Source organism: Ensifer sp. GW101-20A05 (genome assembly GCF_059424735.1).
This window is the reverse complement of the sequence record NZ_JBWKZT010000002.1, coordinates 399560-627345: the sequence shown is the minus strand read 5'-3', so window position 1 is coordinate 627345 and position 227786 is coordinate 399560. Positions and strand designations below refer to the sequence as shown.

The 227786-nt window shown below is 62.8% G+C and carries 211 protein-coding genes and 3 pseudogenes (2 of these 214 running past the window's edge); 98 read left to right on the top strand and 116 right to left on the bottom strand.

The features are described 5' to 3' along the window. Positions 1-385: the start of a four-carbon acid sugar kinase family protein gene (locus AC070A_RS08015; RefSeq protein ID WP_057255324.1), read on the bottom strand. The gene continues 644 nt to the left of window position 1, outside the view; 385 of the gene's 1029 nt are visible here — the first part of the coding sequence; it begins with the start codon at positions 383-385; the stop codon falls past the left edge of the window. Between the two features lie 407 nt (positions 386-792). Between AC070A_RS08015 and AC070A_RS08010 the strand changes: the two genes are divergently transcribed. From AC070A_RS08010 to AC070A_RS07985, 6 genes are all read left to right on the top strand, one after another. Beyond that, entirely contained in the window at positions 793-1782 is a 990-nt protein-coding gene (locus tag AC070A_RS08010) for a GlxA family transcriptional regulator (protein ID WP_057255546.1), read from the top strand. Between the two features lie 184 nt (positions 1783-1966). Next, a complete protein-coding gene (locus AC070A_RS08005) occupies positions 1967-3031 on the top strand; it encodes a hypothetical protein (RefSeq protein WP_057255545.1) in 1065 nt (354 codons plus the stop codon). Between the two features lie 292 nt (positions 3032-3323). Next, the gene (locus AC070A_RS08000) at positions 3324-3920 is read left to right on the top strand and encodes a hypothetical protein (protein WP_057255323.1); all 597 of its coding nucleotides are present in this window, start codon (positions 3324-3326) and stop codon (positions 3918-3920) included. Between the two features lie 184 nt (positions 3921-4104). Beyond that, entirely contained in the window at positions 4105-5820 is a 1716-nt protein-coding gene (locus AC070A_RS07995; RefSeq protein WP_113132575.1) for a type I secretion system permease/ATPase, read from the top strand. Between the two features lie 19 nt (positions 5821-5839). Beyond that, positions 5840-7267, top strand: coding sequence for an HlyD family type I secretion periplasmic adaptor subunit (locus AC070A_RS07990; RefSeq protein WP_112996464.1), 1428 nt, complete (start codon positions 5840-5842; stop codon positions 7265-7267). A 96-nt stretch (positions 7268-7363) separates the two neighbouring features. Next, the gene (locus AC070A_RS07985) at positions 7364-7633 is read left to right on the top strand and encodes a transposase (protein ID WP_057255320.1); all 270 of its coding nucleotides are present in this window, start codon (positions 7364-7366) and stop codon (positions 7631-7633) included. Here AC070A_RS07985 and AC070A_RS07980 read toward each other — a convergent pair. Continuing rightward, the gene (locus AC070A_RS07980) at positions 7602-8375 is read right to left on the bottom strand and encodes a LuxR C-terminal-related transcriptional regulator (protein WP_057255319.1); all 774 of its coding nucleotides are present in this window, start codon (positions 8373-8375) and stop codon (positions 7602-7604) included. The two genes, AC070A_RS07985 and AC070A_RS07980, sit on opposite strands and share 32 nt — an antisense overlap. 312 nt (positions 8376-8687) lie before the next feature. Continuing rightward, the gene (locus AC070A_RS07975; RefSeq protein ID WP_057255318.1) at positions 8688-9254 is read right to left on the bottom strand and encodes a methylated-DNA--[protein]-cysteine S-methyltransferase; all 567 of its coding nucleotides are present in this window, start codon (positions 9252-9254) and stop codon (positions 8688-8690) included. Positions 9255-9289: 35 nt separating this feature from the next. Between AC070A_RS07975 and AC070A_RS07970 the strand changes: the two genes are divergently transcribed. Together AC070A_RS07970 and AC070A_RS07965 are read left to right on the top strand one after the other, a co-directional pair. Further along, positions 9290-9829, top strand: a complete 540-nt coding sequence (locus AC070A_RS07970) for a hypothetical protein (RefSeq protein ID WP_113132574.1) — start codon at positions 9290-9292, stop codon at positions 9827-9829. Between the two features lie 100 nt (positions 9830-9929). Further along, positions 9930-10418, top strand: coding sequence for an RrF2 family transcriptional regulator (locus AC070A_RS07965; protein ID WP_057255316.1), 489 nt, complete (start codon positions 9930-9932; stop codon positions 10416-10418). Here the strand turns inward: AC070A_RS07965 and AC070A_RS07960 are convergent. The 4 genes from AC070A_RS07960 to AC070A_RS07945 all read right to left on the bottom strand — a co-directional run bounded on the left by AC070A_RS07960 (position 10401) and on the right by AC070A_RS07945 (position 13226). After that, positions 10401-11411 carry a mechanosensitive ion channel family protein gene (locus AC070A_RS07960; protein ID WP_057255315.1) on the bottom strand — a complete coding sequence of 337 codons (1011 nt, stop codon included), beginning with the start codon at positions 11409-11411 and terminating at the stop codon, positions 10401-10403. The genes AC070A_RS07965 and AC070A_RS07960 overlap by 18 nt on opposite strands. 65 nt (positions 11412-11476) lie before the next feature. Further along, positions 11477-11881, bottom strand: coding sequence for a cupin domain-containing protein (locus AC070A_RS07955; RefSeq protein WP_057255314.1), 405 nt, complete (start codon positions 11879-11881; stop codon positions 11477-11479). Between the two features lie 54 nt (positions 11882-11935). Further along, a complete protein-coding gene (locus AC070A_RS07950; protein ID WP_057255313.1) occupies positions 11936-12688 on the bottom strand; it encodes an SDR family oxidoreductase in 753 nt (250 codons plus the stop codon). A 58-nt stretch (positions 12689-12746) separates the two neighbouring features. Next, positions 12747-13226, bottom strand: a complete 480-nt coding sequence (locus AC070A_RS07945; protein ID WP_113132572.1) for a carboxymuconolactone decarboxylase family protein — start codon at positions 13224-13226, stop codon at positions 12747-12749. A 129-nt stretch (positions 13227-13355) separates the two neighbouring features. Between AC070A_RS07945 and AC070A_RS07940 the strand changes: the two genes are divergently transcribed. After that, positions 13356-14261 carry a LysR family transcriptional regulator gene (locus tag AC070A_RS07940; protein WP_113132571.1) on the top strand — a complete coding sequence of 302 codons (906 nt, stop codon included), beginning with the start codon at positions 13356-13358 and terminating at the stop codon, positions 14259-14261. A gap of 14 nt (positions 14262-14275) precedes the next feature. On the opposite strand, the gene AC070A_RS07935 is transcribed toward AC070A_RS07940, so the two are convergent. Next, complete coding sequence (locus AC070A_RS07935) at positions 14276-14761, bottom strand: Lrp/AsnC family transcriptional regulator (RefSeq protein WP_057255310.1); 486 nt, start codon at positions 14759-14761, stop codon at positions 14276-14278. Between the two features lie 131 nt (positions 14762-14892). On the opposite strand from AC070A_RS07935, the gene AC070A_RS07930 reads away from it, so the two are divergent. The 3 genes from AC070A_RS07930 (at position 14893) to AC070A_RS07920 (ending at position 17442) form a co-directional block, all read left to right on the top strand. Next, positions 14893-15309 (top strand): DUF2000 domain-containing protein, encoded by a 417-nt coding sequence (locus tag AC070A_RS07930; protein ID WP_113132570.1) that lies wholly within the window; start codon positions 14893-14895, stop codon positions 15307-15309. Between the two features lie 310 nt (positions 15310-15619). Beyond that, entirely contained in the window at positions 15620-16798 is a 1179-nt protein-coding gene (locus tag AC070A_RS07925) for an MFS transporter (RefSeq protein WP_113132569.1), read from the top strand. A gap of 350 nt (positions 16799-17148) precedes the next feature. Beyond that, positions 17149-17442: a hypothetical protein gene (locus tag AC070A_RS07920; protein ID WP_057255307.1), complete on the top strand. Its 294-nt coding sequence runs from the start codon at positions 17149-17151 to the stop codon at positions 17440-17442. Between the two features lie 107 nt (positions 17443-17549). Here AC070A_RS07920 and AC070A_RS07915 read toward each other — a convergent pair whose 3' ends face one another. Beyond that, positions 17550-18248, bottom strand: a complete 699-nt coding sequence (locus tag AC070A_RS07915; protein WP_057255306.1) for an aspartate/glutamate racemase family protein — start codon at positions 18246-18248, stop codon at positions 17550-17552. Positions 18249-18510: 262 nt separating this feature from the next. Between AC070A_RS07915 and AC070A_RS07910 the strand changes: the two genes are divergently transcribed. The 5 genes from AC070A_RS07910 to AC070A_RS07890 all read left to right on the top strand — a co-directional run bounded on the left by AC070A_RS07910 (position 18511) and on the right by AC070A_RS07890 (position 23721). Further along, positions 18511-20040 carry an ABC transporter substrate-binding protein gene (locus AC070A_RS07910; RefSeq protein WP_057255305.1) on the top strand — a complete coding sequence of 510 codons (1530 nt, stop codon included), beginning with the start codon at positions 18511-18513 and terminating at the stop codon, positions 20038-20040. Between the two features lie 117 nt (positions 20041-20157). Further along, positions 20158-21099: an ABC transporter permease gene (locus AC070A_RS07905; protein WP_057255304.1), complete on the top strand. Its 942-nt coding sequence runs from the start codon at positions 20158-20160 to the stop codon at positions 21097-21099. After that, positions 21099-21968 (top strand): ABC transporter permease, encoded by an 870-nt coding sequence (locus AC070A_RS07900; RefSeq protein WP_057255303.1) that lies wholly within the window; start codon positions 21099-21101, stop codon positions 21966-21968. Before AC070A_RS07905 ends, AC070A_RS07900 begins: the two co-directional genes overlap by 1 nt. 3 nt (positions 21969-21971) lie before the next feature. Beyond that, complete coding sequence (locus AC070A_RS07895; RefSeq protein ID WP_057255302.1) at positions 21972-23183, top strand: amidohydrolase/deacetylase family metallohydrolase; 1212 nt, start codon at positions 21972-21974, stop codon at positions 23181-23183. Positions 23184-23229: 46 nt separating this feature from the next. After that, positions 23230-23721: a RidA family protein gene (locus AC070A_RS07890; RefSeq protein WP_244495747.1), complete on the top strand. Its 492-nt coding sequence runs from the start codon at positions 23230-23232 to the stop codon at positions 23719-23721. A gap of 15 nt (positions 23722-23736) precedes the next feature. On the opposite strand, the gene AC070A_RS07885 is transcribed toward AC070A_RS07890, so the two are convergent. Beyond that, complete coding sequence (locus tag AC070A_RS07885) at positions 23737-24543, bottom strand: IclR family transcriptional regulator (protein ID WP_057255544.1); 807 nt, start codon at positions 24541-24543, stop codon at positions 23737-23739. A 217-nt stretch (positions 24544-24760) separates the two neighbouring features. Between AC070A_RS07885 and AC070A_RS07880 the strand changes: the two genes are divergently transcribed. Then, positions 24761-25960, top strand: coding sequence for an aminotransferase class V-fold PLP-dependent enzyme (locus tag AC070A_RS07880; RefSeq protein WP_057255300.1), 1200 nt, complete (start codon positions 24761-24763; stop codon positions 25958-25960). A 49-nt stretch (positions 25961-26009) separates the two neighbouring features. Beyond that, positions 26010-27845, top strand: coding sequence for an ABC transporter ATP-binding protein (locus AC070A_RS07875; RefSeq protein ID WP_057255299.1), 1836 nt, complete (start codon positions 26010-26012; stop codon positions 27843-27845). A 92-nt stretch (positions 27846-27937) separates the two neighbouring features. Here the strand turns inward: AC070A_RS07875 and AC070A_RS07870 are convergent, their stop codons facing one another. Further along, complete coding sequence (locus AC070A_RS07870; RefSeq protein ID WP_057255298.1) at positions 27938-28414, bottom strand: Lrp/AsnC family transcriptional regulator; 477 nt, start codon at positions 28412-28414, stop codon at positions 27938-27940. Between the two features lie 144 nt (positions 28415-28558). Here AC070A_RS07870 and AC070A_RS07865 point away from each other — a divergent pair, with 144 nt between their 5' ends. Beyond that, the gene (locus tag AC070A_RS07865) at positions 28559-29578 is read left to right on the top strand and encodes a 1-aminocyclopropane-1-carboxylate deaminase (RefSeq protein ID WP_112996467.1); all 1020 of its coding nucleotides are present in this window, start codon (positions 28559-28561) and stop codon (positions 29576-29578) included. Between the two features lie 118 nt (positions 29579-29696). On the opposite strand, the gene AC070A_RS07860 is transcribed toward AC070A_RS07865, so the two are convergent. The 10 genes from AC070A_RS07860 to AC070A_RS07815 form a co-directional block, all read right to left on the bottom strand. Beyond that, positions 29697-30542 (bottom strand): sugar phosphate isomerase/epimerase family protein, encoded by an 846-nt coding sequence (locus tag AC070A_RS07860; protein ID WP_112996468.1) that lies wholly within the window; start codon positions 30540-30542, stop codon positions 29697-29699. Then, positions 30539-31849 carry a DUF6005 family protein gene (locus tag AC070A_RS07855; RefSeq protein ID WP_112996469.1) on the bottom strand — a complete coding sequence of 437 codons (1311 nt, stop codon included), beginning with the start codon at positions 31847-31849 and terminating at the stop codon, positions 30539-30541. Before AC070A_RS07855 ends, AC070A_RS07860 begins: the two co-directional genes overlap by 4 nt. Further along, positions 31846-33126 (bottom strand): AMP-binding protein, encoded by a 1281-nt coding sequence (locus AC070A_RS07850; protein WP_112996470.1) that lies wholly within the window; start codon positions 33124-33126, stop codon positions 31846-31848. The genes AC070A_RS07855 and AC070A_RS07850 overlap by 4 nt, the downstream gene beginning before the upstream one ends. Next, positions 33123-34859, bottom strand: coding sequence for an IucA/IucC family protein (locus AC070A_RS07845; RefSeq protein ID WP_112996471.1), 1737 nt, complete (start codon positions 34857-34859; stop codon positions 33123-33125). Before AC070A_RS07845 ends, AC070A_RS07850 begins: the two co-directional genes overlap by 4 nt. Continuing rightward, a complete protein-coding gene (locus tag AC070A_RS07840; RefSeq protein ID WP_494773561.1) occupies positions 34843-36627 on the bottom strand; it encodes an IucA/IucC family protein in 1785 nt (594 codons plus the stop codon). The genes AC070A_RS07845 and AC070A_RS07840 overlap by 17 nt, the downstream gene beginning before the upstream one ends. Positions 36628-36730: 103 nt before the next feature. Further along, positions 36731-37021: a DUF2218 domain-containing protein gene (locus tag AC070A_RS07835; RefSeq protein WP_113132565.1), complete on the bottom strand. Its 291-nt coding sequence runs from the start codon at positions 37019-37021 to the stop codon at positions 36731-36733. Between the two features lie 114 nt (positions 37022-37135). Continuing rightward, positions 37136-39445, bottom strand: coding sequence for a TonB-dependent receptor (locus AC070A_RS07830; protein WP_112996472.1), 2310 nt, complete (start codon positions 39443-39445; stop codon positions 37136-37138). Between the two features lie 119 nt (positions 39446-39564). Further along, entirely contained in the window at positions 39565-40566 is a 1002-nt protein-coding gene (locus tag AC070A_RS07825) for a FecR family protein (RefSeq protein ID WP_112996473.1), read from the bottom strand. 206 nt (positions 40567-40772) lie between these two features. Next, a complete protein-coding gene (locus tag AC070A_RS07820) occupies positions 40773-41276 on the bottom strand; it encodes an RNA polymerase sigma factor (protein WP_112996531.1) in 504 nt (167 codons plus the stop codon). Positions 41277-41656: 380 nt separating this feature from the next. Then, on the bottom strand, positions 41657-42592 hold the full coding sequence (locus AC070A_RS07815) for a LysR family transcriptional regulator (protein WP_112996474.1): 936 nt from the start codon (positions 42590-42592) through the stop codon (positions 41657-41659). 96 nt (positions 42593-42688) lie between these two features. On the opposite strand from AC070A_RS07815, the gene AC070A_RS07810 reads away from it, so the two are divergent. Next, positions 42689-44104, top strand: a complete 1416-nt coding sequence (locus AC070A_RS07810; protein WP_492383800.1) for an aldehyde dehydrogenase family protein — start codon at positions 42689-42691, stop codon at positions 44102-44104. 17 nt (positions 44105-44121) lie between these two features. On the opposite strand, the gene AC070A_RS07805 is transcribed toward AC070A_RS07810, so the two are convergent. Both AC070A_RS07805 and AC070A_RS07800 read right to left on the bottom strand, forming a co-directional pair. After that, the gene (locus AC070A_RS07805; RefSeq protein WP_112996476.1) at positions 44122-45306 is read right to left on the bottom strand and encodes a GGDEF domain-containing protein; all 1185 of its coding nucleotides are present in this window, start codon (positions 45304-45306) and stop codon (positions 44122-44124) included. A 66-nt stretch (positions 45307-45372) separates the two neighbouring features. Then, positions 45373-45837: a winged helix-turn-helix transcriptional regulator gene (locus AC070A_RS07800; RefSeq protein ID WP_112996477.1), complete on the bottom strand. Its 465-nt coding sequence runs from the start codon at positions 45835-45837 to the stop codon at positions 45373-45375. 106 nt (positions 45838-45943) lie between these two features. Between AC070A_RS07800 and AC070A_RS07795 the strand changes: the two genes are divergently transcribed. Further along, positions 45944-47209 carry an MFS transporter gene (locus AC070A_RS07795; RefSeq protein ID WP_492383799.1) on the top strand — a complete coding sequence of 422 codons (1266 nt, stop codon included), beginning with the start codon at positions 45944-45946 and terminating at the stop codon, positions 47207-47209. A 109-nt stretch (positions 47210-47318) separates the two neighbouring features. On the opposite strand, the gene AC070A_RS07790 is transcribed toward AC070A_RS07795, so the two are convergent. Beyond that, positions 47319-48155: an oxidoreductase gene (locus AC070A_RS07790; protein WP_112996479.1), complete on the bottom strand. Its 837-nt coding sequence runs from the start codon at positions 48153-48155 to the stop codon at positions 47319-47321. A gap of 116 nt (positions 48156-48271) precedes the next feature. On the opposite strand from AC070A_RS07790, the gene AC070A_RS07785 reads away from it, so the two are divergent. Next, positions 48272-49180, top strand: coding sequence for a LysR family transcriptional regulator (locus AC070A_RS07785; protein WP_112996480.1), 909 nt, complete (start codon positions 48272-48274; stop codon positions 49178-49180). A gap of 93 nt (positions 49181-49273) precedes the next feature. Here AC070A_RS07785 and AC070A_RS07780 read toward each other — a convergent pair whose 3' ends face one another. The 3 genes from AC070A_RS07780 to AC070A_RS07770 form a co-directional block, all read right to left on the bottom strand. Continuing rightward, the gene (locus AC070A_RS07780; protein WP_112996481.1) at positions 49274-50215 is read right to left on the bottom strand and encodes an MYG1 family protein; all 942 of its coding nucleotides are present in this window, start codon (positions 50213-50215) and stop codon (positions 49274-49276) included. Positions 50216-50387: 172 nt separating this feature from the next. Continuing rightward, complete coding sequence (locus AC070A_RS07775) at positions 50388-51083, bottom strand: hypothetical protein (RefSeq protein WP_492383798.1); 696 nt, start codon at positions 51081-51083, stop codon at positions 50388-50390. Between the two features lie 114 nt (positions 51084-51197). Then, on the bottom strand, positions 51198-51992 hold the full coding sequence (locus AC070A_RS07770; RefSeq protein WP_492383797.1) for a COG3904 family protein: 795 nt from the start codon (positions 51990-51992) through the stop codon (positions 51198-51200). Between the two features lie 519 nt (positions 51993-52511). Here AC070A_RS07770 and AC070A_RS07765 point away from each other — a divergent pair. Further along, positions 52512-52955, top strand: coding sequence for a hypothetical protein (locus AC070A_RS07765; protein ID WP_057255277.1), 444 nt, complete (start codon positions 52512-52514; stop codon positions 52953-52955). Between the two features lie 92 nt (positions 52956-53047). Here the strand turns inward: AC070A_RS07765 and AC070A_RS07760 are convergent, their stop codons facing one another. The 8 genes and pseudogenes from AC070A_RS07760 to AC070A_RS07725 all read right to left on the bottom strand — a co-directional run bounded on the left by AC070A_RS07760 (position 53048) and on the right by AC070A_RS07725 (position 64846). Further along, positions 53048-54160, bottom strand: coding sequence for an ABC transporter permease (locus AC070A_RS07760; RefSeq protein ID WP_057255276.1), 1113 nt, complete (start codon positions 54158-54160; stop codon positions 53048-53050). Between the two features lie 2 nt (positions 54161-54162). Beyond that, a pseudogene (gene rbbA, locus AC070A_RS07755) lies at positions 54163-56948 on the bottom strand (ribosome-associated ATPase/putative transporter RbbA). Beyond that, positions 56948-58018 (bottom strand): HlyD family secretion protein, encoded by a 1071-nt coding sequence (locus AC070A_RS07750; RefSeq protein WP_057255274.1) that lies wholly within the window; start codon positions 58016-58018, stop codon positions 56948-56950. Before AC070A_RS07750 ends, rbbA begins: the two are co-directional and overlap by 1 nt. A gap of 266 nt (positions 58019-58284) precedes the next feature. Continuing rightward, entirely contained in the window at positions 58285-59100 is an 816-nt protein-coding gene (locus AC070A_RS07745) for an ATP-binding cassette domain-containing protein (protein WP_057255273.1), read from the bottom strand. A gap of 53 nt (positions 59101-59153) precedes the next feature. Continuing rightward, the gene (gene fhuF / locus AC070A_RS07740; RefSeq protein ID WP_082616238.1) at positions 59154-59873 is read right to left on the bottom strand and encodes a siderophore-iron reductase FhuF; all 720 of its coding nucleotides are present in this window, start codon (positions 59871-59873) and stop codon (positions 59154-59156) included. Continuing rightward, positions 59870-61834, bottom strand: a complete 1965-nt coding sequence (fhuB, locus tag AC070A_RS07735) for a Fe(3+)-hydroxamate ABC transporter permease FhuB (RefSeq protein ID WP_057255271.1) — start codon at positions 61832-61834, stop codon at positions 59870-59872. Before fhuB ends, fhuF begins: the two co-directional genes overlap by 4 nt. Further along, positions 61831-62712, bottom strand: coding sequence for an iron-siderophore ABC transporter substrate-binding protein (locus tag AC070A_RS07730; protein WP_375293089.1), 882 nt, complete (start codon positions 62710-62712; stop codon positions 61831-61833). The genes fhuB and AC070A_RS07730 overlap by 4 nt, the downstream gene beginning before the upstream one ends. A gap of 19 nt (positions 62713-62731) precedes the next feature. Then, a complete protein-coding gene (locus AC070A_RS07725; protein WP_057255269.1) occupies positions 62732-64846 on the bottom strand; it encodes a TonB-dependent siderophore receptor in 2115 nt (704 codons plus the stop codon). Between the two features lie 176 nt (positions 64847-65022). Between AC070A_RS07725 and AC070A_RS07720 the strand changes: the two genes are divergently transcribed. Beyond that, positions 65023-65952 (top strand): LysR family transcriptional regulator, encoded by a 930-nt coding sequence (locus AC070A_RS07720; RefSeq protein WP_057255268.1) that lies wholly within the window; start codon positions 65023-65025, stop codon positions 65950-65952. A 44-nt stretch (positions 65953-65996) separates the two neighbouring features. Here the strand turns inward: AC070A_RS07720 and AC070A_RS07715 are convergent, their stop codons facing one another. The 4 genes from AC070A_RS07715 to AC070A_RS07700 form a co-directional block, all read right to left on the bottom strand. Next, complete coding sequence (locus AC070A_RS07715) at positions 65997-66923, bottom strand: fatty acid desaturase (RefSeq protein ID WP_112996485.1); 927 nt, start codon at positions 66921-66923, stop codon at positions 65997-65999. A 209-nt stretch (positions 66924-67132) separates the two neighbouring features. Beyond that, on the bottom strand, positions 67133-67939 hold the full coding sequence (locus tag AC070A_RS07710; RefSeq protein WP_112996486.1) for a phosphate/phosphite/phosphonate ABC transporter substrate-binding protein: 807 nt from the start codon (positions 67937-67939) through the stop codon (positions 67133-67135). A gap of 111 nt (positions 67940-68050) precedes the next feature. Next, on the bottom strand, positions 68051-68893 hold the full coding sequence (locus AC070A_RS07705) for a type 1 glutamine amidotransferase domain-containing protein (RefSeq protein WP_058330057.1): 843 nt from the start codon (positions 68891-68893) through the stop codon (positions 68051-68053). A gap of 47 nt (positions 68894-68940) precedes the next feature. Further along, a complete protein-coding gene (locus AC070A_RS07700; protein ID WP_375293088.1) occupies positions 68941-69636 on the bottom strand; it encodes a type 1 glutamine amidotransferase domain-containing protein in 696 nt (231 codons plus the stop codon). A gap of 122 nt (positions 69637-69758) precedes the next feature. On the opposite strand from AC070A_RS07700, the gene AC070A_RS07695 reads away from it, so the two are divergent. Together AC070A_RS07695 and AC070A_RS07690 are read left to right on the top strand one after the other, a co-directional pair. Next, the gene (locus AC070A_RS07695) at positions 69759-70646 is read left to right on the top strand and encodes a LysR family transcriptional regulator (RefSeq protein WP_112996487.1); all 888 of its coding nucleotides are present in this window, start codon (positions 69759-69761) and stop codon (positions 70644-70646) included. Positions 70647-70747: 101 nt separating this feature from the next. After that, positions 70748-71355, top strand: a pseudogene (locus AC070A_RS07690) (GlxA family transcriptional regulator); the annotation flags it as partial. Between the two features lie 18 nt (positions 71356-71373). Here AC070A_RS07690 and AC070A_RS07685 read toward each other — a convergent pair. The 7 genes from AC070A_RS07685 to AC070A_RS07655 all read right to left on the bottom strand — a co-directional run bounded on the left by AC070A_RS07685 (position 71374) and on the right by AC070A_RS07655 (position 76913). After that, entirely contained in the window at positions 71374-71589 is a 216-nt protein-coding gene (locus tag AC070A_RS07685) for a hypothetical protein (RefSeq protein ID WP_057255262.1), read from the bottom strand. Positions 71590-71636: 47 nt separating this feature from the next. After that, positions 71637-72047, bottom strand: coding sequence for an SRPBCC family protein (locus AC070A_RS07680; RefSeq protein WP_058330062.1), 411 nt, complete (start codon positions 72045-72047; stop codon positions 71637-71639). Further along, entirely contained in the window at positions 72044-72367 is a 324-nt protein-coding gene (locus tag AC070A_RS07675) for an ArsR/SmtB family transcription factor (protein ID WP_057255261.1), read from the bottom strand. Before AC070A_RS07675 ends, AC070A_RS07680 begins: the two co-directional genes overlap by 4 nt. A gap of 294 nt (positions 72368-72661) precedes the next feature. Further along, a complete protein-coding gene (locus AC070A_RS07670) occupies positions 72662-74866 on the bottom strand; it encodes a TonB-dependent siderophore receptor (RefSeq protein WP_112996488.1) in 2205 nt (734 codons plus the stop codon). A gap of 182 nt (positions 74867-75048) precedes the next feature. Then, positions 75049-75933, bottom strand: coding sequence for a helix-turn-helix domain-containing protein (locus AC070A_RS07665; RefSeq protein WP_112996489.1), 885 nt, complete (start codon positions 75931-75933; stop codon positions 75049-75051). Positions 75934-76039: 106 nt separating this feature from the next. After that, on the bottom strand, positions 76040-76462 hold the full coding sequence (locus tag AC070A_RS07660) for a GNAT family N-acetyltransferase (RefSeq protein ID WP_057255258.1): 423 nt from the start codon (positions 76460-76462) through the stop codon (positions 76040-76042). Further along, on the bottom strand, positions 76455-76913 hold the full coding sequence (locus AC070A_RS07655; protein ID WP_057255257.1) for an Rrf2 family transcriptional regulator: 459 nt from the start codon (positions 76911-76913) through the stop codon (positions 76455-76457). The genes AC070A_RS07660 and AC070A_RS07655 overlap by 8 nt, the downstream gene beginning before the upstream one ends. A gap of 197 nt (positions 76914-77110) precedes the next feature. Between AC070A_RS07655 and AC070A_RS07650 the strand changes: the two genes are divergently transcribed. After that, complete coding sequence (locus tag AC070A_RS07650; protein WP_112996490.1) at positions 77111-78082, top strand: alpha/beta fold hydrolase; 972 nt, start codon at positions 77111-77113, stop codon at positions 78080-78082. Positions 78083-78133: 51 nt separating this feature from the next. Here the strand turns inward: AC070A_RS07650 and AC070A_RS07645 are convergent, their stop codons facing one another. Continuing rightward, positions 78134-78871: a glutathione S-transferase family protein gene (locus AC070A_RS07645; RefSeq protein WP_112996491.1), complete on the bottom strand. Its 738-nt coding sequence runs from the start codon at positions 78869-78871 to the stop codon at positions 78134-78136. 293 nt (positions 78872-79164) lie between these two features. Between AC070A_RS07645 and AC070A_RS07640 the strand changes: the two genes are divergently transcribed. The 7 genes from AC070A_RS07640 (at position 79165) to AC070A_RS07610 (ending at position 85823) form a co-directional block, all read left to right on the top strand. Beyond that, positions 79165-79638 (top strand): VOC family protein, encoded by a 474-nt coding sequence (locus tag AC070A_RS07640; protein WP_057255254.1) that lies wholly within the window; start codon positions 79165-79167, stop codon positions 79636-79638. 242 nt (positions 79639-79880) lie between these two features. Continuing rightward, positions 79881-80795 carry a glutathione-dependent disulfide-bond oxidoreductase gene (gene yghU, locus AC070A_RS07635; RefSeq protein ID WP_112996492.1) on the top strand — a complete coding sequence of 305 codons (915 nt, stop codon included), beginning with the start codon at positions 79881-79883 and terminating at the stop codon, positions 80793-80795. A 10-nt stretch (positions 80796-80805) separates the two neighbouring features. Continuing rightward, positions 80806-81183, top strand: a complete 378-nt coding sequence (locus AC070A_RS07630) for a hypothetical protein (protein ID WP_057255252.1) — start codon at positions 80806-80808, stop codon at positions 81181-81183. Positions 81184-81635: 452 nt separating this feature from the next. Next, entirely contained in the window at positions 81636-82976 is a 1341-nt protein-coding gene (locus tag AC070A_RS07625; protein WP_112996493.1) for an ABC transporter substrate-binding protein, read from the top strand. A 65-nt stretch (positions 82977-83041) separates the two neighbouring features. Next, positions 83042-84073, top strand: coding sequence for an aldo/keto reductase (locus tag AC070A_RS07620; RefSeq protein ID WP_492383795.1), 1032 nt, complete (start codon positions 83042-83044; stop codon positions 84071-84073). Further along, entirely contained in the window at positions 84070-85011 is a 942-nt protein-coding gene (locus tag AC070A_RS07615) for a carbohydrate ABC transporter permease (RefSeq protein ID WP_112996495.1), read from the top strand. Before AC070A_RS07620 ends, AC070A_RS07615 begins: the two co-directional genes overlap by 4 nt. Continuing rightward, complete coding sequence (locus AC070A_RS07610; protein ID WP_112996496.1) at positions 85008-85823, top strand: carbohydrate ABC transporter permease; 816 nt, start codon at positions 85008-85010, stop codon at positions 85821-85823. Before AC070A_RS07615 ends, AC070A_RS07610 begins: the two co-directional genes overlap by 4 nt. A gap of 14 nt (positions 85824-85837) precedes the next feature. Here the strand turns inward: AC070A_RS07610 and AC070A_RS07605 are convergent, their stop codons facing one another. Together AC070A_RS07605 and AC070A_RS07600 are read right to left on the bottom strand one after the other, a co-directional pair. Continuing rightward, entirely contained in the window at positions 85838-86269 is a 432-nt protein-coding gene (locus AC070A_RS07605) for a CHRD domain-containing protein (protein WP_058330074.1), read from the bottom strand. A 126-nt stretch (positions 86270-86395) separates the two neighbouring features. Continuing rightward, positions 86396-86959 (bottom strand): TetR/AcrR family transcriptional regulator, encoded by a 564-nt coding sequence (locus tag AC070A_RS07600; RefSeq protein ID WP_112996497.1) that lies wholly within the window; start codon positions 86957-86959, stop codon positions 86396-86398. Positions 86960-87101: 142 nt separating this feature from the next. On the opposite strand from AC070A_RS07600, the gene AC070A_RS07595 reads away from it, so the two are divergent. Then, positions 87102-88304, top strand: coding sequence for an MFS transporter (locus AC070A_RS07595; RefSeq protein WP_057255245.1), 1203 nt, complete (start codon positions 87102-87104; stop codon positions 88302-88304). Positions 88305-88351: 47 nt separating this feature from the next. Here AC070A_RS07595 and AC070A_RS07590 read toward each other — a convergent pair whose 3' ends face one another. From AC070A_RS07590 to AC070A_RS07560, 7 genes are all read right to left on the bottom strand, one after another. Continuing rightward, entirely contained in the window at positions 88352-88936 is a 585-nt protein-coding gene (locus AC070A_RS07590) for a cysteine hydrolase family protein (protein ID WP_057255244.1), read from the bottom strand. A gap of 138 nt (positions 88937-89074) precedes the next feature. Beyond that, entirely contained in the window at positions 89075-89452 is a 378-nt protein-coding gene (locus tag AC070A_RS07585) for a response regulator (protein ID WP_093232700.1), read from the bottom strand. A gap of 2 nt (positions 89453-89454) precedes the next feature. After that, the gene (locus tag AC070A_RS07580; protein WP_057255242.1) at positions 89455-90981 is read right to left on the bottom strand and encodes a sensor histidine kinase; all 1527 of its coding nucleotides are present in this window, start codon (positions 90979-90981) and stop codon (positions 89455-89457) included. Between the two features lie 161 nt (positions 90982-91142). Next, positions 91143-91379 (bottom strand): hypothetical protein, encoded by a 237-nt coding sequence (locus AC070A_RS07575; RefSeq protein ID WP_218373021.1) that lies wholly within the window; start codon positions 91377-91379, stop codon positions 91143-91145. A 42-nt stretch (positions 91380-91421) separates the two neighbouring features. Further along, entirely contained in the window at positions 91422-91769 is a 348-nt protein-coding gene (locus AC070A_RS07570) for an ArsR/SmtB family transcription factor (RefSeq protein WP_244495734.1), read from the bottom strand. Next, positions 91735-92253, bottom strand: a complete 519-nt coding sequence (locus AC070A_RS07565; RefSeq protein WP_057255240.1) for an SRPBCC family protein — start codon at positions 92251-92253, stop codon at positions 91735-91737. Before AC070A_RS07565 ends, AC070A_RS07570 begins: the two co-directional genes overlap by 35 nt. Positions 92254-92362: 109 nt before the next feature. Further along, positions 92363-93694 carry a PQQ-dependent sugar dehydrogenase gene (locus tag AC070A_RS07560; protein ID WP_057255239.1) on the bottom strand — a complete coding sequence of 444 codons (1332 nt, stop codon included), beginning with the start codon at positions 93692-93694 and terminating at the stop codon, positions 92363-92365. 289 nt (positions 93695-93983) lie between these two features. Between AC070A_RS07560 and AC070A_RS07555 the strand changes: the two genes are divergently transcribed. Beyond that, positions 93984-94877, top strand: coding sequence for a DMT family transporter (locus tag AC070A_RS07555; RefSeq protein ID WP_057255238.1), 894 nt, complete (start codon positions 93984-93986; stop codon positions 94875-94877). A 258-nt stretch (positions 94878-95135) separates the two neighbouring features. On the opposite strand, the gene AC070A_RS07550 is transcribed toward AC070A_RS07555, so the two are convergent. Then, the gene (locus AC070A_RS07550; RefSeq protein WP_112996499.1) at positions 95136-96587 is read right to left on the bottom strand and encodes an amidase; all 1452 of its coding nucleotides are present in this window, start codon (positions 96585-96587) and stop codon (positions 95136-95138) included. Between the two features lie 49 nt (positions 96588-96636). Between AC070A_RS07550 and AC070A_RS07545 the strand changes: the two genes are divergently transcribed. Next, positions 96637-97413: a helix-turn-helix transcriptional regulator gene (locus tag AC070A_RS07545; protein WP_244495733.1), complete on the top strand. Its 777-nt coding sequence runs from the start codon at positions 96637-96639 to the stop codon at positions 97411-97413. Here AC070A_RS07545 and AC070A_RS07540 read toward each other — a convergent pair whose 3' ends face one another. Together AC070A_RS07540 and AC070A_RS07535 are read right to left on the bottom strand one after the other, a co-directional pair. Further along, positions 97414-98745 (bottom strand): APC family permease, encoded by a 1332-nt coding sequence (locus AC070A_RS07540; RefSeq protein ID WP_057255235.1) that lies wholly within the window; start codon positions 98743-98745, stop codon positions 97414-97416. 158 nt (positions 98746-98903) lie between these two features. Further along, the gene (locus tag AC070A_RS07535) at positions 98904-99734 is read right to left on the bottom strand and encodes a hormone-sensitive lipase (RefSeq protein ID WP_057255234.1); all 831 of its coding nucleotides are present in this window, start codon (positions 99732-99734) and stop codon (positions 98904-98906) included. A 327-nt stretch (positions 99735-100061) separates the two neighbouring features. Between AC070A_RS07535 and AC070A_RS07530 the strand changes: the two genes are divergently transcribed. The 7 genes from AC070A_RS07530 to AC070A_RS07500 all read left to right on the top strand — a co-directional run bounded on the left by AC070A_RS07530 (position 100062) and on the right by AC070A_RS07500 (position 107122). Continuing rightward, positions 100062-101681, top strand: a complete 1620-nt coding sequence (locus tag AC070A_RS07530) for a benzoate-CoA ligase family protein (protein ID WP_057255233.1) — start codon at positions 100062-100064, stop codon at positions 101679-101681. A 4-nt stretch (positions 101682-101685) separates the two neighbouring features. Beyond that, the gene (gene kynA / locus AC070A_RS07525; protein WP_110879734.1) at positions 101686-102522 is read left to right on the top strand and encodes a tryptophan 2,3-dioxygenase; all 837 of its coding nucleotides are present in this window, start codon (positions 101686-101688) and stop codon (positions 102520-102522) included. A gap of 42 nt (positions 102523-102564) precedes the next feature. Next, a complete protein-coding gene (locus AC070A_RS07520; protein ID WP_057255231.1) occupies positions 102565-103704 on the top strand; it encodes an ABC transporter substrate-binding protein in 1140 nt (379 codons plus the stop codon). Between the two features lie 93 nt (positions 103705-103797). Further along, a complete protein-coding gene (locus tag AC070A_RS07515; protein ID WP_057255230.1) occupies positions 103798-104718 on the top strand; it encodes a branched-chain amino acid ABC transporter permease in 921 nt (306 codons plus the stop codon). A gap of 7 nt (positions 104719-104725) precedes the next feature. Next, positions 104726-105697: a branched-chain amino acid ABC transporter permease gene (locus tag AC070A_RS07510; RefSeq protein ID WP_057255229.1), complete on the top strand. Its 972-nt coding sequence runs from the start codon at positions 104726-104728 to the stop codon at positions 105695-105697. Further along, on the top strand, positions 105690-106439 hold the full coding sequence (locus AC070A_RS07505; protein ID WP_057255228.1) for an ABC transporter ATP-binding protein: 750 nt from the start codon (positions 105690-105692) through the stop codon (positions 106437-106439). Before AC070A_RS07510 ends, AC070A_RS07505 begins: the two co-directional genes overlap by 8 nt. Beyond that, positions 106436-107122 (top strand): ABC transporter ATP-binding protein, encoded by a 687-nt coding sequence (locus AC070A_RS07500; protein WP_057255227.1) that lies wholly within the window; start codon positions 106436-106438, stop codon positions 107120-107122. The genes AC070A_RS07505 and AC070A_RS07500 overlap by 4 nt, the downstream gene beginning before the upstream one ends. A gap of 9 nt (positions 107123-107131) precedes the next feature. Here AC070A_RS07500 and AC070A_RS07495 read toward each other — a convergent pair whose 3' ends face one another. The 5 genes from AC070A_RS07495 to AC070A_RS07475 form a co-directional block, all read right to left on the bottom strand. Next, entirely contained in the window at positions 107132-108100 is a 969-nt protein-coding gene (locus AC070A_RS07495) for a threonine ammonia-lyase (protein WP_057255226.1), read from the bottom strand. Between the two features lie 103 nt (positions 108101-108203). Beyond that, the gene (gene kynU / locus AC070A_RS07490) at positions 108204-109451 is read right to left on the bottom strand and encodes a kynureninase (protein WP_112996501.1); all 1248 of its coding nucleotides are present in this window, start codon (positions 109449-109451) and stop codon (positions 108204-108206) included. 15 nt (positions 109452-109466) lie between these two features. Beyond that, positions 109467-110390, bottom strand: coding sequence for an ABC transporter permease (locus AC070A_RS07485; protein ID WP_057255225.1), 924 nt, complete (start codon positions 110388-110390; stop codon positions 109467-109469). 5 nt (positions 110391-110395) lie between these two features. Continuing rightward, positions 110396-111175, bottom strand: coding sequence for an ABC transporter ATP-binding protein (locus AC070A_RS07480; RefSeq protein ID WP_057255224.1), 780 nt, complete (start codon positions 111173-111175; stop codon positions 110396-110398). 64 nt (positions 111176-111239) lie between these two features. Further along, positions 111240-112229, bottom strand: coding sequence for an ABC transporter substrate-binding protein (locus tag AC070A_RS07475; RefSeq protein ID WP_057255223.1), 990 nt, complete (start codon positions 112227-112229; stop codon positions 111240-111242). Positions 112230-112390: 161 nt separating this feature from the next. Here AC070A_RS07475 and AC070A_RS07470 point away from each other — a divergent pair, with 161 nt between their 5' ends. The 14 genes from AC070A_RS07470 (at position 112391) to AC070A_RS07405 (ending at position 128707) form a co-directional block, all read left to right on the top strand. Beyond that, complete coding sequence (locus AC070A_RS07470) at positions 112391-113152, top strand: GntR family transcriptional regulator (protein ID WP_057255222.1); 762 nt, start codon at positions 112391-112393, stop codon at positions 113150-113152. Between the two features lie 101 nt (positions 113153-113253). Then, complete coding sequence (locus AC070A_RS07465) at positions 113254-113775, top strand: MarR family winged helix-turn-helix transcriptional regulator (protein ID WP_057255541.1); 522 nt, start codon at positions 113254-113256, stop codon at positions 113773-113775. Positions 113776-113987: 212 nt separating this feature from the next. Further along, a complete protein-coding gene (locus AC070A_RS07460) occupies positions 113988-116309 on the top strand; it encodes a bifunctional salicylyl-CoA 5-hydroxylase/oxidoreductase (protein ID WP_057255221.1) in 2322 nt (773 codons plus the stop codon). After that, complete coding sequence (locus AC070A_RS07455; protein ID WP_057255220.1) at positions 116306-117082, top strand: SDR family NAD(P)-dependent oxidoreductase; 777 nt, start codon at positions 116306-116308, stop codon at positions 117080-117082. Before AC070A_RS07460 ends, AC070A_RS07455 begins: the two co-directional genes overlap by 4 nt. Positions 117083-117084: 2 nt before the next feature. After that, on the top strand, positions 117085-117927 hold the full coding sequence (locus AC070A_RS07450) for an enoyl-CoA hydratase family protein (RefSeq protein ID WP_057255219.1): 843 nt from the start codon (positions 117085-117087) through the stop codon (positions 117925-117927). Positions 117928-117929: 2 nt separating this feature from the next. Next, a complete protein-coding gene (locus AC070A_RS07445) occupies positions 117930-119126 on the top strand; it encodes an acyl-CoA dehydrogenase family protein (RefSeq protein ID WP_057255218.1) in 1197 nt (398 codons plus the stop codon). Positions 119127-119143: 17 nt separating this feature from the next. Then, positions 119144-120331: an acyl-CoA dehydrogenase gene (locus tag AC070A_RS07440; protein WP_057255540.1), complete on the top strand. Its 1188-nt coding sequence runs from the start codon at positions 119144-119146 to the stop codon at positions 120329-120331. A gap of 7 nt (positions 120332-120338) precedes the next feature. Further along, complete coding sequence (locus AC070A_RS07435) at positions 120339-120770, top strand: acyl-CoA thioesterase (protein WP_057255539.1); 432 nt, start codon at positions 120339-120341, stop codon at positions 120768-120770. Then, on the top strand, positions 120748-121143 hold the full coding sequence (locus tag AC070A_RS07430) for a RidA family protein (RefSeq protein WP_057255217.1): 396 nt from the start codon (positions 120748-120750) through the stop codon (positions 121141-121143). The genes AC070A_RS07435 and AC070A_RS07430 overlap by 23 nt, the downstream gene beginning before the upstream one ends. A 10-nt stretch (positions 121144-121153) precedes the next feature. Beyond that, positions 121154-123136, top strand: coding sequence for a 3-hydroxyacyl-CoA dehydrogenase NAD-binding domain-containing protein (locus tag AC070A_RS07425; RefSeq protein WP_057255216.1), 1983 nt, complete (start codon positions 121154-121156; stop codon positions 123134-123136). Next, positions 123129-124331: a 3-oxoadipyl-CoA thiolase gene (gene pcaF, locus AC070A_RS07420; RefSeq protein ID WP_057255215.1), complete on the top strand. Its 1203-nt coding sequence runs from the start codon at positions 123129-123131 to the stop codon at positions 124329-124331. Before AC070A_RS07425 ends, pcaF begins: the two co-directional genes overlap by 8 nt. Before the next feature lie 242 nt (positions 124332-124573). Further along, positions 124574-126013, top strand: a complete 1440-nt coding sequence (locus AC070A_RS07415; protein WP_112996502.1) for an NAD-dependent succinate-semialdehyde dehydrogenase — start codon at positions 124574-124576, stop codon at positions 126011-126013. 165 nt (positions 126014-126178) lie between these two features. Next, complete coding sequence (locus AC070A_RS07410; protein ID WP_255571072.1) at positions 126179-126301, top strand: hypothetical protein; 123 nt, start codon at positions 126179-126181, stop codon at positions 126299-126301. 336 nt (positions 126302-126637) lie between these two features. Beyond that, the gene (locus tag AC070A_RS07405) at positions 126638-128707 is read left to right on the top strand and encodes an ATP-dependent helicase (protein ID WP_057255213.1); all 2070 of its coding nucleotides are present in this window, start codon (positions 126638-126640) and stop codon (positions 128705-128707) included. A gap of 130 nt (positions 128708-128837) precedes the next feature. Here AC070A_RS07405 and AC070A_RS07400 read toward each other — a convergent pair whose 3' ends face one another. Genes AC070A_RS07400 through AC070A_RS07390 form a run of 3 tightly spaced genes read right to left on the bottom strand, consistent with a single transcriptional unit; the run spans position 128838 to position 131590 of the window. Next, the gene (locus AC070A_RS07400; RefSeq protein WP_112996503.1) at positions 128838-129614 is read right to left on the bottom strand and encodes an SDR family oxidoreductase; all 777 of its coding nucleotides are present in this window, start codon (positions 129612-129614) and stop codon (positions 128838-128840) included. An 11-nt stretch (positions 129615-129625) separates the two neighbouring features. Beyond that, positions 129626-130774 (bottom strand): galactonate dehydratase, encoded by a 1149-nt coding sequence (gene dgoD, locus AC070A_RS07395; RefSeq protein ID WP_057255211.1) that lies wholly within the window; start codon positions 130772-130774, stop codon positions 129626-129628. A 54-nt stretch (positions 130775-130828) separates the two neighbouring features. Then, positions 130829-131590, bottom strand: coding sequence for a FadR/GntR family transcriptional regulator (locus AC070A_RS07390; RefSeq protein WP_057255538.1), 762 nt, complete (start codon positions 131588-131590; stop codon positions 130829-130831). A gap of 190 nt (positions 131591-131780) precedes the next feature. On the opposite strand from AC070A_RS07390, the gene AC070A_RS07385 reads away from it, so the two are divergent. From AC070A_RS07385 to AC070A_RS07370, 4 genes are all read left to right on the top strand, one after another. After that, positions 131781-132764 carry an arabinose ABC transporter substrate-binding protein gene (locus AC070A_RS07385; protein WP_112996505.1) on the top strand — a complete coding sequence of 328 codons (984 nt, stop codon included), beginning with the start codon at positions 131781-131783 and terminating at the stop codon, positions 132762-132764. Positions 132765-132828: 64 nt separating this feature from the next. Beyond that, positions 132829-134343, top strand: a complete 1515-nt coding sequence (gene araG, locus AC070A_RS07380; RefSeq protein ID WP_112996506.1) for an L-arabinose ABC transporter ATP-binding protein AraG — start codon at positions 132829-132831, stop codon at positions 134341-134343. Continuing rightward, positions 134340-135290 (top strand): L-arabinose ABC transporter permease AraH, encoded by a 951-nt coding sequence (gene araH, locus AC070A_RS07375; RefSeq protein ID WP_057255208.1) that lies wholly within the window; start codon positions 134340-134342, stop codon positions 135288-135290. The genes araG and araH overlap by 4 nt, the downstream gene beginning before the upstream one ends. A gap of 3 nt (positions 135291-135293) precedes the next feature. Further along, positions 135294-136178: an aldose 1-epimerase gene (locus AC070A_RS07370; protein ID WP_112996507.1), complete on the top strand. Its 885-nt coding sequence runs from the start codon at positions 135294-135296 to the stop codon at positions 136176-136178. Between the two features lie 94 nt (positions 136179-136272). Here the strand turns inward: AC070A_RS07370 and AC070A_RS07365 are convergent, their stop codons facing one another. After that, on the bottom strand, positions 136273-137241 hold the full coding sequence (locus AC070A_RS07365) for a TerC family protein (protein WP_255571071.1): 969 nt from the start codon (positions 137239-137241) through the stop codon (positions 136273-136275). 271 nt (positions 137242-137512) lie between these two features. On the opposite strand from AC070A_RS07365, the gene AC070A_RS07360 reads away from it, so the two are divergent. The 4 genes from AC070A_RS07360 to AC070A_RS07345 all read left to right on the top strand — a co-directional run bounded on the left by AC070A_RS07360 (position 137513) and on the right by AC070A_RS07345 (position 141296). Beyond that, a complete protein-coding gene (locus AC070A_RS07360) occupies positions 137513-137842 on the top strand; it encodes a hypothetical protein (protein ID WP_082616232.1) in 330 nt (109 codons plus the stop codon). Between the two features lie 377 nt (positions 137843-138219). Next, a complete protein-coding gene (locus tag AC070A_RS07355; protein ID WP_058322285.1) occupies positions 138220-139275 on the top strand; it encodes a TRAP transporter substrate-binding protein in 1056 nt (351 codons plus the stop codon). A gap of 66 nt (positions 139276-139341) precedes the next feature. Then, positions 139342-139857 carry a TRAP transporter small permease gene (locus AC070A_RS07350; RefSeq protein WP_058322284.1) on the top strand — a complete coding sequence of 172 codons (516 nt, stop codon included), beginning with the start codon at positions 139342-139344 and terminating at the stop codon, positions 139855-139857. Next, complete coding sequence (locus AC070A_RS07345) at positions 139854-141296, top strand: TRAP transporter large permease (RefSeq protein WP_058322283.1); 1443 nt, start codon at positions 139854-139856, stop codon at positions 141294-141296. The genes AC070A_RS07350 and AC070A_RS07345 overlap by 4 nt, the downstream gene beginning before the upstream one ends. Before the next feature lie 97 nt (positions 141297-141393). Here the strand turns inward: AC070A_RS07345 and AC070A_RS07340 are convergent, their stop codons facing one another. The 3 genes from AC070A_RS07340 to AC070A_RS07330 form a co-directional block, all read right to left on the bottom strand. After that, the gene (locus tag AC070A_RS07340) at positions 141394-142413 is read right to left on the bottom strand and encodes a 2-dehydropantoate 2-reductase (RefSeq protein ID WP_218373018.1); all 1020 of its coding nucleotides are present in this window, start codon (positions 142411-142413) and stop codon (positions 141394-141396) included. A gap of 63 nt (positions 142414-142476) precedes the next feature. Continuing rightward, complete coding sequence (locus AC070A_RS07335; RefSeq protein WP_112996510.1) at positions 142477-143331, bottom strand: EamA family transporter; 855 nt, start codon at positions 143329-143331, stop codon at positions 142477-142479. Next, positions 143328-143930, bottom strand: a complete 603-nt coding sequence (locus tag AC070A_RS07330) for a nitroreductase family protein (protein ID WP_192495488.1) — start codon at positions 143928-143930, stop codon at positions 143328-143330. Before AC070A_RS07330 ends, AC070A_RS07335 begins: the two co-directional genes overlap by 4 nt. A 116-nt stretch (positions 143931-144046) precedes the next feature. On the opposite strand from AC070A_RS07330, the gene AC070A_RS07325 reads away from it, so the two are divergent. The 3 genes from AC070A_RS07325 to AC070A_RS07315 all read left to right on the top strand — a co-directional run bounded on the left by AC070A_RS07325 (position 144047) and on the right by AC070A_RS07315 (position 148330). Then, on the top strand, positions 144047-144937 hold the full coding sequence (locus AC070A_RS07325) for a LysR family transcriptional regulator (RefSeq protein ID WP_492383793.1): 891 nt from the start codon (positions 144047-144049) through the stop codon (positions 144935-144937). A gap of 151 nt (positions 144938-145088) precedes the next feature. Next, positions 145089-146273, top strand: coding sequence for a glycoside hydrolase family 5 protein (locus AC070A_RS07320; RefSeq protein WP_112996512.1), 1185 nt, complete (start codon positions 145089-145091; stop codon positions 146271-146273). A 224-nt stretch (positions 146274-146497) separates the two neighbouring features. Next, positions 146498-148330 (top strand): adenylate/guanylate cyclase domain-containing protein, encoded by a 1833-nt coding sequence (locus tag AC070A_RS07315; RefSeq protein WP_156414749.1) that lies wholly within the window; start codon positions 146498-146500, stop codon positions 148328-148330. A 30-nt stretch (positions 148331-148360) separates the two neighbouring features. Here the strand turns inward: AC070A_RS07315 and AC070A_RS07310 are convergent, their stop codons facing one another. After that, a complete protein-coding gene (locus tag AC070A_RS07310; RefSeq protein WP_112996513.1) occupies positions 148361-149110 on the bottom strand; it encodes a sulfite exporter TauE/SafE family protein in 750 nt (249 codons plus the stop codon). Positions 149111-149207: 97 nt separating this feature from the next. On the opposite strand from AC070A_RS07310, the gene AC070A_RS07305 reads away from it, so the two are divergent. The 3 genes from AC070A_RS07305 (at position 149208) to AC070A_RS07295 (ending at position 152061) form a co-directional block, all read left to right on the top strand. Continuing rightward, a complete protein-coding gene (locus AC070A_RS07305) occupies positions 149208-150098 on the top strand; it encodes a LysR family transcriptional regulator (RefSeq protein ID WP_057255196.1) in 891 nt (296 codons plus the stop codon). A 333-nt stretch (positions 150099-150431) separates the two neighbouring features. Beyond that, positions 150432-151673 carry a tlde1 domain-containing protein gene (locus AC070A_RS07300; protein WP_494773560.1) on the top strand — a complete coding sequence of 414 codons (1242 nt, stop codon included), beginning with the start codon at positions 150432-150434 and terminating at the stop codon, positions 151671-151673. Between the two features lie 121 nt (positions 151674-151794). Then, the gene (locus AC070A_RS07295) at positions 151795-152061 is read left to right on the top strand and encodes a DUF2277 domain-containing protein (RefSeq protein ID WP_057255194.1); all 267 of its coding nucleotides are present in this window, start codon (positions 151795-151797) and stop codon (positions 152059-152061) included. Between the two features lie 59 nt (positions 152062-152120). On the opposite strand, the pseudogene AC070A_RS07290 reads toward AC070A_RS07295, so the two are convergent. The 5 genes and pseudogenes from AC070A_RS07290 to AC070A_RS07270 form a co-directional block, all read right to left on the bottom strand. After that, a pseudogene (locus AC070A_RS07290) lies at positions 152121-153611 on the bottom strand (cation:proton antiporter). A 652-nt stretch (positions 153612-154263) separates the two neighbouring features. Further along, positions 154264-155577, bottom strand: a complete 1314-nt coding sequence (locus AC070A_RS07285; RefSeq protein ID WP_112996514.1) for an MFS transporter — start codon at positions 155575-155577, stop codon at positions 154264-154266. Between the two features lie 288 nt (positions 155578-155865). Further along, positions 155866-156558, bottom strand: coding sequence for a hypothetical protein (locus AC070A_RS07280; RefSeq protein WP_200964215.1), 693 nt, complete (start codon positions 156556-156558; stop codon positions 155866-155868). Positions 156559-156656: 98 nt separating this feature from the next. After that, on the bottom strand, positions 156657-157046 hold the full coding sequence (locus AC070A_RS07275; protein WP_200964214.1) for a MerR family transcriptional regulator: 390 nt from the start codon (positions 157044-157046) through the stop codon (positions 156657-156659). A gap of 93 nt (positions 157047-157139) precedes the next feature. Next, on the bottom strand, positions 157140-157661 hold the full coding sequence (locus AC070A_RS07270; RefSeq protein ID WP_112996515.1) for a BA14K family protein: 522 nt from the start codon (positions 157659-157661) through the stop codon (positions 157140-157142). Positions 157662-158055: 394 nt separating this feature from the next. Between AC070A_RS07270 and AC070A_RS07265 the strand changes: the two genes are divergently transcribed. From AC070A_RS07265 to AC070A_RS07250, 4 genes are all read left to right on the top strand, one after another. Further along, positions 158056-158745 (top strand): hydrolase, encoded by a 690-nt coding sequence (locus AC070A_RS07265; protein WP_218373016.1) that lies wholly within the window; start codon positions 158056-158058, stop codon positions 158743-158745. Positions 158746-159149: 404 nt separating this feature from the next. Next, positions 159150-160352 carry an HlyD family secretion protein gene (locus AC070A_RS07260; RefSeq protein WP_057251277.1) on the top strand — a complete coding sequence of 401 codons (1203 nt, stop codon included), beginning with the start codon at positions 159150-159152 and terminating at the stop codon, positions 160350-160352. 46 nt (positions 160353-160398) lie between these two features. Next, positions 160399-162009, top strand: a complete 1611-nt coding sequence (locus AC070A_RS07255; protein ID WP_112994022.1) for a DHA2 family efflux MFS transporter permease subunit — start codon at positions 160399-160401, stop codon at positions 162007-162009. 42 nt (positions 162010-162051) lie between these two features. After that, the gene (locus tag AC070A_RS07250; protein ID WP_057251275.1) at positions 162052-162516 is read left to right on the top strand and encodes a MaoC family dehydratase; all 465 of its coding nucleotides are present in this window, start codon (positions 162052-162054) and stop codon (positions 162514-162516) included. Between the two features lie 37 nt (positions 162517-162553). On the opposite strand, the gene AC070A_RS07245 is transcribed toward AC070A_RS07250, so the two are convergent. Then, complete coding sequence (locus AC070A_RS07245; RefSeq protein ID WP_112994023.1) at positions 162554-163897, bottom strand: aminotransferase-like domain-containing protein; 1344 nt, start codon at positions 163895-163897, stop codon at positions 162554-162556. A 239-nt stretch (positions 163898-164136) separates the two neighbouring features. Between AC070A_RS07245 and AC070A_RS07240 the strand changes: the two genes are divergently transcribed. Together AC070A_RS07240 and AC070A_RS07235 are read left to right on the top strand one after the other, a co-directional pair. Then, positions 164137-164895, top strand: coding sequence for a sulfite exporter TauE/SafE family protein (locus AC070A_RS07240; RefSeq protein WP_057251285.1), 759 nt, complete (start codon positions 164137-164139; stop codon positions 164893-164895). A 203-nt stretch (positions 164896-165098) separates the two neighbouring features. Next, positions 165099-166892, top strand: a complete 1794-nt coding sequence (locus AC070A_RS07235) for a PAS domain-containing HWE histidine kinase family protein (RefSeq protein WP_057251273.1) — start codon at positions 165099-165101, stop codon at positions 166890-166892. Between the two features lie 41 nt (positions 166893-166933). Here AC070A_RS07235 and AC070A_RS07230 read toward each other — a convergent pair whose 3' ends face one another. From AC070A_RS07230 to AC070A_RS07220, 3 genes are all read right to left on the bottom strand, one after another. Next, positions 166934-167473 (bottom strand): invasion associated locus B family protein, encoded by a 540-nt coding sequence (locus AC070A_RS07230; RefSeq protein ID WP_112994024.1) that lies wholly within the window; start codon positions 167471-167473, stop codon positions 166934-166936. Further along, positions 167473-170550: an autotransporter family protein gene (locus AC070A_RS07225; RefSeq protein WP_162727943.1), complete on the bottom strand. Its 3078-nt coding sequence runs from the start codon at positions 170548-170550 to the stop codon at positions 167473-167475. Before AC070A_RS07225 ends, AC070A_RS07230 begins: the two co-directional genes overlap by 1 nt. Before the next feature lie 188 nt (positions 170551-170738). Then, on the bottom strand, positions 170739-171068 hold the full coding sequence (locus AC070A_RS07220) for a hypothetical protein (protein ID WP_162727944.1): 330 nt from the start codon (positions 171066-171068) through the stop codon (positions 170739-170741). Positions 171069-171096: 28 nt separating this feature from the next. Here AC070A_RS07220 and AC070A_RS07215 point away from each other — a divergent pair, with 28 nt between their 5' ends. Continuing rightward, positions 171097-172191 (top strand): sensor histidine kinase, encoded by a 1095-nt coding sequence (locus AC070A_RS07215; RefSeq protein WP_057251269.1) that lies wholly within the window; start codon positions 171097-171099, stop codon positions 172189-172191. Further along, positions 172188-172991 carry a LytR/AlgR family response regulator transcription factor gene (locus AC070A_RS07210; RefSeq protein WP_057251268.1) on the top strand — a complete coding sequence of 268 codons (804 nt, stop codon included), beginning with the start codon at positions 172188-172190 and terminating at the stop codon, positions 172989-172991. Before AC070A_RS07215 ends, AC070A_RS07210 begins: the two co-directional genes overlap by 4 nt. Positions 172992-173019: 28 nt before the next feature. Here the strand turns inward: AC070A_RS07210 and AC070A_RS07205 are convergent, their stop codons facing one another. Continuing rightward, positions 173020-173913 (bottom strand): LysR family transcriptional regulator, encoded by an 894-nt coding sequence (locus AC070A_RS07205; RefSeq protein WP_057251267.1) that lies wholly within the window; start codon positions 173911-173913, stop codon positions 173020-173022. A 146-nt stretch (positions 173914-174059) separates the two neighbouring features. Between AC070A_RS07205 and AC070A_RS07200 the strand changes: the two genes are divergently transcribed. From AC070A_RS07200 to AC070A_RS07190, 3 genes are all read left to right on the top strand, one after another. After that, a complete protein-coding gene (locus AC070A_RS07200; protein ID WP_057251266.1) occupies positions 174060-174671 on the top strand; it encodes a glutathione S-transferase family protein in 612 nt (203 codons plus the stop codon). A 58-nt stretch (positions 174672-174729) separates the two neighbouring features. Further along, entirely contained in the window at positions 174730-176796 is a 2067-nt protein-coding gene (locus AC070A_RS07195; RefSeq protein ID WP_112994026.1) for an FAD-binding oxidoreductase, read from the top strand. A gap of 68 nt (positions 176797-176864) precedes the next feature. Further along, positions 176865-178085 (top strand): adenylate/guanylate cyclase domain-containing protein, encoded by a 1221-nt coding sequence (locus AC070A_RS07190; protein WP_112994027.1) that lies wholly within the window; start codon positions 176865-176867, stop codon positions 178083-178085. A gap of 12 nt (positions 178086-178097) precedes the next feature. Here AC070A_RS07190 and AC070A_RS07185 read toward each other — a convergent pair whose 3' ends face one another. Further along, positions 178098-178358 carry a DUF6074 family protein gene (locus AC070A_RS07185; RefSeq protein ID WP_244495613.1) on the bottom strand — a complete coding sequence of 87 codons (261 nt, stop codon included), beginning with the start codon at positions 178356-178358 and terminating at the stop codon, positions 178098-178100. 372 nt (positions 178359-178730) lie between these two features. On the opposite strand from AC070A_RS07185, the gene AC070A_RS07180 reads away from it, so the two are divergent. From AC070A_RS07180 to AC070A_RS07170, 3 genes are all read left to right on the top strand, one after another. Further along, positions 178731-180449 (top strand): ABC transporter ATP-binding protein, encoded by a 1719-nt coding sequence (locus AC070A_RS07180; protein ID WP_057251262.1) that lies wholly within the window; start codon positions 178731-178733, stop codon positions 180447-180449. 97 nt (positions 180450-180546) lie between these two features. Next, positions 180547-182109 carry a D-aminopeptidase gene (locus AC070A_RS07175; RefSeq protein WP_492383792.1) on the top strand — a complete coding sequence of 521 codons (1563 nt, stop codon included), beginning with the start codon at positions 180547-180549 and terminating at the stop codon, positions 182107-182109. A gap of 81 nt (positions 182110-182190) precedes the next feature. Next, positions 182191-182976 (top strand): pseudouridine synthase, encoded by a 786-nt coding sequence (locus tag AC070A_RS07170; protein WP_057251260.1) that lies wholly within the window; start codon positions 182191-182193, stop codon positions 182974-182976. A 16-nt stretch (positions 182977-182992) separates the two neighbouring features. On the opposite strand, the gene AC070A_RS07165 is transcribed toward AC070A_RS07170, so the two are convergent. After that, on the bottom strand, positions 182993-184795 hold the full coding sequence (locus AC070A_RS07165) for a TPR end-of-group domain-containing protein (RefSeq protein WP_112994028.1): 1803 nt from the start codon (positions 184793-184795) through the stop codon (positions 182993-182995). Between the two features lie 333 nt (positions 184796-185128). Between AC070A_RS07165 and AC070A_RS07160 the strand changes: the two genes are divergently transcribed. From AC070A_RS07160 to AC070A_RS07135, 6 genes are all read left to right on the top strand, one after another. Next, entirely contained in the window at positions 185129-186106 is a 978-nt protein-coding gene (locus AC070A_RS07160; RefSeq protein ID WP_057251284.1) for a tripartite tricarboxylate transporter substrate-binding protein, read from the top strand. Positions 186107-186334: 228 nt separating this feature from the next. Continuing rightward, positions 186335-186796, top strand: a complete 462-nt coding sequence (locus tag AC070A_RS07155) for a tripartite tricarboxylate transporter TctB family protein (RefSeq protein WP_058322686.1) — start codon at positions 186335-186337, stop codon at positions 186794-186796. Positions 186797-186806: 10 nt separating this feature from the next. Beyond that, on the top strand, positions 186807-188312 hold the full coding sequence (locus tag AC070A_RS07150; RefSeq protein WP_112994029.1) for a tripartite tricarboxylate transporter permease: 1506 nt from the start codon (positions 186807-186809) through the stop codon (positions 188310-188312). Between the two features lie 187 nt (positions 188313-188499). Beyond that, a complete protein-coding gene (locus tag AC070A_RS07145) occupies positions 188500-188895 on the top strand; it encodes a hypothetical protein (protein WP_112994030.1) in 396 nt (131 codons plus the stop codon). Positions 188896-188985: 90 nt separating this feature from the next. Next, positions 188986-189681 (top strand): Crp/Fnr family transcriptional regulator, encoded by a 696-nt coding sequence (locus tag AC070A_RS07140; RefSeq protein WP_162727945.1) that lies wholly within the window; start codon positions 188986-188988, stop codon positions 189679-189681. A 52-nt stretch (positions 189682-189733) separates the two neighbouring features. Then, positions 189734-189949, top strand: a complete 216-nt coding sequence (locus AC070A_RS07135) for a hypothetical protein (protein WP_057251254.1) — start codon at positions 189734-189736, stop codon at positions 189947-189949. Positions 189950-190070: 121 nt separating this feature from the next. Here AC070A_RS07135 and AC070A_RS07130 read toward each other — a convergent pair whose 3' ends face one another. The 5 genes from AC070A_RS07130 to repA form a co-directional block, all read right to left on the bottom strand. After that, positions 190071-191234, bottom strand: coding sequence for an RHE_PE00001 family protein (locus tag AC070A_RS07130; RefSeq protein ID WP_057251253.1), 1164 nt, complete (start codon positions 191232-191234; stop codon positions 190071-190073). A gap of 329 nt (positions 191235-191563) precedes the next feature. Beyond that, positions 191564-192106, bottom strand: a complete 543-nt coding sequence (locus AC070A_RS07125) for an AAA family ATPase (RefSeq protein ID WP_112994032.1) — start codon at positions 192104-192106, stop codon at positions 191564-191566. A 625-nt stretch (positions 192107-192731) separates the two neighbouring features. Beyond that, on the bottom strand, positions 192732-194021 hold the full coding sequence (repC, locus tag AC070A_RS07120) for a plasmid replication protein RepC (RefSeq protein ID WP_112994033.1): 1290 nt from the start codon (positions 194019-194021) through the stop codon (positions 192732-192734). Between the two features lie 155 nt (positions 194022-194176). Then, a complete protein-coding gene (repB, locus tag AC070A_RS07115) occupies positions 194177-195190 on the bottom strand; it encodes a plasmid partitioning protein RepB (protein WP_112994034.1) in 1014 nt (337 codons plus the stop codon). 3 nt (positions 195191-195193) lie between these two features. Beyond that, positions 195194-196390: a plasmid partitioning protein RepA gene (repA, locus tag AC070A_RS07110; protein ID WP_373419892.1), complete on the bottom strand. Its 1197-nt coding sequence runs from the start codon at positions 196388-196390 to the stop codon at positions 195194-195196. Between the two features lie 320 nt (positions 196391-196710). Here repA and AC070A_RS07105 point away from each other — a divergent pair, with 320 nt between their 5' ends. Continuing rightward, positions 196711-196887: a hypothetical protein gene (locus tag AC070A_RS07105; protein ID WP_197417354.1), complete on the top strand. Its 177-nt coding sequence runs from the start codon at positions 196711-196713 to the stop codon at positions 196885-196887. A 147-nt stretch (positions 196888-197034) separates the two neighbouring features. Further along, the gene (gene hutC, locus AC070A_RS07100; protein ID WP_162727948.1) at positions 197035-197808 is read left to right on the top strand and encodes a histidine utilization transcriptional repressor HutC; all 774 of its coding nucleotides are present in this window, start codon (positions 197035-197037) and stop codon (positions 197806-197808) included. 55 nt (positions 197809-197863) lie between these two features. On the opposite strand, the gene AC070A_RS07095 is transcribed toward hutC, so the two are convergent. From AC070A_RS07095 to AC070A_RS07075, 5 genes are all read right to left on the bottom strand, one after another. Continuing rightward, a complete protein-coding gene (locus AC070A_RS07095; protein ID WP_112994035.1) occupies positions 197864-199117 on the bottom strand; it encodes an adenylate/guanylate cyclase domain-containing protein in 1254 nt (417 codons plus the stop codon). Between the two features lie 137 nt (positions 199118-199254). Then, positions 199255-200712, bottom strand: coding sequence for a sensor histidine kinase (locus tag AC070A_RS07090; RefSeq protein WP_112994036.1), 1458 nt, complete (start codon positions 200710-200712; stop codon positions 199255-199257). Next, a complete protein-coding gene (locus AC070A_RS07085; RefSeq protein ID WP_057251246.1) occupies positions 200709-201383 on the bottom strand; it encodes a response regulator transcription factor in 675 nt (224 codons plus the stop codon). The genes AC070A_RS07090 and AC070A_RS07085 overlap by 4 nt, the downstream gene beginning before the upstream one ends. A 110-nt stretch (positions 201384-201493) precedes the next feature. Further along, positions 201494-201874 carry a hypothetical protein gene (locus tag AC070A_RS07080; protein ID WP_057251245.1) on the bottom strand — a complete coding sequence of 127 codons (381 nt, stop codon included), beginning with the start codon at positions 201872-201874 and terminating at the stop codon, positions 201494-201496. Positions 201875-202137: 263 nt separating this feature from the next. Beyond that, positions 202138-202443, bottom strand: coding sequence for a hypothetical protein (locus AC070A_RS07075; protein ID WP_057251244.1), 306 nt, complete (start codon positions 202441-202443; stop codon positions 202138-202140). 554 nt (positions 202444-202997) lie between these two features. Here AC070A_RS07075 and AC070A_RS07070 point away from each other — a divergent pair. Next, positions 202998-204146, top strand: coding sequence for a hypothetical protein (locus tag AC070A_RS07070; RefSeq protein ID WP_112994037.1), 1149 nt, complete (start codon positions 202998-203000; stop codon positions 204144-204146). 10 nt (positions 204147-204156) lie between these two features. Here the strand turns inward: AC070A_RS07070 and AC070A_RS07065 are convergent, their stop codons facing one another. From AC070A_RS07065 to AC070A_RS06990, 16 genes are all read right to left on the bottom strand, one after another. Beyond that, positions 204157-205239 (bottom strand): ABC transporter ATP-binding protein, encoded by a 1083-nt coding sequence (locus tag AC070A_RS07065; RefSeq protein ID WP_112994038.1) that lies wholly within the window; start codon positions 205237-205239, stop codon positions 204157-204159. A 3-nt stretch (positions 205240-205242) separates the two neighbouring features. Further along, positions 205243-206289 carry an NAD(P)-dependent alcohol dehydrogenase gene (locus tag AC070A_RS07060; RefSeq protein ID WP_112994039.1) on the bottom strand — a complete coding sequence of 349 codons (1047 nt, stop codon included), beginning with the start codon at positions 206287-206289 and terminating at the stop codon, positions 205243-205245. 32 nt (positions 206290-206321) lie between these two features. Then, a complete protein-coding gene (locus AC070A_RS07055; RefSeq protein WP_058322702.1) occupies positions 206322-207143 on the bottom strand; it encodes a carbohydrate ABC transporter permease in 822 nt (273 codons plus the stop codon). Further along, positions 207143-208003, bottom strand: coding sequence for a carbohydrate ABC transporter permease (locus AC070A_RS07050; protein WP_112994040.1), 861 nt, complete (start codon positions 208001-208003; stop codon positions 207143-207145). Before AC070A_RS07050 ends, AC070A_RS07055 begins: the two co-directional genes overlap by 1 nt. Before the next feature lie 89 nt (positions 208004-208092). Further along, complete coding sequence (locus tag AC070A_RS07045; RefSeq protein ID WP_112994041.1) at positions 208093-209370, bottom strand: ABC transporter substrate-binding protein; 1278 nt, start codon at positions 209368-209370, stop codon at positions 208093-208095. Between the two features lie 229 nt (positions 209371-209599). Further along, complete coding sequence (locus tag AC070A_RS07040; protein WP_112994042.1) at positions 209600-210532, bottom strand: helix-turn-helix domain-containing protein; 933 nt, start codon at positions 210530-210532, stop codon at positions 209600-209602. A gap of 58 nt (positions 210533-210590) precedes the next feature. Further along, entirely contained in the window at positions 210591-211823 is a 1233-nt protein-coding gene (pepT, locus tag AC070A_RS07035; protein ID WP_057251238.1) for a peptidase T, read from the bottom strand. Between the two features lie 120 nt (positions 211824-211943). After that, the gene (locus tag AC070A_RS07030; RefSeq protein ID WP_057251237.1) at positions 211944-212219 is read right to left on the bottom strand and encodes a type II toxin-antitoxin system RelE/ParE family toxin; all 276 of its coding nucleotides are present in this window, start codon (positions 212217-212219) and stop codon (positions 211944-211946) included. After that, positions 212219-212479, bottom strand: a complete 261-nt coding sequence (locus AC070A_RS07025; RefSeq protein WP_057251236.1) for a CopG family ribbon-helix-helix protein — start codon at positions 212477-212479, stop codon at positions 212219-212221. Before AC070A_RS07025 ends, AC070A_RS07030 begins: the two co-directional genes overlap by 1 nt. Before the next feature lie 123 nt (positions 212480-212602). Continuing rightward, a complete protein-coding gene (gene hpaI / locus AC070A_RS07020; protein ID WP_057251235.1) occupies positions 212603-213415 on the bottom strand; it encodes a 4-hydroxy-2-oxoheptanedioate aldolase in 813 nt (270 codons plus the stop codon). 8 nt (positions 213416-213423) lie between these two features. Continuing rightward, a complete protein-coding gene (gene hpaH / locus AC070A_RS07015; protein WP_057251234.1) occupies positions 213424-214227 on the bottom strand; it encodes a 2-oxo-hept-4-ene-1,7-dioate hydratase in 804 nt (267 codons plus the stop codon). A gap of 3 nt (positions 214228-214230) precedes the next feature. Then, a complete protein-coding gene (locus AC070A_RS07010) occupies positions 214231-215100 on the bottom strand; it encodes a fumarylacetoacetate hydrolase family protein (protein ID WP_057251233.1) in 870 nt (289 codons plus the stop codon). After that, complete coding sequence (locus AC070A_RS07005) at positions 215097-216533, bottom strand: pyridoxal phosphate-dependent decarboxylase family protein (protein WP_113736576.1); 1437 nt, start codon at positions 216531-216533, stop codon at positions 215097-215099. Before AC070A_RS07005 ends, AC070A_RS07010 begins: the two co-directional genes overlap by 4 nt. A gap of 53 nt (positions 216534-216586) precedes the next feature. Continuing rightward, complete coding sequence (gene hpaD, locus AC070A_RS07000) at positions 216587-217567, bottom strand: 3,4-dihydroxyphenylacetate 2,3-dioxygenase (RefSeq protein ID WP_113133299.1); 981 nt, start codon at positions 217565-217567, stop codon at positions 216587-216589. A 33-nt stretch (positions 217568-217600) separates the two neighbouring features. Next, complete coding sequence (hpaE, locus tag AC070A_RS06995) at positions 217601-219118, bottom strand: 5-carboxymethyl-2-hydroxymuconate semialdehyde dehydrogenase (RefSeq protein WP_113736575.1); 1518 nt, start codon at positions 219116-219118, stop codon at positions 217601-217603. Between the two features lie 63 nt (positions 219119-219181). Next, a complete protein-coding gene (locus AC070A_RS06990) occupies positions 219182-219574 on the bottom strand; it encodes a 5-carboxymethyl-2-hydroxymuconate Delta-isomerase (protein ID WP_113133297.1) in 393 nt (130 codons plus the stop codon). A gap of 109 nt (positions 219575-219683) precedes the next feature. On the opposite strand from AC070A_RS06990, the gene hpaR reads away from it, so the two are divergent. Continuing rightward, positions 219684-220172: a homoprotocatechuate degradation operon regulator HpaR gene (gene hpaR, locus AC070A_RS06985; protein WP_375374108.1), complete on the top strand. Its 489-nt coding sequence runs from the start codon at positions 219684-219686 to the stop codon at positions 220170-220172. Positions 220173-220192: 20 nt separating this feature from the next. Here the strand turns inward: hpaR and AC070A_RS06980 are convergent, their stop codons facing one another. From AC070A_RS06980 to AC070A_RS06955, 6 genes are read right to left on the bottom strand one after another with little or no spacing between them, the layout of a single operon-like run. After that, positions 220193-221203 carry a phosphotransferase gene (locus AC070A_RS06980; protein WP_113133296.1) on the bottom strand — a complete coding sequence of 337 codons (1011 nt, stop codon included), beginning with the start codon at positions 221201-221203 and terminating at the stop codon, positions 220193-220195. 7 nt (positions 221204-221210) lie between these two features. Then, positions 221211-222494 (bottom strand): aspartate aminotransferase family protein, encoded by a 1284-nt coding sequence (locus tag AC070A_RS06975; protein ID WP_112994050.1) that lies wholly within the window; start codon positions 222492-222494, stop codon positions 221211-221213. A 4-nt stretch (positions 222495-222498) separates the two neighbouring features. Next, a complete protein-coding gene (locus AC070A_RS06970) occupies positions 222499-223854 on the bottom strand; it encodes an aspartate aminotransferase family protein (RefSeq protein WP_113736574.1) in 1356 nt (451 codons plus the stop codon). Positions 223855-223856: 2 nt separating this feature from the next. Then, entirely contained in the window at positions 223857-224519 is a 663-nt protein-coding gene (locus AC070A_RS06965; protein ID WP_057251280.1) for an HAD family hydrolase, read from the bottom strand. 20 nt (positions 224520-224539) lie between these two features. Then, on the bottom strand, positions 224540-225793 hold the full coding sequence (locus AC070A_RS06960) for a Tm-1-like ATP-binding domain-containing protein (protein ID WP_057251224.1): 1254 nt from the start codon (positions 225791-225793) through the stop codon (positions 224540-224542). Further along, on the bottom strand, positions 225793-226575 hold the full coding sequence (locus tag AC070A_RS06955) for an IclR family transcriptional regulator (RefSeq protein WP_057251223.1): 783 nt from the start codon (positions 226573-226575) through the stop codon (positions 225793-225795). The genes AC070A_RS06960 and AC070A_RS06955 overlap by 1 nt, the downstream gene beginning before the upstream one ends. A gap of 296 nt (positions 226576-226871) precedes the next feature. Between AC070A_RS06955 and AC070A_RS06950 the strand changes: the two genes are divergently transcribed. Beyond that, positions 226872-227786, top strand: partial view of an APC family permease gene (locus AC070A_RS06950; protein WP_113736573.1) — the 5' portion only. The gene runs 537 nt beyond the window's last position; the window shows 915 of its 1452 coding nt (coding positions 1-915); its start codon is at positions 226872-226874; the stop codon falls past the right edge of the window.

Sequence of the window (227786 nt, the reverse complement as noted above, 5' to 3'; positions counted from 1 at the left end):
AAATGGGCGCATCCACCCCAAAGCCTTGAACGCGGCCGGATGTCACCACCCGGCCAAAGGCAGGAATGGCCGGCGCCACTAAGGCAGAATGGAAGAACATCGCATCGAGTTCGGCGGCAATGTTGCCTTTCAGACGAGAGTCGATCTTCTTGAAGATCCGCCAACTGGAAGGGAGCGCGCCGAGAGCGGCTGCGGCACGTTGCCTGGCACTTTCGGCGCTCAGTTCGCGCGAGCCGAGATTGATCGAGAGCACGTCCGGACCTGCCCCCAGAGCATCGCCGATCGCTTCGATCGCCAATGCGACTTCGACATGGAAGCCCCTCGCAGCAAACGGCGCCGCGGCATCCAGTGCGCCGGTCAGGTCATCAGCGACAATGGCGAGCATCTGATAGATCCAAACGATTTGTTGTTATCTTTATAACTATTCTTTCGATTGAAATGTCAAACTTTTTTTGTTCTAATATTACAACTCTAGACCATTCTGATCGCAGGCTGTCGTCATGCGACATGGTGCCCGTTGCAGGTCTGCTTCATCCCGCGATGAGCAACGGCCAGCAGGGAACTGAAAGAGTAGAGCGCATCGGGCGCCGGCTGATCTTCGTGGATGATTGTGATCCCCTAGCACGCAGATTTCAGATAGGATAACGGATCGGGACCAGGGTCGGCGGAACCGGAAGCTTGCGGTTCCTGTTATCGGCGCTTGCAAAGTCGCGCGACGACCGTCGGGCCGCGACAAGTGACCTGCGCGCCAACCAATGGGCATGACGAGTTTAAAGTGGGTTCGCAATGACGATGAACACGAAATCCAACGATGCTGCAGCCAATCGCCTCAAGATAGGTTTCGTGCTCGCCCGGTCGTTCACACTCTCGGCCTTCGCTCTCTTCATCGACACGCTTCGGCTGGCGAGCGACGAGCTCGATAAATCGGGCCGCGTGCGTGCCGATTGGCAGGTGCTTGGCAACACCCGCCATCTGATCGCATCCAGTTGCGGGGTACAGGTGGCGCCCACGTCTGACCTCGTCGATCCCGGCCAGTTCGACTACATCGTGATGGTCGGCGGCCTGCTCAAGAACGAGCACCCGATCGACAACGAGACGATCGCTTTCCTGAAGAAGGCAGCCGCGAAGAAAGTGCCGTTGATCGGCCTGTGCACCGGCACCTTCATCCTGGCGGAAGCCGGGCTCATGGCGGGGCACGTCGTTTGCGTCAGCTGGCTCCACTATCAGGCGTTCCGCGAACGCTTCCCGGACTTGAAGGTGCGCTCGGACCGCCTCTTCAATCTCGACCGCACCCGCGGCTCTTGCGCCGGCGGCAGCAGCGCGGCCGACATGGCCGCCCACATCGTGCGCCTCCACATCAGCAGGGAGGCGGAGCGCAATGCGCTGGAAGTCCTGCAGATCGACAAGGCCCGCTCGCATCTTCATGTCCAGCCGAGGAAGCCGCTCGCGATCGAGAGCAACGACCCCCGCCTCAACGCTGCGCTTATCATCATGGAGCAGAATACCGAGAACACGCTCTCGATCCCTGAGCTGGCGGCCTCCGTCGGTCTGTCACGCAGGCAACTCGAGCGCCTGTTCATGGAAAAAGCCAAGATGTCGCCCGCGCACGTCTACAGGAAATTCCGGCTGGAACGCGCCAAGCACCTTCTCGCCCAGACCGATGCCTCGCTCATCGAGATCGCCCTCGAAGTCGGCTTCGAAAGCGCGGGGCATTTCTCCAGGACATTTGCCAAGACCTTCGGCCAGTCGCCGCGCCAAATGCGCGCGACACTGCCGAAGTGAGCCTTGCATTACCACTCGGGGTGCCTGGCCACGATAGCCGATTGGCTAATGACCTCCCCGAACGGACGTAGCCGAATTGCAGGCTCACCTTTTGCCGCAACCGCCTTCAAAATAGCTCGCGATGCGCGCTCGTACACGTCGCATGATCGTGCTGCGAGGGATGAAGTCTATGGGAGTGATGGCGATGGCGGAAACTCGTCTTTTGTCGGAAGAGGCACCGAACGCGAACTCCAATCAGAGCACAGTTGCCGGCGGACATCTCGCACTGGTCCCGACGTGGCTTCCACTCGACATAGCGCCGGCGCAGAACTCCGCCGGAAGCGGCGGCGACGGCACAAGCCTGGGTACGATCGGCAGCAACACGCTGGCAATGTTCACACCGTCGAACGCGGCAATCGCCGGCTCGCACACGGACGCCGATGCGCACCAAGGCAATACCGCACTGATGAATCAGCACGTCACCGAGATGGCGGGCATCGGCGGTGAAGGCGGGAATGGTAATGTTGCCGGCGGCCACGGCGGCGGCAGCGTGGCCGGCGGTGGCGGCGACGGCAGCTTTTTTGGCGGCCTCGTCAGCACCGACACCGCGGTGTTTGCGCCTTTGAACCTGGCTGTCGCGGCCGGTCAGGGTTCGACCTCCACGGCCGGACAAACAAACAATGCCGCCTTCCTTCAAGGCGCCACCCAGATCGGCGGTGTTGGCGGCTCCGGCGGGGATCATAACGTTGCCGGCAATACCGCGCCGGCCCAGCCGCAGGGCGCGACGTTCATTTTCAATGGCGACGCCTACGCGGGCCATGGTGGTGACGGCACTTTCATCGGCAGCATGGTCGACGTGAACGTCGCTGTGTTCTCGCCCATCAACATTGCTGTCGGCGCGGCCGGCGGCGATGCCCACGCCACGCAGTCGAACAACGTGATCTTCGACCAGGGCGGCGTGCAGATCGCCGGCATCGGCGGCAAGGGCGGTGGTTTTAACCTCTCATCGGACACGATCTTCACCGGAAGCGGGGTCGCCGGCGGCGGCGGTGACGGCTATTCGAACGGCAGCGCAGTCGACGTCAACATCGGCTACTTCCACCCGCTCAACATCGCCGTGCCCGCCGGCGGCACCGCCGAGGCGGACCAGCTCAACCACCTGCTCGTCGACCAGCATACACTGCAGATCGGCGGCATCGGGGGAGCGGGCGGCGAAGGCAACATCGCCGAGACCAATGCCGCGCTGATCGACGACGTCCTGCACGGCTGACCCGCCGCATTCCAGATCAAGCCCAACAAGCGGCTCTGGCGCCACGGAGACATGGCGTTCTGCCACCATCACCCACGGCCAATATACTTGAAACCGCGCGCCGCCGGAGCGCTTGACGCCGGCCGAAGCCGGAAGCGCGGGCGGACCCTACCCAAAGGAACGTCCCCGAATGTCCGGCTGGTTCCCCCCGATGATCACGCGCACCATATCTTCGCGCTGTCCCCCGCTGCGGCGGTGTGCTGTGGCATCGAACCGTCCAAGACTACGGGGCAACAAGTAGAGGAGCGACGCTATGCCTATCTCGCAACTAACCACCGACACGATCAACTTCACCAATCCCGTCGCGGGCGACGCGAGCGCCGGCAACGGCGGCGACGGCACCAACAACGGCGATATCAACTACACCCCAGTTGTCACGGTTGCCCCGACGCAGACCGTCGTCGGCTCAGTCCCCACCGTCGACAACGGCGATGACGTCGGCCAGGCTGCGGCCTGGGGCACCGGCAGCGCTGATGGCGGTGGCTTCATCCAGGTACCGATCGCCGTCCTTGCTTCGCTTACCAACAGCGGTGCAGGCGGCGCAGGCGGCAATCCGACCTCGAGTGGCGACCAGAGCAACACCAGCGGCGGCAACACGGCAACGGTAGGTGCTAACACCACCGCTACGCAAACCACGACCCTGCTCGCCGACCAAGGTGCGACGATCATCTCGGGCATGGGCGGGGCTGGCGGCAGCGGCGCAACGGCGCTCGGTGGCGATATTTCCGCCGCTCTGGTTCATTCGAACCCGATCTCGGAAACCACCACGACGACTACCACCACGGCGGTCTCGAACGTTCTCGACAATTTCGACAACACATTAGGCAACATCAGCGACATCGGTATCTGAGTCGCTCGACAAGGATCGCCGGCCATGGCCGGCGATCCTCCTTTCACCTGTGTCGCGGCGTGCAAGAACGCTACGGGACCTTTGAGTTGCATTTGGCCACGGATCGAGCCCGAGCAAAAGAAGCCTGAAGCAGCCAAGCCGACCGCATCAGCATCGATCATGCCGATCCGATCGAGATCCGATAATGACGACGAATCCGACAGGGGCGCAGCACTCTCCAACCCATCTGGTCCTGGCTCTCAAGGCCTGCACGGGAGCGTTCCTGCTGGTCTTCCTCTATAGCTGCGCCTACAACCTGTTCCTGCTGGCGCCTTCCATCTACCTGTTGCAGATCTACGATCGCGTCCTGTCGAGCCGCAGCGCCGACACGCTGTTGATGCTGACGCTCATCATCGCGGCAGCGGTGTTGGTCGGCTCGATCCTGGATATCGTTCGCCGCGCCGCGCTGTCGCGGATCGGCAGCTGGCTCGATCACCGCTTGCGGCCCGTCGTGCTGACGGCCTGCTTCGAATATGGCGCCCGCACCGAAACGAACCTCGCCAACGATTGCTACCGCGACCTATCGATCCTGCGCCAGTTCCTCGACGCCCCGGCCAGCTCGCTGCTTTTCGACGTTCCCTGGGCGCCGATCTTCCTGCTGCTTCTGTTCCTAGTCCATCCGTTGCTCGGAACCATCGGGCTATTCACCGCGCTCACCTTGCTGCTGCTCGCCATCGCGACGGAATTCGCGACCCGGCAGCCGTTAATGAAAGCGAACCTGGCGCTCTCCCGCAGCCACATGCGTTTCGCGACGGCGTTGCGGTATATCCAGGTCATCCGCGCGATGAACATGCAGAATGGCGCCGCCCAACTCGTCTATCGCGACGCCGAGACCGCACGACAGGCGCAAGACGATGCGATGAAGCGCACCGAAACCATTCTCGGGCTCTCGAAATCGGTGCGCATGCTGGCGCAGATCCTGATGATGGGATCCGCAGCCTGGCTCGTCCTGGAGGAAAGCGGAAACCCCGGCATCATCTTCGTCTCCAGCCTGCTTCTCGGTCGCGGGCTTGCCCCGATCGAGGGCGCGATCGGCGGGTGGCGCGCCGTGGCCTTCGCCCATGCCGCATTCAATCGCATCAACGCGATGTTGATATCGATCGCGTCGCAGGAGAGCGCACGCACGATACCGATGCCCGAAGCGGGCGGGCTCGTGCTCGACCGCGTCGGTTACATGCTTCCTTCGGGCAACCGTCAGATACTGAATGCCGTTACTTTGCGGCTGGCGCCGGGCGATTGTCTTGCGCTGATCGGTCCATCCGGTTCCGGAAAGTCGACGCTTGGCCGCATCATAGCGGGCGTTCAGCCGACGACCTGCGGCAGCGCCCTGCTCGGCGGCGTCGATATTGCCACCCTCCGGCTCGGCGGCGGCATGCGTCATGTCGGCTACCTGCCGCAGGACATCGAACTCTTCGGCGGCGCGGTGAAGGACGTCGTCGGCCGGCTCGACGGAACCGACGTCGGCAAGGTCATCGAAGCGGCAAAGCTTGTCGGGCTGCACGATGCGATCATGCAACTGCCTCAGGGCTACGAGACGGATGTCGGCGATGGCGGCGCGACCCTGCTTCGGGCCCAACGCCAGCAGCTGGGACTGGCGCGCGCGGTTTACGGCAATCCCGCCCTCGTCGTCCTCGACGATCCCAATTCCAGTCTGGATTACGACGGCGAACGCCGATTGTTTGCAGCAATCGCCCGCATGCGCGCCATGGGGATGATGATCATCATCATCACGCACCGCATGGGCATTCTCCCGGTGACCAACAAGATCGCGATCATGCGCAATGGCACGATCGAAGCCTTCGGCGACAGCGACTGGGTCTTCGATACCTATCTGCAGCCACCGGCCCGAGCGGGCACGTGAGAAGGGAGGCGCGAGAACGATGGAGCTCATCAAATCCGACCTGACCCGACGCGGCCCTGAAATTGTAGGCTATGCCTGCGACGCCAATGGGATAGCCGGGCCCCAGCCCTCCACAGCGGTCTCCACCCGCCTTCCGGTGACGCTTGCCGAAGCCTCACCGATGTCGCGGCTGCGGCATGTCGCCTGGACGGGAAACCTGCTGATCGGCGTCTTTGTTTTCGGCCTGGGCATCTGGTCGGTTCTCGCACCGCTCAGCAGCGCCGCGATCGCGTCCGGCGTCGTTGAAACCGAGGCGAACCGCAAGACCATCCAGCATCTCGAAGGCGGAATCGTCAGGCGGATCCTTGTGCGCAACGGCGATGCCGTGTCCGCCGGCCAGGTGCTGATCAAGCTCGACGATACGAAGCCGCGTTCGGAACGGGACAGCCTTCGCGGCCAACTTTGGGATGCGGAGGCGCGACAGGCGCGGCTCACCGCTGAGCAGAACGGCTGGGATCAGGTCGCCTTTCCCCCCGATCTCGTGGAGCAAGCCGGCAACTACCGGGTGATCCACGACATTCTCGACGGTCAGCAGAATATATTCGATGCCCGTCGCCAGGTGATGCAGTCCGACATCGTGATCACGCAGCAGAAGATCAAGGAAGTGCTGGAGGAAGTCGCCGGACTGAGCGCCCAGAAGGCGTCCCTGATGGAGAGGAGTGCCATTTCGCGCCAGGAGCTTGAGACGGTTTCGGCGCTCACCGCGAAGGGTCTCGAACGAAAGAGCCGGGTTCTCATCCTGGCGCGGGAAAGGGCCGACATCGGCGGTCAGATCGGCGAAGTCTCCGCGCGCATATCCCGCGCCCACCAGGTTATCAGCGAGTCACAGTCCTATATCGTCAAGCTGCGCAGCGACCGGCTGAATGAAGTCGCGCTCACACTGCGCGATACGGAAAACCAGCTGGCGCAGCTGCGTGAGCGTTTGAACGCCATCGATGATCAATTGGCGAGAACCGAGATCAGAGCGCCCGACGACGGAGTGATCATGGATCTACGTGTCCACACGACAGGCGGCGTCATCGGCGCTGGAGAGCCGTTGGCCGACCTCGTGCCGGACGCCGGCGCACTGGTCGTCGCGGCGCGGGTGAAGCCGGAAGATATCGCCCAGGTCCATGCCGGGCTCGAGGCACAGGTTCATCTCATTCCTTACAACCAGCGGCGGGTACCGCTGCTGAAGGGCACGGTCGCCTATGTGTCCGCCGACCATCTGGTCGACCGGCAAACCGGCCACACCTACTACGCGGCAACAATCCGCGTTACCGATGAGCGGCTAGGCCATATGCCGGGCGTGGAGATGGTACCGGGCATGCCGGTGCGGGCCATGATAGAGACCGGTACGAGCAGCGTGGCGCTTTACGCGCTGCGTCCGTTGCTTGACAGTTTCAACACCGCATTTCGCGAGAACTGAGGCGTGCCGCGCGGAACGCCGTGGGCGTACCACATGGGCTCTGTTATCCGGCCCCGCGATCATATGTGCCAGTCGGTTCCCGGAAGGACAGCTGCGATGGGCAAACGTAAGTTCAATGACGACGAAGTCCTGGAGATCCTCAAGGAGCATCAGTACGGTGCGACCGTAGCCGATGTCTGCCACCGGCATGGCATCAGCCAGCCGACTTTCTATCGCTGGCAATCGCTGCAAAGCAGGGGCCCCAATTTCGATGCGGAGCGCGTAAAGGCGCTCGAACTGGAAAATCAGAAGCTCAAGAGGCTATTGGCCGAAGCCATGCTGACGGCCGCAACGCTCAGCGAGATGCTCGAAAAGACATCACGTTGACGATGCTGCTGCCGTTGGTGGCGACGCCATGACCGTTGCCGGCGGTTCCCCGGTCTGCAAGCAAGGCGACGACCTCGGTGCGGTTCTGCACCTGCAATTTGCGCATGATGTGCTGCAGATGCATTTTCACCGTATGGTCGGAAAGATTGAGCTTTCCAGCGATCACTTTGTTCGAAGAGCCGCATCGCAATTCCGCGAGCACGTCCGCCTCGCGCGGCGTGAAGTCGGCGAGCGCAAACTCGCTTCGATAAGCGCTGATCGGCACCCTTTCGATATGACGAGCGGCAGCCGCGCATTCGGTGAGCGCGGCAAGCGGGTCTGGACAGAAGATGCCGCCGGCAAGGACCAGCCGCAAGCCGGCAAGCGCAAGCTCGATCCGCAAGGACGTCGTGAAGAAGCCGCGAACTCCAAGCTTGAGGACATCGGCAGCGGTCGTCCTGTCGTCCGTGTCCGAGAGCACCGCAACCGGCACGTCCGGAAAGCGCTTGCGGATTTCCGCAAGCTCATCATGCAAGTTGCACCCGCCGTCGTTTCGAGCGCTCAGGTCCAGCACGATTAAACGCACATCGTACCCGAGCGCCTGGTCCAGGCTGTCGGTCGAGACCATATCGATAAAATTCCAACCGGAGAGTTCGTATTCGAGAACGGCAACGATGACGCTGCGCACGAGCGTCTGGTGTTCTATCACAATCCCGGTCGGCGTACGGTCCTTGCGGCACGGCGTTCCTGAACTGATGGACATGCGTCACCCCCAGGATTCGTTCGCGACAAGTTGCGGTGCCTAAAATATTTCCGTTCTGATAGTCTGTCATGAGAAAATCAGAATTAATCCGATCGGGCTGCATCAGCAACAGATTGAAAATACTATATATTTCTCGAAGCGCCGATAAAGCTTGTAACATATATTGAGCAGCGAGCCTGAGAACCTCTCGGAAAGAAGGTAGCAACGCGCAACCCTCAGTCAATATTCACGCGCTTGCGCACGCGGGCCGCGCACAATTGTTTGAGCAAAAGCGCTTTGAGTGTCCGGTCGGCCTGACGATTGTCGATATCTTTAAAAACCGAAGGACTGTTGCGTCGGTTCGGGCGCTTGCCCCAGATGTATGCCTTCCAGCTCCAGCATGCGGGTCTTGGTGGTGGAACCGCCAGGCGCCGAGAACCCACCGATCTTGCCGCCGGCGGCAAGTACCCGGTGACAGGGGATGATCAGGGACACCGGGTTCTTGGCCATCGCCTGACCAACGTCGCGCGCGGCTTCCGGGCCTGCGCCCAGTTCCTTTGCCAGCGCGCCATACGTGGTCGTCTGCCCCCAGCGCAGCTGGCGGGTCGCAGCATAGATGCGCTGGAAAAGCTCATCCTGCCCTTCCAGATCGACCGCAAAGCCGGAGAAATCGACCTCCTTGCCATCAAAGTAGCGTTGGACGGCCTCCACTGCCTCCCGGATTTCGGGTGTCGGCTGGGAAGCCTCGGCGGCCGACAGACGCCGCAACAGCAGCCGCTGGGTTGCCTCTGCCGCCCGGGTCGGCAGTTGGAATCGCGTGATGCCCACATCGTTCCAGGCGATGCCGCAGAAGCCGGCCGCAGTCTCGAAGATGAAATAGCGATGTCCTGCCTGCCCCATCCGTATAGCCTCCCTGTGTCTCTACTATCAAAATCGTGCCGGAGGGCGACGAATTCAACCCGTTTCCTGCCTCGGTGGCCGCCGCTTACGGGCTGCTCGACATCAAGCGCAGGTCGAAAGCGCAGCCATTTGCGAAAGCTTTACGGTTGTCGGGCAAGGTTCCGCACCAACATCAGGAGACGACGGTGGACATCCTGCATACCCCGACGATCATGCTCAGTTCGTTCGCGACGCTGGTGGTCTTCGCCGTTTTCTTCGGCCTTGCCTGGCGACAGGAGCGCAAGAGCCTCGAACTGCTTCTGTGGTCCTCGGCCTTCTCCATCGGCGCGGTCGGCTTCGTCCTGCTGACGCTGCGCGGTGATGGCTACAACTTTGTCACCATTTCGCTCGGTAATGCGCTTGCGGTACTGGCGCTCGCGATGATCTGGCTCGGCCTGCGCGCTTTCGTCCGCCGGGCCTGCCACCGGCGGCACTCCAGCGGCGGCGCTGTTTTCGCTGAAATCCTCAAGGGGCGGCTCAGCGCCGAGATCGCCGAACCTCTCCTGATTTTCCGCGTCGTGCGTGCCGCACCATGAAGACGGGACCGGCCGCATCGGTTTGACACTGTTTACACAGCAGAAAAATAGGGATATTTGTTATCCTTAATATGCACCTTGGCATCCGCCGGACGAAGACATGATCCTCAAAAGCCAAGTCGAATGGGCGTTGCACTGTTGTGCCATTCTCGCCGGCCTGCCTGAAGGCCGCTACCTCTCAACCAAGGCGCTGGCGGAATTTCACGGGCTGCCCAAGGAGTATCTGTCGAAGGCGCTGCAGAGCCTTTCGCAGGCCGGTCTCGTCCACACGACCCTCGGTCCATCGGGCGGATACCGGCTGGCAAAAGCGCCGGCCGAGCTGACCTTTCTCGAAATCGTCGAGGCGGTCGAAGGCAGATCGAGAACCTTCGTCTGCACCAATATCAGGGCCAACAATCCCTGTCGCGCACCCGGCTACTGCGAAGAGACGCCGTGCGCGGTGGCGCGCATCATGTGGGAGGCCGACGAAGCCTGGCGCGACAAGCTGCGCAGCGTGCGCCTATCCGACCTGATCGAGATCCTCTCGCAGGAAATTCCCTCGGATCTCTTGAAACGGAGTTTCGCGTGGGTTCTAGAGCGCGCCGGCTGAGCGAAAACCGGCGTCTGTGCCGGCAGGCGGCACGTAGAAATAGGCCTGAGGCGGCGGCGCAAGCGAGAGACCCTCTAGACGGCATTGTTCATGAACGCGGTCGATCACCTCGTTGCGTGCCGGCGTCCGCTCAGCCGGGTTCTTGACGCGAAACTGCAGTTCGACCTCGACGGCCACGGCGTCGATCGCCTTGAGGGCGACGACCGGCGGCGGCTCGCGCACGATCAGGCCGCACCCTTGCAGAGCTCTCTGCATCGTTTCTTCGATCCGGCGTGGCGGATGATCCGCGGCAAGACGGATCGACAAAGCGATCTGATGGGTCTCGTCCGGACGGCTGAGATTGGTGAGCCCGACCTTGGCGAGCGCGCTGTTCGGCAGCACGACGACATTGTGCGCTCCGGTGAGCAGAAACGTGGAACGCCAGTTGTTCTCGATGACACGGCCTTCGGTGCCGTCGCCAAGCACTATCCAGTCGCCGATGGCAAAGGGCCGCCCCAGCGTCAGCGCGATACCCGAGAACACGTCGCCGAGCGTATTTTGAAGCGCGAGACCGAAGATGATGGCAACCACCCCGGAGGTCGCAACCAGCGTGCCGATCGGCGCCCGGAAGACGAAGCCCAGTATCGACAGTGCCACGCCGAGATAGACAATGGCGACGATGAGGTCCTGCAGCAGGCGGGCCTCCTGCGGCCGCCTTTCAAGGACGATGTAGAGACGCACGAAGCCGATAAGCGACCAGGCGAGGTGCGTCCACCACAGCACCCGTGCCGACGTCGCCAGAAAGGCGAGCGCTCCCTGAAGATGCTGATCGTCGCTCCGATGCGGCATGATGCCGGAAAGGAGGAGAACCGCCGTCATCACGCAGAAGAAGAGGATCTGGACAATCAGCCTGGCGAGCGGGCGACGGCGCCCCTGCACATGCCAGACAACGATGCCGGTGATGCCAAGAAGATTGATCAGCACGAGCGGCAACGGTAATTGGTCGGCGAACATCTTGGGCTCCAACGATTGCAGACAAATTGCAGGACCGGGCGCTTGTGCGGCCGGTCCTGCAGGGATCACTTCATCGGATAGGTCAGTTCCTTTTCGGCGGTATCGACGACGAAGACCGCGAGCAGCTTGGCGGGCTCTGTCTCGCTGCCGTTGGCGCTGACGCCGTGACGGTCGCCGGGCATTTCCGAAAAGTTCTCGCCGGCCTTGTAGACCTTGACCGGTCCATCGTTGACCTGGCTTCGGATCGAGCCTTCCAGCACCGTCGCATAGATGAAGGCGGTGCTCGGATGGGTGTGCGCCTCCGAAGAGCCGCCGGGCCCATATTCCACCAGAACGCCCTTGATGCTCTTGCCCGGCGCGTTCGGCAACTCGTGCTCATAGACCAGGGTGACTTTGGCAGCATCGCCCGCAGCGGCCGTGCCGAACAATGCGGTGGCGACCGCAGTGGCGGCGATGAGAGACTTGATCATGTCGGAAGTCCTTTCAGGGGGCTGGAGGTGCGCCGCCGGCGCACCCGTATGTGGTCACTTGCGAGGAGCCGTGGCGAACCATTCTTCGAAGGTGATCCGGCCGAGGCGGGGATTGTTGTCGGAGACCAGCGAGCCGTCTTGCAGCAGCGCGCCGAAGTAGCGAGCCTCCCGATCGGCCTCGACCTTGCGGTTGTCGCCGCTTGCCTTGAGGTAGCGGGCGACGAGATCGCTGAGGCGTGAGCGCTCCGGTCCGGCAATCTCGATCGTGCCGTTGACCGGGGCGGCAAGCGCGACCGCGGCCATGGCATCGGCGACGTCATCGGACGCGATCGGCTGCACATAGGCCGGCGAGAGGTGCACGGTGTCGCCGACAGTCCCGGATTGGGCGATGCCGCCCAAAAACTCCATGAACTGGGTCGAATGCACGATCGTATAGGGGATACCGCCGGCCTTGATCAGTTTTTCCTGGGCGAGCTTGCCGCGGAAATAGCCGCTTTCCTGCAGACGCTCGGTCCCGACGACCGAAAGCGCGATATGGTGTTTGACGCCGGCAGCCTTTTCCGCCGCAAGCAGGTTGCGGCCGGAGGTCTCGAAGAACTCGAGCACCGCCTTGTCCTCGAAGGAGGGCGAGTTGGCGAGGTCGATGACCACCTCGCAACCGGAAAGCGCCTCGGCGAGACCTTCGCCGGTGATGGTGTTGACGCCCGTATTCGGAGAGGCGGCAACCACCTCATGGCCTTGCTTGCGCAGGCGTTCGACCGTCTTGGAGCCGATCAGGCCCGTTCCGCCGATAATGACGATTTTCATGGGATCCTCCAATCGTTGCGGCGGCTGGCCGCGTTGTTCGATCACTCAGGAACAGGGTTTAGTTCAGTCCGGCCTTGTCGAGGCCATAGAGCTTGTCGGCCGAACCGGGCACGGCCTTGAAGGCGACACTGACGCGGTTCCAGGCATTGATGACCATGATGGAGAAGGTGAGATCGGAGATCTCCTTCTCCGAAAGCTGGCCGCGTACACGCTCGTAAAGTTCGTCCGGAATGCCGCCTTCGGGCAGTTTCGTAACCGCCTCGGCCCAGGCAAGCGCTGCGCGTTCGCGCGGGATGAAGAGGTTCGATTCACGCCAGATCGCGACGTGGTAGAGACGCAGTTCGCTCTCGCCGTGAATCTTTGCCTCCTTCACATGCATGTCAACGCAGAAGGCGCAGCCATTGATCTGCGAGGCCCTTATGTTCACGAGGTCGTGGATCTTCTGTTCGATGACGCTGTCCCTCAGGCTGAGGCTGAGGTCGGAGATCTTCTTGAAGAACTCGGGGGAATGCTGTGCGTAGTTCAGGCGCTGTGTCATGGGTTCGCTCCGTAATTAAGGATATTATCTATCCTTATGGATACAAGATATCCGTAATTACTGGACAGTAAAGCGCGATGGTCATACACTCGGCGCATAAGGCTTATGCCGAAACGTTTGAGGGACCGGATGGATATTGTCTCAGCGCTGAGAGCCTTCCTGCGCGTGGCGGAGACGGGCTCGTTTTCCGCCGCCGCACTCGATCTCAACCTGACGCAGCCGGCGGTCTCGCGGCAGGTATCGGCTCTCGAGGAGCACCTGAACACGCGCCTTCTTCACCGGACGACGAGCGCATTGGCGCTTACCGCCGAGGGCGAGCACATGATCCCGATGGCGCTCCGGGTGGTGGAAGCGGTCGACGCCCTGAACGAAGCCTCGTGTGCCGAGACTGCCTCGGTCTCCGGTCGAGTCCGGCTCACCCTGCCCGCACCCCTCGGCCTTTATGTCAGCGATCGGCTCGCCGGCTTTCTCGAGCGGCATCCCGGCCTGTCGGTCGAGTTGATCTTCCGTGAAGAGTCGTCGGATCTGGTCGGCGAAGGCATTGATCTCGAAGTGCGCCTCGGGCCTGTGACGGACAATAGCCTGATGTGCCGGCGCATCGGCTGGACGACCGCCTTCCTCGTTGCAGCACCCGGCTATTTGGACGGAAGGAGCACACCGAAAACGCCTGACGAGATCGGGGGCCACGAGTGCATCTGCTACAGTCGTGCCGGTGACGGACGCTCCTGGACCTTTTCCGATGGTTCCGACGACATCTTCGTGCGCATTGCACCGCGTCTCGTCGCCAACAATGCGGTGGCCGTGCACCGTGCGGTGCTTGCGGGAAGCGGCCTGGCGATCCTGTCGCACATCCTCGCCTGCCCCGACATCGAAGCTGGCAGGCTGGTGAACCTGATGCCGGACTTTCCGCCAGCGCGTCTGCCGATCAGCGTCGTCTATCCGTCGCGCCGGAACATGCCGCTGCGTGTGCGAACCGTTCTCGATTTTCTTGTCGAGGCAGTGAAGGAAGATCCGTTGATGGCGTCCGCCTCCTGACAGCGGAACGCCGCTCAGCGTTGACCGATCGTTGCGCGCAGCGGGAGTCCGTTGAACGCCTTGATCTCCTTCAGCACGAAGGTCGTCTGCATTTCCTTGATGCAGGGCAGCCGTCGCACCACTTTCATGGCGAAATCCGAATAGGAATCGAGGTCGGATGAAACGACCTGCAGAAGGAAGTCCGCATCACCGGCTATGCTGTAGCAGGCGACAACGCTGTCGAGCTTCATCACTTCATCGGCGAAAGCATCGGCTTCCGCCTCGGTATGGCTGTCGATCTTCACCCGGATGAAGGCGAGCACTCCCAAGCCGATTTCCTTCCGGTTCAGGACAGCCATATAGCCCTGAATGACGCCATCATCCTCAAGCTGGCGCACGCGCCGCCAGCAGGGCGATGTCGACATGCCCACTTCCTCCGAAAGCGCCTGGTTGCTCAGGCGCCCGTCATTCTGCAGCGCGGTCAAAATCTTCACATCGGCGGGCGTCAAGATTGTAGGCACATCCTACCTCATGCTTTGTCAATGCAGGTAGAAACTACCCCATATTCGTAAATCTCCGCAACATCCGAAAGAACTTACCTCAAGGCCCGGTCTATTCTCCCCGTCGAGAAACAGAGAAGGAATAAACCACCGTGCTTCAGGACATCCGCCTCGCCATTATCGTCAATCCGGAGCTGCCGCCGGGTCATCTCGCCAACACCATCGCGGCGATTTCCATCGGCATCGGCGCGGCCATGCCCGTTCTCGGCAATCAGCACCTTACCGACAGCAATCAAAATACGATCGACATCAGTTCCAACCGACCCATCCCGATCCTGCAGGCCGACAGCAGGACGATCGGCGCGTTGCTCCTGAAGGCGCTGCCGAAAGAGGAAGACCGCATCATCGTGCCGTTTCCGGCTTTTGCGCGCTCTCTGCACAGCTATGCGGACTATGAAACGCAATTCCCCGAGCGTGATCTCTCGGAGGAAACGATCGACGGCATTGGACTGGCCAGTGCCACCAAGTGGGTCAAATCGCTGACGGGATCCCTGAAATTGCTGCGATGAAGCGAAAGTCCCGCAACGGCGCGGGAGGCGTTAGACCCCGCCTCCTTGCCCGGCGTGTACATTTTTTTCATCGCGACCAGACCAATGGCGGAATTGGTGGCGACACATCCGCAACACTTCCCGCCCATTCGACCGAAAAGACATAGCTTTCCGGCTTGGCAACTTTTTCTAGCCTTGACGGCCCCTGTCGTGCGCGACAAGCTCTGAAAACGATTTTCAGAATATCAGAATTGCTTCATAGACCACATCACCCCGGCCGCCGCTGCCGTGGTTGATCGTGCGATGCGATACCTGTTGGGGACCAATGCGCATGACCAATCAACGGCTCATCATGCCGATCTTCTTCCTTCAGCCGATCGCCTTCGGCGCTTGGCTGCCGCGCATCCCCGATGTGCAGCAGAAGCTCGGCCTTGGACCGGCCGAACTGGCGATCGCGCTTCTCGGCATGCCCGTCGGCATTTTGCTGACGCTGCCTTTCGCCGGACGTTTCGTCGCCTGGATCGGCGGCCGCGCCACGATCCTCTATGGCTTCGTCGTTTTCCTGGCGCTGGTCTGGCTGCCGACATGGGCCTCGAGCATCGAAGTGCTCTTCGTCGCTCTTGCCATCGTCGGTGTGGCGCTGGCAACCCTCGAGCTCGGCCTCAACGTCGAGGCAGATGCGATCGAGAAGCACTCCGGACAGTTGATCATGAGCACCTGTCACGGCTTCTGGAGTCTCGGCATCATGACCGGCAGCCTGATCGGCGTCGGCTTCGCCGCGCTCCACGTCGCGCCGGAATGGGCAGTGCCGCTGGCGGCCGCGGTCATGCTGCCGATCAGCGTCTTTTTCGCCAGAAAGCTGCCGCTCCTCCAAACCGGCGAGGCCGCGGCTGCAGAGGCGGCGCCGTCCAGGGGGCGGCTACCGAGCTTTGCGCTTCTCGGCGTCTGCTTCTTCGTCTTCGGCATCACCATGACCGAGGGCGCTGTGGCAGACTGGTCGGCCGTTTTCCTGCGCGATGTCTTCGGGCTCTCCAGCGCCAGCGCCGGCTTCGGCTATTCGATCTTCGCCTTCATGGTGGCAGCCGGCCGTTTTGCCGGTGACCGGCTGAAGGCGAGTTACGGTCCGGTGGCGGTTGCGCGCGCCTGTGGCATCGCCAGCATTGCCGGGTTGTTTCTGGTCGTTGCAAGCCCCGCCGCCTGGGCAGCGCTGTTCGGCTTTGCCGCCATGGGCTTCGGGGTCTCCGTCGGCTTCCCGCTCGCCGTCACGGCGGCCGCCGACCAGAAGGACCGACCGGCCGCAGCCAGCGTCGCCATCCTGTCCTTCATCGCTCTGCTCGGCTTCCTGCTCGGACCACCACTTATCGGCCTGATCGCCGAGCACAGCGACATGCGCTTCGGTCTCGGCGTGCTCGTACCCTTCCTCGCCGTCAGCCTGCTTTTGACCGGCCGTTTGAAGCCGGCCGCTCGCGTGAGCGCGCAGGACGCCCAGCAAGCCGTGGGCCGCGCGTAACAGCCAAGGCAATCCCTCAAGGCGCGGGCTTCTGCCGTCGGTTCGCACCTTGATCGACTTTCTCGCCCGGGAATGCGCTGCCGATCGCCTGACGGTCGACGAGAGTCTGGCATAACCGACGAACACCACCCATATGAGCGTCTCGAAGGCACCTCTTCACTTTCGATCCGCCGACCCATGCGCAGGGCGCATAGTAGCCATTCCTTGCATCCCGCGCCGCTATTCACGATCTTAATGATGAAGCCGCGTTCGACGCCGGCTCCCTTCAGCACTCCATCCCAGTCGTAGACTTTTCCCCCGGCCCCCGGCCGGCGCGGCCAATTCCGGCTTGAACAATAGGGAAGGTAATCATGCAGACTTCTGCCAAGACGCTTGACGCCAAGACACTGGACAAGATGACGCTCCACGAGCGCTCGGACATGATGGCGCTCGTCGCAGACGCACTCGAAGCAACGGCCGAGAAGGCCTACGAGATCGGCGATGACCGGTTTGCAGAGAATTCGATCAGCCTCGCCAACATCATCATCAGCTGTGCTGACGACCTGGTCGTTGGCGATCTGCCGGCGGCCGAACTTCTGTTGCAGCAAGGTATCGCGTTGATCAGCCTGTTTCAGGGCGAGCCCCGAGAGTTCACCTTGCACTAAAGCTCACGACCACGGCCGGCGACCAGCCGGCCGTTGCCACTTTGCACCGGTCGATGATGACTATCCTCGACCGGCCGCGGCGGCTGCTCAGCGGGCCATTAGGCGTCTCACGCGCCTTCGAGCGCGAGGTCGACCGCAGCCAGCGCATGAATTTCAGTCGTATCGAACACCGGAACCGGGCTGTCGGCCTGCGAAATCAACAGCATGATCTCGGTGCAGCCCATGATGATCGCCTCGGCCCCCGCATCGACCAGGCGCGCGATGACGGCGCGATAGGCGTCGCGCGAGCTGTCCTTGACGATGCCGGCGACGAGTTCTCGATAGATGATCTCGTGCACCTTGGCGCGGTCGTCCGCCTCCGGCACCAGAACATCGAGACCGAAGGTGTCCTTCAGCCTGCCCTTGTAGAAATCCTGCTCCATCGTGAAGGCGGTTCCAAGCAGACCGACCTTGCTCAGGCCCGCGGCCTTGATCTTCTGCGCCGTCGGGTCAGCGATATGGAGCAGCGGAATGGAAACGGCCGCCGAAACGTCGGCTGCCATCTTGTGCATCGTGTTGGTGCAGATCATCAGGAAATCGGCGCCGCCAGCTTCCAGGCGCCGCGCCGCCGCAATCATCTCCTCCGTCAGCGCCGGCCAGTCGCCATGATGCTGAAGCCGTTCGATTTCGCCGAAATCCATCGACCACATCAGCGATTTTGCCGAATGCACGCCACCCAGGCGGCCGCGAACCGTCTCGTTGATGATGCGGTAGTACTCGGCCGAGCTCTCCCAGCTCATGCCGCCAATCAGGCCGATGACCTTCACTTTGCGCGCTCCATTTTCGAACCGGACTCTGAGCTAACAAATCGCGAGCCATCGCGATAGCTCCAGCGACCGGCGCAGAACGCAATTGCGGGGCTCAACGCCGGTCTCCGCCGAGCGCCTTTCCCGCCCCCATCAACGGACTTTTCCGCAAAGCTGCGTGACGTGACGACGACGATCGGTTGACATTTCCGGTTTCGTGGATTTTTATATTCCAAAATAAAGAACGACATAGCATAACTATGGAATATGAGGAGGAACGAATATGAAATCGACCAAACTTGCATTGCTTATCGGAACCGCGCTCGTGGCATCGGCAACCCTTGCCTTTGCACAGGAAAAGGGCGGCGTCATCAACGTCGCGACGGTCGGGGAGCCCCCGACGCTCGACCCGATGGCATCGACCGCCGACCTCGTCGGCATCATCTCGCAGCACATCTTCGAGACGCTCTACACCTTCGACAAGGACTGGAAGCCAACGCCGTTGCTTGCTGCCAGCCTGCCCGAGATCAGCGCCGACGGCAAAACCTACACGATCAAGCTGCGCGCGAACGTCAAGTTCCATGATGGCAGCGATCTCGACAGCAAGGACGTCGTCGCCTCGCTCGAGCGCTGGACGAAGGTCGCCTCGCGCGGCAAGCAGACGGCAACCACGATTGCCGGCATCGAGGCGGTCGACCCGCTGACGGTCAAGATCTCGCTCAACACCCCTTACGCACCGCTCGTCTCGCTGCTCGCCTTCAACAACTCCGCGGCGATCGTGCTTCCCTCGGAAAAGCAGGCCGAGCCGATGACCGATTTCGTCGGCACCGGCCCCTACCAGTTGAAGGAGCGCAAGGCGGACCAGTATATCCAGCTGACCCGCTACGATGCCTACACGTCGCCGGAAGGCGAGGCCAATGGCTATGGCGGCGCCCGCCACCAGTATGCCGACGAAATCCGTTTCGTGCCGGTTCCGGACCCGAACACCCGCGTCGAGGCGGCCGTCTCCGGCCAGTATGATTATGTCGACTCCCTGCCGGTCGAATCCTTCGATCGCGTGAAGGGTTCGAGCGCCTCCGATCCCGTCATGCTCCAGCCGTTCGGCTGGCCGGTCTTCGTCTTGAACTCCGGCAACGGCATGACCAAGAACCTCGATCTGCGCAAGGCGATCCGCGCCTCGCTCAGCATGGAAGATATGATGGCCGCCGCCTTCGGCAGCACCGACTTCTATGCGCTCCATGCAGCACTTTATCCGTCGCAATTCACCTGGCGGACGGATGCCGGCACCGAAGGCGCCTACAACATCGCCGACCCGGAAAAGGCTGGCGAACTCTTGAAGGCCGCCGGCTACAAGGGTGAACCGCTGCGCATCCTGACGAGCCGCCAGTACGAGTTCCACTACAAGATGGCGCAGGTCGCCGCCGAGTATCTGAAGCTCGCCGGCTTCACGGTCGATCTGCAGGTGGTCGATTGGGCGACACTGACGCAGCGCCGCGCCGACCCAACGCTCTGGGACATCTACATCACCCACAGCCCCTTCCTGCCGGAACCGGCGCTGATCGGCATGATGTCAACCAAGGCGCCCGGCAACTGGGATACCCCGGCGCGCGCCAAGGCGGTCGATGCCTTCAACGCCGAATCCGATCCGGCCAAGCGCGTAGCACTCTGGGCCGACGTGCAGAAGGTGATCTTCGAAGAAGTGCCTTTCATCAAGATCGGCGACTTCAACGCGCTCTCGGCAAAGTCGAAGACGCTTGAAGGCGTGTCCCCGGCGCCATGGCCGTATTTCTGGAACGCTTCGATCAAGAAGTAAGCTCCCACCCTCCCAGGGACTTCGGCGGGCGCCCGGCTACAAGCCTGGCGCCCGCCGGAAGGGCGCGCCGTTGCCCGCTCCGGCGGTTGCGGCGCACAGGAAAGGTTCGAGGCCACCATGTTACGCTACATCTTCCAGCGGCTGATGGGCATGATCGTCGTCATGGCGATCGTCGTCACAATCGTTTTCGTCATCGTCCGCGTGACACCGGGCGATCCGGCCGCCGTGATGCTCGGTCCGGAAGCGACCCAGGAGGACATTGCGGCGCTGCGCACCCGGCTCGGCCTCGACCAGTCGCTCGGCCTGCAATATGTCTATTATATCGGCCAGTTGCTGCGGGGCGACCTCGGGCAGTCGATCTTCCTCAATCAGCCGGTGACCTCAGCGCTGGCCGAACGCGCCGAGCCGACCTTCTTCCTGACGCTGTTCTCGATCGTGATCGCCTGCGCCATCGCGCTGCCGATCGGCATCTACGCCGCCTATAAGCGCGGCTCCTTCGTCGACCAGGCGGCAACCACGCTTGCGATGCTCGCCGCCAGCATACCGAGCTTCTGGCTCGGCCTGATTCTCATCCAGGTGTTTGCGGTGCGCTTTGGCTGGTTCCCGGTTTCCGGCTATGGCGGGCCTGGCTCCTCCTTTACCGAGCGCATGTATCACCTGACCTTGCCGGCGATCGCGCTCGGCGTCGTTTCCTCCGCGCTGATCCTGCGCTTCACCCGCGCTTCGATGCTCGATGTGCTCGGCGACGATTTCATCCGCACCGCCCGAGCCAAAGGGCTTGGCGAGCGCAAGGTGGTGATGAAACATGCTCTCAAGAACGCGTTGATCCCGATCCTCACCATTATCGGCCTGACCGCCGCCGTGCTGATTTCCGGCGCCGTCGTCACCGAGACGGTCTTCGGCCTGCCGGGTGTCGGCAACCTCGTCGTCTCCGCCGTGCTTCGCCGCGACTATCCGGTGATCCAGGGGGCCTTGCTGGTGATCGCCGCCCTCTACGTGCTGATCAATTTCGCGATCGACATGCTCTATCTCCTCGTTGATCCAAGGGTACGCTACTGATGACCGTCACCGTATCAGTCCCCGCCGAGAGCGAGGGCCGCAAGTTCGTCCGCCGCCTGCTGAAGCGCAAGACGGTGGCCTTCGGCCTGATCGTGCTGACCGTCTTCGTGCTGCTCGCCGTCTTCGCGCCGCTCATCGCGCCCTATGCGCCCGGCAAGCTGTCGATCGTCAACCGGCTGCAGCCGCCGAGCCTGCAATGGTTCTTCGGCACCGACGAATTCGGCCGCGACGTCTTCTCCCGCACTATCTATGCCGGCCGGCTGTCGCTCCTCGTCGGTGCTGCCGTCGTCACGCTCGCGACCGTGATCGGCGTCGTGCTCGGGTTGCTCGCCGGTTTCTTCCCGAAGCTCGACACGCCGATCGCCCGCGTCATCGACGCGATGATGGCCTTCCCGGACATCCTCCTTGCGATTGCGCTTGTCGCCGCGCTTGGGCCATCGCTGACCACCGTCATCATTGCGCTCAGCATCGTCTATGCACCGAGGCTCGCCCGCGTGGTGCGCGCCTCGACGCTGGTGATCCGCGAGCTTCCTTACGTCGAGGCGGCGCGCGCGCTCGGCATCTCGACGCCGCACATCATGACGCGGCATGTGCTGCGCAATCTTCTGTCTCCGGTGCTGGTGCAGGGCACCTTCCTCTTTGCCCATGCCATGCTGGCCGAGGCCGGCCTCTCCTTCCTCGGCGTCGGCGTCAGCCCGGAAATTCCCACCTGGGGCACGATGATCGCCTCGGGTCGCCAATATATCGGTCAGGCCGACTGGGTGACGCTCTTCCCCGGCATCGCCATCGTGCTTTCGGTGCTGTCGCTGCAGATGGTCGGAGACGGCCTGCGCGACATGCTTGACCCCCGCCTCAGAAAGGATCTGTAAGTCATGACGAACGCAACCAAGGACGCCGGTCCGGTCCTGATCCGGCAGGTGAAACCCGTCGCCTTCGGCGTGGACGCGCCGGCCGAAACGATCGATATACTCGTCGATGGCAGAGGCCGCATCTCGGCCCTCGGCCCGAACCTGGACGCATCCGGCAGCGTGCGTCGCGTCGAGGGTCACGGCGCCTGGATCTCGCCCGGCTGGATCGACCTGCACGCCCATGTCTGGCATGGCGGCACCGACATCTCCGTGCGCCCGCAGCTTTGCGGCATGGAGCGCGGCGTCACCACCATCGTCGATGCGGGTTCCGCCGGCGAAGCCAATTTCCACGGCTTTCGCGAATACATCATCGAGCCGTCGCGCGAGCGCATCAAGGCGTTTCTCAATCTCGGCTCGATCGGCCTTGTCGCCTGCAACCGCGTCAGTGAACTCTCCGACATCCGCTCGATCGACATCGACCGCATCATCGCCTGCTACCAGGAAAACCGCGAGCACATCGTCGGGCTGAAGGTTCGTGCCAGCCATATGATCACCGGGTCCTGGGGCGTGACGCCGGTCAAGCTCGGTAAGAAGATCGCCAAGATCCTGAAGGTCCCCATGATGGTGCATGTCGGCGAACCCCCGGCGCTCTATGACGAGGTGCTGGAGATCCTCGGCCCCGGCGACATCGTCACCCACTGCTTCAACGGCAAGGCCGGCTCCAGCATCATCGAGGACGAGGACCTGTTCGAGCTTGCAGAACGTTGCGCCGGCGAAGGCATCCGCCTCGACATCGGCCATGGCGGCGCCTCCTTCTCCTTCCGCGTCGCGGAAGTCGCGATCGCCCGCGGACTGCTGCCCTTCTCAATCTCCACCGACGTACATCTGCGCAGCATGAACCAGTCCGTCTGGGATCTCGGCACCACCATGTCGAAGCTGCTCAGCGTCGGCATGCCCTTTGAAAAGGTGGTCGAGGCCGTGACCCAGGCGCCGGCCTCGGTGATCCGCCTGCCGATGGACAATCTCCTGAGCGTCGGCGCCCGCGCCGAGTTCACCCTCTTCGACCTCGTCGACTCGGAACTGCGGGTCTTCGATTCCCTTGGGGCGGAGGCGCACCTCAACCGCCTCTTCGAGCCACGCTACGCGGTCATGGGCGCTGAGGTGGTCGCGGCCAACCGCTACCAGCCGCCGCATATCGAGTGCCCCGATCACAGCCATGGCTTCGGCTACCGCTGACTCGAGACGACAGAATACAGAAATGACAGGACATCGCGTGAACAGTCTGGATCAGAAAAAAGACAGCCCTGCCGCCGTCTCGCCCTATCAACGGCTTCAGGCCCTCGGCATCAACCTGCCGCCGGCGCCGCCGCCGATCGCCAATTTCGTGACGCATGTGCGCGAAGGCAATATCCTCTACCTCTCAGGCCAGGGCCCGCGTGAAGTCGATGGCCATCTGCACGCCGGCAAGGTGGGCGCCGATGTCGATATCGACAGCGCCTATGATCACGCCCGGCTGACCGGCATCAACCTGCTTGCCGTCATGCACGATGCACTGGGCGACCTCGGGCGGGTCAAGCGCATCGTCAAGATCCTCGGCATGGTCAATGCCGTTCCGGATTTCGCCGAGCACCCGCGCGTCATCAACGGCTGCTCGGACCTGATGATGGATGTCTTCGGCGAGGCCGGCAGCCATGCGCGCTCGGCGGTGGGTTTCGGGTCGCTACCCGGCAACATCACCGTCGAGATCGAAGCGATCGTCGCTCTGCACGATTAACGACGGGAGGTTGGATCAATGGCTGCGCCAGCCCATCATCTTCTCGATCCGCTCGGCGGATACCCTGACGTGATCGGCGTAGAACGCCCGGTCGTCGACGATCTTCTGCTCGGGCAGAACGATGGAGATCGTCGCGGCGCAATTGCCCTTGTCGTCGAGAATGGGAGCGGCGACGCAGGCGACCGCGTAATCGGATTCGCCGGCCTGGATAGACAGCCTTGCTGCAAGCGCGCTGCCGGCCTGATCGGAAAGTGCCGCCGGATCGATGTCGGCGCGGCCGGTCGGCGAGGTGCGGGCGCAGCGGCGGAAGAGCTCGAGCCTTTCGTCGGCCGGCAGATGGCCGACGAGCAGGCGACCGGATGCCGTCCAGTTGAGCGGCACACGGGTACCGACGCGCGAGGTCACCTGGAAATGGCCGGGACCGTCGGCCATGGCGAGCACCTGCATGTAGTCGCCGTCGCGACCGCAAAGCTGGATCGTTTCGGACACTTCCCGACCAAGGTCATGCATCTCGCGGGTGGCAACGCCGAGGAAATCGAGCGAACGGGCATAGGCGAGGCCATAATGATAGAGCCGGTCGCCAAGCCAGACGAGCCCATCGGCATCGCGGCTGAGCAGGTTCTTCTCGACCATGTCGTCGACAATCACATAGGCCGTCGACAGCGGCGCGCCGACTGCCTTGGCAATCGCGTAGACGCCGCTCGGGGAACCCGTCTCGTAAAGGAAATCGAGCACCTGCAAGGCGCGGTCCATACCGCTCACGCGCGAACGGCGCGGCTTGCCGGTCGTTTCTATGTCCTCGTTCGGCTCGACGCCGGTCATCGTCTTGTCCACTGCTCAACTCCTGCGCGGCTCGAATTGCGCACTGCCGGGAAAGTGTCGGGTCCCGCTGCTGCCGCGCCCTCGATGGCGGCCGCGACAGATGGCGGAAGGCCTCACCCATACTTCATTACTATGGTAGATATTCCGCGAAAACGGAATAGTCTATCCGTTTCGCCTGCCAGAAAATCGCCTGCCAAAAAATCACATGGAGCCCACTATGCCTGACCGTGACATTCGCGAAGCTCTCGGACTTCGTCCCGTTATCAACGTCTCCGGCACGATGACCGGGCTCGGCGCATCGATCGTGGTCCCGGAAGCGATCGCCGCGATGACAGGCATACTGCCGCAATTCGTCGAGATCAACGACCTGCAGCGCAAGGTGAGCCCCGTGATCGCGCGGCTGACGGGTGCCGAAGCCGGCTTCGTCACGGCGTCCTGCTCCGCCGGCATCAGCCTTGCCGTCTCGGGAACCATGACCGGCAGCGACCTTGCCGCGATCGAGCGCCTGCCCGACACCAGCGGCCTCAAGAACGAGGTCGTCATCCAAATGGGCCATGTGGTGAGCTACGGCGCGCCCGTCGACCAGGCAATCCGCATCGCCGGCGCCAAGCCGGTGCTGGTCGGCCAGGCGACATCGGCCTATCGCTACCATCTGGAGGGCGCGATCAACGAGCGTACGGCCTGCGCCGTCTACGTCGTCTCGCACCATGTGGTGCAATACGGCCTCCTGGGGCTCAAGGAATTTGCCGAGGTCTGCCATTCGAAGGGGGTGCCGGTCATCGTCGACGCGGCCTCGGAATATGATCTGCGCATCTTCCTCGATGAGGGCGCCGACATCGTGCTCTATTCCGGCCACAAGTTCCTGGGTGGCCCGACTTCGGGCATCGTCGCCGGAAAAAAGGACCTGGTGCGCAACACCTTCCTGCAGAACCTCGGCATCGGCCGCGGCATGAAGGTCGGCAAGGAAAGCATGCTGGGCGTGATGGCGGCACTCGAAGCCTGGGAAAAGCGCGACCACGCCGGCATCCGTGAGCGTGAAACCGGTTACCTGAACCTCTGGCACGAGACGCTGAGCGGCCGCCCCGGCATCAAGCCGGTGGTCGAGGCCGATCCGACCAACAACCCGCTCGACCGCCTGCGCGTCAACATCGACCCGCAGGAAGCCCACATCACCGCCTGGGATCTCGCCGACGCGCTCGCCCGCGGCACACCGCCGATCATCGTGCGGGACCACGAGGCCGAGCACAATTACTTCTATCTCGACCCGTGCAACCTGCACCCCGGCCAGGAGAAGGTGGTCGCAAGCCGCCTTGCCGAGGAACTCGACAAGGCGCGCGCCTCGAACGAGATCATCGCCACCTCGCTCAGCGAGCGCAACGCCCGGCGCTTCGCCGGCCTGCTGCGCTGGCCCGACTGACCGGACACCGAAAACGACAAGACGCATAGCAACAGGCGGAGGAGCCGACATGACCGACACCGCAATCGCAGAGGCCCGCTCGACGACGCCTGTTCTTTCCGTCGAGAACCTGACGACTTCGTTCCTGGTCGATGGCGCATGGAAGCCCGTCGTGCGCGACATCTCCTTCCAGGTGGCGCCGGGAGAGACCGTCGCGATTGTCGGCGAATCCGGTTCGGGCAAGAGCGTCACCTCGCTCTCGATCATGCGGCTCTTGCAGAAGGAAACGAGCCGCGTCGAGGGCCGGGTGATGATGGGCGGCCGCAACATCCTCGACCTGCCCGAATCCGAGATGCGTCATGTGCGCGGGAACGACGTCGCGATGATCTTCCAAGAGCCGATGACCAGCCTCAATCCGCTGTTCACCATCGGCGACCAGATCTCCGAAGCCCTGCTTTGCCACAGCCCGATGTCGAAGGCGGAGGCGAGAGCAGAAACCATTCGCCTTCTGGAAAAGGTCCGTATCCCTTCGGCCGCCTCGCGCTTCGACGAGTATCCGCATCGCTTCTCCGGCGGCATGCGCCAGCGCGTGATGATCGCCATGGCGCTTGCAAGCCGTCCGAAGCTCCTGATCGCCGACGAGCCGACGACGGCGCTCGACGTCACCATCCAGGGCCAGATCCTCGACCTGATCAAAGTGCTGCAGGAGGAGGAAGGCACCTCGGTGCTGTTCATCACCCACGACATGGGCGTCGTCGCCGAGATCGCCGATCGCACCGTGGTGATGTTCCGCGGTGACGCGGTCGAGACCGGCAAGACGGAAGACATCTTCCTCAGGGCGAAACATCCCTATACCCGCGCGCTTCTTTCGGCAGTGCCGATGCTCGGGGCGATGAAGGGCGAGCCCCAGCCTATGCGCTTTCCGGTCATCGATGCGGCAACCGGTCTTCCGGGTACCGTGGCTGAAGCGACCGACACGGTTCAATCCGACCGCAAGCCGATCCTTGAGGTGAAGAACCTCGTCAAGCGCTTCGACATCCATGCGGGCCTGCTCGGCAAGCTCAAGGGCCGCGTGCACGCGATCGAAGACGTCTCGTTCAGCCTGCAGCCGGGCGAGACGCTGTCGCTCGTCGGCGAATCCGGCTGCGGCAAATCGACGACCGGCCGCGCGATCATGCGGCTGATCGAACCGGAAAGCGGCTCGGTGATGCTTGACGGAAAGGACGTGCTGGCGATGGACCGCAAGAGCTTGCGCGAAATGCGCCGCACCATGCAGATGATCTTCCAGGATCCCTTCGCGAGCCTCAATCCGCGCATGACGGTGGGGGCGGCCATTGCCGAGCCCTATCTCGAACACAAGCTCGGCACGCCACGCCAGGCCCGCGAGAGGATTGCCGACCTGCTCGAACGCGTCGGCCTGCAACCCGACATGGCGGCGCGCTACCCGCATGAATTCTCCGGCGGCCAGCGCCAGCGCGTCTGCATCGCGCGCGCCTTGGCGCTCGACCCGAAGGTGATCGTCGCCGACGAATCCGTTTCCGCACTCGACGTCTCGATCAAGGCGCAGGTCATCAACCTGCTGCTCGACCTGCAGGCGAGCCTCGGCCTCGCCTACCTGTTCATCTCGCACGACATGGCGGTCGTCGAGCGCGTCAGCCACCGTGTGGCGGTCATGCATCTCGGCGAAATCGTCGAGATCGGTTCACGCGCACAGGTGTTCGAAAACCCGCAGCACCCCTATACCGGGAAGCTGATCGCCGCCGTCCCGATCGCCGACCCGACCCGCCGCCACACGCGCCGTGGCGTTGCGAGCGACGAGCTCAAAAGCCCCTTGCGCGCGCCCGACTACGTTCCGGTCGAGCGGCGCTATCAACAGGTCGCCGAGGACCATTTCGTCCAGGTCTAGGCGGACTGCGTCAAGCCGGCCGCATCCTTCTCGATCGAGACAGGTGAGCCGCGCGCACCTTCCTGCGCGGGCGGCCAACCGTATGACGGCCGTCAGAACGGCAGCCGCGCGTTCTCCTTGACTTCCTTCATCACGAAGAACGTCCGGGTCTGGCGCACTCCGGGCAAGGCGATCAGCTTCAGGCCGTGCAGTTTGTTGAAATCGGCCATGTCGCGGACGCGGATCTTCAGGAGATAGTCGAAATCGCCGGCGACCAGGTTGCAGTCGAGCACTTCCTTCATCTCCATCACCGCGCCTTCGAAGGCCGCAAAACTTTCGGGCGTCGAACGGTCGAGCACCACGCCGACCATCACCAAAGCGCCGAGACCGACGGCAGCGGGTGCGATTTCCGCCCGAACGCCGGTAATGTAACCCTCGTCGAACAGCCTTTGCGTCCGCCGGTGGCAGGTGGCCGGACTGACATTCACCCGCTCGGCCAGGTCAGCATTTGTCAGCCGGCCCTCTGATTGCAGGGCGCGCAGGATCTTGATGTCGATCCTGTCGAAATCTTCGTTGGAAGAATCTTTCATTTCTGAGCCACAATCTTGAAGAACAACGAAATCGTTTGAGAACTCTATCTCATCTGCAAAAAACCAGAACAGGAAATTAGAGAGCACCTTTCACGCATCTTCCCCTATCCTTTGCCTACAATTTCCACACGGAGGCCTGGATCAATGTCACTGCTCGAAAAGTTCGAACGCTACCCGCTCACCTTCGGCCCGACGCCGATCGAGCATCTGCCGCGGCTGACGGCAGCACTTGGCGGAAAAGTCGAGATCTATGCCAAGCGCGAAGACTGCAATTCCGGTCTTGCCATGGGCGGCAACAAACTCCGGAAACTCGAATACATCGTTCCGGATGCGATCGCCTCCGGCGCTGACACCCTGGTCTCGATCGGCGGCGTGCAGTCGAACCACACCCGCATGGTCGCTGCGACCGCAGCGAAGATCGGCATGAAATGCGTGGTGATCCAGGAAAAATGGGTGCCGCACTATGATGCTGTTTATGATCGTGTCGGCAACATCCTGATGACGCGGCTGATGGGGGCGGACAGCCGGCTGGTCGATGACGGCTTCGACATCGGCATCCGCAAGAGCTGGGAGGACGCGATCCAGTCGGTGAAGGATGCGGGCGGCAAACCCTATCCGATTCCGGCCGGCGCCTCGGTGCACAAATATGGCGCGCTCGGCTATGTCGGTTTTGCCGAAGAGGTCGCGGAACAGGAGAAGGAACTCGGCTTCACCTTCGATTACATCGTCGTCTGCGTGGTCACCGGTTCGACCCAGGGCGGCATGATCGTCGGTTTTGCGGCGCAGGACCGGGCCGAGCGGGTGATCGGCATCGACGCATCGGGCACGCTCGAGCAAACCCGCGCCCAGGTCCGCAACATCGTCGATTCCACAGCCGAATTGGTCGGGCTCAACCGGGCGATCCGCGAAAACGAGATCGTCATCAATCCCGATTACGCCTACCCCGCCTATGGCGTACCATCCGAGGAAACGAACGCGGCGATCCGGCTTGCGGCCCGCACCGAAGCGATGATCACCGATCCGGTCTATGAGGGTAAATCCATGCAGGGGCTGATCGATCTCACCCGCAAGGGCTTCTTCCCCGAAGGATCCCGCGTCCTCTACGCTCATCTTGGCGGCGCGCCGGCGCTCAACGGCTACAGCTACTACTACAAGGACGGCTGACACAGCCGACTTTCGCCCTTCTCCATCGAACACCGCGCTGTTCGATTAAAGCGCGGTGTTCTACTCACTTTCGTGCCGGACTGCCGAGTCCGCCGCGAAGGCTTTTCTGCACACGTTCCTAGACGTTTGCCGTCAGCAACGGGCGCTCGCCGCCTTCGATCGCCTGGCGCACCTGCCTGCGGTCGCGCCTTAGGGTGTCCAGGCAATCATTGCCGAACCACTCTAGCGACGCATCGGCCAGCGGATCGCCGGAAATCTCCCGGAGGAATCGATCGTAGTCGACGGTTCCCTCGAACAAGGGTGTCATGCCGCGCCTGTTGCCGGCGGCGGCATAGACATTGGCCGGTTCGAAGACGGTGAGATCCGCCCGGCTAACGATGTTCTTCAGGTGGTAGTGGCGGATGTGCGGCTTCATGGCCCGATGGACCGCAACCGGATCGTCACCGCCCTCCCAGACATGCAGCGTGTCGAAATTAACTGCGAAATGGGAATGGTCGACCTCTTCGATCAGTTGCATGGTCGAGGCCGCCGTGTCGGCCAGTGTCTTCGGGTGCGTCTCGACAAGCAGCTGAATGCCGTAGCTGGCGGTGATCTCGCAGATCTCCTTCAGCCGAGCGACGATCCGTTGCCGCTCGTCCGCCCCGACGGCCAGACTGCCGCGGCTTCCGGCGAAGGTGCGGATCTTGCGGGTGCGCCAACGGCGGGCAAGCCTGCAAAGCTCCACCGTCTTGTGCCGCAACGCTTCGGTATCGCCATCAAGCGGCAAGTAGTCGCTGATCATCGGCACGGACAGGCCGTAGCCGTCGAGCCACTCGGCGTTGCGGTCCACCCGTGGCGCCAGGTTGCGTGCATGCGCGCCCCAGAGTTCGATGCCCTGGAAATCGTTCGCCTCGGCCCAGGTGGCGATCTCGTCGAGCGAGATGAGGTGATGCCGGAAGGTGATGGTGCAGAGCGAAACTCTCATCGCGCGACCCTCTTCAATGGGGGAACTTCTGCGGGTAGGACGAGGGCGGACCAGAGATCGAAGACCTCGGCGAGCTTTGCCTTAAGCTTCGTCTCCAACCGGTCCGCTTCGTCGAGGCGCTCGAAGACTGCTCCGGCCAGGGCGCGATTTCCCGTCTGGGCCAGCTTCATGCAGGCGTAGTGCAGGGTCTTCAGCGCCTGAACCAGCGCCTCGATTTCCTCGCACCATTTCTCGAATTCCGCCGCCGGTAGCTTCAGTGCCCGCCAGTAGAAGGCAAAGCCGTGCTCATAGGCATATTTGCGGATAGTGATGACGGGCAGTTCGCGCACCGCGGCACCAAGATTCGAGAGCGTGAGCCCGTCTCGTTCGTCGAGGTGCGCGGTGACGATTTCGCGGACGGCATCGACAAGCGGGTTCCGGTCACGAATGAAGCACGCTTCGAAATAGGCTTTCAGGTCTTCCGCGTGTGGCGCGCGCGCTTCGGCATTATCGAAGACATAGCCGCCGCCGACTGTCGGCTGCATGATCGCGTGAATGACCTTTTCCTTGGCGATCTCGCCTTCCCAGCGATAGTCGGGGTCGTGCACGAACCAGGTCTCGGGATCGGCGGTCTCCTGCAGCATGAGATAGTGCGGAAACGGGTTCTGATTAAACTTGTTCTCGCGCTCCGGCAGATGGAACATGTCGAGCATGACCATGACCGAGCCGGTTTCGCTGCGCTGTTTGAGAAGACCGAGGAGCACTGCAAGGTTGTCGAGCTTGGTGCGCGCCGGATCGTACCATTCGACGACGGAGACACCGTAGAGCCGCTCGAACCAGCCGCGGAAGAACTCCTGGGTAATGTCGGGTGCGTGATAGAGAAGCTCGAAGCGTTCGCTGACAGCAAACTTCGCGTCCCAGACGCCGAAATAGAACGGCCGCTGGTCCAGCCCGTTTCGCTTCAATCCATCGGAAACGCAGCTGACGAAGCAATGAACCTTGATGTCGTAGTAGGCCTCGCCATGAACGCCCTCGTCGGTCGTCCCGCCCGTGAGCGGAAAGGCCGGTACGACGGTAGCCGTCGTTTTCAGCAGATAGAGCAAGACGAGATCGCCGACCGTCTCGATCTCCTGTTTCGCGATCGCCTCCTCTGGCACCGATAGCCCGTATTCAAGTTCGAGATTGAGGAAGATCTCCAGGATCAGGACGGAATCGAGATAGAGGTCTTCGTTGAGGCGGGCATCCGGGCCGAACCCCTCCATGTGCCCATGTGCCATTTTTTCGGTGAGGACAGTCTCGATTGCCGCCAGGATTTCGTTCTCGCTCATGATGCAGCTCCCGCCATTGGCCTGTTGAACTCCCCTGCCAGATGGCGCGCCGCCACGTCCCGCCGGCTGATCTTGCCGTTCGCCTGACGCGGAACCGCATCGACCTGCAGGATCTCCATCGGCAACTGGTGGCCGGCGAGCTGGCGGCTGCACCATTCGCGCACGGCCTGCGGCGCCACCGGTACATCGGCGCTGAAGAGCAGCGCCACGCGCTCCCCGGCAAAACGGTCGTTCTTGCGGAAGGCGACCGCATCGGTGATCGCGGGCATGGCCATGACCGCATCCTCCACGTCCTTCGGGTAGACGTTGAGGCCGGAAACATTGATCATGTCGTCCAGACGGGAGACGAAGACCAGCATGCCGTTGGCGCGGCGGTAGCCGAGATCACGCGTGTGGATCGGCGCGCCATCGCCATTCCTGACGACAATCTCTCCGGCGTCTTCGAAACTGCTGCCCGTTTCCGGGGAAAGATGCGGCAGCACGAAGCCCATGTCGCCAGCGGCGGCGACATCCGGATTGATGGCGATGCAGCCGGATTCGGAGCAGCCATATTGCTGGAACATGAACCGGCTTTTGGCGCGGATATCGGCAAACCACGGATCGGGGAGCAGGGTGCCGGACGTCATCGTCGCGTGGATCTGTTCGCCCTGGGGCAGAAGCCGCGCAAGCGTGTGCAGGATCGCCGGCGACGAATAGAGCAACGGCCGCTCCGTTTCGCGCAGCACCTTCAGCAGATATTTCGGGTTCCCGGTGTTGACGATCACGGGCGTCTGGCCGCGCTTCAACGCCACCAGAATGCCGCAGATCAGCCCGTAGGAATGGGTGGTCGGGCAGGCGATGACCGGCGTCATGCCCTCCGGCTGGCGGAACGTGCGAACATAGCTTTCGATTTCGGCGTCGACTTCCGCCCAGCTTCGCGCCACGCATTTCGGCGCGCCTGTCGTCCCGGAACTCATCTGCAACAGCGTGCCCTGCGGCGACCCCAGCTCGGGCTTCTGGAGAACTTCGGCTGTCAGGCTGTTATAGAGCAGCCGGTCGCAACCGGCGCCGATCGCGAGCTTGCGTGCGCCCGGATAGGGCGTTCCGGGATGGATCGGCAGCACGCTTGCACCCGCCTTGCGGATGGCGAAAAACAGCGCCAGCCAGTCGACGGTTTCCGGAAAGCAGACGGCGTAGCGGCCGGTGTCACGGTCGGAGAGGCCGATCTCGGCGGCCAATCGTGCCGATGTTTCGCTGAAATAGGACTCGTCGTAGAGCCTGTCATCGATGCGGATCATGACTTTCTCCTTCGTTGAAGCGCTTTCGCGGCCAAGCTGTTCGGCACCGTGTGGTGGTATTCGGGCTTGAGCGCGAGGAGCTTCCTCGTCATCAGGGATTCGGTGAGAATGCGGGGTTGGCCACAGCCGAGCTGGCTCAGCCGCTCGGTCGCCCCATGCTCGCTCTCATAGGACGCAAGCACGGTTTGGACCCGCTGCCAGAAAAGCGTTTCCGGCAGATCGTAGCAGTGGTCGAGAAGATGGGAGATCTCGCTGAGATTGTAGACGAACAGCGTGTCCATCACCAATTCGCGCAGCGAATCCAGATTGTCCGTCCAGTAGAACTGGTCCGGCTCGGCATCACGGTAGACTGGGTTCAGTGCCAGGAAGTCCGGCGCCTTTTCCGGCTCGCGCAAAAAGCCCGGCGAGAACTCGATGCTCTCGTGGAAATCGCGCAGGATGAGCCTGACCGGCCAGCCGTCGCGATGAACGAGCAGCATATTCTGCCCGTGCGCCTCGACCGCCAGGCCATGATGGACGAGCAGATGCCAGACCGGAAGGATGGCGATCTCGGTCAACCGGTTGATCCACGGCATGAGGCCGAAACGGCGGATCCAGCCGTCGGCGAACGGGCGTCCGTCCGCCTCGATCATCATCAGGGCATTGAAGGGAATGGCAGCCTCGCCCGTTGCAAGGGTGGCTTCAGCGCTCTCGCGCCAGATCGCCGCCACTTGGCCCGCCAAAGGTCCGTCGCGACCGGCGATAATCCCGGCATATTCCTGCAGGATCGTGAGCGGATAGCATTCGCCAAAGGCCGGATCGCTCTCGACGATCCCGGCAATCCAGCGCGAGATCACCGGCGCCGTGCAGACCGAATGCGGCTCAAGCGTCCGCCGCGACGAGGTGTTGACGATGTTGAGCGGCAGCTTGATGCTTGCCGCAAGAGGCCTGTCCTGGTTCAGCAGCGAGCGCACCGACTGTGTTGCCGTGTAGCGGTCGCCGGCCGGCCCCAGATAATGGATGTCCCCCGATGCGATCCAACCGGCAAGCTCAGTTTCGCGCAGTTCGCGCCACTGCCAGGGGTGCAGCGGGACAAGCCCGAAATCTTCCGGCGAGACGCCGCGTTGCTGCTGCTTCGCGAGCAGCTCGGCCCACACCTCATGTCCGAGTTCCACGCGCCAGAAGGCACCCTCGCCGCCGGGCATTGCCTGGTGAAGATGTTTGCGTGCCACCAGCAGCCAGACGAGCTGGAATGCCCGGCCCGTTTCCGGTCCGTAGGCCGCATGGTCTGCGAAGGAAAAGCCCGTGCGCGCCTTGAAGCAGGGATGGTACGGATGCCCTTCATCAAGTGCGCCTTCCAGTTCGGCTAAGGACATCGTGCGCCGCGACCGCGCAGGGAGGTGACGTTCGTTCCACTGGCAGAAGGCGATCGTCTGCGTGAGCTCGTCGAGCAGCTTTCCGCGCGTCGGGCCGCTGCCCGGCAAGGCGGCAACCAGTTGCGCCAGCGGCGGCGCGACCCAGCTGTCCGCGCCTTCGCGCATCTCCACCGAACCCGGCATCAAGCGAAGCCGTCCAAAGGGGCCAATGGCGCCGCGGCACCGGAAATCCCGGCCGCCGAGCGACCAAGAAAAATCGACCGCATCCCCGTGGGCGTGCTCACTGGCATCGACGATGTCTTCGTATAGGAGGGCGGCGGCGAGCTGGCGAAGCACGCGTTCGTCCGGCCGTCCCTTGAGATCAAGAGGCAATGGCATGATCGGTCCTCGGCGCTGTCAGGACTGCCGGCGCCCGCAACGGGTTTGGCACGGGGCGATACAGCGTCGGCGCGTGATTGGATTGCAGCTCGTCTACGTCATAGAGGCGCGTCGTCAGATTGGCCTTGGAGGCGATCGTCGGCAGGTCGAGGACATGACGCGCGAATTCGCGTCCGGCTCCGGTCATGCGGGCGGCATAACCTTCGAGATGCAGGCGCAGTTCGCGCAAGAGCAGGCTCTCGTCACAGACGCCGTCATGGCCCATGCGACTGACGACCGAGAAGACCTGATTGACGATCAGGTAGTAGGCGAAGCGGTCGCGGATTTCGCTGTCGGCATAATAGAGTGAGGCGATCGTTTGCGTCTCGGGAACATGGCTGACGATCAGGCTGCGATAGCGTTCGGAGAGATAGAAGCCCTGATTGTCGCGATAATAGCTGGCAGAGGGATAACCGTTGGCGATGTCCAGCAGACTGTTCTGCTGGTGCGCCTCGAGCGCGATGCCATAGTCGTCATAAAGGCGGATCAAAGGCTCGACCGCGCAGTCGAGATAGTGGCGGAACCACAGCAGGGCCGCATCCGGCAGGCTTTCGCCCGTGCGCGCGGCGAGGGCTCGGACAAGGCGTTCCAGGCGCGAACCCTCGCCCGGGAGCGGATCGGCCGTCAGGGCGGCAACCGTCACGACGCCCCTGCCCTTTGCGCCCGAAAACGGGTTCTCCCGCAGGATGACTTCGAAGCCGCTTTCGCTCCGGCCGGGCAGGTCGAGCGTTATATAGGCGGGGTCCTGGATGATCCGGAAGTTGCGGGACCGCGCGGCAAACCCGATGCGATCGAGGAGCTTCGCCATGGCGACGCCCGCCTCGAGTTCCTGGCGCCGGTTCAGACGCACGGAATTGGTGATGCGGACGGGCAGGGAAAACTTGAGCATCCAGTCGGCATCGGCGTCATAGACTGTGCGTACCGATGAGGTCGCCGTAAAGGCAGGGCCGGCGGGGCCCAGGTGGCGCAACTGCCCCTTCTCGAGCATTGACCGGATGTCGGGATCAAGCAGCAGCGCTTCCGCCTGGAGCGGATGCATCGGCAGCAGGCATTCATCGTTACCGAGCGTGACGCCATCCGCATCCGGCCCCAACAGCGAACGGACAATTTCGTGGGCCGCCGTCGAACGGGCGGACGCCTGCCGCACACACTCAGCCTTGGCGGCAAAATAGTGCAGCTTGAACGTACCGCGCAGTTCCGGCGCGTAAGATTCCTGCTGCCAGTAGGTCATGCCCTGCCGGCTCTTCGGCGTCGGATGCTGCCAGTGATCAAAGACGAGCGACTGCTCCGCCTCGATGAAATGGCCGCCCTCTGCCGGCTCGGGCTCCGCCTTATCGATGTAGAGTGCAGTCTGCTGATAGCTTTCGAGCACCCGCATCAGCAGTTCGAGTTCAAAGCCGCGCAAGGTATCCGCCTGGTTTTCATCGCCCTGGCGGTAGCACTCGTGGATGAGGATATGCAGCGCCGAGATCAGTTCGATCTGGCGCCATGTCCCGTCGGAAACGCCCCTGCCCCAGACCCGGCCGAAGTGATGCGGGCCGCAAAGGGACGGCGACGTCACCTCGACGCGCAGGATCATGTGCTGCCTCGGGAGCGACCATTCCACACAGTCGAAAGCGCCGCCGACGGTTCGATGCATGACCCGGATACCCGGGTTCACTTCGCGTAGATAGCAGTTGGCGAAGCTTTGAAAGGTGGCGATTTCTGCGATTTGCCTAGACGATTGCATCCTGTCGATCCTCGGCACGCGACGCATAGCCGCGCAATGGCGTTGGACGTTTTCGACCAACACATTGAATTTTCTTATTGAGAGCGTTGTCAGCCCGTGGCGCTCAGCCGGCGGCCTGCCAGTGGAGCGATCCCGGCTGCTCGCGGAACGCGAAGCGCAGAAGATGGCTTTCGATGACCGATTTCGTATCGTCGAGATCGGCCTCGCCGGGCGAGCGGGCGCGGATGCTCAGGCCATCCGGTGTCGCCTGGAGATAACCGGTCCCGCAGGAGAACCGGAGCTCGGCGCGATCGCCAGCCTGTTCGACGTCGATCTTGTGGGCGAAGTGCTTGCAGAGTTGCGTCAGGTATTTCTGGCCGTCGTCCGTTGCAAAATGGGTGGTCGCTTCTTGCATCTGGAACTCCTGTTTCGGCTTTCACTGGCTCGGGCGGCCCTTGGGTGGCCGCCGTCGCGTCTTGAGGCGACTGCCGCGGGGAGGACGCGGCAGCCACGATTGCGGACCGTCGGCCTAGAAGGTCGCTCGGGCGGTCAGGATGAAGGAACGGCCGGGTTCGTAGAGCGGCGTCACGTTCCCGAACTCCTGGCCGTAGGTCGCCCGGTCCGAATAGGTTTCGTCGAAGATGTTCTTGAGTTCGGCGCGCAGCGTCAGGTTCGGCCGTTGCGGCGGTACATATTCGACAAAGGCGTTGAAGACCTCGTAGCCCTCGAAAGGCTTGCTGCCGGCGGCGACGTCGTCGTAGTCGAGCGCAATCTCGGCGTCGGCGCCGAAGGTGACGCCCCAGTCGGCCAGCGTGTGGATCGCCTGCAGCGTGATGATCTGGCCTGCGGGTGCTGCGAGATAGGTGCCGAGGTCGGAATCGGCAGGCTTGCCGTCGATCTCGACGTCGATATTGGCGTATTTCACCTTGAAATAGCCATCGCCCCAATTGTAGCCGCCACCGATCTCGAAGCCGCGCGAGCGAACATCATGGGCGGCGATGCCGAGGTCTGCCCGGAAGCGCGGTGCGCGCGCATCATCGAGATCGGTCTGGAAGACACTGCCCTCGACTATGAAGCCGTTGTAGTTGGCCTCCAATCCCAAGACGTAATTGTCTGCCGTTACCGGCTTCGGACCGTTGCCATAGTCCCAGTTGGGATTGATGATGAAGTTCTCGGCAAGCGGAATGCCCGCCCAGACATGCGAATACCCGGCCTTGGCCGTCAGAAGATCCTCGATGAGATCATATTCGCCCGAGACGTTGCCGCTGAAGCCCGAGTTGGTCCATTTCTCGCCCGTTGTTCCGGTAAAGTGCTGGTTGTCCCCTCTTGCGCCAAAGGAAAGGCGCGTCCTCTCCCAAGGCTCAAGCCTCGCCTGCGCGTAAATGCCGACATTGCGCGCCTTCTCGGTACCGGGATCGTAGAGATCCTCAAGCTCCGCCTTGTCGCTGTAGAAGTCGATGCCCGCGATCACATTGCCGATATCGAAAGAGAACTTGTTCTCGAACTTGCCATTGAAACTATCCGACGTGCCGATGGCGTCATAGGTCTTCGGAACGCCCGGTCCCGGCTTCGGGAAGATCGGCAGATCGACCTCTGTCTTGCTGTAGGCAAGCAGGAGCTTCGGGTCCCACCACCCCTCCGGCGTGCTGTCGGTATAGGTAAAGACGGTGTTCTGCCGGTCGAGCGTATAGTCGCGGATGCGCGGCTCCCACGGCTTGGGGTTCGAAATCGAACCCACATTGGCGCGGAACGGCCGTGGCGCATCGTCGTTGATACGGTCGTGGCTGATCTCGAAACGGTCGCCACTCTCGAACTCGTAGGCGAGCTTGCCGAGGCCGCTCAGCAGATTGGTGCTGGTGCCTTCAACCTCCTTACCGTTACCCGCGGTGAAATCGTTGCCATTGCCGAAGTTGAAGTAGCCGAGGAACTCAAGCCCTTCATGCATGCCATAGGCGGAGAGCCCCGTGGTCACCGTGTCGCTGTTGAAATTATAGCTGGATGTAACGAAGCCACCGAAAGCGTCGGCATCCAACAGATCGCGCGGATCAATCGTCTCATAGGCGATCGCACCGGCGAGCGCCCCCGGGCCGGCATCGGCCGGGGCAACGCCGGCATCGACGCTGACGGCCTTCAGGAGGCCCGGATCGATGAGGTTCGTGCCATTGTGGTGGAAGACCTTGTTGTTCTGGCGGCCGCCGTCCATGGTCACGGCAAGGCTCGTTTCCTCGATGCCATGAACGTAGACCTTCTGCGACATCGGCAAGGAGCTGCCGACGGCGATGCCCGGCTCCCCTGAAAAGACGTCGGCAATGTTGGCGGGGTTCTTCAGCTTCAGGTCCTCCGACGAGATGACGATCTCGCCGGCGCCGAGCGGTCCGCTGCCAAAGGCGGAAATCGGGTTGAGAACCGTGGCGCCGGATGCATCCACGCCCTCGCTGCTGCCGGCCGCCGTGGCCGAGCCGATCAGCGCCGTTCCGCCCGATACCCGGTAGGAGATGCCGGTGCCCGACAGCAGCTGTGCCAGGGCCTGCTGCGGCTCCAGCGTGCCGCTGACAGCGGTCGAACGAATGCCCTTCGACGTCGCTGCAGCCAGGGTCACCTGCAGGCCGGATTGCCGGCCAAAAGCATTCAATGCGCCCGCCAGCGGTTGCGACGGAATGTCGAACGTGCGGGCCGTGCTGACACGCGATGTCGTCTCTTGGGCGGAGGCGACGGAAAGGGGCATGAAGGCAAGGGAGGAAAGCCCGACGATCGCCGTCGTTGTCAGCAGGCGCAGTCCTGCATGGCTATATCCTGCGCTGAAAGAAAGATGTCCCTTGCGGCATTTCGTCGAACTCATTTTACCCCCGTCTCGATGATCCGCGCGCTGCCTCTCGGCAGGCGCTTCGGACCAAAGACGACGGGCTCCGGATTTTTTTTCACCGGTCCGCGATTTTTTCTTGAATTTTTGAGTCCAAATTAAAATTGCGTCAGAACGCGGCCATAGGATGTCACCTCGCGCACCTTGCCACCAAACGGCTGAACCAATGCCTGAAGAGCGTGATCGGGATCCGTGAGATCATAGACGCCCGTCACCCGTCGCGCCGCGAGTTCGGATTGCGGGATGGAGATCCAGGCGGAATGGTAACGTTGCAGCCGCTCGGCGGCAGCCGCAACGGTGACGTTGTTGACGAACATCTTGCCACTGCGCCAGGCGCCGATCTCTTCGGTCGCGATCGCGCTTCGGGTGACAGCACCCGTCGCATGCGCCACCGTCGCCATTTCTCCCGGCGCGAGTTCGAAATTCTGCTTATGATTTTCCCCACTGTACGAAACGGCCACCGTGCCGTGGGCGAGCTCGACCGTCGTCTCCGTACTCGCAAGCTGCACGTCAAAAGAGGTGCCGAGAACCGAAACCTCCACGCCGCCGGCATCGACGACGAAGGGACGCGACGGGTCGCGCGCAACATCGAAATAGGCCTCGCCCTTGAGAAGCCGGACGTGCCGGGCCGCGGTGTTGATCGCGGTGGCGATGGCGCTGCCGCCGCCCATCTGAATAGTTGTGCCGTCCTCCAGCGTGATCGTCCTGCTCTGTGCGGTCTCGGTCACATGATCGGCCTGCCACCACACCAGCAGCGACGGGAGCGCGACGAACAGCACCAGGCAGGCGGCAAGCGCCATCACTGCGGTGCCGGCAGCTAAGGTTCTGGCCGCCCAACGCTTCGGCTGGCGGGTGGTTGCCGCCGATAAAACCAACGGTGTCGCCCCGCGCCAAAGATGCTCATGAACCGGCGGCACTTCTCCCAGCAGCTGCCAGGTCTTCAATGCCGTCTCCCAGGATCGGACATGCAGTTCCGACCTGCCCAACCAAGTGCGGAACGCGGCTTCCGTCTCCCGACAGTTCGGACGCGCCTTCAGTTCGAGGAACCAGTCCATGGCCTCTTCGAGCAACACCTCCGGTATGTGGTTGTCCTTGGTCAAAGCTCTGCCTGCTGGTTACGTGTTCGACGAGACACTACAGCGCCGCGCGTCTTATCAGACGCGCAAAGGTCGCTGTAGCACTTTGAATTGCTGCATGTTTTCATCCTTTAATCGGGTACGATTCAAGGAAACATGCACAAGCGGAATCATTCGGTCTGTCACAAAGACGAATTACTGCGGATTTTTTTTCACGCCGGCTCAAAATTCTAGGAGGCATCGCCCGCCAGAATTGTCGCCACCCGCATCATGGCGGTGCGAACATGGCGATGTACGGTTGCGACCGAGATGTTCAGGTGGGCGGCGATTTCTTCCAGGGTGTATCCACCGAAGCGGTGCATCTCAAGGGCAACACGAACGTCCGTGGGAAGATCGTCGAGGACGCCTGAAATGCGCCGGATCTCGTCGGTCACCACAGCGATGTCTTCGGGCGTCGGCATCTCGATCGGCATCGACCAGAACTGGGGCTCGTCCTGTTCCTCCCGCGCCTCTATCTTCCGACGCTTGAGAAGATCGAGGCACAGATTGCGGACGATTCTGTAGAGATAGGCAGGCGAGAGGCCCTGGGAACCATTGTCGGTATTGGCCGGCGCGAAGCGGATGAACGCCTCCTGCACGATGTCTTCGGCCGTCTCACGCGACCCGACGATGCGCGTCGCATAGGCGACCAAAGCGGTACGATTGGCGAAATAGACCTGATGGCGCGTTTCCATGTCGACCAAGGCGTCTGATCCGAACAAAACAACTTTGATGTGGCGTCCAGCGTCGTTCGCACTGCCTGCCGCGACGCGATCGGTGGACCGGATGGCCAAACGAACGCGACGTCTCTTAGCACGCGTAAATAAACTTGTCTGTAATAGTCATGTTATTTTTCCAGCCAATTGCCTCGACGCCTCGCCGCCGAGCCTGAGCGTCCTTGGCCGGAGACCGTATCCCGTTGCAGAAGCGGAACTTTTCGCTCCGAGGACGATTACCCATCTGAGCGCGAACCGTGTCAACCGGACGCGGCAGGGATGGCGAACATGGCGGTTTTTCCGGTTTCTCGCCATGGCCAACGAAACGGCAGTCGAGCGCCCAACCTGTCCGGTTCGTCTCACTTTCGGTGTCGAGACTCAAGGGCGCCACCAATCTCCCCGCCCTCGACACGCAACTCTCTGACGAGTTCGATCAACGCCCGGAGTTTTGCCGGCACGTGTCGCCGGCCGGAGAAATAGAGGCACAGGCCGTCATAGGGTGGCGTCCACTCATCGAGAACCCGCACCAGCCGTCCGGCAGCGACGTGCTCCTGGACCGCATAGTCGGAGAGATAGGCCAGCCCTGCGCCACACAGTACCGCCTCGAGCATCAACCCGCTCTCGTCCAGAATGACCCGTCCGGGCACATCGATCTCCACGCTTTCGCCATGACGCGAGAACTCCCAGTGATAGATCCGGCCGCTCGCCATGCGCGCCCGAATGCAAGTGTGGTTCATGAGATCGGCTGGTCGCAGCGGCGCCGCCCTCTCACGGAAATAATCCGGCGACCCGACGACGATCATGCGCGACTGGCGCGTGACTGGCACTGCGATCATGTCCGGCGGCACTGCGTCTGTCAGCCGGAAGCCGGCATCGAAGCCTAGGGCGACGATGTCCACCAGCGCGTTGTCGGTCGCTACCTCCACCGCCATGTCCGGAAAACGCCGGAGATATTCCATCAGCAGCGGCTGCAGTACCATGCGTGCCGCCCCGGGCGAGGTGTTCAGCCGAAGCGTCCCGGTCGGCCGCGCCCGGGATTCCGTCACCCTCTCGACGGCACCGTCGATCGCGGCGAGAGCCGGCAGAACCTCGGCCACGAAGGCCTCGCCCGCCGCAGTGAGTGCCACCGACCGGGTTGTCCGGTTGAACAGACGGACATCCAGCCGCTCCTCCAGCGCCGACACGGCATGGCTGAGCGCAGAGGACGACACGCCGAGTTCGCGGGCAGCGGCGCGGAAACCGCCGAGCCGCGCGATCGTCGTCACCGCCTCGAGTTCGGACAGACTGGGTCTCATTGCGCTATTTTCCTCATCAACCTGTCTATGATTGATGATCTTATCCTGGCGACCCTTCCGGCGCATATCCCCTTCATCACAACAGGAAACCGAACGATGAAGATAATCGAGCAGATCTATGTCGACGGCGCTTTCGTGACCCCTGAGGGCAGCGAGCGCTTCGAGCTTTTCAATCCCGCCACCGAAGAGAAGATCGGCGAGGTCCGCCTCGGTGACGCGGAAGACGCCCGCTCGGCGATCGCAGCCGCCAAGCGCGCCTTCCCGGCCATGCGGCACACGACACCAGCCGAGCGCATCGCCATGCTGCAAGCGCTGCGCGACGCGGTCGCAGCGCACGCCGATGCCTTGCATGAGGCCATGGCGACCGAGTACGGCGCACCGCAGTCCTTCCTCGCTTTCTCGGTGCCGCATGCTTCTCACGTTTTCGAGGTCGCCGCGAAGACCGTTGCTGGCTATGCCTTTACCCGGCAGATCGGCAGCGCCGCGGTCGTCATGGAACCGGTTGGGGTTGCCGCCGCCATCACCCCCTGGAACAGCAACATCGGCTTCATCTGCACCAAGCTCGCCACCGCAATTGCGGCCGGCACGACGATCGTGATCAAGCCGTCGGAAATGAGCGCCATCCAGACCCAGACTCTGCTGGAAGCGCTGCACGAAGCCGGTCTGCCGCGCGGCGTACTCAACGTCGTCAATGGCTATGGGCATGTCGTCGGTGCGGAGCTCAGCCAGAACCCTGGTATCGCCAAGATCACCTTCACCGGCTCGACCACGACCGGAAAGACGATCCTTCGAACTGCTGCGGAAAGCTTCAAGCGCGTGACCTTGGAGCTCGGCGGCAAGGGGCCGCAGATCCTGCTCGACGATGCCGATCTCGATCACGCCATTCCGCACGTGCTTGCTTCCGCCTTCCGCAACAGCGGCCAGGCCTGCATTGCCGGCACCCGGCTTCTGGTGTCGGAGCGGAGGCTAGCGGAAGTGACCTCGCGTCTCGCCACCGCCGTCTCGGCATTGAAGGTCGGCCCTTCGAGCGACCCGGCCTCGGATATCGGCCCGATGGTCAGCGCCAGACAATGGCAGCGCGTCCAGTCCTATATTCGTCTCGGTCAGGAGGAAGGAGCAAAGCTGCTGGCAGGCGGCGAAGGTCGCCCGGAAGGGCTCGATCGTGGCTGGTTCGTCCGCCCCACCGTTTTCACCGATGTCACCAACGACATGCGGATCGCGCGGGAAGAAATCTTCGGCCCCGTCCTCAGCGTTCTTTCCTATCGCAACGAAGACGAGGCTGTCGCCATCGCCAACGACACGGACTATGGCCTGCAATCCTACGTTCTCGGCACCGATGTGGAACGCATGCGCCGCGTGGCCGGCCAACTCGAGGCCGGTCGCGTGGTCCTCAACGAGGCGCCGGCAGATGCCCAGGCTCCCTTCGGTGGCTTCAAGCATTCCGGCATCGGTCGCGAATTCGGACCCTTCGGCCTCGAAGCCTTTCTCGAGCCGAAGGCGATCATTGGCTGAGCGGTAATCCCCGTGTCTCAGGCGACCTGCGCGCCGGCCTTCGGCGCGCCAGCCAACGCGACGGTATTGCGACCCATGTGCTTCGCCTCGTAGAGGGCGCCGTCCGCCTTTTGCAGCAGCTTTTCAAGCGTCGTCTCAGTCGCAAGCGCCGCAGCGACGCCCAGGCTTGCCGTCACGCACCCATTGCCAAGTCCGCGATGTGCAATGTCGAGCCGTTCGATCGCCGAGCGGATACGCTCGGCCATCGCCAGCGCCTGCAGCGGCTCCCGATCCGCCACGAGCACCAGCATCTCCTCACCGCCGAAGCGGAAGACGAAGGAGGCCTCATCCACGGTGTCGCGCATGCATTGCGAGACGGCGCGGATGCAGGCGTCGCCCTCGATATGGCCGTGAACGTCGTTGAACCGCTTGAAGTGGTCGATATCCAGCAGGATCGCCGAAACCGGCGCCAGGCGAGGCGCGTCGTTCCACAGCATCTCGCCAACCCGCGCCAGCGAGCGGCGGTTCAACAGTCCCGTCAGTTCATCCCGTTCGGCATTGCGCTCAAGCTGGCGGTAGAGAAGGCTGCCCCTCAACTGGTTGAGGAAATTCTGCCTGTCCTTCTGCTCCAAAAAATAGGCGCTGACCGCCAGGAAGATCGACAGCGTCAAATAGAAGGTGATGATACCGGAATAGGTGACATCGTCGAAGGCGCCGGTCAGGCGCGTGGTGGTGAAATGGGAAGCGCACATCAGCGCGAGCCCGATCACGACGGAAAAGAAGCGCGGCCGCAGCGCGATGACGAAGAACAGGAAGGCGGCGGAATTGCCGTTCTGATAGACGAAGAGGTAGGAGCTGGCGCTCTGCGTGGCCGCCGCCATCGGCAGGGTGACGCCCAGCACCGCGATCGCCACCGCCAGAACGTCGTAGAGAAGCGCATTCGGCCAACGGCGCACGGCCAGGATACAGCCGATGACGAAAGGCGTGAACACCAGGAAGCGGGCGACGAGCAGCTCGCTGAACACATCGGGCAGCATCGTGCGATCGCCGAAGTAGACCAGATCGTAAATGAAGACACCGATCACGCCCCAGATCACCGCGAGCCGCACACGTTCGGCCGCATATTCCTTGCGGAACAGCGCCTCGATCTCCGGCGAGAATTGCAGATAACGAAAGCCGCGCGCGATCTGGTTCTCTACCTGGTCTAGCGTGACAACGCTCATTACCAATTTCCCCGGCTGCGGAAGGACTCCAGCAAGTAGCAGAGAAAACTGAATATTCGTCTAAAGTTAGATCGGTTCGCCGCTGTCTTCGGGCACCTTGATCAGGACCGTCTCGGCGGCCTCGATCGGCCTGCCGTCCTGTGTGCGGATGTCGAGTTTCACCGGTAGTCCGGTTTCCTTTTCGACCAGCAGGGAATGCTCTTCGCCGGGCTGAAAGAGGTGCCTTTCGCCGAACTGGCGCAAGGCGACCATCACAGGAAAGAGGTCCCGGCCCATCGCCGTCAATTGATACTCGACCCGCGCTTTCGCCTCGCCGACGGGAACCGTCTCCAGAATGCCGCGATCGACGAGCGTGCGCAGGCGCTCCGTCAGGATGTTCTTGGCAATGCCGAGGCTTTTCTGAAAGTCGCTGAAGCGTCTCAATCCGTCGAACGCATCGCGCACGATCAGCAGCGACCACCAGTCGCCGATCGCGTCCAGAGATCGCGCACTGGGGCAGTAGTCTCCCTTGAGGCTTCTGCGCGCCACCATACGAACTCTCCTCTCTCGCGGCCACGAGATTTTGGTTGCATTATGAAACCAAATCGGTATCCATAAATTTGGTTTCATTATTAAACCGAAATAAGGAAGAAGTCCAATGGATGGTAGAGCTGCTGCGGCGTCGATCGACGCCGCAAACGACGCTGCGCGCCCAAACGCCAGCAAGACGACAATGTCGCCGTTGACGCGCCCGATGATGACACTCTTTGCCCTCGCCTCTGGCCTTGCGGTCGCCAACGCCTATTTTGCCCACCCCCTGCTGGATGTGATGGCGGCCGATCTCGACCTTTCGCAGACCAGCGCCGGCTTGATCGTCGGCGCGACGCAGATCGGCTACGCGCTCGGCCTGGTCCTGCTTGTTCCTCTTGGCGACCTTTTCGATCGCCGCAAGGTCATCATCATTCAATCCCGGCTTTCAGTGGTCGCGCTCGGCTTCGTCGCCCTTTCGGCCAACGCCGAAATGCTGATGGCCGCGATCGCGGCGGTCGGCATGCTGGCCGTCCTGACACAGGCGCTGGTCGCCTATGCGGCCAGCCTGGCCCAACCGTCAGAACGCGGCCGGGTGGTGGGGTTTGTCACCAGCGGCATCGTGATCGGCATCCTCTCCGCACGCACCGTCGCGGGCCTTCTGACGGATCTCTCCGGCTGGCGATCGGTCTATCTTGCATCATGTGTCGCAACGCTCTTGATCGCCGGCCTGCTGTACAGGTTGTTGCCGCACCAGAGACGGGAAACGAGCAAGCTCAGCTACCCCCGCCTTGTCGGCTCCACCTTCAAGCTGATCTGGGAAGAGCCGGTGCTGCGCACCCGCGGCGTGATCGCCATGCTGATCTTCGCGAACGTGACGACCCTGCTCACCCCGCTTGTCCTGCCGCTGAGCGCACCGCCCTTCTCCATGTCGCATACCGAGGTCGGCCTCTTCGGTCTGGCAGGGATCGCCGGGGCTTTGGCCGCTTCTCGTGCGGGCCATTGGGCCGATCGCGGATTTGGCCAGGCGACGACGGGGATTGCACTCGCGCTTATGCTCATCGCATGGCTGCCGATCTCATTGCTGCATCACTCGATCCTGTGGCTGATCGCCGGTGTGCTCGTCCTCGACTTCGGGCTCCAGGCGGTCCACGTGACCAACCAGGCCCTGATCTATCGCGTCCGTCCGGAAGCGCAGAACCGACTGACGGCAGCCTACATGCTCTTCTATTCGCTCGGCAGCGCGATCGGATCCTCTCTCTCCACGGTCGCCTATACGCATGCGGGATGGAACGGCGTCTGCCTGATGGGCGCGGCGATCAGCCTTACCTCGCTGCTCTTCTGGCTGGCGACAAGACCTACGGGATCCAAGCATGCGGAAGACGCGCAGCGTTGAACGGTTGAGTGAGCTGCGACAGCGCGGACCGAGGTTGGCTCAGCCAACGAGAAGGCCCCGCACGATGGCGGGGCCTCTGAGGGAACGGTCGACCGCCGCTCCTCGACGCTTATGCGGCCGGTTCAAAGTCGGTCGAGAGGGACACGGCACGCCATTGGGCAAGGATTTCTGCGTCCGATGCGTGCTTGGCTTCGATCGCGGCCACCGTGTCGCTGCCAAGCGGCAACCGCACCGGCGGATTTTCGGCATCAGCGAACGAGATCAAGACCTCTGCCAGCCTGTCGGGATTGCCCGGCTGGTTATGGCTGATCTCCTTCGCCTTGCTGCGAACGAAGCCGGCCGTCTCGGCATAGTCCTCGATCTCGATCGGGCTGATGCCGAGTGAGGTCGAGTCGAGAAAGTCGGTGCGGAAGTAACCGGGTTCGATCGCCGTCGCATGGATACCGAGCGGGGCAAGCTCTGCTGCGAGCGCTTCGGTCAGGCCTTCAACGGCAAACTTCGTCGAGCAATAGACCCCGAAGCCAGGGCCGCTGCGATAGCCGCCGATCGACGAGAAGTTCAGGATGCGTCCCGAACGCTGGCGGCGCATGTGCGGCAGCACGGCACGGGTGACGGCCAGCAGGCCGAAGACGTTGGTGCGATACAGGGCCTCGATCTCGGCACCGCTTGCCTCTTCGACCGCACCGAGCAGTCCGTAGCCGGCATTGTTGACCAGAACATCGATCCGGCCAAAGCGGGCGATCGCCTGCCCGACGGCCTGATGCGCCTGGGACTCGTCGGTAACATCGAGCGCTACGGCCAGAAGGTTGGGCTGTTTGCCGAAACGCTCGGCGATCGCCTTCGGATTGCGCGCCGTCGCGACGACCTGATCGCCCTTGGCGAGTGCCTTCTCAACGATGAGAGCACCAAATCCACGGGATGCTCCGGTAACGAACCATGTATGCATGTGAACCTCCTGTTTGTTTCGCCGCTCCATCGTCGGCGGCTGAGAAGGTTTTACCGCGCTCCATCTGCTGAGAAAATCGACTGGATTTTCCTTGAGCTAATGAGTAAAATTCATCAATGAGAACCGTATCGCCTTCCGACCTGTCCTCCTTCCTGGCTTTGGCCCGGCACCGAAGCTTCCGCCGCGCCGCTGACGAGGTCGGCTGCACGCCATCGGCACTCAGCCATGCCCTGAAGGCACTTGAGGAGCGGCTCGATCTCCGCCTCTTCAACCGAACGACCCGCAGCGTCGCGTTGACGGAAGCGGGCGAACTTCTGCTCGCGCGCGTCGCCCCCGCCTTCCGCGACATCGAGGATGCGCTTGACGACCTCAACAACTTCCGGGGCACACCTGTCGGGCGCTTGAAACTCAATGCGGCGCGCGCCTCCGCGAAGATGGTGCTTCTGCCTTTGGTCGCACGCTTTCTCGAAGCCTACCCGAAAATCAGCATCGAGATCGTCACCGACAACGACCTCGTCGACATGGTGTCGGAGGGTTTCGACGCCGGCGTTCGTTTCGGCGAGGTCATCGCGCAGGACATGATTGCCGTACCGATCGGGCCGCGCCAGCGCACGGCGATTGTGGCAACGCGTTCCTTCTTCGAGCGCTTTCCAAAACCGACCGCTCCCGATCACCTGAGGGAACTCCCCTGTGTCGGACTGCGCTTCGGCAGCGGCCGGCTTTACACATGGGAATTCGAGCGCGGCGGCGTGGAACTTCAGGTCGAAGTGAGCGGCCCCCTGATCGTCGACGACCAGGACATGATGGTGGACGCTGCCCTTGCCGGAGCCGGCGTGACCTTCACCTTCGAGGATCAGGTGCTGTCGCTGATAGACGAAGGAAAACTTGTTCGGGTGCTCGAGGACTGGTGCCCCTACTACGGCGGCCTCTATCTATACTATCCGAGCCGACGGCAAATGCCGGCGGCGCTACGCGCCTTCGTCGATTTCATCAGGACTGCGGGTAGCGGGCTCGCCAAAAGCTAGCGCGAAGCTGCGTCTTGTGGCCGACCGCGCCGCGGTCGGACCATGTGCAGCCGATTCCGGGCAGCGCCGGCCCGAAGCAGGGCATGTCCTGGCTTACGCCTTGGTTTCACTTGCAAGCGACGTGGCCTCTGCGACGGCCAACGCGGCCATGGCAAGGGCAGCTTCGCGCGTTGCGGCAGCCGCGATGAAGCGGCCATTGTGGCAGAAGCTTGCGCCCGCGACCCCGCAGGCCGCTTCCAGTTCTCCGTTGGTCAGGCCGGCCCAGGCTGCGGGCAGGTCTGCGCGAAGCTCAAAGCCCTCATCGGCCTTGCGGATGCCCGTCAGGCACCAGTCTTTGTCACGCGGGTGAACGACGAACAACAGGTGATCGGCACCGGACTTCACGACGGCCGGACGGAAGGGCATGCCCATCGGCAGCTCGAGAACGCGACCATCCCCGGCACGGGCGATTTGCTGAAGAACGAGTGCCTCGGCTCTGAGCTTGGCGGCGCGCTGGGCGACGCTGGCCTCGACGAGCGCACAGGCAACCGCCAGGGCCGCCTGAAAGCCGCGATCGTCAGCCTCCTGGCCGGCCTCGTCGAAAACCGGCTTCAAGGTTTCCAAAAGCGCCGGCAGGGTGAGCCCTGCGAGCGGCCCGGCAACGGAAGGGTCGAGCGCACCATTATCCACCAGGTCGACCGGAAGCACGAAGCGTGCATCAAAGGCCGCATGGACCGCCTCGATATGGTCTTCAGGAACGCCTGAAGCGGCGAGATAGTCGCGGCCGTAGTGCTTCCAGATCAGCCCGAACGAACTGTAGGGCTGGCCGTCCTCTCTCAGCGGCGCGCCGCGCTGGTGATGATCGAAGATACCGGCCGCGGCGTCATACTGGCCACCCACATCGTAGACGATACGGTCTGCACCGGGCCTGATCCATTCCGGAGCCCGACTGCGGATCAGGCGAGCCTGCGGGAAAAGCCGCGTGAGAATGACGGTGGACAACAGCTCGTCGGCATGGAAGCCACCGGAATGGGTAACGAGAAACGCTGGGATCATCCCGATTGGCCTTATGGTTCGTTGAGTACGGAACGCACCACATAGCCATTGCTTGCTGCCACCTCAACCCACCATCGCTCCTTGCCCGCCTGGAGACCCGCGTGCGTCGCCGGGAGATCTTGGCGGGAGACGGATCGACGGCCGAGACTGGCCGACAATTATTTGGGCGCAGCTACTCCAGATCCATCGTGGTGAAGACGCGGCAATTGTCGGGCGCAGGCGTGCTTTTGCAAATCTGCGCATCGACCAGTTGGTCCACTGCCAGCGTGTTCGTCAGCAGAAGGGCCTTGAACAATTGCCAGAGACCGGGATTGCCAGCCGCATCGCGCGGGCCCTCGGCCAGCATCTGGTAGCGCACGCCCATTTCATCATAGTAGGCCGCCAGCTTTTTGCTGCTGGCCTCGTTTCCAGTCACCATCGGAATCTCTTCGACGATCGTCCCTTCTCCCGCGAGCCGTCGACTGCCTGACGCAAGGACGAGCGTACATGCCTGTGAGCAGGCTCCGAGCGAAACGGCCTTGCCGATATAGGCGGCTCCCTTTTGGTCGTTTGCGGTACAGTTCTTCTGATCGCGCTGACACCCGAAGAAAACGGTCGTGCCCACCGCCACGCTCAGTTTGCTTTTGCGGATGAGGCGGCCGAGTGCCATCGCAGCCGCCATGTCGCCACCGGGCGATCGCAGGACCAATGGCAGCTTGCGGCCTGCGAGCGTCTTCAAGGTTGCCTTCAGCAGGGCCGGTGTCTTCGGCCCGATGGTGCCCGCGGCGGAAATCCACTCCGGACATGTCGGCTCGCACCCGGCCTGGTTGGAGCGCACGACGACAAACCGCATCTCCTGCTCAGCCGCCATTGCCGGCCGCTCCATCAACAGGCTTGCGGCCAGCAGACAGATTACCAGCGCAACCCGTAGCAGGCGGGGCGTGGCTGCGCCGACGGGAGAACTCCATATTCGCATTCCGGTCTCCAACCCAAATCCCCTGGTCTAACGCTTCAGGTCCGACATGACGAAAACCCGACAATTGGCGGACGCCGGTACCGTTCTGCAGGTCTCGACCGAGGTCAGCAATTCGACCCCGCCCAGCTGCGTGATCAATTTCATCTCGGTCATCGCGACGGGTTCGATCTTGCGCATATCGGAGGCGGGCGTGATCTTCATCAGATCGATAACCGTGCGGCCGATGCCCATTTCCGCGAGGTAGGCGGTCAACTCGCGCTCCTGCGCCTTGGTCATCTCGTAGATCTTGCGGCTGCCGACATTCTTGCGGCTGACGACCTTCTTGCTGGTCACCTTCTTCTTGCCGTTGACGATACGGTACTCCTCCCGATACCGCGTCTTGGTCTGAACGAAGACAGTGGTGATCTGGTGAACGCCGAGATAGGCCCATTGCCCGGCCACTCGGCGGGTTCCGCCGGCGAACATCAGCGGACAGGCCGAATTGCAGTAGGCTCCGCCCGAATAGGCGGTACCGATATAGCGGGCGCCCTTGCCGTCGTTGTCGCGGCAGTCCTTCTGCTGCGGCTGACAACCGATGAAGCGCGTTTTGCCGACCGCCACTTCAAGCCTTCGCGCTCTGATGAGCCGCCCTAGCGCCAGCGCAGCGTCGACGTCTCCCCCAGGTGACGTCACCACGACCGGCAGGCGGCGCTTGCCGATGGTTTTGAGCAGCTTCTTGAACTGCGCCGGGCTTCCGCGAACGATCGTCCCCTCCGCCGATATCCACTCCGGACAGGTTGGCTCGCACCCTGGCTGACCGCTGCGAACCACGAAGAACTGCATGTCAGCGCCGCCGGCCGGCGCCGCTCGAACCGTCGCGGCCGAGGCCAGGAGCCCAACCAACAGACAGACAATGACCACTGAACGCGAGAAAACTTCTCGTGGAAATGCCATGCCGATCAAAAACTGTCCCTCTCCCGACTGTCCCTGCGCCGGCGGTCCAGGGATCTCGCCCGATCCCTTTTCGCATCAGCGTGGTGCGCGGCCCCCCGCAAATTTCATTCTGCAAACATGACTATCAAAACAAACAGTTCTTTCGCATCCATTGCTGCGAACGTGCGCGGGATGGCGAAAGAGAAATGAAAGTTGCGTCAGTCAATAATGAAACCAAAGATAGCATGGAGCCCGAACATAAGGCAACGATCATGGACGCGGAATCGGCCGCCGGCGCGATGCGATCGACCCACCTAAGCCATTGCAGCGAGACGATAGTTGTTCGCGCGGCGGCGATCAGACGCCGAGGGGCTGGATACACCGTCGACGCTTTGACAACATAGGCGCTCAAGGCAGGATTGCGATTCGATGACGATTTTCTTTAAGGCAGCAATTTCCGACGACGTAGCATTCGGAATGATCGAGCGGTGTTTTTCCGATCCGGACGACTATGACGGCTATCTCGATATCTTTGGCGATCACACCGAGCGGACCGTTTCATGGAGCAAGGGCAGGTCGGTGGACGAGTTCAAGGCCGAGATAACCGAAGCCCTGCGGTCCGCCTGGGAGAGCGCGCGTTTCTGGCAGGTATACGAGCGGCGCGAAGACCGGGACGATGCCGGAACCAATGAAATCCGGCGCGCCGCCATCAATCTGACGCGCACCTATGGCGGCGTCATCGTGATCACGTTGAGCCTGCTTGGCAGACGCAGCAGCACGCACGATCTCGAACTGGTGTTTGTCTGCTTCCAGGAAGACGCCCAACGCCGGAATTTTCGCGTGCGCTACGACGGAAAGTTCATTCCCGCCTGACGCCTCGCGCACGGTGCCGACAATAGCGTTTTTCCGACAAAGCGCTGGTCGGTCGGCACGTCACGTCAACCGATCAGCCATGTATGGGATGCCTACTTCAGGAACACCCGGAAGCGCCGCATGGCAAAGGCGAAGAGGATGGCGCCGATCAGCAGCAAGGCAAGAAGCTGAGGCCAGACCACGTCCAGACCGGCATCGCGAAAGAGAACCGCCTGCGCCAGAATGACGAAGTGTGTGTTCGGCGCCGCCAGCATGATGTTCTGGATGATCTCGGGCATGCTTTCGCGCGGCGTCATGCCCCCGGACAGGGCCTGTAGCGGCAAGAGTACGAGCATCAGCAGCAGACCGAACTGTGGCATGGAGCCGGCAATCGTGGCAAGCAGGATGCCCATCGAGGTGGTCGCAAAGAGTTGCAGGGCCGTTGCCAGCAGGAACAGCGCGAACGAGCCCTGCACCGGAACCGCAAGCGCGCCCTTGACGACGACGATCAGCGAGACCGCCGAGGCGAGCAGCACCACCAGCCCCATCGACCAGACCTTGCTGACCATGATTTCGAACGGGGTCACGGGCATGACCAGGAGGTGCTCCACCGTCCCGTGTTCGCGCTCGCGGATGAGGGCGGCACCCGTGAGCACGATTGACAGGATGGTGATGTTGGTGATGACGTTCATCACCGCGCCGAACCAGCCCTTGTTGAGCTCGGCATTGAACCGCGCCCGCAGAACCAGATCGACCGGCAGTTTCTGCTCGCTGCGGTGACGATCGAGGAAGCCCGAGACCTCGCCGGTGACGATCTGCTGGATGTAGCCATTGCCGGAAAAGGCCTGGCTCATGCGCGTTGCGTCGACATTGAGCTGGATCGTCGGGGAGCGGCCGGCCAATAGATCCGTCTGGAAATTCGGCGGAATGTCGAGCGCGAAGGTATCGAGCCCCTGGTCCATGCGGCGGTCCATTTCCGCCGGCGTGATCATCTGCGGCGGCACGAAATAGGGCGGATAGAAAGCCGTCGAGATCCGCGTCGAAACCGGCGAGCGGTCCTCGTCGACGATGGCGATTGCCGCACGGTTCAGCGTTTCCGGCATCGCGGTCGAGCCGGTATAGACCGACAGCGTGAAGGAATAGACGATCAGGATCAGCAGGATCGGATCGCGCCAGAGCCCCCAGAGTTCCTTGATGCCGAGATGGTAGATATGGGACAGGCGCATCGTCACCTCGCCTGTTTCTTGAGGGATAGCGTGCCCACCGCGAGCAGCACCGGCACCGCGATCAGCATCGGCACGAAGGCGCCGCCGAGGTCACCGAAGCCCAGAGCCTTGGAAAAGGTACCGCGGGCGATCGTCATGAAATGTGTGGTCGGGTAGATCTGGCCGATGAAGGCGCCCGCCCCTTCGAGCGAGGAGACCGGATCGATCATCCCGGAATACTGGATTGCCGGAATGAGCGTCAGGATCGCCGTGCCGAAGATCGCGGCGATCTGGCTCGACATGAAGGTCGAGATGACGAGCCCCATGGCCGTTGCCGCCGAGACGTAGATCAGCCCCGCGGCCGTCCAGGCGAGCAGACTGCCGGTAAAAGGTACCCGGAAGACGAAGATCGCGAACGCCGTCAGCAGCACGAAATTGAGCATTGCCAGAGCGATGTAGGGAATCTGTTTGCCGATCAAGAATTCGAGCCGCGTCACCGGCGAGACATAGAGATTGACGATCGACCCCAGCTCCTTCTCGCGCACGACGCTGAGCGCCGAGAGCATGGCTGGGATCAGCATCAGCAGGAGCGGGATGACCGCCGGCACCATGGCAACGATGCTCTTGACATCAGGGTTGTAGCGGAAACGCGTCTCGATCTTGAAGCTGCCGGTGGTTGCGGCGGCCCCATAGCGTTCGCGGATCTTGCCGGTCAGCCAATGGGCGTGCAGCCCCTGCACATAGCCCTTGACCGTTTCGGCACGGCTCGCCATCGCGCCATCGATCCAGGCGGCGATCTCCACCGTGTCGCCGCGCGCCGCATCGCGGGCAAAACCCGGCGGGATCTCGATTGCGAGGCTCAGTTCGCCGTTGCGCATGCGCCGGTCGAGATCGGCATAGTCGGTGATCGGATCCTTCTCGATGAAGTAGCGCGAACCGGCGATCTCGAGAATGTAGTCGCGGCTGGTCGTCGTCTGGTCGCGGTCGAGCACCGCGAAGGTCAAATCCTCGACGTCCATGTTGATGCCGTAGCCGATGACGAACATCAGGATGACCGTGCCGATCGTGGCAAGCGTCGCGCGAATGGGATCGCGCACCAGCTCCAGCGCTTCGCGGCGGGTATAGCTGAACATCCGCCCGACGTCGAAAAATCCTGATTTCGGGGGCCGCGCGGTCTCGGCCGATCGTGCGGCGATCGGCTCCAGCGGCGCCTTAGCCCTGACCACGGCGGGCGCCGGCTGCTTTGCCCCGGCGATCGCCTCTTCCAAATAGGCGATGAAGGCTTCCTCCAGCGTCGAGGCGGAACGACTTTTCATGATGCCGGCCGGCGTATCGCTGACGAGCACCTTGCCCGCATGCATCAGCGACATGCGATCGCAGCGCATCGCCTCGTTCATGAAGTGGGTGGAGATGAAGATCGTCACCTGATCGTTGCGGGAGAGATCGACGAGGATCTGCCAGAAACTGTCGCGCGCCACGGGATCGACGCCGGACGTCGGTTCATCGAGGATGAGGATATCGGGTGAGTGGATCAGCGCGACCGCAAGCGAGAGCCGTTGGCGCACGCCGAGCGGCAAGGCGTCCGGCAAGGCCTCCATCACATCCGAGAGATCGAAGCGCTTCGCCAGTTCCTCGATCCGCTTGGGAATGCTGTCCGCCGCCATGCCGAACAGCTTGGCATGCAGTTCCAGGTTCTGCAGGACCGTGAGCTCGGTATAGAGCGAGAAGGCCTGCGACATGTAACCGACACGATGACGCACGTCCATGTCGCGCGGGTCGACCTCACGCCCGAAGAGCTTTGCCTTCCCTTCGCTGGCGGCAAGCAGGCCCGTCAGCATCTTCATCGTCGTCGTCTTGCCGCAGCCGTTGGAGCCGAGGAAGCCGAAGATCTCGCCGCGGCCGATGCGGAAGCTCACATTGTCGACGGCAACGAAATCGCCAAAACGCATGGTGAGGTTGTTCGCCTCGATGGCGATGTCGTCGCTCGCGCCTTCGGGGCGCGGCGGAATGACGACGTCGTGATGTTCGCCCCTGATCTCCTCGGGAAGCAGCGCGATGAAGGCGGCGTCAAGCGTGTCGACGCCGGTCTTTTCAAGCAGTTGATCGGGCGTGCCCGTTGCCAGCACCCGGCCCGCATCCATTGCCACCAGCCAATCGAAGCGCGCCGCTTCTTCCATATAGGCGGTCGCGACGATGACACTCATGCCCGGCCGCTCAGAGCGGATGTCGTCGATCAGCTCCCAGAACTGCCGTCGCGACAGGGGGTCCACGCCGGTCGTCGGCTCGTCGAGGATCAGGAGATCGGGATCGTGGATCAACGCGCAGCAAAGCCCGAGCTTCTGTTTCATGCCGCCGGAGAGCTTGCCGGCAGGGCGCTCCGCAAAGGGGGCAAGCCCGGTGCTTTCGAGCAGGCTGGCAATCCGCCTCTCGCGTTCCTCGCGATCGTGGCCGAAGAGCCGGCCAAAAAAGTCGACATTCTCGAAGACGGAAAGCGTTGGATAGAGGTTCTTCCCAAGACCCTGCGGCATGTAGGCAACACGCGGGCAGGTCCGGCGCCGATGGCCGGCATCGGCAATGTCGCCGCCAAGCACCTCGACGCGCCCGCCTGTACGGCGCGTGCGCCGGCGACGAGTGACAGCAGGCTCGATTTCCCAACGCCGTCGGGCCCGATCAGCCCGGCCATGCAGCCCGAGGGTATGTCGAGCGTCACGTCATCCAGCGCCTTGGTCTTGCCATAGGAAAGCGTGACGGCGCTCAGACGAACCACGGGCTCTGCCGGCGGCAGGCCGGCCCGATCAGGGGCTGCCATCACTGCACCAGCGTGCCGGTCTGGCTCGCCGGCCACTCTGCATTCGGATCGACTTTCACATAGGCGACGCCCGGAAGACCGGTTTTCACCATGCGGATGTACTTCTTCAGCAGTTCCTTCGGAATTTGCGCCTTGATGCGGAAGGTCAGCTTCTGCCGCTCCTCTGCCGTCTCGACCGTCTTCGGCGTGAACTGCGCGACGTCGGCGACATAGGAAACCTTGGCGGGAATGATGTATTGCGGTGCGGCGTCCAGCACGAGCCGGACTTCGCTGCCGATCGACAGGCGTCCGGCCTGATCCGTCGGCAGGAAGAACGTCATGTAGACATCGCCGAGATCGACGAGATTAAGCACGCGGCCGCCGGCCGCCAGCACTTCGCCCGGCTGGACCACACGATACTGAATACGGCCGTCGCGCGGCGAGACCAGGGTACTGTCGTTGATGTCGGCGATGATGCTTTCGACCGACGCCTTGGCCGCCTCGACCGAGGCTTCGGCATCGACGACCTGGGACTTCGCCGAATTGATCGCCGCATTTGACGCGGCGAGCGATGCTTCCGCGGCGCTGGCGGCAGCGCGCGCGCCCTCGGCGGTGGCCCTGTCGTCGTCGAGCACCTGTTGCGAAACGGTGCTCGTCTTCACGAGTTGTTCGGACCGGGCGAGCCGCCGTTCGGCAGCGTCCAGTTGTGCGCGCCGCTGCGCGAGGACAGCCTCGGCCGCCGCCTTTTCCGCTTCGCGCTGCGTGACCAGGTTCTTCGCCGCTTCGACGCTGATGATCGCACGCTGCTGCTGCGCTTCGGCCTGCCGCTTGTGCGCTTCCAATTGCACGGTATCCATCTGGGCGAGCACCTGGCCGGCAGTGACGAAATCGCCCTCATCCACCAGGATTTCCTTTATCCGGCCTGCCGTCTTGGTCGAGATGTCGATCTCAACTGCTTCGATGCGTCCGTTGCCGCTCGCGATCCCGGCGGGTAGCGCATTGCGATCCATGTTCTGCCAGGCATAGTAGCCGCCCGCGAGCGCCAGAATGACCAGACCAACCAGGAGCCAATTCTTCCGGGCTTTTTCCATTTCAGCGTCCCACCATCAAAACGGACCACGAGAATAGCCCGCGACCACTCAAACACAACCGGGAATAGGCCCGAAGGACGAGGCTGCCGCATTGACTCATGTCAATTGCGGGTCACGCGCCTTGGTGCCAAATGCCGGGTTGTTATTGGGATCTGTGGCTCTTGATCGCTTGGGACGGCGAAGCCCGTCCTCGCCGTTCGAGCAAACGGGACCTCTGTTCAGTACGCGCTCGGTCGGACTATCGGCCAGATCCGTGGCCGTGTGGCCTACCGCGCCAGCGCGACGCGGCGTCCGCTGACGGGCTGTTCCAGAACATCCATCTGCACGTCGTAAATCCGCGCCAGTTCTTCCGGCGTCATGATGTCGGAAGGCGTGCCCTCCGCGATAAGGCGGCCGGAATGGAGCGCCACGATGCGGTCGCAGAAACGCGCGGCCATATTGATCTCGTGCAGTACCGAGATGATGGTGATGCCCTTGTCCCGGCAGAGGTCGCGGGTCAGTGCCAGCACCTCGAGCTGGTGGCCGATGTCGAGGGCGGAGATCGGCTCGTCGAGCAGCAGGCAGGTGGCATCCTGGGCGACGAGCATGGCAAGCCAAACGCGCTGGCGTTCCCCGCCCGACAGACTGTCGACCTCCCGGTTGACAAACGGCTCGATGCCGGTGACCTCGATCGCCTCTTCGACCTTCGCCTTGTCGGCCGCCCCGAAGCGGCCGAGCGCGCCGTGCCAGGGATAGCGGCCAAGTGCGATCAGTTCCCGTGCCAGCATGCCGGGTGCTGGCGGCGTATTCTGCGGCAGATAGCCGAGCCGCCGGGCGAAGGCCCGCGTTCCCCAGCCAGCAAGCGGCTTTCCCTCGAAATCGATACGCCCAGTGGTCGGCGCGAGCTGTCGCCCGATCAGCTTGAGCAGCGTCGATTTGCCGGAACCATTATGGCCGATCAGCGCGATGGAATGCCCGGCCGGGATCTCCAACGTCAGAGGGTGCAGCAGGTTGCGCCCATCGATCGCAAAGCTCACATCATGGAGCGACAGAACGGCCTGGTCGCGGGCGATGGGTGGAGTTTCAGTCGCGTGGTTCTGCATCTTTTCGTTCCGGACAGGATTGCTGGACCTGCTGTTGGTCTCATCGATAGATATCATTGACTGCAAAAGGTCGAGGCATTGATCGGGCAGGCTGTGCCGCATTTCTTCAGGCCGTCGAGCTTGTAGCGGATGCAGCAGACCTTGCGCTGGAGACAGGCACCGCCCGCGACACCCGGGATCGTCTGCGTCAGCCGAAAAAGGGGATGGTCCGCAGCGATCAGCGTCTCCATCTCGCGCAAGCGCGCCGCGACATCTACCGGCATGGCCTCCTGTGACCAAAGATCATCAACATGACGGCAGGCGCGGCAAAACGCGAAGGACGCATTGCTCCAGTGCACCCGTTCGGACGTGGCCGTCACGTTCGCCATCCGGACGATCAAAGGTCGCACATTGTCTTCGACAATCCCCCGCAGGCGCGCGCTCAACGGAGCGGGAGCCGCGCGTTTCAGCACGAACCGGACGGGCGTCGCCATATCGGATAGGCCGACCTGAACGTCCGGTAACGTCATCGAAAACCAGATGTCGTGAACGAGGCCATAGGCGATAACGGGTCTGAGCAGCCGGCCGAAGTAACCCTGCGTCCATAGCGACGCCGCGGCCCGGCGATCGCCCGGCCCCCACCGCCGCAACAGTCCATCCAGTGCGTTCGCAACCGGCCCTGGCTCGAGAATGCTGTCCAGGCTGACGAGATCATCGTCTTCAGCCGGCACTGCGTGGCTCAGGGCTGCATCCGCGAACGGAATCGGAAGCACCGGAAGCTGGTTCACCATCATCTGTGCCGTCCCAGAAGCCAGATGAGGTAGGGCGCGCCGACGAGTGCCGCGAAGAGGCCGAGCGGCAGCTCGTAGGGGAAGGTCGCCGTGCGGGCGCCGAAATCGGCAAGGGCCATCAGGATCGAGCCGAGCAGGAACGAGCCTGCCAGGTGCTGCGGCGCCGTGACGAGACCGGCGCGCAGGACGATATGCGGCGCGACGAGCCCGACAAAGCTCAAGGGCCCGACAAGCAGGGACGCCGCACCGGTCGCAGCACCCGAAAGAAGCAGAAGAAGCACGCGGCTCAACCGCACCGACAGGCCAAGCGACAGGGCGATCGACGGTCCGAAGGGCAGGATCGTCAACCAGCGGCTCAACAGCAGTGCCGCGGCAACGACGAGCAGAGAAAGAATGCCGAGGAAAATCGCAGTCGCCGGCGTTGCCGTGGATGCCGAACCACCGAGCCAGGAGAGAATTTGCCACGACCGCTGATCACCGATCGCCAGCAGCGCCGACAGGACGGCCGAACTGAAGGAACCGACCGCCACGCCCGCAAGCAACAGCTTTTCCGGCGGCAGATGCCGGCGGCTGGCAAAGACCAGCACCGCCAGCATGGCAATGAGCGCGCCGAGCCCTGCGCCAGTGAAGACCACGACTGTGCCGCCATCCGGCGCGAATGTGAGCGCTGCGGCAAAGCCAAGGCCGGCACCGCCGCTGACGCCGACGACCTCGGGGCTGGCCATTGCATTGCCGGTCATGCGCTGCAGGATCGCGCCGGTCACGGCCAGCAGGCCGCCGGCCGCGGCAGACGCCAGGAGCCGAGGCCATCTGAGCGGTGCCAAGTCGAGCGTCTCCGCCCAACTCAGGATCTTCCAGCCATGTCCGGACGGCCCGACGACGAATGCGATCGCGACAAGGACCGGCACGAGAACCAGAAAGGCGGCAAATGCTATTTTCAGATTGCCGCGGTGGACGCTTTCCCGCGCCTCGTGCGGCACTTCCATGCTTCGCACCTTGGGCAGAAGCCAGAGCAGCAAAGGACCGCCAACAAGTGCGGTGACCGCGCCCGTCGGAAAATTCTCGCTGGAGGCACGCGCGACGGTTTGCACGATGCTGTCGCAGAGCCAGAGGAAAAGCGCCCCCGCAAGTGGCGACAGCGCGACGATCGCCGCTGGGCGGCGGGCACCGCAGGCGCGCACGAAGGCTGGGGCGGCAAGGCCGACGAAGCTCACCAGGCCAACCGCTGAGGCGACGAAGCCGGCAAGTGCCGTGGCGATCGCGGCGATTGCGAAGCGAATGCCACCGAGATTGACACCCAGGCTGCGCGCGCTCGTGTCGCCAAGCCCCAACACCAACATCGGGCGGATCAACAGGCCGGCAAACAGGCCGAGGAGCACCAACTCCAGGCCAAGGCTTTGGAACACTGACCAGTCCTGCTGACTGAGGGATCCGCCGTTCCAGGTCACAAGCGACATGAGGTACTCACCCCGCGCGAGCGTCATCGCTGCGGACAGGGCTGCGGCTGTCACCCCCACAAGCAGGCCGCAGACCACCATCGTCACCGGCTCGAAAGCCCGACGCCAACCGAGCGCGAAGACGATCGCCGCTGCCCCGGCGGCGCCGGCGAGCGCGACCAAAGTTCGGTGGCCGTCGACGATCTCAGGCACATAGAGCGTCGCCGCTACGATCGCGAGCTGAGCGCCGGCCGAGATGCCGAGGGTCGAGGGATCGGCAAGCGGATTGCGCAGAAATTGCTGGAGAAGCGCCCCGGATAGTCCGAGTGCGGCGCCCGCGACCAGAGCGACCGCTGCCCTCGGGAACAGGCTATAGGCCAGGATGATCTTGTCGAGCGTGAGCTCGGCGGGAGGGGCCAACAGGTCTCCCCATTGCGAAAACGGGACCTGGCTCGATGCGGCCAGCGCGAAGAGCATGAGGCTGGCGAGCAGGCTGGCCGACAGGAAGGACCATGCCCGCATCGTCATCCGCGCCGGTCTCCTGCAAGCATCGCCTCGGCAAAGAGGCGCGCAAACCGCAGGCCCGCAGTAACACCGCCGTAGGGATTGACGTTGGCGAGCTGGATGACCCGCCCCTTGCGGACCGGCTCCAACGAATTCCAGATGATGCTGTTTCGAAGGCCACTGCGCGCCTCGACCGGCACCTCGGAAACGATGACGATGCGTGCGTCGGGATCTGCCGCCAGGTTTTCGATCGAGACGGGTGCCGCAAAGGTGAAGCGCGAACGATCCGTCCAGGCATTCGGCAGGCCGAGCCGGGCGAGCATGTCGCCGAACATGCTGTCGAAACCAAAGACGCGGACATGCCGCGCGTCGCCGATATTGACGATATAGGTGGACCTGTTCGCGAAGGGAGCGAGCGTCTGCCTAAAGCCTTCGATTTCGCCGACTATCTCCTTCAGCAGCGCCTCCGCCCTGTCGGAGCGTCCGAGACGCTCGCCGAGCGCCTTCACCGCTGCGAGCGCCTTTTCGAAAGGCGGCTCGCCCCGCACGTAGAATGGCAGGGAGAAAAGCGGCGCGATCCGGCCGAGCGCCGCCTCGTGGCGTACATAGAACGGCGAGATCAGGATCAGGTCCGGCCTGAGCAGGTGAAGCAGTTCGAAATTGGGCGAGCCGCGCAGACCGAGATCGACGACATCTGCAGGTAAGTCGGGCTCGACGGCATCGCTTCGAAACTGAATGAGCTCCGTCGCGGCGACCGGGGTAAGGCCGAGCGCGCACAGCGTCTCCAGCATCGCCCAGTCGATCGCGGCTATGCGCAAGGGCGCGCCGGCCCTGGCCATCGGCGCGGCGAGCAAAAGCGCCGCGCCGAGAAGCAGCTCCCGGCGACTGACAAAAGGACCCAATGCCCGCTCTCTCAATTCGCTACCAGCTATAGGTCAGCTTCCCCATAAACGTGCGGCCGTCGCCGTAGTAGCAGCCGAACGAGCTGCAGCTTGCGACATAGTCCTTGTCGAAGAGATTTTGAACGTTGAGCGACGCCTTGTAACCATTCTTCTTATAGGAGAGCGCGAAATCGGCGAGCACGACCGAATCTAGTTCGAAGGTGTTGGCGCTGTTGCCGTAGCGCTGGCCGACATAACGCACGCCCGCCCCAATGCCGAGACCTTCGAGTGCCGTGTCTTCCTGGAAGGTGTAGTTCGCCCAGAGGCTCGCCATATGCTCCGGCACGTTTTCGACGCGATTGCCGTCGTCGGCGCCCGCTGCGATCCGGGCATCCGTGTAGGTGTAGGCCGCCCGCAAATCGAGCCCTTGTGTTATGCTCGCGACACCTTCGAGTTCCAGGCCGCGGACATTGACCTCGCCGATCTGCGACGAAATGCCGGCGATGGTGCGCAGCACATTCTTCTGCTTGAGGTCGTAGACGGCCGCCGTGAAGAAGCCGTTCCAATCCGTGGGTTCGTATTTCACGCCGAGCTCGACCTGCTCGCCCGAAGTCGGCTCGAAAGGCCTGCCGTCCGGAGCAGCGCCGATCACCGGCTCGAAGGACGTCGAGTAGCTGACATAGGGCGCAATGCCATTGTCGAAGATATAGCTGAGGCCGGCCCTGCCGGTCAGCTCATGATCGTCCTGGTCGAGCGGACGGGAAACGCGCGAGAGCCCATTGAGCGACGTTCCCGAGCTGCTGGTCCAATCCTGCCTGAGGCCCAACGTTGCGCGCCAGCCTCCGAGCGCCAGTTCGTCCTGCACGTAGACGCCAAGCTGCAAAAGCTCGCTATCGACGGTCGTATCGAGCGTCGGCGCGATCAGCCGGATCGGTCCGCCATAGCTTGGCGAGCGCACGTCGAGCGGCGTTGCCTGGAAGAAGCGGGTGCGCACATTGTTGTCGAAGTAGCGATAGTCGAGGCCCACAAGCAGCGTATGGTCGACCTCGCCGGTCGAGAATTCGCCCTGCAGATTGTTGTCGATATTGACGGTGTTGAGCGCCTCGTCCTGGAAGGTCGCGTTTCGGCGGAGTGTCCGGCCGTCAGCGGCAAGACCAAGCGTCGACATGCCAAGCGACTGGTAGTCCCAGTCGAAGTCGGTGTAGCGGAAGTTCTGCCGGAAGATCCAGTTCTCGCTCAGGCGATGCTCGAGTTCGTATCCGAGGTTTGTCAGCGTGCGGCTGGAGCGGTCGAAGGATTCGTCGCCGACATAAAAGTCGCGCGGCAGGCGAAAGTCGGTGGCGTTCAGCGTATATTGCGGCGGCAGGCCCGAGGGCGTGCCGGGATTGTCGTGCTGGACGCTCGCAAGGATCGTCAGCTTGGTGTCCTCGTCCGGCTGCCAGGTCAGCGCCGGCGCAATGAAGTAGCGATCGTTGTCCAGTTCGTCGACCTGGGCAGCGGCGTTCTTGCCAAGACCGGTCAGCCGGTATGCAAAATCCGACTCCTCGCGAAGCGTACCGCCGAAATCGAAGAAGCCACCAAAGGTCTCGTAGCTTCCGCCCTGCACGCCGACTTCGCCGAAATTCTCGAAGACCGGCCGTTTGCTGATCATGTTGATGATGCCGCCCGGATTGCCCTGGCCATACATGACCGAAGCGGGTCCGCGAAGGACGTCGATGTTTTCAAGCCCGTAGATTTCAACGGCCGGTGCGCCGGCGGTGCGCATCATCCTGAGCCCGTTCAGGAACTGGACCTGGCGACCGTCGAAGCCGCGGATGATCGGCGCGTCGAAGCGGGGGTCGGCGCCGAAGGGCTGTCCGAAAACGCCGGGCGTGTAATTCAGCGCCTGCCCCACGGTCTGGGCACCCTGCGCCTCGATCTGGTCATGGGTGATGACGGACACCGACTGCTGCGTCTCGAGCAGGGGCGCGCCGGACTTCGAAGCGGTGCGGCTCGACTTCGCCACATAGCCCTCAACCGGGCCGCCGGCCTCCCTGTCGCCTTTCGCGACGATCGCCTCAAGCTTGGTCTCGGCTTGCTGCTGCGCCAGTGCGCTCTGTCCGGCGGACCCCACGAAGGCGACGGACGTTAACAGCAGCCAATGAATGCGGGACATGGGATGACGAAAGCCTCTGCGCGCGCGGCATCTGCGCGCTCAATCTGGAGTAATTTTGTCATCTTTCTATAGTCAAATTTTCCGGCTTTCCAATAACTCGGCACAGGATTTTTCAGAACTATCGATTATGATATGCGCGCACAGCATCGTTTTCAGTTATTGCATTGCGAGGCCCCATGTCGGCTCCAAAATCGCCACGCGCCGCGACCTTCGAACTTCGCCATCTGCGCTATTTCATCGCTCTCGTGGAGGAAAAGAATTTCGAGCGCGCCGCCGCCCGGCTCGGCATTGCCCAGCCCGGCCTCAGCCAGCAGATCCTCAATCTGGAAAGCCTGGTCGGCATCCCGCTGCTGAACCGCGCGAAACGTTCCGTGCAGCTGACACTGTCGGGGCAATTGCTGTTTGATGAGGCCCGAAAGATCGTCGCCCAGGCCGACCTCGCGCTGTCCGAACTGCAGCGGGTCGGCCGCGGCCAGACGGGCAGAATATCGATCGGCTATGTCGCCTCGGCCGCCTATTCGGGCGTGCTGACGGAATCGCTGACTACCTTCCGACAAGAATTTCCCGACATCGAGCTTCAGCTTGTCGAGATCGAAATGCGCCAGCAACTCACGATGATCTCGGAAGGCGAACTCGACTTCGGCTACATCCGCCCGCCAGCGCCGATCCCGGCCGGCCTGACGACGACCACCGTGTTGCGCGAGCCGCTGGTGGTGGCGCTGCCGGAGGCGCATCCGCTCGCCGCCCAGCATGCGATCGATCTCGCAGCGCTCTCGGACCAGACCTTCATAACGCCGCGCCAACCCGCCGATGTCGGCTTCCACTCCAATACGCTCGACGCCTGCAAGGACGCCGGGCTGGCGCCAAAGGTCAGTGCAACAGGCCGAGATTTTACCACCATCATGAGCATGGTCGCGGTGGGGCTCGGCATCGCGCTCGTGCCGCAGTCGCTGCAATGCCTGCAGCTGCCCGGCGTGCGCTATGTTTCACTGGCGCGAAACCGCGTCACGTCGGACCTCGCGGTCGCCTCTCGCAAGGTCGAAGGCTCGGCGGCCGTGCGCGCCTTCGTCGCCCACCACCGGGCGCGCCACACGCGAGGCGCCTAGGGCTTCGCGCAGGCCTTCGCGGATGGCGGCGCGCGTCCGTAACATCAGAGATGCTGCGGATGGCGCGGATCATCATGCGGCTTCAGAAGGAAGCGACGGGCCACATCGCGATAACCGCGATAGACGAGGCCGCCGTTGATCGCCAGCAGCGCACGTCTGTGCCGGCGATAAAGTGCCGGGATCTGGTACCAGGGAATACCCGGCCGCTGGTGATGCAGCACATGCAGGTTGTTGTAGAGAAACAAGAGACCGAAAAGCGGCGTGTCTTCGACGATCGCCGTCCGTTCCTCGTGATGGCCGGCATAACGATGTTCCGCATAGGAGCGAAGCCGCGTCAGTGCGGCACCGACATAGACGAAGCCGAAAAGGTAGAGCCAGAGCGGCATGCCGCAGACCGCGACGACCCAGGCGAGCACGATGGCGACGCCTGCCCCGTGCGAGAGCCAGGTCCTTGCCCGCTCCCTGTCACCCCGCACGATCAGCACCAGTTCCTGTGCGAGGAAGCTCAGGATCATGACCAGCGGCCCGAGCGTCAGCCGACCGAGCAAAGTCGTGTTCCACTCTGCAAGCTTCCGCCCCACCTTGCCCATGCCTTCCCAGGCGGCCCGGGTGAAATAGGAGGACTCCGGATCCTCGATCGGATCCGTCAGGTGTTCGTCGCGATGGTGGACGAGGTGGCCTTCCAGATAGATCGCATAGGGTAACCAGAGGGAGAGCGGCGGCCACCCGATCGCGTCGTTGATGCGCTGATTGCGCGTCGGGTGCCCGTGGATGACCTCATGCTGCAGCGACCCGTGCCAGGCAATGAGCCAGCCGCCAAGACCGATCACGAGGACAATCGGAAGCGACTGCCAGAGCCAGGTCAGAGCGAGAAAGCCACCATAGATGACCACGGCCAGAGCAACGGTCTGCCATTCGACGCGGGCGATGGCAGTTAGGTTCGATTGTGGGGGCAGCGTATCAGTCGACATGCGGTCTCCGGCCGGAAAAGGCGATAGATTTCAATCGCCAATATAAAAAGCCGGCCAATGGGAACGCGCCGCATGGCTTTGCGGCGAAGCGGCGCAAACGGGAATACTGCTTGCGCCAAACGCCGCAGCGGTAAAATATTTATTCTATGTAATTTATATTCTATTTCGGTCGTTGTGTTCGCGACAGGTCGCCATGTGCCGATGAACCGTCAGGCGATCGTCGGGTATCCTTGACCGGCAGCATCGCGATCAAGCGCCGCCAGGGCCTCGTAATCACTGTCTCCGAGCAGGCTGATACCGCGCAGCGATAGCGTATCGCAGATCGCAGCAAGCGCCGGATCTGCGATGGTTTCCGCAAGCACGCGGCGCAGCAGCACGAGATCCTTTGCCGGCGTCGATGCCGCGGTGATGAAAGGCAGACCCGGACCCTTTTTTGTCTCCGCCAGAATGCGCACGCCTGCGACGCGATCGGGGTCGAAGCGCAAGGTGTTGCCGAAGGTCACGCAGTCGATCGCCGCGATGTCGGCGACCCCGCTCGAAACCGCGTCGATGCTCGCCACATGGCCGCCGGTCTGAAGCACCGACGAGAAGAACCGTCCGTCGATCGCATGGGGCGCCACAGAGGCGCGGAACAGGTTGTAGCCGGAATTGCTGCCGGGATCGTTGATCGCCGCGCGTGCCCCCCGCAGATCTTCAATCGAGCGCGCGGCGGACTTGGCGCTGACGATGATGAAGCTGCATTTGAGCGGACCGTCGCAGCCCGGCAGTCCGTAGACCGGCGTCGCCACCAGTTGCACCTGACCGCGCAGGCGCTGGACATAGGGATAGCCGCAGGTCTGGCCGAACAGGAGGTCTGGACGAAGCCACGCCTCGTCATAACGCGTATCCTCTTGTAGAGCCGCAGGCGCATCGACCCCGACGGCGCGAAGGCGGTCCGCCAGCGCCTCCCAGAACTGCCGCGTCGCATCCTTCAGCGGCGCCGGACTGACATACATGGCAAGACTTGCGATGGGCATGAGCGACCTTGGAGCAACCTCGTGAAGGCGATCGAAAACCTATGCATTGCATAGACTTAATTCGCAAACGAAATCTAAGCGAGCCCCGATGGCCGCCCTGAAGACAGGAGTCTATTGGACGCGCTTCAGGATCTCTGCCGCGACCTCCGTGGCGCTCGCCGGGTTCTGGCCGGTGATCAGTTCGCGGTCGACGATCATGTTCGGCTGGAAGGGCGTATCACCGTTGGCGATTGCGCCGCCAGCCAAGGTTAGCGCATCCTGCGGATAGAACTTCATCTCGCCGCCCTTCAGCAGCGGCTTGGCCATTTCTTCCTCGCCATTGCTGAAGACCGTCATCCGATAGCCGGCATAGATCCAGCCGGCATCGGCGGCAGCCTGACGGCCCGCTGCCAGTTCGCCGGTAAACGCAACCGACTCGGACAGTGTCGACAGAAGCGCGATCGGCCCGTGGCACATCAGGGCGGTCGTCTTGCCGCTCGCGTGAAAATGCCGAAGCAACTCGCCGAGGTCCGCGTCGACAAGCAAATCCTGCATCGGCGCATGCCCGCCCGGAACATAGACGGCATCGAAATGGTCGTAGCCGATCTGTTCCACCCGCGACAGACTGACAACCGGTGTCTCCGCCGGCGAGGTGATCTTGAGCTTGCCGAGCAGCGCTTCGCTTTCCCGCATCGCCGTTTCATCGCCGCCGAAATACATCCTGTCGATAGACGTGCGGTCGACGCTGGGGGCCATGCCCTTCGGCGTCGCAAAGGTCACCTCATGACCGGCGTCCATGAACGCCTTTACCGGCTGCATCAATTCGTTGAGGTAGAAGCCGGTCTCGAAAACCTTGCCATCCTTGAGGTCCAGGCTGTTTTCATCCGAAAGCACGACCAGGATATTGCCGGCATGCGCGTGCGTGGCGCCGAGGACGATTGCCATCGTCGCCGTCAGGGTCATCAGCATTTTCATTTTTATATCTCCAAATGGAAGTCTCACGACCTCCTGCAACTGGGTTTTCAGGCGACAAGAACGTCACGAAGGGCCTCGCCGACGCCTGTGGCGGACTGCGGATTCTGGCCGGTGATCAATCGGCCATCGACGACCACCTTCGACGTCCAGTCCGGCGCCGGGTGATGCCGCGCGCCGCGCTCTACGAGCGTGCTGGCGAGCAGGAAGGGCACGGTCTTGTCGAGACCGACGGCGCGTTCTTCTGAATCGGTGAAGGCGCTGACATTACGACCGGACACCAGGTAGCTGCCGCCGGAAAGCTTGACGTTTACGAGCGCCGCCGGGCCATGGCACACCGCCGCGACAGCACCGCCGGCCTCGAAGATCGAACGGGTCACCCGGTCGACCGCGCCGCTTTGCGGCAGGTCCCACATGGCGCCGTGGCCGCCGGCGAAAAAGATCGCAGCGTAGCGCGAGGGGTCGACCTCATCGAGCTTGGCGGTCGTGCGGATCGCGGCGCGAAACGCCTCGTCGTTCCAATAGCGCTGGTTGATCGTGTCTTCGAGATCGAGACCGTCGATCGGCGGTTCACCCCCTTTGATCGACGCGAATTCGACGGAGATCCCAGCCGCTTCGAGCACGGCCAGCGGGTGCGTGACCTCACCGAGATAGAAGCCGGTCGGCTGGCCGCCGTCGCCCTTGGTGCCGTGGCTGGTGAGAACGAAAAGCACGGGTTTTCCGGCTAACGGGGCTGTCTCCGTCATCATCACTTCCCTTTTTGGAATGGGCCCGACGTCGCGGGCGTTGCTGATGGCGTCTATTTATTATCTCCGATTTCGGCGATAAATTCGCTTAGAAGGAAATGATTTGGTCTTGAAAGGCAAAGATGCGCCGCTTCGATCACCTCGCCGACGTCGAGGCTTTCATCACGGTCATGGACAGGGGTTCGATGACGGCCGGCGCCGTGGCGCTCGGTACGACGCCTTCGGTGCTGAGCCGGGCAATTACCCGGCTCGAAACGAAACTCGGAACGCAGTTGCTGCGGAGAACGACGCGGCGCATCAGCCTTACGGAAGCGGGACGCACGTATCTGGAACAGGTCCGCGCAGCCTTCGAGACGATCGATCAGGCGGAGCGGGCCGTTCAAGGCACAGGCATTCTGGCCGGTCGGGTCCGCCTCAGCGTTTCCACCACCTACGGTCATTTCCGCCTGCCGGAAAAGCTGACACGCTTCGCGCTGAAGCACCCGTCGGTCATCGTCGAACTGTCAGTGGCCAACCGCAACGTCGATCTGGTCGCGGAAGGCTACGACCTGGTCATACGACTCGGCCAACTTCCCGATAGCGGCATGATCGGGCGAAAACTCGAGGACGCACCGCTAAGGTTGGTGGCATCTCCCGCCTATGTGGCGCGGCACGGGCTGCCACGCTCGATCGACGATCTTACGGCACATACGTGCCTGCTGTTCATCATGCCGAGAACCGGCCGTCCCGGTCCGTGGTTGTTCCGGGTCGATGGGCATGACATCGACTGGGTGCCGCAGGGTCCTGTCCATGTCGAGGATGATGTGCTCGGCACCGTATCCCTGGCAGAGGCGGGCCTTGGCATATGTCAGACCTATGACTTCGTCGTGCGCGATCGCCTGGCGCAGGGAAGCCTGGTCGAACTCCTGCCGGATTTTGGCGGCCGATCGCGGCCCTTCTCCCTCATCTACCCGCCGCATCGTCATCTCTCTTCCGCAACACGAGCGTTGATTGACTGTCTTTTGGAATAGGCTGACAGGCGCGGGGCTGCCTCAGGACATGTGGCATCCCCGCGCACAGGACGCCTCAGCCGTGCCAGTGCGAGCAGCGGATCACGCAGCAGAAATTGCCGCGGCGCGAGACTACGCACTGGGCCGTCGCCGAAGATCTCGCGCGGCGCTTTCCTGAGGTCACCGTCGACGAGGACGCGATCCATGTCAGCGACGGGCCGGCGCGCACGGCGGCCGGCGTGACGGCGGGGCTCGACCTGGCGCTGGCACTGGTCGAGGAGGACCTCGGGCATGAGATCGCCAAACGCGTGGCGAGCCAGCTGGTGATGTTCTTCAAAAGGCCCGGCGGGCAGATGCAGTTCAGCCGCAAGGGCGAGGCCATGCCAGCGGGCCGGTCCGCGCTTCAGGAATTGCAGCGCTGGATCGCGGCCAATCCGCGCACGATCACAGCGTTGCAAGCCTCGCCAGCCGGATGGATCTCAGCCCGCGCCATTTCTCCCGGCTCTTCCGCAGCGAGGTCGGCATCACGCCGGCAACCTGGGTCGAGGAGGCGCGGGTCAACGCTGCCCGCCGCCTTCTCGAGCAGGGACACGAAGCCCCCAAGCAGGTCGCGGCTCAATGCGGCTTTTCCGATGCCGATACGCTGCGCCGTGCCTTCATGCGCCATGTCGGCGTGACGCCGGCAGAGTACCGAAAGCGCTTCGCCAGCCCGGCTCTTCCGGCCGGATAAACTGGCAGGCTGCCGCCCCTACTCGGCCGCCTGAATCCTCTCTCGCGGCTTGCTCAGATAGGGCAGCGCGAAGAGATAGAGGCCGGTCGGCACAAGCACGGCAAGCGGCGGCAGTGGCATGAGATAGACCCATTCGGGAAGCGTCGTCAGAGCCATGCCGGCAAAGATCGCCGCAACGGCCAGCGAGAAAAGCACCGACGTCCAGCGATGGATTGTTCGGATGAGAGCGGTCATTTCTGGCACCTCGTTGTTTGAGAAAGGGTCCTGAAGCCGGGAGATGGTCAGTCGAGCTTTGCGACAACTTCGGCCAGCTGGTCGATGAAGCGTCGCCACCCGACGGTTGCGCCCTGGTAGTAAGACTTCTGATCCGCCTTGAAGCCGCGCTGTTCCATACGCAAGTTGGTGCCGCCGTTGGTGGGAACGAGTGTCCAGGTGACGACGCTGGTGAGATCTTTTGTGTCCCAGCGATAGGCGAGCGAGCGGTCCTTCTCAATCGTTTCGACTTCGCAATCGACCTGTCCCCAGTCGGCCGAAAGCGTGAAGCGACGGCCCACTTCGGGCACGAAATCGTTCCGCATCAGCCATTCGGCAATCAGATGGGGCTGGGTCAGCGCGCGCCAGATCTTTTCCGGCGCATGAGAAAATTCGCGTTCGACCACGACAGAGCGTGTTGTTTCGGTTGTTTCGTTCATTGGTCCATTCTCTTTAGTAAATCATCGAGATCATCGAAGCGCTCCTGCCAGAAGCCGGCCATCTCGGTCGTCCAATCGACCAGGGTGGCAAGAGCTTCGCGCTTGGCGCTGTAATAGGTGTAACGGCCTTCATGCCGATCGTGCACGAGCCCTGCCGCCTTCAGGATCTTCAGATGCTTGGACACGACCGGCTGCGAAACCCCGGCATCGGCCAGCAATCCGACGACCGTCGTATCTCCTTGGCGGCAGAGGTGTTCGAAGAGCCCGCGACGTGTGGGATCTGCAAGTGCCCGAAATACCGCATCTTGTAACTGCGACATGTCTCATACCCGATTGGCTATGGGATGACATATAGCCAATTGGCTATGTGTTTGTCAAACGCTCTGCGGAAACCCGTTTGCCAGGTCGGTTCGTCCGCGGAATTGGAACAGGTAGGCGAGAGACCAGCGACTTCGAGGAGACGTCGATCGCCTCACCGATCGCGCGGAAATGCCCGCCCGCGACATAGCAGCCGGGCGGCTCGCCAGACAGTGGTTGTGGCGCAGAAACGACGCTCAACCTGTACGCGAAGTGGCGCAGGGCCGGTACACTCCGGCCCCGCCCATGGGCTCAGTCTACCATGTCTTGCTGAGCTTGAGCGTGACGGTTCGGGCGTCGCCGTAACCGCAGACGAGCACGCCGCTGCAACCGCTCACATATTCCTTGTCGAAAAGGTTGGTGACGTTGAGAGCGGCACCCCATCCGTCCTTTTCATAGCGCAGCCCGGCATCGAACACCGTCGAGGAAGGCACCTTCGCCGTGTTCTCCTTGTCCGCCCAGCTTTCGCCGCGGTAGCGAACACCGGCACCGAGGCTGACGCCCTCGAGCGCGCCCTGCTGCACGGTGTAATCGACCCACAACGAGGCCTGCGCATCGGGAGCGAGATAGGGCGACTTGCCGACCAGCGCGCGGTTCGCGTCCTCGGTCACCTCGATATCCATGAAGTCGAGGCCGGCGATCACCTTCCAGCTTTCGTTGAGATTGACCTTGCCTTCGAGCTCGATGCCGCGGGAACGCACCTCGCCCGTCTGGGTGGAAATGCTCGTCAACGGGTCGGTGACGAGAGCATTGCGTTTGGTCAGCTGGTAGATGGACGCCGTCAACACGCCATCAAAGAAGTATGGCTCGTACTTGACGCCGGCCTCGAACTGCTCGCCCTCCTCGGGTTTGGTGTTGCCGGTTGCCGTTACCGCCACGATCGGATTGAAGAAGGTGGCAACGCTGACATAGGGGGTCAGCCCATTGTCGAATTCATAGGCAAGTCCGGCGCGGCCGCTGACGGCGCCCTCGCTGTAATCAAAGCTCGAGTTCTGCGTCGGAGCCCAGAAGGTGGGGCCATTGTCAGTTTTGGTGTCGACATAGTCGTAACGGCCATTGAGCGTGACGAGCCAACCGTCGCCGAATCGAATCTGGTCCTGCGCGTAGACGCCGAGCTGCTGCTGGATGATCACCTGGTTGATATAGATGGCGTTGGCCGGCTGCGGTGCGCCGTAGACCGGATCCGTGGCGCTGATCGGCGTTGCCGCCGACGATGCCTGGACGTGATCCAGGCGGAAGAGCTTGTAGTCGAGTCCGACCAGCAGCGTATGATCGAGCGCGCCGGTCTCGAATTCGCCCTCAAGACGATTGTCGACGCCGAACGTATCGACCTTGGAGGTCGCCTCAAAGCCCAGGCGATAGAGCAGATTGTCAGGTGTGGCCGGCGTCGGCGAAACCGGGAACGGCAGGCTCGGATCGTAATAGCCGTAGGTATACGGGCCGTTCTCATGCTTGTAGAGGTGACCGTAGCGCAGGTTCTGGCTGAACTGCCAACCGCTATCGAACTCGTGCTTGATCTCGTAGCCGAGCATCTGCTGCACATAGGTGCCGGTATCGATAGCCGGTTCGCCGAAGAAGGCCTTGCGATCGATCTTGCCGAACGGCGCATCGACGACCGTCCCGACATAGGGCAGGAAGCCGCCACCGGTATGGACCTGATCAAGGCCCTGCAGCAGGCCGTAGACCGTCAGGCTGGTCGCATCGTCGGGCTGATAGGTGATCTGCGGCAGGATGAACCCGCGCATGTCTTCCGAGTGGTCGGTGTAGTTGTTGCCGCCGGAGACCTTGCCGGTGACGCGGTAGTTGATCGCATCGTCCAACGGGCGGTTCACGTCGATGCCAAGGAAGGCATTGCCATTGTTGTTGATGCCGGTCTCCACATAGGTGGAGCTCCCATCACTTGGCCGCTTGCTGATGAGGCTGACTATGCCGCCCGGATTGGCGCCGCCATAGAGCACCGACGCCGGCCCTTTCAGCACCTCGACGCGCTCCAGCATGAACGGATCGATCTGAAAACCCCCGAAACCGTAGGAGAAAAGATTGAGGCCATCGAGGAAGACGCCGGTCTGCGTGGCATCGAAGCCGCGGACGTAGAACCAGTCGGTATCCGGATCGACGCCGAAGGGCTCGGCCATCACGCCGGGCGTATAGCGAAGCGCCTCGTCGATCTTGTTGACGACGCCGCGATCGTCCAGCTCGTCGCGGCCGATGACCGATACGGATTGGGGAATTTCGTTGATCGGGGTGGCAGACTTCGAGCCGGTGGTCGTCGCTTTGGCGACATAGCCCTCGACCGGACCGGTTGCGTCGTCTGCGGTCGCTCCAGCCTGGACCTCGATCTTTTCCAGCCGAGTCGCCGGCGCGTCCTGCGCGATCGCGGCACCCGCTGCCAGAATTGCAATGCCGGCTACCCCATCTGCCAGCCATTCGGCGAAACCTGCCGCCCTGCCACTCACCATCATCTCTTCATCGCCCCGAGCCGCCCATCGCGCCAATCCCCGGAGCGATATGCGGCGTTAGAAAGTGATCCCTATAAGATGAGTGTTTATATCAACTATTATGCCGACGCTTGGAGCGATCCGCGACAATTGAACGATCCTGGGCAATTTGCGGCGAACAATCGCCCGTGCGCGCGGCGATTTGCTCAGGCCAATCGGCTCCGCTTCCATTGCGCCGGCGTTGTGCCGACAACCTTGCGGAAGACCCGGGTGAAATGCGCCTGGTCCGAAAACCCGGTCTCGACGGCAATCGCCGTCAGCGACGCGTCATTCTTGAGCAGGAGTTGCTTGGCCCGTTCGACGCGCGTTTTCGTCTGCCACTGATGCGGCGGCATGCCGGTCGAGGCCTTGAAGGCATGGCTGAAATGCGATTGCGACAACCCGGCAAGCGTTGCCAATTCCTCAAGCCGGATGTTGCGGCCGAAGTTCTCCTCGATGTAATCGGCCACGCGGCGCATCTGCCAGGCAGCAAGCGGACTGCGCTTGCGCGGATCGGCACGGTTGAGCCTCATCAGGTCGATGAACAGCGCGACCGTGAGGCCGTCCCCGTAGAGATCATGCAATGGCTGCGGATTGAGGCACTCCGCAGCGATGAGCCGTGCGAGTTGCAGGAAACGCTCATCATGAAACATCAGCCGGGGCGCGTTGCAACGGCTGGCGTCGAGGTCTTCCATCAGCCGTCGGCTGAGGACATCGAGATTGAAGTGCAGATCGAGATGGCGGATGTATTGCACATCGACGACATCGGCCCAGATTTCCATGCCCGCCGGGATGTAGGAAAGACCTTGTTCGCGATAGTTCTGCACCGTCCCGGGGCCGCCGGGCGAAAGCTTGACGTTGCAGCGGCTCCCGCCTTGGGCATCGAGCACGATGAACATGCGCGGATCATCCGACACATAGTGACCGCCCGCCCGCGCCTCGCATTCGACATCCCAGACGTCGGCGATGATCCCGTTCCAATCCCGGCGGCGCAAACCGCCGAGGACCTTGAAGCCGGAGATCTTGTTCTGCATCCGTGGCTGGAACGTCATCAATTGCCCAATGCTCGGGGAATCAGAGGCCGCGCCTCGATCTAATTCCTTCCTTCTTTACTCATCTTTAATTCGCAACGGAAGCCCCGATCGGGGCTCGCATTCGCTAGTCCTGGCGAAGGCGGATCAGGCCGGCATCCGTGGGAACGAACCCGCAGACTTCAAGGTAAAAGTCGCGAAGATGCGCATCAAAGTCGACATGCAGCCACTCGCAACCCGACAGCCTTGCATTTGCCACCGCCTCTTCGACGAGCCGGCGCGCGTAACCCTTTCGCCGCCAGGGCGCTGAGACCATGGTGTCGAGCAGAAAAGCGTGCACACCGCCATCCCAGGCGACATTGACGAAACCGGCAAGCTTGCCCGAGAGACGCAAGCAAACCCAGCCGAGGCTGAAGGTGTTCACCTGTTTCCACCAATCGTCACCGGCAAGCGCGTGTTCGAAACACTCGGCATGCAGCGCATTCAACTCGGCATTCGCGAAGTCGCCGCGCCATACGAAACGCGGATGGTCAGCGCTGTTGTCAGCCATCATTTCTTCCGTCTTGGTGCCGTGTCAGCTGCCTGTCCGCCGACAGGGCATGCTCCGCGATGATCGATAGCCTGAGCTTTGCGAACTCGTCCAGCAGAGTGCTCTCCGCCTTGTCGAAGGCCTGCACCAGGGCGGCGTTCGCCGCCCGCTCCACCGGACAGGTTGGATGATCTTCCGAAACGCCGGCGGACAAAACCTCGCCTTCGTCGAGCGCTTTCTGGATGTCCAGGACCGTCAAGTCGTCCAGAGACCGCAGCAGCACCCATCCGCCACCGCGCCCTCCCTCTGAACCCACCACGCCCTTGCGCTTCAACGCCGCCATCGTGCGGCGCACGACCACGGGATTGGTGTTCAGCATCTTTGAGATGGTTTCCGAGGTCTCGCGCCCGCCCAAAAGCCCCATATGGATGAGCACGTGGATCATGCGCGCCAGCCGGCTGTCTCGTTTCATATGCCACCCCTAAAGCGTAACTTTTATTGTTACGCATACTTGACCTCACCCAATTCTGTAACTTAGATAATTACGGAATCAAGGGCCCAGGGATGCGAAGACGAACGATGTTGGCCGGTCTGTTGGCGGCCGCATGGCCGTGTAGCGCCGCGCCGAGCGCCATCTGCGGTACGACATCAAGAGCGGAAGGACCGAAAATGCCTGCTCGCACCATCGAGACGAGAACGATCCGGATGAATGTCGTCGAACAGGGAGAAGGGCCACTTGTCCTCTTCTGCCACGGCTTTCCGGAAACGGCCCACGCCTGGCGTCATCAAATCGCGGCGCTGGCCAAGGCCGGATTTCGTGCGGTGGCGCCGGACATGCGCGGATATGGGCATACGGAATGCCCCTCGGCGATCGACGAATACACCCTGTTTCACCTTGTCGGGGATATGGTCGCGCTCTTGGACGCCCTTGGCGCAGAGACCGCCCTCATCGTCGGCAACGACTGGGGCGCGACGGTCGCGTGGCAGGCGGCGCAGATGCGCCCCGACCACTTCCGCGGCGTGGTCGCGATCAGCGTTCCGATGATGGCCCAGCCACCCGTGCCGCCAACCCGCATCTTCCCGCAGACCGATGAGGCACAACTCTACACACTCTACTTCCAGGAACCCGGCATCGCCGAGGAAAAACTGGAGCGGGACATTCGACAGGCGCTGCGGAAAATCCTCTTCGCGGCTTCGGGAGAGGCCGGCCCGCGGCAAGCCGGAGACCAGACGCCAAATCCGTTCGGAATGGTCTCGCGGCGCGACGGGCTGCTCGCAGCCCTTCCCGATCCGCAGCAAATGCCGGACTGGCTGACCGCTGCCGACCTCGACGCCTATGCGGCGGCTTTCGCTCGCTCCGGTTTTCGCGGTGGCCTGAACTACTACCGCAACCTGGATCGCAACTGGCAACTGCAAGCGGCGCTCGCCGGCGTCATGGTCGATGTACCGGCCCTGTTCATGATCGGCGAGCGGGACACCGGGCTCAGCATACCGGGGATGCTCGATATCATCGATGCAATGCCCGGCCTCGTCCCCCAACTCAAGGGCAAGATCGTCGTGCCCGGCAGCGGACATTGGCTCCCGCAGGAGCGTCCGGACCTCGTGAGCGACGCGATCATCGATTTCGCGCGGCGCCTCTGACAGCGTGGCAGGTCGCGCGCCGCGACCATCGGCGCGCAACACTCCGGCGGCTCAGACCGCAATCGCGCCCGTCAAACGCAATACGTCCTCAAGCGGAACGAGACCTTTCATCGAACCGTTGCCGGCGGCAGGTTCGCCGTCTTCGATCGCCAATGCGAAGCGGAATGCGGGATCAGCCTCGATGCGTTTGCGCAGCGCATGGATGCGCGGGTAGTTCCGTTCATAGTCCTCGGGCTCGATCGCCTCGTGAAAATCCACCCAGCGGGCGACGCCGACGAAAACCGCATCGGCCAGTGTCGGCCGGCCGCCCAGCAGGTAATCGCTGTCCCCCATCATCGCCTCGAGCTGCGCATGGCGCTTAGCGACAAACTCACGGCCGAAGACGCGGAGCGTTTGGCGATATTCTTCCGTAGCCTCTTCCGCCTCCAGCGCCACCCACATCGGGAAGAAGGCACCGGTGAAGCCGGTGTTGAGGAAAGCGATGAACTGATGCATCCGGTCGGCTTCGTAGGTTCCGGGCGCGAAGCTGATGCGGCGCTCATGGTCCCGCCCCTCGAGCCACAGCGCGATCGCCATCGTTTCCGTATGGACACGCCCTTCGTCGGTGACCAACACGGGCGTTTCGACCCGGCCGTTCAGCCGCTGATAGGCCTCGGTGCGCATTTCACCGAGCATGTCGACGCGGGTGAGGCGGTAGGGTTGGCCGAGCCATTCAAACGCGGTGACCAGTCCGGCGGTACTGCCGAGCGGAAAGCCCGCGGTGAAGATCGGTTCAGCGATAGTGTGCATGTCGGTTTCTCCATGGTTGATGCCATGGATATATTCGCGTGGACGCTACCTCTGTAGGCTGCCGAAAATAGACTTATCGTTCACATATGTAGACGATTGATCTTGCGACGAACGGAAATCAGATCGTACGCGATCGAACCGACGCGTAGAAGCCGTAAGCGGTGGCGTCGTCATCATCTGCGCTCAGCAAAGCGCACTAGCACTTTCGGGCTGGAGATAACCGGGCTGCTACCTATTTCGTATGAGACCCCATGGAGCGGGCCGCAAGCCTTCAACGCGAAAGGAACAAGGCTATGGCAAAGAACACGATCTGCCTCTGGTATGACAAGGACGCCGAAGCCGCTGCGCGGTTCTACGCCGAGGTCTTCCCGGACAGCCGTCTGACCGCAGTGCACCGGGCGCCCGGCGACTATCCGTCCGGCAAGGAGGGCGATGTGTTGACGGTCGAGTTCACCGTTGCGGGCGTCGCCTGTCTCGGCCTCAACGGGGGGCCGATGTTCAAGCACAACGAGGCCTTCTCGTTCCAGATCGCCACCGACGATCAGGAAGAGACCGACCGCTACTGGAACGCCATCGTCAACAATGGCGGCGAGGAAAGCGCGTGCGGCTGGTGCAAGGACAAATGGGGGATCTCCTGGCAGATCACGCCCGGGGTCCTGATGGAAGCGCTGGCGGCCGGCGGCGGCGAGGCGAAGCGCGCATTCGAGGCCATGATGGACATGCGCAAAATCGACGTGGCCGCAATCGAGGCGGCACGGCGCGGTTGATGCTGCACCGCGGCGGGCGATCTGCCGCTGGTGTTCCCGCTGGCCAAAGCGGACATGCGCATGTCGAAAAAGTCGCACGTCTCCGAAACTTGCTTGCTAGCGCGCGGGCACGAAGAGAAACCGTTTTTCTGGCAGGTACCGAAAGGACGGTATAGAACTGCGCGAAGCAGCTGGCCGACATCGCATGTTTTGTGACGTTGCTTGCCCGTTGGATATGCCTTTAGACGACAAGGACAGATTTCATGACCGAAAAATCCCCCGCTGACAATTTCCCTGCCGGCTACCAAGTTCCCAAGGTCTGGACCTGGGACAAAGGCAACGGCGGCGCGTTTGCCAGCATCAACCGCCCGATCGCCGGACCGACACACGACAAGGACCTGCCGGTCGGCAAGCACCCGCTGCAGCTTTATTCGCTCGCGACTCCGAATGGCGTGAAAGTCACGATCATGCTCGAAGAGCTTCTGGCGGCGGGCCATTCGGGCGCCGAATATGACGCCTGGCCGATCCGGATCGGCGATGGCGACCAGTTCGGTTCCGGCTTCGTCGACGTCAACCCCAACTCCAAGATCCCGGCGCTGACGGACCATCAGCCGAAGGGCGGCGGCGAGCCGGTCCGCGTCTTCGAGTCGGCCTCCATCCTCACCTATCTCGCTGAGAAATTCGGCGCCTTCCTGCCGAGCGAGCTTCGCGCCCGCACCGAGACCTTGAACTGGCTGTTCTGGCAGATGGGCTCGGCACCGTTCCTGGGCGGCGGCTTCGGTCATTTCTACGCCTATGCGCCGATGCAGATCAAATACGCCATCGACCGCTACGCCATGGAAGTGAAGCGCCAGCTCGATGTGCTCGACCGCCATCTTGCCAACCACCGGTTCCTCGCCGGCTCCGAATACACCATCGCCGACATGGCGACCTGGCCCTGGTATGGCAACCTGGCACTTGGCCAGGCCTATGGCGACGCTGGCACCTTCCTCGAGGTTCAGAGCTACGAGCACGTCCAGCGCTGGACGGCCGAAATTGCCGCTCGCCCGGCGGTCAAGCGCGGCCGCATGGTCAACCGGCTGAGCGGCGATCCGGCCGAGCAATTGCATGAGCGTCACGACGCCTCCGACTTCGACACGAAGACTGAGGACAAGATCGTCGAGAAGCAGACCGCGTAAGGAGAACAGAATGGCCAAGCTGGCTGATATGACGAAACATCGGGGTTTTCCCTACGCCATGCCGGGCACGGGCATCCAGTTCGTCATCCGTCGGGCCAATCCCAAGGGGGCAACGCCGATCAAGGCGCTGCCTCGCCATGCCCGGCCGGGATCTGGGGCGCACCGCATCGATGCGGCCTTCCTCCACGCCCTCTGGCATCATTTCGGTGCGGAACCTTTCGAGCGCGGCAATCTCGATGCCGCCCGGCTGAACCTCCTGTTCGGACGCGAGGTGCTGCCGGTCGACAAGGATTTCGATCCCGTGTCCTATGAAGCGTTGCTCATCATCAACGAGAAGGTTGCCCGCCAGAGCTTCCCGGAATCGTTCGAGGACGTCTTCGAGGTATGACCGCAGCGATTGGGCCCTGAGCGTCTGAGCGCCTACAGCGCCGCGCGTCTTATCAGACGCGCAAAGGTCGCTGTAGCACTTTGATTTGCTGCATGTTTTTGTCCTTTAACCGGCTACGATTAAAGGAAACATGCAGTAGGCCCAATCGGCTTCCTCTGCCGTCTCTACGGTCCGGCGCGGCGCGTTCCCGCAACAGCGCCGACGGGAGCGTCTTCCGCCTCCAACGGCATTGATGCGGCGATCGGGTCGCCTGAGAAATTCCTACCCCGACCGGCGGCTCGCCGCAGGAAAATCGTTCTCATATAATCCATAAAATATATGTATTATCTGTATATCAGAATGCTCTTCTCCCCCATGATGCTGAAGCAAAGTCGCACGGCGCAGACCGCCGGCCAACGGATTGGCGTACGCCATCGCCGACCGCCAGAACTCAGATCTCGACGGAGGATTCCATGTCCAATTCCATTTTCGGCCAGGCCTATCGCCGCCGCAGCGTGCTGAAATCGCTTGCCGCCGCGGGCACCCTGCCCTTCATCGCCCCACTTGCCTCGTCGACGGCCCTTGCTTCCGGCAACAAGTACGCCGGGCGCACGATCAATCTGCTGATCATCCAGCCGCATGTCGTCACCGGCAAGAAGATTGCCGAGGACTTCGAGAAGCTGACCGGCGCCAAGGTCAACGTCACGGCGGTGCCTTATGACCAGGTCAGCGTCAAGGCGACGCTGGACGTGCAATCGGGCGCCAACCAGTTCGACGTCATCGACTATTTCTACACCTACAAGGGTCAGCTTGCCGAGGACGGCGTGATCGAGGACGTGACCGACCTTATCGAGCGCGACAAGGTCGAGATCCAGCCGGAAGATTTCATCCAGACCATCTACGACCAGTACACGCTGCACGACGGCCGCCGCTATGGCCTGCCCTATGACGGCGACAGCCACCTGTTGTTCTACAACCGCGAACTCTTCGACCGTTACGGCCTGAAGGCGCCCTCCACCTGGGACGAATACAACGAGAACGCCAAGGTGATCACCGAGGCCGAATCGAAGAACGGCATCTATGGCGCGGCCGTCCTGGGCGCCAAGATCCCGGTCATCATCCTCTCGACCTATGCCAACCGCCTGACCGGCTTCGGCGGCAACTTCCTGAAGCCGGACGGCACCTCCGCGCTTGACAGCACCGAGGCCGTCGAGGCCTTGAAGTCGCTGCTCGCCTCCGCACCCCACGCGCTGCCGACCCCGCTCGAAACGCGCTTTGAGGAAGGCCTGCCCGCCTTTCTCAACGGCAAGGCGGCGCAGATCGATTTCTGGACCGATCTTGGCGGCTACGCCCAGGATCCCAAGGGCTCGAAGATCGTCGACAAATGGGGCGTGGCCCGTATTCCGACCGGCGGCAGCAACAAGACGCCGCGCCTCGCCTTCAACGCCGGCTTCGGCTTTGCGATCACCAGCGGATCCAAGAACAAGAATGTCGCCTGGGACCTGATCAAGCTCGCCACCAGTAAGGACTATCACGAGCAGCTGCTGGCGCTGACCGGATCCGGCATCGACCCGGACCGCCAGTCGGGCCTGAAGTCGGAGAAGTTTAGGGCGTTCCAGCCGCTCGTGCAGCCGCTGCTCGACGACGGCGCCTTGGAAAACAGCCTTGCCTGGCCGACCGCCGTCTATGCGCCGAAGCTCGAAACCGCGCTGACCGACGAGCTGGCGCTGGCGCTGGCCGGCACCAAGAGCGCAGAACAGGCGATCGCCGATGCCCACCAGGCCTGGACCGAGATCATCGAGACCAACGGCTGATTGCTCCCTGGGGGCGCTCGCTTCCTCCCGGCAGCGCCCCCTCTTCTCTTTAGAGGTGAAAGATCATGACCACGGAAATCTTGCCGAAGCGCAGGCTCGGCCGTACCGGCTTCGACATCACTCCCGTCGGCTTCGGCGCCTGGGCGATCGGCGGCCCCGATTGGGGATGGGGCTGGGGAAGCCAGGACGACAGCCAGTCCATTGCAGCTATCCGTCATGCGGTCGAGCGCGGCATCAACTGGATCGACACGGCACCGGTCTACGGTCTCGGTCATTCCGAGGCGATCGTTCGTGAAGCGCTCTCGACGTTGCCGAAATCCGAGCGCCCGCTGATCTTCACCAAGGCCGGGCTGGTATGGGATCCGGACAATCGCAACGCCCTTCCGGCCCGCATCGGCAATGCCAAATCGCTGCGCCGCGAGGTGGCGGCTTCGCTGAAGCGGCTCGGCGTCGAGGTCATCGACCTTTACCAGATGCATTGGCCGACCAACGACGGCACACCGGTCGAAGACTATTGGGCAACCTTTGCCGACCTCAAGAAAGAGGGCAAGGTCCGGGCCATCGGTCTTTCGAACCACGACCGGGAACTGCTGGAGCGCGCTGCCACGGTCGCTCCCGTCGACGTGGTGCAGCCACCTTTTTCCGCGATCAAACGCAGGTTCGCCGAGAACGACCTGCCCTGGGTGCGCGCGCATGGCAGCGGCGTCATCGCCTATAGTCCGCTGCAGTCGGGCCTGCTTACTGGCGCTTTCACGCCGGCCCGCGCCCGGGCGCTTCCGACGAACGACTGGCGGTCGCGCGACGAGGAATTTTCCGGCGAGGCGCTCCACCGCAATCTCGCTTTCGCCGAGGGACTGAGGCCCATCGCCGCGCGGCACGAGACGACCATTGCCGCGATCGCTGCCGCCTGGGCGCTCTCCTGGCCCGGTGTGACCGGGGCGATCATTGGGGCACGTCAGCCAACGCATATCGACGGCTGGATCGAAGCGGCAACCGTCGCGCTCACGCCCGGTGACCTCGATGACATCGAGGACCTGCTGGTTGCCACGCGGGCCGGCAGCGGGCCGACGCGGCCGGTTCTGGCAGAGGCGGCATGACCGCCTTCACCCTCGACGCTCTCGAGCCGGGCGCCGAGCGCCATTCCGCGCGACGAGGCATCCTTGCAGCGCGTCTCGGCCGCGCCTTGTGGATCGCTCCCGTCGTGTTCGCACTGGCCGTCACGACGCTCTACCCGACAGTCTTCCTGCTGGGGCTTGCCTTCAGCAAGAGCACGCTTGGAAAACCGTTTCGCGGCTTCGTCGGCGTCAAGCACTTCGCAACGGCGCTTCAGGATCCGATCTTCCTTTCGGCAATCGGCAGAAGCGTCGCCTACGCGCTGTCGACGTCGCTGCTGCAGCTCGCACTGGGTTTCCTGATCGCGCTGCTTTTTACGTCGCTGCTGAAAGGCGGTCGCTTCCTGATGAGCCTTGTGCTGCTGCCGTTGATGACGCCGCCCGTCATGGTCGGCATCGCCTGGAAGCTGATCTTCGCGCCGGCGGGCGGGCTCTTGAACGGCGCATTGATCAACTACGGCGTGATCTCCCAGCCGATCTCTTTCCTCGGCCACCCCCTATTGGCCTGGCTGGCGATCGCCGTCGCCGATCTCTGGCAATGGACGCCCTTCATCGTCATCCTCTGCTTCGCAGCGCTTTCGACCATCCCGGAGGGTGTGCGCGAGGCTGCGCTCGTCGATGGCGCGAATGGCTGGCAGCGCTTCTGGCACATCACGGTGCCGCTCGTCGCCGCACCGCTTTCGTCGATCTATCTCCTGAAGCTGATCCTCTCGTTCAAGCTGTTCGACCTCGTCTACATCCTCACTTTCGGCGGGCCGGGTTTTGCGACGACATCGGCCGGATTTTCAATCTACAGGCGGGCGATCGAGCAGTTCGATGTCGGTCGGGCGGCGGCCGAGACGATCGTCTATGCGCTGGTCATCGGTCTGGCGACTTTGCCGGTCGTGCGCCTGCATCAGCATTTCGAAAGGCGCGAGATATGAGGTTGGCCGCACAGCATCTCTGGCTGGGTCTGGCAACGGCGCCGATCGTCGGCTTCTTCGCTTTGCCCATCCTCTATCTGATCGCCGTTTCCCTGAAGACGAAGGACGACGTGCTGAACGGCTCCTTCTGGCCGACGGCGCCGACCCTTGCCAACTGGCCGGCGGCCTTCGAGGCAGCCAATGTCATCGGTTTCATCGTGAATTCCGTGACCGTGTCGCTGCTTGCGGGGTTGCTCACCATAGCGCTCACGCTGCCGTCGGCCTACGCGGTCCTGCGGTTGAAGATCGGCGGCCAATGGCTTTCGGACGTGACGCTCTCAAGCTACATGGCGCCGCCGATCGTCGCACTGATCCCGCTGTTCTTCCTGCTGAAGACGAGCGGCCTGCTCGACACGCGCGCTGGCCTGGTTCTGATCTACGGGCTTGCCAACGTGCCCGTCGCCTTCTGGCTGCTGACACCGTTCCTGCGCAGGATGCCGCTCGAGATCGAGCAGGCGGCCGCCATCGACGGAGCGGGGCCGCTACGCATTCTGCTACAGATCGTGGTGCCAATCATTGCGCCCGGCATCGTGGCGACCTTCATCATCGTCACGGTGCTCGCCTACAACGAGTTCCTCTTCGCCTCGGCCTTCACCTTCTCCGATGCCACGCGAACGCTGCCGGTCGGCATTTCTCTTTTCCAGGGCGACAGGCTGGTGAATTTCGGCCAGATGGCCGCAGCCTCGCTCGCGGGCATCGCCCCGGTCTACCTGATCGCGCTGTTCATGCAGCGCTATCTGGTCAGCGGACTGGCCCATGGCGCAGTGAAGTAGAAGACCGCCAGCGTCTACTGTGCCTTCTCCACCTGGCCGCGAATCTCGCCGTCGGGGAATTTCGCCGTGTGGATGTTGAGGTACCACTTTCCGCCTTGCAAATCTGCGAGCTGCTGATCGGTAAGCTCGGCAGAACCAGATTTCATCGAGGTCGAGATGTCGACGACCGGATCGGCATTTTCGCCCGCGGCTGCCGGACCGTGGAAATGGGCGGCGGTCGCATCCCCCGACAGGCCATCGGCGGTCACCGTCCAGGTCACCTTCTTCGTCGTCGTATCGAGGGTGATCTCGCCTGTGCCCTTGCCCGCGCTTTCGTTCGGCGGCACCTCACCCGATCCCGTCATGTCCGCCTTGAACTTCAGGGTTTCGGCCGAAACGCCGCCGGCGGCCAAGATCACAATAGTCGTAAGGCCAGCCAGAAGGGAACTTTTGTGGAACGGTCTCATCTCGCATCCTCCAAGACTTGTTGAGCAGGTGTTCCAACCCCGGGAACGGGTTTAGGTTCCGGTTGCGGGATCCTCACAAGACCTACGCGGGATGCGGGTGTTATGCTTCTTGGAAGCAACTACGCCTCAAGGCGCCGGCTTTGATGCCAGCGATGCCGTCACCAGACGCTCGACGTGCGCCGCGTCCGGCGCACCACCAAAGAGGATCCGATACATGATCGGCGCGACGACGCCGTCCATGACGGTCTCAACATCCGGAAAGACCTCACCACGCTCCTCGGCGCGTTCGGCGATCACTTCGATTTGCTGTCTGGTGAAGTTGCAGCACTGGTAGGCGCCGCTGCCATCCTGCGCCGCAAGCACGTCACGGATCATTTCGCGACCCGGCCCCGAGGACATTTCCTCGGCATATTGTTCGGCCCAGGCCATCAGATCACTGCCAAAACTTCCGGTGTCTACCGGCACCATGTCGGGACGCAGCCGCTCGACCGCGACGTCGGCGAGCAGTTCCTGCAGGTCGCCCCAGCGGCGATAGATGGTCGAAGGCGTGACGCCCGCTTCCGCTGCGATCAGCGGAACTGTGACCTCGGTGCGCTCGAGCGTCGCCAGCAAGGTCTGCACGGCCTTGTGAACCGATGCCTGAACCCGGGCGCTTCGTCCGCCCGGCCGCGGGCTTTCCTTTGTCGCCATTCGCTCCAACCCCGTCTTTCTTCGGCCGTGCGGCCGATGCTTCAGAAATTCTCACAACAACATAAAAGCAAATTATTTGCTTTTAGCGCGAAGCATACCTAAATCTGCCAAACGCAACGATTTAGCTTTAAGGGTTATATAGATGTCTTCATCCTCCGAATCCAGAGAGAGCACTCGCGCGGCAAATCCCATTGCCTTCTACGCCGTCACGCTCGCGACATTCTTCGGCGCCTCCTCGGCCCCAACCCCGCTTTACCGCTTCTACCAGGAGAACTTCGCCGCCAGCCCGGTGGAGATGACCGTTATTTTCGCGGTCTATGCCTTCGCACTTCTCGTGGCATTGCTGATCGCCGGTTCGATCTCGGATCATCTCGGGCGCAAGCCGGTGATTTTCGCAGCGCTGCTCGTCGAGATGGCAGCGATGGCTCTGTTCGTCCTTGCCGACGGAACCGGCTGGCTGATCGCAGCACGCATCGTGCAGGGTCTTGCGACCGGCGTTGCCGGCGCTTCGATCGGCGCGGCGCTCGTCGATGTCGATCACGTCAGGGGACAGCTGGTCAACTCGCTCGCACCTTTGATCGGCCTGGCGGTCGGGGCGCTCGGCACCAGCGCGCTGATCCAGTACGGCCCCCTTCCGCTGCATCTCATCTATGTGCTGCTGTTCGTCGGCTTCATAGTCCAGGCGGCGGCGATCTGGCTGATCCCTGAAACCGGCGCGCGTCGTCCCGGAGCGCTGTCCTCGCTCATGCCGCGGATCGCCGTTCCGCAGCGCGCCAAGCGGCCGCTGGCGCTCGTCACCCCCGTAAATATCGCGAACTGGGCGCTTGGGGGTTTTTACCTCTCACTCGTCCCCTCGCTTGTCGCCGCCACCACGGGAAGCAAGAACCCGCTCACCGGAGGCGCCGTGGTCGCGGCGCTGATGGCCGCCGGCGCGTTGGGCGTCTTCCTTCGCCGCGCCCGCAACCCCAAGGCAAACCTGACCTTCGGTGTCTTGAGCACGACATTCGGCATGCTGACCGTGGTCGCCGGAACCCATCTCGCCTATGTGCCCATCCTGATCGTCGGCACGCTTCTCACCGGCATGGGTTTCGGCACGAGCTTCCTCGCCACGCTCGGCTCGGTCATGCCGCTGGCAAAAGCCGAGGAGCGCGCCGGGCTGCTGTCCACCATCTACATCCAGAGCTATCTGGCGTTCAGCCTGCCGGCAATTCTGGCCGGCTTCCTGGCGAAGGCGGTGGGCTACCAGCTTACGACCGACATCTATGCGGCAGCGATCATCGGTGTCGGGCTCATGGGACTGATGGCCAGCCGGGCATCGCCAGAGAGGGAACCAAGCATGGCTTGAAGGGCGGCGAACAGGGTGGCGCGCAAAGGTTCCCGAATGGGCCGCGCCTAAGCCCGCGCCTGCGCAAGCCACTCATCGGTCGTTGCGATCTCCAGCTGAACCGAAAAGCGATTGCCGAGAAGCTCGAGCGCGGCATTGTGCGTCTGATCGACCGAGCTGCAGACCGCATCCTTCAACAGGATCACCCGGTAGCCAAGATCGATCGCTCCGAGCGCGGTCGCCAGGACGCAGACATCCGTCTCACCGCCGGTCACCACGATCGTTCCGATATCCTGGTGAGCGAGCAGGCTTTCCAGCTTGCCGCTTAACCAGGGGGAATAGGTGCGCTTGTCGAGAACACGGGCGGGCGGCACCAGACGCTGCAAGGGAGGAAGGAGATTGATCAGGCCCGGATCGAGCCGTGTCGCGGTCATCATCGGCCATTTTTCATAGTAGGGCCGCCACATGCCCGGCATTTCCGCCGGCGAATGTGGCGGGACGAACCGGGTGAAAATGGTGCGATCCGGAAAGCGGCTAGCGACCTCCACCACCTGGTCGGAGATCGTCGCCATCCAATCCACCTGCCACGGCGTCTCCTCGTTGAACATTCGCTGCATGTCGACGCAAATATGAATCCAGCGTTCCGCGTTCATGATCACAATCCACCCGACACATTGGGCCACCCAACGCATTTGGGTCCAACGAACAAACTCCGCGGGATGAAATGCGGTTCCTCATCCCGGCTGTACGCAATCGGTGCTGGTGTCAGCAACCGGGTACGACCGGGCCCGTCACGCGCGGTTGCCTCCGAAAAGCGTCTTGAGCGTCTCCACCAGCACCGCACTCGCGAAGGGCTTGGAAAGGATCGGGGCCGCATGGTGCGTGCCGTTCAGGGCCGTGTCGCCATAGCCGCTCAATATGAGAAACGGGATCGATCTTTCATCGCATGCGTCGGCGACCGGGAGCCCGCTGTGCCCCTGGAGATTCATGTCCAGCACGACGGCGTCGATTTTCGTCTCCTCCTGCAGCAACCCCAATGCCCGCCCGACGGTTGGCGCAGGACCAATCACTTCGCCGCCGGCATCGACCAAGGTGTCCTCGATCGACATGGCCACCAGCATCTCGTCTTCGACGACAAGTATCCGGCGTCCCGTCAATATCCCAGACATGGTCATTCCCCCTTGTCGTCCATGCCGGCACGCTCACCGTCGACGAAGTCCATCGCGATCGTGCAGGTGACACCTTCCGGCTCGAACCGGAGATCGACGGGATGTCCCAGTTCGTTGGCGAGGCCGCGGTTGAGAACGCGCAGCCCGAAACCCTGCCGCTGAGGGGGCGATGCCAGTGGTCCTCCGCGCTCTTCCCACCGGACCGTGCACACGTCTCTACATTGCCATGACAGCGCAACACGGCCACCGGGGCTCGATAGAGAACCGTATTTGATCGCATTGGTCAGCAATTCGTTGAACGCCATCGAAAGCGGCAGGGCCTGTTTCGGGCTGATGCGGATCGCAGGCCCGTGGAGAGCCACGCGCCCGTCTTCGATCCAGGCTGCGAGAACCGCCCGGGCGATGTCGTTCAGGTACACCGCCTGCCATGCCTCGCGGGTCAGCAAGTCGTGTGCCCCGGCAAGAGCAAGCAGTCGGCCGTTGAACGCTTCGGCAAAGGCTTCCGGCTTATCGGCACTCTTCAACGTCTGTTCGGCAAGGGACTGCACGGTTGCAAGCGTGTTCTTCACACGATGGTTGAGCTCACCGATCAGCAGCTTCTGGCGCTTTTGTGCTCTGCGCTCCTCGGTTCGATCCCTGAAGATCTTGAGATAGCGATCCGGTCCGCTCTCCTCGACGGGAAGCATGACGCCGGAGCCCCAGAAACGGGATCCATCCTCGCGATAGTGCCAGCGTTCGTTGGTCGCGCGCCCCTCCTCGCGCGCCGTTCGCATCTCCTGCTCGGGGACATCCGATGCACGGTCCTGCGGGCTGAAGAAAATGTCACCCGGCTGACCGAGGATCTCGGTGTCGCGATAGCCGAGCAGCCGTTCGGCGCCACTGTTCCAGCTTGCGATCCGTCCGGCACCGTCGAGCGTGATGATCGCATACTCGCTGGCGCTGTCGAGGATGATCCGCAGCCGCTCGTTGCTGCGGCGAAGTCCCTCCTCGGCACGCTGGTGCGCCTCCTCGGTCCGTCTGCGCTCGATGCTGAAGCCCAGTTGCCGAGCGATCGTCAGGGAGAGGACGGCCTCCTCCTCCGTGAAGACATGCACCACTTCGCGATAGGTCATGAACTTTCCAATGACCACGCCGTTGGCGGTCAAGGGAATGAAGGCGAGCGCGCGAATCCCCTCGCCCCTTATGGTGTCCTTGAGCGCCTGAGGCTCTTCGGCAAGCTCTATGTCGCTGACGAAAATCGGGGTGGCTTCGCGGTCACCGGGCCTCCACGGTGAGTGACCGTCGACCGCCCGGCGATAGCCTTCGGAGAGCCCGCGTGAAGCGACGAAACGCATCACCCCCGCAGAGTCGAAAAGTAGGATGGAGGCGCGGCGGCAGCGCAAGGCTCGCTCGATCGCATCGAACGTGGCATCGAAAATGTCGGCCAGCGAATTGGCACGATAGAGCGCATCCGTGAACTGAAACAGAGCCGCCAGTTCATCCGCCTTCTTGATCCAGGAGCTATCGACGCCGGACGAACTCTGCCTCATGTCTGCACTCCGGGTCCCGGCCAGCGATCTACGGGGACCACCGCTAAAGACTGCGATCATGAATCCGCTTGTGAAATTGGTCCCACGCCCGGTGACCAAAAGGAAACAACTGTAGCGGGGCGTTTCGATTTCAAGCCTGCTGGAGCAGTCGATTGGACCGATCACGGGCAAGTGCGGGGAGCGACCGGGTGGGGGCTCTCGACCTTGATCGGCGCGATATAGGCTTCGCGAACCGAGGCAAGGCGCTCGCCGCGCGTGTCGGCAGGCGGTCCGTCGGCGAAAAAGCATCCACGGCTAAGGCCGTCGGCAACCATCGAATTGCAGCCGCAGTGCTGTTTCTTCGCAGCGACGCGTCCGATTGGATCACCGGCCAGGTCACCCAGGTTGCCGGCGGGCACGCACTTTGCTCCGAGCGGCCCAGCGCGGTTGGGTGTCTCGCGTCAGGGCGCCTCGACAAGCGACTTGAGCCGGCCAAGCGCCTTGTCCCAACCCTCAGCGATTGCCGTCAGGAACGCGCGCGCCTCTTCGAGACGGCGCGGATCGACCGCGTAGAGGACCTCCTTGCCGTGACGCTCGTGCACCACCAGCCTAGCCGCTACCAACACCTGCAGGTGCTTCACGATCGCCTGCCGGGTGATCGCCTGCCCCTCGGACAGCGCGGTTGCCGTCAGGGCACCGGCAGCCAAAAGCCGCGTGATCAGCGCAAGGCGGGTCGTATCGCCCAGGGCGGCGAAGACGCCCGCCAGTTCTCGCTCAGGCGTGTTCGACATGGCGCTTGATGTTTTCAATCTGGGCGCTCCAGCCACCGTCATTCATGAGAAATGCGCGCTTGCGCCGATGCGCCGGCACGCCTTCGAAGCCGGATTCCGTGACGGTCAGCCGTGTGTCCCCGGCAACGGCTTCCAGCCGGAATTCCACGAGTGTCGTCGGTTCCCGCGCGGGATCGCATTCGGCATCGAGGCCATAGGGTATCCAGCGAAAACTGAAAAGCCGCGGCGCATCCATTTCCTCGACGGTGCAAAAAACGGCATTCGGCTCGGGCTGGCGGATCGGTGTCGGCTCGATCCCGATCGAAGCCTGATATTTCGCAATGTCCTCCGCTTTGAACTCTCCCTTAAAAGAGCCGGCTATCGCCCGCCCCGGAGCAAAAGGCTCGTTCAGCTTTACGCCGAACCACTGCCCGAATTCCGAGACATCGGTTATCGCCCGCCAGACGCGCTCGATGGGCGCGCGCAACAGGATTGCCTTCTCGATACGATCGAACGAGCTCATGACGCTTTCCTTTCGTGCAACGATTTGGTTGCAAGTATAGGGATCGCAGACAGATGCGCAACCAAATAGTTGCACAAATGCCCCAGTGCCCCCTAAGCCGCGAGATCGCTCACCGCATGGGGGCGACCCGCCACACCTTGTTGCCGGCATCGTCGGCAACAAGCAGCGCGCCATCACGGGCGATTGCGACGCCGACCGGACGGCCGAGCGCCTTGCCGTCGTCGGTCAGGAAACCCGTCAGGATATCCCGCGGCGGGCCGGAAGGCTTGCCGTTGCTGAAAGGCACGAAGATGACCTTGTAGCCGCTGCGCGGGATCCGGTTCCACGAGCCATGCTGGCCTACGAAGGCGCCATTCTTCATCTCCGGGCCGAACACGTCGCCGGTGTTGAAGGTCAGGCCGAGCGAGGCGGTGTGGGGGCCGAGCGCATAGTCCGGCTTGATCGCGCGCGCCACCAGTTCGGGTTTCTGCGGCTTCACCCGCTCGTCGACATGCTGCCCGTACCAGCTATAGGGCCAGCCGTAGAAGGCGCCGTCCTTGACCGAGGTCATGTAATCGGGAACGAGATCGGGCCCGAGTTCGTCGCGCTCGTTGACGGCAACCCATAGCTCACCGCTATCCGGCTGCCATGAGAGGCCGTTGGGATTGCGAAGTCCGGATGCGAACGGCCGCATCTGCCGGGTGGAAAGGTCGATCTCGTGCACCGCGGCGCGTCCCCTTTCCTCCTCCATGCCGTTTTCGCCGACGTTGGAATTGGAGCCGACCGTGACGTAAAGCTTGGTCCCGTCCGGGCTGGCGATGACGTCCTTCGTCCAGTGATGGTTGCGGCCCGCGGGTAGGTCGACAATCTTCTCTGCGGGCGCCGTAATCTCGGTCGCGCCTTCCTGATAGGGAAAGGCCACGATCGCATCGGCATTGGCTACGAAGAGCTTACCGTCGAGCAATGTCATACCGAACGGTGAATTGAGCCCGGTGATGAAGGGCGTTTTCGTTTCCGCCACGCCGTCACCGTCCGCGTCGCGCAACAACGATATGCGATTGGCGCTCTTACTTCGGGCGCCGGCCCTGCCCTGGATGAGCTGAGCAGCAAAGGCCCGCACCGAAAAGCCGGGGTCGGGTTGGGGTGGCGCATTGCTTTCTGCGACCAGCACATCGCCATTCGGCAGCACGTGCAGCCAGCGGGGATGATCGAAGCCGCCCGCAAATTCCTTGGCGGCAAGGCCCGGCGCGGCCGATGGCATCATGCCTGCAGGCCAGGGCGTGGCTTCCGCGACAGCGACGGATGGCACGAGCTCCACCTTTGGTTCGACCAGGACCGGATCGGGACCGTAGGTCTTTTCAATCGGCACCGTAGCCTCCCGTCGCGACAGATAGCCGAGGCTCAGGCCGCCCGCGGCCGCGAGCGCTCCGAAGACCAGAAGGGCAATCAGGAGCTTTTTCATGGCGGATTCCTTTGATGTCCAACCTAACGGCAGCCGGCTTCAGGCGTTCCAATCGCCTGGCGAAAAGTGCTGAAAAATTCATTCGGAATCAACGTCGGCGCGTGGGCCCTTGGACATATCGCCTGTGGGCACAAGACGACCATGATGAGCGCTGTTGCAGCGTCTGCCGCCCGGCACGAAGCGCCCTGTTGATGCGGCTGAAAAAGCGCTGGACGAATGCCGTTCGCTCAAGCTTTAACGGAGGCCGAGGAGAGCTCCTTCGGGGCCGCAGTCTACCGATCGGAATATCATGCCAATTCATGAACTCGCCGCGCTGGGGGCCGCGACCTGCTGGGCCCTGACGGGGTTGATCTCGGCCGGACCGGCCGGCCACCTCGGCGCACCCGCCTTCAACCGCCTTCGGCAGATCTTCGTCACGGGACTTCTGGCAATCTATGTGCTCGCCACCGGGGCGTGGCGTGGGCTGGATGCGACAAGCCTCACGCCGCTGCTTTTGTCCGGCTTGATCGGCATTTTCATCGGCGACACGCTGCTCTTTGCCGCGCTCAACCGGCTCGGTCCGCGCCGCTCCGGCATCCTCTTCGCCCTCAACGCGCCGATCGCCGCCTTGCTCGGCTGGCTGGTGCTTGGCGAAGCGCTGTCACCAACCGCGATTGGAGGCATCGCGCTGACGGCCACCGGCGTGTTCCTCGCCATTCTCTTCGGCAAGCGCCGGGCGCAGATGCACGAATGGGAAAAGGTCAAGGGGCCGCTTTGGATCGGCGTCCTGCTCGGTCTTGGCGCCGCCACCGGCCAGGCGATCGGCTCGATCATCGTACGACCGGTCATGGCCGCCGGCATCGATCCTTTTGTCGCCTCCATGCTGCGTGTCGGCATTGCCGCCTTCTGCCTGAGCATCCTGATCCAGCTGCCCATTCCATCGGTCAAGCCGAGGGCGCCGCTGACCTTGAAGGTTGCCGCAATGACCGCGCTGACCGGGGTCCTCGCTCTTGGCATGGGGATGACGCTGCTGCTCTTCGCGCTCTCGGGCGGCAAGGTGGGCATCGTATCGACTTTGTCCGCGACCTCGCCGGTCATGATCCTGCCGATGCTGTGGCTGAGGACGGGCGAACGGCCTGCCGCCGGCGCCTGGGCCGGTGCTGCCCTCGTCGTCCTCGGCATGGCGCTGATCTTCATTCGCTGACACCAAGTCATGGCGTGGCTCACTAGCCGGTCAGTGCGAGGTGACCGCCCCTCGCGCGATCGGCGGATTCTTCGATACCGAGCTTCGCATTCGCGGAACACGCCGGTACAACAACAATCAAGCAATTGATTTAATTAATTCCAGTTCATCGCCCGATGTGACATCGCCGAAAAGCAAGCCGTGGAAGTCGTTTCGGTGCTGAGGAAGCTCCTGCTGCTTTGAGGGGTCGGAGCCGGCCGATCGTCGGCGGCGCGCACGTTACCAGCGCCACCGCTCCGCCCGGCCGACCGCAAGACCCGAAGCCTGCAACACGCTCTCGATGGCACCGCCGAGCGACAGCACGTCTTCATCGGCGTAGCGGCGACCGACCATCTGCAGGCCGACTGGGAGGCCATCATTGGCGAGGCCGACAGGCACCGACAGGGCTGGACACTGCGGCAGCAGGTTGAACGGGCAGGTCATGTCCAGCCCGCGAAAGCGCCCGTCCGGCGTATCGGCAATGTAGTCGTTGTCGTCCGCGTCAGCCGAGGGGGCCGTGACCGCGCAAGTCGGGCAGAGCAGCGCATCGTAGCGGGCGAGGATCATGGCGAGATCACGCCACATCGCAGTCCGGAGCAGTTCCACCCGTTTGTAGACTGTAGCATTCATACCAAGCCCGCGTTCGATGAGCTCGACGACGATCGGGTCCATGCGCTCGCGGTAGCCATCGATCGCGTCGCCGAAAAATGCGGCCATGAACACGCACCAGAGATCGTACCACTGGTCGTTGACGGCGCGGGACCAGCCGATGTCCACGGGTTCCACCGTGGCGCCAGCCGCACGAAGCTGCTCGACCGCCGCAAGGATCGCGGCTTGCACGGAGGCATCGACGCTGTAGTAGCCAAGGTCCAGCGAAAGGGCGAAGCGCCGGCCCGCAAGTGAGCCTGCTCTTGCCCGGTCGGCCGCGAAGGAGAGCGGCAACGAGGCGATATCCGCATCATCGGGGCCGGCAGCCGCTGCCATGAAAGCGACAGCATCGCTGACGGTGCGCGCCAGCGGGCCGAAATGGGATATGTTGTCGAAGACGCTCGGCAGGATGGTCATCGGAATTCGCCCCAGGCTGGGCTTGAGGCCAACGACGCCCGAAAGTGCTGCAGGAATGCGCACCGACCCGCCCATGTCCGTGCCTTCGGCGAAGGGAACCACGCCGGTCGCGACAGCGACCGCTGATCCGCCCGAGGAGCCGCCGGAGGTTCGCTCCGGATTCCAGGGATTGCGGGTCACGCCCCAGCGTGGGCTCGACGTGAAACTGGAATGGGCGAATTCCGGCGTCGTCGTCTTGCCGATCAGGATCGCGCCGGCAGCCTCCAGCCGCTCGATGCACAGCGCCGTCTCCGTTGGAATCCAATTTCCACGCGTCCAGGAGCCGAGCGTGGTGAGATCGCCTTTGGTCGGTGTCAGGTCCTTGGCGGCGAAGGGGACGCCGAGAAGAGCGGGCGTGTCACCGCCGGTTGCGACGCGTTCGTCAGCCGCCCGCGCCGATGCGATTGCCGCCTCCTCCCGCAGCAGCGTGAATGCGTTCAGCGTCTGATTGACGACTTTCGCGCGGCGCAGCGATTCGACAACGACCGCTTCAGCCGAAAAATGGCGGGCGCGGATGCCGGCAGCGATCTCCGTTGCGGGCAGGTCGAGCGGATGCGTGGGCGCAAGGGTGCGAGAAACCGTCTGCATGACTGCGGACTCCGTGCTAGGTCTTGTCTTCGACAGGTGGGGAATGGACGTGGCAGCAACATCCGGCGGAGCGAGCGCCTATATCGATGCCTGGAACGCCGGGCTCGCAGAGGCCATATCGAACCTCGGCGAGCCCGGCTTCCCGGAAACCCTGGAGCGCGCGCTTCGGCAACTCGTCGCCTTCGAAATGATGAACGGCTTTGCCTATTCGCCAGGCGGCAAGGCCTTCGATCTCCATAACGAGCGCATCGTCGGCGACCGCGTCACCATCGTCGATCACTACCTTGCCGGCGCCTATATCCTCGACCCGTTCTACGATGCTGTCCGCAACGCAAAACTCGACGGCGGCGTCCTGGTGATGCGACGGTTGGCGCCGGACCGCTTCACCGAGACGGAATACTTCCGCCGCCACTACCAGGCGACCGGCATCGTCGATGAGATCGGCTTCATTTTGAAGCTTCCGCATGTCGATGCCGTGCTGTCGCTCTCGCGCATCGGCGACGTGCCCGGCTTCTCCCGCCGTGACATCGCCCGGCTGGAAAGTGCTGCGCCGATCGTGCGGGCACTCGCCGAACGGCACTGGCGCGCGCGGTTCGACCCGCCCCGCGAGGAGGATGACGCCGCGGCGACGATCAGCCACCCGTTGCTCTCGAAACGGGAGCTGGAGATCGTGACCCTGATCCTCAAGGGTCACTCGACCTACTCCATCGCAGCGACGCTCGGCCTCTCGCCGAATACGGTCAAGGTCCATCGTCGCCAGGCCTATGCCAAGCTCTCCATTTCCAGCCAGGCGGAGCTCTTCCATCTCTTCCTCAGCCGCCGCTGATCATTCGACGAACTCCACTTCCGGCGGCGCTGACTGGAAGAACCGGGTGAGGTAGGCGAGATAACACACCCCAATGGCCAGCCAGATGATACCCAGGAGCTTGGCGTGGCCATCGAGATTCCACAGCAGGAACAGGTCGCAGACCGCGCCGACAGCCGGAACGACAAGCCCCAGCAGCGCGCCAAGCGGCCGGACGATTGCGTTGCCCTGCAGATAGAGCGCGATCACCGAGACATTGACGGCGGTGAAGGCGAGGAATGCGCCGAAATTGATGAAGGACGTCGAGGTCGTCACGTCGAGTGTGAGCGCAAGCAGGCCGACGATGCCGACGAGCACGAGGTTGAACACCGGCGTGCGCCATTTCTCATGCAGCTTGCCGAAGATCCCCATCGGCAACACGCCGTCGCGGCCCATGGCGAAAAGCAGCCGACCGACGCTCGCCTGTGCCGCAAGCCCCGAGGTGAACTGGGCAACCACGAGCGTGGCGAGGAACAGGGTCACGAAGATATCGCCGCCGATCATCAGAGCGATTTCCGACGCAGCGGAATCGACAGAGGTAAATTCGCCGCCGGGATGGGCGAGCTGCGTCACATAGGCCGAACCGGTGAAGATGATCCCGCCGATCACCGCGATGATCATGATCGCCTTCGGCATCGTGCGGGTTGGGTCACGCGTCTCTTCCGTCAGGGTTGAGACGGCATCGAAGCCCAGGAAAGAATAGGCCGCGATTGCCGCACCGGCGACCGAGGCGCTGAACGGCACATTCGCTTCGAAGAATGGCCGCACCGACGCAAGCCCACCGACGCCATTGATGGCAACGACATAGCGTGCTGCCAGCGCGACGAAGGCGATCAGCACGGTGAGCTGCACCAGCATCAGCACAACGTTCACCCGGTTGGCGAAAGCGATGCCGATGACGTTTACCGCCGTCGTCAGCACAATGAAGCCGACGATCCACAGCCAGGCCGGTACGGCCGGGAAGGCGGAACCCAGATAGGCGGCGCCGATCAGCCAGATCACCATCGGCAGGAAGAAATAGTCGAGCAGCACGGCCCAACCGACGAGGAAGCCTGCACCGGAATTCAGCGACTTGCGGGCGTAGGTGTAGGCGGATCCGGCGACCGGATAGACCTTCGCCATGATCCCGTAGCTCGCGGCCGTCAGGAAAATTGCAAGCGCCGCGATGAAATAGGCCATCGCCGTCGTGCCCTGGCTTGCCGAGGCCAGCGCCCCGAACGTGCCGAACACGATCATCGGCGTCATGTAGGCAAGCCCGAACAGCACCACGGACCACAGACCAAGGGTTCGATCGAGTTTAATGTTTTGTGTCATGTTCCCCTCCTCCAACGAACAGACTGGAAGCGTCGGGGAAACCGAGGGCTATGCCAATAACCCTAGGGTGTTATGGCACCTCTCGATGACATTTCGAGGGCGAGCCAGAAGGGCGACCCGGATTTCGCAACCACCCGCCCTTGGTCCGGCACAGCGCTTCACACCGAAAGCAGGGTTCGCGTCAGCGGATGCCCGGCGTCGGCAAGGCCGTCGATGACGTTGAAGTGGTGCCTGTCCGGTTCGACGATGGCGGCCGTGGTTGCACCCAGTCCCGTCCAGATATTGGCAAGCAGGGCATTCTGGCGCAGGAACTCGGCGCGCTCGCCGCCGCCGACCCAGCAGGTGATGCGGGTATCCCGCATCGGCCGCAGCAGCGCCGGGCTTTGCGAAAGAGCCTCCGCCTCATCGATCGCAAGCTTCTCGTTCATCCCGGTCGACATGATCGGCCGCAGGTCATGCACACCCGAGATCGAGACGACGTTGCGGACGCGTCCCTGGACATCCGGCGAGAGCGGCGCGGTCGCCGTGATCATTCGGCTGACGAGATGGCCGCCAGCCGAATGGCCTGTCAGCATCAGCGGCCCTTCGACCAGCTTTGCTGCCTCACCGATTGCCGCGGCGACTTCCTCGACGATCCCGGTGATACGGATCTCCGGGCAGAGCGTGTAGGACGGCATGGCGACGGCGTAACCGCTGGCGACAGCGCCTGCGGCGAGATGCGACCAGAAGCTCTTGTCGAGCTGCAGCCAGAATCCACCGTGCACGAAGACGACCAGGCCTTTCGCCGCGCCATCGGGGAAGAAAAGGTCCATGCGATTTCTGGATCGCTCGCCATAGGCAAGGTCGAGTTTCGCCAGCCCTGATGCCGAAAGCGCATTGCGGAATGCCTCCGCCGGCCCAACCCATGCCTGCGGCCACCGGTCGCCCCGCGCAATGTTCACGCCATTGGCATAGGCGTCGTTCCAATCGGAAACACGGTGTTCCAGCATCGATGCAATCCTCCCTTCGATGTCTCCCCACGCATAGAAATCGCCTGCCCCATCAAGAAACGCAATGCGTCATTCAAAAAAACTTTAGGCTTGAAATAATTTTGGACTGGTGCGATGCTGCCCCATGTTCAGCCGAGAAGTGGAGGTCTCGCTGTGCCCATCACGATCACTGGAGCCGCCCTAGCGACGGCATGCGCCCATCGACGACGATGCGGCGAGGCTTGGCGTCTGTTCGCACGGCAGGGCTCCGCGCGACGACCAGAACTTTAGCCGGCTTTGAAAATGCCTGGACAACGGGCAGAAACTGAACAAGGGAACAGCCGCCATATGCTTGGACCGACTTCGCACGTCGATACGTTCACACGCGACCATCTGCCGCCACCGGAAGAATGGCCGGAATTCCGTCTCGAAGACTTCGACTACCCGGACCATCTCAACGCCGCCGTCGAATTGACGGATGCCATGGTCGCCAAGGGTTTTGGCGACCATACCGCGCTGATCGGCAACGGGCGCCGGCGAACCTACAAGGAGCTGTCCGACTGGACGAACAGGCTCGCCCATGCCCTCGTCGAAAACTACGGCGTGAAGCCTGGACACCGTGTGCTCATCCGCTCGGCCAACAATCCGGCCATGGTCGCCTGTTGGCTGGCGGCCACCAAGGCCGGCGCCGTGGTCGTCAACACCATGCCGATGCTCAGAGCCGGCGAACTGACCAAGATCGTCGACAAGGCAGAGGTCAGCCTGACGCTTTGCGATACCCGCCTGATGGACGAGATGATCGCCTGCGCCAAGGACAGTCGCTACCTGAAGCAGGTCGTCGGCTTCGACGGGACAGCAAACCACGACGCCGAACTCGACCGCATTGCGCTCGACAAGTCTGTGGTCTTCGAAGCGGTACACACCGGTCGTGACGACGTCGCCCTTCTCGGTTTCACCTCGGGCACGACAGGGGTCCCGAAGGCAACCATGCACTTCCATCGCGATCTCCTTGTTATTGCCGACGGCTATGCCAGGGAGGTGCTCGGGGTGACACCCGACGATGTCTTCGTCGGCTCACCGCCGCTCGCCTTCACCTTCGGTCTCGGCGGCCTTGCCATCTTCCCCTTGCGTTTCGGCGCGGCGGCAACGCTGCTCGAGCACGCGACGCCCGCCAACATGGTGGAGATCATCGAGAAGTACAAAGCAACGATCTCGTTTACCGCTCCGACCGCCTATCGGGCGATGATGAAGGCGATGGACAACGGTGCCGACCTTTCGTCGCTCCGGGTAGCGATCTCGGCGGGCGAAACGCTGCCGGGGCCTGTCTTCGAGGAGTGGACGGAAAAAACCGGCAAGCCGATCCTCGACGGGATCGGCGCGACAGAGATGCTGCATATCTTCATTTCCAACCGCTTCGAAGACCGCAAGGCCGCCTCGACCGGCAAGCCGGTCGGTGGCTACGAAGCCCGGATCGTCGATGACGAGATGCGGGAGGTCCCTCGCGGTACGGTCGGCAAGCTCGCGGTGCGCGGCCCGACCGGCTGCCGCTATATGGCGGACGCCCGCCAGCGCGATTATGTCCGCGACGGCTGGAACCTGACCGGCGACGCCTTCTACCAGGACGAAGACGGCTTCTTCCATTTCGCCGCCCGCTCGGACGACATGATCGTTACCGCCGGCTACAACATCGCCGGCCCCGAGGTCGAGGCGGCGTTGATCTCGCACCCGGAAGTCGCGGAATGCGCCGTCGTCGGTGCCCCCGATGCCGAACGCGGCCAGATCGTCGAAGCCTATGTCGTGTTGATTTCAGGCGTCTCGGCCGACGACGCGACGATCAAGCGCCTGCAGGATCATGTCAAGGCGACGATCGCGCCTTACAAATATCCGCGATCGGTCAAATTCCTGGAGAGCCTGCCGAAGACAGCCACGGGCAAGATCCAGCGGTTCCGATTGCGCTCGGAGAACTAAAACCATGAGCAAATCATACGATCCTTCGAAAGAAGGCGCCCAGATGTCGTTCAAGGGACGCATGTCCTACAGCGACTATCTCATGCTGGAGAAGGTGCTGGACGCACAGGAGCCGCTTTCCAAGGCCCATGACGAGATGCTGTTTATCATCCAGCATCAGACGTCGGAGCTCTGGATGAAGCTCGCGCTGCACGAGATCAACGCCGCAGTCCGCTCGATCCGCGACGACCGGCTGGAACCCGCCTTCAAGATGCTGACGCGCGTGGCGCGCATCTTCGAACAGTTGAACAGCGCCTGGGACGTGCTGCGCACGATGACGCCCAGCGAATACACCACGTTCCGCGAATCGCTCGGCCAATCCTCCGGCTTCCAGTCGTGGCAATACCGGGCGATCGAATTTCTCGCCGGCAACCGCAACGTCGCCATGCTCGGCCCGCACGCGCACCGTCCCGACATCATGGAAAAGCTCGAGGCGATCCTGGCCGCGCCGTCGCTCTACGACGAAGCGATCCGGCTGCTTTCGCGCAACGGCTTCGACGTCGGGGACGAAGCGAGCAAGACCGATTGGCGCGAAACGCGCGTGGAAAGCGACAAGGTCTTTGCGGCGTGGCAGACCGTCTACCGCGACCCGGAGCGCTACTGGATGCTCTATGAACTCGCCGAGAAGCTGGTCGATTTCGAGGACTATTTCCGCCGATGGCGCTTCAATCACGTCACGACGGTCGAGCGCATCATCGGCCTGAAGCGCGGAACCGGGGGTACATCCGGCGCGTCCTATCTGAAGAAGATGCTCGAAGTGGAACTCTTCCCAGAGCTCTGGCACGTGCGCACGGGTCTCTGATAGAACACAACTCATAAGGGAACCTATTAGGAGGAGAACAGCATGAACCGCATTCTGGCAGCGAGCCTTCTTGGCCTCTCGCTTGCGACGTCGAGCCTTGCCCATGCCGAGCCGGTGAAGATCGGCGTCATCACCACGCTTTCGGGCGGCGGCGCCGGCCTCGGCATCGACATGCGCGACGCCTTCACGCTGGCAATCAAACAGTCGGGCAACAAGGACGTGGAGCTGGTGATCGAGGACGATGCCCAGAAGCCGGAACTTGCGGTTCAGATCGCCGAGAAGATGATCCAGGGCGACAAGGTCGACCTGATGACGGGCATCATCTGGTCGAATCTCGCCATGGCGGTCGTGCCGAACGCGGTCGCGCAGGACGTGATCTATCTCTCACCGAATGCCGGTCCTTCGGCACTGGCCGGTGCGAACTGCAACCCGAACTATTTCAACGTCGCCTACCAGAACGACAATTTCCATGAGGCGATGGGGCAATACGCCAACAAGGACTACAAGAACGCCTTCATCCTGGCGCCCAACTATCCGGCCGGCAAAGACGCGCTGACCGGCTTCAAGCGCTACTACAAGGGCGCTCTTGCCGGCGAGATCTACACGCAGGTCGGCCAGACGGATTATGCCGCCGAAATCGCCCAGATCCGCGCCTCCGGCGCCGATACCGTCTACTTCTTCCTGCCCGGCGGCATGGGCATCGCCTTCATGAAGCAATATGCGCAGTCGGGCGTGAACATCCCGGTCATGGGCCCGGGCTTCTCCTTCAGCCAGGACGTCCTGCCGGCGATCGGCGACGCTGCCCTTGGCGTCAAGAACTCAGCGACCTGGTCCAAGGACCTCGACAACGAAGCCAACAAGAAGTTCGTGGAGGCCTTCAAGGCCGAGTACAAGCGCCTGCCCTCGATCTACGCCGCACAAAGCTGGGATACAGCAAACCTGATCCTCGCCGCGCTATCGAAGGCAAGCGTCAAGGACAAGGACGCCTTCCGCGCGGCGCTCAAGGCGGCGGACTTCAAGTCGGTGCGCGGCAAGTTCACCTTCAACAACAACAACCACCCGATCCAGAACATCTACGTTCGTGAGGTGGTGAAGGAAGACGATGGCGTCCTGACCAACAAGATCATCGCCACCGCCTTCGAAGACCACAAGGACGCCTACGCCGACAAGTGCAGCATGTAACGCTCGCACCCGTCGTTGCCCGGATGCGCGGCCCTGACGCCGCCATCCGGTCGATGACCCCCGTCATCCCGACATCAAGCTTGGACCGACCTCTTGTTCACCGCACTCCTGATCGAACAACTGCTCAACGGGCTACAGCTCGGCGTCATGCTGTTTCTAATGGCCGCCGGCCTGACCCTGATTTTCGGGGTCATGGGCCTGATCAACCTTGCCCACGGCTCGCTCTACATGATCGGCGCCTTCGCCTGCGCCACGGTCGCCGCCGCCACCGGCTCCTTCTGGATCGGCCTGATCGCCAGTCTTGCGGCAGCCGCGGGCGTCGGTGCAATCATCGAGGTTGCCGTCATCCGCAGGCTCTATGATCGTGACCATCTCGACCAGGTGCTCGCCACCTTCGCACTGATCCTGATCCTGTCCGAGGGCGCGCGCTGGCTCTTCGGCTCCTTCCCGCTCTATCTCGACATACCGCCCATGCTGCAGGGCGCGGTGCCTCTGCCCGGCGGCGGCCAGTACCAGCTCTATCGGCTGGCGATCATCGGTGTCGGCATCGCGGTTGCCATCGGTCTCTATCTGCTGATCGCCAGGACGCGGCTCGGCATGCGCATCCGCGCGGGCGAATCCGACCGCGAGATGATCGGCGCGCTCGGCGTCGACATCGGCACGCTCTACACGGTCGTCTTTGCGCTCGGCGCGGCACTCGCGGGTCTTGCCGGCGCCCTGGTCGGCGCGCTGCAGTCGGTGCAGGTCGGCATGGGCGAGCCGGTGCTCATCCTCGCTTTCGTCGTCATCGTCATCGGCGGCATCGGCTCCATCAAGGGCGCGCTTGTCGGCGCTGTCATCGTCGGCGTCGTCGACACGATGGGCCGCTTCCTGCTCCCATCGGTCCTGGCGCTCACCATGCCCGCATCGCAGGCGACTACGATTGGCGCGGCGCTCGCTTCGATGCTGATCTATGTGGTCATGGCCCTCATCCTCGCTTTCCGGCCGAGCGGCCTGTTTTCGGCACAGTCGTGAGGTCAAGATGAGCCGCGAAACCACCGTCAACCTGCTGCTTGCCCTTCTGCTTCTCGGCGCACCGCTTGTCGCCGCCGGCATGGGCGAACCCTTCTATGTGACGCTCGCGACCCGCGTCGTCGTCCTGGCGCTTGCCGCCGTCGGCCTCAACCTGGCGCTCGGGTCCGGCGGGCTGCTGTCCTTCGGCCACGCAGCCTTCTTCGGCCTTGGCGGTTATGTCGCCGGCATCCTCGCCACCCACGCCTTCAATGGCGAGCCGCTGTTTGCCGGCATTCCGGCGACAACGTCGATGCCGCTCATCTGGATAGCGGCCGTGGCGGTTGCCGGCCTCATCGCGCTGCCGATCGGCGCGATCAGCCTGCGCACATCAGGCGTCTATTTCATCATGATCACGCTCGCTTTCGCGCAGATGATCTACTATTTCGCGATCTCCTGGCCGGCCTATGGCGGCGAAGATGGTCTCTCGATGTCGGTGCGCAACGCCTTTCCCGGCGTCAACACCGCCAAGCCCCTGCCCTATTTCCTGATCTGCTATGCGGCACTCATGGCCGCACTTCTCCTGTTCCGCGTGGTCGAGGGTTCGCGCTTCGGCAGCGCCCTGCAGGCGGCGAGACAGAATGGAATCCGCCTTGCCGCCGTCGGCATCGCGCCCTTCAATATCCGGCTCGTCGCGTTTGCCGCCTCGGCCATGATCACCGGATTTGCCGGCGCGCTCTATGCCGACCTCAATCGCTTCGTCGGGCCCTCCATGCTCTCCTGGCACATGTCGGGCGAACTGATCGTGCTGATCATCCTCGGCGGCAAGGGCCGCCTGTTCGGCCCCGTCGCCGGCGCGATGATCTTCGTCGTCTTCGAATATGTGCTCGGCGGTATCACCGAGCGCTGGCAGTTCTTCCTCGGCCTCATCCTGCTCGGCATCGTGCTTTTTGCACGCGGCGGGCTGCTGGGCCTTCTCTCCGGAAAGCCGCGCCATGTCTGAGCCTGTTCTCGAAATCCGCGATCTCCGCAAATCCTTCGGCGCCCTCAAGGCGACCGACGGGGTCAGCCTTGAGCTTCGTCCGGGACAGATCCATGCGCTGATCGGTCCGAACGGTGCCGGAAAAAGCACGCTGATCCACCAGATCGCCGGTTCGCTCAAGGCCGACAGCGGCAGCATCCGCTTTCTCGGCGAGGATATCAGCGGGCTCGACATGGCAGCCCGCGCGAGGCTCGGCCTTGCGCGCAGCTTCCAGATTTCGTCGCTGGCGCAGGAGTTCTCAGCGCTTCGCAACGTCATGCTGGCGGTGCAGGCGCGGCAAGGCAGCAGCTTCCGCTTCTTCCGCCAGGTTACGAGCGATAGGGACCTGACCGAGCCGGCAATGGCGATGCTCGAGCGTGTGGACCTCGCCGCGCGCGCCCATGTGCCGGCGGCAGAGCTTTCCCACGGCGAGCGCCGACAGCTCGAAATCGCCATCGCGCTGGCGCTTTCGCCGAAGGCGTTTCTCTTCGATGAACCGATGGCCGGCATGGGGCCGGAGGGCTCGAAGCGGCTGACGTCGTTTCTCGACGGCTTGCGCCATGAAGCGCCGATGCTGCTGGTGGAACACGACATGGACGCGGTCTTTGCGCTTGCGGATCGCATTTCCGTGCTCGTTTATGGCCGCATCATCGCAACAGGTACGGTCGATGAAATCCGCAGCGATCCGGACGTTCGCCGCGCCTATTTGGGAGAAGCCGCGTGAGCCTGCTCGAACTGAAAGGTCTCGAAACCTTCTACGGCGCATCGCAGGCACTCTTCGGCGTCAATCTCGATGTGCGGGAGGGCGAGGTGGTCGCGCTCATGGGCCGCAACGGCATGGGCAAAACGACGACGATCAACTCGATCCTCGGCCTCGTGCGGCCGCGCTCCGGCGCGATCAGCTTCGCCGGCAAGGCGATCTCGGGCATGCGACCGCACCGGATAGCGAGACTCGGCCTGGGCCTCGTGCCCGAAGGACGGCGCTGCTTTCCCAATCTCACAGTCATGGAGAACCTGGTTGCCACGGCCCGCGGCAGCGAGTGGACCTTCGAGAAAGTGGTCGCGCTCTTCCCCCGTCTCGGCGAACGGCGTGACCAATATGCCAACACGCTTTCGGGCGGCGAGCAGCAGATGCTTGCCATCGGCCGGGCGCTGATGACCAATCCCAGCCTGATCATTCTCGACGAGGCAACCGAGGGGCTTGCGCCGGTGATCCGGCAGGACATCTGGTCGGCGATCCGCACGCTGAAGGTCGCCGGCCAATCGATCCTCGTCGTCGACAAGACGCTTTCGGAATTGCTTCCGGTGGCCGACCGCTGCTTCGTCCTGGAAAAGGGTGCGACGGTGTTCGAAGGATCGCCGGCAGCGCTGACACCGGCACTTCAGGACCGCTATCTCGGCGTCTGAGCTTGCCGTTCAGGCCGAGGGAATGCCGCCGCCAAGGACCACGGAATAGGCAGCCGCGTCGATGTTGCCGCCCGAGATGACGCAGACGATGTTTCCGGTCAGGTCGGGCCGCGAGATCGCGGCGGCGAGCGAGGCGGCCCCTGCCCCCTCGGCGACGACTTTGGCCTTTTTGAACAGAAGCCGCATCGCATCGGTCACCTGGGCCGGGCTGACGGCAATCGCCCCGTCGATGAGTTCCCGTGCCACTGGCCAAAGCTGCGGCACAAGCGATGGCGCGCCGATGCTCTTGATGAACGACGGGCGGGTCTCGATCGTCACGATCCGTCCCGCCGCAAGTGCCGCCGAAACCGGAGCGGCGCTGTCATCCTCGACGGCGAAGACACGGCAACGGTCGGAAGTGGCCTTGACAGCGCTTGCGACCCCGGTCGTCATGCTGCCGCCACCATAGGGGGTGAGCACCACGTCGACATCGGGCAAGTCCTCGATGATTTCCATGCCGATGGAGCCGTTGCCGGCAAGCACCGCCTGATCGGTCACCGGATTGATCAGCAGTTCCGGCGCATCCGGACGGGCCGCATCGGTAATGTAGTCCCACCAGGTCGCGGTACTGACGAAGCGCACCTCGCCGCCAAGCTCGCGCACGCCGTCGATCTTCGTCTGCGGCGCGCCGCGATACATGTAGGCCACCATCGGCACACCGATGAGGCGGGCGGCCCAGGCCATGCCATAGGCCATGTTGCCGGAACTGGTGACGGCCATGCCGTTTTGCAGATCGGCCGGATCACGCGACAAGAGTGCGTTCAGCGCCGGGCGAAGCTTGAAGGCGCCGATCGGAGAGAGCGTCTCCAGTTTCAGAAAGATCTGGCGGTCCGGGAACCCAAGGTCGAGCCGCACCAGCGGGGTTCGCGCGAAGTGGGGAGCGATGCGGCCGCGAGCGTCCGCGATTTCGTCCGGTGTCGGGCGCTGCGGCGCAGTCATTGCGAAGTCTCCTGTCTGCCTCACGCGTTCGGGCGTGCGGATCGCGACCTATGACTCGGCTTTCGACTGCGGACGGCAGACCGCCCGCAGTCCACCATCGAGATCAGGTCACGGCTGCGCGGACCGCAAAGCGCGCGTCCTGCCATGCGCCCGTGAGAAGGATCTCTTCAAGGATTCCGACCGCCCGCCAAACATCGGCATAGCTCACATAGAGCGGCGTGAAGCCGAAGCGCATCGTCGTGGGGGCGCGGAAATCGCCGATGACGCCACGGGCAATGAGCGCCTGCATGATCTCGTAGCTGTTCGGATGGCTGAACGAAACCTGGCTTCCGCGTTTTGTCCCGTCGCGCGGGCTCTCGAGTTCCAGGCCGTAGGCAGCGCATTTCGCCTCGACGAGCGTGATGAAGAGATCGGTGAGCCGGATGCTCTTCTCGCGCAACTGGTTCATGTCGACTTCGTCCCAGACGTCGAGCGCGCCCTTCAGCGCCCGCAGCGACAGGATCGGCTGCGTGCCGCAGAGGAAACGACGGATGCCCTCGCCGGCCGCATAGTGCTTCTCGAAGGCGAAGGGGCGGGCATGGCCCCACCAGCCGGTGAGCGGTTGGCGGATATCGCCGTGATGACGGGTCGCGGCATAGATGAAGGCAGGCGCGCCAGGACCGCCGTTCAGGTACTTGTAGGTGCAGCCGACGGCAAAATCGACATTGGCGCCATCGAGATCGACAGGCAGGGCGCCGGCGGTATGGCAGAGATCCCAGATGACCAGCGCGCCATGCTCATGCGCCTTGCGTGTCAGCGCCGCCATGTCGCGCAGTTCACCGGACTTGTAGTTGACATGGTTGACCAGAACCACGGCAACGTCGCTGTTGATCAGGTCCTCGATATCGGGCGCATCGACCCCTTCGAGCCGCAACGAAGCGCCCGAGCGCGTCGAAACCACGCCCTCGGCCATGTAGAGGTCCGTCGGGAAACTGCCGCCTTCGCTGACGATGACAGAGCGATCGGGCCGCAGCGCCATGGCCGCGTGCAGGGCCTTGTAGATGTTGATCGACGTCGTATCGCAAACGACAGTCTGGCCGGCGGCCGCCCCGATCAGCCGCCCGACCCGGTCACCGAGCGCAAGCGGCATCTCGAACCACCCGGCCGTGTTCCAGCTGCGGATGAGATCCTGCCCCCATTCCTCGGTCGCGGCCTTGCGAAGTTCGTCGAAAGCGGCGGTCGAGGCGACGCCAAGCGAGTTGCCGTCCAGGTAGATCAGGTTCTGCGGCAAGATGAAACGCTCGCGCATCGGACGCAGCACATCGGCCGCATCCATCGCCTCGATCGCAACAAAATCAGGAACTGCATTCATGAAGGTGGTCCTCATCTATTCGCGAACGGTTTCGCGGGCAGGTGCCGGTCCGCGGCTTCGCTTGAGGCTCGGAAGAGCCAGCATGGCGAGAACGAACAGGCCGGTCGCAAGTTTCAGGTCCGGCGGGGGCATACCGGCTGCCAGGCAGAAGGAGACGAGCTGATAGTAGACGATCGCACCGACAAAGGGGGCCGCGAGCTGGCGCAGCACGCTTTGCTTGCCGACGATCGCCTCGCCGATCATGAGCGCCGCAAGGCCGTTGATCAGGATGCCGAGGCCCATGTTGACGTCGGCGAAGCCCTGCGACTGCACCATCAGCGCGCCGCTGCCTGCGGAAAACGCGCCGGCAAGCCCGACACCGCCGATCGTCGCCAGCCAGACGTTGATGCCTTGCGCTTCGGCCATATCAGGGTTGGCGCCGACGGCACGGACGGCGGTGCCCTTCTCGGTGCGGAAGAAATGATAGAGCACGAAGAAGACAACGAGCGCGATCAAACCGGCAACGACAATCTTGCTTGCCGGGAAGCCCGGCTGCAGCCCCGGCGCCCAGTCGAACACCGTCGTTGCGCCGAAGACCGAGAGGTTCGACCGGCCCATGATGCGCAGATTGATCGAATAGAGCATCGTCATCATCAGGATGCCGGCGAGCAGGGTGTGGATCCGGAACCGCAGGTGGATGAAAGCCGTGCAGCAGCCGGCAACGAAGCCGGCGACGAGCGCGATGGCGATCGCGGCCAGCGGCGACATCCCCGCCGCCATCAGCACGCCGCAGACGCAGCCGCCGAGCGGAAACGCGCCTTCGCTGGTCAGATCCGGGAAGCTCAACATGCGGAACGGGATCATGATCCCGAGCACCACGAAGGCGAGGATCAGGCTCTGCGCCAGAGTGACGGGAACGAGCGAGACGAAGCTCGCGATGGTGTTTTGAAGAATATCCATGATCGTCAGCTCGCCAGGAACATGCGGTCGGTTTTGACGGAGAAATGGCCGATCAGCTCAGGCACGGTCGTCTGGGCCTTTTCCTTGCCGTCGATCTCGAGGCGGACGCGCCCGGCATCGAGCATGATCACCTTGTGGCCGAAGTCCACCGCATGCTGCATGTTGTGTGTCACCATCAGCGTCGTCAGCTTCAGCGCCTCGACCGCGCGGATCGTTGCCTGCATGACGATATCGGCGGTGCGGGGATCAAGTGCTGCGGTATGCTCGTCGAGCAGCAGCAGTTCCGGCTCACCGCCGACCGCCATGATCAGCGACAGCGACTGCCGCTGTCCGCCGGACAGAAGCTCCACCCGCGTATCGAGACGGTTTTCGAGGCCAAGGCCTAGCAGCGACAGCCGTTCCTTGTAGGTGGCGAGCCGCGTCGTATTCAGCCCGCGACGCAGGGTGCGCTTGTTGCTGCGCAGTTCGGCGAGCAACATGTTTTCCGCCACCGTCATGCTGGCGGCGGTGCCGCGCATCGGGTCCTGGAAAACGCGGGCAAGCCGCATGGCACGCTTGTGCACGGGCATGGCCGTCACGTCGTCGCCATTGATGACGACCTGGCCGCTATCGAGCACGAGCGCGCCGGAGATGGCGTTGAGCATGCTGCTCTTGCCGGCGCCGTTCGAGCCGATGACGACACCGAATTCGCCTGTGGCGAGGCTGAGTTTGAGGCCGTCGAGCGCGACCTTCTCGTCTGCCTGCCCCTTGTAGAAAACCTTGCGGGCCGATCTGATTTCCAGCATTGGCTCCCCCTATCCGTGGAGTGACGGCGCTCCCGGCGCCGCCACTGTTGAGACCAATTGGAGATCAGTCGACGACGCAGCTGCAGTCGGTGGCGAGCGCTGCCGGCACTTCGATGCCGAAGGCGGCCGTCGCCTTTTTCGAGATCAGCGGCGCGTGGTCTTCATAGCTCGGGCGCGACGGCGCGATGGTCTTCGGGTCCTTGCCTTTGAGGATTTCCGCAGCGATCTTGCCGGCATTGACGCCGACCTGCTCGTAGTTGACGGCAAAGCTTGCCGGCACGACGCCATCGCGGACGGCGCCATCGTCGGAATTGACGATCGGGATCTCTGCCTGGCGTGCCGCCGCAGAAACGGCACCGATTGCCGGCTGCAGCAGGTTGGATGCGGGCGTGTAGATCACGTCGGCCTTGCCGGCGAAGGAGGCGATGCGCTGCTGAATGTCGTTGACGTTGTCGACGCCGACAGCGACGACTTCGAAGCCGGCGGCAGGTGCGGCTTCCTTGATCTTGTCGAGCAGCGCCGTGTCGTTCGCCTCGCCCGGGTTATAGGGCACGCCGAAGCGCTTGGCTTCGGGCAGCAGCTTGCGGGTAAAGGCCATCACGGCGCCAACGTCCTGAAGGTCCGTCGCACCGGTCATCCCCTCGTCACCGGCCTCCCAGGACGGAACGAGCTTGGCGGCCACCGGATCGGTGACGGCAGAAAAGACAACCGGGATGCCGGAGCCGGCGAGCGCCTTCTTGGCGATCTGCGAGACCGGCGTCGTGATGGTGTAGATCAGTTTCGGCTGTTCGGCCTGCAGCTTGGCAATCATCTGCGGAACCAGCGAGGCGTCGAAATTGGTGTGGCTCTCGGTGTAGACGACGTCGCTGCCTTCGACGAAGCCGTTTTCAGCCAGCGCCTTCTTGAAGCCGGCGATCGACGCGCTCAGTTGTGGATGTTCGCCGAAGTTGGCGATGCCGATGCGGATCGGATCAGCGGCAGCCGTTCCCAGCCCCCACGCCATTGCGCCGGCGACGACCAACCCCGAAAGCCAAGTGCTCTTAAGCCTGCTCATACATCCCTCCCAGAATTTGACGAGCGTTACCGCCCTCCTCGGCGGCGTGCGTGGATGATGGCGACGGTCGGAGGTCTTGTCAAATAAATATATATATTTTCATCTGAGCCGCAGAACTATATATAATTGTGTCGATCCGATGTGGGCGTTAAGGGAACTTGATGCAAGACCACGAACAGTCGACCAAAACCGAATCGGCCTACCGGTTGCTCCGCCGCGACATTCTGGCGACGCGGCTGCAGCCCGGCGCACCGATGAAGCTGAGCGCGCTGCGCGAAAGCTACGGGATCGGCTGGACGCCTCTGCGCGAAGCGCTGTCGCGGCTGGAAGCGGAGGGTCTTGTCACGGCCATCAGCAATCGCGGCTTTGCCGTCGCGCCGGTCTCGCGAGAGGCGCTCGACGACCTCACCCGAGCGCGGCAGGTCGTCGAAATTCCGCTGCTCATCGAGTCGATCGAAAATGGTGACAGCGCATGGGAGTCCGCCGTCGTCACCGCCCACTATCGCTTGTCGCGCTGCAAGATTGCCGTCGAAAACGTCTCCGAAAGCGAGATCGACGAGTGGGACGAGAAGCATGCCGCCTTTCACACCGCGCTGATCGGTGCGGCGAGATCGAGCTGGCTTTCCCGCTTCCAGGCGACGATCTCCGACCAGCTCCGCCGCCACCACCGTTTCCTGAGCCTTGCCCCCACACTGCGCGCTGCGGCAGGGATGAGCGAGGGCTACGAGGAAGCGGTTGCCGCCTTGCAGGACGCGATGGCGATAGAGCATCATACGGAATTGATGGAGGCCGCACTCGACCGCGACGTCGACCGCGCCCGAAAGCTGATGACCGACCACATCGGCTTTACGGTCAATGTCTACGACCAGTCCGAAGATGGCGGCCGCCCTGCAGCGCTGTTGCCGCGGCATGCGTCCAAATGACGGCGCGTGACAGCCTGTCCAAGAGCCGGAAACGTCTCTAAAAGCAAAGAGACAGGGAAGTGCCTGCCAAGGCGCAGGAAAAGAAGCGGGCGTTTGCAATGATGGGTGAAGACAAGTTCGATACTTCGCCGGAATGGGTGGATGGCGAGACCAAGGCGCTCGAAGCTCCAGGCGATCACCGCGCCGAGCTCAGGCTCTGGCTGCGCCTGCTGACCTGCTCGACGCTGGTCGAGAGCGAGATTCGTCGCCGGCTTCGGGAAGAATTCGATTCGACCTTGCCGCGCTTCGACCTGATGGCCCAGCTCGAACGCGCCCCTGACGGCATGGTGCTGGGCGAAGTTTCGAAGCGCATGATGGTTTCGCCCGGCAACATTACGGTGCTGGTGGAGCGCTTGACCGAGAGCGGCCACATCAGCCGCACGACGCTCCCGACGGATCGCCGCGTGCAGGTCATCGCGTTGACCCCCTTCGGCCGCGCCGAATTCGAGAAGATGGCAGCAACCCATGCCGATTGGATCTCCGACCTGTTCGCGGGTGTTTCACCGCAGGACGGTGGCGTGCTGATGGACGAGCTTGCCAAGCTCAAGCGGTCCGTTATCGCTTCCCTGGCCCGCAACTCCTGAGGGCAACACTCTTCCCTTTTCCCAAGAGCATAGAGCGGCGTGATGACCACGCGCCGTCGTCTGAACGCGCGTATAGGCATCACGTCGACCCAAAACAATTTTAAGCTTGAAATTTCTCCCGAACGAGTCCACCTTGTTCCCAGCAGTCCGGGATGACGGCCAACGGCATCTCGACAGCGACCCACGCAGCCGGAACTCGGGAGGAGAACGACATGCGGATCGTCTGTATCGGTGGCGGGCCAGCCGGGCTCTATTTCGCGCTGCTGATGAAGCGCCAGCACCCGGAACACCACGTAACCGTGGTCGAGCGGAACCGCGCCTTCGACACCTTCGGCTGGGGCGTCGTCTTCTCGGATGCCACCATGCAATCGATGCGCCAATGGGATCCGGAGACAGCCGAGGCGATCGAGATCTCCTTCAACCATTGGGACGATATCGAGCTGGTCTTCAAGGGCCGCAAGATCAGGACGACCGGCCACGGCTTCGTCGGCATCGGCCGCAAGAAGATGCTCAACATCCTTCAGGAGCGCTGCCTCGAACTCGGCGTCGAACTGGTGTTCGAGCAGGATGTCGAGAGCGACGAGCAGTTCGCCGACGCGGATCTGATCATCGCCTCCGACGGCGTCAATTCGCGCATCCGCAACAGATACGCCGACGTCTTCCGGCCCGATATGGTCGTTCGGCCGAACCGCTATGTCTGGCTCGGCACGAACAAACAGTTCGACGCCTTCACCTTCGATTTCCAGCGCACCGAACATGGCTGGTTCCAGGCGCACATCTACCGCTTCGACGAAAACACCTCGACCTTCATCGTCGAGACCACCGATGACGTCTTTAGGGCCCATGGTCTCGACCAGATGGACCAGCAGCAGTCGATCGAATTCTGCGAAAAGCTCTTTGCCGGGACCCTCGACGGCCACAAGCTGATGACCAATGCACGCCATTTGCGTGGCTCGGCCTGGCTGAATTTCGGTCGGCTGATCTGCGAGAAGTGGAGCCATTTCAACGGCCGCAGCCACGTCGTTCTGATGGGCGATAGCGCCCATACAGCCCATTTCGCCATCGGCTCAGGCACCAAGCTTGCGATCGACGACGCCATCGAGCTCACCCGGCAGTTCGACATTCTCGGCCACGACAAGGCCAATATCCCCGCCGTTCTCGCTGCTTACGAGGAGGTACGCCGGGTCGATGTCGCCCGCATCCAGAATGCGGCCCGCAATGCCATGGAGTGGTTCGAAGTCGCCGGCACGCGTTATGCCGATACGCTGGAGCCCGAGCAGTTCATGTATTCGATGCTGACCCGCTCGCAGCGCATCAGCCACGAGAACCTTCGCCTCCGCGACAAGGACTGGCTTGAAGGCTTCGAGCGCTGGTTTGCCGAACGCGCCGGCGTCGAGCCGGCCGCAAACGGCACGGTCCCGCCGCCGATGTTCACGCCGTTCAAGCTCCGCGGCCTGACGCTGAAGAACCGCATCGTCGTTTCGCCGATGGCGATGTATTCGGCGACCGATGGCGTGCCGAACGATTTCCACTTGGTGCATCTCGGCGCGCGCGCCATGGGGGGCGCCGCTCTCGTTTTCCCGGAAATGACCTGCGTATCGGCCGATGCCCGCATCACGCCCGGATGCCTCGGTCTCTGGAACGACGAGCAGGCGCATGCCTTCAAGCGGATCGTCGATTTCGTGCACCAGCAGACACCCGCCAAGATCGGCATCCAGCTCGGCCACGCCGGACGCAAGGGCGCAACCAAGCTCGCCTGGGAGGGCATCGACCAGCCCTTGAGCGAAGGCGCCTGGCCGCTCATCTCGGCGTCTGCCCTGCCCTATCTCAAGCATTCGGACATGCCGCGCGAAATGACGCGTGCCGACATGGACCGCGTCATCGCGGACTTCGTGCACGCTACCGAACGGGCCCGCGATCTCGGCTTCGACATCCTCGAACTGCACGTGGCGCACGGCTACCTGCTGTCGAGCTTCCTGTCGCCGCTCACCAACCTTCGCACGGACGAATATGGCGGCGACCATGCGGCTCGCGCCCGCTTCCCACTCGAGGTGTTCCATGCGGTCCGCAAGGCCTGGCCCGAGGATCGGCCGATGTCGGTGCGCCTTTCGACGCATGACTGGCACGAAGGCGGCAACACGCCCGAGGACGCGGCGATCTTTGCCCGCCTGTTCAAGGAGGCCGGCGCCGACATGATCGACTGCTCCTCCGGTCAGGTGGTGAAAGAGGAAAAGCCGGTCTACGGCCGCCTGTTCCAGACACCCTTTTCCGACAAGATCCGCAACGAGATCCAGGTCGCGACGATTGCCGTCGGGGCGATATCCGAGGCCGACCACGCCAATTCCATCATCGCTGCCGGTCGCGCCGACCTCTGCGCGATTGCCCGCCCGCATCTGGCCGACCCATCCTTCGTCATGCATGAGGCGGCAAAGATCGGCTATGACGATCAGCCCTGGCCCAAGCAGTACCACTCCGCCCGCGCGCAATATGTGAACAATCTAACGCGTGCGGCAACGACGGCGGGCAAGCCATGAGCAAGAGGCACGCCCTTGTCACAGGCGCGGGCAGCGGGATCGGCAAGGCGATCGCGCTTGCGCTTGCCGCCGACGGCCATATCGTCAGCCTTGCCGGGCGACGCGCAGCACCGCTGGAAGCCGTGCGAGCAGAGATTCTCTCATCGGGCGGCGAAGCCCACGTCCACCATGGGTTTGACGTGACCGACCCGTCCGCCATCGAGCAAGGCATTGCGGCTGCGATTGCCAAGAGCGGAGAGATCGCCGTTCTCGTCAACTGCGCCGGCGAAGCGCCCTCGGCGCCGTTCGAGAAGACCGATCTCGCGCTCTGGCAGCGGGTAATCTCGATCAACCTCACCGGCGTCTTTCTCGTAACGCAGGCAGCCCTTGCCTCCGTGCGCCGGGCCGGCAACGGCCGCATCGTCAATGTCGCAAGCACGGCGGGCCTCACCGGCTATGCCTATGTATCTGCCTATTGCGCATCGAAGCACGGCGTCGTCGGGCTGACGCGCGCTCTGGCACTCGAGCTGGCGCGAACCGACGTGACCGTCAATGCCGTCTGCCCGGGTTTCACCGACACGCCGCTGATCGATGGCGCACTCGACACGATCAGCGAGAAGACCGGTCGTTCGCGCGAGGAGGCACGTGCCAGCCTTGCCCGTTCCAATCCGCAAGGGCGCCTGGTGACCCCGGATGAGGTGGCAGACACGGTCTCCTGGCTGGTGTCGGAAAGAGCGACCGCAATCACCGGCCAGGCGATCGCCGTTGCCGGTGGCGAAGTTCTCGGAGGATAGAGATGACAAACCCGATGCAGGCCAAGAAGCGCGCCTTTAAGGACTACAAGGCCAAGCACTTCCTGTTCGAAACGGACGCGGACGGCCGGGTCGCGACGATCACGCTCAACCGTCCGGAAAAGAAGAACCCGCTGACCTTCGAGAGCTACGAGGAGCTTTGCGACCTCTTCCGGTCGCTTGCCCGCGCCAGCGACGTGCGCGCCGTGGTGCTGACCGGCGCCAGCGACAACTTCTCCTCCGGCGGCGACGTCTTCGAAATCATCGAGCCGCTGACGCGCATGTCGATGCCGGACCTCTTGGATTTCACCCGCATGACCGGCGAACTGGTGCGCCAGATCCGCGCCTGCCCCCAACCCGTGATCGCGGCCGTGGACGGAATTTGCGCCGGCGCCGGGGCTATCTTGGCGATGGCTTCCGATTTCCGCGTCGCGACGCCGGAAGCGAAGACCGCCTTTCTCTTCACGCGCGTTGGGCTCGCGGGTGCAGACATGGGCGCCTGCGGCATTCTTCCCCGCATCATCGGCCAAGGCCGCGCCGCCGAACTGCTCTTCACCGGCCGGGTCATGACCGCGCCCGAGGGTCATGCCTGGGGCTTCTACAACGCCCTGCACGAGCGTGCGTCGCTGCTTGCCGAGGCGCAGAAATTCGCACGCACCATCGCCGATGGCCCCTGGTTCGCCCATGCGATGACAAAGAAGATGCTCGACCAGGAATGGGCGATGGGCATCGACCAGCTGATCGAATCGGAAGCCCAGGCCCAGGCGATCTGCATGGCGACCGGCGATTTCCGCCGCGCCTTCGAGGCCTTTGCCGCCAAGGCGAAGCCGGAATTCAAAGGGAATTGAGCATGAGTTCCCGTGACACGGCTTTGCGCCCACCAACCCGCGACCATCTCGACTGGCCGTTCTTCGACGATGGTCATCGTGCGTTTGCTACGGAGCTGGATGACTTCGTATCCCGTGGCGGCCTCGGCGAGATCGATCACGCAAATGCCGATGCCGCGTGCAAACACCTCGTCAGCGCCCTTGGCGCCGCAGGCGTGCTTCGCCATTGCGTGCCGAAAGCATTTGGCGGCGCAAGCGAGGAGATCGATAGCCGGTCGCTCTGCCTCATCCGCGAAACGCTTGCCTATACCGACGGTCTTGCCGATTTCGCCTTCGCCATGCAGGGGCTTGGCACCGGCGCGATCAGCCTTTCCGGTTCCGAGGCACTGAAGCAGGCCGTCCTGCCCAAGGTCAGCCGCGGCGAGTGGATTTCCGCCTTTGCGCTTTCCGAACCCGAGGCTGGCTCGGATGTCGCAGCGATGGCCTGTAGTGCGCGACGCGAGGGCGATCATTTCGTGCTCGATGGCGAGAAAACCTGGATCTCGAACGGCGGCATCGCCGACGTCTACACCGTCTTTGCCCGCACCGGCGAAGCGCCCGGCACGCGCGGCATTTCCGCCTTTGTGGTCTTCGCCGACACGCCGGGTTTCACGATCGCCGAGCGCATCGAGACCATTGCGCCGCATCCGCTTGCCCGGCTTCGCTTCGACAATTGCCGCATCCCGGCGTCGCAGCTTCTCGGAAGCCCCGGCGAAGGCTTCAAGATCGCCATGCGCACGCTCGACATCTTCCGCCCCTCCGTCGCGGCCGCCGCAACAGGCTTTGCCCGCCGGGCGCTCGACGAGGCAGTGGCGCATGCAAAGAACCGCAAGATGTTCGGCGCAACCCTTGCCGATTTGCCGACAGCGCAAAGCACGCTCGGCGAGATGGCGACTGCGATCGACGCCGCCGCCCTTCTGACCTGCCGCACGGCATGGCAGCGCGACGTGCAGAAGCGGCCGACCACGCGGGAAGCGGCCATGGCCAAGATGACGGCGACCGAGAATGCACAATGGGTCATCGACCAGGCGCTGCAGCTCTTCGGCGGCCGCGGCGTGCGCGTCGGCGAAATCACCGAACGGCTCTATCGTGAGATCCGGGCACTGCGGATCTACGAGGGCGCGACCGAGGTTCAAAAGCTCATCATCGGCCGCGAGCTGATGAAAGGTACGGGACGATAACGAGGGGGATGTCGAACATGCATGGTTCGAAGGCGTCATTCGACTGGCAGGATCCATTCAACCTGGATGCGCAGTTGACCGAAGAAGAACGCATGGTGCGGCGCACCGCGCAAGGTTTTGCCGAAGACCGACTGGCGCCGCGCGTGCAGGAGGCCTTCCGCCACGAGAAGACCGATCCGTCGATTTTCGCCGAGATGGGCGAACTCGGCCTGCTCGGACCGATGGTCTCCGAGGAATACGGCGGCGCGGGCCTCAACTACGTCTCCTACGGTCTGATCGCCCGCGAAGTAGAACGCATCGACAGCGGCTACCGCTCGATGATGAGCGTCCAGTCTTCCCTGGTGATCGTGCCGATCTATACCTTCGGCAGCGAGGACCAGAAACGCAAATACCTGCCGGGACTGATTGCCGGCACGAAAATCGGCTGCTTCGGTCTCACCGAGCCCGATCATGGTTCCGATCCCGGCTCGATGATCACCAAGGCCACCAAGGTCGATGGCGGCTATCTGCTTTCCGGCTCCAAGACCTGGATCTCCAATGCGCCGATCGCCGACGTCTTCGTCGTCTGGGCGAAGACCGCGGATGGTCTGATCCGCGGCTTCATCCTCGAAAAGGGATGGAAGGGGCTCAGCGCGCCGGCGATCCACGGCAAGGTGGGTCTCAGGGCATCGATTACCGGCCAGATCGTCATGGACGAGGTGTTCGTGCCGGAAGAAAACATGCTGCCCGATGTGACCGGGCTGAAGGGCCCCTTCACCTGCCTCAACTCCGCGCGCTTCGGCATCGCCTGGGGCGCCCTCGGTGCGGCTGAGTCCTGCTACGAGACGGCACGGCAATACGTCATCGACCGCAAGCAGTTCGGCCGGCCGCTCGCCGCCAACCAGCTGATCCAAAAGAAACTGGCGGACATGGCGACGGAAATTGCCCTTGGCCTGCAGGGATGCCTGCGCCTCGGACGCATGAAGGACGAAGGCAACCCGCCGGTCGAGCTGACCTCGATCCTCAAGCGGAATTCCTGCGGCAAGGCACTGGAAATCGCCCGGACTGCCCGTGACATGCTCGGCGGCAACGGCATTTCGGACGAGTTTCCGGTGGCCCGCCATCTCGTCAACCTCGAAGTGGTCAACACCTACGAAGGCACGCACGACATCCACGCTCTGATCCTCGGTCGTGCCATCACCGGCATCGCCGCCTTCGCGAACTGAGATCGAGATCATGTTTAGGGCCAATAGACCGCTGCGCTTTGGAGACTGCGACCCCTCGGGCATCGCCTATTTCCCGTCCTACCTCAACATTCTCGTCGGGGTGACGGAGGACTTCTTCGCGTCGCTCGGCTTTCCCTGGAGGACGATGAACGACGGGCTGCGGATCGGCGTGCCGACCGTGCGCCTCGATCTCACCTTCACTCGCCCGGGCTTTCAGGGCGACGAACTTGATTTCACGCTCAAGGTCCACGGCATCGGTCGGTCGTCGCTCGACATGGAGCATACGGTCTCGGCAAGGGACACGGTGCTCTGGACGGCGAAACAGCGCGTCGTCGCCACCTCGCTCGACAATCACGCTTCACTGGCATGGCCGGACGACATCCGCGCTGCGCTGACACAACATCTGGAGACGACCGATGCACACCATCCTGCAACCTGAAGGCTGGGCAAAGCCCATCGGCTACGCCAACGGCGTGGCTGCAACGGGCCGCACCGTTTTTGTCGGCGGCCAGATCGGCTGGAATGCGCAATCCGAGTTTGAGACCGACGATTTCGTCGAGCAGGTGCGCCAGACGCTGAAGAACGTCGTCGCTGTGCTCGCTGCCGGCGGCGCGGAGCCGCAACACATCACCACGATGACCTGGTACTTCACCGACAAGCAGGAATATATCGGTAATCTGCGCGGCATCGGCCAGGCCTATCGCGAGATCATCGGCCGGCATTTCCCGGCCATGGCGGCGATGCAGGTCGTGGCGCTGGTCGAGGACCGCGCAAAGATCGAGATCCAGGCCACGGCCGTCATCCCCGACTGAGGCTGCCACCATGTCCGAGGTCCGATTTTCTGAGAGCGTATCCGCTCGTATTGAAGGCGGCGTTCTGGTCGTCACCATCGACAATCCGCCCGTGAACGCGCTCTCTGCCCATGTCCGCTCCCGCCTGATGGCGGCGCTCGACGATGCGGCCAGTCTCCCGACGATTAGCGGCGTGGTCATCACGGGCGCCGGCAGCACCTTTATCGGTGGCGCCGACATCAGGGAGTTCGGCAAACCACCGGTCGAACCGACGCTTCCGGACGTGATCGAGCGCATCGAGACCTTCGACAAGCCTGTCATCTCCGCAGTGAATGGCGCCGCCCTTGGCGGCGGCTGCGAACTCGCGCTCGCCTGCCATGGCCGCGTCGCCGGCGAGAAGGCATCATTCGGCCTCCCCGAAGTCAAACTCGGCCTCGTCCCGGGCGCAGGCGGGACGCAGCGCCTGCCGCGTCTGACCGGTATCGTCGTGGCGATAGACCTCATCGGAACCGGGCGTGCCGTTAAGGCCGCCGAAGCTGTGACGCTTGGCCTTGCCGACAGCGTTGCCGCCGATCCCGTAGGTGCCGCACTGGCTTTCGTGCAGGAACGCGCTGCCAAACCGCTCCACCGGACCGGCATGATCGCCGTTCCGCCGGCGGACGCCGCAGCCGTGGACGTCGCTGCAGCCAAGGTTCTGGCGAAAGCCCGCGGCCAAGCCGCCCCCGCAGAGGCCGTTCGCCTCGTCAAGGCAGCTGGCGAACTCGATTTGAAACAAGGCCTGAGCGAGGAACGCGCGGCCTTCCTGCGTTTGCGCGATTCCACCGAGTCCGCTGCGCTCAGACACGTGTTTTTTGCCGAGCGTGCCGCCGGCAAGGTCGAGGGGCTCGACAAGGTATCGCCGCGCAGGATCGAGACCGTCGGTGTCGTCGGCACCGGGTTGATGGGTTCCGGCATCGCCGTCTCCGCCTTGACCTCCGGCTATCGCGTGGTCGCGCTGGAGCAGACGGAAGAAGCCGCCGCCAGCGGGCGGGCACGTATCGCCGAGACCCTCGACAAGACCCTGCGCTCCGGACGGCTGACTGCGGCCGGCCGCGACGACTGCCTCGCGCGACTGCAGACGACCGCGGAGGCCGGAGACCTCGCGAAAGCCGACCTCGTCATCGAAGCGGTCTTCGATGACCTTCAGGTCAAGACGCAGCTGTTTCAGAGGCTCGACGGCATCGTCGCACCCGGCGCCATCCTCGCGACCAATACGAGCTACCTCGATCCCGATGCGATTGCAGCCGCGGCAGCCGATCCGTCGCGGGTCGTAGGCTTGCATTTCTTCTCGCCCGCCAACGTCATGCGGCTTGTCGAAGTCGTCAACTGCGCCAAGACCACACCTGACGTGCTGGCGAGCGCGCTTGCCTTCGTCAAACGTCTCGGCAAGCTGCCCGTCGTCTCAGGCGTCACCGAAGGCTTCATCGGCAACCGAGTTTTCTCCGCCTATCGCCGCGAGGCGGAGTTCATGCTGGAGGATGGGGCACTGCCTGAGCAGATCGACGCCGTGCTCGAGGCCTATGGTTTTCCGATGGGTATCTTCGCCGTCAATGACATGGCCGGGCTCGATATCGCCTGGGCGCGCCGCAAGCGACAGGCTGCGACGCGGGATCCCGCTGCCCGTTATGTCGAAATCGCCGACAGGCTTTGCGAAGCGGGGCGTCTCGGGCGCAAGAGCGGCCGCGGCTGGTACGCCTATCCCGATGGCAAGCGGACCGTCGATCCCGAGGTCACTGCGATCATCGACACCGCAAGGGCGGTGAAGAACATCACGCCGCGCGATTTCACCGCGGACGAGATCATGAGCCGGCTTCTGAAAGCGATGGCCGACGAAGGAACGGCCCTGCTGGCGGAAGGCATTGCCGCACGTCCCGGCGACATCGATCTGGTGCTGATCAACGGCTACGGCTTTCCCGCGCATAAGGGCGGGCCGATGTTTACAGCCGAGCAAAGCAAGGACAAATCCCATGGGTGAAGCCTATATCGTCGGCGGCGTCCGCACGCCCATCGGTCGCTATGGCGGCGCGCTGTCGAGCGCGCGCCCGGACGATCTTGCCGCCCACGTGATCCGCGAGGCGCTGGCGCGCGTTTCGTCCGTTCCGACTGAGGCGATCGATGAGGTTGTTCTTGGCTGCGCCAACCAGGCGGGCGAAGACAACCGCAACGTCGCGCGCATGGCCGCCTTGCTCGCCGGGTTGCCCGAGACGGCAGCCGGAACGACGATCAACCGGCTCTGCGGTTCCGGGCTGGACGCCGTCGGCTACGCCGCCCGCGCGATCCGACTGGGTGAAGCCGAGATTATCGTCGCCGGCGGCGTCGAGAGCATGTCGCGCGCGCCCTTCGTCATGCCCAAGGCCGAAAGCCCGTTCCAGCGCAGCACTGAAATCCATGACACGACGATCGGCTGGCGCTTCGTCAATCCTGTCATGAAAACCCAATACGGCATCGACTCCATGCCGGAGACCGCCGAAAACGTCGCGACCGAGTTTTCCATCTCGCGCGAAGACCAGGACGGCTTTGCACTGCGCAGCCAGGCCCGGGCGGCCACTGCGCAAAAGAGCGGGCGTTTCGCCCGCGAAATCGCCCCTTATGCGATCAAGGCACGCAAGGGCGAGACGACATGCGTCGAGCAAGACGAGCACCCGCGCGAAACGACCATCGAGAAGCTCGCCAGTCTGCCGACACCGTTCCGCGCCAACGGCACGGTAACGGCCGGCAACGCCTCCGGCGTCAACGACGGCGCGGCTGCCCTCATCCTTGCCTCCGGCCAAGCGGTCGAACGCTACGGTCTAAAGCCTCTCGCCCGGGTCGACGGAATGGCAACGGCGGGTGTTCCGCCACGCATCATGGGCATCGGCCCTGTGTTTTCGACCCGCAAGCTCCTGGAGCGCCTCCGTCTTGATATCGGCGACATCGATATCGTCGAACTGAACGAAGCCTTCGCGGCACAGGCGCTCGCCTGCATGCGGCAGCTCGGACTTGCCGACGATGCGTCCCACGTCAATCCGAATGGCGGCGCCATCGCGCTCGGCCATCCGCTTGGCATGTCAGGAGCACGCCTGGCGCTGACGGCAGCATTGGAGCTTGAGGAGCACGGTGCGAAGCGTGCGATCGCCACCATGTGCATCGGCGTCGGACAGGGCATCTCGATGCTGCTGACGCGGCCGTGAATTCCGCCTGCTGGAAGGATCAATGTTCAAGGTCTGGCGCGATCGCCAGAGCACATCATCGCGGGTAGCCCCCATCCCCCATCGCCATCGGGCTTCAAACCCGACACGCCTATTCCTGACAAATCGCGTCTTGATATTGCCGGCGGAAGCGCCCAACTGATCGGCATCGCGCTCCTTCGCACTTTCCTCACCGGCGCGTCCTGCACTCGAAGCGATAGACGTCAATCTTCAAAGGTTCCCCCATGACCCAGTATCCCGATATCCTCCTTCATATCGACGGCACCTGGCGGCCGGCGCGCGCGGGCAAGACCATTCCCGTCATCGACCCTGCCACCGAGGAAACGATTGGCCAAGTGGCCTGGGCAGAAGTGGCGGATCTGGATGAAGCGCTGAACGCCGCCCAAAAAGGTTTCCAAGTCTGGCGTGCGACCTCGGCTTTCGACCGGGCAAAGGTCATGCGAACGGCAGCGGCGCTGCTGCGCGAGCGTGCCGGCGACATCGCCTGGCTGATGACGCGGGAACAGGGCAAGCCGCTGGCCCAGTCCAAGGGCGAAATCCTCAGCGCCGCCGAAATCATCGAGTGGTTTGCCGAGGAGGGAAAGCGCGCCTATGGCCAGATCATTCCGCCGCGCACGCCCGATGTCACCCAGATGACCGTCAAGCTGCCCGTCGGCCCGGTCGCCGCTTTCACGCCCTGGAATTTCCCGATCAACCAGGTCGTACGCAAGCTGTCCGCCGCGCTGACCACCGGGTGCTCGATCATCGTGAAGGCACCCGAGGAAACACCGGCATCGCCGGCCGAACTGATCCGGTGCTTCGTCGATGCTGGTATTCCCGCAGGCGTCGTCAACCTCGTCTATGGCGTGCCGGCGGTCATCTCGGAGTATCTGATCTCGCATCCGGTAATCCGCAAGATGTCCTTCACCGGCTCGACCCCGGTCGGCAAGATGCTGGCGGCACTCGCCGGCCAGCACATGAAGCGCGCGACGATGGAACTCGGCGGCCATGCCCCTGTCATCGTCACCGAGGACGCCGACATCGAGCAGGCCGTCGCGATCATGTCCGGCAGCAAGTATCGCAACGCCGGTCAGGTCTGCGTGTCGCCGACCCGCTTCCTGGTCCAGGAACGGGTGGCAGACCAGTTCCTTGAAGGTTTTGTCGCCGCATCGCGGAAGATCAAGGTCGGTAACGGCCTCGAGACTGGCATCGACATGGGGCCGCTGGCCAATGAGCGGCGCATCCCCGCGATCGAAAGCCTGGTCGCCGATGCCGTGGAGCATGGCGGCCGGCTGGCAATCGGCGGTCATCGTATCGGCAACCGGGGCTATTTCTTCGAGCCGACGGTGCTTGCCGACGTGCCGGTCAGCGCCCGTATCATGAATGACGAACCCTTCGGTCCCGTCTCCATCATCAACCGCTTCAACGAGCTCGATGAGGCGATCAATGAGGCCAACCGCCTGCCGTTCGGGCTTGCGGCTTACGCCTTCACCGGCTCCGAGCGAAGCGCCCATCGCCTCGCAAGCGAAGTCGAGAGCGGAATGATCTCCATCAACCATCTCGGCCTGGCGCTACCGGAGGTGCCCTTCGGCGGTATTAAGGATTCCGGCTACGGCACGGAAGGCGGCTCCGAGGCGATCGAAGCCTATCTGGAAACCCGCTTCGTCACGCGCAAGAGCGTGTAGCCGCTCATTCCACTCCCGCGCGCGCCCGGCGCGCGCGGGAGATGCTGCTTGTCACTCACCAAGGGCACCAGCTCGACCCGCAGAAGTAGCAATCGCAAATTTACTCCCCTGTTACGAAGTTTGCCCACCATCGGACCCATGGCATGATGCCTATGGGAGAGCACGATGGGTTACGATTGGGATGGCGCACGCGGGCGCCGCATGAAGATCGCACGATTTGGCACGGCCGTCGCTCTGGCAACCTTGTTGGTGTCGGTCGCTGCGCAGGTCGTGGCCCGGGCAATCTAAACACCGACGGGTTGGCTTGTTCGGCGCACCGAAGGCCAGGTCGAAGGTTTCCGAACACGGTGACCAATAGCCCCCGGATCTGCTTCTCGAGATCGAAAATTCGGCCGTCCACGGCTCCGCTCCTCGATGTTCCGGATATTCTGCGGCATAGCAGCCTGTGAAAGCCCGGCCAGCCGGGTTTCCAGCGGCAATCGAAGCTGATACGTTCCATTTTTGTTCCGAGTCATCTGCTTCGGGCGAAGAGTTTGACGCCGTGAAGCGGAATCCGTGAACTCTTTCAAGGAGATGAAACGGAACGAAGATTTTGGGAATCTTGCTGACAACGCTTGGACACGTATGAGCGCCGCCTATCTCGAAAAACTGAATGACCGCCAGCGCCAGGCGGTGGTGCATGGTGTGGGATTGCCGCAAGGCCAGGTCGGCGGCCCTTTGCTGATTATTGCCGGCGCCGGGTCGGGCAAGACGAACACGCTCGCCCACAGGGTGGGGCATCTGATCGTCAATGGTGCCGATCCGCGTCGCATTCTGCTGATGACCTTTTCCCGCCGTGCCGCCGCTGAAATGACGCGCCGGGTCGGACGCATCTGCCGCCAGGTGCTCGGCGACAATGCCGCCGTCATGACGGATGCACTTTCCTGGGCCGGCACGTTCCACGGGATCGGCGCGCGGATCCTTAGGATCTATGCCGAACAGATCGGCCTTGGCGCGGATTTCACCATCCATGATCGCGAAGACAGCGCCGATCTCATGAACCTCGTCCGCCACGAGCTCGGCTTCTCCAAGATGGAAAGCCGCTTCCCGACAAAGGGCACGTGCCTTGCGATCTATTCGCGCGTCGTGAACTCGGAAAGCTCGATCATCGACGTCTTGAAGACCGCGTATCCCTGGGCTGTGAGCTGGGAACAGCAATTGAAGGAACTGTTTGCCGGCTATGTCGAGGCAAAGCAGGCGCAAAGCGTGCTCGATTACGACGATCTCCTTCTCTACTGGGCCCAGATGGTTTCCGACGCGGAGCTGGCGCAGGATATCAGCAGTCGTTTCGATCATATCCTGGTCGACGAATATCAGGACACGAACCGCCTTCAGGCCTCGATCCTGCTATCGCTCAAGCCCGAGGGCCAAGGCCTGACCGTCGTTGGAGACGACGCCCAGTCGATCTATTCCTTCCGGGCCGCGACGGTCCGCAATATCCTCGATTTCCCGAATGCGTTTTCGCCGGAACCCGCCGACGTCATCACGCTCGATCAAAACTATCGCTCGACGCAGCCGATCCTCGCTGCCGCCAACGGCGTCATCGGGCTTGCGCGGGAACGGTTCACCAAGAACCTCTGGACGGACAGGCAGTCCGAGCAGCGCCCGCAGCTTGTCACCGTCAAGGACGAGGCGGACCAGGCCGCCTATATCGTGGAGCAGGTTCTCGCCAACCGCGAGGTCGGCATAGCCCTGAAGCAGCAGGCGGTGCTGTTTCGCTCCGCCAACCACAGCGGCACGCTCGAAGTCGAGCTCACCCGTCGCAACATTCCCTTCGTGAAATTCGGCGGTCTCAAGTTCCTTGACAGCGCCCATGTCAAGGATCTGCTGGCAACCTTGCGTTTCGCGCAGAACCCGCGTGACCGCGTCGCCGGCTTCCGGCTGTTGCAGATGCTGCCCGGGATCGGCCCGCAGACGGCAGGCAAAATCCTAGACGCGATCGCCGCCGATCCGGAACCGCTCGCAGCGCTCGCGGAAATTCCAGCGCCACCCAAGACCGGGGAGGATTGGGCGAGCTTCGTTGATCTCGTTTCCGCTCTGCGGAAAGCGGACGCGGGATGGCCGGGAGAAATCGCGACGGCGCGCGCCTGGTACGAACCGCATCTCGACCGCATCCACGAAGACGCCGAAACGCGCAAGGCCGACCTCGTGCAACTCGAGCAGATCGCCGGCGGCTACCAGAACCGCGAGCGTTTCCTGACCGAACTGACGCTCGATCCGCCGGATGCCACCAGCGACCAGGCAGGCGTGCCCCTGCTCGACGAGGACTACCTGATCCTGTCGACCATTCATTCTGCCAAGGGACAGGAATGGCGCTCGGTCTTCATGCTCAATGTCGTCGACGGCTGCATCCCGTCCGATCTTGGTGTCGGCACAACCGCCGAACTCGAAGAGGAGCGGCGACTGCTTTATGTCGGCATGACCCGGGCGCGCGACCACCTGGCGCTGGTGACGCCGCAAAGGTTCTTCACCTACGGCCAGAACAGCCAAGGCGACCGGCATGTCTACGCATCGCGGACCCGCTTCATTCCGGCGACGCTGCTGCAGTTCTTCGAGACGACGAACTGGCCGAAGATTTCGGCGGCCGTCGGCGAACGCAGCGCCAAGCAGATCCGCATCGATGTCGGCGCCCGGATGCGATCCATGTGGAAGTGAGGATGGGTCGCGGCCGTGATGCTTCGGTCTCCGAACCGCCTGGTGCCCAGCGCCGTTCCAATGAAAAAGGATGCTCTATCCGTCTGCTGTAGCAGAGATCGCCATACAGGCGCGCGCATCAGCCGGCGGTTTAGGGATGATGCAGCACGCTCACCCCGCCATCGACCGTCAGGCAGGTGGCGTTCATGAAGGGGCATTCGTCCGAAATCATGAAGAGGGCGGCCTTGGCGATTTCCTCCGGCGTCGCAATGCGACCGCCGGGATGAAGCTTCATCGTTTCGGCTTCCGCCGCGGCCGGGTCGGGAAATGAGTTCCAGTATTCCACGGCTTTCTGCGTGCGCACGTAGCCGGGTGCCAGCGCATTCACCCGCAAGCCCTGCCCGGCATATTCCAGCCCCAGCGCCTTGGTCATGCCGAGAAGCGCATGTTTGGCGACTGGATAGGGGAAGGTGTGCGGGATGATGGTGAAGGCGTGGGTCGAGGCGATGTTGAGGATGACGCCGCCACCCGCAGCGATCATGCCCGGCAGCACGGCCTTGCTGCAGTTCCATGCGCCCTTGAGGTTGATGTCGAAGCAGCGCTGCCAGTCGGCATCCGAGAGTTTCAGCGGCTCGAAGAAGACGTTGACGCCGGCATTGTTGACCAGCGCGTTCGGCTGGCCGATCTCGCGGCTGGCCGTGGCAATCGCGTGTTCGATGGCATCCGCATCCGTGATGTCGGTCGTGGTGTAGCCGATCTTTCCGCCGGTCGCACGGAGCCGTTCGGCCTCGGTCGCCAGCAGACCGCCATCACGATCGATGAGGTAGAGGCTCGCGCCTTCCGCAAGGAAGGTCTCGGCAATAGCAAGGCCGATGCCTTGAGCCGCCCCAGTGATGACGACGCGCTTTCCTTCGAGACGACCCGCCATGTCCGCGCTCCTCACCACTCGGCGACGCTGCCGTCGGCATGGCGCCAGATCGGGTTGCGCCAGCGATGGCCTTCCTTCGCGCGTTCGATGACATATTGCTCGTCCACCTCAATGCCGAGGCCCGGTCCCTGCGGGATCGACACGAAGCCGTCTGCGTAATGGAAGACTTCCTTGTTGGAGATGTAGTCGAGGATGTCGTTGCCCGTATTGTAATGGATGCCCAGGCTCTGCTCCTGGATGAAGGCGTTGTAGCTGACGGCGTCGACCTGAAGGCAGGCGGCGAGCGCGATCGGTCCGAGCGGGCAATGCGGCGCCAGTGCCACGTCGTAGGCTTCCGCCATCGACGCGATCTTGCGGCACTCGGTGATGCCGCCGGCATGCGACAGATCCGGCTGCAGGATGTCGACATAGCCGTCTGAAAGCACCGACTTGAAATCCCAGCGCGAATAGAGCCTTTCGCCGAGCGCGATCGGCGTCGAGCAATGGTTGGCGATTTCCTTCAGTGCCTCGCGGTTTTCCGAAAGCACCGGTTCTTCGATGAACATCAGGTTGAAGGGCTGCAGTTCCTTCGCCAGCACCTTGGCCATCGGCCGATGCACGCGACCGTGGAAATCGACGCCGATGCCGATATGCGGGCCGATCGCCTCGCGGATCGTTGCGATGGTCTCGACCGCCTTCTCCACCTTCTCCCAGGTGTCGACGATCTGCATCTCCTCGCAACCATTGAGCTTGATCGCCTTGAAGCCGCGGGCAACGACATCGCGCGCATTGTTGGCGACGTCGGACGGACGGTCGCCGCCGATCCAGGAATAGACCTTGATGCGGTCACGCACCTGTCCGCCGAGCAGCGCGTGGATTGGCTGGCCGTAGGCCTTGCCCTTGATGTCCCAGAGCGCCTGGTCGATGCCGGCAAGTGCCGACATATGGACCGCCCCCCCGCGATAGAAGCCGCCGCGATACATGACCTGCCAATGGTCTTCGATCAGCAGCGGATCCTTGCCGATCAGGTAGTCCGAGAGCTCGTTAACCGCGGCTTCCACCGTCAGGGCTCGACCTTCGACGACCGGCTCGCCCCAGCCGACGATGCCCTCGTCCGTCTCGATCTTCAGAAACAGCCAGCGTGGCGGAACGATATAGGTGGTGAGCTTGGTGATTTTCATGGTGCGATATCCGCTGGGTGCAACGAGGCGGCGATGGCCGCTTCAGAGAGGATTTCAGCCCGCCGTATGGGCGGGTCGGTGACGTTCGACGGCAAGCTTGAGGTCGCGCGCCGCAAGGTCGAGCATGCGCATCGAACAGTCGCGCGCCCGCGCCTTGTCGCGCAGGCGCAGCGCCTCGACCAGTTCGCCGTGAATGTCGACGGCTTCGTCACGGCGATCGGCGACTTCGTTGGAGGCGTGCAGCGAGAACTTCAGCGCCGCCTGGATAATGCCGACGAGTTGCAAGAAGACCTGGTTGTGGCTGGCCTTGAGCAGGCATGTGTGAAAGGCGACGTCGGCATCGGTGAAACCAACGAGATCGCGCTCGCCGTCACGCATCGCCTGCCAGGCGCGTTCGAGATCGGCGATTTCCTGAACGGTGGCGCGTTCGGCGGCAAACTCCGCCGCCGCTGGCTCGATCGCCCGGCGGGCTTCCAGAATGCAGTTCAAGAGGTCGAACTCGAAGATGCGCTCGCCGATCCATTCAAGCACCTGCGAATCAAGAATGTTCCATTCGTCCTTGTTGCAGACGACGGTGCCGACCCGGGAACGTCCACGGACCATTCCCTTTGATTCAAGCACCTTCAGCGTTTCGCGAATGACGGTTCGGCTGACGCCATAGCGTTCGCAAAGATCGTTCTCACGCGGCAGATAGGAGCCGACCGGAAAAACGTCGGCGCAGATGTCCGAAGCGATTGCGCGCGTCACGTTCTTCTGGACGCGTGGGCGGCGCTGGCCGCGTTCCTCAATGGCACTCTGGTGCTGCTGTTCTTCCACCGCCATCTCCTCCCGCTCGCGTCTCCCAGCTGCTGCTTAGCGCAGACGCCCGAACGCGACAACGCACCGAAGCACGCTGCTATCGTTATACACCACTAGCTCATTCATCATACAAAGGCAATTGACGAATATGATGATTCATCATACACAAATGTCCACTGCAGGAGGCAGTTCACCAGGGAGAGAGATCATGCGCTTTATCAAGGCAGCCATTCTGGCTGGTACCGTCGCCGTGCTCACGGCAACCTCAGCGTTCGCTGCCGACGTCAAGATCGGTTTCATCGTCAAGCAGCCGGAAGAGCCGTGGTTCCAGGACGAGTGGAAGTTCGCCGACGTCGCCGCCAAGGAAAAGGGCTTCACGCTGGTGAAGATCGGCGCTGAAGACGGCGAGAAGGTTCAGTCGGCGATCGACAACCTCGGCGCCCAGGGCGCACACGGCTTCATCGTCTGCACGCCTGATGTCAAGCTCGGCCCCGGCATCGTCGCCAAGGCGGCCGCCAATGAGCTCAAACTGATGACGGTCGACGACCGGCTGGTCAACGCCGATGGCAGCCCGATCGAGGACGTTCCGCATATGGGCATCTCGGCAACGAAAATCGGCGAAGCCGTCGGCCAGGCGATCGTCGACGAGGTCAAGAAGCGTGGCTGGGACATGAAGGACGTCGGCGCCATCCGCGTTTCTTACGACCAGCTCCCGACCGCCGTCGACCGTGTCGAGGGCGCCCTCTCGGTGCTCAAAGCCAACGGCCTTCCCGAAGCCAACATCTTCGACGCCCCGCAGGCAAAGACCGACACCGAGGCAGCACTGAACGCCTCGACGATCGTTCTGAACAAGAATGCCGGCATCAAGAAGTGGGTCGCCATCGGCCTCAATGACGAAGCGGTGCTCGGCGCTGTGCGCGCGACCGAGACGGTTGGCATTCCCGCCGACAGCATGATCGGCGTCGGCATCGGCGGCGCGGATTCGGCGATCAACGAATTCAAGAAGCCCTCGGCCACCGGCTTCTTCGGCACCGTCATCATCTCGCCGAAGCGTCACGGTTACGAGACCGCACTCAACATGTATGAGTGGATCGCCAACGGCAAGGAGCCGGAAAAGCTGACCCTGACCGCAGGCCAGCTTGCCCTGCGCGACAACTACGAAGCCGTGCGCAAGGACCTCGGAATCGAGTAGTCGCTGCTCGCGACACTATCAGCCCGGCGGCTTGGCCGCCGGGCGTTCCACCTCGGAGCCGCGCATGCAAGACTTTCTTGAATTCCGTTCCATCTCAAAGGGCTATCCGGGCGTCCAGGCGCTGTCGGACGTCTCGTTTTCCGTGCGCAAGGGCGCCGTCCATGGGCTCATGGGCGAGAACGGCGCGGGCAAGTCGACGCTCATCCGCCTGCTTTCCGGCGACCAGTCGGCCGATGAGGGCGAGATCCTGATCGATGGCGAAGCGCAGAGCTATCGTTCCGTGCGTGACGCCTTTCGCGCCGGCGTGATCGTCATCCATCAGGAATTGCAGCTCGTTCCGGAGCTGACGGTCGCCGAAAACCTCTGGCTCGGCCACTTTCCCGGCAAGGGCGGGGTGATCGATCGCCGCCGGCTGATCCGCATTGTCCGCGAGAAGCTCTCCGAAATCGGCATCGACGTCGATCCCTCAGCCAAGATCGCCTCGCTCTCGATCGGCGAGCGCCAGATGGTCGAGATCGCCAAGGCGGTCATGCTCGATGCGCGGGTCATCGCGCTCGACGAGCCGACATCGTCGCTGTCGTCGCGGGAAAGCGAAATCCTCTTTGCGCTCATCGAGCGCCTGCGTTCGAACGGCACCGTGATCCTTTACGTGTCGCACCGTCTCGACGAAATCTTCCGGCTCTGCGACAGCCTGACAGTACTGCGCGACGGCAAGCTTGCGGCCCATCATCCTGATATTTCCAAAGTGACGCGCGACCAGATCATTGCCGAGATGGTCGGGCGAGAGATCTCCAACATCTGGGGCTGGCGGACACGCGACCTCGGAACCGAACGGTTGCGCGTCGACACCATCTCCGGTCCGAAACTGAAAACGCCCTTGAGCTTTTCCGTCCGGCGCGGCGAGATTCTCGGCTTCTTCGGCCTGATCGGCGCCGGCCGCAGCGAGATGACCCGGCTGGTCTATGGTGCAGACAGACGCCACCAGGGAACGGTGACAATCGACGGCGCGACCGTGCCGGCCGACAGTCCGCCACAATCGATCAGGGCCGGCATGGTGTTGTGTCCGGAGGACCGCAAGTTCGACGGCATCGTCCAGGGGCGCAGCATCGAAGAAAACATGGCGATCTCGTCCCGCCGGCACTTCTCGCCCTTCGGCATCCTCGACCTGAAAAAGGAAGCCGAGCTTGCGGATCGTTTCATCGCCAAGCTTCGGGTGCGCACGCCATCGCGCAAGCAGGACATCATCAATCTCTCCGGTGGCAACCAGCAGAAGGTGATCCTTGGCCGCTGGCTGTCCGAACAGGGCGTAAGGGTCCTCATCATCGACGAGCCAACGCGCGGCATCGACGTCGGCGCGAAATCGGAAATCTACGAGATTCTCTACGAACTCGCGGCTCAGGGCATGGCGATCGTCGTCATTTCCAGCGAGCTGCCCGAGGTGATGGGCATCACCGATCGCATCCTCGTTATGTGCCAGGGCCGGATTGCCGCCGATATTGCGCGCGCCGATTTCGACGAGCGCCGCATCCTCGCCGCCGCCCTTCCCGATGTTCCAACCGAGCAGGTTCAGCCGTCATGACTTCCTTGAAAAAACTTCTTCTCGGCGAACAGGGTCTGGTCGTCATTTTTGCCGTCGCCTTCGCCATCGTCGCGCTGACGGTTCCAAACTTCCTGACCGAACGCAACATGCTGGGCCTGCTGCAATCGGTCGTCACCATCGGCATCGTCGCCTGCACGATGATGTTCTGCCTTGCCTCGCGCGACTTCGATCTCTCGGTCGGCTCCACCGTCGCCTTTTCCGGCATGGCCGCCGTCATGGCGTCGAACGCTTCGGGCTCGATCCTTATCGGCCTCGTTGCCGCGCTCCTGTGCGGCGGTTTCGTCGGCCTCGTCAACGGTGTCGTCATCGCCCATTTCCGCATCAACGCTCTGATCACCACGCTTGCCACCATGCAGATCGTGCGCGGTTTCGCGCTGATCGCGTCCGACGGCCGCGCGGTCGGCATCAACGATCCGAGCTTCTATCAGCTGGCGCTGTCGAAGTTCCTGGGTATCCCGACGCCGATCTGGGTGATGGGCGCGTTCTTCGTCGTCTTCGGCTTCGTGCTCAACCGCACCGTCTTCGGCAAGAACACACTGGCGATCGGCGGCAACCCCGAGGCTTCGCGCCTTGCCGGCGTCAACGTCTCGAATATGCGCATCTGGATCTTCGCGCTGCAGGGCCTCGTCTGCGCCGTTGCCGGCGTCCTGCTTGCTTCCCGCATCACCTCCGGCCAGCCGAACGCAGCGACCGGTCTCGAACTCTCGGTCATCTCGGCCTGCGTGCTCGGCGGCGTCTCGCTTGCCGGCGGCCGTGCGGCGATGACCGGCGTTATCGTCGGCGTGCTGATTATGGGCATTGCCGAAAACGTCATGAACCTGCTCAACATCCAGGCCTTCTACCAGTATGTCGTGCGCGGCCTGATCCTTCTGCTCGCCGTGCTGCTCGACAATCTGCGCTCGGCCGCCGCCGGCCGCCGCAGCTAGCGAATGGCGGAAGACATCCTCGTCCTCGAAAATGACGAAGGGCTCACCGTCGAGGTGAGTCCGCTCGGCGGCGCCATCCTTTCGACCCGCTGGCACGGTATTCCCGTGCTCGCGCCGACGCCGGCGCCAGGTCTCGCCTCTCAGGTGCTCTGCGCCGAAGCGTGTTTTCCGTTGGTGCCCTTCGGCAACCGCATCGAGGACAATGGCTTCCACTTCGAAGGTCGCGATTACACGCTCGCATCCAATACGTCCGACCCGCTGGTGCTCCACGGCGACGGCTGGCTTCGGCGCTGGTCGATCCTTCACCAGGACCGTCATTCGCTTGCGTTGCACTACCGGCACGAGGCAAACGCATCCACGCCCTTCGCCTATGAGGCGGTGCAGACCATGACGATCGATGGTGCGAACCTGACCCTTTCGCTCACCGTCACCAACCGGGCCGCGCAGGCGCTCCCCTACGGACTGGGCTTTCATCCCCATTTTCCGCGCACGCCGGGAACCCGCCTTTTTGCCCACGCCGATCGCTACTGGACGGAGCGGGAGAACCACTTGCCGGGTGCGGCGCAGTCAATTCCGCAGGATTTGGACTTTACCTCCGGCGCGCCACTGCCGCCCGGCTGGCTGAACAATGCCTTCGACGGCTGGGATGGAAAGATGCGCATCGAGTGGCCGGAAACCGGCCTTGCGCTTTCGCTCGACGCCGACGGGAACTTTCGTTTCTTCGTCCTTTATTCTCCTTCCACCGACGCCGACTTCTTCTGCTTCGAACCGATGAGCCATCGACCGAACGCGCACCGGCAGCCCGAAAACGGTGGCCTCGTCAGACTGGCGCCCGGCGAAACTCTGGAAGGCACAGTCGCCCTGCGGTTCCAACTACTCGGGCTGTGATCGCCCTGGTGCGGCTGTCGTTCTTCCCAATAGACGAAGGCGGCGCCCCTCGCGGAGCGCCGCCTTCGCTATCCTTGAACCCAACGACGCGGTGTTATGCGGGCTGTTGTTCTTCGCGCGTCTTCACGAGGCTCCAGACCACGCCAGCGGCAATGATCGCGAAGGTGACGCCGAGCGAGAGAGCCGCCGGGAATTTCTCAAGCCCCAGGAGATCGGCAACGAAGATCTTCGAGCCGATGAAGATCAGGACGACGGCGAGCGCAGGCTTCAGGTAGCGGAAGCGATGGATCATCGCGGCAAGGGCAAAATAGAGGGCGCGCAGGCCGAGGATAGCGAAGATGTTCGACGTATAGACGATGAAGGGGTCCGTGGTGATCGCGAAGATCGCGGGAACCGAGTCGACTGCGAAGATCACATCGGCCACCTCGACCATCACCAGCGCCATGAAGAGCGGCGTGATAAACCAGGTCATCTTGCCCGTCTTCGGGTTTACGAGCTTCGCGAAGAAGCGTTCGCCATGATGCTCTTCGGTGACGTTGAAGCGACTGCGCATGAAGCGGACGAGCATGTTGTTCGAAACGTCGGGCTCGGCCTCCTTCATGACCAGCATCTTGATACCAGTGATGATGAGGAACGCCGCGAAGATATAGAGGATCCAGGCGAACTCAGCGACAAGGGTCGCGCCGACGCCGATCATGATTGCGCGCAGCACGATGACGCCGAGAATACCCCAGAAGAGGACCCGGTGCTGATAGATGCGGGGCACGGCGAAGAAGGAGAAGATCAGGGCGATGACGAAGACGTTATCGAGCGCCAGCGTTTTTTCGACCACGAAGCCCGTCATATAGGCGAGGCCGGACTCGGAACCGAGGTACCACCACACCCAGCCGCCGAAGGTCAGGCCGAGCGCGATGTAGAAGGCCGAAAGCTTGACGCTTTCACGGACGCCGATCTCCTTGTTCTCCTTATGGAGAATGCCGAGGTCGAAGGACAGGATGGTAATGACGAGGGCGAAGAAGCTCGCCCACATCCAGAGCGGCGTTCCCAGCCATACTTCAGACATGAAGGAAAAGTCCACAGACGGGTCCCCATTCGGCACATGTTGTCGGAATAAGGTCCGACATCGCAAGAGTGCCGAAGCTCTCGCCAGAGGGGCCCGGACCAGCGGGTTGGCGGAGAAATGGGATCTCGATTTTCGCGGTTCAAGCGCGGGACTGCAATTTTTTCAAGAATTTCAGGACGTCCTGTGGCCCCCACTGCCCGGCTAATAACCACGTTCGGCCGACGTTCCTCCCTTGCAGTCAACGAGGCTGTCCCCGCAAAGGAGAAACGTCATGAAGAAGGTCCTCGCAATTCTGAGTGCATTTCTGGTGGTCGGCGCGGCAGCACCCGCACCCGCCGTCGCCGACGATTCGGTCACCCGCTTCCTGCAGAAAGCCACCGGCAACGGCAAAACAAGCCACGCGCGCTATGGCCGGGACGACGATGGACGTGGGAGCTGGAGCTCCAACCGCAGTTCCAATAGCTCGTCGAACGCCTCGCGGAACTCCAGCTCGAACAGCAGTTCCAATTCGTCGAGCAACTCCAGCTCGAACAGCTCCAGCAACTCCTCCTCGAACTCGTCCTCCAATTCGTCGTCGAACTCGTCTTCCGATGATGATTGAGACGCTCTCTTGAGAGGCAGAGCAACGGGTCAATCCCACAGAGAATTGTCCTCCACGCCGAGCGGCGTGGGGGACAATTCACGTCCTCGATCAAGCTGCGGTCGGCTGCCTTTCGATTGGCAAGGCGCAAGCCCAGAGCCGCGGCGTGGACGGCCTAATCGGCGCCCGGCCGCCTCGCGCGACCTCGCTTGACAGTCGGTTCAAAATAAACTTAACATGTTAATGGATTGAATATTCCCGATGAGGAGCGAGAGGAAGATTCAAGCCGCCGAGGAGGGCCTGCATCACAGTCGGATCGCCGTCATTTGAATTGACGTGGAGCGGCACAGGCATGCCCTGTTTCCGGGTGGAGCGACACGGATCAATGGGAGGGATCTATGATACTGAACCGACGGAGCCTTATTAAAGCCGGTGGTGCCATGCTTGCGGCGCCTCTCATCTTGCGAACGGGTGCCGCGCGCGCCCAGAGCGCAGTTACGCTGAAGCTGCACCACTTCCTGCCGCCGGCGTCCAACGTCCACCAGCGGCTGTTGACTCCATGGGCAAAAACCCTGGAGGAGCAGAGCAAGGGCGCGCTCAAGGTCGACATCTTTCCGGCCATGCAGCTCGGCGGAAAGCCGCCGCAGCTTTACGATCAGGCGGCCAACGGCGTCGTCGATATCGTCTGGACCCTGCCCGGCAACACGCCTGGGCGCTTCCCCTCCACCGAGGTGTTCGAGCTTCCTTTCGTCGCCGCGAAAGAGGCCACCGTCAACGCACAGGCGTGCCAGGAATACGGACAGACGCATGTCCTGAAAGAGACCGGTGACACGCAATTGCTGTGCTTCTGGGCCCACGACCACGGACTGATCCACACCAACAAGGAAGTGAAGTCCGGTGCCGATCTAGTCGGCCTGAAACTGCGGAATCCGACCCGCCTTGCCGGTGAGGCATTGGCAGCGCTGGGCGCGACCCCAGTCGGAATGCCCATCCCGCAGGTGCCGGAAGCGCTGGCCCAGCGCGCGATCGACGGCTGCGTCATCCCCTGGGAAGTGGTGCCGTCCATCAAGGTGAACGAGCTTACCAAGTTCCATACCGAAATCCCGGGTTCACCGACGCTCTATACGGCGACGTTCTTCCTGGCGATGAACAAGGGCAAGTATGAAGCGCTGCCGGCCGACCTGAGGGCGGTGCTGGACGCCAACAGCGGCATGACCTTCGCCAAGAAGGCCGGCGAGATGTGGGATAGCGTCGGTGTCGAGGTGCGGGCCGCGATCGAAGCATCCGGAAGCGGAACGATCAGTGCCATCAGCGAAGACGAAAAGGCGAAGTGGGTCGCGGCGACCAAGCCCGTCCACGACAAGTGGATCGAGGACATGAAGGCCAAGGACCTCGACGGCCAGGCGCTGATCGATGCCGCCCAGGGGCTCGTTCAGAAATACGCGAACGCCTGAGTGCGACTGCGAGCCCAGCGCGCCTGAACTTGGCGCCATCCGACAATTCGAGAGCTTGGAACCGGGATGACGGAAGAAGCAACACACGAGGCTGCCGTGACAGTGCTGCGACGCCGCGAGGTTGAGCGGCTTGCGGCAGGATTGGCACTCATAGGCGGAACGCTGATCTGCCTCGCAGCCGCATTGGTGACGATCAGCGTCCTCGGCCGCTGGCTTTTCAACCGGCCCGTACCGGCCGACTACGAACTCGTGGAGGTCGCGATCGGTGTCGCGATCTTCTCATTCCTCGGCTACACCCAGGCGCGCAACGGCCATATTGCCGTCGATACCTTTACGCTCGCCCTTCCGTCACGCGTCACGCGGGTCATCGATGGTGCCTGGGACCTCGTGCTGGCGGCCTGCCTGGCATTCTTCGCCTGGGGTCTTCTCACTGGCGGACTGGAGGCGCGTCTGTACGGAACGACGCTGATCCAGCTGCCCTGGCCGATCTGGCCGGTCTATCTGACCTGCGCCGCGCTGGCAGCGCTCGCATCCGTCATCGGCTTGTCCGTCGCCATTCTCAAGATCGGAGGCCCTCGATGAGCGGCTTTGCCATTGCTTGCCTGGGCTTCGCTGCGATGCTGGTCCTGATCGCCATCAGAATGCCGATCGCGCTCGCCATGCTGGCAGTCGGCGCCGCCGGCTATGCCTATCTCTCCGGCCCGCACGCGCTGGTCTATTACCTGCAGACCAACACCTACAGCCAGTTTGCCAGCTATACGCTATCCGTCATTCCCCTCTTCATCCTGATGGGCGCGCTTGCCGAACAATCGGGCATCGCCGCGACCATGTTCCGTGTGGCCGAGCGCAGGCTCGGGCGGTTCAAGGGCGGAATGCCGATGGCAGTGATTGCGGCCTGCACCGGCTTCGGCGCGATCTGCGGCTCTTCGGTCGCAACGACCGCAACCTTCGGACGCGCGGCACTGCCGGAACTGCGCCGCGCGCGGGTCGATGCCGGGCTTGGAACCGGCACCATCGCCGCCGGCGGTACGCTCGGCATCCTCATTCCGCCCTCGGTCATCCTGGTGATCTATGCAATCACCGCCGAGCAGAACATCGCCAAGCTGTTCCAGGCCGCCCTGGTGCCGGGGTTGCTGGCAGCGGCGTTCTATCTGATCGCGATTGCCGTGGTCGTGCGGCGCAAGCCCCATCTCGCGCCACCAGTGACGGTCGTCGAAGTCGCAAAGACGCAGCGTCCGTTCTGGGCGCGGCCGGCGGGGCTGGTCTTGCTTGTCGGCGGTACTGTCGGCTGGTTGTTGGGTTCGCTCGGCACCGTCGGTGCGATATTGCTGGCAATCTTCGGCCTGCTTCTGCTCGCCGCGGATTTCGCCGTCGTACCCGCCGCCGCCGTTGCGGTCACGGTCGTCGGAGGAATCTATGGCGAGGTGTTCACGCCGACGGAAGGTGCTGCGGTCGGTGCCGCGGTGACGCTCGCGATCGGCCTGCTGCAACGGACGCTGAGCCCGGCAGCCTTGAAGAACGCGCTGCTGCAGACGGCTGAAACCAGCGGGATGATCTTCCTGATCCTTCTCGGAGCGGAGGTCTTCGGGGCGTTCCTGGCGCTGACCCAGATGCCGATGATGCTCGCCTCGATGATCGGGGAGTCCGGGCTGCCGCCCTACGCCGTCGTGTGCGGCATGCTGCTGATCTATATCGTGCTCGGTGCCGTCATGGACGAGTTGGCGATGATCCTGCTGACCCTTCCCGTCTTCATCCCGATCGTCATGACGCTCGATCTCGGCATGCCGCCGGACGACGTCGCCATCTGGTTCGGCATTCTCGTCCTGATTGTCGTCGGCATTGGCCTCTCCGCCCCGCCGATCGGCCTCAATGTCTTCATCATCAACAAGTTGGCGACCGACGTGCCGATAGCGCAGACTTACCGAGGCGTGATGCCGTTCGTGATCGCCGACCTCATCAGGCTGGTCATCGTCACGGTTTCCCCGGGCGTCGCGCTGGCGCTGGTCCGATTGCTGAACTGACGGGGCCGTTCCCGGGCGGCGCTCTCAAGTTTTAACGCGCAACAAGCGGCTTTGTGTGAAAACGTCCGGCGCCCACGAGACGCAAGCCGGTACCCTTCTATCCTGAGCGCACGCTCTGCCTGAGCTCAGCAAGCAGCGCATCTGCCTCCCATGTCTTGCGCCTGGAGGCGGCCGCGTCTTTGACCAGCGTGCAAAGCCGCTCATTAACCGGCGCCCGACGGCCGAGCTTGGTGGCGAGCGCGACGACCGCGCCGTTGATCCAATCCACTTCGGGGAAGCGGCCGGCGGCAAGGTCGTCGGCCATCGAGGAGCGCGCCGTGGCGTCGATCTTCAGCATGCGACCGGCAATGGCACGGAACAGGGCATCCGGCAGGCTGAGAACGGACGGCAACCAACCCGGTGGCAGCGGTGTCAGGCGCGCCGGCCGGAGGCGTCCCTGAGCGGCCAGCAGCGAAAGTGCCTCCCGCTGGGCGAGCGCCAGGCAAAGACGAAAGCCCCGTGTCTGGAGCTGCTCGCGCAAGGGCAGGCCGGAGAGCGCATTGATTGCGTTGTTGAGGTTCATCAGCAGCTTCGCCCATTGCACCTCTTCCATGTCACGACGCAGGTCGAGAGCCAGTCCCGCAGCCGTGAAGAACGGTGCGGCTGCAGCCGCAACCGGGTCATCCGCGACGGCCATATTGCCTTCCGTCGCACGATGCAGATGGGCGGGGCCGGGGGTCGTCACGTTGAAGGGAACCATGCCGCGCAGGATTTTGGCAGACGGCAGCAACTGCTGTAGGGTCGCTGCGTTGTTCACACCGTTCTGCAGACTGAGGACCGGGATGCCGGAGCGCAGCACCGAAGAGAGCTCGGTCGCGGCACCGCCCGTCTGCCCGGATTTGACCGTCAGGAGGACGAGATCGCAATCCGCCAGGGAGGAAGCCGTGTCGGAGTAAACGATCCGCTCGGGCGCGACGAAATCGTCACGCCCATCCAGGTCGGTCAGGCGCAACCCGTCCTTTCGCCAAGCGGCACCGCGCGCCGCCCGGCCGACAAAGATCACCTCTGCGCCACCGGCCAAAAGGCAGCCGCCGACAAAACCGCCGACCGCGCCGGCACCGAACACTCCGATTTTCACGACACCCGCCCCCTCCGCACGCCAGGGAGTATAGGCCGGGATCGTCGCTTTCCAACGCGCCGTTTACGATCGAGCGGAAACGCGTTGGCTGAGCCAGATGCTGCCGATGACCAAAAGGACGCCGACAATCTGAAGCACACTCAAAGACTGCCCCAGGTACACCCATCCGAGCAAAACCGCCGTCAGCGGGCTCAGAAAGAGAAGTGCCGACACCGCCGCCGATTCCAGCCGCGCGATGCCACGAAACCAGAGAACATAGGTCAACGCCGCGCCGATCAGGCTCAACCAGGCGAGAGCAAGCAGGTTGAGACCGGTCGGGAATGGCACCGCCGGTTCAAAGGCAAGGGCCACGGGGACGAGAAGCAAGCCACCGGCCGTCAGTTGCCATGCGGTGGATGTGAGCAACGATTCCGGCGACTTCCACTTTCGCGCCAGGACGTTGCCGAAGGCCATGGAAACGGCACCGACGAGGCCTGCGGCAATGCCGATTTCGTCGAGCGCCGCTTGCGGCGTCAACACCAGCAGCGCGACGCCGACAATGCCGACAATGGCCGCGACGAGGGACACGGGACGGATCGGCGCCTTCATGAGAAGCGCTGCGATGAAAACGACGATCAAGGGCTGGACCGCCGCGACTGTTGCCGCGACGCCGCCGGGAAGGCGATAGGCCGCGACGAACAACATGCTCAGAAACATCGAGATGTTGAGCGCGCCGAGTGCAATGGCGCGAAACCACCAGATGCCGTGCGGCAATCGCCGGACGATCAGGAGGAGTAGCAACCCGGCCGGCAATGCCCGCAACAGGGCGACCGTCAGCGGCGAGAAGCCCTGCAGAAACTCGGTGGCAACGATATAGGTGCTGCCCCAGATGACGGGAGCAATCGCCGTCAGGGCGATATCGGAAACGCCTGTTTTCATGAGAAGTGAAGAACCTCGCCAAGCGGCCTGCGGGGCTTTTGCGGCCAGTTTCCGGGAACGGCACGGCCAACCGCGAGAAGCATTGCCGGCAATTCGCCCGGCCCAAGGTTGAACTCCCGGGCGACGCCCTCGGCATCGAACCCGCCCATAGGGCCCGTCGCCAATCCCAACGCCTCGGCGGCATAGATCAAGGTCGCGGCGCCGAGACTGGCCGAACGCATGGCCTCGTCGCGGGCAACCTTGGCATCGGCATATTGGGCGCGCACCGCCTCCTGCCAACCGGAGACCATTTCGGTTGGCATGTAGCCGGTCTCGACGAAAAGGCGCAGCCTTGCAGGCAGCGTCTGGTAATCGGGCAGCAGGCCGCAGACAATGAAGGTCACGGCAGCTTCCGAGACCTTGGCTTGCCCGTGCGCCACATTGCGCAGCCTGGCTTTTCCTTCCGGCGTGCGCACGGCGATGAACCGCCAGTTCTGAAGATTGTAGGCCGTCGGTGCGCGGGTCGCGAGACGCACCAGCTGTTCGATTTCCGCGTCTGCCAGTTCATGGGTCGCATCGAACCGATTGGCGGACACGCGCTGTTCGATGAGGGCGATCATGGGATGTGTCAATCTTCCGATCCGATCGAATGTCTGTCGGACCGACCGTATTGAATTCACCTGTCATTGATAATATTGCCGTTTTGCAACACATCATTCACCATTGGAAAATTATCGTGGACCGCTACACCGCCCTCCAGGTCTTCCGCCATGTGGCCGAACTCGGCAGCTTCGCAGAGGCGGGGCGCAAGCTCGGCCTGTCACCGGCGGCGATCAGCAAGAACGTTGCCGAACTCGAAGCCAGCGTCGGCGCGCGGCTCATCAACCGGACCACGCGACGCATGGCGCTGACCGACGAGGGGAAACTCTATCTCGAGCATGTCGTGCGCGGACTGGATGCATTGAAGGATGCCGACGCAGCACTCTCGCCCGTCCGGCAGACGCCTGGCGGGACGTTGCGCGTCGCCGCTCCGATGACCGTGACGCTGATGCGGCTTTCATCCGTCATCCCCGAGTTCCTGTCCCGCTACCCGGACCTCAAGCTCGACCTGCATCTCGACGACAGGCGCGTCGATATCGTCCGGGAAGGATTCGATCTCGCCATTCGCGGCAGCGACAAGCTGGAGGATTCAAGCCTGATCGCCAGAAAACTCGCGGTCATGCCGCACGTCGTCTGCGCGGCCCCCGCCTATTTCGAGGCCCATGGCGAACCGCTGGAGCCCGCCGACCTGAAATCGCACAACTGTGTCCGCTTCAGTCTCTCGGGACATGCGGACTTATGGGAGTTTCGCAACGGCAACCGAACGGAGAAAGTGGCCGTAAAGGCTCACTATTCGGTGACATCGAGCCTTGCCGTGCGCGACGCACTGCGCGCCGGCTTCGGGCTGAGCCTGATACCCCGTCCCTATGTCGAAGACGACCTGAAGAGCGGTCGACTGCAACGCGTACTCTCCGACTGGGAGACGGTCGAAACCACGCTCTACGCCATCTATCCGTCCCGGCAGCACGTCGCGCCAAAGATCCGGGCGTTTCTTGATTTTCTCGCCGAAACATTCAGCCGCCCGTAATCTCGCGCCCCACCCATGTCACGCCGCGGGACGAGCATACGATCGAACCGTTGCAAGCCGACAAAATCTGGCACTGTTCCCTGGGGAACACCGGCGATGCGATCCGCCAGTAGGTTAGCGGCACTTAAACCAGAGCCCGAAGGACCGATTCATGCGCCTGATTGCCGCCACCCTCTTCGCATTCAGCCTCGCCGGCTCGGCCGATGCCGCCGATCTCATGACGTTCTGGGACAAGCCCCAGCATGGCGGCAACAGCTTCAACCGGCTGCCGCCGGACGAGGCCTATTTCAAGGCGCTGGCAGGCTACGGCGCCACCTGGGTGCGCCTTTCCTACGACAAGTGGAAACCGGCAAAACGCGACTACCTGATCGGCGACGCGGACAAATACGACGGTATTCCTGCCGCCGATCTGAAGACGCTCAGACAGACGCTCGACGACGCCGACAAGGCGGGCCTCAAGGTGGTCATCGCGCCGCTGTCACTGCCGGGCATGCGCTGGGCCCAGAACAATGGCAACAAGTTCGACGGCCGGCTTTGGCGAGACAAGGCCTGGTGGGACCAGGCGGCAAGCTTCTGGCAGGATCTGGCGCGCGAACTGAAGGACCACCCGGCGGTCGCCGCCTACAACATCGTCAACGAACCGGCACCGGAAAAGAACAATGGCCTTGCCGAGCACGCCGATCCGCAGGCGATGCAGGCCTGGTACGACGGTAAGCAAGGCAGCGCTTCGGATCTCAAAGCCTTCTATGAGACCGTCATCGCCGCGATCCGCGAGGTCGATCCAGCGACCCCCATCATCGCGGATGCCGGCTGGTATGCGGCGGCCGATGCGTTTTCCTACTGGCCATCGGGGCTCACGGACCAGAAGGTGCTCTACAGCTTTCATATGTACGAACCCTATGCGGCGACCAGTGCGCCGAACATCAAGCGCGACAAGCCCTATGCCTATCCTGGCAAGGTGCCCTTTGGCGAAGGCGAAGAGACCTGGGACCGGGCAAGGGCGGCCGCTTACCTCGCAAGGCCTGTACAATGGGCCAAGGACAAGGGCGTGCCGCTCAACCGCCTCGTCGCCGGCGAATTTGGCTGCATGCGACGCTGGTCGGGTTGCAAGACCTATCTCGAGGACGTGTTGACCGCCCTCGACGAGGACGATCTGCACTGGGCCTTCTACAGCTTCCGGGAAGATGCCTGGGATGGCATGGACTACGAGCTCGGCTCGAAGACCGTCGGCTGGAAATATTGGCAGCAGATGGAAGCCAATGAGCGCGACACGACGCCGCGCAAGTCGACGCCGGAGTTTGCGCCCATCAGCCGGCGGCTCGCCGAGGATCAGTGACCGCGTCCCGCCGGTACGCCCTGGAACCGGGGCGTACCGCCCGTCAGGCGTGACTAGTTTCCGCGCGGGCGTCACAAAAGCGCTCGATTGCGATGCACATCACGTCGCAGCCTTCGCCTACCCAAGCGGACCCCGGTCTGTTTGAAAAAAGGGCAGGAATCGTTAGAAGAACTATCATCCTTACGAGCGCCATGACGTATGTGGCGCCGTTTCCAACTTGGGGCATGTCTTTGCAGACAACCGGGGCGGTCGACGCCGACACACGAAAGCGAACCATATCCCTGTCGCGCACGCTGGCGATCGTGATGGCGGCACTGGTGGCTCTGACAGCCGCCGTCATCCTCTCCGTCGTCTGGTACATGTCGGCCGGTGCTACGCGCGAATTGCTCGCCCAATCGGCCCATCTTGGCCTCGACGCCGTCCAGACGAAAATCGGCAGCCGGTTCGCCCCGGTTGAGGACCAGCTGGCGTTCCTGGCAAAGGAAGTCGGGGCCGGGCGCCTCGATCCGGCGGACACGCTGGCTCTGGAGCGGGTGATGACGGGCGCGCTCGCGGCGACCCCGCAGGTGCGCGTGCTCTCCTTCGTCAAGCCAAATGGCGAAATCTTCGGCGTGACCCAGGGCCCCAAGGGCGTCTTTTCCTTCGCCGACACGATCAGGACCGACAACGAGCGAACGGAGATCGACGAGGCGCGCCGTAGCGGCAAGGCCGAATGGGGGCCGGTCTACTTCGTTCCAGATCCGGCGATACGCACGTCGGTCACAAACCTGCAGCAACCGGCAAGCGCCGGCGACCAGTTTGCCGGCGTCTTCAGGGCAACGATCACGGTCGATGCCATTTCGGACTTCCTGCGCCAGATCGCCGTCTCGAATCCCGGGACGACACCCTTCGTCCTTTACGGCCGCGATCAGGTGCTCGCGCATCCGATGATGGCATCGGGCCATCCGCTCCTGTCCGCAGAGCACCGGCTGCCGAAGCTTAGCGAACTTGGCGATCCGTTCCTTGCCGCATTGTGGGACGGGGAACCCGAGACCTTCCACGACTCGGCGCTGGAGGCTCGTGTCGTGGAAGTGGGGGACAAGGGTCGTGTCATTCTCACCCGCGAGGTCAGCGGTTACGCACCCGCTCCTCTCATCGTCGGCGTCGAGGTGCCGATCGAAGCCCTGGAGAAACCGATTTCCGACCTGCTGCGCGCCGGCGTCGCCGGTCTCGTAGTGCTTCTCGCGGCGATCGTCATTGCATGGGTCGTCAGCCGTCTGATTGTTCGCCCAGTCACCAGCATGGCGCGTGAGGTCCGCGCCGTTGGCATGCTCGACTTCGCGGCTCTTCGCCCCCTGCCCGGCAGCCTGTTCACGGAGCTGAACGAACAGGCGCGCGCCTACAATACGATGTTGACCGGGCTGCGCTGGCTCGAAACCTACGTGCCGAAGAAACTGGTGCGCCATCTGCTGGGAAGCGGAGATCTCGTCTCGACGCAGCGAACGGTGACCATCATGTTTACCGACGTGGTCGATTTCACCGCCACGGCCGAAAAGACCACCGCTGCCGAAGTCGCCGCACTCCTGAACAGGCATTTCGATCTACTCGGCCAATGCATCGAGGACGAGGGCGGCACGATCGACAAGTTCATCGGCGATTGCGTGATGGCGTTTTGGGGTGCTCCGGACGACCAGCCGGATCATGCCGATCGCGCCATGCGCGCGGCCCGCGCCATTGCGCTTGCGGTCGCTAAGGACAACGCGGATCGGCGCCGGCAGGGGCTAGCTCCCCTCAGAGTGCGCATCGGCGTCCATTCCGGTCCGGTCGTCTCGGGCAATATCGGCATGAGCGGGCGGTCCGCCTATACGATCGTCGGCGATGCGGTGAATGTCTGCAACCGCATCGAGCAGCTCGGCAAGTCGGTGGCGCCGAGCGAAGAGATCGTCGTGCTCCTGAGCGGTGAAACCGTCGATTTCCTGACCGAAGGCCGCTCCGACCTCACGCCGCTTGGCAAACACTGCCTTTCCGGTCGGACGGAACAGACCGAAATCTACCGGTTGCCGACTACAGCGGGATAAGCGGCTGCCAAGTTTATCCATGCCTCGGTTTCAAAACACGGGTCTCAGAGCCATCTCCGCGCCCAAGAGGAACAGGCAGAACAGGAAACCGCGGCGGAACGCCTGCGCGCCCACTCTGCCGCGCAACCGTTGCCCCACCCACATTCCGAGAAGCGCGGGCACGACTGCAATCACGGAAAGTGCAAGGGTTTCGGCCTGAAAGATACCCTGGGCGCCAAGCCCGGCCGCCAATGCGACAGTCGAAACAGTGAAGGAAAGTCCCAGCGCCTGCACGAGGTCGTCTTTCGCAAGGCCGAGGGCCTGCAGATAGGGCACGGCGGGAATGACGAAGACCCCGGTGCAGCCGGTCACCACGCCGGTCAGCGTTCCGACAATCGGCGAGAGCCACCGTTCCTGTCGTTCAGCTATACGGAACGGCCGCGCAAGCAGCGCGTAGCCGGAATAGATGACGAGCGCGGCCCCGAGCGCGGCGGTGGTCAGCCGTGTATCCCCACTCACCAGCCATGCGGAGCCGAGCAGCGTTCCGACGACAATCGCCAGCATCATCGACCAGAACCTTCGCGCGAGCGACAGGATGCCGGGTCCCGCCAGAAGCTGCCAGACATTGGTCACGAAGGACGGAACAACCAGCAGACTTGCCGCCGCGACCGGTGAAATCAGCGCACCCAGCACGCCCATCGCCACGGTCGGCAGGCCCATTCCGGTCACGCCCTTGACGAGACCGGCGACGAAAAATGTCGCGGCCACGGCTAACAGAAAAGAAAACGACGCATCGAACATGTGAACGGCATAGCCGGTTCGGCGGCATAGACAATGCGGAAGTCCCGATCCCAGACTTCGGCTGGCCCGAAGGCTGTTTATCGATTATCCTTGCTGAATGTCCTTCGACCTCAATGATCTTCGCCTGTTTCTCGCCGTCGTGGATGCCGGCAGCATCACCCATGGCGCGCTGGAGGTTGGGCTTTCCCTTCCGGCGGCAAGCGAACGGCTGCGCGCCATGGAGGTGGCGGGCGACGTTGCCCTGCTCACGCGGGGGCGACGCGGTGTCACTCCGACGGAGGCGGGCGAGGCGCTCGTCCACCATGCGCGCATGATCATCCGCCAGACGGTGCAGATGCGCAGTGAACTGGGAAGCTATGCGAAGGGGCTGCGCGCCACCGTTCGCGTCCTCGCCAACACCGCAGCGATGACCGAGTTCATTCCTGAAAGGCTCGCGGCCTGGATGGCAGCCAACCCGCAGATCGACATCGACCTGAAGGAGCGGCAAAGCATCGAGATTGCCAGGAGCATCGCTGCCGGCTTCGCCGAGATCGGCATTCTTTCTGATGCGGTGGAGACAAGCGGCTTGACGCTCAGCCCCTTCGCAACCGACCGGCTCGTCGTGGTGGCCCGGCACGACCATCCGATCGTCGAGAGAACGCAGGTCCGCTTCGCCGACCTTCTCGACGAACGCTTCATCGGCCTGGCGGGCGGCGCCTTGCAGGATCACATCGAGGGGCAGGCGGCCAAGCTCGGCGCCAGGCTCAAGCTGCGCGTGAAACTGCGCACCTTCGATGATATCTGCCGCATGGCCGGCGCTGGCGTGGGGATCGGCATCGTGCCGGAAAAAGCGGCTCGCCGATGCCGCCGGCCCGCTCAGATCGCTGTCATTCACCTTCAGGAAAAATGGGCCGTGCGGCGGCTATCGGTGTGCATCCGCAGTGACGGACAATTGACGCCGCCCGCGCTTAGCCTGTTCGAGCATCTCGCACGCAGTGGACGGCCCTGAAGCGCCTTAGCCACCTCTACGAGCAGGCTCGCTCGCCGATTTGAGGCGAGCGTCGAAAAAATGCTGATTTTCGCCGCTTGGAAAGCAAAATTTAACCATACTTCTCCATCTTTTGTCCATCAGTCGTCAAGAAGGGGACAATCCGGAAGTCGCGCAGCGGTGGTCGCTCGCCGGCCTGAGGGCCTTTTGCGTGAATTTCTGGCTTGATTTGCGTTGTTGAGTAAGATCATTCGCCCACAGTCTTTGAATCGTCTGTTGCGTCCATTGCTGATCACTTGCTGCGGCACCGCTCTTGTCGGCGCGGCTGCGTGGTCGCTCGTCGGTATGGTCGCGATGAACAGTTCCTTCACGCATGGTTCGGGCCGCCTGCTGCCCAAACCGCAGCTCCATTTGGCCGAGAAGACAAAGGAGCGCGCCTGGGACAAACACGCCAGGGTCAACCAGGCGACGCGGCTCGTCGCGGCCGCTGCGACGCAGCCGGCCGTGGTCGCAAGCCTGACGCCCAGCGAAGCGAGATTCGCGCGCGATCTTGAATTTCCGAAAGATGCCGAAATGCTCGGCAAGAGCGCGCGCCTGGCGGCGGCGGTGAAGCAAGCGGTATTGGCGTCGGAAAAGCTCGCCAGCAATTCCGCCCCCTCCGCTTCCGCGCAATCTCGCCACCAGGCCGCAACGCTGAGCGTGCCTGCGTCGGAACGCTTCGCCCCGATGACCGGCGGTTTCGCTGACAAGCCGGCAGTCCAGCTCGCCTATGCCACCCCCTCTCAGAGCCATGTGGAAGGCAGCGCGTTTTCCGCCGTGCTGACCGCGCCCGTCGAGGACGATCTCGCCGAACAGCCGGAACCGGACGCAGCTGACGACACGGCCACACTGCCGAGCCATGAGGACACGCCGTCTGTCGGTCCCATGCCGCAGTTCCGCCCGCGCACAGAACAAGTGCAGAAGCCTGTTGCGGAAACCGAGAAACCTGAGGCCGAGCAGGCCGAAGTCGAGGCTGCGCCAAAGACCGAAGAGACCGGGAAGACCGGCGAACGCGAAGCGCCGGCAAAGCCGAAGCTCGCCTATGCCCGGCCGGAAGATCCGACGGAAAACAGTTCCGGCACCGGCTTCGGCCAGGCGCTGCGCAACATTTTCGGCAGCGGAGCGAAGGCAGGAAATGGCGTCGCCGTCTACGACATCACCGCGGCCAAGGTTTACATGCCCGATGGCAGCGTGCTCGAGGCCCATTCCGGCATCGGCAAGATGGCCGATAATCCGCGCTACGTGGGTGTCAAGATGACCGGGCCGACCCCGCCGCACATCTATAATCTCAAGATGCGCGAGACGCGCTTCCATGGGGTCGAGGCGATCCGCATGCTGCCGATCGACGGAAAGAACAAACACGGCCGCGACGGCTTCCTGACCCACAGCTATCTGCTGCGCGGCAAGCGCGCCGAATCCCATGGCTGCGTCGCCTTCGCCGACTATCCGCGTTTCCTGACCGCCTTCAAACAAGGCAAGGTCAAGCAGATCGTCGTGGTGCCGAGCGGCGGACGCGCGGCCGGCACGCGCTTGGCATCGAACGGCAGGAGCTCCTGACAGGAGGCGCCGAACAGTCGGATTGCAGGAGAGAGACGGCAAAGGTCTTTCGCCAATGGGGAACGAGCATTAAGATCCGGGCCTCTACAGGAGCGAGAACGAAGAGGACCGGGAGCCCGTCATGTGCCGAAACATAAAACCCCTGTTCAATTTCGAGCCGCCGGCGACGGACGCGGAGATCCATGACGCCGCGTTGCAGTTCGTGCGCAAACTGAGCGGAACAACCAAACCGGCCAAGCGCAACGAGGCGGCCTTCGAGCACGCCGTCAATTCGATCGCGGCCTGCGCCCGGGAATTGCTCTATTCACTCGAAACGTCGCAGCCGCCGCGCAACCGCGAAGAAGAAGCGGCCAAGGCCCGCGCCCGAAACGCGATCCGGTTTGCCTGAGATAAAACGGCGCCGGCAATAGCCGACGCGCTTTGTTCCCTATCCACTGGGAGCGCTCCTCACGCCTTGGCGGCGAGCGCGCTCAATTCTTCAAGGTCGAGGTCCCGTTCCAATTCGTGCAGCGTCTCGTCGTCGATCTCGCCGGCGCGATGAAGCCGGATGAGTTCGCGCCGTCCGGTTGCGACCGCTTCGAGCACGACGTCGAAATGGGCATGAAGAATGGGCGCGTAGTGCTCCGTGCGCTCGGCGTAATCGACGATCGACACCGCCCGGCGCTGATACCTATCGAGCAGTTGCGGATGGATGAGGGTGCCTCCGCCATCATAAGCGTGGCTCTGAATGGTCACGAGTTGCGCCTGCGCCATGGCCGCCTCGGCCTGGCTCATGCTGAGGCGCGCCTTTTCCGATGGCGGCTCGACGAGCCCCGCCCATGCGATCACCCGCCCGAGCGTGGTGCCCTGGACGAGCACGGTCCCCAAGATGACGGCAAAGGATGTCACCAGGATGAAGTCGCGACCGGGAAAGCCCTCCGGTATGCTGAGGGCCAAGGCCAGCGTGACAACACCGCGCACACCTGCCCAGGAGACCACCGTTGCCGCGCGTGCCCCAAGCGGCCGATAGCGCTCCATCCCAAGGGCGTTTCCGAGGCGGATGGCGAAATCCGAGCCAAACACCCAGGCAAAGCGCGCGACGGAGAGCGCCACGAGAATTGCTAGGATTGGCCACCACATGGTGGCGGCGACGACATCGAAGCCGCCTCCGCGCTCGACGACGCCGCGAAGCGACAGGCCGATCAGAATGAAGACGGCAGCCTCCATCAGGAAGACGATGACGGTCCAGAACGACGAGCCGCGCATGCGCGTTGCCGCCGTGAGCACGGTGTGCTGGTGCCAGCTTGCGATCAGGCCGGTGGTGACGGTGGCAATGACGCCTGAAACATGCAGGAACTCGCCGAGCAGGTAGGAGGTCCAGGACAGCAGGGCCGTGGCCGCGATGATCAGGTATTCGTCGCCAAGACGGCGCGCAAGCAGGACCCAGGCCGTGCCGATGGCGGTACCGACAAGGGCGCCGCCGATCGCCAGCACGAAAAAGCTGCCGACCGCTTCGCTCGCGCTGAAGGCCCCGGTGACGCCGGCGGCAATCGCGAAGCGGAAGAGGACTAGGCCGCTCGCGTCGTTGAGCAGGCTTTCTCCCTCGAGCAGGATCTGCAGCCGCCGAGGCAGCCGCACACGCTGCAGCACGGCACGGGCCGAAACCGCGTCGGGCGGCGACACGATCGCCCCTAGCGCCGCGCAGGCGGCCCAGGGGAGCGAGGGGAAAAGCAGATGCGTGACCACGGCGACCACGGCACAGGTGAAGAACACCGCGCCGATCGCCAGCGAGGCGATGCCGATCAGATGCCGGCGCAGTCGGCCAACGGCGATCGTCTATGCGCCGCCGGCCAGCAGTGCGACGGAAGGCGGTGACCCGAACCTGTCGGCGACATAGTGCAGGGCGATGATCGCCACAAACATGCCAATCACCAGCTCGAACAAATGTGTCGGTTCCACGCGCTCTGCCTCCACCCCTCCAGGATGAGGGCATTACAGAACGCGCTTTGCCGAAACGCAATTGGCGCGGCGGTTTGAGCGGAGAAAACAGGCGCGGCCAGAAAAGAAAAAAGGGCCGACGGAAGACCGCGGCCCATAAGGTGTGAAGGTCAATAAACCTCCAGAGGGGAACAGCTGCTGCGGCGGCATTGGGAGGAGAACCGCCATATGCATCAGCTGTGTGCTTTATGCCTGATTTTTGACCACCTGGAAAACAATTATTGTGCAATGCAGCTATGCGTGCACCGCACATGAGGAGGCGCACGTGATACGCGGTTGACTCCGGGCACTCGGCGCGGCGTGTTGCAGAACCGTGGCGGAACGGCGCCTGCTGCCGAAGAAAGATCTGGATAGAGGATCGGGACCGGCGCAATGCACCGGTCCCGATGATATAGCTGCTACACTAGCGACCGTGGGATCGGCCGCATGTGCATGCTAGAACGGTTTTCTCGATCAGAAAGCCCGACGTCATTGCTCCCCGAGTTGTCCGCATTCTATCCACCGGTTGTGCACAGGCCGATCGTGTCCCAACACCTTGGCAGATCTGCCATTTCCGCACCTCTGTGATTAGTGCCCTTTTCACCGGGAGCAATGGGCGTATTCGTCCGTGACCTCACGCCAGCGATGCAAGCCGGGTTTCCGCATCGATCAGGCAGGCCGCGATCGCAGCCACCAGCAACAAACCGGCAAAGGTGCCGATTGCAAGCCCGAAGCTCTGGGTCACCAGGATGCCGATCAAGGAAGGAGCGAGCAGACCGCCGAGGCGCGCCATGCCGCCCGCCGCACCCATTCCGGTTGCTCGAGACTCCGTTGGATAGAGCTCCGGCGTATAGGCGTAGAGCGCGCCCCAGGTGCCGAGCAGCGCAAAACTCATGATGAGCAGCGACGCTGCGATGATCGTCGCCCCATCTGCCACGACGAAAAGCAGGCAGCTCAAGGCGGAGAGAAGACAAAAGCCGACCAGCGTCGGCCGGCGTCCCCATGTCTCGACGCCATAGGCGGCGAGCGCGTAGCCTGGGATTTGCGCCAAAGCGATCAGAACGAGAAAACCATAACCGCGGACGAAGCCGAAGCCTTCTCCCGCGAGCCGCGGCGGCATCCAGGTGAAGACGCCGTAGTAGGATACCGAAACGAGGAACCACACGGCCAAGATCAGAAGACTGCGGCGGCGCAGATCCCCAGAGAAGATGCCGGCACCCGGTGAGGCCGCAGGAAGTGCGATCGATACGGTCGTTTCGAGCTGAGGGTGACGATTGGTGACGAGCATCTGGTTGACGATGGCTTTTGCCTCGGCAGCCTTGCCCGCACGAAGCAGATAGAGCGGCGACTCCGGAACGAGGAAGCGCAGGCCGAGGCCGAGCACCGCCGGGATGGCCGTGATCGCGAAAATATAGCGCCATGCGTCCGTGAGTTCCGCGAGCGCGACGAGCCATGCCGCCACCGCCACGATCAACGTTCCCACGGCCCAGAACCCTTCGAGCATGACGAGCCAGCGACCGCGGCTTCGGGCGGGCAGGAACTCCGACATCATGGCGTAGTCGACCGGCAGGGTACCGCCGACTGCAGCACCCGTGAGGAACCGCAGGAACAAAAGGACGCCGAAGCTGGGTGCGAAGATCGATAGCATGCCGAAGATGGCATCGCAGGCCACGGTGACAATCAGCACCCGCCGCCGACCGATGCGATCGGCAAGCCGACCAAAACCAACCGCTCCGATCAGCATGCCGAGAAAGAACAGGGTACCGGTCTGCAGTGCCTGCGGAAGCGTCAGACCGAACGTCGCGGCGATGGAGGCTGCCGTGAAACCAACGGCAAGAACCTGCATGGCATCAGCCGCCCAGACCAAACCGAAGATGCCAATCAAGCGGTACTGATAGGGTCCCGTGCCGGCACGGTCGAGCGCTTCGTTCATCGTGATCGTCGTCATTCCGTCCTGCCTTAGAAATCAATGCGCGGACACTACGTCGGCAGATCGAACTTGAACAGCGGCCCTCGAAGCGGCATCGGATCGGCTGTACCGCGCCAAAAACGGTTCGCGCCGCCTTGCAAGGATTCTTTCGGAAGAAATCCGAAGTGGTATCCGCGCGGACATCACACACGGAAAGATCGTCATCAGAGACCGGTTTCGCGCTCTTAACTGGAGGATGAGGTCGTCAGCCGGCATCTTGGTCGCGAGCGCATAGAGGCGGCGTCCCGGCCGATCGGAGGACGACGGTCAGCCTCGGTCAACATCGTGTCCGTTTTCGACGAGCCACGAGTCGTGAAGCCACTTTTCCGTGCCGCGATGGCCCGGGAATGTGATCCAGTTGATATCGCGCTCGAACACCATGACCTTGCGGTCCGCGCCGACGATGACCCACATCCAGAGGCCATCGGCCGTATTCCGCATTTTGACTTTCATGCCCGTCAGGGTCAGATCTTCCGTGCGCCCATTGCGGGCGACCCGCAGCGGCTCGTCATAGGGGTCGATCCAGCTGATCTTCAGCACCGGCAGGAGATCAGGTGCCGCGTCGCGCAGGAAATCGATGGCGATCGCCTGCGTCTCCTCGCGCGTCGGCAGTTGACCGCCAACCAGAGCAAGGTCGATGCGAGCGAACCCCTTGAGCCGGCCATCCGCGGCGATGACGGTGCTGAAATGCTCGCCACCAAGCGCCGCGTTGCGGCCATCCGTTCGCTCATAGCGCACAAGCTCGGCGCCCTGACCGTCCAGAGTGGCAGGGCGTCGAGCGACCTCATCGTAGCCAACCGGCATGACTGTTCTGATGACGGTCGCCACGGACTGCGCCGAAAGCGTTGCCGATTTCATGGACGTTCCCTTCTGAGTTTCCGCAAGCGCAATGCTGGCCGTGGTTGGCGAGAAGACGAGACCGAGAGCAGCGAGCGCAATGAGGGGGCGTATGCGAGGCATGTCAAAACTCCTTCGGTTGGCTTGGAGACCGGGTGAGGCAATATGTAACTTGACGTTAAGTGTAGATCGTGGACGCAATTGTCCCCGCCGGCCTTGCTCTAGGTCCGCCTCGCTTGCGCGATCAGCTCTTGCATACGGGTAATGTTGGATTCCAGGTCGCGTTTGAATGCAGTGAGTTCATCAAGCTGGGCATCGGCGTTGACGAGCTGGGCCTCCAGGATTTCCAGTACCCTTTCCTTGCCCTTGATGCCGTTTGCATCCTCGAAATAGAGGTCGATGACGGCGGCGATTTCGTCGAGGCGCAGGCCGAGTCGCTTGAGTGCGGCGATCTTTTCCAGCCGCTTGACGGCCACTTCGTCATAGTAGCGATAGCCCGTGCCCTCACGCTCGGCTGGCTTCACCAGCCCGAGGCGCTCGTAATAGTGGATCGTGCGGTGGCTGACGCCTGCACGTTCCGACAGTTCTCCAATCTGCATGAGGGACGACAAATGGCACCCACCTAAACCTGACGTTGGGTGTAGATCTAGGATATAGGCCTATGTTCGTCAAATATTGGCCTTCGCTCGAAGGCCTTTGACCCGTCAGTAGGGCGAGATGCAAATCTGCCGCGGACCGTAATAGGGCTGGAACGTGTCGTCGTAAGCCCTGTAGGACCGGTAGCGGGCATAGCACCAGCTCGTATGCGCGTTGCCGCCATAATAGGTCTGCCGGTAATAGCGTGGCGCATAGTAACGCGGGCGATAGTAGGTCGGGCCGCCGTAATAGCCTTGGTTATAATAGCCCTGATCGTAGTAGCCCGAGCCATAATAGGGCTGCGCCAGCGCTCCACCGATGATCGTACCGAGGGCCAGTCCGCCGAGCGCCCAGGCCCAATCGTCGTCGCCACCGTTGTGGTGCCCGTGATGGTAACCGCCACCGTAACCACCTCGGTAACCACCGCGGTAACCGCCGCGGTAACCGCCACCGTATCGTCTGTACTGAACCAGTTGCGCTTGCGTCGTTTCGATCTTCGGGACGTCCGCTGCTGTGGGAAATGCCATGGCTGGCGAAACGCTGGTCAGCGCCGACGCCATGGACAAGGCAATGATCGTTAGCCTATTCATTGGCTTACCTCCATTTTCCCCGCTTGTCCTGAAGTATACATCGGAAAAGGCGCAGAAGCACTGCGTTTTGACGGTGCGCGACGCCGGGTATGGCGCGCAACCCGACGCGCCTCTTTCGAACAACCGCACGCGGCATCCGCTTGGCCGCACACGACGGATCGGGTCGCCGGCATCCCCACGCCCCGCCGGCTGCCGCCTTGACCGTGGCGGATACACAAACCCGCGAGTCATCACCAATTATTTCATTATCCGCAATTCAATCGAAATCATTATTGCAATTCAGCAGCGCAACCCGGTCGGCTACACCTGTTCTCACCAAACCAGTTCACCCCAGACCGGCCAAGGCCGGGCACCGACGCCCCGCTTGCCAACCAGCTCAAAGAGGAGAAAGCCCATGTCCAGCAAACTCGAAGTCCTGACCCCCGCAAACAGCCAGCTGATCTTCATCGACCAGCAGCCGCAGATGGCCTTCGGCGTTCAGTCGATCGATCGGCAGGTGCTGAAGAACAACGTCGTCGGTCTCGCCAAGGCGGCAAAGGTCTTCAACATTCCAACCACCATCACCACCGTCGAAACCGGGTCCTTCTCCGGCCACACCTATCCCGAACTGCTCGCCGTCTTCCCGGAAAACGACATTCTCGAACGCACCTCGATGAATTCCTGGGACGATCAGAACGTCCGCGATGCCCTGGCCAAAAATGCCGCCAACGGCCGCAAGAAAATCGTCGTCTCCGGGCTGTGGACCGAAGTCTGCAACACCACCTTCGCGCTGTCGTGCATGCATGACACCGACTACGAGATCTACATGGTTGCCGACGCCTCCGGCGGCACCTCGGCCGATGCGCACAAATACGCCATGGACCGCATGGTCCAGGCCGGCGTCATCCCGGTGACCTGGCAGCAGGTCCTGCTCGAATGGCAGCGCGACTGGGCCCACAAGGAAACCTACAATGCCGTCACCACGCTGGTGAAGGAGCATTCCGGCGCCTACGGCATGGGCATCGACTACGCCGTCACCATGGTTCACAACGGCGACGAACGCGTCCGCCACGGCAAGACGATCGGCCCCAACCCGGCGAAGTGATCCCGGCCCGGACCAGCGAACATCCGCAATCGCTTCGGCGTGAATGGCAAGGCTGGCCCCGCAGGGGGCCGGCCTCTCCGTTTATGCGATGTCATCGTCAAAAGAAGATGCAGGAAGCTCGCGAGCGTCACCTGGGGCGGAAGCCCGCCCTGGTTCTGCGGCCTGGGATCGCGCAGCAGCAGGACAGCGGCTAGGGCTTTCTGGTGGTGATCCAGCTTGGGTCACCTCGTGTCGCAAGCCCTGTCGCGGGCGCTCGATTGCGACCTTGGCATTAAGGAATACAACTGCTTTCCAAATTCGATTGACAATTTGGATCCTCGCGCGCATTTTAGAAAACAATAGTTTTCCTAATTTGGCGACGGGCGTTTTGGACCGCCCCGCCACACCGGGGAAAGGAACCGGCCATGAACCAGCACACGCCAATCGCCATCATCGAAAACCCCTCGCCTACTGCGGAGACAATGCCGACCATTCGGCTCCCCGAGGAACTGCCTGCGATCTTGCCTGCCGTGACTCCGGCCTCGAACATGCCTGCAAAGCGGTGGCTGCGCGGCCTGCTCTTCGCCTCCGTGGCCGTCGCGGCCGTGGCGGCCGCTGCCGATTTCGGGTGGGGGTACTGGACGACAGGCCGCTTCCAGGTGTCGACCGACGACGCCTATGTGAAGGCTGACAGCACGACGATTGCGCCCAAGGTCTCCGGCCATATCGCCGAGGTGCTCGTGGCCGACAACGAGCGGGTAAAGGCAGGACAGATCCTCGCCCGCATCGACGACCGCGATTTCAAGGTAAGCCTCGAACGGGCCATGGCCGAGGTCGAGGCAGCGGAAGCCAACATCGCCAACAAGCAGTCGGCCCTGGTGGCTCAGCAATCCGCGATCGACGCGGCAAGGGCGACTGTCGAGGCCGACAAGGCCGACCAGACCTTTGCTGAACAGGACGACAAGCGTTACTCCGAGCTTGCCAGACAGGGATTCGGCACCATCCAGAATGCCCAGCAGGCGGCCTCGCGCATCATGGCCGCCCGTGCAGCGGTAACGCGTGACACGGCGGCACTTGCCAATGAAACCAAGCAGCTCGACGTGATCAGGGCCGAGGTCGCCCAGGCGAAGGCAGCACTCGACAGCGCCAAGGCGGCGCAGGACCAGGCTCGCCTGAACCTCTCCTACACCGCTCTTGCCGCCCCCATCGATGGCGTGATCGGCAACCGCACCCTGCGGGTCGGTCAATATGTGCAGGCCGGCACCCAACTGATGGCGGTCGTCCCGACGGAGGCGGCTTACATCGTCGCCAACTACAAGGAGACCCAGCTCACCGACGTCTATCCCGGCCAGAAGGTGACGGTCGAAGTGGACACCTTCCCGGGGCAGGTCTTCGAGGGTCACGTCGACAGCATCGCGCCGGCGAGCGGCCAGGAATTTGCGTTGCTGCCGCCGGACAATGCGACGGGCAACTTCACCAAGGTGGTGCAGCGCATCCCGGTCAAGATCGTGCTCGACCGCGGAACCCCACGATCGGTGACCTTGCGGCCCGGCATGTCGGTCTACCCGACCATCGCCACCAACCCGACGGCGACCGAGGTCGCGTCAAAGTCGGGAAAGATCTACTAGAGCGCCGTGCGTTCAAGTGAACGCATAGACAAGGCAGGAGGGTGTTATGTCCACCATTGCTGATACAGTTGCGCCCGGTTCGCTGCCAGCCGCTGCGGAGCCATCGGAAAAGGCGAGCACGACGGCATGGATCGCAGTGCTCGCCGGCCTGATCGGTGCCTTCATGGCGATCCTGAACATCCAGATCACCAACGCCTCGCTGCTCGACATCGAGGGCGGGATCGGCACCGGCGTCGACAACGGCGCCTGGATATCGACCTCCTACCTGATCGGCGAGATCGTGGTGATCCCCCTTACCGACTACTTCAGCCGCGTCTTCTCGTTCCGGCGCTATATCCTGGCAAATGCGATCCTGTTCCCGATCTTTTCCGCGGCTTGCGCCTTCGCCCATGACCTCGGCTCGATGATCGTGCTGCGCGGTCTGCAAGGCGTTGCGGGCGGCGTGCTCATCCCCATGGCTTTCACGATGATCCTGACCCGGTTGCCCAAGACGCAGCAGCCGTTCGGATTGGCACTCTTCGCCCTGTCCGTCACCTTCGCGCCGGCGATCGGCCCGACGATCGGCGGCTACCTCACCGAGAACTACGGCTGGCAGTCGATCTTCTTCGTCAACACGCCCCCAAGCATCATCATGGTGGTTGCGCTCTACTTCACGCTCGAGAAGAAGCCGATGCAATTGTCCTTGCTCAAAGAGGGCGACTGGGCCGGCATCGTCACCATGGCGATCGGGCTCTCGGCTCTACAGACCGTGCTCGAGGAAGGCAATAAGGACGACTGGTTCCAGTCGCCGTTCATCGTCAAGCTCGCCATGATCGCAGCCGTGTTTCTGACCGCCTTCGTCATCATCGAGCTAAAGGTCGAAAAGCCGCTGGTCAAGCTACGCCTGCTCAAGCAGCGCAACTTCGGTGTCGGCGTTCTCGTCAACGTGCTGGTCGGCGTGGCGCTGTTCGGCACCGTTTACATCCTGCCGCAGTATCTGGGCCAGGTGCAGCGCTACAATGCCGAGCAGATCGGCTTCGTGCTGGCCTGGACCGGCTTGCCGCAGCTCCTCATCATTCCGCTCGTGCCGGCACTGATGAAGCGGTTCGACGCGCGCTACGTCGGCTTCGTCGGCATCAGCATCTTCGCAGCGAGCTGTTTCATGAACACGACGCTCTCGCTCGACAGCGCCGGCGACCAGTTCTTCGTGCCCAATATCGTGCGCGCCATCGGCCAGGCACTGGTGCTGACGCCGATCACGGTGATCACGACCGCCGGCATCGCGCCTGGCGACGCGGCCGCCGCCTCCGGCCTGTCGAACATGCTGCGCAATCTCGGCGGCGCGGTTGGAACGGCCACGCTCGCGACTGTGTTGACCAAGCGGGAGCAGTTCCATTCTAACATCATCGGCCAGTCCGTCACGCTTTCCCGCGATGAGGTCCGTGACCGGATCAGCGATCTGACCCAGCACTTCATGACCCATGGCGTATCCGACGTCGCGGTTGCACAACACAAGGCGATCGCCGTGATCGGCGCGACGGTTCACCGCCAGGCGCTTATCCTGGGGTTCAGTGATACCTTCGCGGTGATCGGCACTGTGTTGGCGCTCGCCGCCATCGCCCTGCTTTTCACCCGGAAGATCCAGCTTGGCGGCGCAGGTGCGGGCCGCGCCCATTGAATGTCTGCAGGTCAAAAGACGTGCACTGAAAGGAGGCAGGTTATGAGCAATTCGACGCCCGGTCGTCTCTTTCTGGACGACCTCTATGTGGGCCAACGCTTTACAAGCGGGACCCACACGATCGACGCAGCACAGATCAAGGCTTTCGCTCTGCAGTTCGACCCGCAGCCGTTTCACATCGACGAGGCGAGGGCCAAGGACACGCTCTTTGGGGGTCTGGCTGCAAGCGGATGGCACACCGCCGCCATCACGATGCGTCTCAATGTCGAGACGGGCCTGCCATTTGCCGGCGGTCTCATTGGCGCCGGCGGAGAAATCAACTGGCCGGCTCCGACGCGCCCCGGGGACACGCTGCATGTGGAAAGCGAGGTCCTGGAGATCATACCTTCCCGCTCGAAGCCTGATCGAGGCATCGCCGTCGTTCTCAGCAGCACCATCAACCAGCACGGGGAAGTGGTGCAGAACCTCAAGGCCAAACTCGTCCTCCAGCGGAAAGCGGCGGGTTGACGCCGATTTAGCTCGAATATGCAGAGGCGGGCGACTTTCATTCCGTCGAGACGAAATCGTCCTCCCGAGAGTTCAGCAGCGCCGCCAGCGTGCGGAGGCCAATGTCGAGCTGATCCATTGCCGGACTGGCCAGCGCGAGCCGGACCGCGTTGGGCGCGTGGCCCGGCGTGATGGCGAAGGTCGTCGACGGGGTCAATGCAATGTCGCGCCTGGCGGCAGCCGCAACAAACGTCTGCGAACGCCAATGGGGCGGCAGCGTCAGCCAGAGATGGTAGCACTTTGGGTTGGCCTTGACCTCGAAGCCCTGGAGATGAGCGGCGGCCAGCTTCTGCCGCGCCTGCGCATCAAGGCGTTTCATCGTCATGAGCGCGGCAACGGTGCCATCGGCCATCATCCGCTCGGCCGCCGCAAAGGCAAATCCCGTCGCGGTCCATCCACCCGAACGCACAGAGGCGATCACACTTTCCCGTAGCCGCTCGGGCGGCACGATGAAGCCGAGCGCCAGGCCGGGCGCCACCTTCTTGGAGAGGCTGTCGACGACAATGCAGCGATCCGGTGCGAGGGCGGCAAGCGGCGGCTCGTCGTCAAGGAACCCATAGACATTGTCTTCGATAACAGGAAGATCAAGCATCTCGACGACCCGCAGAAGATCGGCCCGGCGCGCCTCACTCATCGTCGCGCCCAGCGGATTCTGGACCGCCGGCTGGATGTAGATGGCCGAGAGATGCGCCTCGCGATGCGCTTTTTCAACGGAGTCGGGGCGCACCCCGCCTTCGTCCATCGAAAGCGGCACCAACGCAATTCCGAGCCGAGCGGCAATGCCCTTGACGAAGGGATAGGTCAAAGCCTCGACACCGCAGCGCCCGCCCGCCGGAACCACAGCCGCGAGAGCCGCAGCAATGCTCTGCCGGCCATTGCCGGTGAAAACGAGGTGTTCAGGACTGGGCGACCAGCCGCCCTTGGAGAGATGCGCTGCTCCAATGTTTCTGATCGCCGGCGTTCCGATGCTGATCGCCTGGCGCGATGCAACGTCGAGCAAGGCAGGAGCAGCCAACCCCTCCAGGCTTCTTGCGATAAGCGCTGTCTGGTTGGGCAAGATCGGGTAGTTGAACTCGAAGTCGGTACGGACACCACGCGGCTCTGCGAGCGCCGCCACGCCTCGCCTCGCCTCCCCGGAGATGAAGGTGCCCCTGCCCACTTCGCCGACGACGAGACCGCGGCGCAACAACTCGGCATAGACGCGGCTTGCCGTGGATACGGCAATCTTGCGTTCATAAGCAAAGCTACGCTGCGGCGGCAGGCGGTCGCCCGGCCTGAGCGACCCAACCGCAATTTCCGCGGCGATCGTGTCGGCAAGCTTCAGGTATTCCGATCTCGACATTATTGCACCGAGTACAATGTTTCAATTGCACCGAGAATTATATCGGAACATTCTATTCTCATCAAATCCCATTCGCCCGGAACCGCGACGGTTTCGCAGGCCCGAGCGCTCTTTTCGAAGCGCGCTCAGGCTGGCGGCATCGCACGCCCGGAGCAAGGGCTGGAAACGAGACAATGCCTGTATTTCTCAACCAACCGACCACTGTCGCGTTCAACGCGCGCGAATGCGGAGGCACTCCGATGGAACTGACCGTCCCGACGATCCTGGTCGCCTTTGCCGGGGTATTCCTGATCTGCTTCATGAAGGGGGCGTTTGGCGGAGGCTTCTCCATAGTCGGCATCCCGCTGCTGTCGGTCGTGATGGACCCGGTCACCGCTGGCGGCCTTCTCGCGCCGCTCTTCGTGGCGATGGATCTGTATGGGTTGCGCTACTTCAAGCGGGCAACCTGGTCTGGCCCCGACCTCGCGCTGCTGCTTCCGGGGCTCGTGATTGGCATCGGGCTCGGCTATCTGCTGTTCCGCTTTCTCGATCACCGCACCGTCGCGATCGTGATGGCGGCAACCACCTTGCTTTTCGTCGGCCTGTGGCTGGCAAGGGGCGCAGAGGTCACGGCACGCCCACGCTCGACCCCGAAGGCGATTTCTGCCGGTCTCGCCTCAGGCATAACCACGATGGTCGCCCACTCGGGCGGACCGCCGCTGGCGATGTATCTGCTGCCGCTCGGTCTCAGCAAGGAGGTCTACGCGGGAACGACGAGCCTCTTCTTTACCGTCGGCAATGCAACCAAGGCCCTGCCGTGGTTGTTGCTGGCGAAGCCAACCGCCGATCTCGGAGTGCTGATGGCGATCTGCCTGCTCGCCATTCCAAGCGGCGTTACGCTCGGCTGGCGGCTCCAGGGCATGCTCGACCAACGGCAGGTCTATCGCGCCTGCTATGGATTGCTGGTTCTGGTGGCGCTGAAACTACTATGGGACGGCGTTTCCGGCTTTCTGGTCTAACCGTCGTATCGCCCACCTGCGCAAAGAAGATGCTTGCGACGGAGCAACATCTCGCGCCATAGGGGCGTATTGCGCAGGCTGCGCCCGCAAAGCTTTTCACTTTGCGTATTGACCTAAGTTTCTCAAAGGGTTGAAGTGCTCTGGCCATTCAAGCGAGGTACTTCACCCTGCAGAGCAGCGCCCCTTTCACAGCAGCAGGAGAGATGGGTCGGTTGATCCAGTCTTACCGCTGGGACGACAGCCCGCTCGGCCCCATGGAGGCTTGGCCGCCATGCCTGGCGGCTGCGGTCGACATCATGTTGCCGGCGCAGGCGCAGATCGTGATGTTCTGGGGCGAGGAGTTCGTCGCTCTCTACAACGATGCCTATGCGCCGACCATCGGAGACAAGCATCCTCGCGCATTGGGGCGCCCGGCGCGCGAAAACTGGGGTGAACTCTGGAGCGACCTCGAACCTCTGCTGCGACGCGTGCTGGAACGCGGCGAGACGGTGGTCGCGAAAGACCGTCCCTTCTACATCGAGCGACACGGTTATCCCGAAACGGCTTACTTCGATATTTCCTATTCGCCCGTCCGGGACGAAGAAGAGAGGGTTCGGGGCGTGTTCTGCATCGTCAATGAAACGACGGAACGCGTGAAATTCGAGGGCGCGCTGCAAGCCAACGAAGAGCGGCTTCGCGCCATTTTCTCGCAGTCGGCCGCCGGCATTTGCCAGATGGACCTGACGGGCCGCTTCCTCCTGGTCAACAATCGGTTCTGCGAAATCGTCGGCTATAGCGAAGCCGAACTGCTGACGATGCGGATGCACGACATCACGTTTCCCGAAGACGTCGCCCAAAGCGCTCGCCTGTTCAAGACGATGGCGAGCACCGGCGAAAGCTACGAAATCGAAAAGCGCTATCTGCGCAAGGATGGTGGTCTTGTCTGGGTGACGAGTTCGGTCTCCGCGCTTCGCGATGAGCGCGGCAATTTTCGCGAGGCGGCCGCCGTCATCGTCGACATCACCGAGCGCAAGCGAGCCCAGGAGGTCGAGCGTCGCCTTGCGGCCATTATCGCATCCTCCAACGACGCCATTCTCGGCATCGATCTCCGGATGAGGATTACGACCTGGAATGCCGGGGCCGAAAGGCTCTACGGCTATTCGGCCGAGGAAATGGTCGGCCGCTCCGTCATGACGCTGGTTCCCGAAGACCGGATTGACGAAGAGCCTGCGATCCTCAGGCAGGTCAATGCGGGTCTCAAGGTCGAGCCATATGAGACCAAACGGCTCCACAAGGACGGTCGAAGCGTCGATGTCCTGCTCAGCGTTTCGCCGATCTACGACGCCTATGGCAGCATCGTCGGCGCTTCGAAACTGGCCCACGACATAACCGTGCGGAAGGAGGCGGAGCGCCTGCAGACCGTCCTGGTCGGTGAACTGAACCATCGCATCAAGAACGTGCTTGCAACCGTCCTGGCCATTGCCCGGCAGACGCTCGGTCGCAGCGACAGCACGGACGCCGAAGAGGTGCAGGCTTTTGAAGCGCGGCTGGTTTCGATGGCGCGGGCGCACGACCTGCTCACCCATGGTAACTGGGAAAGGGCGGAGTTGAAGGCGATCATCAACCAGGCGATCTCCCCCTACTCGCAGGAGACGTTCGTCGTTTCCGGCCCGCCGATCCAGGTTCCGCCGAGGATGGTCGTATCGCTGTCCCTGGCGCTGCATGAGCTCGCCACGAACGCCGCCAAATACGGCGCACTTTCGACCGGGAACGGGCGGGTCTCCATCACGTGGTCGCTCCAGGCCGGCACGCCGACCCGGCTGACGCTGCGCTGGCAGGAATCCGGCGGGCCGTTGGTAAAGCAGCCATCGCGCAAAGGATTCGGCTCGCGCCTGATTCAAACGCTGTTGGCTGCCGAACTGAATGGCCAGGTGGAGATCAGCTACCATCCCACGGGCCTGGTGTGCTCGGTCGACGCGGCCCTGCAAAGTGGGTGGGACGAACCCACCGCACCCTAGCGGCGCATGGGCAACCCCCGAGCATCGTGCCCGGTAGCGGCTTACGCCCTGCCGGAGAGCACAAGCACACGATCCAATGCTGCGGCAAATCCCTTGAGCGACACTGAGAATGTCACGTTCTTTTCCGTATCGCTCGCAAAGGCACCGATCTTCAGGGCCGTTCCCCTGCGCAGCAATGCGACCGTCCCCTCGGTAAACGTCAACGACACGATGCAGCCGATGGGCAGGCAGGTGCGGAAGGGCGTTGGCTTGCCGCCGGTCGCCTCATCAACACCGAGTGTTACGCCCTTTTCCAGATAGAGGCCGAAGGGAAGCGCGAGGCTCCCCGCCAGAGCGGCGTTTTCAGCCGGCCGAAGTTCGAGCGTCAGCACGTGCTGGCCACTCTTGTGAAACTGCTGTTGCGACAGGATGCAATGCTTTTGGCCGTCGGCCTCGGCGCAGGCGACGCTCCAGTCCTCATAGGTTTCAGAAAGCTGAGAGGGCGCGGCAGCCGTCCCGGCCGCCGCGTCCTCTCCGTAAAGCGGCGTGATGGCGACGAAGGTCGCCATCAGCACTGTCGATAGCCAGACGAGCCGACGCATCAGAAGCGCACATCAAGCTTGGCATCGACCGCATTCTGCGTCGTGCCGGAGCCGAACTGTCCGGTGTAGGTGATGCCAAGGCTGGCATTGCCGGTCAGCGCGAAATCGATGCCGGCCTCGATGATTGCCGCGTCTTCGGCAATCGGCGTACCGGCAACCGAGAAGGCGCTGCCCGTGCCGAAGGCCATGGTCGAGAACGGCGTCGTGTCGCCGAAGGCGTGCTGCCAGCCGAGCATGCCGCGCACCTTCGTATCTGTCGCGCCGAGGCTGAGCGGAGCAGAAGCGCGCAGACCGAGCGTCGTGAAGGTCGTGTCGGTCGTGTTGCTCTTGCTCGACAGGGCGGCCGCGGCACCGCGCTCGGTGAAGCCGTCGGTGTGCAGGCTGACATAGGCGAGGTTCGCAAAGGGCTCGAGCGCCACATCAGGCAGGTCGATGCGGTAGCCGACTTCGCCGAATGCCTGGAACGTCCCGGCGTCATAATCGGCCTTCAGCTGATCGGTGAAGCCGGGGAAGGCAACGCTGCGCGACGTGTTGATCGAATGCCAAGTGTAGGCGAGGCCGGACCTGAGCGCGACATCGCCCCAGCGACCGCCGCTATAGACGCCCAGGTGGTAGTTGTCGCTGTCACCGCTGGAGGCACGGCTGTCGACGTCGAAGTTCGTCCGGCTGTAGCCGGCCATGATGCCGATCAAGGCATTGTCCGAGACCGCTGCATCGAAGCCAGTGACGAAACCGCCCGTCGACTGGTCGAGGCTGCCGGCGTTACCGTTGCCGTCGGTATTGGTCCACGAGCCGAACACCTGGCCCCAGCCGACCATCGCCGGCGGCGCGGCGGGAACGGCGTTGACGGCGGCGACGGCACCGGTCGTGATCTTGTCTTCCGGACCATAGGCAAGGACCGGAACGCTCGCAGCACCCACGTCACCGAAGGCGTCGCGGATGCGGTCGTTCACCGCATTGCGCAGCAGGCTGCTGTCGTTGATCAGCGCGGTCTGCGCCGAAGCATGGACTTCGCCGGACAGTTGGTCGAAGGCACGACGTGCCGCGTCGCCGTCGAGGATGGTCAGCGCATTGTAGAGCCCGAGCGATGGGCCACTCTGGGCAAGTGTGTTGAGCGCAAGTGCCGTCTGCCGCTGGTTGCCGGTCGCAGCCTCGCCTTCGAAGACGCCGGGCTCGGTGGGCTTCGGCTCGCCTGGTCTCGGTTCACCGGGCTTGGGTTCTTCGCCGGGTTTCGGCTCTTCGCCTGGCTTTGTACCGCCGTTCTTGACCTTGATCTTGAGGTCGACCTGCTTCTCCTTCTGGTCAAGCGAGACCTCAAGGAACGCCGATTTCGAGATAGCCTCGGCGAACTTTCCTTCGATCGCACGGTCGGCTGTCAGGATCGTATAGGTCTGCCCGGTCTTGTAGCTCGTGTTGGGGTCGAGGGCGGTCACCTGGACATTCGTGCCGCTGCCGATCTTGGCGATACCGGAGTTTTCGTTGGTGCCAATGCTCTTGACGACGATCCTGTCGGAACGGCCGTCACCGGCAACATCCGCCTCGTAGATCGAACCGGTCGCCATATCCAGTCGGCCCATGACCGTCAGCGTGCCGGTGGAATTGTTGCCGGGCGAAATGATCGCCTTGGAGTCGATATACGTGTCGCCAACCGTGCCGGAGCCGCCGAGCCTACCGAAAGAGGTCGAGTTCGGATCGCGGATGCGGTTCATCTCGCCGAACACGTTCACCTCATTGGTATAGAAGCGATCACCCTGTACCCGTCCCGTCTCACCATCGACGATGAGCGTGCCACCGGTCACTTCGAACCGGGTCTCGCTGTAGTCCAAGGGGCCGTTATCCGGATCGTTGTCGATCGTATCGAGGTTGTTCTTGAGGACCAGCTTGCCACCGGAAACGTCCACCTTGCCGTTGAATTTCGTCAGGTCGCCGTTGACGATGGTTTCTCCGGAAAAATTGCTGATCGTGCCCTTGCCGACGAGCGTGTTGGCGAACTCATAGCCGGTGTTCGTGTGGTTGAAGTTGACGTAACCCTTTCGCGGGCCAAAATCGATCTTCGTCGACGGATCGACCGTGCCTGCCGCCTGCGCCTGCCGAGCACGTGGCTCGGCGATATTATTCAGGTCGACCTTGCCGCCAATCGTCAGGTTGCCCATGCCTTCGTTGCTTATGCCACCGATATCGGAAAGCACGATGCCGCCGCCGGCCGAAAGCTTGGCGCCGTTGGCGACGGAAAGGTTGACCCGTCCGGCTTCGCCGATCGTCAGCTTGTCGGCGACCTTGAACTCGCTGCCGGCGCCATCGACATACACCTGAATGGTGTCGACGCTCTCATCCTCGCGCAGGACAGCAGTGTTGGTCGAGACCACGGCGCCGCTTTCGATCGTGAGGCTGTCGCCGACCGTGAGCTCGCCCGTGTTGATCCAACGCGAATTTTCACCGGTCACCAGAACCGTGCCGTTTTCGAAGTAAGCCGTCTTGGAGTTGATAAGGCCGCCGTTCTCGATCCTGACCGCAGCCGTGTTGAGCGTCAGGGCGCCGTCGGCGACACCCAGATAGTCGGTGGTGAGCATGGAGCCGGCTCCGCGCACCACGAGCGTTCCGTCTCCCTCCTGCAGAGCGCCGACATGGGTCTCCTTGGCCGATACCTTTCCGCCGTTTTCGACGATCAGAGTGCCCCGGCCGCCGTAGATGCCACCCTCAAAACCGCCGACATAGAGCACGCGGTACCCATTCGGATTGGCATCGACAATGTCCCAGGTCGACCCGGAACCGGAGACCACGACCGTACCTACGCTACCTCTCCCGTCGGCGATGTAGCCGTTGAGGCTCTTGACGACGGCACCGTTGTTGATGGTCAGGGTCGCGCCAGCGGGACGGCCGCGGATCACGAGATTGCCGTTGATCGTATGATCGCTGGACCAAGTCTCATCGTTTGGAACAAGCAGTCCGGCCGCTTTTGCCGGCGACGGCATGAGCGGCACCGCCGCCAGCATCATCGAGACGAGACCGACGCGGCCTAGCGCTGTCGAACTCAGAAGGTTGATTCTCGAAACGTCCGCCTTTGCACAGATATTCAATGTCTGCCCCTTTTCCTTTGCATCGATGGGCGCACAACTCCCAGGCGAACGGTGACGCCGGGAAAGCGCGGTCATGGGCCGGCTATAGCAAGCCCGCGAAGGGGGAGAATTCGGCTTTCTGCAAACGGCAAATTGCAGCGCTGAAGGGCTGTGGCTTTCTGCAAACGGCTTGATTTCGCCGACGAGCGTCAATCGACAAGCGTGCCGACTTCGCGGATAAAGCCTTGCATGGCGCGAACAAATGGCACGATTTCGGCGGATGAAGCAGAGTATGTCGCGGACGTTCGCCGGGCAACGCTCTCCAAGATGGGCGCCTTCATATCGGGTCTGGTGACGCCGCGCCGGTTTCGCACATCGATCATCATGCCCTTGCGGGTGCTGTGCCCCTGATCCCGACTTCGAAGCGGCAAACCGGCAAAGCCTGGGATAACCGCATTCCACAAACGGCGCGGAATCGCGACCGAGGCACTGAGCTTTCTGCAAACGGCTTGAATTCGCCGACGAACGGCAATCGACATCGGCGCTTGCTTGAACCATAAAAATGGAATGAAACCAGAGGATGAGACCAAATCGGTGGACGAAAGCGCCTATAGCGCAAGCGTGCGGCGCGCGACGCTCTGGCTCGGATTCCTCTATTGGTTCGTAGAATTCATCATCAGCAGCATCCTGTGGGGCATACTCGGGATCGATCCGATCATGTCGGCGCCGGGAAAACTGCTGCTGATGATCTGCGGCATGACCTTTTCCTATGGCATCGCCGCGGCGATGTTTGGCGTGCGGCACCAGCACATCGCGGTCAAGATCGTCGTCGGCTTCGCCACCTCGCTCGTGGCCGCCTTTGCCAACACCGGCGTCGACTTTCTGCTCTACCTTCTCATCGTGCGTGCCGATCCGGTCACGGTCGACTGGACCAGCATCGGTTATACGCTCGTCTACAGCATGGCGACGTTCGTCGGGTGGTCGTTCTTCTTCGTCGCGCTGCTCTACAGCTTCGAGCTGCGTGAGCGCGAACGGCGCCTGGCGATCTCGCGCGAGGAAGCACTGGCCGCGCAAATGCGCGCGCTGCGCTACCAGATCAATCCGCATTTCCTGTTCAATACGCTGAACTCCATCACCGGGCTCATAGAGGAAGGGCAGACCGTTGCCGCGACCCGCATGGTGATGTCGCTTTCCAACTTTCTGCGTACGACCCTGGAGCTCGATCCTTTGCACGACGTGCGGCTGGCGGATGAACTGGCCTTGCAAGCCGGCTACCTTCACATCGAAGGCGAGCGCTATTCCGACCGGATGAAACTCAGGATGGACATTGCCAGCGGCCTGGAAGAGGCACTGGTGCCAAGCCTGATCCTGCAGCCCCTGATCGAGAACGCGGTCAAACACGGCGTTGGCCGCTCGCCTGAACAGGTCGAGATCGTCATCAGCGCCGCCAAGGTCGGTCAGTCGCTTGAGATTGCCGTCGAGAACGATATCGCCGCGGAGACCAATAGTGGGCGGCGCCAGTCCTCCGGCACCGGGATCGGCCTCAAGAATGTCGCCGATCGCGTCCAGGCGCGGTTTCCGGGGGTCGGGGCCTGTGTATCCGGGCTCGTGACGCCCAGGCGTTTCAGAGCCGCAATTACAATGCCCCTGAGGCTTGCATGAACGAAATCCAGACAGTCTCCCTTTCGATCCTCATCATCGACGATGAGCCGCTCGCCAGACGCCGCTTGCTGCGCCTGCTCGGCGCGATGCCAGGGGTCGAGGTCTTGGGGACGGCCGGCAATGTCCAGCAGGCCTGCAGTCTCATCGCCGAGCTGCAGCCGGACGTGATCCTGCTTGATATCCAGATGCCTGGCGGCACCGGCTTCGACATCCTGGAGCAAGTGGGCAGCAACGCGCCCGCGGTCGTCTTCGTGACCGCCTTCGATCACTATGCGCTTCGCGCCTTCGAGGCGGCTGCCGTCGACTATGTCACCAAGCCGATCGAGGCGAACCGCCTGCGCACCGCAATCGAGCGGGCACGCGTGGCGATTGCGGCAAGAACGAGCATCGAACGTGTGGTGGAACTCAACGAAACCGTGCGGGCGCTGCGACAGGCGCTGCGCAAACACGAAACCCAGTCGGCCGATCTCTGGATCAAATCCCGCGGAGAATTCGTTCGTGTCGCGCTCGACCGGGTCGTGCGTTTCCAGGCGGAGCGCGATTATGTCCGCATCCACATCGAAGGCCGGTCCTATCTGCATCACGAAAGCCTGGCTTCGCTTGAACGCCGGCTCGACCCGGCAGAGTTTCTGCGGCTTCACCGCAGCTCGATCGTGCGCCGCGACTGTATCGTGGGGCTGAAGCAGGCCCCCTTCGCAGCCCTCATTGCCCTTCTTTCCGACGGCAGCGAAATTCGCGTCGGGCGAACCTATGCGCGCCATATCCGGCCGACCACCGGCGAGCGCCCGCAAGCGGACTGAGGGCCGAAACCGGGGCGATGGATCGGCTTTAGCGCAAGACGCCGCGCAGCCGCGGCACCGCAAAATCCACGAAGGCCCTGAGCTTCATTGGCACGAGGCCCTGCGGGAGATAGACCAGCTGGACCGGAAGCGGCGGGTGTTCGAATGCCTCCAGCAACGGAACGAGCAACCCTTCCGAGACGGGACGCGCCACCTGATAGGAAAGCACCCGCGTCAGGCCAAGGCCGGAGATGGCGGCATCGACGGCCGATTCCGCCGTGTTTACGATCAACCGCGACCGGATCGGCGCCGCCAGTTCGCGTCCATCGTCAAGGAAGCGCCAGACATGGGCGGCCGTGACGTTTTCGAACGTGATGCAGTCGTGCTCGGCGAGTTCGTTCGGATGCCCGGGGGCGCCGTGCTGCGCAACATAGCCGGGGCTTGCATAGACCACGCGGCGGACTGAGCCGAGCCTGGTCGCCACCAGGTTGCTATCGGGAAGGTTGCCGATCCGAAGTGCCAAGTCGATATGGTCGTCAACGAGATTGGCAAACCGGTCACCCAGCGCCAGCCGCATATCGATCTCAGGATGAGCCTTCAGGAAGTCCACGACGACGGGAAGAACGTGCAGGCGACCGAAGACGATCGGGGCAGAGATCGTCAGGTCGCCCTTGACCGCGCTGTATTCGCCGGCGGCCACCCTTTCCGCCTCCTCGACCCGCGCCAGGATCTCCTTGGCGGCCTCGACATAGGAGCGGCCGGTTTCAGTCAAGAGAATCTTGCGGTTCGTGCGAGTGATGAGCTGGGCGCCCAGATGCGCCTCGAGCTCCGAGACCTTTCGGCTGACTGTGGCAAGCGGCATCTTGAGCTGCCGTGAGGCAGCCGACAGGCTGCCGCTGTCGATGACGGCGAGCAGAACCCCCATGGCGTCGAGGCGATCCATCTTTCCTTCCAAAAAACGGGAATCAGTCTATCGTTCCCGCAGTCTACTGCCAAAAATTGGAAAGTCATAGATTGATCTCGAAGGCGGTTCATCCCGAACCGTCGGAGGGCCGCGACGGTTCTCATGCTCTTCGAGGGACATCTCCCATGAAACTCTATCGCCATCCGCTGTCCGGCCATTCGCACCGGGCTCAGCTCTTCCTGTCGCTGCTCGGCGTACCGCACGAACTGGTCGACGTCGATCTCAAGGCCCGGGCGCACAAGGAGCCGGAGTTCCTGAAGCTCAACCCGTTCGGCCAGGTTCCGGTCCTCGATGACGACGGCACCGTCGTTGCCGACTCCAACGCCATCCTCGTCTATCTCGCCAAGAAGCTCGGCCGCATCGATTGGCTGCCGGAAGATCCGGCTTTGGCCGCCAGGGTGCAGAAGTGGCTTTCGGTTGCTGCCGGCGACATCGCCTTCGGTCCGGCGGCTGCCCGGCTCGTCACCGTGTTCGGTGCCAATCTGCGGGCGGAAGAGGCTATCGCCCGGGCCCATCGCGTGCTGGCGCAGATCGATGCGGAACTGACCGGCCGCGACTTCCTGCTCGGCGCCCGGCCGACCATCGCCGACGTTTCCCTCTACAGCTACGTTTCCGCCGCACCCGAGGGTAATGTGGATCTATCCGACTACCCGCAAGTCCGGGCCTGGCTTGCCCGCATCGAGCGTCTGCCCGGCTTCGTCGGCTTTGAGAAGACGGCCGTCGGCCTCGCCGCCTGACGAACCGGCCCGGGGCGGTCACACTGCCCCGCGCCTCACCCCAACGAGGTTTCAGATCATGCCGGACAATGCACAACAGAAACGGCCGGAGTCTCCCTGGCACGAAGGCGAACTCGCCATCCAGCGCAGCCTCGGCGTCGTCGAGCGCATGGATGCGACGGGGCGCAATTTCGTCCGCAGCTTCATGCCCGAGCAGCACCAGCAGTTTTTCCCGATGCTGCCTTTCGCCGTCTTCGGCGCAGTCGATGCGCAGGGTGACGTCTGGGCGACGATGCGCGCCGCGGCCCCCGGCTTCATGCAGGCGCCCGACGCCTGGAACCTCGACATACGGCTGCCCCGTGATCCAGATGATCCGGCGGATGCCGGCATGGGCGACGCACACTCGATCGGCATGCTCGGCATCCAGCTCGAAACCCGGCGCCGGAACCGGCTCAATGGCGCGATCCTGCGCGACGGCGACGACGGTTTCACCATTCGCGTGCGTCAGAGCTTCGGCAACTGCCCGCAGTATATCCAGCTCCGGCAGTTCTCCTTTTCCCGCGATCCATATGAGCCGGCATCGGAACGGCCGATCCGTTACGCGGCCCTCGACGATCGCGCCCGGGCGATCATCGCCAATGCCGACACCTTCTTCGTCGCCTCCTATGTCGACCGCGATACCGGCGAGCGGCAGGTCGATGTCTCCCATCGCGGCGGAAAGGCCGGCTTCGTTGAGCTCGGCGAAGATGACGTTCTGACGATCCCCGACTTCTCCGGTAACCTGTTCTTCAACACGCTCGGCAATTTCATGGTCAATCCGCGCGCCGGCCTGCTGTTTGTCGACTTTGCGACCGGCGACATGCTGCAGATGACCGGCAGCGCCGAGGTCATCCTGTCGTCGCCCGAAGTCGCCGCCTTTCAAGGCGCAGAACGCCTGTGGCGGTTCCGTCCCCAACAGATCGTTTATCGCCAGGACGGCCTGCCGCTCCGCTGGGACTTCGAGGATGGCGGTTGGTCGCCCAGCCTGCTGACAACGGGTGACTGGGAACAGGCGAAGGTGCACCTGCAGGCCGCGGCCCTTGCCGAGGAGTGGCGCCCATTCCGCGTGGCGCGCGTCGAAGAGGAAAGCACGACGATCCGCTCGCTCTACCTCGCGCCGGACGATGGCGTCGGTCTCATGGCTCACCAGGCCGGCCAGCACCTGCCGATTCGGGTGAGGATAGACGCGGACGGCAAGGCGCTTGTCAGAAGCTACACGCTCTCTTCCGCCCCGACCGACGCCTTCTATCGCATCAGTGTCAAGAATGACGGCACCGTCTCGCAATACCTGCACGGGCTGAAACCCGGCGACCGGATCGAGGCGCGCGCGCCGGCCGGCAGCTTCACGATCGATGGCACCGAGCGGCGACCGGCGGTGCTGATCGGCGCCGGCGTCGGCATCACGCCGATGGTCGCCATGTTGCAGCACATCGTCCACGAGGGGCGCCGCAAGCGCCGCACGCGCCCAACCTGGCTTTTCCAGGCCGCTCGGTCCCGAGACGAACGCGCCTTCGAGCGGGAAATTGCCGCTCTGGTCGAGGAAGGCGAGGGCAACATCCGCCTCATACGCGCGCTCAGCCAGCCGGAGACCGCGACCGAAGGGCAGGACTATGACGTCGGCGGCCGGATCGATATCAGCCACCTCAAGTCCACCCTGCCCTTCGACGACTACGACTTCTATCTCTGCGGCCCGGCGGCTTTCACGCAGTCGCTCTATGACGGATTGCGCGGGCTTAATGTGGCCGATGCCCGCATCCATGCGGAAGCCTTCGGGCTCTCGTCGCTGACCCGGCGGCCGGACGGCGGTGTTGGGCCGATCATGCCACCGCCCGCCAGCGCTCCCGTGCACGTCGTCTTCGCGAGATCCGCCAAGGAGACCCGTTGGCAGCCGGGCGACGGCAACCTCCTCGATCTCGCCGAAGCGCGCGGGCTGACGCCCGAGTTCGGTTGCCGCAACGGCAGTTGCGGCTCCTGCAGAACGCCGGTGCTCGAGGGGAAGGTGACCTACCCGTCGCTGCCCTCCTTCCCGGTGGCAGAGGGCGAGGCGCTGATCTGCTGCGCCTTTCCGGCGGACGGCGAGGAACGCAAACTGCATCTTTCGCTCTGAGCTCTGGTTCGGCTATTGATGATGCACCACATCATCAGGCAGTTGACGTCGACCGAGCGGGATGCGCCATGAACGACCAACAGATACGCGATATCGTGCTCTGGCTTTCCGAACAGGGCCTGAAAGGCCTGGAAGAGCCGGAGTTGTTTGCCGGCTTCTGCGAGCAATGCCGCGCGGCCGGCCTGGATCTGGCCCGCGCGCTCGGGCTGATCGACACATTGCATCCGGAATTTGAGGGTCGCGCCTTCCAGTGGAACGACGAGAGCGAGGTCACGCCCGAAGTCATCCAGTACGGCTCGACGACCACGGGCGAAGCGCTGCTGAACTGGCAGAACTCGATCTTCTACCACATGCTTCGCGACCGAGCGGCAGAGCGCCGCATCCGGCTCTCAGCCGATGAAGGCACCACCTACAACATAATCGACAAACTGAAAGATGAAGGTCACACCGACTGCATCAGCATGATCCACCATTTCACCGAGCAGGGCCGTGTCGGCGAGATGGATTGCTTCTACTCCTATTGGACCACGCGGAGCGACAGCGGCTTCAGCGAGGATGACATTGCTGCGCTCCGGATCCTGCTGCCTACCCTTGCGCTTGCGGTGAAGGCCGGCTCATGCGTGCGCATCATCAGCACGCTCGCAGACGTCTATCTCGGCGCCGACGCTGGCCAGCGCGTCGTCAAGGGCAGCATTGCCCGCGGCTCGGCGGAACGCATCGAAACGGTCATGTGGTTCTCAGATCTGCGCGGCTACACGCGCATCTCGGACACCGCCGCCCCCGACGAGATCATCCCGCTCCTCAACGACTATTCGGGCACGGTAATCACCGCCGTTCACGACCACGGCGGCAGCGTGCTGAAGCTCATCGGCGACGGCGTGCTTGCGATCTTCAACGCCGACGATCCGGCAATCGCCTGCGCCAACGCGATTGCGGCGGAACGGCAGCTGCGCCGCATGCTGGCCGAGCTCAACGCACGCCGGCAAGAGGATGGCAAGCCGACGACCGACGTCTATCTCGGCCTCCATATCGGCGAAGTCTTCTACGGCAATATCGGCAGCCAGACCCGGCTCGATTTCACCGTCGTCGGCCCGGCCGTCAACGAAGTGAGCCGCATTTCGTCGATGTGCCGTTCGGTCGAGCGGCACATGATCATGTCCTCTGATTTCGTCGAGGCCTGCCCGCCGGAACATCAGGTTCATGCGGTGTCGCTGGGTCGTTTCGCGCTGCGCGGCATCGCCCGGGCAAAGGAACTGTTCACCTGGGATCCGGAATTGCCGATGAATTGAAAAGGCGCGCCGTTACTGGCTCATCACGCCTTGAGAGACACGCGAGAGGTGGCGGTGCTGCAGTTCGGCCTGAACTTCACCCTGGAAGTCCATTACCTGCCGGCGTACCTCGTCTTCCGAGCACCCGCAGGCAAAAAGTTCGTCGGCAAGGGCGCGGCACCGGCGGCGCCAGAATTGCAGCGCTTCGGCGCCATGCAGGTCCTCGAGCTCGGCGGCAGCGGTGCGGATGGCGGTCAATCTCCTCGCCACTGGAAACGGAACGATCGTGCTCACATCGGATTCCGTGGCTTTCACTGATTGATTGCCTGCCATCGTCTCATTCGCCCCCTGGAACTTCGTGCGTTGACGCGAACGCTTGAAGACGCCCTACGCTTGTCGATATCGAGCACCTCAGATGCCTCCGATGTCCCCAATCGAAGGCGAAGCACTCTGGTGATTCCTGTTCTACGAAGCTTATGGTTAACGTTTCCTTCCCGCCGACGCCGCCAGGTGCGGATTGATCCTTTGCGAGACGGAAGATGTCGGCCCCGTCAAACACACGACACGGTTTTCCGCTTTTCTGGGTTGGTTTCCGGCACAAAACATGACATTGGAAATCATATTTCTGCTGACCCTCGGTCGCCGCCCCCCAGTGAGTGCACCTGCATGTTGAAGCGTTTCTTCGCGTTTTACCGCCCCTATCGCGGCCTGTTCATTCTCGACTTCTCCTGCGCCGTATTGTCCGGCCTGCTCGAACTCGGTTTCCCGATCGCGGTGAAGCTGTTCGTCGACCAGCTTTTGCCGAGCCAGGAATGGACGCTGATCCTCCTGTCCTCGGCCGGCCTTCTGCTGGTCTATCTGCTCAACACCGGCCTGATGGCGACAGTTACCTATTGGGGTCACATGCTCGGCATCAACATCGAGACGGACATGCGGCGGATGGCCTTCGACCATCTGCAGAAGCTCTCCTTCTCGTTCTTCGACAACCAGAAGACCGGCCATCTGGTCGGACGCCTGACGAAGGACCTCGAGGAAATCGGCGAAGTTGCCCACCACGGGCCGGAGGACCTGTTCATAGCGATCATGACCTTCATCGGCGCGCTGTTGCTGATGCTGATGGTGCACTGGCAGCTGGCGCTGATTACGGCCGCTGTGGTGCCGATGACCGCATGGGTCACCAGCCGTTACGGTGGCCGTATGACGCGGAATTTCCGCAACCTCTATGGTCGGGTCGGAGATTTCAACGCCCGCATCGAGGAGAATGTCGGCGGTATGCGAGTAGTGCAGGCCTTCGCCAACGAAGCCCATGAGCGCAGCCTGTTCGAGACCGACAACCAGAACTATCGCCGCACCAAGCTCGAAGCCTATCGCATCATGGCCGCGAGCACGTCGCTCAGCTACATGAGCATGCGGCTGACGCAGCTGATCGTCATGATCACCGGCTGCTACTTCGTGCTGACGGGCGAACTGACGAATGGCGGCTTCGTCAGCTTCCTGCTGCTGGTCGGCGTGTTCTTCCGCCCGGTCGAGAAGATCAATTCAGTCATCGAGACCTACCCCAAGGGCATTGCCGGCTTCAAACGCTTCCTCGAACTCATGGAAACCGAACCCGATATCGAGGACCGGCCGGGTGCTGCCGACGTCTCCGGCCTCAAGGGCGACATCACCTATCGCGGCGTCTCGTTCGGCTATAGCGCCGAGAAGCCGATCATCCAGAACATCGACCTGACGATCCATGCCGGCGAGACGATCGCCTTCGTCGGCCCCTCGGGCGCCGGCAAGACGACGATCTGCTCGCTGCTGCCGCGCTTCTACGAGGTCAGCGAGGGTTCGATCACCGTCGACGGTATCGACATCCGTGACATCACGCTCTCGTCGCTGCGCGGCCAGATCGGCATCGTGCAGCAGGATGTCTTCCTCTTTGCCGGCAGCATCCGCGACAACATCGCCTATGGGCGGCTTGGCGCGAGTGAAGCGGACATCCTGGATGCCGCGCGGCGCGCCAAGCTCGACGGCACGATCCAGGCATTGCCGGACGGCATGGACACGGTGATCGGCGAGCGCGGCGTCAAGCTTTCCGGCGGGCAGAAGCAGAGGCTGGCGATTGCCCGCATGTTCCTGAAGAACCCGGCGATCCTCATCCTCGACGAGGCGACCTCAGCGCTCGACACCGAAACGGAAAGGGCGATCCAGCAGTCGCTGGCCGAACTTTCCAAGGGCAGGACGACGCTGATCATCGCGCATCGGCTGGCAACGATCCGCGATGCGGACCGCATCGTCGTCGTCGACGGCAGCGGCATTCGCGAACAGGGGCCGCATGAAACGCTGCTCGCCGCCAAGGGCGCCTATAGCCGCCTCTATCACGCCCAGGCAGGCGCCGGCTGACAAAGCCGCGGAGCTGCAGGCATTGCATGCGGAAGGAGGGGGCGATACGAACGGCACACAACGTCCCCTACCCTCCGTCCCATAGACCTTCAGCGCCATGAACACTCCTGATCTTTCCGTCCTTGAACGCGCCCTCGCAGCCTTGCCGCAGCACTACCCCGGACCGGGCGGCGTTGCCGGTGTGGTCAGAGACGGCAAGGTCCTCTTTCGCCACGCCTGGGGCTATGCCGGCCTGACGGCCCGCAAGCCGATGACGATGGCGACGCGGATACCGATCTGCTCGATCACCAAGCATCTGACCTGCGCCGTTCTGCTGGATACGGTCGGCGATCCCGAGAAGCTCGATCGGGCGCTCGACGTCTATCTCCCCTTGCTCGAAGGCAAGCGCCCGACCGCTGCCCATCTCTGTCACAACCAGTCCGGACTTCGCGACTACTGGGCATTGACGGTGCTGCAGGGCGCCAGCCACGACGGCGTCTTCCGCCGCGAGGATGCACGCCCGCTGCTCTCCAAGGCGCGCTCGACACACTTCGAGCCCGGCACCCGCTATTCCTATTCCAATGGCAATTTCCGCATTCTCGCCGATCTCATCGAGGAGCATACCGGCCGCTCGATGGCGGAACTCTATCAGCGCTCCGTCTTTGGCCCCGCGGCCATGCAGACCGCCGCCCTGACACCGGATACGAGCCTGCCGCCGGACGGCGTCGTCGGTTACGAGGGCAACGAGACAACAGGCTATTTCGAGGCGCTGAACCGCATCTACTGGGCCGGTGACGCCGGTGTTTCCGCCTCGCTCGACGATATGCTTGCCTGGGAGTGTTTTATCGACAGGACGCATGACGATGCGGACGGGCTCTACCGGCGCCTTTCTGCACCGCAGACCTATGCCGATGGCCGCCCGGCACCCTACGGCTTCGGCCTCGCACACGAGACGATCGGCGATGCCGTCATCAGCGGCCATGGCGGTGCGCTTCGCGGTTTTCGCTGCCGCAGGCTCTACGCGCCGGCCGAGCGCCTCTCTGTCGTGGTGATGTTCAATCACGAAGGCGATGCCCATGCGGCGGCGGTCGCGCTGATGAAGATCGCCCTCGGCCACGAGGATACCGAGACCACATCCGGAAGCTGGGACGCCAAGGGCACCGGCAACTATCTGGATGCCGAAACGGGCCTCGCCCTTGTCACCAGGCCCAGCGGATCGTCCCGCGTCGAACTGCAGTTTGCTACCTCTCCCGAGTCGCTTTCCGTCAGCGCCGACGGCAGCGCCGGTTCGGCCGCAGTGACCCTGACAGCACAAGGCGCCTCGCTTCGCATGGAGCGGCCTCGCGAAAATCTGACGGTGAGCGCTGACCGCGTTTCCGGCACGGCACTTCCCGATATCGCCGGTCGCTATCACTCAGTTGAACTCGACGCCCATCTCGACATCGCTTCCACCAATGGTGTCTTCTACGGTGGCTTCGACGGTTCGCGCGGGACCGGCGCGATGCACGCCATGCGACCACTGGCCGAAGACGTCTGGCTTCTTCGCTGCAAGCGCTCGATGGATGCACCGGCACCGGGAGACTGGACCGTGCTTGTCCGACGCGACCAGCAAGGCAACGTGGCCGGCCTCACCATCGGCTGCTGGCTCGCCCGACGGATCGACTACACGAAGATCGGCTGACGCCGCGGTCGAAGCGACCGGATATTTTAAGCAGGGGTACGGCAGCGGGCCGCACACGACCAGGAACCGGAAGATCACAGCGTGAAGCAGAAGCGACCGACAGCCGCTCGAGAAACCGGACGCCACGCCGGGGCCGATGCCGGCAAGCGCGTGACGGTTGCCCGCGCACTTTCTAAGCTCGGCTATTGTTCGCGCACGCAGGCCGAAAAGCTCGTGCTCGAAGGGCGCGTCAGCGTCGGCGGACGCAAGATCACGGACCTTTCACACTGGGTCGCCGTCGACAAGGATCGCATCACGGTCGACGGCAAGCCGGTGCTTGCCGAAGAGAAGATCTATCTGATGCTGAACAAACCGCGTGGACTGGTCACGACCCGCCACGACCCGGAAGGCCGGCCGACCGTCTTCGATTGCCTGAGGGATATAGACACCTCTTTCCTGTCCCCGGTCGGTCGCCTCGACAAGGCGAGCGAAGGACTTCTGCTCTTCACCAACGACACGGTACTCGCCCAGCGCCTGCTTGATCCTGAAACCCATCTCGGCAAGGTCTACCACGTGCAGGTCGCCGGGCAGATCGGTGACGACCAACTCAAGCAGATGGTTGCCGGTATCGAGGAAGGCGGCGAAACCTTGCACGCAGCGCGGGCCGTCCACCTCAGGGGCGGCGACAAGAACACGTGGATCGAAGTCGAGCTGGAAGAGGGGCGCAACCGCCAGATCCGCCGCATGCTCGATGCGCTCGGCTTCGAGGTGTTGCGCCTGCTGCGGGTTTCAATCGGGACGATCGCTCTTGGCGATTTGCCGAAGGGGACGAGCCGCAGCCTGGCCCCTGAGGAAGTCGCCTATCTGAGGCGACGCACGGGTCTTTGACGGCAGACGACGGATCTCAGTTTCCAAAACGGGCCCTTGCCACACGCATTATCTCCCCAAAACGCGGCAGTGAACGCAGGCTGTCCAGATCGTTGTCGTTTTCCATCCATACCAACAATTCGGGGCTCATCTTCGGCGTGATACGCTCAAGCGCGTCCAGGGCCGCTTCGGCGTCACCACTGATCGCCCAGGCACAAACCAGATTTGCCTGCAGCTGGATATTGTCCGGCTCAAGCAGACTGGCGCGCGATGCCCATTCGTTGGCCCTCTCGCGATCGCCAAGGAGGGCGAGGATGCCGGCGCCATGCCCGATCGCACCGCTGTGATCCGGCTCAGCAGCGACGATGCGCTCGATCCGGGCCAAGGCACGGCGACAGGCCTCAAGTGCCGCCTGCGCGTCGCCCTTGCCCTGGTAACATTGGATAGCCATGGCGGCGGCGTTGTAGTCCGCGGGGGCCAGCGCCGCGGCCCGCTCAAAGTGGCGTATGGCGTCGTCATAGCGACGCTGCATGATGAAGGTTCGACCGGCAGCGAGATTGGTGGCGTAGTCGTCGGGCTCGAGCTGAAGGGCAATGGCACATTGCCGCTCCGCCTCCGCAAACTGGCCTCGGTATAGATACAATAGCGCCTTTGCGGCATGGGCGCTGGCGAGACCGGGATCGAGTTCGAGGGCGCGGTCGATTTCCAGCTCGCCTGTTTCCGCACCTCCGACGCTGCGCCGCAGCCGGTTGAGCGTTTCGCCAAGAAGGGCCCAAGCCCGTGCATTGCCGGGCTCCAGCTCGGTCACGCGACAGCAGAGCCGGATGATCAGCGGCAGATGTCGCTCGGACCCGGTGATGTGGTATTCGCGCGCCAGGAGAAACAGCTTGTAGGCTTCCGGATCGGTCGGCGCTTTGCGCTCCAATGCCTGGCGCTCCGCAGGTAGGAGCTGAAGCCGGAGCGCCTCGACGACGGCACTTGCCAGGTCTGACTGCAGCAGCAACACGTCCTTGATCTCTCGGTCGAAGCGCTCGGCCCAGACGGTCGCCTCGTTTGCGCCATCGATCAACTGCGCCGCCAGTCGCATTCGGTCACCGGCCTTACGCACGCTGCCTTCGAGGATGTAGGCGACGTTCAGCTGTTGTGCGACGATCCGCGCACTCTGCGCCTTCATGCCGAAGGAGGTCGCCCGCGAGACGACCGAGAGCGACGAGAGCTTGCTGAGGTCGATGATGATGTCTTCGGTAACGCCGGCACTGAAATAATCCTGTTCCGGATCGCCGCTCATATTGGTGAAGGGCAGGACGCAGATGCCGATCCGTTCGCGCTTGCCACCGGTCTCTGGCGGCCCGCCAGGGTGGATGGCAAAGGCGCGGACAGCGCGCTCGATGTTCTTGAGCGACATCGGCCCGAGGTCTTCCAGGGCAAAGCTCAGCTTTCCGGCGACGTGCTCGCGGACCGCTTCGGAGAGGATGATCCCACCGGGCTCGGCGAGAGCCTGCAGCCGCGCCGCGATGTTGACGCCTTCCCCATAGAGATCGCCATCTTCGGCGATCACGTCACCCAGGTTGAGCCCCATGCGAAAGCGGAGTGAAGAGTCGGTTGCCGCGGCCACGCTCTGAAGCGCCATTGCGCATAGGGTCGCATCGACCGCACTCGCAAACTCGATCAGCGCGCCGTCACCCATCAGCTTGACGATCCGGCCATGGTGCCGCACCAGCGTCGGATCGAATGCCGCAAAGGCCGCCTTGACGCGGGCAAGTGTACCGGCCTCGTCGCGTCCCATCAGCTTGCTGTAGCCGGCGATATCGATACAGAGAACAGCGGTCAGTTTGCGCATCCAACCATTCCCATGGGCGAGCGCTCACTGTGAAGCTTTAGCCTCCCCGAGGGCAGTCCAACACACCCAGGCACAAGAAACAAGCGAAGACACCTGATCGCCCCTGAACTCAAGGACGCGGTACCACGCCGCCCTTGATGGGTGGAAATCCACCCACGCGATTGGCCGCATGTTTCCAAATCCACCCAAATCAATGCCCGCGCCCGACAAATACGCGCCGTCACCCCGCTAAGCCGTTGTCTGCTCTACGATTGCGTTTGCAAATGGGGGTACCCAGAACCGGCGCGGGAGGAAACCTTGCCGGCTGGCCGATATTTCATCCGGGAGGAAGAGATGAAAACCCTAAATGCCCTGCTCGGCGCTGTTGCCGCCCTGTCGCTTTTCGCCGTTTCCGCCAATGCACAAACCTATCCCGAACGCTCGATCACCATGGTCGTGCCGTTCTCGGCCGGTGGCCCCACGGATACCGTCGCGCGTCTCGTAGCTGAATCCATGTCGAAGGATCTCGGCCAGCAGATCATCGTCGAGAACGTCGGCGGCGCCGGCGGCACCCTTGGCGCCGGCCGCGTCGCTCAGGCCGATCCGGATGGTTACACCGTGCTGCTGCATCATATCGGCATGGCGACCAGCGCCACGCTCTACCGCAAGCTCGCCTATGATACGCTGAACTCCTTCGAATATGTCGGCCTCGTTACCGAAGTGCCGATGACCATCGTCGCCCGCAAGGATCTGGAGCCGGCCGACCTCAAGGGTCTCGTCGAGTACGTCAAGGCGAACAAGGACACCGTCACCGTCGCCAATGCCGGTATCGGCGCTGCCTCGCATCTCTGCGGCATGATGTTCATGAGCGCCATCGAGACACCGCTGACGACCGTGCCTTATAAGGGCACCGGCCCGGCCATGACCGATCTTCTCGGCGGCCAGGTCGACATCATGTGCGACCAGACCACCAACACCGCGAAGCAGATCCAGGGCGGCACGATCAAGGCCTATGCGGTCACCTCACCGGAACGCCTCAAGGTCTTCCCCGATCTGCCGACGACCGCCGAAGGCGGCCTACCGAACCTTCAGGTCGGCATCTGGCACGGTATCTACGCCCCGAAGGGCACGCCCGCCGAAGTGACCGAACGCCTGTCGAAATCGCTGCAGGTCGCACTCAAGGATCCGAACGTCGTCGCCCGCTTCGGCGAACTCGGCACCGAACCCTCCTCCGACGCCGATGCGACCCCGGCCGCGCTGAAGGCAAAGCTTGAGAGCGAAATCGCCCGCTGGAAGCCGGTGATCGAAGCAGCCGGCCAGTACGCCGACTGATCCATGGCTCGTCGCGCCGCGTCCCGGTTCACCCCGGAGCGCGGCGCCTTTGACATTGGGGAAGCTGCGACGGTGCCCGGAGAGGGGTCAAATGCCGTCAACCGCTGTTGACAGCTGTCAACGTGCGCCGCCCAATGCGCGAACCCGGCGTGACGTCGGCAATGCCAATGCGGGAGGCGGTCAGGAAAGCCTCGGCCGGCTGCCCCGCCCAGAACATATGGGGACACGATGAAATCACTCTCCTTCGACACCACCAATGCGCTCTGCGGCGGGATATTGACAGCGGTCGGGCTGTTCTTCACCTGGCAGGCCTTCAATCTCGAGCTTGGCACCGCCTTTCGCATGGGCCCCGGCTACTTCCCGCTGGTGCTCGCGATCATCCTGACGCTGCTCGGCATCGTGATCCTCGTGCAGTCCACCCGCGTCCAAGGCGAGCCCATCGGCCCGATCGCGCTGCGCGGCATGGCCTTCATCCTGCCGGCACCCATCTTCTTCGGCCTGACAGTCCGTGGCCTCGGCTTCGTGCCGGCGCTGTTCTTCACCGCGCTGATCGCCTGCTTCGCATCGGGCCGGATGAAACCGCTCATGGCGCTGGCGCTTTCACTGGCGCTGACCGCCTTCTCGGTCGCAGTGTTCAGCTATGGCCTCGGCCTGCCCTTCCAACGCTTCGGCCCCTGGGTCCAGTTTTAGGAGACGCGCGATGGAACTCTTCAGCAATCTCGCCCTCGGTTTCGCAACCGCGGCCTCCCCTGCCAACCTGCTCTTCTGCCTGATCGGCGTTTTGCTCGGCACCTTGATCGGCGTGCTTCCGGGCATTGGCGCCACGGCGACCATTGCCATGCTGCTGCCGATCACCTTCCAGCTCGAGCCGGTCTCGTCGCTGATCATGCTCGCCGGCATCTACTACGGCGCGCAGTATGGCGGCTCTACTACCGCCATCCTGATCAACATGCCAGGCGAATCCTCCTCGGCGGTTACCGCGATCGACGGCTACCAGATGGCCCGCAAAGGCCGTGCTGGTGCGGCACTCGCCATTGCAGCGCTCGGCTCGTTCTTCGCCGGCACCGTCTCGACGTTCCTCGTCGCAGTCTTCGCGCCGCCGTTGACCGAGATCGCTCTGAAATTCGGCGCGGCCGAATATTTCTCGCTGATGATCGTCGGCCTCGTCTCATCGATCGCGCTCGCCCATGGGTCGATCACCAAGGCTTTGGCCATGGTGGCGCTGGGCCTGCTGCTTGGGTTGGTCGGTACCGACATCTATTCCGGCACGCCGCGTTTCACGCTCGGCATCCGGGAGTATGCTGACGGGCTCAACTTCGTCGCGCTCGCGGTCGGTGTCTTCGGCATCGCCGAAATCCTGCGCAACCTCGAAAGCGAACGCACCCGCGAAGTGCTGATGGCCAAGGTCACCGACCTGATGCCGACCCGGGATGACTTCAAGCGCATGTTCGGACCGGTCGTGCGCGGCACCATCATCGGCTCGGCGCTCGGCATTCTGCCCGGCGGCGGCGCAATCCTTGCCGCTTTCGCCTCCTATACGGTGGAAAAGCGCGTCTCGGACCGTCCTGAAGAGTTCGGCCATGGCGCCATCGCCGGCGTCGCCGGTCCGGAAAGCGCCAACAATGCCGGTGCACAGACCTCGTTCATCCCGCTGCTCACCCTTGGCATTCCGGCCAACCCGGTCATGGCACTGATGATCGGCGCGATGATCATCCAGGGGATCGTGCCCGGTCCGAACGTGGCGTCCGAGCAGCCCGCGCTCTTCTGGGGCATCATCGCCTCAATGTGGATCGGCAACCTGATGCTGGTTGTCCTCAACCTGCCGCTGATCGGGCTCTGGGTGAAGCTGCTCAAGATCCCCTATTACGTGCTGTTCCCGATCATCATGGCGTTCTGCTCGATCGGCGTCTACAGCGTCAACTCCAACGTCTATGACCTCTATGCCGTCGCCTTCTTCGGCCTGGTCGGTTACCTGCTGTTGAAGCTGCGCTGCGAGCCGGCGCCGCTGCTGCTCGGCTTCGTGCTCGGGCCGCTGCTTGAGGAGAACCTTCGCCGCGCCATGATCCTGTCGCGCGGCGATCCGACGACCTTCGTCACCCGACCGATCAGCGCGATCCTGCTTCTGATCGCGGCGTTGGTGCTCGTCGTCGTTTTCCTGCCGAGCGTAAAGGCCAAACGGCAGGAGGTCTTTGTCGAGGAGGAATGATGGCTGCCAGCCATTTCGCACCATTAGCTATATAAATCAATAGCTTAAGACGCCGCGCCTCCAACCGGACGCGCGGCGTTCCCTTGACTGCGGCATTCTGCCCCTGCGCGGTTTGCCACATTGAGCTTTATCAAGCCGCTCGCCTATTTCTCATTCATCGAGAAAGAGACGAGGACGAAGCCGAGCGATGACACGTCGCACGAAATCAAGGTGGGACAAGGCCCTGCGCACCCTGTGCGCCATGGCTCTTTTCCTGCTGGGTTTCGCCCACCTCGGCCCTGCCCTCGCCGCCCCAATCTCGTCAGCCGACTACGCGCTCTACGCCCTTCCCGACGGTTCACTGCCGGATTTCTGTCAAACCGGCAGTGACGCCGACGGGAAGGAAAAGCCGGCGCAGAAACATGTCTGCAGTGCCTGCCGGTTCTTCTGGGCGCTGCTGACGCCGCCGGATGACACCGTCGGCGAGCGCCTGCAAGGAAGCCTTGCGCCCACGGCTGCGGTGACCGCCGTACAGCTGCCAACACAGGTTCATTCGCCGAACTCCAGTCCGCGCGGACCGCCCAAAACCAACATCTGGCTTTGAAACCGCGTTGACAGCTGTCAACGCCCTCCTTCGATGTCGGATGGCAGCGAGGCGTCGTGCCTCCTTGTATCCGCAATGCGGACCTACCCCATGCCCGAAACCCAATCCACAGCCGCGCCCTCAGCGGCCCCTCCCCTTGCGTCCTTGAGCAGACCGCCGCGTCTTCCTGCCCGCAGCCGTGTGGTCAGTGAAAACTTCACACTGCTTTTTGAAGGTGGCCGCAACCGCTCGCTCTTTCGCGTGCTCGGCGGCTGTATCGTCCTCTCTCAGCTGCTTGACGACGGTCGCAGGCAAATCACCGATGTGCTCGGTCCCGGCCGGCTTTTCGGTTTCACAGTCGATGGACGCAACATCGCCACGGCGGAGACCTTGAGCATCGCGCGTATCGAATCCCTGGGCGATGCCGAACTTCACGCAACCAATCCGGCTATCGCCAGCGAGTTGAAGACGACGCTGCATCGGCTACAGACGCATGCCACCCTGCTTGGTCGCAAGACCGCGAGCGAGAAGGTGGCAAGTGCCTTGGTCGAGCTGTCGCGCCTGTTCAATCGCAGCCGCGTCCCTGCCCCGCTCAGCTTCCACCTGCATCTCACCCGGGCAGATCTTGCCGACTGGCTCGGGCTTACCGTCGAGACCGTCAGCCGCTGTCTCAACCGCTTCAAGCGCGAAGGCCTTATCGATTTCTGCCATCCGAAGACCATGCGCGTGCTCGATCCCGAACGCCTCAAAGCTGCAGCGGGCCTCACCCGCCAGCGTGCGACCCGCGGCGTGCATCCCCAGAATTGAAGATTTCCGAACGGTCCATCCCCGCCCGGACTGCCCCAGAAAAGGAAGAACAATGATTGCCAGACTTGTCTATAACGTGCCGGTGTTCGGCTGGATGCTGAAGGAAGCCGTACAGGGATCGCAGACGGCAAAAGTCCTGTTTGTGATCAACTGCGCATTGATCTGGCTGCTCGCGATCGTCGCCTTCGGCTACCCGGCGATCATCATCCCGGCGTTGGTTCTTGTGCCAGTCGTTTTCGTGCTGCTGATCCTGATCACCATGGGCTAATGGCTGCGCGCAAAAGTGCGCAGCGATTTCGCGAAAACGACATCCGAAATATCAAAACCTTGAAGCCCAAGGAGTGATTCTGAAAGATTGCGACGCGCTTTAGATCCATCCAGCGCATGGCCTAAAGCACCCCCCAGCCGCGGTAGCGTCCGCGGCCGGTCATTTCGCGGATGCCGAGTTCCCGCACGAGGTTCAACGCACCACGCGGCGTTACTCCGACATGCTGCGCGACGAGCGTGGCTGAAACGATCGGTCGGGACAGCACCAGCTCGATCAGCGCAGGCAGGCTGCTGTTGGAGCGGCGATCGCGGATGCGCATCTCCATCTGGGTCTTGGCCAGCGATAGGCGGTCGAGTTCCTTGAGACCCAGATCCGCGGTCACCGTCATCGCTTCCAGGAAAGCGCCCCATCGTGTCACTGGATCTTGCGAGCGGCGTCGTTCGTGCCGGACGACCTTCTGTCCGGCGTTGAAGGAGAGGAGATGCGAGGTAACCTTGCCGCGTGATCTCAGATAGGCGCCAACGAGCAGCGAACCCATCCAGTGTTGGCGGCGCAGCGGCTCGAGCCGCTCCCAGGCGTCGAAGAGCAGGGTGGCGCCAAGGCTGGCCGGCAGCTGATCCGCTGACGCGACCACCTGACGCCATTCGTCCATACGTGCGTCCTCGTCCCATTCCTCGTCAAAGAGCAGCCCTAGCTGCCCCATCGGCTCCTGTGCGGTCACGCGTGCCGCGCGCTCGGCGACTTCGAGCGTATCCTTGTCGTGCGCTTCCAGCAGCTGCTGTGACCGAGCGATCGCCGCATCGATGGCCGCAAACTCAGCGGCCATGGGATTGGCGTCCTCCTCGTCGTCCGCCTCAAGATGGCGATCGTTACCGGCGGCGGTCGATTGAGGCTCCAGCCTGGCCTCTGCAGGCGTACCGCCGGCACTCACCGGTGGAAGCTGTTCGCCTCGAAGGGCGGCGAGACCCTGAGGCGTAAACGCCCATGCGGGTTCGGCCAGCCAGATGCGCCGCCGCGCGCGAATAACCGAATGGGCAATCGTCAATTCATGCGTCGGGGCACGGGCATCCATATGGGCATCGTGCAGCACGAGATCCTCGACATGGACGAGTTCACCGGCAACCCATAGGGCAGCCGCAGCGTCGAAGAAGTGGCCACGCTCGCGGAAGCCGTCTTCGACCGCATGGCGGTTTGTTCGCTCGTCCAGTCGCGCCAAGCCATCTTCTGCCGAAATCAGCAGTGGAAGCAGTGTTGGATGATAGGGATCGGGGATCTGGTATCGCATTTCAAACTAAGGGTGCCAGTGTCGAAATGGAACGTAACACGATATTCATTTCCGTCACAGATGCGTGGTACCGCAGTCTTGGCTATTTGAAAGAACGCGCCGCCGGTGCGCCGGTATAGCGTGGCCTCCGCATATGGACTTATGCAGCTCAATCGTTCTCCGATTTGAGACCAGAACGACAAGGCGTCGGACTCTGGTGGCAATTACCGTCGGCTTGCAGTGGGCTAAGCGCATCGACTGTTGACAGCTGTCAACGCGCTACGAAGTGATGAGCCAGTATCCATCTGGAGAAATGCGCTGAACACCTCAGATGGTTCACGCGAGAATGATCAAACCATCATCGAGTTCTCCGGGGCAGGGCGCGGCCAGAGGTTCGCCGGATTGGCTATCGCTTCCATGATCGTCTGCGCTGTCCGCTCCGGCGCTTCCGTGTTTGAAACCACCCGCCCGAGCTTATGCAGGTTTCGCTCGATCGCCTCGTGCGTGCGCACGACAGCATGCCCCATTCGTTCGCGCCCGACACGGTTCGCTTCCCGATCAATGACGCGATCGATTGGCGCCCAAAGCGTGAAGACAAAGACCGGCGTTTCATGAGGTAGCCCGCTGCAAAACAGATCGAGCTTCTCGGCGTCGTCAAAAACATAGTCAAAAATGACCCTGGTGGCACCCATGGCCAGATAGGCAGCAGCGAGTGCAGCGCCAGCCCGGTATGTCGAACCAGCCCCCAGTGAGTTTCGAACATCTTCCGGGGCGAAATCGCGCAAAGCGTCGCCCGCGATGCTGATCGCACCGGGATGGCTCCGCGCCAGAACCCGACTTACCGTCGTCTTGCCAACGCCGGCCGGCCCGTTGATAACTACGACATGAGACATTGGCCAAGGCCCTCGGTTGATTCGTGCCCCAACATTGTTGGCGGAAGTGGAGTGCGGGACCAAGGGCTGAACTCAGCACTCCATCTTGAGAGCAGGCGGCTACATCGCTCTTTTATCCACGGAGATTGCTGGCTGAATTTCTGGCAGTCCTCGTTCCCGTCCGCCTCGAATTGCTCTTTGCCTCAAGCGCAGCCCGCTCCGTTGACAGCTGTCAACATGAGACGCGCGCACGCCGAAGCTCAACGTGCCGACGCCCTTCCGGCCCCACTAACGTTCGAAACCTAACCAGTGGAGCCGTCTTCGCAGGCAGCTGTTTCCAATCGTAGAGAGCCATCGGCAAAACCCGCGCTAGCGGATCATCCGGCCATTCCCAAAGCCGTCCGGGCGACGGAAGCAAACGCCCCTTTTCTTTCCAAAAGGGACAAAAACAACAATGTTATCGAGGAGATGGCGGGAGACTCAAATTGAATCCTGAGCACTACAATATCCCAAAGATATCAACGAACCCCTGCACACCCAGTTTCCCGCATTTGGTTGCCTTATACAAGCTCGCTTCGATCGGCGAGAGAAGTAACGGCTACATCAGAACATCGCACTCAGCTGCCTTCAAATGGCTGTCCTCCATTCATCCAACGACCGAAGCCTGGGCGCGTAGCCGTGCCGACAGCATTGCCGAGACAGCGAAGGATTGGCTCTTCGCGCGGCGCGTCAGGTCACGCAGATAGGCGCCGGCGGAATGAATGTGCTCAGCCCGCTCCAGAAGGCACGCAAGCACGGTGGCGGTCGTTTCCGGTCCGAGAGTGGCGCAGGCATCGTTGTAGGCGTCAGGGCTGATCCCAAGCATGTTTTTGACGACTGTGGCGGCTGTCAGGAGATCGCGCCAGTTGTCGATACGACCGGATGGGCCGTAGTCGCGGATTTGCGGGCAGGCCTTCAATACGAGTGGCAGCGGCGCAGCACGGTTGAGGGGAGGGGTCACCGGGGGATGCGAACGACGTTCCGGCGGCGGCGAAGCTTCGATGTTTGCAGATAGACCACTCGCATTTTGGCCGACCGGCAGCACTTCCGTCGAAGCTTTGCGCGAAAATTCCACCCCAAGTCTTTCATCAGCCGGTTCAGATTCAGAAAGATAATCGGATTCTGAATTCTGTATGTGCCGCTCATTTTGGCGTTCATTGGCAGCCGTATTTTGTGTTTTCAGTAGATTTTCCAGACGATTAGTCAGTTCGTCCTGCAGCAGGGCAAGAACAGGGAGGAGGCGCTCGATTTCGGCGATGGAGGGCTTGCGCGAGAGGGACATAGAGACGGCCTGGCAGCGCGCTTCGGCCTCTTCAGCGTAGGCGACATCAGATAGGCGCAACAGATCGACCAGCTTTGCAACGTCACGGCGGCAGAGGCTCATGCGTTCGCGCATCATCTGAAGGTAACGCCGGTCAGCTTCCAGACGAGCAGCCTCAGCTTCGAACTCGGCCGCGCGAGAAAGCAACGGTGCAAGGTCGAACCCGAATGCCTGGCCAATCGCTCCCTTGCGGTCACGGCGAGCGTAACGCTTACCGTTGGGGCTATCGCGCCGGAAAATGAGGCCAGCCTCGACCAGGGTGGCGAGATGCCGCCGGAGCGTCGTCTCGGCCATGCCGTGTGTTCTCAGGGAAAGCTGAGCGTTGGAGGGAAACACGACGAGACCGTCGGCTGCCTCGAGTTCCGTCTTCGGGTAGAACGACAGCAATGCGTTCAAGACGGCAAGAGAGCGATCGGAAACGCCAAGGTTCGACTTGGCGGCGCAGACCGTTCGAAACAATTTCCATTTATCGACCTTGCCTTCGTCGACGGCCGAAGCGCTGGAAAGTTGGTGCGCCAACATCCCAAGCGACATCGCCCGCCGCCCGAAGGGCGTCGTGACAATCCCACAATCCATTTGTCTTCACCTTTTTCAAGGCAAAAGAAATTCGTTCGCCGAAACGACGTTGAAAACTCTTGACACCGATTCGCGGAAATGGGATTCTCTAGTTGCTACACGAGAGAAGGGTTTCCGCAGCGCTAGTCGTTCGGAAGCCTTTTTCTTTTGCTCTGTTAGTCTCCTGTTTCCTCTTGGTATTCGAGGTACAGAGATTTGAGCCTCTGCCTCACGAAATCTGCAAAGCCCGGGGCCTTCTTCCTGCTGAAGGACAGCGTCGTTTCGCCATCCGTTTCACGGATCCGGACCGGGGTTGTATCGTCGGGCGCCACCCACGAGATGGCTCTGGCGCGCGCCTTGGAGGCGCTCAGGAAGGCACAAAGCGCATCAAAACGCTGATCGCTCCCGACCGTCTGAAATTGTTTGTCTTTGACAAAGACGTCTGCAGCTTCGCCCCTTCCGTCCTGAGCGAGCAGCTCGGCGAGCTCGAACCAACGACGCCGACCGATCGTCGGTGCCGGCCCAATCGCCTCGATCAGGGCGGTCGGTAGCCGACGAACGACGGAAATCATTTTCGAAAGTGCCGCCTTGTCGACGCCAAGCGAGGACATGATGATCTCGCGGGAGAAGCCACGATCCTCAAGGCGCGTGGCGAAGAGTGATCGCTCGATGAAGGACAGATCCGTGCGAGTGTTGTTCTCCTGCCCCTGAGAGACGACCAACTGTTCGTCGCTGAGATTGCGGACAACCGCGCGGACCTTGCTGCCAAGCTCGCGTGCAGCTGCCAATCGGCGATGACCGTAGGCAACCTGGTAGCGCCCTTCGGCATCCGGATGCGGACGCACGAGGATCGGAACCTGTTGTCCGTGCTCGCGAATCTGTTCTGCAAGAGCGGATTGTGCATCTGCTCCGATCTCGAGACGATCGACGACGAAAGAGGCGTCGATGAGCGCAGGGTCGAGATCGACGATCGTCAGTCCTTCGGCAAGCTGGCGCTCCAATTCCTGGGCGCGCTCAACTTTCTGGGTGATGTTCGACAGGGACCGAGTAATGCCGCCGACGGCGCTTACTGGCCGCGTTCCGACACTCAGGCCGGCGATCGGCCGGGTTGTTGCCAGACGTTCCAGAGCCGTTTCAGCGTCGTTTCCGGCCGTGTCGTCCGTAATTCCAATCAGGTTCTTACGGGCCATGGATTACTTCCTCCCCCAAACCTGACGGATCAGTTCTTCGATCTCGCCATTGACCTGGTTCAGCGAATCCATGGCGCGGTCGTATGTGCCGCGGACGAATTGCGAGCGTTCGACTTCGTAGAGTGTCTGCTTCGTCACGCCGGCATCGGAGATAGCCGTCGACTTCACCATCGCGTTCTGCAGCATGCGGTTGCCGAAAATGGCGCGCATAAAGCCGGTCATCTGGCTCTGCGGACCGTCATTCGGCTCGAAACGCGTGCCGAGATAGCGCATCCAGTCGTAACTTGTGCGACCTCCGGCCTTCTCGACGACACTCATCAGCTCACTCGTCATCGACAGGAACTGCGACATCGACATGACGTCGAGCATCTGCGGATGCACGGTGATGAGAACGGACGTCGCGGCACAGAGCGCCGACATGGTCAGGAAGCCGAGTTGCGGCGGGCAGTCGATGACGACGATATCGTAGAAACTCTCGATTTCCGCCAATACGTCGCCGATGCGCGCGAAGAAGAGGGTTTCGGCAGCGCCACCTACCATCATTGCCTTCGGCGTCTCATGCTCGAACTCCATGAGCTCGAGATTGCCGGGAATGAGGTGAAGGTTGGCCGTATAGGTCGAACGGACGATGTCCGCGATCGGTCGCGGCTCGTCGTAGCGGATCGCGCCGTAAAGCGTTTCGCCCTCACCAACGTCCAATTCCGGCTGGTGGCCGAAGAGGGCGGAAAGCGAAGCCTGCGGATCAAGGTCGATCGCGAGCGTCCGATAGCCGCGGAGGGCCAGATATTGGGCAAGGTGGGCAGATGTCGTCGTCTTCGCCGATCCACCCTTGAAATTCATGACCGATATGACTTGAAGCTTCTCGTCGCCCCGGCGATGCGGGACGTATTTCCCGGATTTTCCGCCTTCGTCGAGAACGCGGCGGATGCGCTCGATGTCCTCAATGGCGTACATGCGCCGACCGTTTGACAAGGGCGCCGGGCCGTGGCCCTCTGAGGCCACCTGTCTCAGATAGCCTTCGCCGATTCCGATAAAGGCGGCGGCTTCGGCAGGGCTGAAGAGGCGCATTGCCTTTTGGGCTTGCGGAGGGAAGATCTTCTTTTGATGCTGCTGCAGCTGATGCGCCAGTTCCAAAGCATCGGCAGCCAGAAGCGTCGGCAGATGCTCCTGTTCGTCGTGACCTTGAATTTTCTGTTGCAACATTGGGTTCCCCGAAAACTGCGCAAAAATCGTCATATCGGAACAATATGCGCAGATGCACTATGCTCCGATTCGGTTCGGTTTTACAAATGCATAGCGATCTATACCCAGGGCCGTGATTTGGCGGCGAATGAACCCGGGATCGCTGCTGGTTGTCCGCGGACAACTAACACTTCGTGGTGAGGTTGCCACGGCTTGGCGGGCCGTTTCCCGGCCGAGAGGAGAAGCTCTAAAAGAGTATAGAATTTATAGACTATTGACAGATGAGCGGATTGTGTCACGATTGTGTCTATCAGAGACGTGACGCGAGAAGGTTCGCTATGTTCTATCTTGGTGGAATGACCCTCGGTTATCTGGCGCCGCCGCCACCGAAGGCGACACGGCAATCGCGCGTGGAGGTCGGGACAGCTCCGGTTGAGAAGTCGGACTGCGAAGAGTCTGACCGCAATCAGGAATGGGCGCGTGCATTCCTGACGCCCTGGCATCTTCTCTATTGATCAGCGGGCGGCGGCGGGGCCTTCGCCGCTGGAGCTGTTGACACCTGTCAACATTCGTCTGTTCCGGCTTCCGCCGCCATGGTGGAAAAGCGCGAAACAGCGAGAGAAGGGCTGTTTCACCGCCGGGAAATGATTAAGTTCGGTGTCATGGACACCAAGCAAGACCGAACCGTTTCGAACGATCAGCCCGACGATAATAGCCAAGGACAGCCCTTGTCGTTGCATCAGCGTATCCTCGGGGATGTGGAAGGACGCATCCTCTCCGGGGAGTGGCCGCCGGGTCACCGCATTCCATTCGAACACGAGCTGACCGAACAGTATGACTGCTCGCGGATGACCGTGAACAAGGCGTTGACCGAATTGGTCAAGCGCGGATTGATCGAGCGGCGCCGCAAGTCGGGCAGCTACGTCACCTTTCCGCAGGTGCAGTCGGCGGTCATGGAAATCCACGACGTAAAGCTCGAAGTCCAATCGCTGGGGCTCGACTATGGTTTTCAATTGGACGAGCGAAAGGTTCGCAAGGTGGAGAGCCGGGACGTCGAACGCCTGGATCTTCCGACATCGGCGAGGCTGCTGGATGTAACGTGCCGGCATTTTGCCGGTGGGCGTCCCTTTTGTTTCGAAGAACGCCTCATCAGCCTAGCGGCGGTGCCCGAGGCGGAGGCGGAATTGTTTGAGGCCGCGGCACCCGGTTCGTGGCTGCTTGGCAAGGTGCCGTGGAGTACGGCCGAACACCGCATTCGCGCCGTCGCGGCGAACAAACAGGCGGCGCAGGCGCTCGATATTTCGACCGGCACCGCCTGCCTGGTCATCGAACGCCGCACCTGGAGCGGTCGTGTGCCGGTCACGCATGTACGGCTGACCTATCCCGGCGATCGCCACGAACTTGTCGCTCAGTTCGCGCCGAGTCCGATCGGATAGCCGGCTAACACTCCGCTACCGGCTGGCGACATGCCAGTTGTCCGCGGACAACTGGCTATTCTCCAACCACGCGCAAGACAGGGGCCGGGCCGTTACCGGAAAAGGCGAAGACCTCGATCGGCTCGCCAATGCCCCTGACGGGATAGGAGCCGAGATGCTCCATGCTGGATGCGCAACCGGCCAGTTCGACGAAGGCCCGCGACAGAAGCACCGGCCGCTTCGTTTCCTTGGTCAGGCTCTCCAACCGCGAGGCGATGTTGACCGCGGGACCGATCACCGTAAAGTCCAGCCGACGGCGCGAGCCGATATTGCCGTACATCACGTCGCCGACATGGACGCCGATCCCGTAGCCAAGGGGCTCACGGCCTTTTTCGAGGTTGTCCTTGTTGAGGAGAGCGATCGCCGCTTCCGCCTCACGGATCGCCTGCAGCAGGTTTTCGGCAGCATTCGCATTGCCGAGCGGGAAGATCGCCAGTAGCCCATCACCCATGAACTTGAGGATCTCGCCGCCGTACCGCTCGATCGGCTCCGACATGGCGTCGAAATAGCCATTGAGCAGATCGATCACGTCGTCGCGCGGCCACAGGTCGGAGAGTTTCGTGAAGTCGCGCAGGTCGCAGATCAAAATGGCGGCACCAACGGTAACGCCACTGCCGCGCGTCGTGGCGCCGGCGAGGATCTGTTCACTGGCATGCGGGCCGACATAGGTTTCGAGCAACGTGCGCACGAACCGGTTTTTCAGCCGGATTTCGCTGACGAGGGCCAAGGCGGGTAGAAGATCCGAGAGAAGGCCGACGTGCTCATCCTCGAACCCGCCCTCTCGGTCGGTGGTGAAGGTCACGACATGGCGTTTGCCCAGCGTGTGTTCGAGCGGCCACGCAATGTACTCGGTCAGGCCCTCGGCCTTCAGGTCGGCATAAAGCGAGTTTTGAGACTGCTCTCCCGTCAGGGCTTCCAGGTTCGTCCGAACCTCGGTGCCGCCGTTGTTGATCACATAGAGCGGGCTATTGAGGTAGAGCGCGGTGTTTTGGGTCCCATAGTCATAGAGATCGATTTCGGCCTCGGCCAAGCCCTTGCGCCACAGAATGCGAGCACCCAGCCACTGCGGATGGTTGATCCGGAAATGCAACGTTGCGCGCGCAACCGGGACACCGACCGCCTGTAGCCTTTCGCACATGTCAACGAGGATATTGTCGATAAACCGCTCGTTGCGGGTTTCGATGATCAGCCAGTCGAGCACGCTCCGGCGCCGAGCCGGCCAGCTTTCTCCTTCGATCGACGGGGAGGGGGGCTGCGAAGATATCTGCATTTGCAATTCTCCATGCTGGTAGAACGCTCAGCCGTTCCTCCGGCGAACGTTCGCGATTGCAAATGTGGAGCATCGGCGGCGCCTTGATAAGGGGGAAGCCGATAGCTTTTGAGAAAAGGGGATAGTTACGTCCGCATTCACGCCGATTGGTGCGCCAAGTGGCTCCCGTCGAGAAGCGGCAAGTGCAAGCGGACGCGGGCCCCCTGCCACGGGCCGGCAAGGATGTCGACACGGCCACCATGCAGACGGGCGATCTCCCGTGCCAGATTGAGCCCCAAACCGGCGCCGGTGGAACGTGGACGCAAGCGATAGAAAGGCTCGAATACGCGCTCGCGTTCCTCGACAGGAATTCCGGGGCCCTCGTCCTGGATTTCCAACCCGCCCGCGGCATTGACCTGCACGGTGATCGTGCCGGTGCCGCCGCCATGTTCGATGGCGTTGCGCAAGAGATTGGCGACAGCCTGCTCGATCTGGCGTGGCCGAGCGCTGACACGGGCCTCCGGCACCTCGGTTTCGAACGCCAGCTCGTAGCCTGCTTCGAACGCCAACGGCGCAAAGTCGGCGGCGATGTTTCTTGCGAGCGCAACAAGGTCTACCACTTCGAGTGCGCCGCCGGCATGCTCGAGCACCTGCCGGTCGAGGAGCTGTTGGGCGAGGTGGGACAGACGCTCGATATCCAGCCTCAGGCGGGCGCTTTCCGGGGCTTCCTGCAGAAGTTCGGCACGGGTTCTGAGGATCGCGATCGGGGTGCGCAATTCGTGCGCTGCGTCGGTCAGGAAGCGGTTGCGCTGGTCATATCCCTCGCCGAGCCGCGCCAGAGCCTTGTTGAAGGCCCGCACCAAGGGGGCGATCTCGGTCGGTACCTGTTCGGTTTCGAGCTGAACCGCGCGATTGTCGATATCGATGCGGCCGGCCTGGTCAGCGGTCGATATGAGGCTCGCCAAGGAACGCCGAACGACGGCCGGTGCCGTGACCAATGTGGTCACACCCATGACCAGAACGATCGGCAGCAGGAAGCAGAGGATGAGCAGCGCAATCATCGGTACGACCTCGGTCCAGGTCGTCGTGCCGTCGAGGTCGCGTGCCATGTCGACATTGATGCTGATCTGCACGTCCAGCGGGCCATCGTCGCGCCGCGAAGCAACGGTCGAGGTGATGATCTGAACGCGGCCGGCGTCGGTGTCGGCGTTGTGGAGGACCGCGTCCGGTAGCGTTCCGCCATCATCGAAGAGCAGCTTCGCGCCCTCCACACGTCGGAGCAGGTCGCCGCCGCTTTCGTCATAGGGAGGAGGAACGTTTCCCTGTCGGAGAACCTGACCGGCGTCGTCGCGGACGATGAACCAGAGATTGGGGTGGGCCTGGCGTAGCTCGCGCAGCTCTTCGGACTCACGCACCATCAACGCGCCGCTCGCATCGCGCCCGACGGCGCGGTCGAGAACATCCACCGCCGCTTCATTGTCGACGAGGAGGCGCGGCTGGACGATGAACAATGCCACGAAAAGCAGGCCGATAAAGACAAACAGCGTTGCCGCCTGCAGCAGGATGAGGCGGCGCACGAGCACCCATTGCAGCGAGCGGGGCCGAGCCTTCGTCATGTCGTTGCGCGCAGGAGATAGCCGAGGTTGCGGATGGCCCTGATCTCGACGCCGGCACCGACATCATCGAGCTTCCGGCGCAGGCGTGAAAGATGCGAGTCGAGCGCATTGGATTCGATCTCGTCTTCCATGGCGTAGACCGATTCCTCCAATGTCGCCCTGAGCACGGTTCGGCCCGGTCGACGCATCAAGGCTTCGAGCGCAAGACGTTCTCTGCGCAGGAGATCGAGGGGCTTGTCGTCCACGGCCGCTTCGCGGTGATGGAAGTCGTAGATCAGGCGTCCGACCTTGGTCTGCTCGGCTTTCAATGAGACGGGGCGGCGGGCGAGCGCCCGCAGCCGGGCCATCAGTTCTTCGACGGCAAACGGCTTGGACAGATAGTCGTCGGCACCGGCATCGAGCCCGGCGACGCGGTCGTTGATCGACCCCAACGCCGTCAGCATCAATACGGGCGCGCCGACACCGAGGCCGCGCAGCTTCGGAATGAGGTCCAGGCCCTCGCCATCCGGCACACGGCGATCGAGCACGACGACGTCATAGGGCCAGAGCTCGGCGACGGCTTCGGCATCGGCCAGCGTCGCAACGTGATCGACGATCACCTGACGCCGCTCCAGCGCCGCCTTCAGGGCCGAGGCCATCTCCGGCTCGTCTTCCAGCAGCAGGATGCGCATGCCAGTTCTCCCGATTGCAGTTCTTCCTGAGCAGGTTACTTAATGAAAACATACACAAATTCAAATACTTACAACGAATTTCATCCGCCTCGCCAGTGAGGTAGAAGCCATCACTCGCATTCCAGCTTCGGCTGGCGGAAATTGGTGATGTACCAGCGGCCCTGCTGCATGCGCGCGTAGAAGGTATAGAAGCATTCCTGCTCTTCGACGTAGCCCGGCGTCGAGTATTCCTCGTAGCGCATTCCTCGGCGCGTGTCCTTGATTTCACCACTCGATGTGCCGGAGACGACATTCGTCGAGATCTTGCGCCATTGATAGGCCCGTTCGTTCCAACTGAGATCAAGAATGTTCGTCGGCGGACCGTAGTCGATGATGACGGATTCGACCGGCTGGCCGATATAGGTTTTCATGGTGTCGGAAGCGCAGCCGGCGAGGAGCAGCGCGGTAGCGGCAAAACATGCGAGGGCGCGGCGCCCTTTGCTGAAGAACATGACGGATCCCGGTTTGTCCCGCATCGCCAGGCGTCCACCCGGACGCACAAAGCCTGCGGTCGTGCTTTGACCTGCCGCATGCCCGATTGTTATTTCGGGTCGAGGCGGCGACAACCCGCTGCTAAAGGGGCAAGATTACAGGGACATTGCGGGAGGGCGGCGTGTGGCCCGCAGACAAGCCAGCGTCAGATCGCGGAGATGTTTGACGCCTGCCGGAAAAGAGCCGTGAACTGGGTGGCTTCCTGACCGCGAGGCGGTGCAGCTCAGGCGGCCAGATTCGCTTCTTTCTTTGATGTGGCCGTATCGGCTGCGTAAACAAGGCCGGGCTCCACGATCCACTCGCCGGAGCGAAGCGACAACACGTCAAAGCCGCCACCCGCGAGCCGCGGAGCCACGCCGACGAAGCGATAGCAAAGGCCGCTGCCATCCCTTACCGCTTCCCGTATGGGCCTGCCGGCAAGGGAGCCGATCACGGCGCCCTCAAATGCGATATCCGCCAGAATGAAGTATTCCGTCGGCAATCGGCGGCTGGTCTTGGGGCTGGGCTTGAACCCGTTCGTGAATTTCATTGTCTTGCTCGTCGTGAGACATTCCGGAACCGGGGAGGACCGATGCCGAGGCGTCTATGCATTTCTCTCGTCGTTGCCACGCGGGGCGCGATGGGCGTCTACCCACCGTTGCAACCAGGCCGCATATTGCAAAGATAACACGTACCGCATGCCGGCGATGTTCCCGGCGGCACGGCGCGTCTCAAGCCATCGAAAAACGGCGCTAAGAAGGCGGAGCCATCGGGGTTCGCGCCGCCTCCTGTTAGCTCGAACCAAGGTAGGAAATCGCTTGGGAAGTCAGGTGCGGGGCATAAAGAACCCATAGAGGCTGGAGCATAGTGGCGTTTTCAGGCAGCGCCTCCGCAGTACCGGCGGAAGGTCGCGTTTCGGATCGGCTGCGTCAAAAAAATCTTGCCAACACCGTTGTATCGTTTCATTCGGCCATATTCTCGACACCGAGATTGTCGACCTCTTCCCGCAGGCTGGGACCACCCGGCGCTCACCGAGCGCCCGCTTCCGCCTCCTTTTCGGGGAGGCAGGGGCGGGCATTTTGCGCCTTTCGAGAGATCATCCACTTGTCATACGACAAACCCTCCGGGCACGTCACGAAACGTATCGTGCTGCACTTTCCGGGCTTTGAGCCCTTGGATGCCGTCAGGCACCAGGCGCGCTACAAGCGATCGGCGGTGAAGACCGCCAAGCTTCAGGACTTCGAGGTCGAGGTGGGACCGGTACAGACCGAAGGGCAAAGCCGCTACTTCGATGTCGACAGTCAAGGTGCCGACTGGCAAACGTCGAGCCGCGTCTATTTATTCGATCACGACGAAATCGTCAAAAGCCTGAACGGCCGGTCGACGCTGCGCAGAATGGTTGCGGGATATTCGAGTGCCGCGCGCGTCGTCTGGGAAGGTGGTGCTTTTTCCTACTTCAGGCATGCATGGCGCTTCGGGTTGTTCTTCCTCTTCCCATTCCTGCTGGTGGCAATCGCGCTCGCTCTGAGCGTGCTGATCGTCACCGCGCCCTACTGGCTTGCGCTTGACACATCCCTTCTGATCCTAAGCGCAATCGTTGCCCATATGGCCTTCTTCCGGCTCTTTCTTCCCTGGTCGGACCGGTGGCATACGCTGCACCTTTTTTCCGATTGGGAGCTGGCCGTCGCGGTCGCCAGGCTGGAAAAACCCTATTTCCAGCAGTGGGTTGAGGATAACCTGGCGTCCGTGCGGGCGGCACTCAGCGAGCCGGCCGACGAATACGTCATCAGCTCCCACAGCATGGGCTCAAGCATCGCCACTCAGGTGATCGGCACTTTGGTGGAAAGGGAGCCGAGCCTGTTTGCGGGAAAGCGGGTCGTCTTTGTCACGCTCGGCGGCGCGATCCTGCAATGCGCATTGCTTCGCTCGGCCGAGGTCTTGCGGGCGCGCGTCGGCGCGATCGCCCGTGTGAAGGACATCTTCTGGTTCGACGTCCAATGCCTGACCGATGCGATCAACTTCTACCGGTGCCAGGTCGTGGCACTGGCCGGGCACCATGATGCGCCCCAGCCACCGATCGTCTTCATACGGCTAAAGCACATGCTTTCACCGGAACGCTATCGCAGGATCAAGCGCGATTTTCTTCGGGTCCACCGGCAATATGTGCTTGATGCCGACGTCCGCGCGCCGTTCGATTTTACGCTGATGACGGCCGGACCGCTCCCGGCCGCCTCATTTGCAAATCCGAACTGACGAAGGCGTCTCAGGATTTCAGCAGGGAGATACCGCTTTCCCGATCGAAGAGGTGGAGACCTTCGGGCTCGACCGCGAAGGTGACAGCGTCGCCCGGTTTCGGGCAGGCGCTGGCCTTGACCAGCGCGCCGATTTCCTTGCCGGCAAAGAGGAACGTCACCAACGCGTCATTGCCGTGAAACTCGACGAGATCGGCAATGCCTGACATGCGATTGGCGCCGGCCTCGGCGATTTTCAGATCCGCCGGCCGTATGCCGAGCACCAGCGGTTGGCCATGGCGCAGGGCGTACTTTCCATCCGGGATCGAGAAGTTGCCGCCGGCACTGCGCAGCAGCCATCCGCCTTCGGTCTTCTCGGTGGCGACGTCGATGAAGTTCATGTTCGGCGTGCCGATGAAGCCGGCGACGAAGAGGGTGCGCGGGCGCTCGTAGATTTCGGCGGGTGTGCCGACCTGCTCGATCGCGCCGCCCTTCATCAGCACGATGCGGTCTGCGAGCGTCATCGCCTCCAGTTGGTCGTGCGTCACATAGATGGTCGTGGTCTTCAGCTTCTGGTGCAGCCGTGCGATCTCGACGCGCATGTGGTTGCGAAGCTTGGCGTCGAGATTGGAAAGCGGTTCGTCGAAGAGGAAGACCCGCGGCGTCTTAATCATGGCGCGGGCGATGGCGACGCGTTGTTGTTGTCCGCCGGACAACTCTGTGGGCTTGCGGGTGAGATAGGGCTCGAGCCCCAGCGTCGCAGCCACAGCACGGATGCGCGTGTCGATCTCCGCCTTCGGCACCTTCATACGCTTCAGTCCGAAGGCGATGTTGTCGTAGATCGTCATGTGCGGGTAGAGCGCGTAGTTCTGGAAAACCATGGCAACGCCGCGGTCGCGTGGCGGCAGGTCGTTGACCGTCCGCCCTCCGATCGAGACGGAGCCGCCGGAAATATCCTCAAGGCCCGCGATCATGCGCAGAAGTGTGGACTTGCCGCAGCCCGAAGGCCCGAGAAACACGATGAACTCGTGATCGGCCACATCGAGGTTGAAATCCCTGATGACGTCGACGGCGCCATATAGCTTGTCGACGTTGGAGCAGACGATGTTCGCCATGGCTCAATCCTTCCCGCTGTCCATGAGGATCTGCAGCTTGATATCCGTCGGCCGGGCCGAGGCGGCTCGCTCGAACGCCTTTATGCTGTCCGCAAACCGGAAGGTTTCGGTGATCAGCGGCTTGAGGTCGACCTTGCCCGAAGCGATCAGTTGCAGGGCACGGTCGAAGATGTTGGCGTAGCGGAACACCGTTTCGATGCGGACCTCCTTCGAGATCGCGCCCGGTACGTCGAACTGGACGGCTTCGACGGGCAATCCGACCAGCACGATGGCACCACCCGGGCGGACCAGGTCGAAGATGCCGGAGAATGCCTTGGCACTGCCGCTTGCTTCGAACACGATGTCAGCGCCCCAGCCGCCGGTCTCGGTGGCGATGACGTCGGCAAAGGCGCGATCAGCGATGTTGACCGGGATGATGCCCGGATATTGGGCGGCGATCGCCAGCTTCTCGGCGCTGAAATCGGAGATGAAGACACGGCTGCAGCCGCCGGCAAGGGCGGCCAGCGCCACCATGATGCCGATCGGTCCGCAGCCGATGACGGCAGCGACGTCGCCGGGTGCGATCCGGGCACGGGCGGCCGCCTGCATGCCGATGGCGAAGGGCTCGACCATCGCCCCTTCGGCAAAGGAGACGTTATCAGGGAGCTTGTAGGTGAAGGCAGCTGGGTGGACGGAGAAGGGCGTCAGGACGCCATGCACCGGTGGCGTCGCCCAGAAACGCACCTTAGGATCGACATTGTAGATGCCGAGCTTGGAGGCGCGGGACGAAAGATCCGGAACACCCGGTTCCATGCAGACACGGTCGCCGACTTGAAGCGTTTCGACATTGCTGCCGACTGCGACGACGGTGCCGGCCGCCTCGTGGCCGAGCACCATCGGTTCGCGCACCACATAGGGGCCGATGGCGCCGTGGGTGTAATAGTGCACATCGCTGCCGCAGACGCCGACCGTGTGGATGGCGATCTTGACGTCATCCGGGCCGAGTTCCAGCGGGAGATCGATCTCCCTGAGCGCGAGCTTGCCTTTTTGCTCGAGGACCAACGCTTGCATGAAGGATTTCCTTGTTTTTCCAGTCTCGGGTTTCATTGTGTCTTGCGCTTGAAGGCGCTGTTGAGCATGCCGCTTAGGACCCCGATGAAGAGCAGCGGTGGAATGGAGAGCAGCACGACGGAGGCGTTGAGGATGCCCCAGGGCACGTCACGGCCGAGCTGGGTCAGTTCCGAGGCGACGATCGGCAGCGTCTTGGCGTCCGACGTCGTCAGCATCAGTGCGATCAGGAACTCGTTCCAGACGAGCACGAAGGCAAAGGCAACGGCGCCAATTAGCGAGCGGAGTGCGATCGGCAGCGCAATCAGGAAGAAGATCGCATAGGGACCGTAGCCATCGACGCGGGCCGCTTCCTCGACTTCCTTCGGCACCCGGGCAAAGGCCGGGACGCTGAGCCAGATAATGGTCGCGAGCGTCAGCAGCGAATAGGTGACGATCATCGACAGACGCGTGTCGTAAAGCCCGAAGTCGAGCCAGATGACCATCAGCGGAATGGCGATCGCCACCGGCGGCAGGAAACGCAGGGACAGCACGAAGAACTGGATGTCGCGGGACCAGCGGTTTGGATAACGCGCGATCGCATAGGCAGCGGGTAGGCCGAGCGCGGCACCGATCAGAACCGCAGCGCCCGATATCAGCAGCGAGTTGACGAGGCCGGCAAAGACGCTTTCACGGCCGAGCACATAGGCGAAGTTGTCGAGTGTCGGCTCGAAGATGAAGAGCGGCGTCGGCGTGACGATGTCGACGCGGTTCTTGAAGGCGTTGAGCGCCGTCCAGAACATCGGAAAGACGGCGGAGAAGGCGGCAAGGCCGAGGATCAGCCGACCGATGAGGCGGCCAAGGGTATGTGCGGTCATCACTGGACCCTCTTCCAGATGAAGGTGAAGGCGATCGAGGTGGCGATCATCATCAGCACGGCCATGCTCGAGGCATAGGAAATGCGGCCGGACTCGATGAAGCCTTGCGAAAAGGCGTACATGTCGAGTGTCTCAGTCGCGATGCCGGGGCCGCCGCGGGTCATGACGTAGATCAGGTCGAAGGCGCGCAGCGACTCGATCATCTTGACGAAGGCGAGCGAGATCAGTGGCGCCTTCAGCATCGGCAGGGCGATGAAGGCGTAGATCTCCCAGGTGCGGGCGTGGTCGAGCCTTGCCGCCTCGAACGGCTGTGGCGGCAGCGTCTCCAGCAACTTCAGCACGATGACGGCGAAGAACAGGCCCCATTGCCAGACGTCGACGAGCGCGACGGTCGCAAGTGCGGTTGCCGGATTGGAGAGCAGGTCGAGCGGCTGGCCTGTGATCGCCTTGTAGGGATAGGTTGCTATGCCATAGAGCGGATGAAAGGCGAACTTCCAGACGAAGGCGGCCGAAACGCGCGGTAGGATCACCGGCACCAGAAACAAGAGCGTCAGCAGATTGCGTGTGCGCGGCGAGACGCATTCGAACAGAAGTATGCCGAGGCCGACGGCGATCAGAAGCGTCATGCCGACGGTCACCGCTTCCCATGTCAGGGAGACGCCGATGGCGTTGATGAAACGCCGATCAGAGAAGAGGTCGATATAGTTGGCGAAGCCGATGAGGTTGCCGTCGGGACGGCTTAGCTCGCGGTTCTGGAAGGAAATGTAGATCGCATAGGCCGTCGGCACGAGTGCCAGCACGGCGAGGATCCCCATGGCCGGGGTGAGGAACACCGCCGGCAGGCTGTTTTTCTGCTTCATGTGAGACGTCCTACGGCTTGTCGCGCCGATGGTGCGGCGGTCCACCGGCGCGGCTTTCAGCCTGCCGATGGACCCTGGGAGGAACGGTGTTACTGGCTGCGGGCAACCAGGTCCTTTGCAAAGCCGTCGAGCTCGTCGAGGCCTTCCTTGATGTCGCTGCGCGTTCCGGTGATCAGCTCTTCCAGGATGATGCCCCAACGGTCGCCGAGGTCAGGCCATTGCGGGCTCTGCCAGAAATTGACGGCAGTGACCTTGCCGGTGTCGGCGAGCGCCTGGCCGAGATCGGGGCCGTAGAGCTCGGCGAATTTCGGGCTGGTCATGATGCTGGTGCGGTTGAGCTCGCTGAACTGATTGGCCTCGAGCCGCCGCGCCTCGTTTTCCTTGGAGGTCGCCCACGCGATGAACAGACCGGCGCATGTCTTGGAGGCCTCGTCCTTGTTGGCCTTCACGCCGATCGCGAGACCATGGCCGTAGCCGCCGCCCGTCAGCGGTGCCGGAGGCGGCAGGTAGCCGACCTTGCCCGCCACCTTCGAGGATTTCGGATCGATCGCCATGCCGACGAGCGGGGTGGATTCGATGAGCATCGCCACCTGGCCGGAGGTGAAGGCGCCGACTGCCTCGTCCCAGCCGCCGGTCTGGCTGCCCGGTGCCGAGTACTTGAACAGTTCGAGATAGGTCTCGGTCGCCTTGACTGCCTGTTCGCCGTCGAAGACCGGCGTCTTGCCGTCGAACCAGTTGCCGCCGAACCCCTTGAAGAATGGCATCCAGCGCCAGACATTGGCGCCCGAGCCGCGCTGGCCGCGCAGTGCCGTGCCATAGATGCCCTGGTCCGGTTGATTGAGCTTCTTCACCGCGGCGATGTATTCGTCGAGCGTCTTCGGCGGCGCGATGCCGGCCGCTTCGAGCAGGTCCTTGCGGTAGACCATGAGGTCACCGCCGCCGGTGATCGGCGCAAACCAGACCTTGCCGTCATAGGTCGCGACCTTCTGCCGGCCGGGATCGAAATCGGCATAGTCGTAGTCTGCAGGATAGTAGTCCATCAATGGCGCGACCCAGCCGGCGGACGCAAAGAGCGCGACGTTGGCCTCGTCGATGTAATAGACGTTGTACTTGCCGATGGTCGAAGCGTCGGCCTTGGTCTTGGCGCGCCGGTCGTTTTCGTTGAGATAGTCGATCTCGAAGGATGCACCGCCGGAGAGCTTCTCGAATTCGGACTTGTAGTCTTCGAGCAGCGTCAGGCCGTCGCGCGGCTGGGCCAGCACCTTGATCGTGCCGGAGCATTCGGCAGCGACCGCCAGTGTCGTCAGGCCGGTGGAAAGAAGGCATGCGAAGGCGATGCTCGAAACGAGCGTCTTTGGTTTTGTCATGTGAAGGACCTCCCCAAGGTCTTTGCGATACGCGCCGGAAACTCCTCAGATCCAACGCGCTCTTCCCGATAGCGAACCGTTTCGCTGGTCTTGATGATAGGCGCAATGACGCACCGAGCTAGCGCGCTCGATGCGGCTAATCTGTACTTTCTTGCGTAATTCTACCCATCATCAGCTATTTGCGGTGCAGCAAACGCAAGGATTCATCGTCTGCGTTCGGGAGCCGACCCTAAAAGCGTGCCGGACGGCGCTGTCCCGTCAGCCGTCGATAGGCCGACGGCGTCATCTTGTGCTGGCGCAGGAAGGTGCGGTTGAAGTTGGAGATGTTGAGGTATCCGACCTCGAAGCAGATGTCGGTGATCGGCATGTCGGTTTCGGCCAAGAGCTTGCAAGCCTGCCAGATCCGCAGCTTGTTGACGTGGTCGGTAAAGGTGTTGCCGGTGTTCTTCTTGAAGAAGCGGGAAAAGGCCGTCTCGCTCATGCCGGCGCGCCTGGCGAGATCGGCCAGATGGATATCGGTTGCGATGTTCTCGTAGATGAAGGCCAGAGCGCCGCGCAGCACGTCGAGCGATTGCTGGTCGAGCTCTGGCGCGAATTCCGGCGAGGAGAGCAGCTCGTATTCCTCGGTGTTGACGAGAAGATCGAGGAGCTGGATGAACAGCGAGAAGCGGGAGAACCCCTGAAGGCTGCCCATGCGTTCGATCAGATCCGCGCCCTCGGCGCGGGCTTCACCGTGAAATACCAGTCCGCGTTCGGCGCGGGCAAAAAAGGCCTCGAGCTCGGCAAACTCCGGCAAGGCGTCGGTGATCTCGCGCATCCGGTCCGGATGGAACTGGATGACGATGTCGCGACCTTCGATGATTTCGTCGGGCTCGGTCGCCGTCACCCAGTCATGCGGCAGATTGCTGCCGATGACCGTCAGGTAGCCCGGATCGAACTGGCCGATGTGATCGCCGACGAAGGCAAGGCCAGAGGCTTTCCGGATGAGATGGATCTCGATTTCCGGATGGAAGTTCCAGACGTTCCGTTCCCAGGGATAGTTGTCGAGACGCCATAAAAACGTCTCGTTGACGCCGGTGACGATGTGCTCGAAGGTCGGCGGATTGGTCGCCAGCGAAGCCGGCTTGGCCGGCGCCCGTTTCGAGCCTCGCGCCGCACTCATCGCCCGATCTCTGTTCGCGAAATGCCGATCGTTGTCTCCCTTCGCAGAGGTTGTTGCCTCAGGCGCGCTCCGCCCAGATCTTCGCTAGTTCGACGAGTGTCTTGACACTCCGCTCCATGTCTTGGCGGCTGACCCATTCGAGCGGCGAGTGGAAGGCATGACCGCCGGCAAAAAGGTTGGCCGAGGGCAGGCCCATGAAGGAGAGCCGCGAGCCGTCCGTGCCGCCGCGGATGCTGCCGCGCACCGGCTGCATGCCGGCGCGCCGGATCGCCTCGATGGCGTTCTCGACGATTTCCGCATTGCGGTCGAGCACTGCCTTCATGTTGCGATACTGTTCCTTGACCTCGAAGCTGTAGGTCGAGCCCGGGAAAGCGGTCATGACGTCCTTGACGATCGCCTCGAGCATGGCCTCCTTCTTGGCCAAGCCGGCCTCGTCGAAATCGCGCACGATGAAGTCAAGCTGCGCCTTGTCCATGGAGCCGGTCACACCGGTCGGATGCACGAAGCCATCTCGGCCCTCTGTTCCCTCCGGTGATACGTCACGAGGTAGCCGGCTAATGATCGTGCCGGCGATCTTGATGGCATTCTCCATCTTGTCCTTGGCGAAACCGGGATGGATGGCAACGCCGTGAATGATGATCTCGACGCCATCGGCGGAAAACGTCTCGTCCTCGATATGCCCGGCCGTCTCGCCGTCGACGGTATAGGCGAAGTCGGCGCCGAGCTTCTTCAGATCGACCTTGTCGACGCCGCGGCCGATCTCCTCGTCGGTGGTGAAGAGCAGCTTGATCGTGCCGTGCTTAATGTCGGGATTGTCGACCAGGATCTGTGCAGCCGTGACAATTTCAGCGAGGCCGGCCTTGTCGTCGGCGCCGAGCAGCGTCGTGCCGTCGGTGGTAACGATGTCGTTGCCGATCTGGTCGTTCAGAACCGGGTGATCGCTGACGCGGATAACCTGCTGCGGGTCACCCACAAGCCGGATGTCGCTGCCCTGGTAGTTGCTGAGGATCTGCGGTTTGACATTGGTGCCGGTGAAATCGGGCGCCGTGTCCATATGCGAGCACCAGCAGATGACCGGCACTGGCCTGTCCACGTTCGAAGGAATGGTGGCGTAGACATAACCGTTTTCGTCGAGATGCGCGTCTTTAAGACCGATGGCGAGCAATTCTTCGACGAGCACGCGGCCGAGGTTCTTCTGCTTCTCCGTTGAAGGCTGCGTCTTCGACTTCGGGTCGGACTGGGTGTCGATGACGACGTAACGAAGGAAGCGGTCGAGAACGGTATCGGTCATGGGCGGGATCCAATGCTGGTGGGCGTGGAATCGCTATACTCCCGCCGCATGAATTCTCAAAATCGGAATCTATGATGAATTGAGCGACGGAGCGCGTCGCGCTCACTTGATGTCGATGCGTCAACGATCTTCGCGTGTGTGCCAGATGCGGAGGATGTAGATCGTTGTCTTGTCAATCTCATAACGCATCTCGTAATGACCAACGAGCAGGCGGCGAACTTCGCGGGGTGCGAATTCGTCCAGCCGCTCGCCGAGTCGGGGCTGCTCGACCAGATGGGTCGGAGCGGCAACCAAGGATTGGACGGTTCGCGCCGCAGCCTTTCTGTTGACTGGTGCCAGAAACTCAAAAAGGCGCGCCAGATCGGACAGCGCCTTTTTCGTCCATTTCAGCTCCATCATTGCGGAACGGAAGGCGGCGTGTCGCTGTCGAGGCTATCGGCCCAGGCCTGGACCGACTGGTGATCGATGACGCCTCCGGCATCAACGTCGGCGAGCGCCTCGAGCGTCAAACGGCGTCGTTCTTCTTCCTGGTCAACCCAGGCCGCAAGCGCCTGCTTGATGATCCAGCCGCGCGGTCTTTCCAGGCGGGCGGCGAGCTGGTCGACCTTTTCCGCAAGCGGCAATGGAACATGCGCCGTCAGCACTTTCGTTTCCATATGCATCTCCATTGATCGAACTTAATCATAGCGATTAAATCTGATTAAGTCGACGATGTTCAGCGTTCCGGTGGTGTCGGGATATCGGGCGCCTGCTCGCATTCGGTGCCGCTGCCGGCAAGATTAATACGGACCGCCCAATCGCCCCGCTGCTCCGGCATCACCTTTGGCCCCCCTGAACTCCGCGGCCAGTTTAGACGTTGCGCCGACCAGCAGGCTGACGTCGTTGCCGACGGCGACGAAGGTGGCGCCGAGCTCGAGGTAACGCCGTGCGAGCGTCTGATCGGACGTGAGAATGCCGGCCGCTTTACCGTGCGACTGGATGCGCAGCAGCGCCGCTTCGACTGCCTCTTGTACTTCCGGCGCGCCGGGCTTGCCGAGGAAACCCATGTCGGCAGCAAGGTCGGCCGGGCCGATGAAGATGCCGTCGACGCCATCGATCGTGGCGATCTCGTCAAGGGCGGCAAGGCCGGCGCGGCTTTCGATCTGCAGCAGCAGGCAGATCTCGTCGTTGGCCGTCTGCAGGTAATCCGGGATGCGGTTGAAGGCGGACGCCCGCGCAAGGGCCGCGCCGACACCGCGCACACCGTGGGGCGGATAGCGCACGGCGCGCATCAGCGCGCGAGCCTGTTCGGCGCTTTCGACCATCGGTATCAGCAGCGTCTGTGCGCCGATATCTAGGATCTGCTTGATCATCCAGGTTTCGCCGATCGGCGGCCGGACGATCGTGTGGCTTGGCGAGGCTGCGAGTGCCTGAAGCTGTGCCGCCAGAAGCGGCACGTCGTTCGGGGCGTGCTCGGCATCGAGCAGCAGCCAGTCGAAGCCGGCGCCGCCACAGACCTCCGCGGTATAGGGATTGGCGAGCGCCAGCCACAGCCCGATCTGCGTGCGTTTCTCGGCGAGAGCCTGTTTGAACGGATTGCGGGGAGCGGGCATGGTCGTTCCTATTCGAAGAAGCAGCTGACGGTACCGGATGGTCCGAAATCGGCGACGATGGTATCGCCATGGCGGGCCTCGACCGGGCGGATGAAGGAACCGGCAAGCACGATCTGGCCGGCCTCGAGCCGGTCCCCGTAAAGCGAGAGACGATTGGCGAGCCAGGCGATGCCGCGGGCCGGATGGTTGAGCACGCCAGCGCCGAGCCCCGTCTCCTCCACCTCGGCGTTGCGTGAGACGATTGCGCCCATCCAGCGCATGTCGACCGCGTCGGGCCGCATCTGCCGGCCGCCGAGCACGATGCCGGCATTGGCGGCGTTATCGGAGATGGTATCGACGATGGTGCGTGCCTTCTTGGTTTCCGGATCGACGCGCAGGATGCGGGTGTCGAGGATTTCGAGCGCCGGCGTCACGTAATCCGTCGCATTCAGCACGTCGAAAACCGTGACGTTGGGGCCGGTAAGCGGCGCCTTCATCACGAACGCGATCTCGGCCTCGATGCGCGGCTGGATGAAGCGGGTGCCGGGGATGCGCGCACCGTCCTCGAACAGCATGTCGTCGAACAGCACGCCGGAATCGGGAATGTCGATGTTGAGCGCATATTGCATCGCCTTGGAGGTAAGGCCGATCTTCCAGCCGATCACCCGCCGGCCCGCGGCAATCTTCTGCCTTATCCACGCGGCCTGCACCGCATAGGCATCGTCCATGGTCATCTCGGGGTGCTTGAGCGAGAGTAGTCCGGTCTGGACGCGCTCGCGCTCGGCGGTGTCGAGGGCGGTCGCTGCCGCCTCGATCTGGATCTTGTCGAGCATGGGTCAGGCCTCGTCGGCGATCGGGTTGATGAGCGTGCCGATGCCTTCGGCCTCGACCTCGACGATGTCGCCGGGTTTCAGCCAGACCGGCGGATCGAAGCGCGCGCCAGCGCCAGTGGGGGTGCCGGTAACGATGACGTCGCCGGGAACCAGCGTCGTGAAGGTCGAGACGTAATTGATGATCTTGCGAAAGGAGAAGATCATCCGGCTGGTGCGGTCCTGCTGCCGCACCTCGCCGTTTACCCGCGTTTCGAGCCTGATATCGGCAAGCTGTGCCTCATCGGTGAAAGGCACCAGCCAGGGGCCGATCGAGCCGGTTCGGTCGAAGTTCTTGCCCTGCGTGACGTTGAACTTGGCGTGGCGCACCCAGTCGCGGATCGTGCCCTCATTGCAGAGCGAAAGAGCCGCGATGTGGTCGAGTGCTGACGCCTCGGGAATACGACGGCCGCCCTTGCCGATGACGATGACGATCTCGCCTTCATAATCGAGCTGCGGGCTTTCCGGCGGGCGGATCAGCGGCTGCCCGTGCCCGGTAAACGAGCGCGGGAAGCGGATGAACAGCGACGGGTTGGAGGGTGCCGCCTGGCCGTCTTTGTACTCTTCGTTGCGGTCGGGGAAGTTGACGCCGACGCAGATGATTTTTTCCGGCGCCGGCACCGGGATCTCAAAGCGGATGTCATCGAGCGAAATGTCTGCCGGCAGCCCGCCTGCCTCGTCGGCAAGGCGAACGAGCGCGCTTGCTTCGATCACCTCGCGCAACGTAGGCCAGGTCGACGCATATCGCTTGGAAAGATCGATCAGACCACTTCCGGAAACGAGGCCGTAGCCCCGTCTTTCGCCGGCTGAAAAGGTGACAAGTCGGGGGTGGGTCATTGGGCGGCTTTCGTTCCGTTCCGATGTTTGTTCAGCGCACCGGCGACTTCGGTGATGACCTCGAAGGCGGTGTCGGCATCCTCTTCCGTCATGTCGAACTGACCAGCCTGGAACCGGATCGCCACGTGGCCGTCGACGCGGGTTTGCGTCAGGTAGATGCGGCCATCGTCATTGATCGCATTGACGAGAGCAATGTTGTGGGCGTCCGCATCTCCGGTGGTGCGGTGGCGGAAAGAGAACAGCGACAGCATGGGTTGAGTGACGATCTCGAAATCCCTGTGTTCGGCGAGCCGCTCCGCGAGGCGCTCGGACCAGCGCACGTGATTGCGGATCATCGTCTGCAGACCGGCGAGCCCGTGGAACCGCAAGAGGAACCAGAGTTTCAACGCCCGGAAGCGCCGGCCGAGCGGGATCGTCCATTCGGAATAGTTGATGATGCCGTCGCGGCCATGGGTCTTCAGATATTCCGGCTGGATCGCCAGCGTCTTGACCAGATCGTCCGGGCTGCGGATGAAATGCGCCGAGCAGTCGAACTGGGCGCCTAGCCATTTGTGCGGGTTGAAGACGATCGAATCCGCCTTCTCGACGCCGGCCCAGAGTTCCCGGAATTCCTCGCAGATCATCACGGCACCCGCCCAGGCGGCATCGACATGGACGTAGAGACCATGCGCGTGCGCGATGCGCACCACCTCGGCGATGTCGTCGCAGGCGCCGGTGCTCGTCCCGCCGGTGCAGGCGATCACGCCCGCGGGTAGCAGCCCCGCCGCCTTATCCCTGAGGATGGCTGCTTCCAGCGCGCTCGCATCCATCGCGCGTCGCGGTCCCTTAGCCGGGATGCGTACGAGATTTTCCTCGCCGATGCCCGACACCCAGATCGCCCGGTCGATCGAGGTGTGCACCTGGTCAGAGGAATAGATGCGCAGATGCTGCTGGCCTGCGAGGCCTTTCTTGTTGCCGTTCCAGCCAAGCGCCTTCTCGCGCATGACAAGGACGGCCGAGAGCGTCGCCGAAGAGGCCGAATCCTGGATCACCCCGGAGAAGCCCTCCGGCAGGCCGATCGCCTGGCGCAGCCAGTCGAGCACTTTCGTTTCGAGCTCGGTCGCCGCCGGCGAGGTTTGCCAGAGCATGCACTGCGCCGCCATGGCGGTGACCAAGTATTCCGCAACGACGGAGACGGGTGCGGCGTTCGCCGGGAAATAGGCGAAGAACCGCGGATGCTGCCAGTGGGTCATGCCCGGCAGGATGATCTTCTCGAAATCCTCGAAGATCGCTTCCATGTCCTCGCCCGTCTGCGGCGGACGCGATGGTATCTGCGCGGCGATCGCACCCGGTGCCGTCTGGGCACGCACTCGCCGGTCGCGCAGTGATGCTCGATAGTCGGCACCCCACTGCGCTGCCCTTAGCGACCATTCTCCAAAAGTCTTCTGATCCATCTGCTTCCTCCCGTCCTGCTCTCTTGGCCCTACCCGATCCCTGTTGCCAACTGTCAGGGCGCGATGATCGGTTGGGTTTTCAGGATCGAGTCCCGTGTCTCGGCACCGGCAAACGCGCTGCCTTCCTCGAACCAGGATTTCGGTGCCGGCGCACCCCAGAGCGTCTGGCGCTGCGGGTCCTTCAGGTCCCATTTGATCGGCTCGAGATCCGGGTCGACCGTCTGGTAGTCCGAGCAATAGATCTCGATGCGGTGGCCATCCGGATCGCGCACATAGAGGAAGAAGGCATTGGAGATGCCGTGTCGGCCGGGGCCGCGCTCGATGTTGGAAAGCCAGCCGGAGGTCGACATCAGGTCGAGCAGGTCGATGATGTTGAGCGGAGTCGGTACCCAGAAGGCGGTGTGGTGCAGGCGCGGTCCGCGGCCGTTGGTAAAGGCGATGTCGTGCACGCCGCCCTTGCGGTGGGTCCAGGCGGCCCAGAGCCGTCCGGTCTCCTCGTCGGCGGTGTATTCCGTCACCCGGAAGCCGATCTCGTTGTAGAAGGCGACGGCCTCGTCGACATCCGGCGAGAAGCAGTTGAAATGATCGATGCGCAACGGCTTCACGCCGCGATAGAGCGCATACTTCTGGTGGATCGGCGGCAGGCGGTCCATCTTCGAATAGAATTCGAGCGGGATGCCCTGCGGGTCGCGGGTGCGGAAGGTCCGCGACTGGTAGGGGCGTTCGATCCACTCGACAGGCAGGCCCTTGGCCCTAAAGAAGTGCGCCGCCTTTTCGAGATCCTCGTCACCATAGACCTTGAAGCCCAGGTCACGGGCCTCGGCAGTCGCCGCCTTCTTCAGGATAATGCAGTGATGGCCACGCTCCTCCATGGCCCTGAGATAGATCGTGTCCGCCGTCTCGTCGGTGACCTGCAGGCCAAGCACGTCCACATAGAAGGCGCGCGATTTTGCGAGGTCGGTGACGGCGAGTTCCACATGGCTCAGCCGCACGATGTTGAAGGGCGGATAGAGGTTCGGTTTCGGTAAGGGCATTGATGTCTCCTCCAGATTTTTCTGCCAGCGCGCTCAGCCGCCGAGCTTGGCGATCGCATGCGCCGAGCTGGCAAAGGCGATGTTCTTGGTTTCCATGTAAAAATCGAACGACCAGTCGCCGCCGTCGCGGCCGATGCCCGAGCTCTTGACGCCGCCGAAGGGCGTCGGCAGGTGGCGCACGTTCTCCGAATTTACCCAGATCATGCCGGCTTCGAGATGATCGGTGAAGCGGAAGGCGCGGGTGACGTCGGAGGTCCAGAGATAGCCGGTCAGGCCATATTGTACGTCGTTGGCCAACGCCAGCGCGTCTGCCTCGTCCTTGAACGGGATCGCCGTCAGCACCGGCCCGAAGATTTCTTCCTGAGCGATGCGCATCGCGTTGTTGGCGCCCGTGAAGAGCGTCGGGGTGACGTAGCAGCCGCCGCCGGGACCATCGAATTTTTCGCCGCCGGCAGCAACGGTAGCACCTTCCTCGCGGCCGATGCGAATGTAATCGAGCACCTTCTTCTCGTGCACCGGATGGATGAGCGGGCCGACGACGGTTTCCGGATCGAGCGGATGACCGACCTTGATGCGCTTGGCCTTTTCGGCGACGAGCGCGGTGAAGCGCTCGTAGATGCTGTGCTCGACCAGCAGGCGCGAAGACGAGGTGCAGCGTTCGCCGTTTAGCGAGTAGATCATGAAAACCGCCGCATCGGCGGCGCGTTCGAGATCGGCATCGGCAAAGACGATCACCGGGTTCTTGCCGCCGAGTTCGAAATGAACCCGCTTCAGCGTCTCGGCACCCTGCTTCATGATCATCGAGCCGGTGCGACTCTCGCCGACGAAGCCGATCGCCTTGATATCGGGGTGCTCGGTGAGCGCCCGTCCGGCATCCTCGCCGAAGCCGTTGACGAGGTTCCATACGCCCTTCGGGAGGCCCGCTTCTTCGGCGATCTCGACCAGCAGCCGCGCCGTCAGCGGCGACAATTCCGCCGGCTTGTGCACGACCGTGCAGCCGGCGGCAAGCGCAGGCGCAATCTTCCAGGTCGACAGCATGAACGGCGTGTTCCAGGGGGTGATGATGCCGACCGGGCCGATCGGCACGCGCGTCGTCATGTTGATCTGGCCAGAGGCGCGCAGCACCTTGCCGTCGCGCGCTTCCGGCGCCCGGTCGGCGAAGAAGCGGAAATTCTCGGCACCCCGCAGCGCCGCCTTGGCCATGAACTTCAGCGATTGTCCGGTGTCCATACACTCGACGAAGGCGATCTCCTCGGCGCGTGCGACGATCGCGTCGGCGATCTTGTGCAGCAGCTTCTTGCGGGTTTCGCCGGGCATCGAAGCCCATTCGGCGAAGGCAGCTTTCGCGGCCTTTGCCGCCCGGTCGATATCGGCAGCCTTGCCCCGGGCGATCCTTGCGAGCGGTTTCAGATCGACAGGCGAAATCGTCTCGAAGGTCTCGCCGTCAAGTGCCGACACCGCTTCGCCGTTGATGTGGTTGAGCACGCCTTCGCTCTTGAAGCGGGCGAGGTAGCTTTCCGCCTTGGCGAGGTTTTCATCGAGCTTGGACATGGTGTTCTCCGATGCTGGCGCAGACTTTCGCCGCGCGCTGCTGTGCTTTGGGGGTGGCTGCGTCTAGCCTTTGGTGGCGCGCAGCCGGGGGTGAATGGCGTTTTTCTTCCAGCTCAGATCCGGGTCGATCTCGCGGATCTCCAGGCTGAGAGCAAAATGCGGTGTGGCGAAAAGCTCCGAAAGTTCGTCGCTCACGGCCTTGAAGATGGCTTCGCCGGTGGCCTTCTTCTCTGCCTCGCTGCGGCCGCGACCGATGCGGAAGGACATGTCGATGAAGCTGTTGTCCGGCAAAAGGTCGGCGATCGCATAGTCGCGGCTCCGGACCGTGCGCACCCTGACGGCGCCGAGCTCGAAAAGGCCGGTGCCGAGGATCGTCTTGTGGACGGTCCGGCAAAGTCGGGCGAAGTCGACGCGGTCGTCGAGATTGCCTGAGTATTCGATTGTCAGGTGCGGCATCTTTCCTCCCGATGCGCTCTCATATATTTAACACGTTAATGAAATCGATGGCGGTGTCAAGAAGGTCGAAGTCTCTGCCCGCGCCTGCCAAATTGCAGAACGAAAGAAAATGTCCGATAGAACGCTTATGAGCCGCGAGAAAATCCCTGCTGACCTTGGTCACGACGCCCTTTTGCCGCACAACACGCGCCGATCGCTGCCGATCGCGCTGCTGCGAGCGCGCGAAGCGGTGATGGCGCATTTCCGCCCGATGCTGGCGCGCCACGACATCACCGAGCAGCAATGGCGGGTGATCCGTATCCTGGCGGAGGCCGGCCGGGTCGATGCGTCGGAAATGGCCGACAAGGCCTTCATCCTGGCGCCGAGCCTCACCCGCATCATCCGCTCGCTCGAGGAGCGGGGCCTGATCACCAAGCACAAGGATGCCGACGACGGCCGGCGCGTCCTCCTGGAGATTGCACCCGAGGGCATGCGGGTGATCGCCGACGTCAGCCCCGAGAGCCGGGCGATCTACGAGGACCTCGAAACCCGCTACGGTCGTGAACGCGTCGAAGTCCTGCTCGACATGCTGGACGAACTGGCCAGCCTCAACGACTGAGCGTTTTTGGCTCTCGGTCATCATGTGAAGCCCAGCTCTTTGGTAAGCGCCAGCGCCTCGTCGGCGTAGCGCAGGACACGCTCGCGGGCGCCCGGCAGTTCCGGCCGCGCCGAGAACCAGCCGATATAGGTGAGACTGCGAAGCACAAGAAACAGCGGCAGGCTGGACAGCATCTCGGCGCTGAGCGTGCGCCGGCTGCGATAGCCTGATATCAACGCCGCCTCGATCGCTCCATAGGCCGGCTCGCGTCGGTTCTTCAGCAGGGCGGTGGCGATATCGAACAGGCGGTAACCCCAGCCAGCATCGTCGAAGTCGATGAGTTTGACGCCCGCCTCGCCGACCAGCACATTTTCCCGAACGAGGTCCGCATGGATGAGGCCGAAATCCTTAGCCGGAGTCGGCAGAGTTGCGAGGCGCCGCCTGAGGTCACCGCGCAAAGCCGATAGCGCCATGGCTTGGGCCGGCGATAGGCCTTCGCAATCCCAGAAGCGCCCCCACAACGGACGATCCCCAAGCAGGCCTTCCTCATCCCAGGTCGGACGCCAAAAGCCCTCGGTCGGCGTCCAGCGATCGGCGAGGTTATGCATCTCGGCCATGGAGGCGCCGAGCGCCGAGAAGATCTCGACGAGCCTCTCGGGTGAGTGGGACAGCGGTTTACCGCTTTCGCCCAATGGCTCTCCATCCATCCAGTTGATCACATCGGCATGCTGTGCGGCAAACGCGCCACCTTCAGGCAGGGCGACAAGCAAGCGCCCGTCCGTCGTCGCGATCGGTTGCGGCACCGCGAGACCGCTGTTGCCGAGTGCTGCCATCCATTGCAGTTCCGAGTGCAGTGCCGCCGCACTGTGATAGCCGGCGCGGTGCAGCCGCAGCGCCGCCGGGCGACCATCGGCCAGGTGGACGCGAAACACGGCGTTTTCCCGGTACTTCAGCAACTCCGGCTCTTGGTCAGCAACGCCCCAATGGGCAAGTGCCTGGCACGCCCGGTTGTCGAGCGCGTCGCGAAAGGGTTTGGGCAGGTCCGCCGTCATCAGTCGCTCACAGGCCCGAAAGCACGTCGTCGAGCGTCGACAGCATCAAATCCGCATTGTCGCGGGTAAAGGGCATCGGCGGTCGGATCTTGGTCGTGCACTGGTGGATGCCGAGCTTGCCCATCAGCACGCCGCGCTCGCTCATGTCGTTGATCACCTTGGTCGCGAGGGCGCTTGCTGGCGTTTTTTCCGCGCGATCGGTGACGAGCTCCGCGCCGAAGAATAGTCCGCTGCCCCTGATGTCGCCGATCATTCCATGTTTGTCCGCAAGCCGCGCGAGGCCGGCCTTGGCATAGGCGCCGACTTGGGCGGCGTTCTCGATGAGGTTTTCGTCTGCGATCACATCGAGCACGGCCATGGCCGCTGCGCAGGAGACCGGATTGCCGCCGAAGGTGTTGAAGTAGCGAAACGCTTTGCGGAAGGCGTTGAGCGTTTCGGTGCCCGCAACGACGCCGCCGATCGGGTGGCCGTTGCCCATCGGCTTTCCAAGCGTGACGATATCGGGAACGATGCCCGCCTTCTGGTGCCCCCACATATGGCCGCCGGTTCGGCCGAAGCCCGGCTGCACTTCGTCGGCTATCAGGAGCCCGCCTGCCTTTCTGACGGCGGCGACGGCGCCGTCGAGAAAGCCGGAGGGCAGTTCCGGAAATCCTTCGTTGGCGAAGAAGGGATCGATGATCAGCGCGGAGAAGCCGTGCGGGCTTTGCTGCAGCGAGGCGATCGCTTCCTCGACCTTGGCGGTGAAGGCCGCGGCAAAAGCGGCGCCCGGCTCGCCGCCAAGCGGCCGGTAGCTGTCGGGCGCCGGCACGTGGCGGACATGGCCGCCGAAGCCGCCGACCGGCGGCATCCGGGTCGAAAGCTGAGAAACGGCGGCGGTATTGCCGTGATAAGTGTGGTCGGTGGCGATCACCCCGGTCTTGCCGGTCACGGCCTGGGCCATGCGCAGCGCCACGTCGTTCGCCTCGCTGCCGGTGCAGGTCAGGATCGCCGTGTCGAGGCTGTTGTCGAAGGTGGCGGTCAGACGCTCGACATAGTCGAGAATGCCTTCATGCAGATAGCGGGTGTGGGTGTTGAGGGTTGAGGCCTGCCGGGCGATCGCCTCGGTCACCCGCGGATGGCAATGGCCGACATGCGGTACGTTGTTGTAGCAGTCTAGGTAGCGGCGGCCGTCAGCATCAAAAAGCCAAACGCCTTCGCCACGCACGAGATGCACCGGCTCCTCGTAGAACAGCGACATGTTGCGCCCGAGCAGCCGCTCGCGGCGCGCAATCAGGTCCCGGTTGTCGCCCATCGCGCTAGCCCCGTGCTGCGGTCAGGCCGGCGTCGAGGGCCGTGAGGATGCGGGCGACGTCGCCTGCGGTCACGATCAGCGGCGGCGACAGGATGACGTTGGCGCCGGATGTGCGCACCATGACGCCGGCATCATAGGTCACGTCCTGAACCTTCTGGACGACATCCTTTGCGGCACCGGCCTTCTTCTCCCTGTCCGAGACGAGCTCGATCGCGCACATCAGCCCCTTGCCGCGCACGTCGCCGATCAGTTCGTGCCGGGCCTTCAGCGCTTCGAGGCCGGCGATCAGCTCATCGCCGCGTGCCTTGGCATTTGCAGCGACATTGTGCTTGCGCGTTTCCTTCAGGGTTGCGAGTGCTGCCGCAGCACCCACCGGATGGCCGGAATAGGTGTAGCCATGGCCGATCGAACCGGCAGCCGTCTTGTTGCTTTCGAAAGCCTCGGCAACCTTGTCCGAGATCATCACGGCGCCGAAGGGATAGTAGCCATTGGTGATCGCCTTGGCGGTCGACATGAAATCCGGCTTCACGCCCCAGAGGCGTGAACCGGTCCAGGCACCGGTGCGGCCGAACGCGGTGATCACCTCGTCGGCGATCAGGAGGATGCCGTGGCGGTCGCAGATCTCGCGCATCAGCGGCATGAAGATTTCGTGCGGCACGATCACGCCGCCGGCGCCGAGCACCGGCTCCATGATCAGCGCCGCGATCGTGTCGGCGCCCTGGAAGGCGATCTCGTCTTCGAAGAGCCGCGCGATCGCCTTGGCGATTATGGCGCCATCGGTCGTGTCGAAGGGGTTGCGATAGGTATAGGGCGCCGGCAGGTGGTAGACGCCCGGCAGCAGCGGCTCGTAGTTGCGGCGGAAATTGGCATTGCCATTGACCGAGGCGCCGCCGAAATGGGTGCCGTGGTAGCCCTTCTTCAGCGCGACGAACTTGGTGCGTTCCGGCTGGCCGTTGAGCTTGTGGTACTGGCGGGCGAGGCGAAGGCAGGTCTCGACGGAGTCGGAACCGCCCGAGGTGAAGAACGAGCGCGTCAGCCCATCCTCGCGGAACCATTCGGCGAGCTCGTAGGAAAGCTCGATCAGCGGTGAGTTGGTGGTGCCGCGAAACGTCGAGTAATAGGGCAGCTCGTCGAGCTGGCGACGGATCGCCTCCTTCACCGGTTCGCAGGAATAGCCGAGATTGACGTTCCAGAGGCCGCCGACCGCATCGAGCACCTTCTTGCCATGGATGTCGACGATCTCGACACCTTCGCCGGCATTGATGATGCGCGGTGGCGTTGCCTGCATCTCGGCCGGATGCGCCATCGGGTGCCAGAGGTGGCGGGCGTTGTTCTCGATGAGGAAGTTGGTTTCGCGCATGGTCATGCTCCTGTCAGTTCGAGGCCGAGCATCTGAAGCGCTCTGGCGTAGCTTTCTGCGGGTCGGGTGACGTCGAAATGGACGTGAGGCAGGCCGACGGCCCGCGCACCCTCGATGTTCTTCAACTGGTCATCCACGAAGACGCAGGCTTCGCGCGGCAGGCCAAGCTGGCTCAGCACCAGCTCGTAGGCGTGCGGATCGGGCTTCAGGATGTTGGTGTAGGTGGCGTCGACGATCGTCTCGAAGAGCTCGATCAGCGGGAAGCGCTGACGGAACGCGACGCCATAGAAGAGGTCGAGTTCATTGGAGAGGATCGCGAGCCGAATGCCGGCCTTATGGGCGGCGAGGATCGCGTCGCGCGTCTCGGGCCGGAGCACCAGTTCCGGTTCCGCCCCACGCGCCCGCTGCACGAAGGTTTTCATGTCGCTCCAGTCTTCGCCAAGCAGGCGGCCGACTTCGCGGGTGCGTTCCGTCCAGTAGTCCCGTTCGGTGATTTCGCGCCGCTGCATGGCGGCCCAGAGCGGGTCGGTTGCGGGGTCGAAGGGACCGCGCCACGTAAGAGTGCCGGGCGCGAGCCCGAGCGCACGCTCCGTGATGTCGTGGGTTTCGAACAGCGTGCGGGTGACGACGCCGCCGAAATCGAGGATCAGTGCCTTGTCGCTCATGGTGTCGGGCATAGTGTTCGTCATGGCCGGCCCTCGGGCACGATGCCACGCGCCACCCAGTCGTCGAAGATCGCAAGCGCGGCTTGCGAGAACGCCGGCGCATTGATGTGGCTGTCGACCTCATGCAGGGCGACGCCTGAGGGGATCTGCCGGCGCATCTCGTCGATGAAGGCGTCGAGCGCTTCCGGTTCGTAGAGAGGCTCGTCAGGCTGGTCCCATTCCTGAATCCCCTTGAGCGGCAGGATGAAGGCGACCTCGGCACTGGTGCCGTTCAATTTGCCGCCGATGACGCGGGCGATCTCGCGTCGTCCCTCGGAAGATGTGGTCACCGAGCCGAGCAGCCGGTTGTGGGCGTGATAGGGGCGATCGGCAAAGGCCTGCGGAATCGGTTGCCAGGCCGGCAGGTCGACCATGTCGACGGCGCCTGGCGCGACGATCTGTGGGATTCCGGCACGTCCGGCATTCTCCAGCCGGTCGGGCCCTGATGTGACGACAGTTCCGTGGTGATGGTTGCTGACCTCCTGAATGCAGAAGTCGAAAACCGCGGTAAAGCCCTTCTCAGCCGCGATCGCCTCGAAGGCGCGGCCGCCCATGCCGGTCGAATGGAAGACAGCGACGTCATAGCCGCGGCGTTCGAGTTCGGGCTTCAGGTATTTCATGTATTTGAGGCAGCTCGAGCCGAGCGAGGTCATGCCAATCAGCGGCCGCGTCTTGTCCGGCCTGGTGCCGAAACGTGCGGCACCAACGACCGCGCCACAGGCCTGGGAGAGAACCGAGCGGCAGATGCCGTTGAGGCCGTAGAGGCCGCCGGCCCACAGGATCATCATCAGGTCGGGCGCAATGCGCTCGGGCGGCAGCAGGTGCGAATAGGCGATGGTCGAGACGATGAATTTCGGCACGCCGAGCGGCAGGGCCGCGGCGACGTCGAGGGCGAGATCCGTGCCCATCGAGCCGCCGAGAATGATGACGCCATCGGCCTGGCCGGCTTCGTAAAGGGAACGGGTGAGGGCAGAAGCACCACTTGCCATCAGCGCCATGGCGCTGTGTTCGTCGCCGCTGGCCGCAATCGCTTCAATGGTGACACCCGCGGCTTCGGCGATGTCATGGCGCGAGTATTCGGGCACATAGGGCGGATCACCGAGAATGCTGACATCCATCATCACGGGCAGGCCGCCGGCTTCGCGGATGACGGACGCCATGAACTGGAGTTCGTCGCATTTGGTGTCTCCCGTACCCACGACAAGAATGTTGGGGAGACGGTTCATTGCATTCATCAGCCGGCCCTCCTTGCCAGCGGATCGGCAGCAACCTGCTCCAACCCGAAAAGTCTTTCGGAAATGCGTCTGGCCGCTGTCATCGCGGCGCGGCCCATCTGCTCCACCGTCTCCTTCTCCGCCCGCGTTGCCGGGGCGGCGACGGCGATCGCGCCGACCGGTGTGCTGCCTGGCGCGCGGATCGGTGCGGCGACACTGACGACTCCGGTTTCGAGCCCGTGATGGCAGATCGAGTAGCCGCGCCGGAGAGTCTCGCTCAGGGTCTGGCGCAGGATTGCGGGGTCCGTCAGCGTCTGATCGGTAAAGGCCTCGAGCGGCGCCGACAGGACCGCGTCGATGTCCTTCGGCGGGCAGAAGGCAAGGAAGCCAAGGCCGGACGCGGTCGCGTGGAAAGGCAGGATGCTCCCGACATCGACGATGACGCGGTGGGCCCGCTGCGAGTCCTCCACATGAACAGTCGAAAGGCGGCCGGCGGCGTATTCAGAAAGGTGAACGGTCTCGCCCGCTAGGCTCGCAAGCTCCCGGGCGAAGGGGGTCGCCACGCTCAGATAGGGGAAGCGCGTCTCGCGGATGCGGGCAAGGCGCACCGGCGCGCCGCCGAGGCGATAGCGCCGCGTTTCCGGATCCTGTTCAACGAAACCGTGTTTCTCCAGTTCGACGAGAAAGCGCCGGGTGGTCGCCTTGTCGAGCCCGCAGTGCCGCGCGATGTCACTCAAGCCCGCTTCCTTCTCCAGGCGCGAGATCGTGTCGAGCAAAGTTAGGGCCTTACCGATGGTGCTCATCCATTCCTCCTCGTTGAGCGCCGTCGCAAGTCATCTCCGCCTGTTCCCGCCATGGGGCGGTGCGGCCGCCCTCATTGTCTCCAGCTGAGATACTTAACATGCGAAATAACTTGACAGGGCCGAACGCAATTTGCAAGTCTATATTTGAAGCTAAGGTTCATATATTGAACCGAAAGACTTGCGCGGCCAAGAAAAAAGCAAAACCCCCGCGCTTCCAGTCCGCTTCAGGGAGCTGCTTCCGGAGAGAAGGACCGGAGGCGAAAAGGCGTTCGCGCCAACCAGGGGAGCCTAAGACTATGGACAATCCATCTTCGCCCGTGACCGGCGCGAACCAGTTGCGCAAGAACGCCCTTGGCGTCGGCGCGGTCACCTTTCTTGTCGTATCCGCTGCCGCACCGCTGACCGCGGTCGCCGGCGGCGTGCCGTTGTCGATGATGCTTGGAAACGGCGCCGGCATTCCCGGCACCTTCCTGCTCGTCACGCTGATCCTGCTGTTGTTTTCCGTCGGCTATGTCGCCATGGCACGGCATATCCGCAATGCCGGCGCCTTCTACGCCTATACGGCCCAGGGCCTCGGTGGCCTGATGGGCGGTGCCGCGGCGATGATCGCGATCCTTGCTTACAACGCCATGCAGATCGGCGTCTTCGGCCTGTTCGGGGCGGCGACGGCCGGGCTCTTCGCTGGTCTGGGGGTCGATCTACCCTGGTGGGTCTGGACGTTCGTGGGCATCGCCGCCGTCGGCGTTCTCGGCTATCGCCGCGTCGACCTCTCCGCCAAGGTGCTGACGGTTCTCGTCATCCTCGAATATCTTGTCGTGCTCGTCATTGACGTGGCGATCCTTGCCAAGGGCGGCGACAGCGGGCTGACGATGACGTCGTTTACGCCTTCGGCCGTTCTGTCCGGCTCGCCGTCGATCGGCATTCTCTTCTGCTTTGCCGCCTTCATCGGCTTCGAGGCGACGACGATTTACAGCGAGGAGGCCCGCGATCCGGCAAGGACGGTGCCGCGCGCCACCTATATCTCGGTGCTGATCATCGGCGTTTTCTACATGTTCACCTCCTGGCTGATGGTGAACGCGGCCGGTGCCGACAAGCTGGTGCCGGAACTGCAGGGCCTTGCCGATCCGACCACTTTCCTCTTCGGCCTCGCCGAGCGTTATGCCGGCGGCTGGCTGCCGCCGCTGATGAACGTGCTCTTCGTCACCAGCCTC

Excerpts from the sequence above, each read along its gene's own strand:
- AC070A_RS07215 (WP_057251269.1), top strand. The coding sequence starts at position 171,097 with ATGAAACCAGAGGATGAGACCAAATCGGTGGACGAAAGCGCCTATAGC.
- pcaF (WP_057255215.1), top strand. The coding sequence starts at position 123,129 with ATGGGTGAAGCCTATATCGTCGGCGGCGTCCGCACGCCCATCGGTCGC.
- AC070A_RS07450 (WP_057255219.1), top strand. The coding sequence starts at position 117,085 with ATGACAAACCCGATGCAGGCCAAGAAGCGCGCCTTTAAGGACTACAAG.
- AC070A_RS08000 (WP_057255323.1), top strand. The coding sequence starts at position 3,324 with ATGCCTATCTCGCAACTAACCACCGACACGATCAACTTCACCAATCCC.
- AC070A_RS07135 (WP_057251254.1), top strand. The coding sequence starts at position 189,734 with ATGATTGCCAGACTTGTCTATAACGTGCCGGTGTTCGGCTGGATGCTG.
- AC070A_RS07405 (WP_057255213.1), top strand. The coding sequence starts at position 126,638 with ATGAGCGCCGCCTATCTCGAAAAACTGAATGACCGCCAGCGCCAGGCG.
- AC070A_RS07985 (WP_057255320.1), top strand. The coding sequence starts at position 7,364 with ATGGGCAAACGTAAGTTCAATGACGACGAAGTCCTGGAGATCCTCAAG.
- AC070A_RS07410 (WP_255571072.1), top strand. The coding sequence starts at position 126,179 with ATGGGTTACGATTGGGATGGCGCACGCGGGCGCCGCATGAAGATCGCA.
- AC070A_RS07880 (WP_057255300.1), top strand. The coding sequence starts at position 24,761 with ATGCCTGACCGTGACATTCGCGAAGCTCTCGGACTTCGTCCCGTTATC.
- AC070A_RS07445 (WP_057255218.1), top strand. The coding sequence starts at position 117,930 with ATGAGTTCCCGTGACACGGCTTTGCGCCCACCAACCCGCGACCATCTC.
- AC070A_RS07480 (WP_057255224.1), bottom strand. The coding sequence starts at position 111,175 with ATGCTGGAAATCAGATCGGCCCGCAAGGTTTTCTACAAGGGGCAGGCA.
- AC070A_RS07440 (WP_057255540.1), top strand. The coding sequence starts at position 119,144 with ATGCATGGTTCGAAGGCGTCATTCGACTGGCAGGATCCATTCAACCTG.
- AC070A_RS07810 (WP_492383800.1), top strand. The coding sequence starts at position 42,689 with ATGAAGATAATCGAGCAGATCTATGTCGACGGCGCTTTCGTGACCCCT.
- AC070A_RS06960 (WP_057251224.1), bottom strand. The coding sequence starts at position 225,793 with ATGAATGCAATGAACCGTCTCCCCAACATTCTTGTCGTGGGTACGGGA.
- AC070A_RS07180 (WP_057251262.1), top strand. The coding sequence starts at position 178,731 with ATGTTGAAGCGTTTCTTCGCGTTTTACCGCCCCTATCGCGGCCTGTTC.
- AC070A_RS07385 (WP_112996505.1), top strand. The coding sequence starts at position 131,781 with ATGCGCTTTATCAAGGCAGCCATTCTGGCTGGTACCGTCGCCGTGCTC.
- repC (WP_112994033.1), bottom strand. The coding sequence starts at position 194,021 with ATGGATTGTGGGATTGTCACGACGCCCTTCGGGCGGCGGGCGATGTCG.
- AC070A_RS07080 (WP_057251245.1), bottom strand. The coding sequence starts at position 201,874 with ATGTTCTTCAGCAAAGGGCGCCGCGCCCTCGCATGTTTTGCCGCTACC.
- AC070A_RS07010 (WP_057251233.1), bottom strand. The coding sequence starts at position 215,100 with ATGACCCACCCCCGACTTGTCACCTTTTCAGCCGGCGAAAGACGGGGC.
- fhuB (WP_057255271.1), bottom strand. The coding sequence starts at position 61,834 with ATGACGATGCGGGCATGGTCCTTCCTGTCGGCCAGCCTGCTCGCCAGC.
- AC070A_RS07150 (WP_112994029.1), top strand. The coding sequence starts at position 186,807 with ATGGAACTCTTCAGCAATCTCGCCCTCGGTTTCGCAACCGCGGCCTCC.
- AC070A_RS07240 (WP_057251285.1), top strand. The coding sequence starts at position 164,137 with ATGGAACTGACCGTCCCGACGATCCTGGTCGCCTTTGCCGGGGTATTC.
- AC070A_RS07400 (WP_112996503.1), bottom strand. The coding sequence starts at position 129,614 with ATGGCGGGTCGTCTCGAAGGAAAGCGCGTCGTCATCACTGGGGCGGCT.
- araH (WP_057255208.1), top strand. The coding sequence starts at position 134,340 with ATGACTTCCTTGAAAAAACTTCTTCTCGGCGAACAGGGTCTGGTCGTC.
- AC070A_RS07540 (WP_057255235.1), bottom strand. The coding sequence starts at position 98,745 with ATGACACAAAACATTAAACTCGATCGAACCCTTGGTCTGTGGTCCGTG.
- AC070A_RS07045 (WP_112994041.1), bottom strand. The coding sequence starts at position 209,370 with ATGACAAAACCAAAGACGCTCGTTTCGAGCATCGCCTTCGCATGCCTT.
- AC070A_RS07745 (WP_057255273.1), bottom strand. The coding sequence starts at position 59,100 with ATGCAGAACCACGCGACTGAAACTCCACCCATCGCCCGCGACCAGGCC.
- araG (WP_112996506.1), top strand. The coding sequence starts at position 132,829 with ATGCAAGACTTTCTTGAATTCCGTTCCATCTCAAAGGGCTATCCGGGC.
- AC070A_RS07670 (WP_112996488.1), bottom strand. The coding sequence starts at position 74,866 with ATGATGGTGAGTGGCAGGGCGGCAGGTTTCGCCGAATGGCTGGCAGAT.
- AC070A_RS07335 (WP_112996510.1), bottom strand. The coding sequence starts at position 143,331 with ATGAAAACAGGCGTTTCCGATATCGCCCTGACGGCGATTGCTCCCGTC.
- AC070A_RS07285 (WP_112996514.1), bottom strand. The coding sequence starts at position 155,577 with ATGACGACGATCACGATGAACGAAGCGCTCGACCGTGCCGGCACGGGA.
- AC070A_RS07605 (WP_058330074.1), bottom strand. The coding sequence starts at position 86,269 with ATGAGACCGTTCCACAAAAGTTCCCTTCTGGCTGGCCTTACGACTATT.
- hpaH (WP_057251234.1), bottom strand. The coding sequence starts at position 214,227 with ATGCTCGACAAGATCCAGATCGAGGCGGCAGCGACCGCCCTCGACACC.
- AC070A_RS06955 (WP_057251223.1), bottom strand. The coding sequence starts at position 226,575 with ATGAGCACCATCGGTAAGGCCCTAACTTTGCTCGACACGATCTCGCGC.
- AC070A_RS07230 (WP_112994024.1), bottom strand. The coding sequence starts at position 167,473 with ATGCGTCGGCTCGTCTGGCTATCGACAGTGCTGATGGCGACCTTCGTC.
- AC070A_RS07475 (WP_057255223.1), bottom strand. The coding sequence starts at position 112,229 with ATGAGCAGGCTTAAGAGCACTTGGCTTTCGGGGTTGGTCGTCGCCGGC.
- AC070A_RS07190 (WP_112994027.1), top strand. The coding sequence starts at position 176,865 with ATGAACGACCAACAGATACGCGATATCGTGCTCTGGCTTTCCGAACAG.
- AC070A_RS07295 (WP_057255194.1), top strand. The coding sequence starts at position 151,795 with ATGTGCCGAAACATAAAACCCCTGTTCAATTTCGAGCCGCCGGCGACG.
- AC070A_RS07790 (WP_112996479.1), bottom strand. The coding sequence starts at position 48,155 with ATGCATACATGGTTCGTTACCGGAGCATCCCGTGGATTTGGTGCTCTC.
- AC070A_RS07595 (WP_057255245.1), top strand. The coding sequence starts at position 87,102 with ATGTCTTCATCCTCCGAATCCAGAGAGAGCACTCGCGCGGCAAATCCC.
- AC070A_RS06980 (WP_113133296.1), bottom strand. The coding sequence starts at position 221,203 with ATGACGGCGGACCTGCCCAAACCCTTTCGCGACGCGCTCGACAACCGG.
- AC070A_RS07820 (WP_112996531.1), bottom strand. The coding sequence starts at position 41,276 with ATGGAAACGCGCCATCAGGTCTATTTCGCCAATCGTACCGCTTTGGTC.
- AC070A_RS07040 (WP_112994042.1), bottom strand. The coding sequence starts at position 210,532 with ATGAGTGCGGCGCGAGGCTCGAAACGGGCGCCGGCCAAGCCGGCTTCG.
- AC070A_RS07615 (WP_112996495.1), top strand. The coding sequence starts at position 84,070 with ATGACCGCCTTCACCCTCGACGCTCTCGAGCCGGGCGCCGAGCGCCAT.
- AC070A_RS07795 (WP_492383799.1), top strand. The coding sequence starts at position 45,944 with ATGGATGGTAGAGCTGCTGCGGCGTCGATCGACGCCGCAAACGACGCT.
- AC070A_RS07665 (WP_112996489.1), bottom strand. The coding sequence starts at position 75,933 with ATGACGTTCCAGCCACGGATGCAGAACAAGATCTCCGGCTTCAAGGTC.
- AC070A_RS06975 (WP_112994050.1), bottom strand. The coding sequence starts at position 222,494 with ATGGGCGACAACCGGGACCTGATTGCGCGCCGCGAGCGGCTGCTCGGG.
- AC070A_RS07580 (WP_057255242.1), bottom strand. The coding sequence starts at position 90,981 with ATGAGGCAGAGTTCGTCCGGCGTCGATAGCTCCTGGATCAAGAAGGCG.
- AC070A_RS07520 (WP_057255231.1), top strand. The coding sequence starts at position 102,565 with ATGAACCGCATTCTGGCAGCGAGCCTTCTTGGCCTCTCGCTTGCGACG.
- AC070A_RS07990 (WP_112996464.1), top strand. The coding sequence starts at position 5,840 with ATGGAGCTCATCAAATCCGACCTGACCCGACGCGGCCCTGAAATTGTA.
- AC070A_RS07660 (WP_057255258.1), bottom strand. The coding sequence starts at position 76,462 with ATGGCTGACAACAGCGCTGACCATCCGCGTTTCGTATGGCGCGGCGAC.
- AC070A_RS07845 (WP_112996471.1), bottom strand. The coding sequence starts at position 34,859 with ATGCCATTGCCTCTTGATCTCAAGGGACGGCCGGACGAACGCGTGCTT.
- AC070A_RS07760 (WP_057255276.1), bottom strand. The coding sequence starts at position 54,160 with ATGCGCCTGTCCCATATCTACCATCTCGGCATCAAGGAACTCTGGGGG.
- AC070A_RS07085 (WP_057251246.1), bottom strand. The coding sequence starts at position 201,383 with ATGCGCATCCTGCTGCTGGAAGACGAGCCGGAGATGGCCTCGGCCCTG.
- AC070A_RS07980 (WP_057255319.1), bottom strand. The coding sequence starts at position 8,375 with ATGTCCATCAGTTCAGGAACGCCGTGCCGCAAGGACCGTACGCCGACC.
- AC070A_RS07785 (WP_112996480.1), top strand. The coding sequence starts at position 48,272 with ATGAGAACCGTATCGCCTTCCGACCTGTCCTCCTTCCTGGCTTTGGCC.
- dgoD (WP_057255211.1), bottom strand. The coding sequence starts at position 130,774 with ATGAAAATCACCAAGCTCACCACCTATATCGTTCCGCCACGCTGGCTG.
- AC070A_RS07430 (WP_057255217.1), top strand. The coding sequence starts at position 120,748 with ATGCACACCATCCTGCAACCTGAAGGCTGGGCAAAGCCCATCGGCTAC.
- AC070A_RS07695 (WP_112996487.1), top strand. The coding sequence starts at position 69,759 with ATGCGCCGCTTCGATCACCTCGCCGACGTCGAGGCTTTCATCACGGTC.
- AC070A_RS07625 (WP_112996493.1), top strand. The coding sequence starts at position 81,636 with ATGTCCAATTCCATTTTCGGCCAGGCCTATCGCCGCCGCAGCGTGCTG.
- AC070A_RS08005 (WP_057255545.1), top strand. The coding sequence starts at position 1,967 with ATGGCGGAAACTCGTCTTTTGTCGGAAGAGGCACCGAACGCGAACTCC.
- AC070A_RS07145 (WP_112994030.1), top strand. The coding sequence starts at position 188,500 with ATGACACGTCGCACGAAATCAAGGTGGGACAAGGCCCTGCGCACCCTG.
- AC070A_RS07310 (WP_112996513.1), bottom strand. The coding sequence starts at position 149,110 with ATGTTCGATGCGTCGTTTTCTTTTCTGTTAGCCGTGGCCGCGACATTT.
- AC070A_RS07905 (WP_057255304.1), top strand. The coding sequence starts at position 20,158 with ATGTTACGCTACATCTTCCAGCGGCTGATGGGCATGATCGTCGTCATG.
- pepT (WP_057251238.1), bottom strand. The coding sequence starts at position 211,823 with ATGACCGATACCGTTCTCGACCGCTTCCTTCGTTACGTCGTCATCGAC.
- AC070A_RS07210 (WP_057251268.1), top strand. The coding sequence starts at position 172,188 with ATGAACGAAATCCAGACAGTCTCCCTTTCGATCCTCATCATCGACGAT.
- repB (WP_112994034.1), bottom strand. The coding sequence starts at position 195,190 with ATGGCCCGTAAGAACCTGATTGGAATTACGGACGACACGGCCGGAAAC.
- AC070A_RS07780 (WP_112996481.1), bottom strand. The coding sequence starts at position 50,215 with ATGATCCCAGCGTTTCTCGTTACCCATTCCGGTGGCTTCCATGCCGAC.
- AC070A_RS07330 (WP_192495488.1), bottom strand. The coding sequence starts at position 143,930 with ATGATCGCCCTCATCGAACAGCGCGTGTCCGCCAATCGGTTCGATGCG.
- AC070A_RS07895 (WP_057255302.1), top strand. The coding sequence starts at position 21,972 with ATGACGAACGCAACCAAGGACGCCGGTCCGGTCCTGATCCGGCAGGTG.
- AC070A_RS07140 (WP_162727945.1), top strand. The coding sequence starts at position 188,986 with ATGCCCGAAACCCAATCCACAGCCGCGCCCTCAGCGGCCCCTCCCCTT.
- AC070A_RS07975 (WP_057255318.1), bottom strand. The coding sequence starts at position 9,254 with ATGGGGCAGGCAGGACATCGCTATTTCATCTTCGAGACTGCGGCCGGC.
- AC070A_RS07075 (WP_057251244.1), bottom strand. The coding sequence starts at position 202,443 with ATGAAATTCACGAACGGGTTCAAGCCCAGCCCCAAGACCAGCCGCCGA.
- AC070A_RS07925 (WP_113132569.1), top strand. The coding sequence starts at position 15,620 with ATGACCAATCAACGGCTCATCATGCCGATCTTCTTCCTTCAGCCGATC.
- AC070A_RS07680 (WP_058330062.1), bottom strand. The coding sequence starts at position 72,047 with ATGAACGAAACAACCGAAACAACACGCTCTGTCGTGGTCGAACGCGAA.
- AC070A_RS07165 (WP_112994028.1), bottom strand. The coding sequence starts at position 184,795 with ATGCGCAAACTGACCGCTGTTCTCTGTATCGATATCGCCGGCTACAGC.
- AC070A_RS07560 (WP_057255239.1), bottom strand. The coding sequence starts at position 93,694 with ATGAAAAAGCTCCTGATTGCCCTTCTGGTCTTCGGAGCGCTCGCGGCC.
- AC070A_RS07955 (WP_057255314.1), bottom strand. The coding sequence starts at position 11,881 with ATGATCAAGTCTCTCATCGCCGCCACTGCGGTCGCCACCGCATTGTTC.
- AC070A_RS07875 (WP_057255299.1), top strand. The coding sequence starts at position 26,010 with ATGACCGACACCGCAATCGCAGAGGCCCGCTCGACGACGCCTGTTCTT.
- AC070A_RS07960 (WP_057255315.1), bottom strand. The coding sequence starts at position 11,411 with ATGTTCGCCGACCAATTACCGTTGCCGCTCGTGCTGATCAATCTTCTT.
- AC070A_RS07235 (WP_057251273.1), top strand. The coding sequence starts at position 165,099 with ATGGGTCGGTTGATCCAGTCTTACCGCTGGGACGACAGCCCGCTCGGC.
- AC070A_RS07370 (WP_112996507.1), top strand. The coding sequence starts at position 135,294 with ATGGCGGAAGACATCCTCGTCCTCGAAAATGACGAAGGGCTCACCGTC.
- AC070A_RS07800 (WP_112996477.1), bottom strand. The coding sequence starts at position 45,837 with ATGGTGGCGCGCAGAAGCCTCAAGGGAGACTACTGCCCCAGTGCGCGA.
- AC070A_RS08010 (WP_057255546.1), top strand. The coding sequence starts at position 793 with ATGAACACGAAATCCAACGATGCTGCAGCCAATCGCCTCAAGATAGGT.
- AC070A_RS07065 (WP_112994038.1), bottom strand. The coding sequence starts at position 205,239 with ATGGCGAACATCGTCTGCTCCAACGTCGACAAGCTATATGGCGCCGTC.
- AC070A_RS07675 (WP_057255261.1), bottom strand. The coding sequence starts at position 72,367 with ATGTCGCAGTTACAAGATGCGGTATTTCGGGCACTTGCAGATCCCACA.
- AC070A_RS07770 (WP_492383797.1), bottom strand. The coding sequence starts at position 51,992 with ATGCAGTTCTTCGTGGTTCGCAGCGGTCAGCCAGGGTGCGAGCCAACC.
- AC070A_RS07255 (WP_112994022.1), top strand. The coding sequence starts at position 160,399 with ATGTCCACCATTGCTGATACAGTTGCGCCCGGTTCGCTGCCAGCCGCT.
- AC070A_RS07060 (WP_112994039.1), bottom strand. The coding sequence starts at position 206,289 with ATGCAAGCGTTGGTCCTCGAGCAAAAAGGCAAGCTCGCGCTCAGGGAG.
- AC070A_RS07360 (WP_082616232.1), top strand. The coding sequence starts at position 137,513 with ATGAAGAAGGTCCTCGCAATTCTGAGTGCATTTCTGGTGGTCGGCGCG.
- AC070A_RS07485 (WP_057255225.1), bottom strand. The coding sequence starts at position 110,390 with ATGGATATTCTTCAAAACACCATCGCGAGCTTCGTCTCGCTCGTTCCC.
- AC070A_RS07870 (WP_057255298.1), bottom strand. The coding sequence starts at position 28,414 with ATGAAAGATTCTTCCAACGAAGATTTCGACAGGATCGACATCAAGATC.
- AC070A_RS07995 (WP_113132575.1), top strand. The coding sequence starts at position 4,105 with ATGACGACGAATCCGACAGGGGCGCAGCACTCTCCAACCCATCTGGTC.
- AC070A_RS07860 (WP_112996468.1), bottom strand. The coding sequence starts at position 30,542 with ATGAGAGTTTCGCTCTGCACCATCACCTTCCGGCATCACCTCATCTCG.
- fhuF (WP_082616238.1), bottom strand. The coding sequence starts at position 59,873 with ATGATGGTGAACCAGCTTCCGGTGCTTCCGATTCCGTTCGCGGATGCA.
- AC070A_RS07805 (WP_112996476.1), bottom strand. The coding sequence starts at position 45,306 with ATGAGCGTTGTCACGCTAGACCAGGTAGAGAACCAGATCGCGCGCGGC.
- AC070A_RS07455 (WP_057255220.1), top strand. The coding sequence starts at position 116,306 with ATGAGCAAGAGGCACGCCCTTGTCACAGGCGCGGGCAGCGGGATCGGC.
- AC070A_RS07345 (WP_058322283.1), top strand. The coding sequence starts at position 139,854 with ATGAGCGGCTTTGCCATTGCTTGCCTGGGCTTCGCTGCGATGCTGGTC.
- AC070A_RS07715 (WP_112996485.1), bottom strand. The coding sequence starts at position 66,923 with ATGTCGACTGATACGCTGCCCCCACAATCGAACCTAACTGCCATCGCC.
- AC070A_RS07320 (WP_112996512.1), top strand. The coding sequence starts at position 145,089 with ATGCGCCTGATTGCCGCCACCCTCTTCGCATTCAGCCTCGCCGGCTCG.
- AC070A_RS07365 (WP_255571071.1), bottom strand. The coding sequence starts at position 137,241 with ATGTCTGAAGTATGGCTGGGAACGCCGCTCTGGATGTGGGCGAGCTTC.
- AC070A_RS07535 (WP_057255234.1), bottom strand. The coding sequence starts at position 99,734 with ATGCTGGAACACCGTGTTTCCGATTGGAACGACGCCTATGCCAATGGC.
- AC070A_RS07315 (WP_156414749.1), top strand. The coding sequence starts at position 146,498 with ATGTCTTTGCAGACAACCGGGGCGGTCGACGCCGACACACGAAAGCGA.
- AC070A_RS07220 (WP_162727944.1), bottom strand. The coding sequence starts at position 171,068 with ATGTCGATTGCCGTTCGTCGGCGAATTCAAGCCGTTTGCAGAAAGCTC.
- AC070A_RS07830 (WP_112996472.1), bottom strand. The coding sequence starts at position 39,445 with ATGAGTTCGACGAAATGCCGCAAGGGACATCTTTCTTTCAGCGCAGGA.
- AC070A_RS07965 (WP_057255316.1), top strand. The coding sequence starts at position 9,930 with ATGATCCTCAAAAGCCAAGTCGAATGGGCGTTGCACTGTTGTGCCATT.
- AC070A_RS07280 (WP_200964215.1), bottom strand. The coding sequence starts at position 156,558 with ATGCCTCGCATACGCCCCCTCATTGCGCTCGCTGCTCTCGGTCTCGTC.
- AC070A_RS07725 (WP_057255269.1), bottom strand. The coding sequence starts at position 64,846 with ATGTCCCGCATTCATTGGCTGCTGTTAACGTCCGTCGCCTTCGTGGGG.
- AC070A_RS07765 (WP_057255277.1), top strand. The coding sequence starts at position 52,512 with ATGACGATTTTCTTTAAGGCAGCAATTTCCGACGACGTAGCATTCGGA.
- AC070A_RS07195 (WP_112994026.1), top strand. The coding sequence starts at position 174,730 with ATGCCGGACAATGCACAACAGAAACGGCCGGAGTCTCCCTGGCACGAA.
- AC070A_RS07835 (WP_113132565.1), bottom strand. The coding sequence starts at position 37,021 with ATGCAAGAAGCGACCACCCATTTTGCAACGGACGACGGCCAGAAATAC.
- AC070A_RS07550 (WP_112996499.1), bottom strand. The coding sequence starts at position 96,587 with ATGCAGACGGTTTCTCGCACCCTTGCGCCCACGCATCCGCTCGACCTG.
- hpaR (WP_375374108.1), top strand. The coding sequence starts at position 219,684 with ATGTCCGATAGAACGCTTATGAGCCGCGAGAAAATCCCTGCTGACCTT.
- AC070A_RS07105 (WP_197417354.1), top strand. The coding sequence starts at position 196,711 with ATGTTCTATCTTGGTGGAATGACCCTCGGTTATCTGGCGCCGCCGCCA.
- AC070A_RS07155 (WP_058322686.1), top strand. The coding sequence starts at position 186,335 with ATGAAATCACTCTCCTTCGACACCACCAATGCGCTCTGCGGCGGGATA.
- AC070A_RS07200 (WP_057251266.1), top strand. The coding sequence starts at position 174,060 with ATGAAACTCTATCGCCATCCGCTGTCCGGCCATTCGCACCGGGCTCAG.
- hpaD (WP_113133299.1), bottom strand. The coding sequence starts at position 217,567 with ATGCCCTTACCGAAACCGAACCTCTATCCGCCCTTCAACATCGTGCGG.
- AC070A_RS07910 (WP_057255305.1), top strand. The coding sequence starts at position 18,511 with ATGAAATCGACCAAACTTGCATTGCTTATCGGAACCGCGCTCGTGGCA.
- yghU (WP_112996492.1), top strand. The coding sequence starts at position 79,881 with ATGACCGAAAAATCCCCCGCTGACAATTTCCCTGCCGGCTACCAAGTT.
- AC070A_RS07885 (WP_057255544.1), bottom strand. The coding sequence starts at position 24,543 with ATGACCGGCGTCGAGCCGAACGAGGACATAGAAACGACCGGCAAGCCG.
- hutC (WP_162727948.1), top strand. The coding sequence starts at position 197,035 with ATGGACACCAAGCAAGACCGAACCGTTTCGAACGATCAGCCCGACGAT.
- AC070A_RS07720 (WP_057255268.1), top strand. The coding sequence starts at position 65,023 with ATGTCGGCTCCAAAATCGCCACGCGCCGCGACCTTCGAACTTCGCCAT.
- kynA (WP_110879734.1), top strand. The coding sequence starts at position 101,686 with ATGAGCAAATCATACGATCCTTCGAAAGAAGGCGCCCAGATGTCGTTC.
- AC070A_RS07565 (WP_057255240.1), bottom strand. The coding sequence starts at position 92,253 with ATGAGCTCGTTCGATCGTATCGAGAAGGCAATCCTGTTGCGCGCGCCC.
- AC070A_RS07025 (WP_057251236.1), bottom strand. The coding sequence starts at position 212,479 with ATGGAAACGAAAGTGCTGACGGCGCATGTTCCATTGCCGCTTGCGGAA.
- AC070A_RS07355 (WP_058322285.1), top strand. The coding sequence starts at position 138,220 with ATGATACTGAACCGACGGAGCCTTATTAAAGCCGGTGGTGCCATGCTT.
- AC070A_RS07655 (WP_057255257.1), bottom strand. The coding sequence starts at position 76,913 with ATGAAACGAGACAGCCGGCTGGCGCGCATGATCCACGTGCTCATCCAT.
- AC070A_RS06970 (WP_113736574.1), bottom strand. The coding sequence starts at position 223,854 with ATGCGCGAAACCAACTTCCTCATCGAGAACAACGCCCGCCACCTCTGG.
- AC070A_RS07470 (WP_057255222.1), top strand. The coding sequence starts at position 112,391 with ATGCAAGACCACGAACAGTCGACCAAAACCGAATCGGCCTACCGGTTG.
- AC070A_RS07260 (WP_057251277.1), top strand. The coding sequence starts at position 159,150 with ATGAACCAGCACACGCCAATCGCCATCATCGAAAACCCCTCGCCTACT.
- AC070A_RS07130 (WP_057251253.1), bottom strand. The coding sequence starts at position 191,234 with ATGCGATACCAGATCCCCGATCCCTATCATCCAACACTGCTTCCACTG.
- AC070A_RS07650 (WP_112996490.1), top strand. The coding sequence starts at position 77,111 with ATGCCTGCTCGCACCATCGAGACGAGAACGATCCGGATGAATGTCGTC.
- AC070A_RS07505 (WP_057255228.1), top strand. The coding sequence starts at position 105,690 with ATGTCTGAGCCTGTTCTCGAAATCCGCGATCTCCGCAAATCCTTCGGC.
- AC070A_RS07250 (WP_057251275.1), top strand. The coding sequence starts at position 162,052 with ATGAGCAATTCGACGCCCGGTCGTCTCTTTCTGGACGACCTCTATGTG.
- AC070A_RS07465 (WP_057255541.1), top strand. The coding sequence starts at position 113,254 with ATGGGTGAAGACAAGTTCGATACTTCGCCGGAATGGGTGGATGGCGAG.
- AC070A_RS07415 (WP_112996502.1), top strand. The coding sequence starts at position 124,574 with ATGACCCAGTATCCCGATATCCTCCTTCATATCGACGGCACCTGGCGG.
- AC070A_RS07245 (WP_112994023.1), bottom strand. The coding sequence starts at position 163,897 with ATGTCGAGATCGGAATACCTGAAGCTTGCCGACACGATCGCCGCGGAA.
- AC070A_RS07950 (WP_057255313.1), bottom strand. The coding sequence starts at position 12,688 with ATGAAAATCGTCATTATCGGCGGAACGGGCCTGATCGGCTCCAAGACG.
- AC070A_RS07630 (WP_057255252.1), top strand. The coding sequence starts at position 80,806 with ATGGCCAAGCTGGCTGATATGACGAAACATCGGGGTTTTCCCTACGCC.
- AC070A_RS07600 (WP_112996497.1), bottom strand. The coding sequence starts at position 86,959 with ATGGCGACAAAGGAAAGCCCGCGGCCGGGCGGACGAAGCGCCCGGGTT.
- AC070A_RS07095 (WP_112994035.1), bottom strand. The coding sequence starts at position 199,117 with ATGCAGATATCTTCGCAGCCCCCCTCCCCGTCGATCGAAGGAGAAAGC.
- AC070A_RS07510 (WP_057255229.1), top strand. The coding sequence starts at position 104,726 with ATGAGCCGCGAAACCACCGTCAACCTGCTGCTTGCCCTTCTGCTTCTC.
- AC070A_RS07850 (WP_112996470.1), bottom strand. The coding sequence starts at position 33,126 with ATGATCCGCATCGATGACAGGCTCTACGACGAGTCCTATTTCAGCGAA.
- AC070A_RS07055 (WP_058322702.1), bottom strand. The coding sequence starts at position 207,143 with ATGACCGCACATACCCTTGGCCGCCTCATCGGTCGGCTGATCCTCGGC.
- AC070A_RS07125 (WP_112994032.1), bottom strand. The coding sequence starts at position 192,106 with ATGTCTCATGTCGTAGTTATCAACGGGCCGGCCGGCGTTGGCAAGACG.
- AC070A_RS07945 (WP_113132572.1), bottom strand. The coding sequence starts at position 13,226 with ATGACACAGCGCCTGAACTACGCACAGCATTCCCCCGAGTTCTTCAAG.
- kynU (WP_112996501.1), bottom strand. The coding sequence starts at position 109,451 with ATGAATGCAGTTCCTGATTTTGTTGCGATCGAGGCGATGGATGCGGCC.
- AC070A_RS07900 (WP_057255303.1), top strand. The coding sequence starts at position 21,099 with ATGACCGTCACCGTATCAGTCCCCGCCGAGAGCGAGGGCCGCAAGTTC.
- AC070A_RS07645 (WP_112996491.1), bottom strand. The coding sequence starts at position 78,871 with ATGCACACTATCGCTGAACCGATCTTCACCGCGGGCTTTCCGCTCGGC.
- AC070A_RS07685 (WP_057255262.1), bottom strand. The coding sequence starts at position 71,589 with ATGACCGCTCTCATCCGAACAATCCATCGCTGGACGTCGGTGCTTTTC.
- AC070A_RS07530 (WP_057255233.1), top strand. The coding sequence starts at position 100,062 with ATGCTTGGACCGACTTCGCACGTCGATACGTTCACACGCGACCATCTG.
- AC070A_RS07160 (WP_057251284.1), top strand. The coding sequence starts at position 185,129 with ATGAAAACCCTAAATGCCCTGCTCGGCGCTGTTGCCGCCCTGTCGCTT.
- AC070A_RS07265 (WP_218373016.1), top strand. The coding sequence starts at position 158,056 with ATGTCCAGCAAACTCGAAGTCCTGACCCCCGCAAACAGCCAGCTGATC.
- AC070A_RS07175 (WP_492383792.1), top strand. The coding sequence starts at position 180,547 with ATGAACACTCCTGATCTTTCCGTCCTTGAACGCGCCCTCGCAGCCTTG.
- AC070A_RS07920 (WP_057255307.1), top strand. The coding sequence starts at position 17,149 with ATGCAGACTTCTGCCAAGACGCTTGACGCCAAGACACTGGACAAGATG.
- AC070A_RS07270 (WP_112996515.1), bottom strand. The coding sequence starts at position 157,661 with ATGAATAGGCTAACGATCATTGCCTTGTCCATGGCGTCGGCGCTGACC.
- AC070A_RS07350 (WP_058322284.1), top strand. The coding sequence starts at position 139,342 with ATGACGGAAGAAGCAACACACGAGGCTGCCGTGACAGTGCTGCGACGC.
- AC070A_RS07620 (WP_492383795.1), top strand. The coding sequence starts at position 83,042 with ATGACCACGGAAATCTTGCCGAAGCGCAGGCTCGGCCGTACCGGCTTC.
- AC070A_RS07005 (WP_113736576.1), bottom strand. The coding sequence starts at position 216,533 with ATGGATCAGAAGACTTTTGGAGAATGGTCGCTAAGGGCAGCGCAGTGG.
- AC070A_RS07855 (WP_112996469.1), bottom strand. The coding sequence starts at position 31,849 with ATGAGCGAGAACGAAATCCTGGCGGCAATCGAGACTGTCCTCACCGAA.
- AC070A_RS07705 (WP_058330057.1), bottom strand. The coding sequence starts at position 68,893 with ATGAAAATGCTGATGACCCTGACGGCGACGATGGCAATCGTCCTCGGC.
- AC070A_RS07300 (WP_494773560.1), top strand. The coding sequence starts at position 150,432 with ATGAACAGTTCCTTCACGCATGGTTCGGGCCGCCTGCTGCCCAAACCG.
- AC070A_RS07205 (WP_057251267.1), bottom strand. The coding sequence starts at position 173,913 with ATGGATCGCCTCGACGCCATGGGGGTTCTGCTCGCCGTCATCGACAGC.
- AC070A_RS07640 (WP_057255254.1), top strand. The coding sequence starts at position 79,165 with ATGGCAAAGAACACGATCTGCCTCTGGTATGACAAGGACGCCGAAGCC.
- AC070A_RS07090 (WP_112994036.1), bottom strand. The coding sequence starts at position 200,712 with ATGACGAAGGCTCGGCCCCGCTCGCTGCAATGGGTGCTCGTGCGCCGC.
- AC070A_RS07610 (WP_112996496.1), top strand. The coding sequence starts at position 85,008 with ATGAGGTTGGCCGCACAGCATCTCTGGCTGGGTCTGGCAACGGCGCCG.
- AC070A_RS07495 (WP_057255226.1), bottom strand. The coding sequence starts at position 108,100 with ATGACTGCGCCGCAGCGCCCGACACCGGACGAAATCGCGGACGCTCGC.
- AC070A_RS07460 (WP_057255221.1), top strand. The coding sequence starts at position 113,988 with ATGCGGATCGTCTGTATCGGTGGCGGGCCAGCCGGGCTCTATTTCGCG.
- AC070A_RS07750 (WP_057255274.1), bottom strand. The coding sequence starts at position 58,018 with ATGGAAAAAGCCCGGAAGAATTGGCTCCTGGTTGGTCTGGTCATTCTG.
- AC070A_RS07815 (WP_112996474.1), bottom strand. The coding sequence starts at position 42,592 with ATGAGACCCAGTCTGTCCGAACTCGAGGCGGTGACGACGATCGCGCGG.
- AC070A_RS07710 (WP_112996486.1), bottom strand. The coding sequence starts at position 67,939 with ATGCCCATCGCAAGTCTTGCCATGTATGTCAGTCCGGCGCCGCTGAAG.
- AC070A_RS07305 (WP_057255196.1), top strand. The coding sequence starts at position 149,208 with ATGTCCTTCGACCTCAATGATCTTCGCCTGTTTCTCGCCGTCGTGGAT.
- AC070A_RS07030 (WP_057251237.1), bottom strand. The coding sequence starts at position 212,219 with ATGGAGCTGAAATGGACGAAAAAGGCGCTGTCCGATCTGGCGCGCCTT.
- AC070A_RS07555 (WP_057255238.1), top strand. The coding sequence starts at position 93,984 with ATGCCAATTCATGAACTCGCCGCGCTGGGGGCCGCGACCTGCTGGGCC.
- AC070A_RS07425 (WP_057255216.1), top strand. The coding sequence starts at position 121,154 with ATGTCCGAGGTCCGATTTTCTGAGAGCGTATCCGCTCGTATTGAAGGC.
- AC070A_RS07940 (WP_113132571.1), top strand. The coding sequence starts at position 13,356 with ATGGATATTGTCTCAGCGCTGAGAGCCTTCCTGCGCGTGGCGGAGACG.
- AC070A_RS07840 (WP_494773561.1), bottom strand. The coding sequence starts at position 36,627 with ATGCAATCGTCTAGGCAAATCGCAGAAATCGCCACCTTTCAAAGCTTC.
- AC070A_RS07700 (WP_375293088.1), bottom strand. The coding sequence starts at position 69,636 with ATGACGGAGACAGCCCCGTTAGCCGGAAAACCCGTGCTTTTCGTTCTC.
- AC070A_RS07050 (WP_112994040.1), bottom strand. The coding sequence starts at position 208,003 with ATGAAGCAGAAAAACAGCCTGCCGGCGGTGTTCCTCACCCCGGCCATG.
- hpaE (WP_113736575.1), bottom strand. The coding sequence starts at position 219,118 with ATGTCCAAGCTCGATGAAAACCTCGCCAAGGCGGAAAGCTACCTCGCC.
- hpaI (WP_057251235.1), bottom strand. The coding sequence starts at position 213,415 with ATGCCCGCTCCCCGCAATCCGTTCAAACAGGCTCTCGCCGAGAAACGC.
- AC070A_RS06990 (WP_113133297.1), bottom strand. The coding sequence starts at position 219,574 with ATGCCGCACCTGACAATCGAATACTCAGGCAATCTCGACGACCGCGTC.
- AC070A_RS07585 (WP_093232700.1), bottom strand. The coding sequence starts at position 89,452 with ATGTCTGGGATATTGACGGGACGCCGGATACTTGTCGTCGAAGACGAG.
- AC070A_RS07590 (WP_057255244.1), bottom strand. The coding sequence starts at position 88,936 with ATGAACGCGGAACGCTGGATTCATATTTGCGTCGACATGCAGCGAATG.
- AC070A_RS06965 (WP_057251280.1), bottom strand. The coding sequence starts at position 224,519 with ATGAGCGACAAGGCACTGATCCTCGATTTCGGCGGCGTCGTCACCCGC.
- AC070A_RS07865 (WP_112996467.1), top strand. The coding sequence starts at position 28,559 with ATGTCACTGCTCGAAAAGTTCGAACGCTACCCGCTCACCTTCGGCCCG.